Here is a 165,705-nt window from a genome sequence, read left to right on the forward strand (position 1 = left end):
GCCGGACGCCGATCACGGTTGCCAGCACGGCCGCCCCGACGACCATCCAGTGCCGGAGTTCGTCCGGGGAGGCCGATGCGATGACCGGACCGAGTTCCAGGCCGATGATGAGGAAGGCGAGGACGTTGAGGACGACGACCGCCGTTTCCCAGACGGCGAAGGAGGGAAGGCGCAGCCGGGCGGTGGGGTAGGCGGAGGGCAGCCGCGCCAGCGTCATCCCGTAGATGACGATCGTCAGGATCGGCGACAGCGCCAGCCGCTCGGCCAGAACCCAGACGCCGAAGGTCGACACGAACTGCACGATGATGGACGTCGGCGCATCCTCGATCCGGCCGGTGACGAGGCCGACGAGCCAGGCCAGCGCCAGGCCTGCCACCAGGCTGCCGACCAGCGACAGGAGAAAGGCCGGGGCGATCACCTCGGCACCGATGCCGCCGCCCGAAGCGACCGCCGCGAGCGCCAGCCGGTAGATCAGCAAGGTCGAGGCGTCGTTGAGGAGCGCCTCGTTGCGCAGGATCACGGCGATGCGGTGCGGCAGCTTGACGTCGCGCAGCACCGTCGTCGCAGCCACCGCGTCGGGCGGGGCGACGATGGCGCCGATGGCGATGGCGGCCGCCCAGGGGATGGTCGGCACCAGGAGGTGAACGACCACGGCTACCGCTGCGGTCGTCAGGCCGACGGCGACGAGCGCAAGGCTCAGCGCTGCGCCCCAGTTGCGCCGGAGGTCGCGCAGGGACGTGTCGTAGGCCGCATCCAGCAGCACCGGCGCGACGAAGAGGGCCAGCACCAGCGACGGGTCGAGGTTGAAGTCGATATCGATCGGCGCGATCGCCAGCGCGACGCCGACGAGCGCCAGCAGAACGGGATAGGGCAGGTGCCAGCGACGCGCGAGACCGAGCATCAGCACCCCGACAGCCAGCATCGCGACGATGGTTTCAAACACGATCATGGCGGGCTTTCGGGGGGTGATTCGCAAGCCGTCACATAGAGCGCCGGCTGCAGATCACCAATCCCGCACATTCTGTGGGCGCGTGGCCCGTCGAAGGGCGGCGCTCCAAGCCTCGCCCATAAAGTCATCCGCGTGCCTTCCACCGGATGGCGTCCTGCTAGTCCGGCGGTCGCTCGGCCGACAACTCCTTTGCCAGTGCGATGACCAGCGAGCGCACCCAGCGATGGGCGGGATCGTTGCGGTAGCGGACGTGCCAGCCGAGATCGACCGGAAAGGTGCCGAGGTCGACAGGCGCCGGCACGACCTTCAGCCGGGGGTCGCGGGCGATGTGGCGGCAGATCAGCCACGGCAAGGTGGCGCAGTAGTCGGTGACCGCGACGATTTCCGGAACGGCGAGGAAATGCGTGACGGACACGGCGACCTCGCGCCGCACGCCCCGCCGCTCCAGCGCCTGGAACAGCCCCGCGCGCAGGCGGCCGGGGGGCAGCACGTTAACGTGCTGGAGGCTCTCGTAGACCGACTGCGAAAGGCTTGCCCCCACCTCCGGGTGGCCGGCCCTGACGACGCAGGCCAGCCCGTCGTCCATCAGGTGCTGAACCACCAGGCTGTCCGGCGGCTCGACGATCCGGCCGAGCACCATGGCGGTTTCCCCCGACATCGCGCCGGTCTCGACCAGATCATTGCCGAAGGGGACGAGACGGAGCCGGATGCCCGGCGCCTCGGCCTGCAGGCGGGCGACGACCCGGGGCATCAGGACAAACTCGACATAGCTGTTCGGTGCGATGGTGATCAGCCGTTCCGCCTTTGCCGGATCGAATTCCTGCTGACTGCGAACCGCCTCCTCGATCGCCGACAGCGACGCCGCGATCACCGGCAGGAGTTCCAGCGCCACCGGCGTCGGCTTCATGCCATAGCGCTCGCGCACGAAAAGCGGGTCGCCGAGCATGGTGCGCAGGCGGGCGAGGGCGTTCGACAAAGCAGGCTGGGTGATCCCCAGCCGCTCGGCGGCGCGGGTGACGCTGCGCTCCTCCATGAGGGTCACGAACACCGGCAGGAGGTTGAGGTCGTAGCGCATGCAGTCATGCTGCAGAGTGAATGTCTGAAATTCAACAGATAAATTGGATTTATGACCGATAGACGCTCACAAGAGCGCTTCGCCCAATCGATCCCTCTTCCAGACAGGAACGACCGATGAAGATCCTCATGGTCCTCACCTCGCACGACCAGCTCGGCAATACCGGCCGCAAGACCGGTTTCTGGCTCGAAGAGCTGGCCGCGCCCTACTACGTCTTCAAGGATGCAGGCGCCGAGATCACGCTGGCCTCGCCGGCCGGCGGCCAGCCGCCGCTTGACCCGAAGAGCAACGAGCCCGACGCCCAGTCGGACGCGACCCACCGTTTCGAGGCGGATGCCGCGGCGAAGGCCCAGCTCGCCAGCACGGTCCGGCTCGACACGCTTGCCCAGGAAGACTTCGACACCGTCTTCTATCCCGGCGGCCACGGCCCGCTCTGGGACCTCGCCGAGGACCCGAACTCGGTCAAGCTGATCGAAGACTTCATCGCCGCCGGTAAGCCGGTGGCGCTGGTATGTCATGCGCCGGGCGTCCTGCGCCACGTCAAGACGCCGGCGGGCCGTCCGCTGGTCGAAGGCAAGCGCGTGACCGGCTTCACCAACAGCGAGGAAGCCGCCGTCGGCCTCACCGACATCGTGCCCTTCCTCGTCGAGGACGAACTTGTCGCCAAGGGCGGACAGTATGAAAAGGGCGCGGACTGGGCCGAGTACGTCGTCACCGACGGGCTGCTGACCACCGGGCAGAACCCCGGTTCGTCGGCGCTCGCGGCCAAGGTCCTCCTCAAGCACCTCGCGGCGTAGAGATCGAAGATCGGGCAACACGCCCGGTCGTGAACGAGCCTTAGAACCTCGATGCCGTGCGCCCTATCCGGCGCACGGCATACGCGCCATACGGCCGGAAGCACCGGCCGCATTTCGTCCGGCTCCGCATCCGAAGGTTCAGACCGGTCCACGGCCGTTCCGCTCGGCGTGCCCGCCGGCCTCCAGCACGCACACCTCCTCGCGGCATTTCTCGAGCAGACGCCGGGTTGATGCCAGGAGTGCTTCCTGCGCGAAGTCCGGGGTTGCGTGCTTCAGCTGGCGCTGAAGGTCCTCGCCACGTTCTACGCCTTGCCTTATCCAGCCGAGGACGGCTGCGGCGTCGGCGGGCTCCGTCGGCGCAGACCGGCCGCCGCAGAGCTTCGTGCCATCGGCGGGCTCTTTGTCCGGTGGCGTCATCGCCCGCGACCCCCGCTGATGCGGCGCTCCCGGTGAGCCTGGGACGGCTTGCCGAGAAGGGCGGAATGGGCGTTTGGCATCGTTTCCTCCAGTTCCGCCGTGGTCATTTTGAACAGCGCCGTCTCTACCTCGATCTCGGCACTGCGTTCGAGCGGCACCAGTGGAAGGCGCACGCTGCTCTCGAGCCCGCGGCGAAGCAGCAGCGCGTATTTCAGTGCGGCGACGCCGTGCGCCTCCACCGCCGCGATCAGCGGCATCAGCCGGGCGTGCAGCACGCAGGCGCGACGGACGTTTCCGTCCCGGCACGCCTCTCGGAGCGCCAGCACCTCCGGGGGTGCGAGATTGGCGATGGCGCTGAACAGGCCATCGGCACCACTGAAGCAGGAGGCGGGACAGGTGGTCTCGTTCGCCGCCAACAATTGCGTCGCCCCGGGTGCGCGCCCGAAATCATCGCCTGCAGAAAGAACGGCGCTGTGGTCGATCCGCCCGACGACGCCGTCGATCCGCACCAGCTTGGCGATGTCGCGCGCGCCGAGGCTGCACCGCGTCCGGGCCTCGTCGAACTCGACGTAGACAGGCAGATCCACCGCCATCGTGATCCGCTCGACGTGTCGCCGGACACCCGCGACGTTCGGCCGGCTGTAGGACGGCGTGACGACGATGACCGCGTCGGCGCCGGCCGCCTCGGCATCCGCGGCGTAGGTCTCGGCCCTTGCCGTGTCGTTGCTGCTGACGTCGGCGTAGACCCGCATCGGGCCGGCGACCTCCGCAGCCAGCGACACCAGCCGCTGCCGCTCCTTTCGCGACAAAGTGGCGCCTTCGCCGATCCATCCTGCGACAGCGACGGCGGGAATCCCACTGTCGCGCTGGAACGCGAAGCTGCGCCGCCAGGACGTCTCGTCGATGATAGGACTGGTTCCGCTGGCGCCATCGGCAGGCGAGGAGAAGGGCGTCACGAGCGAGGTGACGACACCGGGCGTGTTCATGGGATGGCCTCGATATTCAGGGAGAGGGTGAGGGGCTGCGACGGACCGATGCCGTCCTGGCATCAGCTGAGGGTCAGGGCGTAGAGGCTGCCCATCGCCATCATCGCGGCGGAGACGGTGACGAGAAGGAGCGCCGCGACGACAGCCTGCGCGCTCAAGCCAGGCGCTCCACGGCCGAACGGGCCGATACCGGGGCCGCTTGCCCGAGTTCCGTCCAGGCGAACCGCAAGGCGGCGTCGCGGCTGACGAAGATGCCGCCCCATTGGTCGCCGGTTCCGCTGACGACCCAGCGACCGTCGCCGTCCTGTTTCAGCGCGAAGAGGGACATCGGCGCCCCGGGAGAAGGATACCGGGCGATAGACGACGGGTTCATGGTGGGCATGCGAGGAAGACCTTCGCTGTTGCAGATACCCCTTGAATCCGCCTTTCCGCGTAAGTTTTCGATACGGAAGAGGGGCCGTCTCCGTAGTGTTTCGGCAAGGACAGGCTTCGTCCGGCGTCCTTTCAGTCGCCGGCATAGGCCGGCATGCCAGCGAGGTCCTGCCGGCTGAGGCTGACCTCGACGTGGTCGGCGGGACTCACCTGCCAGCGGGTCGGCGTGCGCGTCATCAGGTCCTCGAGAAGGCCTGCGGCACTCTTGCCGGCCGGGGCGGTCGGCGCTGGCGGCGTTTTTCGGTGAGCCGCTTCTGCCGCCGGCACGAGGCTCAGCAAGGCCATCGGCACCGCAACAGTTCGCGTCGCCACCCCGATAAACGCCCCGACATCGAGCGTCACCGCCACCACGCGGCCGCTGGCGTCGACCAGCACGTCATCGACGGTGCCAACGCGCTGTCCTTGCGGCCCGAAAACCATCGAACCAACGAGCCTCGACACCCGGATCCGCCTCGCGTCGGCAGCGGTGGCCGCCGAGCCAACCGTCTCGCGCTCGTCCGGCGAAGCCGTGTGCCGCCGCTCGGACGAGGTCGGATCCGGATGGCCAACCATCGCTGCCATGATCGCGACCGCGGCGGCGACCGCCAGCACGCGGCGTCGCCCGCGACGGGCTGGCGGAGGCGACGCGGGACGGCGGCCCGGCCCGCCGACGTCCGACGCTATCAGCCGGACGCGCATTCAGGATCGCTCCGGTTCGGCGGCCGCTGCCAAAGCGAGGGCAGGGGCGGACAGCATGGCATGGGCGAGACCGAGCGTCGCGACCGGCTGAGCGAGGAGCGTGGCGGCTGCGAGCAGTCCGGTGAGGACGACGTCATTGCGAAGGTGAGACAGCATGAACTCTTCCCGGCCCGAGAGCCCGTTCGACACGGCGCCATGGCACCATCCGGGGATAGGCCGATGCGCTCCGCTGCGACGATCGGTCTTCGCGCATAAGGTTTCGAGATGGATTTTGGCCCTGCCGCATCAAGATTGAGGGCGGCAGGCGCTCGCGCGGCGAAGGGTCGAGCGGGGAGCTGTCGGCCTTCGAACGCATTCCGGCACGGGGATCGGCCTTGGTGCGGGAGCGATATCCGTGACGGATCGTTGCTGCCCTGACCTTCAAACGACAGGAACAGAGATGACCGACGATCCCCGCACCAGCCAGCCCACACAGTTTCCCGGAGAGACGATGCAGCAGCTTCCCGGCTTTGAGGAGAAGATGCACACGCGGCCCGACCATGGCGAAGAGAGCTATGTCGGCAAGGGCCTTCTCGAGGGCCGCGTCGCGCTGATCACCGGCGGCGATTCGGGCATCGGCAAGGCAGTCGCGATCGCCTATGCCCGCGAGGGCGCGGACGTCGCGATCTCCTATCTCCCGACCGAGCAGGCCGATGCCGAGGACACCAAGGCCTGGGTCGAGAAGTCCGGACGCCGCTGCGTCCTCGTGCCGGGCGACCTCCGCGACCGCGATCTCTGCGCCGACCTCGTGGCACAAACGGTTTCGGAGCTCGGCGGTCTCGACATTCTCGTGAACAACGCCGCCGCGCAGACGACAAACGAGGATCTCGCCAGCATCGATGACGACGAGATGCAGGATGCCTTCGCCGTCAACGTCTTCGCGATGCTGCGCCTGGCGAAGGCCGCGGCGCCGCACATGAAGCCGGGCTCGGCGATCGTCAACTCGACGAGCATCCAGGCCAAGGTCGCCACCGAAAACATGATCGTCTATGCCGCGACGAAGGGCGCGATTTCGAGCCTCACGATCGGCCTGTCCAACCTCCTGGCGCCGAAGGGCATCCGCGTCAACGCTGTCGCGCCCGGCCCGGTCTGGACGCCCATCCAGGTCATCGCCAAGGAGCCGGACGAGCTGGAGAAACTCGGCCATAACACCCCGCTCGCCCGCGCCGGCCAGCCGGCGGAACTTGCCCCCGCCTACGTTCTCCTGGCCTCGCGCGAGGGCAGCTACATGTCCGGCGCCGTCATCCCGGTCACCGGCGGCCTGCCGATGTACTGATTGCCCCCTGCGACGGGCGCCGAACGCCGGCCTGGCGTCGTCGCTCGTCGCGGGGCAAGAGCCCGGCAGGGTAGGGGAGCGACGGGTCGGCGCAGGGGAAGCAGGACGGCGGGGACGGCGCCGTGCCAAAAATGTGCGTGCGAGGGGTCAGCAGCCCGTTTCACGCTCTCCGATCGACCGGACGCGGTCGATCTCATTGGACGCCAATCGAGGCCAAGCGCCGCGCACCCGGCAGGACGGCCACGTCGAACAGCTCGTGCACGGCGCCCTCCAGGCGAAGCCACTCCACCGTGTCACCCGTGTGGGTGTCGATGACGAGCAGCCCGCAGCGCGCGTCGGCATCCCGCACTGCCAGCGCCGCATCGAGTGGCAGCCCGGAGAATTTCTGGCCGCGCGGCAGGGAGAGGCCGACGATCGCGAAGCGGCCGACGAAGGCGAGGCCCCGCGCATAGCCCGGGCAGAACGCCACCGGCTCGAAGCGCCCCGAGCCGGTGTCGACGAGGCCAAGCTCGCCGGTGCCGGAATTCAGGATCCACAACCAGCCGTCCTGAAGGCGCGGCGAGTGCGGCATGGACAGGCCGGAAGCGACGGCCTCGCCGGACGTGACGTCGATCAAGAGCCCGCCGTCCGCGCGCCAGTCGCGCCAGCCGTCCGCGACATCCGAGCGCGACGCGGCGGTGACGAAGTGCGGGGTTCCGGTCTCGTCGGTCGCCATGCCGTTGAGGTGGCAGCGGTCTTCGGGGGCCAGCTTCGAGATAAACGGGGGCCGCCATAGCGGGCGGAAAGAACCGCCGTCCGAAACCGTTGCGAGGCACGAGAATAAGGTGTTGGCAAAGACCGGCCGACCATCGGGCCCGAAAGCGACGTCGTGGACGTCGAGGTCGCCGGTGTTCCAGGTAGCCTGCGGCGACAACAGCGCGTCATAGCCCTCGTCGCCGCTGGCCCCCGCCTTCTCACCGGCCGGCACGACGTTGTCGAAGCGGATGATCTGGTTGCGCGTGGCCATCAGCACCGATCTCCCATCCGCCGACACGTCGAGGCCCATCGGGCGGGGGAAGCTGCGCTCTACGACCGAGAGGCGTCCGCCGTGCGTGCCGATCCGGAAAAGCCTGTCCGCCTGGTCTGTGGTGAAGAGGAGGCTGGCCCCTTGCGCGGCCAGCCAGTCGGGGAAGCCCCGCGAGGAGGTGACGACGAGATCCTCGCTGCCGCCGGGGCTGGCCGGGGCGATCATCGAAGCGGCGCTCACGCCAGGGCCTCGCCACGGACGCCGCAGATCGGACGGGTGGCTTGGAGCAGAAGCGCAGGGGCGGAGCGGCGTCGGATCGGCATGAACGGGTCTCTGCTCAGGGGCCGGCACTGCGACGCGGGACAGGCGGCTGCGCGCCCTGCTTGCCGTGCCGCTGCGCGAGACGGCCCGGCCTGGCGCCGCCTCCTGCGATGACTGATAGTTAGGGGCCGGCTTCGCGGTGAGCTACGGAACGGGGCGGAGCGGCGTTGCACCAGCGTCCGCCATTCGTTGCCTGAGCGTCCGGAAGTCCCTATAGGATCGTTCGACATGCGAACTGTGTCTCGCGCGCCATAGTCAGGCCGTGCGGAAAGAGACCGCAGCCCGGCCTTTCTTCGATCCAGCTGGAAGGGCTGCCTCACCGATCCGCACGCCGCCAGGATGCCTTGCCCCGCATGACCCGATCGCCGCCGGTGTACTACGAGTTCGACAGCGTCGCGGTCGAGGACGGCGATGCCTTCGGGCGATACCGCGCGCTCTATGCCGGGGGCACGGATGTTCACCAGACCGGACCTGGCTTCCACGCGCGCCTCGAGGCTTGCCGCCTGGGACCCCTTGTCCTGTTCGACAGACAGCTCAACGACGTCGCGCACGAGCGCACCGCCGCCCGCGTGCGCGGCGACGGCTTCTCGCACTTCACGCTCCAGCTCGTCGTTTCCGGCCGCATGGTGGTCGAGCACGACAACCAGGCCGAGGAAGCGGGGCCCGGCAGCATCGCCCTCTTCGACTTGACCCGCCCGCAGCGCACCACGGCCTTCGACGTGCGCCTTCTGACCTTCTCGGTTCCGCGTGACCTAGTGGAGCGGTCGAGCGTCCAGGTGGCGGGACTGCACGGGCGCATCCTGTCCAGCGCGCAGTCCGGGCTTTTGGCTGACGTCATGACCTCTATTGTCAAGCGGCAGCTCAGCGCGGCGAACACCGAGCCAGCGCCGGTGGTGGGCATTCTGGAAAGCGCGCTGGCGCTGGCGCTGCGTTCCGAGGATACCGCGCTCCTGCGCGACCGCAGTGCCGCGGCGGTTCTCGACCGCATTCGCCTCGTCGTGGAGGCGAACCTGTCGCGCCGTGACCTTTCGCCGATCATGATCTCGACGCTGGCCGGGGTTTCGCGCACCGTTCTCTATGAACTCTTCAAGCCTTTCGGCGGGATCTCACGCTATATCGTGAAGCGGCGTGTCATGCGCCTGCACTCGCTGATGCAGCGCCCCGACCTTGTGTCGGTCAGCGTGGGACAGCTCGCGCTTCAGGCCGGTTTCTCGTCCGACAGCCACGCCAACCGATCCTTTGCAGAGGCTTATGGCACGACACCCGGACGCTTCCGCGCAGTGAACGGCAACAGCAACGGCGAGGCAGTGCTGGACGAGGCGAACGGTCGCCCGCTCTTCGACGACTGGCTGCGGGCGCTGAGTTGAGCCCGCCGACTGACAGCATCGCCGCCGATTCTGATGCCCGCCGTCCCGTCCGCCGCTCCGCCTACGGCCTCGTGGCGGCGCTGGCGCTTGTGCAGTTCACGGCGTTGATGGACCGAGGTCTCCTGGCCGTGCTGCTGACGCCCATCAAGACGAGCCTCGGCCTCACCGACACGCAGCTCGGCCTTCTCCAAGGAACAGGCTTTGCGCTGCTATACGCGCTCGCCATCATTCCGGCTGGCCTGCTGGCTGATCGGACCAACCGGCGACGCCTGCTCCTGTGCGGCCTGACCGTCTCGAGCGGCGGCATCCTCGGCTACGCGATCGCACCGAGCTTTCCGTGGCTGTTCGCGGCCTCTCTCATGGTTGGCCTTGGCCAGTCGGTGCTTTTGCCTTGCGTGCTGTCGCTGATCGCGGAGCGGGTCAGCGCACCCCGGCGCGCCCGGGCCACCGCCGTCTTCACGTCCGCCGGCCTCGCTGGCCGGGCGGCCGCGCTGATCGGCGGCGGCTGGCTGCTCGGTCGCCTGACTGGCCTTGCCGACCTGCCCGCGGAGCCTTGGCGCGCCGTCGTCCTCGCCTCTCTCGTTCTGAACCTCGCAGCGCTCCTGGCTCTCTTCACCGTCCGCGATGGTGGGGCCGCGAAAGAGAGCACGCCGCAGCCGTCTCGGACGGCCATGCTCGGCCAGGCTCTCGCCTGGCTGTCGGCGGGTTGGCAGACCTATCTGCCGCTTCTGCTCGTGATGTCGGCGACGGTTCTGGCGATCCAGGGGGTGGCGGCCTGGACGCCGACGCTTCTCTACCGCCGCTTCGCGCTCGAGCCCGCCATGGCGGCGCTGGCCGCCGGCAAAGTGACGTTCCTCGCGGGCGTTGCCGGACACGCCGTCGGCGGATGGGTGACCGATCGGGCAATGCGCGTTTTTCGGCTGCGGGGCGGTTTTAGCATCGCCGCCATCGCGCTTCTCCTGGCGTGCCCCGGCCTTCTCCTGTTTGCGCAGGCGGCCGACCTCACGCTGTCGCTCGCAGGCCTATCTCTCTTCGCCGGTGCCATGGGCGCGGCGACCCCGACCGGCTTGACCCTCCTCCAGAACGTCACCGCTACCCCAGCGAAGGGCACCGTCTCGGGCTTGATGCTCGCGGCGACCACACTTTGCGGCCTCGGCCTCGGACCGTTGCTGATCGGACTGGCCAGCGACCGAGGCAGCATCGACGGCGATGCCCTCAGTGCAGCCGTCCTGCACGTCGTGCTCCCGGTCCTCGCCATCGGCATCGCTGCCGCCGTCACAGGCATCCGCTGCGGACGAAGCTGTGGCCGTTCGGGCTAGCGCCAAGGCGTGGGCTATTTCGGCTTAGCGGCATGGCGGATCAACGGTGTGAAGCCATTACCGGGCCGAAAGTCGCGAGATTATGTGAAGGCTTCTGCTTTTTGGTGACGTAGCTTACCGTGGTGGAAAGATACTGCTTGGTACGGACTTCCTGGCTTACTGCAAGAGTAGCATGGCGGACTGGTGCGCAATATCGCCATGCCGGATCACGCTGTCCGGCTTGTCACGTCGGCTACCGCGACGAGCCCACTTCAGTTCCAGAAGCAAATCCGTCTGCTGCAGGCGCGCACCCTTCCCATCGACGCGAAGCAAAGTTCCGGTCGGAAATCGACGCGGCAAGTGCAATAATCCCTTCGAAGCTCGCTTGGCCGCATCCGATCACCCGAGTTCCTATCTCCAAAGACTTTACGGGTGAAAGCGGTCGGGCAACTTTTGGGGGAAGCTAGCGTAAGCTGCCGGACCTGCGTTGCAGCGCCCGATGGACCGTGCTCCGGTACGTCGACCCGGTTCAGCCATCGAGACTGAGCAAGGGGTCGCCGGGTTGGTGCGCCAGCGCCGTGAGACAATCGAAGGACGAGGGTCGATGACTGATCTCAGGAAGGGTGTCTGGCTGAACGAACCAAGGCAGGCTGAGCTTGGCCCCGACAGCCTCCAGATGGTGACCGACGAGCGGACCGACTTCTGGCGCGAGACGCATTACGGCTTCACGCGCGACAGCGGCCACTTCCTGGGATTGGAGACAGGCGACGGCTTCACCGCGCAGGTGCGCATCCGGGCGACGTTCGAGAGCCTCTACGATCAGGCCGGCATCATGGTCCGGATCGACGAGCGGCACTGGATCAAGGCCGGGCTCGAGTTTTCGGATGGACATGCCCTCCTTGGCAGCGTCCTGACGCAGGAGCGGTCCGACTGGGCAACGGGACGTTTTGACGGCGACCCGATGGATTTCTGGATGCGCGTGTCCCTGGCCGACGGTGTCCTGCGCGTGCAGGCCTCGAGCGACGGGAGGCTCTGGCCCCTGGTGCGGCTGTGTCCGTTCCCGGAAGGCGTCAGCTACCACGTCGGTCCGATGTGCTGCACGCCGGAGCGAGCGGGTTTAGCAGTCCACTTCTCAGATTGGACGCTGACGAACCATCTTGGGACGGATCTGCACGACCTTCGGTAGGGTGCCAACCCCCAAGCGCCTTCGAGAACGTTTGCTTCTCGTTGCGCGTCGAGCCGTTCGGCTTGCCGAGAGGGGGCGTAAGCGGAAGACTCAACGGGCTTCGACCCTGGTCCTTGCAACGTCTTTAAAGGGTTGAATGCAGAATGGCAGCTATTCGCGAGATGGCCTCGGAAACGGAAGGACCGCCTTCGGCCCGTATCCGACGCCGGAAATGATTCCCGCTAAGCGCCCATCTTAGCCGTGCAGATCGATCCCGCGCGATCCTAAAACCTGCCGTACCCGCCCGACCTCTTGAATTGCAGGTTTCGTCAGTAGCTGCTCGACTCCAGGAAGGCAAGAGTCACTGCGTCTGTCGCCGCTGTTGTGGGTGTACCCGTCGGTGTTATCCAGCTTCTGATCTGGATCCTCTGAGCGCCGTCGTTCGCAGTGCTCGTCGCCAGGCGGACGACATCGTTCGCAAACGCCACTCGACCCGGTACCCAATAGAAAGTGCCTCAAACCAGGAGGCTTCGGGCTCTGCGGCGAACTCGGACGACGACTTCACCCAACTTCGCGGTTTGCCGCACTGAGCGCTCGGCGCCACGGCTCTAGAACGGTTGAAATTGACCGACGCGGTGGCGGGCTGAACCTAGGCTAGTGGCTCGCCCTGTTGCTAAGGCAGCGGCCGGCATGAAGTACGTCAGCATGGAAGCGTGAGGCTGAACGGATGCCCGCCGACTTGGTGCCTTTCAGGTCGCCAAGCCACCCTCCAACGGAGGGAGATCGAAGATGGCAAAGCATTCGACTGGCTTGGACGAAATCTTTGTTGAGACCGAACCGGCACGAACGTGGCCGCGACCCATGGTCTCGCGGACCCCGCCGAATCTCGAGTGGGCTGAGGAGACAGTTCGCCGGGATCGGTTTGAAGTCGTGCTCTGTCGCCCGACCGAGTTCAGCAAATCGACGCATGGCTGGGCACTTTACGAACTAGCAGCCATGACTGGAAGTCACTGGTACTCGGTCCAGGTAACGGGTGATCTAGCAAGAGCTCGTCGGGTCGCGAAAGAACTGGTGCGACCGAGCGATCGCACGCACGGGCTTCGCCTTTCGGTTTCGCAGAGGTCCATCTACGTGACTCTGGAGCAATATCGCATAAGCGGACAGGCGACTTCGTGACGACGTTGCTGAAGCTCGGTTGGGCGCCAGAGGGATCCGCGTTTGAGAAGGACGCGATGTACTCCTTCCTTTTGGACGCTCGACATCCGGAGCGAGTCACTGATGCCGACTTGGAAGCGAACCGAGAAAGATCGACGGCGCTGGGTCCTTTGCTCGCCCAAAGGATGGCCGATGCCGAGGAGCTGATCCGACATCTGGAGGAGGGAGCCGATGCTGAGATGGATGACTGTGAGGCGACAGGACTTCGGTGAGGGCATACAGGAGAGTAAACAAAAAGAGGCGGATGGCCAAAACGGCCGTCCGCCTCGCTCTCGCTAAGTTGCTGTCGTTGAAGACCCTGGTTCGGAACTCAGGCTGTTAAGAACATAACTCAGGGGCATCCATCACCGGCTTTTTGCCTCAGCTGCAGCCGCTCGTTGCGCCGCAGGTGTCGCACTTCAAGCAGGTGCCGTTGCGGACCATGGTGAAGTTGGCGCATTCCGAGCAGCTTTCGCCGGTGTAGCCCTTCATCAGGGCTTGAGCGCGGCGTTCGTTGGCGCTGGGGCCGGGGGCTTGCTCGACCTTGGCGGTCTCGCGCTCGGAGGCCTTGAAGGCCAGCGGGCTGTCGAAGATGCCTTGCGCCGGCGAGACGTCGGCGATCGGCGCGGGGTCGGAGACGGGGGCCGTCTCGTAGTCGCGCTTCAGCGCCGTCGCCTGGTTGCCGCCGCCGAAGCTGGTCGGGCCGCGGCCTGCCAGCTGCGTCACCGCCGCGCCGGTCGTGGCGACCGCCGGGCTGCGGGGGGCAGCGGCGGGCGTTGTGCCCTTCAGCGTCGTCGCCGGCGTGCGGCCGTCGGTGCCGGTGCTGAGCGTGCCCGCCGGATCGGACGAAACGAGCCGGAACTTCGCCGTCTGGCCGCGAACCATGCCGTGGCTGACCGGAGAGGGCTTGTCAGCCTCGACGCCGCGACCGATCGTCGAGGTGCCGAAATCCTCCGGCTGAACATGGGCGAGGTCGTGCCGGCCGAGATATGACACGGCAAGCTCGCGGAAGACGTAGTCGAGGATCGACGTCGCGTTCTTGATCGCCTCATTGCCCTGCACGATGCCCGCCGGCTCGAAGCGGGTGAAGGTGAAGGCCTCCACATACTCCTCCAGCGGCACGCCGAACTGGAGGCCCAGCGAGATGGCGATGGCGAAATTGTTCATCATCGCGCGGAAGGCGGCGCCTTCCTTGTGCATGTCGATGAAGATCTCGCCGATGCGGCCATCGTCGTATTCGCCGGTGCGCAGGTACACCTTATGGCCGCCGACGATCGCCTTCTGGGTATAGCCCTTGCGGCGGTTCGGCAGCTTCTCGCGGTCGCGGATCACCTTCTCGACGATCCGCTCGACAATGCGCTCGGCGACTTCCGCCGCGCGCGCGGTCGCCGGCTGGGCGATGAGCATCTCGGTCGCTTCCGCCACCAGATCGTCCTCGTCATCGCCCTCGTCGGCGATCAGCGAGGCGTTGAGCGGCTGGGAAAGCTTCGAGCCGTCGCGGTAGAGGGCGTTGGCCTTCAGCGCGAGCTTCCACGACAGCATGTAGGCCGCGTTGCAGTCCTCCACCGTCGCATCGTTCGGCATGTTGATGGTCTTGGAGATCGCGCCGGAGATGAAGGGCTGAGAGGCCGCCATCATCCGGATGTGGCTCTCGACCGAGAGGTAGCGCTTACCGATCCGGCCGCATGGGGTGGCGCAGTCGAAGACCGGCAGGTGCTGGTCCTTCAGGAACGGCGCGCCTTCGAGCGTCATCGCACCGCAGATGTGGACGTTGGCGGCGTCGATGTCGGCGCGGGAGAAGCCGAGGAAGGGCAGGATCTCGAAGGAGAAGTCGGCGAGCTGCGCGTCGGTCAGCCCGAGCGTCTTGCGGCAGAAGTCTTCGCCGAGCGTCCACTTATTGAAGGCGAACTTGATGTCGAAGGCCGCCTTCAGCGCGGTGTTCAGGGCCTCGATCTCGGTCTCGCCAAAACCCTTCGCGCGCAGCGAGCCGGGGTTGATGGCGGGCGCCTGGTTGAGGTTGCCGTGGCCGACCGCATAGGCCTCCATCTCGCCGATCTGCGCCTCGGTGTAGCCGAGCGAGCGGAGCGCGGCGGGCACCGCGTTGTTGATGATCTTGAAGTAGCCGCCGCCGGCGAGCTTCTTGAACTTCACCAGCGCGAAGTCGGGCTCGATGCCGGTGGTGTCGCAGTCCATCACGAGGCCGATTGTGCCGGTCGGTGCGACGACGGAGACCTGGGCGTTGCGGTAGCCGTGCGCGGTGCCGAGCGAGACGGCCTTGGTCCAGCACGCCTTGGCGCGGGCCGACAGGCGCTTGTCCTTCAGCGCGGCATGGTCGAGCGGAACCGGGTCGACCGAGAGGTTCTCGTAGCCGTTGGCGATGCCTTGCGCGGCGCGGGCATGGTTGCGCATGACACGCTGCATGTGGTCGGCATTGGCGGCGTAGTCCGGGAACGGCCCGAGCTTCTCGGCCATCTCGGCCGAGGTCGCATAGGCGACGCCCGTCATCAGCGCCGAGACGGCACCGCAGATCGCGCGGCCTTCGGCCGAGTCATAGGGGATGCCCGAGGTCATCAGGAAGCCGCCGATATTGGCGAAGCCGAGGCCGAGCGTGCGGTAGTCGTAGGAGCGCTGGGCGATCTCCTTCGACGGGAACTGCGCCATCAGGACGGACACCTCGAGCACCACGGTCCAGAGGCGCGTCGCGTGTTCGAACGCGTCGGTGTCGAGCGTGCCGGAGGGCTCGCGGAACTGGATGAGGTTCAGCGAGGCGAGGTTGCACGCCGTGTCGTCGAGGAACATGTATTCCGAGCACGGGTTCGAGGCGATGATCTCGCCGGCGGCCGGGCATGTGTGCCAGTCGTTGATCGTGGTGTGGAACTGGATGCCGGGATCGGCCGAGGCCCACGCGGCATAGCCGACCCGCTCCCAGAGGTCGCGGGCCTGCAACGTCTTGACGACGCGGCCGTCCTTGCGGGCGGTGAGGTTCCAGGTGCCGTCGTCCTCGACTGCCCGAAGGAAGTCGTCGGTGACGCGGACGGAGTTGTTGGAGTTCTGGCCGGCGACGGTGAGGTAGGCTTCGCTATCCCAATCGGTGTCGTAGACCGGGAAGTCGATGTCGGTGTAGCCTTGGCGCGCGAACTGGATGACGCGCTTGATGTAGTTCTCGGGAACCTGGGACTTCTTGGCGTCCTTGACGGCGCGCTTCAGCGCCGGGTTCTTCATCGGCTCGAAGCAGTCGCCCTCCGGGCCCTCGCAGTTGACGCAGGCGGCCAGGATCACCTTCAGGTGCTTAGAGATGGTGCGCGAGCCGGTGACGAGGGCGGCGACCTTCTCCTCCTCCTTCACCTTCCACGAGATGTAGGCCTCGATGTCGGGGTGGTCGATGTCGACGACGACCATCTTGGCGGCCCGGCGCGTGGTGCCACCGGACTTGATAGCGCCCGCCGCGCGGTCGCCGATCTTCAGGAAGCTCATGAGGCCGGACGACTTGCCGCCGCCCGAAAGCTTCTCACCCTCACCGCGCAGGCGCGAAAAATTGGAGCCGGTGCCCGAGCCATACTTGAAGAGGCGGGCTTCGCGGACCCAGAGGTCCATGATGCCACCGTCGTTGACGAGGTCGTCGGCGACCGACTGGATGAAGCAGGCGTGCGGCTGCGGGTGCTCATAGGCCGAGGCCGAGCGGGTCAGCTGTCCGGTGATGTAGTCGACGTAGAAATGGCCCTGGCCGGGGCCATCGATGCCATAGGCCCAGTGCAGGCCGGTGTTGAACCATTGCGGCGAGTTCGGTGCGACCTTCTGGGTCGCCAGCATGAAGGCGAGCTCGTCGTTGAAGGCGCGCGCGTCCTCCTCGGTGGCGAAGTAGCCGCCCTTCCAGCCCCAATAGGTCCAGGTACCGGCAAGGCGATCGAAGACCTGCCGCGCGTCCATTTCAGAGCCGTAGCGCTCGCCCTCAGGCATTGCGTCGAGCGCGGCGTGGTCGGGGACCGAGCGCCACAGCCAGGACGGGACGCTGTTCTCCTCGACGCGCTTCAGCTTGGCCGGGATGCCGGCCTTGCGGAAATACTTCTGCGCCAGGATGTCGCTGGCGACTTGGCTGAACTGAGCGGGAACGTCGATGCCCTCCAGCCGGAAGACGACGGAGCCATCGGGGTTGCGGATCTCGCTGGTCGCTTTGCGGAAGGCAACGCCGGCATAGGCGCCTTCGCCAGCCTTGGTGTAGCGACGCTCGATCTTCATGCCCATGGGACTGTCCTTGACTGGATGCAGGACGCCAAACGACAGACGCGAAAGCGCGCCGCCGGTGTGACGGTGGTAGAATGGCGAGCCGGCTGAGCCGGCGGCTATGTGGTGTATGCCGGGGTAGGCGACACTAGATATAGTAGATCAGCGCCGGTTAATCGAATCCTTTTCCACCGTGCACTCGCAAGTTTTTCCCGTCAGGGAGCATATCTGCAACGGCGGTACGGGCCGCCAAGAAACTGCTGGGATGCCCGGTGGATGGTGTGGAAACCCTTGTCGCGCGGGCCGGCGGCACCGTTAAAAAGACGCTAAGGCGACTCCGCGGGGTGGGTCAAGGAAAGGTCGCGGGCCGCACGGATTGCGCTCATCACGTTCTCGGCGGGGTGTGGATAACGGGCAGAACCCGAATCGCGACTCGCCAATGCTTTCTCCGGCTGGGCCGGCCTCGGCCCTTGAAATGGCAAGACCTTCGCCGAGATTGCCGGTTGACCGGCCTCTGGAATTCGCGCCTTTGCCGCGCAGACAGACCGTCTTTCCCCGGGAAGCGATGGCCAAACCTGTTGTTGATGCGGTGCGCCGACCCGAGGAAACGCTCATGACCGATACTGCCGACGCCCCTTACGGTGCCGTCGACCTTCTCGACACACCGCCCGAAGTTGCCTTCGATCGAATCACCCGGCTGATCGGTAAGCTTCTTGGCGTCCCGGTGGCGCTTGTCAGCATCCTCGATGCCGACCGTCAGTTCTTCAAGAGTGCGGTCGGGCTCCCCGATCCTTGGCGGGAAAAGCGGGAGACGCCGCTGACGCATTCTTTCTGCCAGCACGTCGTGGCCACCAATGCGCCGCTCGTCGTCGATGCGGCGCGAGATCATCCGCTGGTGCGCAACAACCTGGCGATCCCCGACCTCGGGGTGGAGGCCTATCTCGGCGTGCCGATCCATGCGCCGGACGGCTCGGTGATCGGCTCGCTCTGCGCCATCGATCGCCATCCGCGCGGCTGGACGGCCGAGGAAACGGCGACGATGACCGATCTCGTCGACATCCTGGAGACCGAACTGGCGCTGCGCGCGGAGATCCGGCGTCGCCAGGTCGCCGAAGCGGCCAAGCTCCTGCTGATGCGGGAGATGGAGCACCGGGTGAAGAACAGTTTTGCCAAGGTGCAGGCGATCGTCAGCCTGTCCATGCGGCATGGCCGCGACCTGAAGGCGGTGCGCCATGCCGTGACGCAGCGGATTGCGTCGCTCGCGAAGACGCAGTCGCTGTTCGTAGAGGCCACCGGCCGCACCACGTCGCTTGCCGCCGTGCTGCGCAACGAGATGAAGCCCTACGAGGAGGCCGGCAGGCTGAAATTGCTGGGCGAGCCCGTGGAACTGGTGGAGGATCAGGCGATCATCATCGCCATGGTGGTGCACGAGCTCAGCACCAATGCTGCCAAATACGGGGCGATCGCCAAAGGCGGCCGGATCGCCATCCACTGGGCCGAACGGCTGGAGGACGGGGAAAGACGGCTGCGGCTGGAATGGACCGAGACTGGCGCCGGGATCGATGACGAGCCCGCCGCGGACGGTTTCGGCGCGACGCTGCTCGACGCGCTGATCGTGCGACAGCACAAGGGCCGGATCGAGCGGGAGTGGCTCCCGACCGGGCTGCATCTCGTGGCGGATTTGAGCTGAGCCCGGCTCCCGAAGGCCCCTGAAGCAGAAAGCGGAGAGTGCCGCTCAAGCGCGTTTCAGCCGGCGGTGCCCTTCGCGATCGGTGCCTGGAACGTTAGGCCGAGATCCCAAGGGAAGAAGATCCAGGTGTCCTGCGACACTTCGGTGATGAACGTGTCGACCAGTGGACGCCCCTTCGGCTTGGCGTAGACGGTGGCGAAGTGCGCCTTGGGCAGCATGGCGCGCACCAGCGCCGCGGTGCGGCCGGTATCGGTGAGGTCGTCGACGATGAGGATGCCTTCGCCCTCGTCCTCGAGCAGCACCGGGCTGATCTCCTTCAGCACCTTCAGCTCACCTTGCTCGGAATACTCGTGATAGGACGCGATGCAGACTGTCTCGATCATCCGCGTGCCGAGTTCGCGGGCGATGATCGCTGCCGGCACGAGGCCGCCGCGGGTGATGCAGACGATCGCCTTCCACTCCGGCCGGATCCCGGCGAGGCGCCAGGCGAGTGCCCGCGCATCGCGGTGGAACTGGTCCCAGGAAACCGGGAAGGATTTTTCAGGGTTCGGCATCGGGGTCTCCAGGCGGGGAGGGCATGTCGCGCTCCGATAGACCGCAGAAGGGTTTCGGGCAAGTCACATGGCGGGCGTGGTCGTCAGGCGGCGGCGATCTCAGCCAGCATCGCCTCGACGGCCTGCCGGGCGGCGGCAAGCTTCTCCATGTCACGCGAGCGCAGCACCAGCTGCGTGGTGAACCGCTCGCCCTCCAGCCGCGGATAGGAGCCGATCGAGACGCCGGGATGCGCTTTCTGCACGGCGGCCAGCGGATCGCCGATGTCGCCCTCGCCATACGGACACTCGATCGCCTCGCTGGCGATCTGCTGGCCCGCCGGCAGTTCCTTCAGCGCATTGGCCAGCATCGCCTGGAAGACCGAGGGCACGCCCGCGAAGACGAAGACGTTGTCGATGCGAAAGCCCGGGGCCGTCGAGACCGGGTTGTCGATGAGCGTCGCGCCGTCCGGCGTCCGCGTCATGCGCCGGCGCGCCTCGGTGAACGGCAGTTCGCGCCGCTGGTACATCGCGGCCAACCGCTCGACGGCCTCGGGGTGTTCGATCAGCGGCAGCGAGAAGGCGGCCGCCACCGCTTCGGCGGTCACGTCGTCATGCGTCGGACCGATGCCGCCGGAGGTGAAGACGAAGTCGTACTGCCGGCGCAGCGTGTTCAGCGTGTCGGCGATGAAGGCCGGCTCGTCGCCGACGATCCGCACTTCCTTGAGGTCGATGCCGGCCATGGTCATGACATCGGCGAGATGCGCGATGTTCTTGTCCTTGGTCCGGCCGGAGAGAATCTCATCGCCGATCGCGAGCATGGCGGCCGTCGTAGGGGGCAGGGGCTGCGTCATGGTCTCGTTCCAAACGTCGGGCGATCGGGTCCGGCGGTGGGTCCGCCGATTCGCCCGTGGTCTCTATTTTGTCGGGAGTAGAGCGAGGCGGCAGACGAAAAAGCAAGCGCGGGAATGCGAAGGCGGACGCGGCGATGCAGGCGGGTCACGCCGGACTTGGCGCAGGCTTTCCCTCGGTGCTCAGAAGTTTGATGTGGCCGGCTACGCAAGGCGGCCCTTGCTTCGAGGTGGACGGTCCGTTGCCGGCCTCCGCCTTTCCATCGCGATGCTCCGCCTATCTAATGCCGCAACGGCTCCACGGGGGCTCAACGCAGGGAAACTGATCCGATGGCAAAAGTTCTGGTGCTCTATTATTCCAGCTACGGTCACATCGAGGCCATGGCGAAGGCCGTCGCCGAGGGCGCGGAAAGCGCCGGCGCCACCGTCCACATCCGGCGGGTGCCGGAGACCGCACCGGCCGAGGTCGTCGCGGCCGCGCACTTCAAGACCGATCACGACTATCCGGAAGTCCAGCCGGAGGAACTCGAGAACTACGACGCCATCATCGTGGGCACGCCGACCCGCTACGGCAACATGGCCTCGCAGATGGCGAGCTTCTGGGATCGCACCGGCGGTCTCTGGTTCGGCGGCAAGCTGATCGGCAAGGTCGGCGGGGCGTTCTCGTCTAGCGCCACCCAGCACGGCGGCAACGAGGCGACGCTGTTCTCGGTGCACAAGACGCTGCTGCACCATGGCCTCGTCATCGTTGGCTTGCCCTATTCGTTCCAGGGCCAGATGAGCAATGCCGAGATCACCGGCGGCTCGCCTTACGGCGCGACGACAATCGCCAATGGTGACGGCTCCCGCATGCCAAGCAGCACCGAACTGGACGGCGCCCGCTTCCAGGGCAAGCACACGGCGGAAGTGGCGACCAAGCTCTTCGGCTGAGCACTGCCGGGCGGCCACAGCCCCGCCGGCTCTCACTTCAACGCAAAAGGCCCGCCTTCTCGGCGGGGCTTTTCGCGTCTAACGGCTATCAGCCGCCGGAGCTTTCGCCGTTAAGCTGAAACGCTGAGCAGCCGTTCCTCATTGCCCACGAGCGCCAGACGAAGGCTCTCAAGAGCTGAGTTTTCAAGGCGAAGGCGGGCTAGGAGAAAGGACGGGAAGTCGCCGCTGAGGGCATCGACGCCAGGCGCCTCTAGGCTGAGACAATACTGCACGGCGGTCTGTCGACGACGTTGCATCCACCCATCTCCTTCCGCTCGATGTTCCAAAGCTTACCAAGCTATTAATAGCGGAAACTCTGGCGCAAATCAATCGGCATTGTATTCAGGGCTGCGGCGGACCCGTTGATTCCAAACGGTTTCCGGCGCTGATACGTCAGGTTCGTTGATCTAATACGGTAAGCCTGAAGAAGCAGCCGCGCGACGGTGGCTGCCCGTTTCGAAGCAAGGTTTTCGTTAGATGGCGAGCTTTCGGTCTTCGGCCGGAAACCGCGTCAATGCGAGACGCGCAAGCTCGAGATCTCCTCGGTGATGGAAGAGAAAGCGGCCAGGAGATCCGCCGAGTTCTTGGCGTCGTAGTAGAGCTTGGCGCTCTTGCCATCGACGCCGTTGGACGCGCAGGCCTTCAGCCTTTGCTTGATCGGGCTGCTGTCGGCCAAGTCGAAGGCGATGGCGAAGATGACGATCCCGTCCCCGCTACCGGCCGTCCTGCCGTCGGCCTTGATGTTCTCGCAGACGCTGGTGGTCATCTCGTTCAGCGCGGCGACGTAGTTGTCGGCGTCCGCTACCTTCGGAGTCGTCTTCGTCGCATCGAAGATGCGGCCCGGGACAACCCTAGTCTTGTCGGTGCTGAGGATCTGTCCAAAACCGTAGGTGCCGTACATCGAGACGTTGGCGTTCTGCACGTCGAGCGCCTGACCGGTCGAGTAGGTCGGGTTGTAGGTGTTCTCGCCGTCTGTCATCAGCACGAGGACCTTGAGGTTGTCCGGGGTCGTCGACGGCACGCCCTCGGTGAACGGCTCGCGCGAGGAGAGGACCCGCCAACCCCAGGCGAGGCCCTCGGGAATATTGGTGGCGCCGACTGGTTGCATGGCGGCGATGGCGGCTTTCGATGTCGCCATGTTGATGTTCAGCGGCGTGATCGCTGTCGTATCGCAGACGAAATTGGCCCGCTGCTTCTGCGTATCGGTGGGGTTCGCAGTGTAGGGATCATTGAAGTACTTCATGACGTTGTTTTGCAGCTTCAGATTGACGAGCGCGGTATTGTTGTCGTTGTTTTTCTTATCCGACGAGTCGTTGATATAGTTGTTTCGAACCAAACTGACGCCGTCGCCTTTCGTCCAATAGTACTCGGACGGGGCGAACATGGGAACAAAGAGCGAGTCTGGGTTTGACAGCGACGGCTCCGTATCGGTAATCGCGAGGCCGTTGGGCCGAGAGTCTACGCAGCCCTCCCAAGTTAACGACATTTTATTATAAAGATAAAATCGTGTCAGCGGGGTAAGTGTGACTAACTCTTTGTACGCAGTCGCGCTGCCCGGCACTTTGAACGACTGTTGAGTCGTGACGCCTAAGGTGGTTTTTGTGTAGGTTTGCCAGTTGATATTGTCGTTGTGCGAGCTGGAGAGGCCTTGTGTGTCCATCCACTTGGCGTCGGCGTACTTGTTGCCGACATTCACCGCGCCGGAAAACGGCACGATCCCGAGCTTCACCGGGTTCGGCACGTTCGCATTGCTGGTCGGCGTCAGGACCTGCGTGACCAGTTGGGTCGCGGCCTGTTTCAGCGTGGTGATCTTCGCGGTGCCGCCGCTCGCGGGCGAGTTCTTCATCGAGCCTGAATTGTCGAGCACGAGCGCCATCTCGACCGAGCGGTTCTCGATGACGATCTGGCTGGACACGGCGAGCCGCCAGGTTTTCGGCACCTTTCCGCCGGACAGGACATACACCGCATTTCCGAAGAAGGTCGGCTCGTCCCGCGTCGCCGAGACGGTCAGGACGGTATTGCCGTTGGCAGCCTTCACCCCGTCATAGCTGAACTTGGTGTTCTGGTCGGCCTGATTGTTTGCATTGGCGAGGAAGAAGCCGTTCGCCCACCGGGTCAGTTCGGCGGTGTCCTGGGTCTTGCCGTACTGCTTGCCGGCGGCAAGCGCTGCGGCATCGAGCGACCGCTGGAGCTGGCGTTGGGAGGAGAAGATCCGTGTCGTGTCGACGGCGACAGCCGCGCTAAAGATGAACACCGGCAGCAGGAACGCCGTGACCATCGCCACCGCGCCCCCACGGTGCTGCCCAAATTTAGCGAGTTGGCTATGTTTCTGCATCGGGCAGTCCATCAGTGTTCAGCCGCCCGGTCGCGAAGGCACGCGACGCGTCAGCTGAAGGGGATTTCGGAACTCTTGCGGGGTCGGAAACTGGTCGTCTCGGCCATCGTCATGCTGGGGATCATGCCGCCGTAGCCGAGCAGCGCCTTGTAGGGATAGGCGGCCGTCGAGAAGACGAAGTAGGTATCGGTGAAACCGCGCAGGTCCGCCGGCAGCGTGTAGGTGGAGCCTGCCGCAAGTCCGTTGCCGGAACTGGCCTTCGACCAGTCGACGGTCGCCTTGCCGTTGAGGTCGACCCGTACGGTGGTGACCGTCATCACCAGCCCGCTCGTAGCGAAGGGCGCCAGGATCGCCTTGGAGATCGCCATGATGTTGTTCAGCCGGGTCGTGTCCATGGCGGTCGACCGGGAGACGAGGTTGCCGACGGTATCGGCGACCGCCTCGACCTTGCGGTTGGCCGACAAAGCCTGCGATCCCTCGAAGGCGCCGAGGTAGAAGATCAGGAGCAGCGGCAGGATCATCGCGAACTCGACCGCGACGACGCCTTTCCTCTGGCGGCTGAAGTGCCTCAGGCGGGAGAGGAGGTGGAGGAAATGGCGTCGCATCTAGGTGCAGGTCGAATGCGTGGTGGCGCGAACGCCGAAAGGCTCGTTCATGAACGCGGCCATCGACATCAGGACGGCATTTCCGTTCGTGTCCTTCGTCAGATTGCTCAGCATCCCGGCGACATAGGGCCATTCGTAGAAGGCCCGCAGGACGGTGATGGTATCCTGGGCCCCCGGGTCGTAGCAGAACTGGCTGTCGTCGACCGAGCCGAGCTTCAGCGTCGCCGAGGTGGGGATGCTGTCGGCGGTGGCGAAGGTGCGGAGGTCGATCTTCACCTTGCTGCAATCGAGCAGCATCGACACCTCGGTGCAGATCATCTTGCGAAATGCGGTCTGGTCGAGATCGGCCGCCTGGACCTCGCCGGTCAGGACCTGCCTTGCGACGCTGTTGACCGCATTGTCGAGCACGACACCGGCACCGGTGACCACCGCCGTCTCGATGAACGCGAAGATCACGAAGAGGAAGGGCAGCCCTACCAGGGCCAGCTCGATCGCCGCCACGCCCCTGATATCGGCAAGCAGCCGGCGGCACAGGCCGGCGGTCTTGTGCGAATGTTTTGTCTCTTCGGTCGTCAATGCAGCCTTTGGCAAAAGATCGTCTCCTTGCCCGGTCATGTAGACACCTACACGTAAAAGAAGTCCGAAGGCCGGCCTGCTTGCCGTAACCTGATCAGGCCCAGCGCCTGGACAGCTTTCAACCCTGCATTGCCTTAGTTTGGGCGCAGAAACCCCGCCGCTGCGGCCTTTTGCGGGGACAGAGAGGACGGTCGCGAACGCCCGGAGACACGCCGCGGAGCGCGTTCGCGATGGCACGGCTTAACCGGCCATTAATCATGCCGCGGTAATTCTTCCGGAGGAGCAGGAACAGACCTGGAGCTGCTCAGTCTTGGAGATCTTCTGTGTCAAACCGAGTTTTGCCGGCGCTTGCCGTCATCGCCCTTCTCAATACCGCCGGCTATGCGGCTGCCGCCGATCTGATCGAACCGGCCTATGAAGAAGTTCCGCAGGCAGCGCCGTCGACGGCGGGCTGGTATCTCCGTGGCGATGTCGGCGTCGTCCTGAAGAACAAGACGACCGGCGATTACAGCTTCTACAACCAGTTCGAAGGCGTCGAAGGCGTCGATGACATCTTCGAGTACGATCGTCTGGAGACCAAGACCGCCGCGAGCTTCGGTGCTGGCGTCGGCTATCGCTTCACCGACATGTTCCGTGCCGACGTGACGCTCGACCACTTCAAGGCCGACGTCCGGGGCTCGACCAGCTGCATTTCCTACGTCACCGCCAGCAAGGGCCTTGGCTTCTACAACGATTGTGGCTTCGACGACCGTTCTGAGGTCAGCGTCTGGACGGCGATGGCCAATGCCTATGTCGACATCGGCCATTTCGGCATCGTGACCCCCTATATCGGTGCCGGTCTCGGCGCTGCGCGGGTCAAGTACGACGAGGTGAAGAGCACCGAGGTCTGCGGCTCCGATCCGGCCTGCACCGGTATCGATCCGACCTTCGACCATCCCGGCGAGAGCAGCTGGCGCTTTGCCGCCGCTTTGATGGCCGGCGCGACCATCGACCTGACCTCTCGCTTGAAGCTCGATGCCGGCTATCGCTACACCCGCATCGCCGACGGCGACTATTTTGGCTACGACGCGGCCGATCGTTCCTTTGGTGCCAAGGGCGTCCAGGCCCGCGACGACGGCTTCGACATCCACACCATCCGCGCCGGCCTGCGCTACGAGTTCGGCGGCGGCGTCGGCCTCAACTGATCCACGCTGTCTGGCGACGGATCCTTCGAAGTCGGTTCGTGAAAAGGCCGGGAGATCACTCTCCTGGCCTTTGTCGTTTGCCGCCGGAAAGTCCGACAGGTCGATCAGACTGACGCTGGCTCAAGCCTCGCGGAAGAACTCCGCGACGACCAGATCATGGTCGGAGATCGCATTGCCGCGGTCGTCGATCGCCGGATGGGTCACCGGGTGCCGGGCGGACAATCCGCGGGTGAACAGCCAGTCCAGTCGCTTGTGCGGCGGCGTCGGGGCACCGTCCGGACGGGTTCGCGTGGTGTTCTCGCGCGTGTTCGCCCCCGCCCAGCGATAGCCGGCGTCGGCAAAGTGGGCGAACAACGGCTCGCGGCCGGCAGGAGCGGCCCACCAGGCGTCGACATCATCGCCGATCATCAGCTTGGTGTTGATGTCGCCGCCGATCACCACGGCACCGCCCGCCGAGAGCGCGTCGACGTGGTCGAGCAGGCGCCGAACCTGCAAGGCCCGATCGGCCGGGGTCGTCTTGCTCTCGAGATGCACGGAGACCAGCCAGACCGGGCCGCCTTCCATCTCCACCCGGCCGCCGATCGCCATGCGCCAGCCCAGCCGCTGCTGGCCCTTTTCCGCCTGCAGCCACCAGACCGCGCCGTCGTCGAGGCGGATCTGGAACGCGTCTTCCAGCGGCATGCGGGTGAGGATGGCATTGCCATGGAAGCCGACACGGTTCTCGTCGTCGGCATGCGCCGCCCGTTCGCGGTCGTCGCCAAGCCCGAGTTCGAGGAACTCGACGCCATAGGCAAACCCCATGCCGAGAGCTTCGGCGAGATCGGCCGCAGTGTGCCGGTTGCCCGAGCGCGCCATGCCAAGATCTGCCTCGGTGAGGAAGAGCACGTCGGCATCCGCCTGCTCAACCAGCCGCACCGAGGGCTCGGCAAACTTCAGCCTTTCGGCATTCCAGGCCGCGATGTGCAGCGTCGGCAAAGGCGGCATGGCGGCCGCCGGTGTCTGCTCGATCGCGGTGAAGGCCGGAACCGCAGCGGCCAGCCGGTGATGCTCGTCGAGCGTCAGTTCGGCGCCGAGCGCTTCCGATGTGATCTCCTTCGAGGGCGCGGGCAGCTCGGCGAGGATGGTGCGAATCAATTGGTCCTGGCTCATGGTCATGCCCTTACGCCCCCGCGGACGGTGCCGCTGCCCGCGCGTTCACCGCGGCGGCAAGCTGGCGGGCGATCGCCAGGCTCTCGGCGCGCTCGGTGGCGAAGCGCTCGTCGATTTCCATGATCAGCGCCGTCCCCGGCAGCACGGTGATCTCGTCGAAGATCTCGGCGAAGGGCAGGTCGCCCCAGCCGAGCGGCAGATGCAGGTCGCCGATGCCGAGTGCCACCGCCTCGCTGCGGTGGAAGAATTCCGACATGATGTAGGGCGTGCCGAAATTGTCGTGCACGTGGAGGTGTCCGGTGACAGCGGCCATCTCCCGGACTTCGCCGCGCCAGTCGAGGCCGAGCCGGTTGCCCTCGATATAGGCGTGGCCGAAGTCGATGAGGCCGACAACGTTCGGGTGCCCGACAGCGCGCACCGTCTCGGCGATCTCGGCGGGCGTCTGGCGGTACTCGCCGGGATCGACGGCGAAAATGTTCTCGAAGGCGATGCGCACGCCGCGTCGCTGGGCAACCTCGGCCATTTCAGCGAGCGCCTCGCGCTCCATCCGGTCGAGCGCCTCGCGCTCCGGACGACCGCCGAGCTTGGCCTTGCCGCAATGGTGCACGAGGACGTCGGCGCCGACCCGCTCGCAGAGTTCCAGCATGGCCGAAACCACCTTCTTCTGCCGCGCGAGGTTCGCCCCGTCCATGAAGTTGGAGACGATCTGCCCGTGCGCGGTGTAGCGCAACGGAAACTCTGCGCAGATCTCGGCCAGCGCCTTGGCGCGGCCCTCGATCACCCGCCCGCCGGCGATGAGGTCGTGCCCAAACAGCGAGAGCTCGGCGACATCGGCGCCGAGATCGGCGATTCCCGCCAGCGAGTGTCGAAGACGCGACAGGTCGCCGTCGCCAGCGGTGACGCTGAATCCGACATGGGTGATCGCGGCCATATCAGGCCTCCTGCAGCTGGGGGGTGGAAACGGCGAGCGCGGGGCGGTCGATGCGCCGTCCGGTCTCGGTCGAGAAGAGATGGAGGTGGTCCGCTGGCAGCTCGAGGCCGACGGCATCGCCCGGCTGCAGGACGGTGCCTTCCGAGAAGGAAACGGCAAAGCCGGTGCCGTCCAGGTCGGTGTGCACGACGCGCGAGGCGCCGAGCTCCTCGATGAAGTCGACCGTTGCCGGCAGGCTGCCATGCGCTCCGGCGCGGACGAGGCGTGCATGCTCCGGCCGGATGCCGACGGCGAGCTTCTGTCCGACGGGGGGAAGGCTGGGGCCGGCGTCGAGGACCAAAGCCCTTCGGTCATCAATCACCAGCCGCTGGGCAGGTCCCATTGTCCCGTCGAGGATGTTCATCGGCGGGGCGCCGACGAAGCTCGCCACGAAGCGGCTGGCGGGCGCATTGTAGATCTCTGAGGGCGTGCCGACCTGCTCGATCTTGCCGCCGTTCATCACCACCAGGCGGTCGGCGAGCGTCATCGCCTCGACCTGGTCGTGGGTGACGAAGATTGACGTCGCGCCGAGCCGGCGGTGCAGGCGGCGGATCTCGGCGCGCATCGAAACCCGCAGCTTGGCGTCGAGGTTCGACAACGGCTCGTCGAACAGGAACACCTTCGGCTCGCGGATCATCGCCCGGCCCATCGCCACCCGCTGGCGCTGGCCACCGGAGAGCTGCATCGGCTTGCGGTCGAGATAGGCGTCGAGGCCGACTGTCTTGGCCACTGCCAGGATTCGCGCCTGGCGCTCGGCTTTGCCGACGCCGGATACCTTCAGCGCGTAGCCGATGTTCTCGGCCACCGTCATGTGCGGGTAGAGCGCATAATTCTGGAACACCATCGCGCAGCCGCGCTCGCGCGGCTCGAGGTCGTTGACCACCTTTCCATCCATGGCGATCTCGCCGGAGGTGATCGCCTCGAGCCCCGCCACCATGCGCAGCAGCGTGGACTTGCCGCAACCGGACGGGCCGAGGATGACGATGAACTCGCCGCTTCTGATGTCGAGGTCGACGCCGTGGACGACAGCGGTCTTGCCGTAGTCCTTCTTGACGTTGCGGATGGCGATGTCGGCCATGGGGCCTCCTGTCTGGGTCGAAGGTCGGTCGGTCCCGCTGCTATTTGTCGGTCGCCACGAGGCCACGGACGAAGAAGCGCTGCATCGCGATCATCACCACGAGCGGCGGCAACATGACCAAGAGCGTGCCGGCCATGGCGATGTGCCATTCCGGCACGCCCTCCTTGGCGGGGATCAGCTCTTTCAACTGGGTGACGGCGGTGCCGAAGCTCGGGTCGGTGGTGACGAGCAGCGGCCAGAGATACTGGTTCCAGGCCCAGACGAACATGATCGTCGCCAGCGCCGCCATGTTGGCTTTCGACAGCGGCAGGAGGATCTGGAAGAAGAATCGCACGGGCCCGGCGCCATCCATCTTGGCAGCTTCCGCGAGCTCGTCCGGCAGCGTCAGGAAGAACTGGCGGTAGAGGAAGGTGCCGGTCGCGGTGGCGACGAGCGGCAGGGCGAGGCCGGTATAGGAGTTGAGCAGGCCCCATTGCAGCTTGACGGTCACGCCGGTCAGCTGCGCGATCACCCAGGAGAGGCCGGTGACGTCGAGGATCGCCTGGAAGGGCTGCAGGGCGTTAGCGGCCACCGCATAGGTCGGCACGATCCGCACCTCGAGCGGTAGCATCAGCGTGACGAAGATCGCCCAGAAGATCAGCATCCGCCCGGGAAAGCGGAAGTAGACGATGGCGAAGGCCGCCATCGACGCCAGTGCCACCTTGCCGAAAGCGACCGACGACGCGAACACGAAGCTGTTGAACAGTTTGCGCCCGAGGTCGGCCCGCACCCAGGCGGCGGCGACGTTGTCGAGGAAATGCGTGCCCGGCCAGAGCGGCATCGGCACCTGGTTGACCTCGCGAATGTCGTGCGTCGCCGCGATCAGCACTATGACGAAGGGCGTCACCGCGATCACCAGGCCGAGAAACAGCAGCACCTGGCAGACGACGTCGAAGACGGGGGAGCGTTCGATCATGACGGTCTCACTTGTAGTGGATGCGGCGCTCGATGAAGCGGAACTGCACGACCGTCAGGACCATCACGAGGATCATCAGGATGATGCTCTGGGCAGCGGCGCCGGAGTAATCGAGGCCCTTGAAGCCGTCGAAATAGATCTTGTAGACCATCAGCTCGGTGGCACGGGCCGGCCCGCCGCCGGTCATGATGTCGACGATGCCGAAACTGTCTTGGAAGCTCTCGGTGATGTTGATCACCAGCAGGAAGAACAGCGTCGGCGTCAGCAGCGGCAGCTGGATGTCGCGCATCCGGCGGAGCGGGCTCGCGCCGTCCATCGCGGCGGCCTCGGTCAGCGTCCGCGGAATGCCCTGCAGCGCGGCCATGAAGAAGATGAAGTTGTAGCCGACATACTTCCAGGCGAAGGCGATGATGATGGCGATCATCGCGTCCTTGCCGTCCAGCGCCGGGTTCCAGAGGCCCGGCCAGATGCTGTTGATCGACGACAGCAGCCCGGCCTGCGGGGCGAGGATGAAGCTGAAGGCGAGGCCGAGGGCGGGCGCTGCGATCGCGTAGGGCCAGATCAGCACCGACTTGTAGAGGCGGTGGCCGGTGAGCTCGCGGTCGGCGATCAGCGCCAGGACGAGGGCGATGCCCATGGCCAGCGAGGTCGTACCGAGGCTGAACACCATGCTGCGGCTGATCGAGCCCCAGTAGACGCTGTCGCCCAGGAGCTGCCGGAAGTTCTGGAAGCCGACGAAGGTATTGCCGCCGCCCCAGGGTTGTTCGAGCGTGAACGCCCAGAACAGCGCCTGTCCCGTCGGCCAGTAGAAGAAGACAAAGATCAGAAGCAGCATCGGCAAGGCGAACATCAGCCCGGTGCCGCCTGCCGAAAAGGTCACGCGTTTTTCCATGTCGGTCCCGCCGCTGCATGCAAGGCGCCCCGAAGCCGTAAGCTTCGGGGCGTGTCGTCAGATGGCCGCGTTACGGCAGGGTCTTGCCGGCATAGGTCTGCTTGAAGCGGCGCAGGATCGCGTCGCTGCGCGTCTTCGCCTCGTCGAGCGAGGTCTGGATGTCGGCGTTCTTGATGAAGATCGCCTGCAGGCCGTTGGAGATCTCCTGCCGGATCTGCAGGAGGCCGCCGAGGCGCTGGCCGCGGGTGACCTCGGTAGGCGGCGTGAAGGTCAGGCTCGTGATCGCCAGCTCGCGGCCCTTGTAGGGCGCCTTGTCGTAGAACTTCTGGCTGACGAGGTAGTCGTAGCCGGACTGTCGCACCGGGATGTAGCCGGTGACGGTCGACCAGGTGAGGGCCTCTTCAGGCTTGGCGATGAAGTTGAGGAAGGCCGCGGCCGCCTTGTACTCGGCATCGGACTTGCCGGCGATGACCCAGAGCGAGGCGCCGCCGACCAGCGAGTTCTTGCGCTCGGTGCCCTCGTAGACCGGGAGCATGGCGACGTCCCAGTTCATGCCTTCCTTGGCGCTGCGGCCGATGCCGCCATGGTCGCCGACGGAGGTCAGGATGGTCTGGCAGTCGCCGGCGGCAAACGCGTCGACGAAGGTCTGGCCGGTTTCCTTGGACTTCAGCACGGCCTCGCCGGCATCGTACCAGCCCTTGAGGTCGCGGACGAACTGAACCCACTTGCCCTTGTTGAACACCATCTCGGCGTCGAGGCCCTCATAGCCGTTGCCCTTGCTGGCGTTCGGCTCGCCGTGCACGGCCAGGAACTGCTCCTCCAGCTGCCAGACCTCGTCGCGCGAGATGTTGAAGCCGAGCGGGCAGGCGTAGCCGGCATCCTTCAGCGCCTTGAAGTCGGCGCCGGCCTCTTCCCAGGTGGCGGGACCATGGTCCTTGCCAATCTTGGCGTAGGCGTCCTTGTTCCAGTAGAGGAGGGCGGTCGAGGAGTTGAAGGGGAAGGAGTACATCTCGCCCTTCGACGTCGCGAAGTAGCTGGAAATGCCGGAGAAATAGTCCTTCCAGTCGATCTTGTAGCCGTTGTCGGCCATCAGCTTCTCGGCGGGGTAGAAGGCGCCCGACAGCATGATGTCGAGCGTGCCGGCATCCGAGACCTGCGCGATCGTCGGCTGCTGGCCGGCGCGGAAGGCGGCGATGGTGTTCTGCAGCGAGGCGTCGTAGGTGCCCTGGCTGGTGCAGACCACCTCGGCCTCGGCCTGGCTCTTGTTGAACCGGTCGCACTGCTCCATCACCCGCTTGGAAATGTCGCCGCTATTGCCGTACCAGAAATCGATCTTCACCGGCGCCGCCTGGGCGGATGCCGTCATAACCGCCGAAAGCGCCAGCGCGCCGATGATCTTCTTCAGCATGGTAACCCCTGAATGGTTGTGCGTCCGGCACCCCCTCCGGGCTCCGACGCTGTGCCACTAAAGTGGCCGGGGTTCGCTGTACAATGAACATTGGATGACAGCATCGGCCGTATAGGCCCAGCAAATCTGTAATGGCGTAAAGGATTAGCGGCTGCGATGCTTTGTCGCTGCTTGCGGTTGAAACTATTGAGGCAGCGCTATTGTGTTGGCCGGTTTGTGTCCGCGGCGATGAAGCGCGGCGCTCGATCGCTGATCGTGGATCACCTGGCAGCGCGGGCCTTCAGCTGTCCGAACGGCCGCCGGTCTGCGCGAGCAGGGCGCGGTCCACCTCGGCTCGGGTGAAGCCATGCTGACGGATTATCGTCCGGTAGGATTCCCCGGCATCGATCATCGAGATGATCCGCCTCCGCTCGAAGCTGCACAGCCGCCTTTCGGGCGCTCGCCGGACGAGGCGGCGCGGCATGAGCTGGCGCAGGAGATGGAGGAAGCGGCGGCGCATCAAGGTTCCCAGACGGTTGGTCCGGGCTCCATGCGGCACGCCGATGACAGGCGTATGACGGGCGTGTAGGGCGATGGCCGGGTGCACGATGCGCCAAGGGACGTGGTTCGATGAGCGGGAAGCGGAGCGGAGCAGGCTCTCGCAGCGTCCAGCGCGCGTTTCCAGAAGGTGCTGGGCGCGGATCTCTGGTGCGGACGACGGGACTTGAACCCGTAATCCCGAAGGCGACAGATTTTAAGTCTGCTGCGTATACCAATTCCGCCACGTCCGCACGGCTCCCCTCGTAAGCGAGGCGCGACGGATTGCAAAGTCGCCCGGGCGCAAAAGCCGCAGCGCCAGCGCGAAAGATCAGCCGGCGGCGCGGTTCTCCTGTGTCCGCCGGGCCGAGCGGATGAGGTCGTGATGCTCGTCCGCCCAGGCGACGAGGCCGCGCAGCGGCACCAGCAGCGACTGGCCGAGGGGCGTCAGTGCGTAGTCGACCCGCGGCGGAATCACCGGAAACATCGTCCGCGTCACCAGGCCGTCCTGCTCGAGCCGCTTCAGCGTGCGGGTCAGCATGTGCTGCGAGACGTCGCCGATCCCGCGCTTCAGCTCGTTGAAGCGCTGCGTTCCATCGGCGAGCGACAGCAGCACCAGTACGCTCCACTGGTCGCCGATCCGGTCGAGCACGCCGCGGATCGGGCAGGGCTCGTCCAGGGCGGGCAGTGCGGGGGCAGGGGTCATGTCGTCTCCTCAGCGGCCCGTTTGCCGCGCGCCGGTCGGGTCTCATCTTGCCGGCCCGGCGGCCGGGCGGTCACACCGTGATGACCGAGCACCATGGCTGTGCCTTCTTGCGCCGGGTCGCAGCGAGCGTCAGATACCACGAACCGAACCGGGTATAAAAATTCATCCTGGATGAAATTTTGAACCGGGTCGACCGGCCAACAACGAAGGAGCCTCCCATGAAGATCGCCCTGATCGGCGCCAGCGGCAATGCCGGCGCGCGCATCCTGCAGGAACTCTCCGACCGCGGCCACGCGGTCACCGCGATCGCCCGCAACCCGGAGAAGATCGCCGCTCTGCCGGGCGTGACAGCCGTCGCCGGCGACGCCAATGACGGTCCCGGGCTCGCCCGGCTGATCGCAGGCCACGACGCCGTGGTGAGTTCTGTCCACTTCCTCGTCACCGCTGCCGACATTCTCATCTCGGCGGTGAAGCAGTCGGGCGTGCCGCGCTACCTCGTCGTCGGCGGCGCCGGCAGCCTCGAAGTGGCGCCGGGCCAGCGGCTGATCGTCCAGCCGGGCTTTCCGGATGCCTACAAGGCCGAGGCGGCGAAGGGCGCGGCCTTCCTCGACGCGCTGAAGGCCGAGCCAGACCTAAACTGGACCTATCTGTCGCCCGCGGCGGCGTTCGTGCCGGGCGAACGGACCGGCACCTTCCGGCTCGGCACGGACACGCTCCTCGCCACCGCGGATGGCAGCAGCATCTCCTTCGAGGACTATGCCATCGCCCTCGTCGACGAGATCGAGACGCCGCAGCACCGCCGCCGCCGCTTCACCGTCGGCTACTGAGGCGAGCGCGGGGGGGGCGGCTTCAGACCGCCCGTTACGACAGCCAGGCGGCGCCTTCCTGCGCCCTCCGGGTGCGCTGCTCTAGCCTGGGCTGTGGCCATAAAGAAAAAGGGCCCGGTTTCCCGGACCCTTCGCGTTCAAAGTGTCTGCTGCCGTCGCCGGCTCAGTAGCGGCGGTAGTTGTTCGCCTTGCGGTAGATGTTGCGGGAGGCTCGGTTCTGCATGCGCTCAACCTGACGGCGCTCACGCGGGGTGACGTAGCCGTCGCGGGCGGCGCGGGCCTTGGTGCGGTCGATCCGGCGCTGCTGGCGGACGAGCTTGCGGGTCTCGGCAGGCGTCAGATCACCGCGCGCCATCGCCCGGCCGATCCTGTGCTCCTGGCGGTGCTCGCGGTACTCGCTGCGCGCGCTCTGGGCCAGCGTCGGAACGGCGGATGCCAGAACCAGAGCGACGGTGGCGAGAATGATCTTTTTCATAGTCCGTTTCCTTCCAGTGTCATGTTTTTCGACAGTCGAGTAGAGCCGACCAACCGTGAACCGCAGCAGAAGGATCCCTTCATCCTGCGTTCAGAAACGGTCACAAGTGCTTGAGACTGAATGTTGCGGCGACGAGCGCCACGCCTTCTGCTGCAGGCAACGCCCGGCTTCGAGGGGGGCAGGCTTGCCCGCCGCAGTGGGAAAGCCGACATTGGCGCCTCCTTCGAAACTTCCGGAAATCCTCTGATGCCGATTGCCCTCAGCCCGTTCGAGACTGCCGCACCCGCTCTCGTCGACGTCGCCATGGGCCGCGCCCTCGCCGACCTGGTGGTGCGGAACGGCATCTGGGTGAACGTCCACTCCGGCGAGTGCCTGCCTGGCACCGATATCGCGGTGAAGGACGGCCGCTTCGCCTATTGCGGGCCCGACGCCAGCCACGCCATCGGCCCCGAGACGGTGGTGGTTGATGCGGCCGGCCGCTATCTCGTGCCGGGCCTCTGCGACGCGCACATGCATGTCGAGAGCGGCATGATCACCGTCACCGAGTTCTGCCGGGCCGTCATCCCGCACGGCACGACCTCGATGTTCATCGACCCGCACGAGATCGCCAACGTCCTCGGCCTTGCCGGCGTCAAGCTGATGCACGACGAGGCGCTGGTGCAGCCGGTCAACGTCTGGACCCAGATGCCGTCCTGCGTGCCCTCGGCGCCGGGGCTGGAGGAGGGCGGCGCGGAGCTTGGCGCTGCCGAGATCGCCGAGGCGATGGCCTGGCCGGGCATCATCGGCCTTGGCGAGGTCATGAATTTTCCGGGCGTCGCCGCCAACGACCCGGTGATGACCGGAGCAATCGAAGCGACGCGGCGCGCCGGCAAGACCGTCGGCGGCCATTTCGCCTCGCCCGATCTCGGTCGCGCCTTCCACGGCTATGTCGCCGGCGGGGCGGAGGACGACCACGAGGGCACCCGCATGGAGGATGCCGCGGCCCGCGTGCGCCAGGGCATGAAGGCGATGCTGCGGCTCGGCTCGGCCTGGTACGATGTCGCGACGCAGGTCCGCGCCGTCACCGAGATGGGCCTCGACCCCCGCCACTTCATCCTCTGCACCGACGACTGCCATTCCGGCACTCTTGTCCATGACGGCCACATGGACCGCGTCGTCCGCCACGCCATCCAGCAGGGCCTGAAGCCGGTCACCGCGATCCAGATGGCGACGCTGAACACCGCCGAGCATTTTGGCCTCGCCCGCGAGATCGGCTCCATCGCCCCCGGCCGCCGTGCCGACTTCCTCCTCGTCTCCGATCTCGCCGCCCTCACCATTGATGCGGTGTATGCGCGCGGCCAGCACGTCGCCGAGGCGGGCAAGCTGCTGATCGACCTCCCGGCCTATCCCTATCCCGCCTCGGCCAAATCGACGGTAAAACTCGGCAAGCGCCTCGAGGCCGCCGACTTCGCCGTGACCGCGCCGGAGGGCGCGAATGCCGCGACCGTCCGCGTCATCGGGGTCGTCGAGAACCAGGCGCCGACGAAGGCGCTCACCGCGACGCTGCCGATTCTCAACGGTCTCGTCGAAGCCGACGAGCGCCAGGGCGTCGCCTACATCGCGCTGGTCGAGCGGCACCGGGCGAGCGGCGACGTCACCAACGCCTTCGTCTCCGGCTTCGGCTATACCGGCGCCTGCGCGCTCGCCTCGACGGTGGCGCATGACAGCCACCACATGATCGTCGTCGGCACCGATCGCACCCAGATGGCGCTCGCCGCCAACCGCCTCGGCGCGGTCGGCGGCGGCGTGACCTTCTTCGCGGATGGCGAGGAGAAGGCGATGGTCGAGATGCCGATCGCCGGCCTGATGTCGAACGAACGCGCCGAGATCGTTGCCGAGAAGGCCGACCGCCTCCTCCAGGCCATGCGCGACGCCGGCTGCACCCTCAACAACGCCTACATGCAGCACTCGCTGCTGGCGCTTGTGGTGATCCCGAGCCTTCGCATCTCCGACAAGGGCCTCGTCGACGTCGATACGTTCGAGATCGTCGATCTCTTCGTGTGATCGTCAGGCACCGGGCTCCCCGTCCCAGTAGTCCTCGACCTCTCCCTCCGGGCGCCCGAGATGGCGGAAGCGACTTCCGTCTGCGAGTCGCGCCGTCGATTGGAACTTTCCGGAATCGGGATATTCGCAGACGTCGGCAACGGCTTGATTTGATAGCCCGATATACCGCAGGGGGAGAGTACCGGTATTGATGATCTGATGCGCTGTTTCCTGCCCACCGGCCGGCGCCCCGAGCACGTCGCCGGCCCGAATCGGCCGCTCTTCATCGCCGAAGCGATACGTGCCTTCGCCCTCGAGAATGATGAAGAGCTCTTCCTCGCAGAAGTGGTTGTGGAACGGACAGCCGCTCTTGCCCGGCGGCACGACGTTCATGCGGATGCCGAGCTGGGTCAGGCCGAGCTGGTCGCCAAAGGACAGATTGGACGCTTCGTAGCGTTCGCCGCGCGTCCAGTGTTCCAGCGGCAGGTCGGCAAGGGTGACAGCGGGTATCATGGGCTTCTCCAGACGAATTCGTTGACCGGACTCGTCCGCTACTAGACCGCCAAATGACGCGGACGGCCACCTTTACAATTCCGCCGACTTGGCCGATGGCTAGCCGCAACGGCAACGCGTGCGAGGAAAGGGGCATAGATGGCATTCACGACATCGATTTGCGGAGCCATGCCCCTGATTATCGGCGCCGGCGCACGTTAGGCGACCGACAGCCCCGGCACGTGAAACTGCCGCGGCAGTCCTGACCCATCGGTGCGACCGGTGCACGGCGCGTCACGTCCGCTGACCGCCGTTTCCGCGCGACGGGCATTTCGCCCGGCGGCCTTTTCCGGGAGCGAGCCTCCCCAGATTAAGATATCCTTATGTCCGACACTAATTTCCCCTCCCGCGTCGCCGAGGCCGAGCAGGCAATCCGCCAGTTGTTCCCCGCGACCCCGCTGCAGCTGAACGAGCATCTCTCGGCGAAATATGGCGCGCGCATCTTCCTGAAGCGCGAGGACCTGACGCCCGTGCGCTCTTACAAGATCCGCGGCGCCTTCAACTTCATGCGCAAGCACATCGCCTCGGGCTCGACCGCGACGGCCTTCTGCTGCGCCTCCGCCGGCAACCACGCGCAGGGGTTCGCCTTCGCCTGCCGGTTCTTCGGTCTCAAGGGCCGCATCTTCATGCCGGTGACGACGCCGCAGCAGAAGATCCAGAAGACCAAGATCTTCGGCGGCGACGCCATCGAGATCGAGCTGATCGGCGATTATTTCGACGATTGCTATGCCGCCGCCAAGGCCTACTCGGCGTCGTCCGGTGCCGCTCTCGTGCCGCCCTTCGACCATGAGGACATCATCGAGGGGCAGGCGAGCGTCGCGCGTGAATTCGTCGCCCAGCTCGGCGACGAGGCGGCCGACATGGTGATCCTCCCCGTCGGCGGCGGTGGCCTTGCCTCGGGCGTCACCCGCTACCTCTCGGAGGGCGCCGGCACGCTGCCGGATATCCGCTATGTCGAGCCGCAGGGGGCGCCGAGCCTTCACACCAGCCTCACCCGCGGCGAACTGGTGCGGCTGCCGCAGCTCGACGGCTTCGTCGACGGTGCCGCGGTGGCCGAGATCGGCCGCATCCCCTTCGAGACGCTGCGCCACGCACGTCCGGACCAGGTAGTGCTGTCACCCGAGGGCCGGCTCTGCCAGACCATGCTGGAAATGCTGAACATCGAGGGCATCGTCATGGAGCCCGCCGGCGCGCTGGCGATCGACGCGCTGAACGTCCTGCGCGAGGAGGTCCGCGGCAAGACCGTTGTGCTTGTCGTCTCCGGCTCCAACTTCGACTTCGAGCGGCTGCCGGACGTGAAGGAGCGGGCGCTGCGCTTCGAGGGGCTGAAGAAGTACTTCATCCTGCGCCTCGCCCAGCGCCCCGGGGCGCTGCGCGACTTTCTCGCTCTGCTCGGCCCCGAGGACGACATCGCCCGCTTCGAATACCTCAAGAAGTCGGCGCGCGATTTCGGCTCGATCCTCCTCGGCATCGAAACCAAGAACGCCGCCAATTTCGAGGACATCTTCAAGCGGTTCGAAGCGAACGGCATCCGCTACGAGGACATCACCGACAACCAGGTGATCGCCGACTTCCTGATCTGAGGAAGGCTGCCTGAGCGTGTCCGCAGCCGTCCAAGGTTGCGGACTGCACCTCTCTTACTTCGGAAGTTTGCCGATCCAGTCGGCAATGCGCGCCGCCAACTCATCGGTCGTGCCGGGAGACATGATGCGCCCCGCCAGTACATGGTTGGCGGGGTCGCCGGTCACCGGCACCTGCAGCACCTGGTGCGGCCCGCCCCATTTTGCCGCGACGCTCTCGGTCGCCATGGGATCGACCACCTGATCCGCCGGCGAATAGAGGAAGAACGCCGGTATCGTCAGCTGGCTGACATCGACACTGCGGGTCGCGCGCAGCAGCGCGCCGAGCGGCAGGAGCGCGGTCGATGGGTAGCGGGTTGTCCAGTGCGCGGCCTGCGCCTCATTCAGCGGCGTGAAGCTGCGTTCCTCGCCGATCAGCCACGGCCCGAAGTCGCGGGCGAAAGGCCAGTCGAGCAGAAACGCGTAGCGGTCGAGCAGGGCGTAGTTCGGCGATAGCATGACGAGGCCGGAGACCCCGTCCATCAGCCCCGGCTGACTCGCCCCGAACGTCGCGAGCGTCCCGCCTGTCGAACTGGCGACGACGACCACCCGCTCGCCGATGGTCCGGCCGATGGCGACGGCTTCGGCGAGATCGTTCATCCACTCGTTGACGCTGGTGCGGGCCAGCGCGACGCCGTCGCGGCCGTGGCCGGAGAGGCGGGTGTAGAAGAGGTTCGCCCCGAGCTTGCCCGCCACCTCGTCCGCCAGTGGCCGCACCTCTTCCTTGGCGGCGGAAAAGCCGTGGATGTAGACGATGGCGAGCGGCGTCTTGGCGCGCGAGGCGGGATAGGCCCAGACGATTTCCTTGGCATCGGCCGGCCGGAGGTTCGGCACATCCGCCTCGGTCCGCGCCAGGTAGGCGTCGGGATCGGTCCCGATGACGGCGGGGTCGAACGTCACCGACAGGTCCGCCGGCTCGCGCGGGCCGAGAAACCAAGCGGCGGCACCGGTGAGGGCGATGAGGAAAATCAGGATAAGGCTGAGGCGAAGGATCACGTTCGGTCCAGATCGGAAAGCAGACGGGCTGTCATAGGCCTTTTCGGCCAGGCTTTGTAGGGTCGGTTTGCGGCCGCGGCGCGGCCGCCGCGACGCCTCAGCCGTCTATGGCGCGCGTCGACACCACGCGCATGCTCACCGCAATGAAGCCGGCCTCTTCGTAGAGCTGCAGCGCCCTTGGATGGTCGAGCGTGTTGGTCTCGAGCGTCATCACCTTGTTGCCGATCGCGAACCCGGCCGCCAGCGCTTCCGACAGAAGATAGCGCGCGAGACCGCGACCTCGGAACTCGGGCAGAATGCCGAAATGCACCAGCCGCGTCTCGCCTTGCTTGCGCGCCCAGTCGAGCTCGAACCAGCCGGCCGGGGCGCCGTCGGCATAGAGCACGTGGACGGCGATGCCGGCCCGGTGGATCTCGGCCGCCAGCCGTTTCTCCGGCAGAAGCCGCGACGTCCAGTGATGGTCGCGGCCGACCCTGTCGTAGAGATAGGCGTAGAACGAAGGTGGGATCTGTTTTGCCTCGGCCAGCACCAGCGAAAAGCCGCTGTCGGGCGCTGCCATTCGGAGCCGAGGCTGCGAGCGCAATTCGAACTGGGTGACCCGGGTCTCCAGCAGGCGGACCAAGTTCATGCAGCTCCACCCGATGTGGCAACCGGCGTGTCGGAAAGGCTGCCCCATTCCGTCCACGACCCGTCGTAGAGCTTGGCGTCGGTCTTGCCGACGGAGGCAAGGGCCAGGCTGATCGCCGCGGCGGTGACACCCGACCCGCAGGAGGTGACGATCGGCCCGTCGAGGTCGATGCCGGCCGTCTCGAAGATCTGCCGCAACTCCTCCGGGGAGCGCAGGCGACCGTTCTCGGCAAGCTGTCCGAAAGGCAAGGAGGTCGCCCCCGGAATGTGACCGGAGCGCACGCCGGCGCGCGGCTCGGGCACCAGTCCGGCGAACCGCTCGGCAGGACGGGCGTCGAGAACGGCAGCGTTGCCCGCCGCCACATGGCCGCGCATGTCGGACAGTGTCGCGACCGCATTGGCGTCGAAGGTTGCGTTGAAGGTCTTGGACGCCGGCCGTGCCGGGCCCGCCTCAGTCGGCAGTCCCGCGGTCTTCCAGGCCGGCAGGCCGCCGTCGAGCAAGCGAACGTCTTTGGCGCCGAACGTCCGCAGCATCCACCAGACCCGTGGGGCTGAGAACAGGCCGAGACCGTCGTAGACGACGATGGTGTCGGTCTCGGCTATGCCGAGCGCTCCGGCCGCGCGGGCGAAGATTTCCGCCGAGGGGAGCGTGTGCGGCAGGCTTGAGGCCGGATCGACCACGGCGTCCTGGTCGAAGAAGACCGCGCCGGGAACGTGTTCCGTCTCGAATTCCGCCAGCGCCGCGCGCCCTTGCGCCGGCAGGTACCAGGAGGCGTCGACCACCGAGACGCCGGGACGGCCGAGCAGCGCCGAAAGCGCTTCGGGCGAGATGAGAAGCGGATTGGTCATGACATCAACTCCGGCCGTTGCCCGGGCGCTGATTCGCGTCTCGGGAGATCGATCTGACAGCAACTGGTCCGCTTGACCGCCGGGATCAAGCCTTGCGGCGGTCCGACGGGAATTTCTCTTCGTTTGCCTCTCGGCGAGACCTTGCTGACCAGTCGAGAGCAAACGGCACGGCCGCCAGCGGCATGCCTAGAGGGTGCCAGCGCTCAGGCGGGCAAGGGCCCGAAGCGCAGCCGGAACCGCCGGTTCGCCTTGCCCTTCTTTTCGATCTTGCCGACATGCACCGCGCCGATCTCGCCGGTCGCCGCGACATGCGTGCCGCCGCAAGGCTGGGTGTCCACGCTGCCGTCCGGGCCGATGCAGACGAGGCGGATCCGCCCGCTGCCGCGCGGCGGCTTGACGTTGGCGGACTTGATCAGACCGGGATCGGCGTCGAGTTCGGCATCGGTAATCCAGCGGGTGAAGACGGGATGGTTCGCGTCGACCAGCGCCATCAGCGCATCGGTGACGGCCGCCTTGTCTGCCTCGGCATCGGGAATGTCGAAGTCGATGCGGCTTTCCAATTCGCCAACCGAGGCGCCGGTAACGGGGTAGGGGCACGCGACGGTCAGCAGGTGGCAGGCGGTGTGCATCCGCATCAGCCGGTGACGTCTTTCCCAGTCGAGCTTTAGCGTCACGGTGTCGCCGACGGAAGGGAGCGAGGCACCCTCCGCTGGGATCAGCCGGATTGCCGACCGGTCAGCGGTGTAGGCGGTGTCGACGATGGCGATCTCAAGCCCGTCGGCGGTCACGACGGTTCCGGTATCGCCGGGCTGGCCGCCGCCGCTGGCGAAGAAGTTGACGCGGTCAAAGACCAGACCGTCCTCGATCCGCAGCAGCGTTGCCGTCAATTCGGCGCGGTAGGCGTCGTCCTGGTAGACCTGTTCCGTTTCCACCGGCTCAGGCCTCGTACGGCACGTCGAATTCCGGCGCATGCGGCTCCAGCCAGCCGGGCGTCGGCAAGCCCTTGGAGCGCAGGAATTCCGGGTTGAACAGCTTCGACTGGTAGCGGTTGCCGTAGTCGCAGAGGATGGTGACGATGGTGTGCCCCGGTCCCATCTCCTTGGCCATGCGGATGGCGCCGGCGATGTTGATGCCGGACGAGCCGCCGAGGCAGAGGCCTTCCTCGCCGACCAGGTCGAAGACGATCCGCAGCGCTTCATCATCCGGCACCTGATAGGCGAAGTCCGGCGCAAAACCCTCGAGATTGGCGGTGATGCGGCCCTGGCCGATACCCTCGGTGATCGACGATCCCTCGGCCTTCAGCTCACCGGAGGTGTAATAGCTGTAGAGCGAGGCGCCCAACGGGTCGGCGATGCCGATCTTGATGTGGCCGGAATGGCGCTTCAGCCCCATCGCGGTGCCCGCAAGCGTGCCGCCGGTGCCGACGGCGCAGATGAAGCCGTCGATCTCGCCGCCCGTCGCCTGCCAGATTTCCTCCGCCGTGGTCACGACGTGCCCGTCGCGGTTGGCGGTGTTGTCGAACTGGTTCGCCCAGATCGCGCCCGCCGGATGGCTTTTCGCCAGCTGCTCGGCGAGCCGCCCGGAGAGTTTCACGTAGTTGTTCGGGTTGCGGTAGGGCACCGCCGGCACTTCGATCAGCTCGGCGCCCATCAGGCGCAGCGCGTCCTTCTTCTCCTGGCTCTGGGTCTCCGGGATGACGATGACGGTGCGATAGCCGAGCGCGTTTGCGACGAGGGCAAGGCCAATGCCGGTATTGCCGGCGGTGCCCTCGACGATCAGTCCGCCGGGGGCGATCAGCCCCTTCTCCTCGGCATCGCGGATGATGAACAGGCCGGCGCGGTCCTTCACCGACTGGCCGGGATTCATGAACTCGGCCTTGCCGTAGATCTCGCAGCCGGTCTCTTCGGAGGCGCGCTTCAGCCGTATCAGCGGTGTGTTGCCGATGGCGTCGAGGACGTTGAGGTGTCGGGACATGGAGATGCGGCCTGTTGCTGACGGGTCGGCCCGGAACCTATGGCCAGGGCCGGTTCAAGGCAAGGCGGCACGCCGGCAAATGGCTGCCGGCACAGGGTTTTCTCGGCCGCTCGAAGCGTCTGCGGCAGAATGTGGTGCTATGTCCGCGTCGACTGGTAGGCCTCCAGTGCCCGCTGACGCGCGCCGCCGTGGTCGACGATCGGCTCGGGATAGGTCTCGCCGAGCGTCACGCCGGCTTTTTTCAGCACCGAGGCGCTGAGCGTCCAAGGCGCGTGGATGTCCTTGTCGGAGAGTTTCGAAAGCTCCGGTACGTAGCGGCGGATGTAGACGCCGGCGCTGTCGAACTTCTGTCCTTGCGCCACCGGGTTGAAGATCCGGAAGAACGGCTGCGCGTCGGCGCCCGAACCGCCGATCCACTGCCATTGCGAGGTGTTGCTGGCGATGTCGCCGTCGACCAGCGTGTCCCAGAACCAGCGCTCGCCCTCCTGCCAGTCGATCAACAGGTCCTTGGTGAGAAACGAGCCGACGATCATCCGCATCCGGTTGTGCATCCAGCCGGTCTGCCAGAGCTGGCGCATGGCGGCATCGACGATGGGATAGCCGGTGAGGCCCTTCTGCCAGGCCTTCAGGTCGGATGCCGACTTGCGCCAGGGAAATTTGTCGAAGCGCGGGTTGAAGTTCCGGGTCCCCAGTGCGCCGAAATGGTAGAGCAGGTGATAGTTGAACTCGCGCCAGACCAGTTCCTTCTGGAAGGTCTCGATCGCCTTGTCCGGCACGCCCTTGCGACGCCGTGCCGCTTCTGTCGCGCGGTGCCAGAGCGTGAACGGGGAGATCTCGCCAAAGCGCAGCCGCGGCGACATCCGCGAGGTCGCGTCGTCGGCCGGACGCTCGCGGCCATTGTGGTAGTCGTCGAGAAGGTCTTCGCAGAACTCGTCGAACCGCTCGAGCGCCGCCGCCTCGCCGGGCACCCAGTCCGCCGCCATGCCGCCGGACCAGTCCGGCTTCACCGGCAGCAGCTTCCAGGCGTCGAGGTCATCCGATTTCGGCTGGTGCTTCGGGGCCAGAAGCTTCGTCGGCGCGTCAATCGGGTCGCGCGGCTCGCCCGATTGCGACAGGTTGCGCCAGAACGGCGTGTAGACGCGGTAGAAGCCGCCCGTCTTGGTCTGCACCGCCTTGGGATCATGCAGAAGGTTGGCGCGGAAGCGCTGCACCTCGACATCCTCCGGCAGCGCTTCGGCAATGCCGTCGTCCAGCGCGTCGCCACCCTGGTCGTAGCGCCGGTTGAACCAGAGCCCGGTCGCCTTGGTCTCGGTGATGACGTCCGGCACGATCTTTCCCGCCGCGCCGCGCCGCAGGATCAGCGTCGCGCCGATGCCGGCAAGGTCCTTGTCAAGCGAGGCGAGCGAATGGTGCAGCCACCAATGGTGCGCGGCGCCGAGCGGGCGAACACCTTCGCTCTCCTCGTCGAGCACATAAAGGACAACCACCGGACGGCCGCTCTCGGCGGCATCGCTGAGCGCGGGGTTGTCGAGGAGGCGAAGGTCATCGCGCAGCCAGACGACGATCGGGGGAGGGGATGTGGTCATGTCGGCACCGTCCGGGTCTCGGCCAGGCGCCCGCGGGGCCATGATCGGCCCGCCGGGGGCCCTGGCGGTTTGCCGATACCCATAGCCAGCATCGTGATGGGCTGTCGACCGTTTCCGCCGAAACCTGTCGCGATGCCGCAGGCCGCGAAACCCAACCTATCGTGCGCATCAGCACGCGATTACCGGATCATTTTAGGTCTGAAAGAAGTGGCTCCCCGAGTAGGACTCGAACCTACGACCTAGCGATTAACAGTCGCGCGCTCTACCAACTGAGCTATCGGGGAACAGTGCGTCGTCAACGCGAGGCAGCCTATAGCAAGACGAATCCGCTCTTGCAAAGCCGTATCGGCAAGAATTTCACATTTATCCCCAAACTGGCCGTCAGCCTGGGGTTTTCTGGGCTTTCTGCGGGGCGCGGAACCGACAGAGTGGCGCGCCTGTTGACCGCCCGGGCCGAGAATCGGCGGCCGGAGGGATGGGAATGGCGAGCGAGAGACGATTCTTCCGGCTCCGGGGACACCGGCTCGAGATCTTTGGCCGCACCTTCGCCCTTCCGGGCTCTCGGATGGGGCGGGTGGCCGTCGGCATCCTGTTCTGCCTCGGCGGCTTCCTGTGGTTCCTGCCGGTGCTCGGCCTGTGGATGCTGCCGCTCGGCCTCCTCGTCCTGTCGATCGACATCGCGCTCGTGCGCCGATGGCGCCGCCGCCATGACGTCCGCTGGAACCGCTGGCGCCAGCGCCGTCGCCTCGCCAAGGCCGCCCGCGTTGCTGCCGCCGCCCGCGTGGATCAGGCCGTCCGCACGGACGAGGGCAAAATCTAGCTCAGGAATCGCAGGGCAAGTCGCTTGGTCTATGCGGGCGCGGCGTTACGGATGCCCCCGTCAACGTCGCAATGTTTCCGCTGGCCCCGCAGAACCTCTTGCGCCGGCCGGGATGTCGCAGTAGGTACAGCGCCGGTGAGGCCTCGTGGCGGAGTGGTTACGCAGAGGACTGCAAATCCTTGCATCCCGGTTCGATTCCGGGCGAGGCCTCCACCGTTTTTCGCAGCAGAATCAGTGTGCTACGGATGCCAGTCCCTTCGGGGAGTGAAGCTTCATGTTGCAGGCATGTTGCTTCCAATTCCCTTCATTTCTCGGCATTTCCCAAAACCCGCCGCGAATCCATGCAACATGAAATGCAACATGGATTCGAGGGCAACGAATGATTTACGACGATCCGGAGGTGCCAAGCGCCGGCCCGGCCCACTTCCCGCGATTTATGACTGACATCCAGCTCCGAGCCTACTTCGGCCTGACGGAAGGCGCCCTGCGCCGGCTGAGGGCGACGCGCTTTTTCCCCAAGAGGCATGCACTCGTCAGCCGCACAGACTCCAAGGCGGTCGACCGCTACTTCGACGACGAATTGCAGAAAAAAGATCGGTATATGGTCGGTCGGCCGCGCGAGGATCCCTCCGCATTTTAATGGTCGTTTGCATCCGCTATTTGATTAGGCCATCTTACGTCTAAATTGCTGCGCCTCGAGGGGATTGAATGGAAGCTTTTTTAAATGACGCTGTAGCGTTTCGCGCAATTCTGGTCGCTAGTCGTCGGAAATTGCTGGCGAATGTTCAAAAGAGACGCAATGATCTTCTCGCCAACGGGAACCCTACGATCTCTGAGTCTTACGGCGCTGAAGACGGACAGGCTATCCGCGAAATTCAGCTTCAGATTGCCGCTGTGGACGCCGTTATCGTTGAGGAAAGAAAGTTGATTTCTGAAGCGAAGGAAAAAGTCGCGCGAGCGCGTAGTTTTTAGCGAAGCCGGAACTGCGCTTACAACCTGATCGAGCGGCAGCGAACCTTTATTCCTTTGAGCCACGGCCGAAAATAAAAGCGAGTGCAGCCGAAGCAAACGCAATTGCTCGCTCAAGCTGCTTCGACCAAAATTCTGAGGTAGCGGGGTCTCGAGCGGCCAGATACATCGCGAGACCCGCGCCCACCAATCCCACCATCATCGCGATCATCGCTACGAATGTCGGCGCACTTTTCTCGCCACCTAAAGCGCGACCTAGAAACCCTAGATCTGTCTTACGTGTTTGCTCAACATGACGATGATTCTCTTTGATCATGTCGAGCTGGAAGCTCGCACCTTCAGCAATTTTCGCATCCATCTCCGGATCCGTGTCATCGGGATCGGACATGGATCGCTTGGCCGCGGTTCGAGCGGAATCAGATGCCATACTCAAACTTCAGCCGGTTTTTGATCATCGGAACAGAAACTGCAAAGAGCTGAGAGAGCTGCTCGACGCCTAGCAAATTCCAATACTTGTCGAGCATGAAGCGAGGCACGAGCAGGTTAGCGGCGAAGGAATTCGCCTCTTTCTCATGCACCTCGTCGCCGGCATATTCAGAGTCGCGCAACAGAACACGATAGTCGTTTGATCGAGCCCACTCCTGATGAAGGACGACGTGCCCCAACTCGTGAGCGATCGTAAATGTCTGCCGAAGCGGATATTCGTTCTTGTTGACGATAATGGCGCCTTCCTCGCAGTCGAAGAAGCCCGATACGTTCGAGTTTGCTGCGTCGAATGTGACGAAGGTAACTTTAACACCTAATCCGCGGGCAATCTGGCGCGGATCCACCGGCGGCGAGGTGATTGAAAATTCCTTATGAAGCCTGCGAACCTCCCTGGATACGCGGGCGTAGTCTGGACGTGTCAATGTCGAGCTCATTGCGTCCTCCCTAGAAAGAATCGTGCGTTGTCTAATGTCATACATAGGAACACGACACCACGTTCTCTATGCGACACGGTGTACGAATGCGGCGAGATCTCCAGAGTCCTAATCGTTTCAGTCCGGATTAACCGGAGTGAATCTGCACGATGACTGCCGGCTGACGACGCAACCACTCATCCCGCTCGCGAAGCGATCCGCAGAGTAGCGATTGCAAGGAGGCATTCTATGCGGACGCCTCCCGAGAGGGTGCCGTGAACGCTAAGCGCGAGGTAATGCCGTGAACTCAAGAATGGGATCTGCAGTGCCACTAATTCGAGAGGCGTCGCTTTCCCAAAGAGTCCAGCGCGGAAAAACCATTTCAGCCTGCCCATAATCCTGTCGATCGGCGCCGGTCTCAATATTTAGCGCAACGTGATCATTCCAGTGGCCACGTGTGTCGTTGGCTGTCAGGAAACTACCGGCTTTTGAAAGCAATAGAACACCCGGCTGGTCTATAAATTCCCCACGGTTCGCAAATTCCTCGGCAACGCCACTTGGATCAATGACGCAGTTACCCCCGAACGATAGGCATAGATAATCAGTCACGCAATTAATGACCCGGGGTGGCTCCTTACCATTGAGGTCGAAGCACAGAATCTGGCGTACAGAGGGCTCCGGTTTTGCAACGACCCAGCAGATTGTTGGACCTACGCGCGTATCCATGCGTATCCATTCTCCCGCCTCCGTTGTAAAAACCGTTTTGCACTCGATACCACTACGAAGACGCATGTTGATCTCCTCAATCAAAGGTAGAGAAACAATCACGCCGTAGGCGGGAATGGAAGTGGATTTCGGCAGCCTGCTGCGGAGATGTCCAATAAACGCAGCAGGCCACCACCGGCGCCCTACATCGGCGCTATCTCCGATCTCAGCTCGCCCGTCGATTAACCTGATGGCCTTCGAATACGCCGAAGGGCGCCGGTGCGATCGGAGTGCCGATCTCATCATTGAGCCACCGCAGGATTACGCGCTGCTCGACACCGTGGCGCGTGATCGTTGTAAGCAGAACCTCCCCGCCCACCATGTGACCCTTGACGCCCCCCATGCCAACGAAGGGCTCGAACTTCATTCGGCGCTGCGCTTCCATCAGGGCAACGCCGTGTACCTCCGGAACGAACTCGTTCGGCTTGTAGTGCTCACCTGGAGCCGCCTCAAGGATCTCAAGTTCCTGCATGGCCTTCTCGTCAGGCAGGGGCGCAGCGATGCCCCCGTCAATAACGGAAAAAGACCATGCCTTATTGTCGAAACGGACAACCGCGCCCACAGGCCGGCCGCGGCTCTTCGACCATCCCACGACGACGATGTCAGTCTTCGCCGATAGCACGCCCTCCGGATGGCTCGAGACGGTCTTGTCGTAGAACCGCTGGAGCGAGCGCCCCTTATCAGAAACCATTTCTTCGATGCTCGGATACCAGCGCGCTAGGTTCTGAGCGATCAGCGCGGGAATTCGAACATCACCTCGACTGGCGACCGCCATGCCGGTGCCAGGCGCCTCGAAGCATTTGTGCCCGAACCCGACGACCTCGCCGGTCGGGCGATACTGAAGCGAGTCAGTGAGGATGGATCCAGCGGACTTGCCGAGGATGACATTGAGGGCGGACATAGCGTTATCCTTTCGAGGTGAGGAAGAGAGAGCCGACGTCGCCGACAGGACCGCCGAGAACTGCGCCGGGGAGCCCAAGGCCGGCTCCCATCGAGGCTCCGGCTTGGAAGCCACCGAGCGCCCCGGACACCGCACCGCCGACCGGTGAGCCACCTTGGTAGGCGCTGGCGAAGATGCCGAGGCCGGCGCCGAGGGCGTTCATGCCGGCGCCGAGATTGCTCGCGGTCTTGCGCATATCCACGCCGCCCGCGTTCCATGGGTCGACGCCCGCGGCGACGCTGTCGCCGTAGGAAGGACCATTCGAGACGCCGGGGATCGCTCCCGCGGCCGCCTTGCGATTGAAGTCGACCAGACCGTCAGAAACCGCCTTCGACGAAATGCCGGTATCCGCCGCCGCGCCGCCGCGAGCGCTGGCGAGCTCGATGTGCCAATCCTCGTTCCCGAGCGGGAACGCCAGGCCGTACTTGCCCGCGTTCTCGTGAAACCAGTCTTTGGCCGCGCCGGAGCTGTATCCGAGATCTGCCGCGTTGCCGAAATTGTGCTGGCTCTTGCCGGGAGGGGCGACCCACTTCCGCGCTGCCGAGACGCTGCCATACTTCTGGACTGCCGCGTCGAAGAGCTCCCCCTGCCGCGCGATCGAACGGAAGCCGGAGTTGATCTGCACAGCCGACTTCACCGCGCTCGGCGCGGCCTCGAACATGCTCGTCAGCGCAGAGGCGAACGAGGTGTTCAGGTTCGAGATGTGGCTGGCGCCCTTGCCGGCGCCGAGAAGCGACGACAGCAGATTGCCGGAAACCGACTTGGTCACAGTCTCGGCCAGCTGCCGGGAGACCGGCGCAGAAACGGCAGAGGCACTCGTCGCCGAAGCGCTGTTCGAGTTGGCAGCGACCGGGTTGCCGCTCAGTAGATTGCCGATCGACGACAAGGTGCCGGCGAGGCTGCCAGATCCTGCCTTGCTCCCGCCGCCAGCATCGCCGCCCAGGAAGCCCCTCAGCAGCGTGTCGAGGCCGTTGGATGCGAGCTTGTTTCCAAGGCCCGCGAACGCGTTCGTGAGGGACTTCAGCGCACCTTCGCCGGAGGTCAGGCCGCCGACGAGGGTCTCGGCGAAGTCGCGAGCGAGATCGCGTGAATCCTCCATTTTGTCATAGGTCTTCTGAAGGGCATCGTTATAGCGAACCTCCCCGGCAATGCGCTGGCCATCAAGGCTCTCGTAGGCGACGCCGAGCTCCCGAAGTTTCTCCTGCACCTCCTGCTCGACGGGCGAGCGGGTGATCTGCTGGCGATCGAACGCGAGATCGGAAAAGGCCTGCGTCAGCTTTTCGGCCTTCTGCATTTCCTCGCGCGCCTTCTCGATCGCCGCAGTGAACTCGCCGACGCGCCTGGCGGCCTCCCTGATGTACGCAAGCTCTTTCTCGCTTACGATCTGGCCGGCCTCTGCGGCGGCGCGCTTGGCCTCCGTCACGGCGTCGAACTCGAACCGCAGCGCCGCGGCCGCCGAGGTCGACATGCCAACCGCCTTCAGATCCAGCTGCAAGGCGACCACGGAATCCTTGGTCGCCTGCGCACGTTCCTGGACGCCCTTGCGATAGTCGTCTCCGACCTTCGTCGCCTTCGTCATCTCCTCCGTCTGAGCCCTCAGGCCATCGCGGATGTCATTGAGCCCTTCGACGTTCAGGCGATCGTCGAGCGCGGTCCGGCCACCCATCCGATCGCCGAATGTGCTCTTCGCGGTCCCCGGACCAAGCGGATCGGCGGAGATGCGTCCGCCTTTGCCGCCGAGACGGTCGAGCGCGTCCGCGCTGGCGTTGTACGCCGCTGCAGCGCTAACGGCTTCCTGGCGACTCGCGCTCAGCGTGGCGATGAACGCCCTCAGCTCTGCATTCGGTGTGGACGAGCCGAGGGCGCCGAGAGAGTCGTCGAGCGCCTTAACGTCGCCGCTGGTCTGGAACTCGCGCAGCACACCCGCCAGCTCAGCGAACTTTGGCGTCACGGTCGTGATGACGCCGCCGACGCCATCCGTGACCGCGCTTGTCCTCGTCAGCTGCTGGATGAGCTTTGCCGTCGACTGGCCAAGGGCGTTCGTCGTCTCGCGTAGGCCGCTCTCGACGTCGAACTGCAGCGCAGCCTTGCCGCGCTTCGCATAGTCCTCGACAGCCTTCCCCGGCAGGCCCCACGCATCGGCCAGCGCCTTCACGCGCTTCTCCTGGTCCGTAACGATCTCCGAGACCGGGCGGACTTCGTTGCGCGACATGAGTGCGTAGGCGGCAGCCGCCGCGCCGGCGACGCCGAAGGCGATCCCGAGAGGGCCGATGCGGGTCAGGACGCCGAGCAGGCTGTCCTTCAGCGCGTTCAGCGAACCGCGGACACCTTGCGGCCCATCGCCGAGGGACTGGATGACCTGGCCCGCCTGGCTGCTGATGATGGCGAACGGCGACGCGCCCATAGCCATCATGGTCGCAACGTCATTCAGCTGGTAGCCGAGATTTTGCACCTGGCCGCCGGTCAGCTTTACCGCCGCGCCGGTCCCGCCAAGGCGCTTCGTCGTATCATCGAACCGGGCGTTCGCTTGCGCTGTAGCCTTGGCGAGGTCGGCTGCGCTTAGCTCGCCCATGCGGGCATACATGCTGAACTCGGCCAGTTCCGAGTTGAGCTTCGCCTGCGCCGTGGCCAGCGGATCAATCTCGGCGCGGATCTGCTCGAGGCGTGCTCCCATCTTAAGGAAGGCGCTCGACGCGCTCTCGGCGGACTTCGCTGTGTCGCCGATGCCGAAGCGCTTGGAGATGTCCGCGGCCATGCCGGTATCGCGGCCGGTCGCGGCCCCCATCGCCGTGAGGTTGCCTCGGATCTTGCCGAGCATCGAGGCGAACTCCTGGCCATCAACCACGCCAGCCTTCACGCCGTTGTTAAGCGCCTTCATGTCGGCGTCAAACTGACGGGTCGCCCGCGCGACGCCGGCAATGCGGCCTTCAAGTGCCTTATAGCTTGAGGCCCAACCTCCGAGCTGCACTTCGCTGGCCTTGCTCGCCGCGGTGGCGCCGCGCGTGGCCTTGTCCATCAGCGCATGACCCGCTGTCAGGTCCTTTGCCATGGCGCGAAGCGCGGCGCCGCCAGTCTCCTGGTATTTGACGGTGACGATCTCGACTACGTTGCTCACGGAGTAGCTCCTTCCGGCATCGTTCCACCGAGAGCGGCGAACGCCCTCAAGGCCATGGCGATCAATTCGTCTTTCAGCTCACGCTCGACAAACCGGACGCGGCTGACCGTCGATCCGCGCGGGTCCGGCCGCGGCGGCCAGACGGCGGTGGTACCGGTAGGGTCGACAACAAGTGAACAGCCCTTCATCTCGAGGCCGCGCGTATTGACGTCGAAGAACGCCACGATCTTCCAGCCATCGACGATGGGCGGCAGATCCGTGAGCGTGATCCCGGTGATTTTGGTAGGTTCCATCAGAAGAGCCTTCGGTATGGTGCGAGGAGCTGTTCGGCCTCCGGATCGGCTAGCGCGCCGGCCGAGCTCGGCACCCACCACGACGTTGCACCGACGCCCTCTGTCGTCTCGGACTTTATCAGGGCATCGCGGCCGGTCGTCGACAGGTAGGCGCTGACGAGGCGGACACAGGCGCGCTCGACGGAAGGCGGCAGCGTGCCGGCGTTATCATCGGTCGGCAGGACATAGCCGGCCACATAGGTGGCGGCGATCTGCGACCCCCAGCAGAGGCGCCAGCCATCTTCCCCCAGGTGGAAAAGCGCATTCGTCGCCGGGTCGTACTGGTAGCTGGCCGAGGCGATGACCTCGAGGCCCTGCGACACTGAAAGGATCTCCGTCACCGCCGAGCGGCCGAGGATCACGCCCCCGGCGCGAGTCGGCCCGTCGAAGGTCTCGCGCACCGTTTCGCGCTTGAACGGCCGCTGACAGTGGTCGACGATCGCGCTCGAGGCCTGCGAGATCAGCATGCCGACCGTCGAGTCCTGCGCAGCCGCAAAGCCAAGCAGAGACCGCGCGCGTTCAAGCGTGGTCAGGTCGGTGGCGGTTGCGGGAGTGATGACGGTCAGCATGACGCTTACTCCTGCGGCGCGACAGCGAGCGGCTTACGGCCCGGCTTGGCGGCCTTGTTCGACTGCTCTGCGGCCATCTTGTTCTCGGGCTTCGGCGCCGCCTTCGTGCGACGGGCCAAGCCCAGACGTTCGAGTTCATCGGCGCGCGTCGCGGCGACATCGAAGACGTCGCCCGGGTCGCAGAGATCGCCTTGCGGCGTTCGGTTGAACGGCTTCAAGGCTTCGATTTCGGTTTCCATCGTCGTCTCCATTCCTAGAGTTAAGGAAGCGGCCGGGCTGTCGGGCGCCCGGCCGTTGTCGTCAGCCGGCGTTACCGCTGACGAGGTTGCCGTAGACGAAGCTGTCGGGCCGGGTGACGGCGAGCGCGACGCGTTCCTCGGCCCGGATGGTCACAGCGTTACGGACGAAGTTGTCGCGGTCCTCGGTCGACACTTGGACGTTGGCGTCCTCACGGTCAAAGAGCTGCGCGCCCATGTTGAAGGCACCGGTTAGGAACTTGCCGGGCGCGATCGCATCGCTATCGACGACTGGCAGACCCCAGATGCGCTTTTCGATGACGCCGCGGGGGTCGCCGATGACGTAATTGCCGGTGGAGTCCTTCAGCGTCTCCATCTCCGCCCAGTCGATCGGGTTGAGCACCACCGCAGTCGCGCGATAGAGGGAGATCCGCACCTGCAGGATGGCGCGGCGAAGGCGGTCAATCTTCGTGTCACCAGCCAGCGAGTACGTGGAATAGGCGAAGGCTGTCGACTGAGGGATGAGGCCGAGGAGGTTCTGCCCGGTGCCATCGCCGCCGAGGATCTGCGACTCCTCGACCATTGCCAGGCCGTAGCGCAGGCGGCCGTCAATGTAGCTCTGCAGCTGAGGAATATCGTCCAGCACCTGCTTCGACGCGTGAATCCAGTGCGCGATCGTACGAACCGGAGTCGACAAAAGGTCAAACTGCAGGTCGGACTGAGGCTTGACCGCCAGCTCGGCAACCGGCGCGGCGAAGTTCTGGAACCCGCTCTCCTTCACGTACTCGATGGAGCTCGATTCCGTGCGGCCGGGCATCATAAGATCGCGGATGGTGAAGGTGCGCTCGCCAGGCGTGACAATGTACGGAAGGCGCGCCGGCCGAATGGCATCGCCGACGCCGCCGGTGCCGGTCGTGAGGCTCGAGACGCTGGTGACGGCCTTGGTCGAGATGCGCGCCGTGCCACCGCCGCGGGTCTTCATGCCCTTCCATTCGTCCGACTCTGTGAACGTCTGACCGAGCGATTTTACCGCCGGGCCGTCACCACCCCCGCGACGGGCGAGCTTCTGCTCGACGGCCAAGAGCTGCGCCTGCAAATCGGTGCCGGCCTTCGCGAGGCTGGTCAGCGCCGCCTTGGTTTCGGCCAGCATCGAGCCGTGATCCTTGATCTCGGCGGCCGCCTTCTCGGAGAAGGCCTGGATCTGCGCATCGCGGGCCTTCAGGCCTTCCGCCAACGCCTTGATTTCCAGCTGATCATCAGCAGCGGCGCCGGCTTCCTTCGTATGGAAGGCGCGGGGTGCGGCGGACTGGTGGAGGGGGTGCATGTTCATAGGAGTTCTCCTCAGAAGGTCGGAAGGGACAGGGGGGTGCGGAGCGACGCCACGAGCGCGCCCAGGTCGTTGCCGGGAGGGTTGGACGGTGCCGGGCCGCGGGCGGACCAGGCTTTGAAGCCGACGGCCGCGATCTCGTCGGCGTCGGACGCTGAGAAGCCGCGGTCTTTCAGCAGACGCTCGAACTCGCGGTCGGAGATGCGATCGCCGGAGGCCAGCTTCGCCTTGATCGAGTCCACCCGCGCCTCATCGTTGGCGGGGTTCGTCACAACGGACGCCTCGATCAGGTCCACGACCTTCAGGCTGCGGATGCGGGTCTTCTCGTCGAAGGAATCCTCGCGGACGTAGTAGCCAATCGAGAGCCCGGTGATGGCGTGAGCCTTCATGCCGCGAAGCGCGATGCGGGCATAAGCCGCCTCGTCGGTCCACAGGGTGCCCTCACCATAGAGACCGCGATCGTCCTCGCGCAGGACGTCCCATTGCCCAATCGGCTCGTCGGAACGGTGCTGCCACAGGATCGGCAACGTCCGGCCTTTGTCCTTCGTCCCGGCAATGCTGGCGGTGAAGGCACCTGGAGCGACGGCTTCGCGATAGCTGTCGACCACCCCCCAGACAGAGGCATAGCCGGAGAACGTGCCGTCATCCTTCACCGACTTCAGCTCGAGCTCAAAAGAGCGGGTTTTCGTCGCGGTCATGTGGCGGGCTCCGGGATTGGCTCACCCGGTGCCGGCTGGACGCGGCCGGGATTGCGCCCCGCCTGATCGAGAGGCACGAGCGTGCTATTGACGAGGTGGACGTCGCCGCCCACGAAGCGCGGCAGGTTCTCGCGGTCGGCGATCTGGTTCGGCGTGATGGCCGCGACCTGCATCAGCTTCGAATACATCTCTGCTCGGCCGGCGCTGTCGGCGCGGAGAAGTCCTTCGACGGTGAACTCGGCGTAGAGGATGCCCCGGTCGCCGGGCGCGATCAGCGAGCGCTTGATCGCCTGCTCGATGCGGGTCAGGTAGGGGCGAAGGCCGAGGGTAAGCCAGCCGAGCATGATCTGCTCGACACCAGCGCCGAACATGGTCTGGCCGGCCGAGCTATGCCCTACAAGCACCGGTGGCACGCCAAACCAGCGGCAAATCTCTTCGATGTGGAAGGCGCGGGTCGCGAGCATCTCGGCGTCGCGCGGCGGCATATTGACGTCCTGCCACTTGAAGCCGGCTTTGCCCTCGAGGAGCATTACCTTGCCGGCATTCTCGGCGCCGACGAACGGATCAATCAGCGCGGCTTTGGTTTGTTCACGATGCTCATCCGTCATCGAGCCTTCGTAGGTGATGACGCCACCGGGCCTCATGCCGTTGGCAAAGGTGCGGGCCGAGGCCTCATCCGTTGCCATGGCTGCGCCGAGTGTCTGCCGGGCATGCGCTACGGTAGAGAGGCCGAGATCGCCGCCGAGACCGAAGCCGCGCACGTGCATGATATCGGCGGCGGCGAATTCCATGATCCCTTGCGGGTCGCTGTAGCGGTAGCGGAGATCGCCGCCCCGGGTGCGATAGATCTCCATCAGGTCGGGGCGCAGGAGCGTCATCGCTACCACGCCGCCTCCGACGCCGCGGCCGAGCTCGACGAAGGCATTGCCCCAGATGAGCACGTGGGCGACGAGCGCCTCCCAGAACTCGACGGAGGTCTGGTCGGCGTTCGGCTGGTCGTGAAGAAGCGAATTCAGCGGATTGGCGCTGGCGATGTCGCGGCCGCCGTCGGCCCGCCGCAAGTAAAGCGACAGCGGTAGCGTTGCGATCGTCTGCGAGATCAGCCGGACGCAGGCCCAGAACGTCGCGACCTGCATTGCAGTGTCGGGAGTGACATTCTTTCCCGACCATGATTCCGTACCGAAGTACGTGCGCCAGATGCGGGTTTCCTTCAGGCCGAAACGGCGCGCGAGGTTCACGAGCGCGCTCATACGATCACCACTTTCTTGAGGAAGTTTCCCAGATCGAAGACCGGCTCCGGCTCGAAGCGGCGAGCAAGGTCGAGCGCCATGACGAGCGTCACCGCCGCATCGATGCGAACCGGGCCGCGGCCGTGAGATTTGTCTTTTGCGATCTTCAGGTTGCCGGCGGGATCACTGTCCATGATAGCGCCGGACATCGCGGCCGTGAGCACGGGGTGCCCGCCGTGGCGAATGCGTCCGGTGAGCGCCAGCTCTGAAAACCAGTCGACGGCGGGGCCCATCGTTTTGAAGCCCTGCCGAAAGGGCTCGAGCGGGACCGGAAAATCCGGGTCCACGTCCGCAAGCTCCTGCTTGAAGTCCTCAATGCGCCACTCATCGTATCCGAGCACGACCATGTTGAACTCGGCGGCAAGCTTGATGAGCTCCATCGCGACGAAGCCGTAACGGATCGTCGGGCCCGGCACGCTGATGAGGTCGCCTGCTTTGATCCACGCACGGAACCGGTCCTGTTCGGCCGGCCGGCGGACGCCAAGCTGGCCTTCTGGTGTCCAGCACCACTGCAGAATATCGAAGCCTGGCTCCTTCTGATCATCCGGGAACGCGAGTGTCAGGCTCGTCAGATCGTGTTTGCCGGACAGATCCAGCGCGGCGAAACAGGTACGGCCGGCCAGTTCCTTACGATCGACGGCAACGTTACCGCGGCGCCAGACGGATGCGGTGACGATCCGGTTTTCCTCGCGGGCGTCGACGCGTTGATTGAGCCGGAGGTTGCGGAAGGACGCTTCGAACGCCGGGATGCGCCGCGCGCGCGCAGCGGCTTCGCGCATCTCCGTCAGCGACACGTACTTGCCGAGCGCAGGGTTACAGGCAAGCCAGGTGGCTTCCTTGAAGGGGTCAGCCTCTGGAGGGGCGCAGATGAGCTGCACGAAAATGGACGGATCGGCACCGCTCAAGCCGTCATCGATCAGCTGCGACAGTGGATGCTCGTCGTCTGGCGCCTGCGTCGAGATGATCAGCGCGAGCGCTTCCTTTCGCTTGCCGAGGCCATTCATCAGGTTGTCGAGGAGGATGCGGTCACGAGCCTGCGCAAGCTCGTCGTAGACGAATAGCGATGGCGCAAGACCATGTGCTGCGCGAGCGTCCGAGGACATCGCCTGATACAGGGAGCCCGTGCCGACGCCTTCGGTGACAAGAATTTTCTTCTGGAACGCCTGGATATTCACCCGGACGGCGAACTCCGGAATCTGATCAATGATGGCGACGATCTCATTGAAGATGATCCCGGCCTGGCCGCGGTCGATCGCCGCCGAATAGACCTCGCCGCGGACCTCGCTTTCCGGCCCCAGCAGGTGCGCAAGCACGAGCCCGGCGCAGAGGCCGCTCTTCCCGTTGCCCTTCGGCTGGCTCTGGATGCCAATGCGGCGCTTGCGGAGACCCTTTGCATCGAGGTCGCCATAGATCTGCTGTACGAAGTCGCGCTGCTCCGGCAGCAGCTTCATCTTCTTGCCGGCGAGCGGACCCTTCGTGATCGGAAGGAACTGCAGGAAGGCAATCACCCGCTCGGCGCGGTCGAGACCCTTCCGGTTCCACGGCAGCCGACGTTTGCGCTCCGGAAGGGCCTCCCGGGCGATGCGTTGACGTGATGCGCCTGGTCCGCGGGCACCCATTAGAGGGCCCTCGACGAGCGGCCGAAAATCAAATCGGCTGAAACTAATTCTGCGGAGAGGTACCCAAGCCGGTCCCAATCCCCTCGCCTCGTCAGCTTTCGACCACCCCCCCTCTGCGACGATGCCTCGCACGCGACCGACGATGGCCGCACGCGTGCACCGATGGCCGACGCGACCGCGAGCCTTACGGCACAGCGGACGCTCTGAGCGGCCTTGCAAAGGGGGATGCCGACGGTCTGCATGATCAGACAGCCCAGCCCGTATCGAGGATGGCGATCTTCTGGCCCGGGTAGACGGGGAAGTCTCCGCCCGCGAGGTAGTTCGGGCTGGCCGGCGGGAGGATGTAGCGGGGCACTGCCTCATTGGAGACGTTGGACGTGCCGAAGGCTGGCGTCACCCCGACGGGGAAGATGCCAAGGTAGCTGTAGCCAGCACCGGTCTTGGCCGCATCGTCGACGTAGCGCGAGAAGACCTGAAGCGACAGCTCTGTGCCCTTTGGCGCATCGGGCACAGTGATCACGTCGCTGAGGACGGTCGTAGTCGCAGTGAGCTTGCCCGAGGCGACAAGCTTGCCCTTGCTGAAGGGTCCTTCCTGGTAGCCTACCGGATAGGCGACGATGTGATAGCGGACAGCGCTCATGAGAGGGCTCCTTGATTGAACGGGTGGCGGGGATCTGTCGGGAGGCCGTCGGCACCGATGCGCGCGGAGTAGCCGTTGCGCTCCTCGGCCTGCTTCGGTCCATTGTGGTGAGGGGCGCAGAGGCTGGCCCAATTGGCGCGGTCCCAGAACAGCGCCTGGTCGCCGCGGTGCGGCTTCACATGGTCGACGACGGTGGCACGGACGAGCCGGCCTTCCTCCTCGCAGCGGACACAGAACGGATGGTTGCGGAGGTGGCCGGCGCGGGCCTTCTCCCAGGCGGTGCCGTAGCCGCGCTCCCGGGCGCTGGCGCGGGCCATCAGCCGGTCACCTTCAGGTCGATCCGCACGACGGTTTCGCCAATGGCGATGGGCGTGGCGATGACGACGGTGCGGCTTTTGCCCTGGTGGATGACGACGTCGCCGAGCTTGACGGGGAGCGGCCAGCCGGCGGCGGCGAGGCCGGTCGGCGAGATGATCACGGTGCTGTCGAACTGATCCATGCCGCCGGCGAGCTCGTCGGCTGTGGCGCCGCGGACGAAGCCGAGCACGGTAGCGTCGACCGGGTCAGCGTCGAAATCCTCACGACGTAGGGTGACGGGCGCGCCCTTGCTGGCGAGCTGTCGATCGAGGGCTGAGAGGGCGAAGGCAGCGCATTGGCTCATGACAAGCTTATGCGCGCAGGCGACCGCTTTTGTGGAATGGTTTGATCAGGGATTTCGTGGGAAGACGCAGTTGGGGAGGGCTTACAATGAGCTGGGAATTTTTAATCTTTGAACTGCTGAAGCTTTTGCTTCAATTCGCGGGTGCGGCGGCAATCGCGTGGCAGGCTGTGCAGTGGGCGCTTCGCCGCTACAAGCAGGAGAAGCACTGGGAGCGGCGCATGACCGCCTACACCGAGCTGGTTACCGCAATGGGAACAATGGTCGATGTAAACGGACTATGGGAGACAGCCGAGATTGAGGATCGGGAAATGTCTTTGGAAGCGAAGCAGGCCGCTTTGACACGTTACGGGGAAGCAAGGCGACGTCTAGAAGAAAATCTAGGTACCGCCCAGCTTTTGCTTTCTGAGGAAGTGGCGGACATAGTCAAAAACCTTCCGAGAGACATAGACAAAGCTCGAAGGAATGCGACCTACTTCCTCGAGTCTGTCGAAATGGAATGGTCAGTCATCGAGCCCGCAAGAAGAAAGATCATCGAGATCGGAAGGAGGGACATTGGAGTACTCAAGTAGTGAATGATACTCCTTTCCTCAGAAAAGCGATCAGGTCGTCCTCAAAGGCATAATATCGGCCGCCAAGTTCCTTAACTGGCGAGCCGGGCTGCTTTGCCAGCGTGTCCCTCACGAAGTCAGGTCCAACTCCTATCCTGGCGCCGATGCCGACCAGTGTCCAGATGATCCGCCCTGGCTTCCTTGGGACGGCGTTCAATGCGTCGAACATGTCAGGTGTCAGTTCGGGCCGGCTCATGCTGCACCGTCCGGTGCAGCCACATAACTGCCCAGCCCGCGACGCTGCATCTCCTCGGCAACTGCCTTTTCAAACCGATGCCGCTCCGCAGCAGCGACTTCAGGCTCGACGCCGACCTTCAGAAAGCGGTTCTCTACGCCCTCGAAAATCTTCTGCCGATTGTGAGCGATCTGCTTCTCAGTGCCGGTAGAAAGGGTAGCAGCCGCCCTCTGCACCCTCCAGACTTGTCGGATCTCCGGAAATGGAAGGATCTTGCAGTGAGGCTTCCAATCGAACAGCGGCAGACCATCATGGCTCTTCATCGAAGATTCCTCCTCTGATCTATTCCAAGAGAAATTCCATTCTGCTTCCTGCTCGCGCACGTAAACGCCAACGCCATCAAGGTCGGGCAGGAAATTAGGTTTTCGGGATTCAGCGAGAGAGAGCGCAGCGAGCGAGCGCTGATCACGAAAGCCGTTTTCCTGTTCGACAAGACGGTGCAACCGCCTCGTGCCTGATCAGAAGAGGTCATCGGTCGGCTCCTCTTGTTCAGGAGTACAAGAGGTATCGGACCACGCTTGTCCGGTCGGGGTGGACCACGCTTGTCCGGTCGCCCCCTTTGACCGACCGGACCACGCTTGTCCGGTCGCGTTTGGCCCAACTGACGGAAACGAGAGCCGAAGAATTCGAGTTTTCACCAGCACACCTTCGCCGTTCCTTCTGCCGCCATACTCAGCGGCGAGGTAGCCGGCACTGCGCAAAAGGGTGACCTCACGCTGGATCGTCTTCTCATCCCAGCCGCCGGCATCGTCTGCAAGCATGCGGTTCGTTGCGGTAATCTCGCCCGTTTGCCATCTGATCCGCAGACGGATAACCGCCATCAGCCGATAGCTCGACTTCATCTTTGCCAACAGGCGGTTTACCTGACGGGCCCAAAAATCGAAAAGCTCGAAGCGTTCCCTAGCCGTATCTGGCCATCTCGCTACTACGGCTGCCGCCTCGTCGGGGGTCGATCGCACCCCCGATCGCGGGGCCTTGGTTTCCTCTGCATCGGGTTTCTTCGCGGTACGGGCGCTCAATTCGCCCGCCCATGCTCGACGCGTGCCGCTGCGATCGCCTTAGCCGCCTCGGCCTCGGTCAAATCGAAAAGCCGCCGGACCTCCGACTCCAGCGGGCGCGGCCAGTGCTGCGGCGGCCGGTCAGCCAACCACTTCGATGCCGTGGCTATAGGCGGCGGGACGCGCGTCTTGAGCCTCGCCTTTCGCTGGAGCGCTTCCTTCACCCAATCGGACTCGCTCATGCCAGGCCTCCCGGGTGAGCGGTCGCATAGACGCGGCGAAGGGCGGCAATGAAGGCGTCGACAACGGCCGCCTCGGCCACCATGATCACGTCCACTGCGAGGTTCATCTCCTGCAACTGGCTCCGCTGTTGAGCCCGCAGCATATCGATCGTGTCGCCATAGAACTTGGCGTAGTTCGGGTGTGCCGATCCCTCGGGACATGAGAGGAAGAAGCGCTCCGCCATCCTCTGGGCCATGCCGTTGATGTGGTCCTGCCAGATCTGAAGATCATCCACGGACGTCAGGAAATCGGCGAGCTGAATAGGCGCCCTCATTTTTCGAGCTCCCAGCCGAGCTTTTTAAGCTCTCTGCCAACCGCCTTGAAACTCAGGCCGTTGGCGAACAGCCGATCCTGTTCGGCCTGGAAGCGGAGGTAATCCTCGGCTGCTTCGGCCGAGACCTCGCGAGGCAAGACCGGCAGGCCTTGGTCGTCCTCGAACTTCGCCACCTTGTCGAGCATCCGCTCCGGCTTGATCCCCCGCACGACCCGCAGGGCATCCTCCAGCGCCGCCAACTCCTCGGCGGTATATTGCGGATCGGTGAAGTGGCCGCCCTTGATGTGGTAGGCGGCACGATCCCGAGCGACCGTCAGGCGATCCAGCACCTTGACGAGATCGGCGAGGACGTCGGCCAGCGGGGCGCTGGCGGTGGCGCGGTGGTCCTTGATCCATCCGCCGCGCCGGCTGCCATTAACCGCGCTCATGCTGCCGACTCCATGAAGAAGCGGATCAGCTGGCCGCGCTCGGCGACCCAGCGCGCGCCAACCTGCCGGACAGGCAAGTGACCGTCCGCGCACATGTCATAGGTCTGGCGCTCGCTGCGCCCGATGACCTTCGCAATTCCCTTGATCCCCCAAACGAGATCGAGGCTTTCCGTTTTTTCTGTCATTTCAGTAACCCTTGGTCATTAGCACGGTGCTAACTATAAGCACGGTGCTGATATTGACGTCAAGCGTAATTCAGCACAGTGCTAGATCGGGAAGCGTGAGGATGGGAAATGAAAGCGATTGGACGCGGCTCGGATCAGGCAATGATCCGATTGCCTGATGGAATGCGCGAACGGTTAAAGGCAGCGGCGCTGGCGAACCAGCGATCTATGAACGCTGAGATCGTCGCTCGGCTCGATGAATCTTTTGAGCTTGAGGCGCGCTTATCGCCCTCGCATGCTGAGGAGCGATCAGAATGGGGAGACACGTTCGGTGATATCTATGCGAGCCAAGAACGCGCCAAGCGTGCTCAGAATGAGAAGCTGGAAAGTATTCTGAAAAATCAGAGAATAATGGCTCAAGCCCTGCTGGCCAGTTTGCGAATTTCAGATCCGAAAAGTGCATCTTTCATCGAGAAAATCATCAACAGCGACGACAAGGAGACGTGAATGTCCGTCCGGAAGCGATCCTGGATTACTGCCAAGGGCGTCCAGAGGGTTGTATGGGCGGTCGACTACATGGACGGGTCGGGCAAGCGCCGGCACAAGTCCTTCGCAAAAAAGAAGGAGGCTGATGCCTTCAGTGCGACAGCATCTGTAGAGGTGCGGCAGGGTGTGCATGTCGCTGACAGCGCCAGTGTGACCATAGAGAAGGCGGGTGAGTTCTGGATAGCCTCAGGCGAGACGGCCGGCCTTGAGCGGTCGACCGTCAATCAGCGGAGAAGCCACCTCACGAACCACATTACGCCTATGATTGGTGAAGTCCTGCTGTCGAAGCTCTCGCTTCCGGCGGTCCGAGATTTCGAGGACAGGCTTCGAAAGGAGGGACGGTCTGCGGTGATGGCCAAGAAGGTGCTGACGTCCCTTGGCTCCATCCTTTCAGACGCCATGGAACGGGGCCTTGCCGCGCGCAATCCAGTGCGGGAGATCCGCGGAAGTCGGAAGGGGCGCGACCGGCGTGCCGAGCGGCGGCAGAAGGGGCGCCTGGAGATCGGCGTCGACATCCCGGCCCGGGAGGAGATCAAGGCCTTTGTGGACGCGCTGGAGCCGAACTGGCGTCCTCTTCTCGTCACGGCCATCTTCACCGGCATGCGATCGTCAGAACTTCGCGGACTGCGATGGAAGGACGTCGACCTCAAGCGCTCGAGGATCCGCGTCAGCCAGCGCGCTGACGAGTTTGGAGAGATTGGCCCGCCGAAGTCGGAGGCGGGCGTCCGCACCATCCCGGTGCCGCCGCCCGTCATCAACGCGCTGAAGCAGCATCGCCTTCGTCAGCCGGCCGAGCATGAACTCGTTTTTGCGAACCCTTCCGGCGGACCGCGATCGCACACGAATATCATCGACAAGGGCCTGGTCCCGGCGATGAAGCGGGCAGGGGTCGTCACTGATGAGGGCGATGCGAAATACACCGGCATGCACTCCCTCCGGCACTTCTACGCCAGTTGGCTGATCAACCGGAAAGAGGAGGGCGGCTTGGGCTTAACGGCGAAGATGGTCCAGGAGCGGCTCGGCCACGCGTCGATCGTGATGACGATGGACGTCTACGGGCACCTGTTCCCGCGGGACGATGACGGCGGCGAATTGGCGGACGCGGCGACGGCTTTGCTAAGCTGACTGCAACACGGATGCAACAGAGGCCCTGAAAGGCCAACGATTTCAATAGCTGCGAGAGGCCTGCAAATCCTTGCATCCCGGTTCGATTCCGGGCGAGGCCTCCAGTTCAATTTTCAGCAGTCGTTGGATATTGCGAGACTTGTCATTTGAACGGCTTTCGGCAGAACGGCTTTTAGCTCTTCCCCATCATGCGACGCTGGCGCTGGCGGTGGCCTTGTCTGACGCCGGCCCCGCTTCTGCTTCGCGCTGACGCGGACACTCGATCTCTTGGACTAACGGCGTCTCGGATCTGATGATGCCTGCAGGATACGGGGATCTCATGTTCCGAGGGCGACCCAGGCCTTAGTAAAGCGCCAAGAACAACACATCCCACAACAGCGCAGACAGGCAGAGCCCCAGGAACAGGGCGCGGGCAGCATCGAGGTCATTGCCGGTGCGACCTTCTTCGCGCGCAACAGTCAGTTTGACGGTCTCCACGGTGTCTGCTTCCATTCTCGTTTCGCCTTGTCCCGGAGGGATGAAGGGGAGAGCTATGATCGAAACGGAAGCGGAGATGCCGTTGCCTCAATCAGTCCCTGCCTGCTGGCCAGTCTCGGCGTTGCCGGTGGGCTGCGGAAGGGCGCTGAGGAGGTAACCCCGATGTGCTGTGTCGCTTGGAGAGGTTCAGGCTGTAGGGGACCGTTGGTACGGGCGCTTTAGAGGAATGGGACTGGCGACTATTGGCACAAACGAAAAACGCCCCGCCGTGAGGCAGAGCGCTTCTCGATGACTGTAGCTGGAGCTTACTTGGCCATGTCGGCGCCGGCGCCGGTGCCCTGGCCGCCCGAGGTCGAGGAAGAGACGCCGTTGACGTCGGTGGAGGCGTTGCTGTTGCCGCCAGCGGTGAGGCCTGCGCCCTTCGGCTGGGTGTTTGCGTTGGCGTCCGGGGTCATGCTGCCGGTCGACATCGCGTCGGTGCCCATCATCGGCTTCTTCGCCATGTCGGCGCCGGCGCCGGTGCCCTGGCCGGCCGTCGTCGACGAGGTCACGCCGTTCGGCTGGGTGGTGGCGTTGTAGTTGCTGTCGGCCGGGGCCGGGGACTGGGCGAAAGCGGCGGTGGCGATCATCGAGATACCGGCGGCGATCATGAACTTCTTCATAGGATTATCCTTTGCTGCGCCGACCTCGAGGCCGGCTCACTCCGTCTTGCGGATCGCTTAGGTAAAGCCTGACGCAGATCTGCGTTCCGCCCATGACGGCGCCCACGGGGCTGATGGCCGTGAAACTAATGTGATACTGGATGTGACGGGGCTGCCCCTTGCGGAACCGTACCCACGGCTTAGCGAGCAACGTCCACACTAAGCCTGCCCGCAGTGTCTTTATGGTCGCAAGCGGGGTGTGAACTTCGCAGACGGCCGCTCTCCGCTTCGACCCGTGCCCCTCCGATGACCGAATACACGCATCGCCTTGGCAATATGCCGCCGGTTGGCCTGCGTCGCCGGTTCAGCTCTCGGCGCGCGCCGCCACGGCAGCATAGCGGCGGCCGGCATAGACGAGGCCGTCACCGGGCGGGCCCTCGACGATCGCGAGGACCTCGCAGAACAGGACGGCATGGGTGCCGACATCGACCGCGCTCGCGATCCGGCAGTCGAAGGTGGTCAGCGCGCCCGCCAGCACCGGCGAGCCGGTCACCGCCGTCGACCATTCCGCCTCGGCGAAGCGCTCGGCCATCGGCGTCTTTCCGCCGAAGAGGTTGGACAGCCGTTCCTGTGTGGATGCCAGCGTGTTGACGCAGAGCGCGCCATTGGCTTGGAAGGCAGCGCCGACCGAGCTCTCGCGCTTGACGCAGACGAGCAAAGTCGGCGGCTGGTCGGTGACGCTGCTCACCGCGGTCGCGGTGAAGCCGGCGGGGCCGTTCGGTCCGGCCGTGGTGATGATGTGCACCGCGGCAGCAACGCTCGCCATGGCGTCGCGATAGGCCCTCTGCTCGACAACCGGGCGTTCGAGGAGGCCGAGGGCTTCCGCCGTCGTCGGGGCATCGGCGATTACGGACGTGCCGGGGAGGATGAAGGGCGCAATCAAGGTCATCGTGTCGTCCATAGCCTCTGTCGGCGGCGATTAGAATGCCCGCAGATTGTCGCGCAGCATGTCGTGCGAATAGTGCGAGCGAACAAGGCCGCGTTTCTGCAACGCAGGCACGAGTCCGTCGGCGATCTCCACGAGATAGCGCCGGCTGACGCGCAGCACAGGCGTGGTGATCAGGAAGCCGTCGCCGCCGACCTCCTCCATCACCTCGCCCATTCGTGCGGCCACCTGGTCGGGCGTGCCGATCAGCTCCACCGAGGAGACGACGCCGCCGGCCCCGTCGACCACCAGCTCGCGCAAGGTCTTGCCGCTGCCCCATTGCTGGAACTTGTCGAGCGTTCCCGATTCGCCATTGGTGACGAGTTTTCCGGGCAGCGGCTTGTCGAGATCGAACTGCGCGAAGTCGATCTCGGTGATCGCCGAGAGCGAGGCGAGGATGTCGATGATGAAGTTTGGCGCATTGATCTGCCGCGCGTGCCGCTCGTGCGCGTCCTTCTCTGTCTCGCCGACCGTCGGGGTGACGCAGAACAGCACCTTGATCTCGTCGGGATCCCGGCCCATCGCCGCGGCCCGGGCGCGCAGGTCCGCCCGGAACGCCTTCATGCTCTCGACGCCCGAGGCGACGGAGATGATGGAATCGGCGTGGCGGGCGGCGAAGTCGCGTCCGCGCGGCGAGGCGCCGGCCTGAACGTAAACAGGGCGGCCTTGCGGCGAGGGCACGGTGTTGAGCGGCCCGCGCACCTTGAAGTGCTTGCCGACGTGGTCGATCGTGTGGACCTTGGTGTGGTCGGCATAGACGCCGGCCTCTCGGTCGAGCACGACCGCGTCGGGCTCCCAGCTGGAGAACAGCTTGCCCATCACCTCCATGTACTCGTCCGCCATCTCGTAGCGGGTCTCGCGCAGCGGCAGCTTGTCGAGGCCGAAATTCTGAGCGGCGAGGTCCTCAGCGGACGTGACGATGTTCCAGCCGAAGCGGCCCTTGGTCAGGCTGTCGATGGTGGAGGAGAGGCGCGCCATCAGGAAGGGCGGGTAGGCGAGCGTCGACATGGTGGCGACGATGCCGAGCTTCGACGTCGCCATGCCCATCGCCACCGCCAGCGGCACCGGATCATGCTTCGGGACCATCATGCCGAGCTTCAGCGCCGCCTCGGTCGAGCCGCCATAGCTCTGCGGCACCATCAGCTTGTCTTCGATCATGATGTAGTCGAAGCAGGCGCGCTCCAGTGTCTGCGCCATTTCGACATAGAACGCGCCGTCCCAGGGCAGGCCGCCCTGGCCGAAAGGCTCGCGCCATTCGTCCGGCGTGAAGTTCATGAACCAGGCAAGGTGGAAGCGCTTGTCGGTCATGTCAGTCCTTTACGAGGGAGAGATGAGAGGGAGTGGCGGCGGCTAAGCGCCGGGCCTCGAATCGCTGGCTGTCGCGCACGATGCGCAGCTTGGTGGAAAAGTCCGAGCATATGCCGGCGCCGTAGCGCTCCGGCGCGTGCGGATCGTGCCGCGCCCTGTCGACCGCCATCACGCGCGTGCCCAAGAGGAAGGCCTCGTTGAGGTCGTGCGTGACCATGACGATGGTCATCTCATGCTCGGCCCACAGCTCGCCGACCAGCGTGTGCATGGCCTTGCGGGTCCCGGCATCGAGCGCGCCGAAAGGTTCGTCCAGCAGCAGCACTTTCGGCCGGTTGATCAGCGCCTGCGCGATGGCGAGGCGTTGCTGCATGCCGCCGGAGAGCTGCTGCGGATATTTTTGCGCAGATTCCGCGAGGCCAACTCGCTGGAGCAGTGCCATCGCTTCGTCCCGCAGCGCCCGCCTTGCCGCGCCGAAAAGCCGGCCGGTGAAGGGCGAGGCCGCCCATTGCGGACCGGTCATGACGTTGGCGAGCACCGTCCGGTGCGGGAAGACCGAGTAGCGCTGGAAGACGACGCCCCGGTCGGCGGTCGGCTCTGCGGCGATCGGCTTGCCGTCGAGCAGGATCTGCCCGCGCGTCGGACGCTCCTGCGCGAGCAGCATGCGCAGCAGCGTCGTCTTGCCGACGCCGCTTGGGCCCACCACAACCAGGAACTCGTGGTCGGCCAGCGTGAAGTTGATGTTCTCGAGGATGATCGCCGGCCCGTATTCCTTCCAGACGCCGTCGAAGCGGATTTCCGTCATCAGGCGTCCTTCAGCTCGTTCCAGGGGAAGGCCGCGCGCGAGAGTTGGCGGAGCGCGAGGTCGATCAGGAAGGCGAGCAAGGTGATCCAGAAGACGTAAGGCAGGATCACGTCCATCGCGAGGTAGCGGCGGACGAGGAAGATGCGGTAGCCAAGGCCGCCCTCGGCGGTGATCGCCTCGGCGGCGATGACGTAGAGCCAGGCGGTGCCGAGCGACAGGCGCACCGATTCGATCAGCCGCGGCATCACCTGTGGCACGACCACGTCGAGCAGCATCTGCCAGGTCGAGGCGCCGAGCGTCTGCGCCTTGACGATCTGCTCGCGCGGGATCGCCGCCACCCGCAGCACCACGTCGCGCACGAGGAAGGGCGCGACGCCGAAGACGATCAGCACCATCTTCGACAGTTCGCCAAGGCCAAAGGCGATGAAGAGGATCGGGAGCAAAGCGAGCGGCGGCACCAGCGACAGCGCGGCCAGCACCGGATCGAAGGCTGCCCGCAATTGCGGGATGAAGCCGATGGGAATGCCGATGACGAGGCCGATCAGCGCCGACAGGCCGAGGCCGGTGCCGAGCCGGCCAAGGCTCAGCCAGGTGTCGAACCAGAACACCGGCTGGCCGATCGCCGGGTCGACCTTCGTCATCAGCCGGACGATGGCCGCATAGAAGCTCTCGAAGCTCGGCATGATCTTGTCGGCCGGCGCCACCGCGAGGCGGGCGTTCGAGGCGAGGACGTAGACGAGAAGGATCAGCAAGAAGGGCAAGGTGCCGAGCACCAGCTTCTGCATGCGGCTCGGCGGATAGTTGATGATGCGGCGCATGCGCGTGTTCCCGGCCTGCTTCTGCCTAGAGCGTGCCGTCGGCCGCCATCTTCGCGAACGTCGGGTCGAAGCGCAGCTTGATGTTTTCCTTGGCGCCAAGCACCGAGCCGTCGGGCATCTCGATGCCGATGGCGTCGACGCTGTCGGCGCCTTGGCCGAACAGGCCCTGGTCGAAGCAGAAGGTGCGCACGCTGTCCCAGATCGCCTTGGTCTTGGCGTCGGTCATGGAGCTGACGGCCTCGGCCGGGGTCTTGAAGAAGTGCGTCGTCTCGACCTGAGTGGCGAGGCCGGCGACGTCGGTGCCCATGCCGGCGGCCATCGCTTCCTTGATGCCCGCCGAGTCCGGTCCTTCCATCGTGGCGAGAGCCTCGTACCAGGCGCCGGTCACCGCCTTGGCGAAGGCCGGGTTGTCCTTCAGCACGTCGGTCTTGCCGATGAAGACGTCCATGATCTCGCCGGGAATCTTCGAGCTATCGAAGATGATCTCGGACCCTGCCACGCTTTTCACCATGTCCGGCACCATCGGCTTCCAGGTCGCCGCCGTCACCATATCGGGCTGGGTGAGGTAGGCCGCGGCGATCTCTGAGTCGGAGATGTTCACCGTCTTCACGTCGCCGAGGCTCAGGCCGGCCAGCGCCAAAGCGCGGTTGAGCAGGTAGTGCGAGACGCTGAACTGCAAGAGGTGCACCTCCTGCCCCTTGAGGTCGGCGACCGATTTGACCGACTTCGAGACGATCGCGTCATTGCCATTGGAGTAGTCGCCGAGGAGGAAGATCGAGGTGTCGACGCCCCCCGCCGCCGGCATCACCAGCGCATCCATGCTGGCGACGCCATAGGCGTCGAGATCGCCGGCGATGAACTGGTTGACGCCGGAGACGTAGTCGTTGAGCAGCACGATCTCGACGTCGATGCCGTACTTGTCCGCCCACTTCTTCATGACGCCGGAGCTCTTCAGCCAAGCGAATGGCATGAAGCCGACATAGATGCTGTAGCCGAGCTTGAAGCTCTTGCGCTCCTCGGCATGGCCGGCGGTGGCGGCAAGGCTCATGGCAAGGGTAAGGACGGCGGCGCGGAACAGACGTTTCATCCGAGGCTCCTGATCGACGCGCCGGCGGGTTGGCGCTATTCACCGATGGATTAATATGAGACGGTTCCCGGCGTTTGCACAGCTCAAAGAAATGGCGTCATACCATCCTTCAAGGCATTGATATGGTTGTAATTTACAGGCGGAAGAGCGCGAATTGTGCAGCGCATGGTCAGCGTCTGCCCACCCACCAGCCGGCATGGCCAAATGGCGGCGCGGGGGATGGATGCTCGCGGAAGGAGATTGGATGAAGACCGCAATCCGGCAGCGGCTCGACCCTGCGACCCGGTGCGCGCTGATCCTCGACGAGGCCCTGCGCCAGTTCGCCGGGCGCCACTACAGCCTCGTCACCGTCCGCGATGTCGCGGAAGCCTGCGGAATCAACGCAGCGCTCATCCACTACTACTTCGAAAGCAAGGACCAGCTCTTCCGCCGGACGATCGGCCATGTCGTCGAGGGCCTCGTCGCCGGCCACGAAGCGCGGCGCGCCGGTGCGGACGACCCGAAGGGTGGCATCGACGCCTGGCTGGACATGCATGTCGAGCTGGCGCCGACGATCGGTCGCATGTTGAAGATCATGGCCGACTATGCCGCTTCCGGCGCGCGTGATGCGGCGACCGACGCACTGATCGCGGATTTCTACCGCCTGGAACAGGCGCTGCTCGAGGATTGCATCGGCCGCGGCGTGGCGTCTGGTCTCTTCGCCGATGTCGACGTCGCCAAGACGGCGAGGACCATCACGCTCCACCTCGACGGCATTTTCCATGCCTCCGCCAGCCGCGGCGACGACCGCATACCGCAGGACATCGACGATCTCAGAGATCTCGTCGCGACGCTGCTGTGCGGGAAGGCTTGGCGGACGCCGGGGTTCGGGGAGGGCCGATCCTCAAGCCCGAGCGAGAAGAAGCAGCCTGCCGGATCGTGACATGAAAGAAGCCCCGCCGCGGGTGCGACGGGGCTTCAAAGCGGGCGGAGTAGAACTCAGTTGCCGCGGCGTTCGTCCAACATGGAGACATCACACAAACGCAGCGTCTTAGCTTCTCTAGCATCTCAATTCGACGAGGTTCGCCCCATCGCAGGATGCCTAGAGATTAATGCTGGATGCGGCCGCGACGAACGACGGAATCGATGTCACCGCGGATCAGACCGATGTCCCACAGCTGCCGGTCTTCCATCTGCGACAGCAGGCTGACGGTGCGGCGGTGAGCGCGGAAGTCTTTGATGCGGTTGGCGAGCTGGGCGAACATGGTGTTGGTGCGCTTTCGGGTTGGTTTGATGTTGCCTAGATACGCCGCGCGTGTGCGTAAAAGAAGAGCAAAGACTGCACGCGACTTATGCAGAAGTGGCATGGATCGCCTAGTTTATAGTCTGTCTGGCGCGGCATGCTTATTATCGCGCCAAGGCGACACGGACGGCGTTGATGCTGCCTTCTGAGCGGTATGCCGGCGGGCGTAAGTTTCGGCGGCAACGCCTTGCCCCGTGCCTTCCGGCGTTCCGTCTTGCACAGCCCGGGGCGGGCGACTAAGGGAGGGCATCGCTCGCAGACGGGACCGCGGACATGGATTTCGAAGCCGCTCGCATCAAGATGGTCGACAACCAGATCCGCACCACGGATGTGACCGACCTGCGCATTCTTCAGGCTTTCCTCAGTGTGCCGCGTGAGGCTTTCGTCACCGGTCCGCGCCAGAGCCTTGCCTATATCGACGGCGATCTGCCGATCGGTCCGGGCCGCTTCGTCATGGAGGCCTCGCCCTTCGCCAAGCTCCTGCAGCTGGTGCAGATCGACCGCGACGACAGGGTGCTCGATATCGGTTGCGGCACCGGATACTCGGCTGCCATCATCTCGCATCTGGCCGCCAGCGTCGTGGCGGTGGAGTCGGACACGGACCTGGCGTCTGCCGCAACGGCGACGCTCGCCCGTCTCGGACACGATTCGTGCCGCGTGGTCGAGGCGCCGCTCGCCAACGGGGCTGCGGATGGCGCACCCTACGACGTCATCCTTTTTGAGGGGGCTGTCGACGTGATCCCCGACGCGATTTTCGCGCAGCTGGCGGAAGGCGGTCGGCTCGTCGCCGTCGAGGGTCTCGGAAACGCTGCCGCGGCAATGCTTTACCTGAAGGAGGAGGGCGTCGTGTCCGGTCGCTTCGCCTTCAACTGCAGCATCCGACCGCTGCCGGGCTTTGAGCGCACTGCAAAATTTACATTCTAGAGTGTTTGTTTCCGGCCACACCATACGGCCGATTCAAGTGCTAACGTGATGTGGGGGTCGCAGCAGCGTTCGCATGGGTTGATCCGCAATTTCCGATGGAAACTGCGGGTTGATCTCTTTGCGACGCGGACACCGCAGGCCACAGGGTATATGGCTGCGGTGGTACTTTAGATCTGGAGACGTCGAGTGAAGTTTAATTCCTGGATCAAAGTCGCGCTGGCGGCCGGTACCGTGTTGGCCGGTGTTGGAAGCGTCAGCGCGGAAAGCCTGACCGGCGCGCTGGCGCGTGCCTATCGAAACAATCAGGATCTGAACGTTGCCCGTGCCCAGTTGCGGGCGACCGACGAAAACGTGCCGCAGGCCAAGGGCGGTTTGCGTCCCCGGGTTACCGCCTCCGGCAGCGGACAGCTTTCCCGCTCGCGGACGACCTACGGCGACAACATCACCACGCAGCGCAACCGCGCGGACCAGATCGGCTTTGGCGTCACCGTCAGCCAGACCCTCTTCGACGGCTTCCAGACGCCGAACAACGTGCGCTCGGCCGAAGCGACGGTGAAGGCTTCGCAGCAGAACCTCGCCAACACCGAGCAGAACACGCTCTACGATGCGGCGACGGTCTACATGAACGTCCTGCGCGATCGCCAGATCGCGGCGCTTCGCCGGCAGAACCTCGCCTTCCTGAACGAGCAGGTGCGCGCCGCCAGTGCCCGCTTCGACGTCGGCGAGGGCACCCGCACCGACGTCGCGCAGGCCGAGGCCGAGCAGGCGCTGGCGACCGCGCTGCTGAACTCGGCGCTGGCGCAGGTTGCGACCAGCGAGGCTAGCTACCTCCAAATTATTGGCGATGCGCCGAACCAACTCGATCCCGGCAAAGCGCCGAACAGCATGATGCCGAACTCGATTACCCAGGCGCTGGCGATCTCCCAGAAGGAACATCCGGCGATCCTGGCGACGCTCTACTCGGTTGACGCCGCGGCGTTCCAAGTGAAATCAGCCGAAGGTCAGGCACTGCCGACCCTCAGCCTGTCCGGTTCGGTCGACAACGACTACGCACTGTCGGACACGACGCCCAATTCCAACAGCCTGCCGGGCGTCGACGTGACGACCAGCAACGACATGTCGGCAACGGTCGGCGCGACGCTAAGCATTCCGATCTACCAGGGCGGCATCGTCGCCTCCCAGGTCCGCCAGTTCAAGGAAGTGCTGGGCCAGCGGCAGATCGAGGTCGACAGCCAGCGTGACGCCGTGCGCGCCGCCGTCGCCACCGCCTGGGCGGAGTTGCAGGCCGCACGTGCCAACGTGACCGGCTACAACGCGCAGACCCGTGCCGCCCGGCTGGCGCTGAATGGCGTCATCGAAGAGCGCAATGTCGGCCAGCGCACCACGCTTGACGTCCTCAACGCACAGGGCGACCTGATCTCGGCGCAAATCCTTCTCGTCGGCGCGCAGCGCGACGAGGTGGTGGCGAGCTACGCCTTGGCCTCGGCGATCGGTCGCCTCTCGGTCACCCGCCTGAAGCTCGCGGTCGCCGTCTACGAGCCGAAGCAGCACTACGAAGCCGTCAAGGACAAGTGGTCGGGCATGCGCACACCCGACGGCCGCTAGGCCGCCCGCGTCCGACGAGCGTATTCATCTGGTGATATCGACTGCGAAAGCCGGCCGGGGATTCTTTCCCGCCGGCTTTCGCGTTAGGCTGATCTTCATGATTCGACCGCGTGCGGCCGTTCTCGAAGATGCAGGCAGCCCCCATGAGCAATGCGCCTTCCCTTAAAGAGCCTTCGATGGAAGAAATCCTGGCGTCGATACGCCGGATTATCGAGAGCGGCGACGAACGGCCGAAGCCTGCGGGCGACGTTCTGCATGGTCATCCCGCGCCGAGCGGCGGCGATGCCGATATGTCCGCCGACGGCCCTGACAGGGATTTCGGCACGCTCGCGCGCGACTTCGCGCCGGCCAATGGCGATGCGCCCCGGAAGGGCGTCGAGACCGCGCCTGCCGTCAACGTCGACGTGACCGCCACGGACGACGAGGCGTCGATCCACGATGACGCGCCTGTCGCTGCCGCGGAACAGAAGGCTCAAACCGCAGACGTCTTCGTCGGCACGCCGCCGTCCGAGCCAGAGTCGCGGGAGCCGGCCTCGCCCGAGCCAACCTCACTGGAATCGTCGACCCTTCTGCGCTCGCGGTCGCGTGTGCCGCGGCGCGAGCCCATGCCGCGCCGCCCCGAGCTTCCGCCGCGGGCTCTCCTGCGGGAGGGCGTGACCCGTGACGGGCTGTCGCTCGCCGGCGCCTTCGGTCGCGAGGCGTCGCCATCGCTATTGCCGGCGGAAGGCACCGCCAGACCCGCGATGGGCGAGGGGGAGGCCGCGAAGGCATCGCAGGCGACGGCTGTGCCGGCGCAGAAAGCCGCGCTGCCGGACGTCGCGATCGTCGCCGCCGACCGAGACGTTTCCATCCCGATGGTCGAGGCCAGCCGTTCGGCACCCATCGTCGCCGCCGCAGAGGCCCCCGCCGCAGCAACTGCGCCTGCTGCAGCGGATGCGGCCGAGACCGTCGACCTGGTGGCTGGCTTCGACGAAGAGAAATTCAGCTCCGAACTGCACCGCGCAGTCGGCCTCGGGCGGGACGCGGCAGAGGCCGCGCCGGTGCCGCCCGCACCGGTCCCGGAGCCCTCGGTGATCACGGCTGCGTCCTCGCTGATGTCGGAAGCCGCCGGCGCGCAGGTCGCGGCCGCCTTCGACGATCTCGCCCGGGCCATCCGCGACGGGCAGATGAAGTCGATGGAGGAAATGGCGCGCGAAATGCTCCGGCCGATGCTGCAGGAATGGCTGGACGACAACCTGCCGCGCATCGTCGAGCGCATGGTGCGCGAAGAGATCGAACGCGTATCGCGCGGACCCCGCCGCTGAAGCTCGGCGCCGGGATTCGTTGACACGGCGGAAAGCTTAGGCGTAACCGGGGCGATACGCCTTCCTGCTTTCCATCGGACGCCATCATGATCGAGAAGACCTACGACGCCGCCAGCCTCGAGCCCCGCATCGCCGAGCGCTGGGAGGAGGCGGACGCCTTCCGCGCCGGCGCGGGTGCCAAGCCCGGTGCCGAGCCGTATTCGATCGTTATCCCGCCGCCGAACGTCACCGGCTCGCTGCACATCGGTCACGCGCTGAACAATACGCTGCAGGACGTGCTGGTCCGTTTCGAGCGCATGCGCGGCAAGAACGTCCTCTGGCAGCCGGGCATGGACCATGCCGGCATCGCGACTCAGATGGTCGTCGAGCGCCAGCTGCGCGAGCGCAAGGAGCCGGGCCGCCGCGACATGGGCCGCGAGGCTTTCGTCGAGCGCATCTGGCAGTGGAAGCAGGAGTCCGGCGGCACCATCCTCGGCCAGCTGCGCCGGCTTGGCGCCTCCTGCGACTGGTCGCGCGAGCGCTTCACCATGGACGAAGGCCTGTCCGAGGCCGTCCGCACCGTGTTCGTCGATCTCTACGACAAGGGGCTGATCTACAAGGACAAGCGGCTCGTCAACTGGGACCCCAAGCTGCTGACGGCGATCTCCGACCTCGAGGTCGAGCAGCAGGACGTGAAGGGCCATCTCTGGCACTTCCGCTATCCCATTGAAGGCGAAGTCTTCGATCCGGAGAACCCGGCCAGCTTCATCACTGTTGCCACCACGCGTCCCGAGACCATGCTCGGCGATACCGGCGTCGCGGTGAATGGAGCGGACGAGCGCTACCAGGCGCTGATCGGCAAGCACGTGCGCCTGCCGCTGGTCGGCCGCCTAATACCGATCGTCGCCGACGACTATGCCGATCCCGAGGCCGGCTCGGGCGCGGTGAAGATCACCCCGGCGCACGACTTCAACGATTTCGAGGTCGGCAAGCGGCATGATCTGGCGAAGATCAACCTGATGACGATCGAGGCGGCGATCACGCTCGCCGAGAACGAGGACTTCCTCGCCGGCCTCGAGCACACGGCCGAGCTCGACGCGACCATCGCCGCGATCCACGGCCTCGACCGCTTTGCCGCGCGGGCGAAGATCGTCGAGATGATGGAGGCGGGCGGATATCTCGCGGAGATCGAGGATCACCCGCACACCGTCCCGCACGGTGATCGCAGCGGCGTGCCGATCGAGCCCTACCTCACCGACCAGTGGTACGTGGATGCGGCGACCATGGCGAAACCCGCCATCGCCAGCGTGCGCGAGGGCCGCACCAACTTCGTCCCGAAGAACTGGGACAAGACCTATTTCGAGTGGATGGAGAACATCCAGCCCTGGTGCATCTCGCGCCAGCTCTGGTGGGGACATCAGATCCCCGCCTGGTATGGCCAGGACGGCAAGATTTTCGTCGCCAAGACTGAGGAGGAGGCGGTCGCCGCCGCCCTCGCGCACTACGTGACCAATGGCACGATCTCCGATGAGGAGGCCCGCGCCATGGCCGAGGACCCGGCGCTGCGCGCCAACCTCATCACCCGCGACGAGGATGTGCTCGATACCTGGTTCTCCTCCGCCCTCTGGCCGTTTTCGACCATGGGCTGGCCGGAGAAGACGCCGGAGCTCGCCACCTACTACCCGACCTCGGCGCTGGTCACCGGCTTCGACATCATCTTCTTCTGGGTCGCCCGGATGATGATGATGGGCTTGCACGTGATGGGCGAGGAGCCGTTCCAGACCGTCTACGTGCATGCGCTCGTCCGCGACAAGAACGGCGCCAAGATGTCGAAGTCGAAAGGCAACGTCATCGACCCGATCGAGCTGTTCGACGAGTTCGGTGCCGACGCGGTGCGGTTCACGCTCGCGATCATGGCCGCGCAGGGCCGCGACGTGAAACTCGATACCCAGCGCATCGCCGGCTACCGCAACTTCGGCACCAAGCTCTGGAACGCCACGCGCTTCGCCGGGATGAATGGCGCCGAGCACGGCGTTGCGGTCGACGGGTCGACGCTGACGCTGCAGCTGAACCGCTGGCTGATGACGGAGCTGTCGCGGACGGTTGCCGAGACCGAGAAGGCGATAGAGGCCTATCGCTTCAACGAGGCGGCGGGCGCGCTCTACCGCTTCGTCTGGAACAATTTCTGCGACTGGTATCTCGAGCTGTCGAAGCCGATCTTCCTCGGCGAGGACGAGGCGGCGAAGGCGGAGACGCGTCGCGTCACCGGCTATGTGCTCGACCGCGTCTTCGCGCTGCTGCATCCGTTCATGCCCTTCCTGACGGAGGAGCTTTGGACGCTGACGGCGCCGGAGGCCGCGCCGCGCGCGACGTTGCTCTGCCATGCCGACTGGCCGTCGGTGGATTTCGTCGATGCCGATGCGGCGGGCGACATCAACTGGCTGATCGAGATGGTCAATGAAATCAGGTCGGTGCGCAGCGAGATGAATGTTCCGCCGGGCGCCGAGGCGGCCTTCGTCGCGGTGCAGCCGGATGATCTGCTGGCCGGACGGCTGGCGCGCCACGATGCCTCGTTGAAGCGGCTGGCACGCCTGTCGTCGATCGCGACGGCGGACGTCGCGCCGCGGCAGTCGGCGCAGATCCTCGTCGGGGGCGCCACCTTCGCGCTGCCGCTGGAGGGAATGATCGACATCTCGGCCGAACGGTCCCGCCTCACCAAGGCACACGGCAAGGCGCTCGACGAAATGGGGCGGATCGACAAGAAGCTCGGCAACGAGCGTTTCGTCGCCAACGCGCCCGACGACATCGTCGAGGAAGAGCGCCGCAAGCGCGAAGCTTATCGCCTGGAAGCCGAGAAGCTCTCGCAGGCGCTCCTGCTGCTTCAGGACGACTGAAGGCGCTGCTCAAGACTGTCGCATTTTCGCCACGCTTCGTTGGCGATTGGACGGCTCTTCGGCGGAGAGCCCCGCCGGAGAGCCGTCGTCATTTTTAGCTGAACGAATTTTTACTGCATCTTCAGATGCTTAACGGTGTTTCTGGACTCAGTGCCGGAAGCGACGAGACTGTGGCGAAACTGTCGTCGGCAACCGCGGGACGCATTTCGTTCCGTTGCAAACCCGATCTTTTCATTTACGTTCTCGTCAACGGGATGTGAAAGCCCGGCTCCTCGGGGGAGGACGAACACGGGTGGGGGCAAGCGATGCGGACTCTGAAGCTGATCACGGCAGGAACTGCACTGGCGTTGGTGTTTTCCGCGTCGATGGCCATGGCGGGCGGTTTCCAGCGGGGCGCTGCCGATACCGACATTCTCTACGAGCAAGGCGCGGTGTCGTCGCGTTTTGGCTTCACCTACGTCAACCCCAACCGCGGTTTTGATTCAATCAACGGCCAGAGGGGCGAGTTCGGCGACTATACCGGGACGTACAAGATCCCGTCGCTCGCCGTCGCCTTCGGCAATGAAGGCTTCGCCTGCGCCGGAACCTACACCATCCCGTTCGCGGCCGAGGCCGACTACAGCGGCGCGCCGAACGGTGCCCTTCCGCGCCAGACATCCTCTGCCACTTCGACGTCGCAGACGATCAGCACGGACTTCACTACGAACGAATTCGGCGCGACCTGCCGTGTCAGCTATTCCACCGAGGCCGCGCGGTTCAGCTTCATCGGCGGCCTGTTCGTCGAGGATTTCAGCTTCGACGGCAGCAGCATCGGCGAGCGCAATCTGAACCCGCTGTTCCGGTCGACCGGTGCCCAAGGGGCAGGGCTCGTCGCGGCTCTGCGTGGCGCGCAGATCACGCTGCCGACGCTCGTCGACGTCGACAGCGACGGCGACTTCGAACTTGGCTACCGCATCGGCGCGGCCTATGAGCGCCCGGAGATCGCCCTTCGCGCACAGATCCTCTACCGCTCCGAGGTCCGGCACGACGATATCCGCGGCTCCGGCACGGTCGAAATCTCCGACACCGCCTTCCTGACCCTGCCGAACGGTCAGCAGGCGAGCATTCCGACCGCCTTCGGCGGTGCCGTCTCAGCGGCGCTGGCGCAGCGTGGGCTGGGCGTCGGCAGCGTCCTCAACGTCGACTCAGTCCTCAGCGATGCGGTCAGCCCGCAGACGCTGACCATCAACGCCCAGACCGGCATTGCGCCCGGCACGCTGCTGCTGGGTTCCTTCCGCTGGACGGACTGGAGCACCAATAACGAGGTCGTCAGCACGATCTCGAGCCCGACCCTCGGTTCATCCTCCAGCTTCTCGCCCTATCACTGGAAGGACGGATACACCGGCAGCATTGGCATCGGCCGCGCCTTCAACGACGAGATCTCCGGCGTCCTGACGCTCGGCTACGACAAGGGCGTGTCGACCGGCGCGGAGACGACCTACACCGATCTCTACACCGTCTCCGGCGGCGTCTCGTTCAAGCAGAACAAGTGGAGCGAGATCCGTTTCGGCGGTCTCGTCGGCTACTGGACGTCCGGCGAGCAGAAGATCTCCGAGGGCGCCTTCTTCAACGGGAGCGTGGACGGCACCTTCGTCTACGCCGGCAACGCCTCGTTGAAGCTCAGCTTCTGAGAGTACGCTCCGGCGGCGCAGCAGCACCGGATGAAAAGGTCAAGCCTTTCAACCGGCAGCGAGCTGCGGAGCCAACGCGGAGGGCACGATTCCCGCCGTTTGATGCGGCGTTGAGTGTTCACTGCACAAAATTGATGGGCGCGCCGGGAGGTGCGCCTTTTTCGGTTTCAGTACAGCGCCTTACCGCGTGTTCCTGCCATACGATCCCATAGCCTTGTGGGCTTCTGGCAACACTATTGCAATCTTGCATCGGCTATACACGCCCAACGGGACATTGCCGCCTTGCCGCCATAAACGACGCTCACCTCAGGGTCGTCATTCGGGGGGAATGGCGGCAGGCATGGCGCGGGGGCGCTGGTCCTGATGGGTATGTGAGGGATGTGGCGTTGGTAACAACATTCGACAAGTCGAGACTGCCGAGCCGTCATGTGACGGAAGGCCCGTCCCGCGCGCCGCATCGCTCCTATCTCTACGCCATGGGCCTTACCACCGAAGAGATCCACCAGCCGCTGGTGGGGGTCGCCAGCTGCTGGAACGAGGCGGCGCCGTGCAACATCTCGCTGATGCACCAGGCGCAGTTCGTGAAGAAGGGTGTCGCTGCCGCCAAGGGCACGCCGCGCGAGTTCGTCACCATCACCGTCACCGACGGCATCGCCATGGGCCACCAGGGCATGAAGGCCTCGCTGGTCTCGCGCGAGGTGATCGCCGACTCGGTCGAGCTGACCATGCGCGGCCACGGCTATGACGCGATCGTCGGTCTCGCCGGCTGCGACAAGTCGCTGCCGGGCATGATGATGGCGATGGTCCGGCTGAACGTTCCCTCTGTCTTCATCTATGGCGGCTCGATCCTGCCGGGCACTTTCCGCGGGCGGGAAGTGACGGTTCAGGACGTGTTCGAGGCAGTGGGGCAGTACTCGGTCGGCGCGATCGACGATGCTGGCCTCTCCGAGATCGAGCAGGCGGCCTGTCCGGGCGCCGGCTCCTGCGGCGCGCAGTTCACCGCCAACACCATGGCGACCGTCGCCGAGGCGATCGGCCTCGCGCTGCCCTATTCCTGCGGTGCGCCAGCCCCGTATTCGATCCGCGAGCAGCTGAACTACACCGCCGGCGAAAAGGTCATGGAACTGCTGGCCAAGAACATCCGGCCCCGCGACATCGTCACGCGGAAGTCGCTTGAAAATGCCGCAGCCGTCGTCGCCGCCTCGGGCGGCTCGACCAATGCCGCGCTTCACCTGCCGGCGATCGCACACGAGGCCGGCATCGCGTTCGACCTCTTCGACGTCGCCGAGATCTTCAAGCGCACGCCCTATATCGCCGACCTGAAGCCGGGTGGCCGCTACGTCGCCAAGGACATGTTCGAGGCCGGCGGCATTCCGCTGCTGATGAAGACGCTGTTCGACAACGGCTATCTCCACGGCGACTGCATGACGGTCACCGGGCTGACGCTCGCCGAGAACATGGCGAAGATCGCCTGGAACGAAGAGCAGGACGTCGTGCGCCCGGCCGACAAGCCGATCACCGTCACCGGTGGCGTCGTCGGCCTCAGCGGCAACCTCGCGCCGGACGGCGCGATCGTGAAGGTCGCCGGCATGGGCAACCTGATCTTCTCCGGCCCCGCGCGCTGCTTCGACTCGGAAGAGGAGTGCTTTGCGGCGGTCTCGAGCAAGGCCTATGCCGAAGGCGACGTGCTGGTCATCCGCTACGAGGGCCCGCGCGGCGGACCGGGCATGCGCGAGATGCTGTCAACCACCGCTGCGCTTTACGGGCAAGGCATGGGCGACAAGGTGGCGCTGATCACCGACGGGCGCTTCTCCGGCGCCACCCGCGGCTTCTGCGTCGGCCATGTCGGGCCGGAGGCGGCGACCGGCGGCCCGATCGCGCATGTGCGGGACGGCGACATCATCGATCTCGACGCCATCGCCGGCACCCTGTCCGTGCGCGTCAGCGACGAAGAGCTGGCAGCGCGCGCCGCCACCTGGCGCCCGCGGGAGACCAACTACGCCTCGGGCTCGATCTGGAAATACGCACAGCAGGTCGGCTCCGCCCGCCAGGGCGCCGTCACCCATCCCGGCGGCGCTGCCGAGAAGCACACCTATGCAGACCTCTAGGGCAGCCCTCGTCTCCTTGACGGCTGGTTCCCGCGCCGGCCGCAGCCTGCCGCGCGCGCTAATCCTCGCGGCGTTGTCGCTCGCTGCCGTCGTCGGCGTCGGCGTCCGGCCGAGCCTTGCGCTCGATCCGAACACCCTCGTCACCCCCGATGCCGGCCCGATGGAGCTCTTCTCCTTCGGCTTCAAGGCCTACAAGCGCGGCGAGAAGACCGAGGCGGTGGAAGCCCTGCGCTATGCCGCCGACAAAGGCCATCCCGGCGCGCGCTGGAAGCTTGGTCAGATGTATGCCGAAGGCGACGGCGTGCCGAAGAACGATTTCGAGGCGTTCAAGATCTTCGAGGAGATCATCAATGCCGAGCAGGACGACACGTCATCCTCGCCGAACGCCGCCTATGTCGCGAGCTCGGTGACCGCGCTTGCCGACTACATGCGCAAGGGCATTCCGGACTCGCCGGTCTCGGTCGACCTGTCGCAGGCCCGGCAGCTCTATTTCCACGCCGCCTCGGTGTTCGGCGATCCGCGCGCGCAGTACCAGCTCGGCCGCATGCTCCTGAACGGCGAGGGTGGTCGCCCGAACCCGCGGCAGGCCGCCCGCTGGCTGAAGCTCGCCTCCGAAAAAGGCAATGTCAGCGCCCAGGCCTTGCTCGGCTATCTCCTGTTCGACGGCGAGAAGATCAAGCTGCGCGCCGAGCCGGTCCGCGGTCTTGCCATGCTCACCGCGGCGCTGAAGCAGGCCGAGCCGACCGACCAAGCCTGGATCCGCCCCTTGCAGGAAGAGGCGTTCTCGCTCGCCACCGAAGCCGACCGCCGCACGGCGCTCGCCTATGCCGAAGGCGGCAGGGGGTTCGCGGGGAACTGAGGGCAGCAAGGTTGGGCGTCGTGCGGGCGTACTGCACTGGTTCGGCCAAAAGACGGTCAGTCGCGGTCAGAGGTCGCGCAAATAGGTTGAGGACGGCTGTCGCTGACCTCCGGTCGCCAAGATCGACGGCCTGCATCTCTGCCCGCGCAGGACGTCCTGCCCTTGTTCACGCGACGCTCGACATCCCGGACTTGATCCGGGATCCATTCCAAACCGTTTGATATTTGGATGCTGATCTGGGCCGGAGCGGCGCTGACGCGGAGAGGAATGGATCCCGGATCAAGTCCGGGATGACGAGCGCTTGAGGGATCGCCCCCGTCTCACACCGCCAGTTCAATCACCACCGGCACGTGGTCCGACGGCTTTTCCCAGCCGCGGACGTGGCTGTCGATGCCGACGGAGGCGAGGCGGGTGGCGGCTTCCGGGGAGAGCAGCAGGTGGTCGATGCGGATGCCGTTGTTCTTTTGCCAGGCGCCGGCCTGGTAGTCCCAGAACGTGTAGATGCCGGCCTCTGACGTCGTCGCCCGCAGTGCGTCGACGAGGCCGAGATTCTGCAGACGGCGCCAGGCGGCGCGGCTTTCCGGCTGGTAGAGGGCGTCGCCGAGCCAGGCTTGCGGGAACTTGACGTCTTCCGGCTGCGGAATGACGTTGTAGTCGCCGGCCAGCACGAGGTCGCTCTCCTCCTCCAGCCGCTTCCGTGCATGCGTTTCCAGCCGCGCCATCCAGCGCAGCTTGTAGTCGAACTTTTCTGTGCCCATCGGATTGCCGTTGGGCAGGTAGATCGAGGCGACGCGAATCGTGCGCTCTCCCACCCGCCAGACGCCCTCGATGAACCGTGACTGCTCGTCGCTGTCGTCGCCCGGCAAGCCGCGTGAGACATCCTTTGGCGGCACCTTCGACAACAGGCCGACGCCGTTGAAGCCCTTCTGGCCGTACGTCTCGACGTGATAGCCGAGCGCCTCGATCGCCTCGCGCGGAAATCCCTCGTCGACGCTCTTGATCTCCTGCAGGCAGACGATGTCGGGCGAGCGCTCGGAGAGCCAGGCCAGCAGCGTGTCGATGCGGGCCTTGATGCCGTTGATGTTCCAGGTGGCGATGAGCATAAGCGGGGAATCAGACCGAGAAGCTGGTGCCGCAGCCGCAGGACGCGACGGCGTTGGGATTGCGGATCTGGAAGGACTGGCCCATCAGATCGTCGACGAAGTCGACCACCGACCCGTCGAGGTAAGGCAGCGAGACCTGGTCGATGAGGACGGTGGCGCCGTCCTTGGTGAGGACGAGGTCGTCGGCCGTCGCATCGTCGGCGAGGTCGTACTTGTAGGAGAAGCCGGAGCAGCCGCCTCCCTCGACCGAGATGCGCAGCGCGCGGCCTGCATCGCTCTTGGCGACGATCGCGGCAATCCGCTTGAAGGCGGCGTCGGAGACGGTGACGGGGATCGTTTCGCTCATGATCTCATCCGGCATCCGCCTTGGCGGGCATCCGGCCTCTGCTTGTTGAAACGCTGCGCCTTAAGTATGCACGCCGGAGGGGACGGTCAATCCGCGTCCCCGTTTCCCATCGCCGCCCGCGGGCTTTGCCGCCGCGCCCAGCCAGAGTGGACCGATCCGGACATGACCGATGCTGAGATGCCCGCCATCGGCATGGGACAGAACGGCCGTGCGCCCTTCGCCGTCGATCCCGCGACAAGCCGCGGCCGTTTCGTCGCGGAGCCGGCGAGCCTGACCCGCACGCCCTACCAGCGCGACCGCGACCGCATCGTCCATTCCACCGCCTTTCGCCGGCTCAAGCACAAGACACAGGTCTTCGTCGCCTATGAGGGCGATCATTTCCGCACGCGGCTGACCCACACGATCGAGGTGTCGCAGATCGCCCGCGCCTTCGCCCGGGCCTTCCGGCTCGACGAGGACCTGACCGAGGCGGTGGCGCTGGTGCACGATTTCGGCCACACGCCTTTCGGACATGCCGGCGAGCGGGTGCTGGCGGCGAAGATGGCGGCTTTCGGTGGCTTCGACCACAATGCCCAGTCGCTGCGCATCGTCACCGCGCTGGAGCGGCGCTATGCCGAGTTCGACGGGCTGAACCTTGCCTGGGAGACGCTGGAGGGGCTGGTCAAGCACAACGGTCCGCTGACAGGACCCGCCGCGAACGGCGAGCCGGTACCGCAGCCGATCCTCGACGTCGACGCGCTGTATCCGCTCGACCTCTCCCGCCATGCCAGCCTAGAGGCGCAGGCGGCGGCGATCTCCGACGATATCGCCTACGACACACATGATCTCGACGACGGCCTGCGGGCTGGCCTTATCGACATCGAGGACCTCGCAGAGCTCGAGCTTGCCGGCAGCATCCTCCGCGAGGTCCGCGCCGCCTATCCCGGCCTCGAGCGGCCGCGGCTGATCAATGAGATCATGCGTCGGCACATCACCCGCATGGTCGAGGACGTGATCCGCGCCACCTTCGCGGCGCTCTCAGCGCTCGGGCCGGTGGATGCCGACGGCGTGCGCGATGCCGGTCGCACGCTGGTGACCTTCTCACCGGCGATGCAGGCGGCGGAGGCCGAGACCAAGCGCTTCCTGTTCAGCCGCGTCTACCGCAACCCGGCGATCATGCGGGTGATGGACCAGGCGGAGACCGTCGTCGCCGATCTCTTCGACCGCTACCTCGACGACCCCGCAGAGATGCACGGCGATGGCGGGACGATGACGGCGGCGTCCGATCCGGCGCGCCAGGCCCGCCGCGTCGCCGATTACCTCGCCGGCATGACCGACAGCTATGCCCTGGCCGAGCACCGCCGGCTGTTTGACGCCACTCCGGATTTGCGTTAGGCGCGCCGATCCTCGCCTGATGGCGGGCCTTCCTCTATGGTCCGTCCACCGCCCGCCCTTTGGGCGCGCCGGGCCGCCTGCGATCCCTTCTGGAACCTCTACATGAACATTTTCGCCGACTTCGAGACTCGCATCAAAGCCGCCGTGCAAGCGACTCTGGCCGCTCAGGGAATCGCCGAGGCCGACCTGTCGCGGATCACCGTCGAGCCGCCGCGCGACGCCAGCCATGGCGACCTCGCCAGCAATGCCGCGATGGTGCTGGCCAAGCCCCTGCAGTTGAAGCCGCGCGATCTTGCGGAGGCGATCGCCGTGCGGCTGCGGGAGGACGGCGACGTCGCGGCGGTCGAGATCGCCGGCCCTGGCTTCATCAACCTGCGGCTCCAGCCCGCCTTCTGGACCAAGCACCTCGCCGTCCTCCTGACGGATGCCGCGCAATACGGCCGCGGCACGACGACCGACCGCAAGATCAACGTCGAATACGTCTCGGCCAATCCGACAGGACCGATGCATGTCGGCCATTGCCGAGGTGCGGTGGTCGGCGACGCCATCGCCAACCTCCTCGCCTTCGCCGGCAATACGGTGGTGAAGGAGTATTACGTCAACGATGCCGGCGAGCAGGTGAAGGTGCTCGCCCGCTCGGCCTTCCTGCGCTACCGCGAAGCGATGGGCGAGACGATCGGGGAGATCCCGGCTGGGCTCTATCCCGGCGACTACCTGAAGCCGGTCGGTCACGCGCTGGCGATCCGCTATGGCGACCGGTTCCTTGGCCAGGACGAGGCCGAATGGCTGCCGGTCATCCGCGACTACGCCATCGACGCGATGATGATGATGATCCGCGACGACCTGAAACTGCTCGGCATCACGCACGAGGTGTTCTTCTCCGAGCGGACGCTGCATGCTGTGCCGGAGGGCGCCAATGCCAGCCGCATCGCGATGGCGATCGACGATCTCCGGGACAAGGGCTTCGTCTACCAAGGCGCGCTGCCGCCGCCGAAGGGCCAGCTGCCGGAGGACTACGAGGACCGCGAGCAGACACTGCTGCGCTCAACCGATGTCGGCGACGACATGGACCGCCCGCTGGTCAAGTCGAACGGCAGCTACACCTACTTCGCCGCCGACGTCGCCTACTTCCAGGACAAGTTCGCCCGCGGTTTCCAAGAGATGGTCTTCGTCCTCGGCGCCGACCACGGCGGCTACGTCAAGCGGCTGGAAGCGGTCGCGAAGGCGGTTTCCGGCGGCACGGCCGAGGTCGACGTCGTCCTCTGCCAGCTGGTCAAGCTCTACCGCAACGGGGAGCCGGTGAAGATGTCGAAGCGCTCGGGCGACTTCGTGACTCTCGCCGACGTCGTCGAGGAGGTCGGGCGCGATCCCGTCCGCTTCATGATGTTGTTCCGCAAAAGCGACGCGCCGCTCGACTTCGACTTCCAGAAGGTCACCGAGCAGTCGAAGGATAACCCGGTCTTCTACGTCCAGTACGCGCATGCGCGCGCCAAGGCGGTCGAGCGACAGGCGGCGGGCGAGGGGATCGCCGTCACCGACGCCGAGAGCGACGCGGCGCTTTTGGGGCTGCTGGCGGACGAGGGCGAGATCGGGCTGATCCGCAAGCTCGCCGAATATCCGCGCCTGGTGCAGTCGGCCGCCGAGGCGAAGGAGCCGCACCGGATCGCCTTCTACCTCTATGATCTCGCCCAGACTTTCCACGCCCAGTATAATCGTGGCCGGGACGTGCCTGGCTTACGCTTTGTTAACCCTGAAGAGCGAAGGTTGACCTTGGCGAGACTGGCCCTGGTTCGCGCGGTTGCGGCCGTCATTGCCTCAGGTCTGGCGCTGATCGGCGTCCATGCACCGGAGGAAATGCGGTGATGGATCACGCTTTGGTCAATATCGTCTCATAGCGGTGAAGTCCTTCCGGCGAGCCTTTCCGAGGCCGGCCTGGGACGGAAAAAGTGGAGTTTGGCGGCATGGGAGACATGAAGAATCCGGGTCGCGGCGTCCCCCTCTCGAGGGCTGAGGACAGCGATCCCTTCGCCGAGCTCGCCGACATGTTCGAGGCCGAACTGGCGATGGACACCCATGCCAGCCGCGCTCCCGCCGTCCGCCCCATTTCCGACCATGAGCGCTACGTCCAAGCGTCCACCAGCACGCGAAGCCGGGTCGACTCGGCCGGGCGCCATGCGCCGCTAGCGCCGCATGATCGCGATTTCGATGCCGCGTTCGAAGCCGCCCTCGGCGACGAGTTTCCGGCGGCGACCTCGACCCGCCGGCCCGAGCGTCAGGCTGCCGCGCCGTCGAAGGCCGATTCTGCCGATGCCTATCAGAGCTGGATCGTTCCGCGGGGCAGCCGCCCGGCGGCCGCGGATCCGATGCGCCCGGCCACAGCGACGACTGCCACCGTCACGCATGGCCGCTCTGGCTATACCGGCGGCCGCTCGCTCGGCGCCGATCTCGAGACCGCGATCCACGGCCTCAGCGCGCCCGCCAATCCGCGCGACGTCATCGTCGTGGAAACCCAGTCCTTCGCCCCCGAGCGGGTGGTGGACGACTACCGGCATGAGCCCGCCCAGCCGGAGCTCGACGAGTTCGACGAGCTGATCGCCAGCGAGCTGGCGGTGATGAAAGAGCCGGTGCATGGCGGTGCACAGGCGTATCCCGGCTATTACCAGCAGGATGATGCGGCAGCGCACGGCCAGGGTGCTGGCGATGCGGCTCAGTATGAAGACGACGGATACTATGCCGACGACGCGGCGCCGGCACCGATCGCCCGCTCTTCGCGTCGCCGGACGGCGGTGACGGTTGGCGGCGGCGTGCTGTCGCTCGCCTTGATCGGCGTCGTTGGCCTGTTCGTGTGGAATGGGAAGTCCGCCGATGCGGGTCTTCAGGCCTCGAACGAACCCTTGCTGATCAAGGCCGACAACGAGCCGTTCAAGATGGTGCCGAAGGATCCGGGCGGTCGCACCGTCCCGAACCAGAACAAGGCGGTCTACAACCGCGTCAACGGCGAAGCCGGTGCCTCGACCACGCAGCAGGCGCTGCTGACAGATGCCGAGGAGCCGATCGATCTTCCGGTGGAGGAGGAGCCCGCCGCCTATCAGGATCTGCCGGGCGTCGACCCCATCGGGGCGCAGTCGGCGGAGGTCGATCCGAGCCAGGAGCGGATCGAGGTCGCCGCCGCCGATGGCGCAGCCGAATCGCCGGTTCCCGTCCTGCAGCCGCGCAAGGTGCGGACCATGGTTGTGCGGCCGGATGGCACGATCGCGCCCGCCGAAGCTGCCCCGGCGGCGCCGGCGCCGGCCGTCGCCGCCATCCCCGCCGCACCGCCGCCGCCGGTGCGCACAGTCGAGGCTGCCCCTGCGCCGGAGGCCGCTGCGCCGGTCGAGCCGGCCGCTGGTTCCGTGCAGCAGGTCGCCGACGTCACACCCGCGCCGCGTCAGCAGGACGAGGCCGCCGACCCGATGCAGGTCGCGGCCATCGCGCCGAAGCCGGCCCCGGTTGCGGCGACATCGGCTGCAGGCGGTTACTACGTGCAGATCTCGTCGCAGCCCTCCGAGGCCGCGGCGCAGCAGTCGATGCGCAGCCTGGGGGCAAAGTTCTCCGGCGTGATCTCGGGCCGCGCCGTCGGCATCCAGCCCGCCGAGATCCCCGGCAAGGGCACGTTCTACCGCGTCCGCGTCGCGGCAGCCTCGAAGGACGATGCCTCCGACATCTGCGGCCAGCTGAAGGCCGCCGGCGGCAACTGCTTCGTCGCCCGCTAACATGATCACGGCCGGGCTCGGTCTCGGCCGCGTGCCCATCATCTGATTCTTGGGGCGGCCGCCGACGTGCAGGCCGCCCCTTTCTGTTTGCGAGGGAGATTTCATGACCGGATCGAAAGCCTGGATCGCTGGTGTCGCGGGGCTAAGCCTGTCGGCCGACGAGCGCGCCTTCTTCGCCGACGAGCACCCTTGGGGTTTCATCCTGTTCGGGCGCAACATCGAATCGGCGGCCCAGGTCAGCGACCTCGTCGCCAGCCTGAAAGAGGCGGGGGGCCGCATCTCGACACCGGTCTTCGTCGATCAGGAGGGCGGGCGGGTGCAGCGGCTGCGGCCACCGCTGGCCCCGTCCTACCCGCCGGCGGCGACGCTCGGGGCGATCTACGATGCCGATCCGGCCGCCGGCGAGCGCGCCGCCTGGCTGCACGGCCGCCTTATCGCCTGGGACCTCGCCGGTTTCGGCTTCAACGCCGACTGCCTGCCTTGCCTCGACATGCCCGTCGAGGGCGCGAACTCGGTGATCGGCGACCGCGCCTTCTCGATGGACGCGACGACCATCGCGACGCTCGGCCGTGCGGCCGCCGACGGCCTGACCGCCGGAGGGGTGATGCCGGTGATGAAGCATCTGCCGGGGCACGGCCGGGGCAATGCGGACAGCCATCTGTCGCTGCCGGTGGTCCCGACCCACCGCGCCGAACTGTCGCGCACCGACTTCCTGCCGTTCAAGGCAATGCGCCATCTGCCGGCGGCGATGACCGCCCATTTGCTTTACTCCGACATCGACCCGACCTTCCCGGCGACCCTGTCGCCGATCGTCATCGAGCAGGTGATCCGCAACGAGATCGGCTTCGACGGCCTGCTGATGACCGACGACATGTCGATGAAGGCGCTGCAGGGCGACATCGGCGAGCTCAGCGCCAAGGCGATCACCGCGGGCTGCGACGTCGTTCTCCACTGCAACGGCGACATAGGCGAGATGCGCAAGGTCTCGAGCGCCGTGCAGCCGCTGCGCGGCGAGGCGGAGCGCCGGGCGAAGGCTGCCGAGGCGGTGATCTCGGCCGTTCCGCATCCGGCCGACGAGGCGGAGCTGCGCGCGGAATACGCCGCTTTGGTCGAACGGGTGGCCTGATCGGACGGCGGCGCGTTCCGGCGCCATTCCTGCGGTGGCGCGCCGACCCGTGCCTGCGCCGGTAGCAGAACTTTCATGCCAGTCCCTGCCGCTTCCTGCATCGTTTCCTCTACTTGGTCACAACCGCATCGTCTCCGTTGATCTTGCCGCGGTTATCGTGCTTGAAAGAGCCGGGTTGACGCCCGATCTCCTGTGGAGGGGGTGCCGGTGCGTCACAGAAACGACAAGTCGCGCCTGCACCGTCGACGCCTGTCGCCTCGCATTGAGCGGTTGGCCAGTCGAAACAACGGAATCCCGCGGGGCCAAGCGCCTTGCGGCATACTTCGCGGGGCATGTGCCTTGCGGCACAACTCGCGGGGCACGTGCCTTGCGGCACAAGGAGAATGACAGTGGGTAGCTTCAGCATCTGGCATTGGCTGATCGTTCTGGCAGTCGTGCTGCTGCTCTTCGGGCGCGGCAAGATCCCCGAACTGATGGGCGATGTCGCCAAGGGCATCAAGAACTTCAAGAAGGGCATGAGCGACGACGAGACGACGACCACCACGACCACGCAGGAGCGCCGCACCATCGACAACAATGACGGTGAGATCGTGACCCGCGAGACCGAGAAGTCGCGCCTCTAACATCGATCATCCGGCAGGGACGGCGCTCCGCGTTCTTTCCTGTCGGATTGTCTCAGGGCGAGATCACCGCTGCAGGGCGCGGTGACCGTCGCTTGGTGATCTGCCGGTGCGTCCGGCTAGCCTTGCTCCAGCGCCCCATCGGAATGTCACCGAAATGTTCGAAATTGGTTGGTCCGAGCTTCTGGTCATCGGCGTCGTGCTGATTGTCGTCGTCGGTCCAAAAGACCTGCCGCGCATGCTGCGCACTTTCGGCAAGACCACGACCCAGCTGAAGCGAATGGCAGGCGACTTTCGCAAGCAGTTCGACGAGGCTCTGCGCGAGGCCGAGCTCGACGAGGTCCGCGACAACATCAAGTCGATGAACCCGACCGCGGACATCCGCAAGGCGATGAACCCGATCCGCGCGGTCGGCGACGAGATTCGCTCCAGCCTCATGACGGCGACCAAGGCGCCCGAGCCGAAAGTGCCCTTGGCCGACGCGCCCGCGAGACCTGCCGAACCGAGCGTGATCGGCAATGCCGACATGCAGCCGCTCGCAAGTCCCGCATCGCCGTCGACCAACCCGCTGCCGTCGTCGGCGAGCGTCCAGCCCACGGCGTCCCCTTTGCAGGAAGTCGTCGCGTCCCAGCAGCCGGTCGCAGAACTTCCGAAGTCGGTACCGGGGCCGCTGGCCGCCGATCTCGCCAACCCCGCAGCACCCGACAGCCTGCCGGTGCCGCCGGCCGACATCACCCTCCCGGCCGTTCCGCTAGACCGTGCAGCCGCGAGACCCAATGGCGGCGCCCCCCTGAATGGCAAGGATGCCAGCGGAGACAGTCATTGAGCCGCGATACCGCTGAAATCGAAGCCTCCTCGGCCCCGCTGATCGAGCATCTGGTTGAGCTTCGCACCCGTCTGATCTGGGCGCTCGCCGGGTTTTTCGTCGCCTTCCTCATCTGTTTCTTCTTCGCGCGCGAACTCTTCAACCTCCTGGTCATTCCGTACCAGACGGCCGTTCACTGGGCTGGGATCAACGACGACAAGGTCGAGCTGATCTACACCGCGCCGCAGGAATTCTTCTTCACCCAGGTGAAGATCGCGGCTTTCGGCGGCTTCTTCCTCGCCTTCCCGATCATCGCCATCCAGATCTACAAGTTCGTGGCGCCCGGCCTCTATAAGAAGGAGCGCGCCGCCTTCGTGCCGTTCCTCGTCGCCACGCCGCTGCTCTTCCTGCTCGGCGCCTCGCTCGTCTACTTCTTCTTCACCCCGATGGTGATGTGGTTCTTCCTCTCGATGCAGCAGTCTGGCGACGTGCCGGGGCAGGCGGCGATCCAGCTCCTGCCGCGTGTCTCAGAATACCTTTCGCTGATCATGGGGCTGATCTTCGCCTTCGGCATGGTGTTCCAGCTGCCGGTGGTGACCTCGCTCCTGGTGCGGGCCGGCATGGTCACCGCCGAGGGCCTGATCTCCAAGCGCAAATGGGCGATCGTGCTCGCCTTCATCGCGGCTGCGATCCTTACGCCGCCGGACCCGATGTCGCAGATCGGCCTTGCGATCCCCACCATCCTTCTCTACGAGATTTCGATCATCGCGGCGCGGATGATCGAACGCAAACGGGCCGAAGAGGTCAGCGAGAGCGACGCGACGAGCGACCCGGTCTAGGCCGGTCCGGCCCCGTCTTCCGCTGATTGGAGACGAGGGGAAACATGCTCGATATCAAATGGATACGCGAGAATCCGGAATCGCTTGACGAGGCCCTGAAGGCGCGTTCGGCGTCCCCGGTCGCCGCCGAGATCCTGCGCCTCGACGAAGAGCGGCGGGGTCATGTGACGCGGCTGCAAGAGCTGCAGACCCGCCGCAACGACGCCTCGAAGGAAATCGGCAAGGCTAAGGGTTCCGGCGACAATGCCCGGGCCGAGGCTGTCATCGCCGAAGTCGCCGAGATCAAGGCCGCGATCCAGGAGGGCGAGGAGACCGAGCGCCAAATCGACGCGACGCTCGGCGACATGCTCGCCCGCTTGCCGAACATTCCCCATGCCGACGTGCCCTTCGGCACCGACGAAAGCGGCAATGTCGAGGTGCGCCGCCATGGCACGCCGCCGGAACTCGGCTTCGCACCGAGGGAGCATTTCGAGCTCGGCGAGGCGTTGGGCCTGATGGACTTCGACCAGGCGGCGAAGATCTCCGGCTCGCGTTTTACCATCCTCAAGGGCGGACTCGCCCGGCTGGAGCGGGCCCTCGGCCAGTTCATGCTCGACCTCCACACTTCCGAGCATGGCTATCAGGAGGTCGTGGCGCCGATCCTCGTGAAGGCCGACGCCCTGTTCGGGACGAACCAGTTGCCGAAGTTCGAGGAAGATCTCTTCAAGACCACCGGCGACCACTACCTCATCCCGACGTCCGAGGTGCCGCTCACCAACCTCGTGCGCGAGATGATCGTCGACGCCGCCGTCTTGCCGCTGCGCTATACCGCGCTGACGCCTTGCTTCCGCTCGGAAGCGGGATCGGCCGGGCGCGATACGCGCGGCATGCTGCGCCAGCACCAGTTCTATAAGGTCGAGATGGTGTCGATCACGGCCGAAGAGACCTCGCTCGACGAGCACGAGCGGATGACCGCCTGCGCCGAGGAGGTGCTGAAGCGCCTCGGCCTGCCGTTCCGGACCATGGTGCTGTGCACGGGCGACATGGGCTTCGGGGCCCGCAAGACCTACGACATCGAGGTCTGGCTGCCCGGCCAGAACGCCTACCGCGAGATCTCGTCCTGCTCGGTCTGCGGCGACTTCCAGGGGCGGCGCATGAACGCGCGTTACAAGGCCGCCGGCGAGAAGCAGACGCGCTTCGTCCATACGCTGAACGGCTCGGGCGTTGCCGTCGGCCGCTGCCTGATCGCCATTCTCGAGAACTACCAGAACGCCGATGGCAGCATCACCGTGCCCGATGCGCTGAAGCCGTATATGGGCGGGCTGGAGAAAATCGAGAAGGCCGCCTGATGCGCATCCTCATCACCAATGACGACGGCATCCATGCCGAGGGCCTGGCCGTGCTCGAGCGGATCGCCGCGACGATCTCGGACGACGTCTGGGTGGTGGCGCCCGAGACCGACCAGAGCGGCCTCGCGCACTCGCTGACGCTCTCTTCGCCGCTGCGGCTGCGCAAGATTGCCGAGAAACGCTTCGCGCTGTCGGGAACGCCCACCGATTGCGTCATCATGGGCGTCAAGCACGTGCTGCCGGGGCCGCCGGACCTCGTGCTCTCCGGCGTCAATGCCGGGCAGAACGTCTGCGACGACGTCACCTATTCCGGCACGGTCGCCGGCGCCATCGAAGGCACTATGCTCGGCTTCCGGTCGATCGCGCTCAGCCAGGCGCACGGGCCGGACCGGGCGACGCCCTGGGAGACAGCGGAGACGCACGCCCCGGCCGTGCTCGCCAAGCTCGCCGGCATCGACTTCCCGAAAGGCGTCCTGTTCAACATCAACTTCCCCGCCGTCGCGGCCGACGCGGTGACCGGCACTGAGATGACCCGCCAGGGCAAGCTCGACTACAATCTCGGCTTCGAGGAGCGCCGCGATGGCCGCGGTTTTCCCTACTTCTGGCTGAAGTTCGGGCGACAGGCCGGTGCGGAAATGGCGCAGTCCGATATCGCCGCGCTTTCGGCTGGCCGGATTTCGGTGACGCCGCTGATGCTCGACCTCACCGATCACGCTCTTCGCGAGAAGCTGCAATCGCTGTTCGCATGACGCGGGACCGCCAAGCGCCCCAGACCCGAACGGATTTTCTCCCATGAGCATGAGCGTGACCGGCCCGGACCGCGAGGAACTCGCGGCCTTCCTGTTGAAGCTGCGCTCGGCGCACATGGCGGGCACGCGCCTGACCGAGGCGGTGGAGGCGGTGCCGCGGCGGCTGTTCCTGCGCAACGGCATCGAGGAGGCCTATGGCGATTCGGCGCTGCCGATCGACTGCGGCGAGACGATGCCCGGTGCTTCGTCGGCGGTGGCGCTGGTGCATGCGCTGGGCGTCGAGCCGAGCAACCGCGTTCTCGAGATCGGCACCGGCAGCGGTTACGTCACGGCGCTGCTCGCCCGGCTCGGGGCCCGCGTCGTCTCGCTCGATCGCTACCGCTCGCTCCTGAAGACGGCGGACGAGCGGCTGAAAGCCTGCGGCATCACCAATGTCTCGCTGATCCACGAGGATGGGCGCGAGGGATACCCCGATGCCGCGCCCTACGACCGGATCATCGTCCACGCCGCTTTCGAGACGCTGCCGCGCACCTTCCTCGAGCAGCTGGCCCAGCATGGTCAGATCGTCTGTGCCATCGGCCCGGGGCTCGGCGCGCAGACCCTCGTTCGCCTGCAGAAGGTCGGTAGCCGGCTGGAGCGCGAGGATCTGCGCCAGGTCTACTACCAGCCGCTCGCCGCCGGCACGGCGAAGATGCTGTAGCGAGCGCCGGCGCGCCGTCCGTTTTGCCGATGGCGACGGCTGCGTTGCCGCCTGGCGAGACGTGACCCTGGGAAGAGGGCGACCGGCCATCTTCATGAGCTGTTAACGCTTGGGGGTCCTATCGAGGGCGTATCGTCCACCCAGGAGCCGCCGACATGATCCCGATTCGCTTTGCCGTGACGTGCCTCTTCCTCGCCGCGCCGATGGCCGCCGAGGCCCGCACGATCTGCACGATTCTTGCCGATGCTGCCGACGACAAGGTCCTGTCGGAGGAGGGCGACTGCAAGACGCAGGTCACGCCCGCCTCGACCTTCAAGATCCCGCTGGCGCTGATGGGATCGGACGCCGGGTTCCTGAAAGACGCCCATGCGCCGAGCCTGCCATTCAAGAAAGGCTATCCCGACTGGGGCGGTGCCAACTGGACTGCGGACACCGACCCGACCCGCTGGATGAAATACTCCGTGGTCTGGTATTCCCAACAGATCACCAAGGCGCTGGGGGCGGAAACGCTGACCCGCTACGCCAAGGATTTAGACTACGGCAATGCCGACTTCTCCGGCGATCCTGGCAAGGACAATGGCCTGGAGCGGGCTTGGATCATCTCCTCGCTGAAGATCTCGCCGGGGGAGCAAGTGGCGTTTCTCTCGAAGCTCGTGCGGCGGCAGCTGAAGGTCGCACCCGCGGCCTTCGATCTCGTCGACGCCGTGGTCGAGCAGCGCCCCATCGGCGACGGCTGGCAGGCGCATGGCAAGACCGGCATGGCCTACCCCCGCAATGCCGATGGCAGCTTCAACGAGGCGCGCGCCTATGGCTGGTTCGTCGGCTGGGCGGTGAAGGGAGAGCGGACCCTGGTCTTCGCCCGTCTGATCCAGGACGACAGGAAGGAAGAGGGTCCCGCGGGCAACCGGGCGCGAGAGGCATTCCTCGCTGAACTTCCCGGGCTGATCGAAGCGACGGCAAAGTGACAGCGTCTTGCGCCGTCCTCTCCGGACTGTGAAAATCCGCAGATATGAATAACAAGAAATGTCGACGATACCCCGCTGTTTAACGGGGCAGTAAGATTAACAGTGTTGAATGATCCCAATGAGATTGCGTGGGCATGGGGTCATCGATGCGTGTTGGTGTGCTGAATTTTGATCGACTGCGGCTTGCCGGCTCCGTCGCGGTGTTGGCTTTGGCGACGCTGGTGGCGGGGTGCAGTTCCGATGTCGCCCGCTTCGACGACGGCTTCTACACCGGCGCCGTGCCGCAGAAGCCGGTACCGCGCGGCAATGTCGGCGGCCAAGCCTATCCCGGCGACCTCGATGGGGTGAACACCGGATCGGTCCGGCAGGGCGGCTACGCCAGCAATGCCGGCGGCAACCGCCAGCAGGTCGCGCCGCTCTATTCCGCCCAGACACCCGGCAGCGGGCAGTACGGCGCAACCACCCGGACCGCCGCCGTCGAGCGCAGCACCCTCGCGCCGCCCTCCGGCTCGCCCGCCATGAACGACGCGCCGCGCTACGACCCGCCGGCGTCCGAGCCCATGCGCCAGCAGCCGACCTACCAGCCCGCCGCAGCTCCTGCACCGGCACGCGCCGCAGCAACCGGCAAGGCAGGCTGGCAGAACACCGGCAACACCGTGACCGTCGGCAGCACCGACACCGTCGATACGCTGTCCAACCGCTACGGCGTGCCCGCCAAGGCGATCATGGCGGCCAATGGCCTGAAGAGCGCCAGCGACGTGCGTCCGGGCCAGCAGATCGCCATCCCGACCTATTCTTACGGCCAGACCGGCATACGCACCGCCGCGGCCTCGTCGAACCCGGAGACGCCGGCGCTCGGCTCGGCGCCGCAGCCGCTGCGCGTTCCCGAAAAGAGCGCGTCTCGCGGGTCCGGCATCGTCGTCGAGTCCGGCGACTCGCTGATGGGCATCTCGCGCCGCACCGGCGTCCCGGTGGCCGAACTGCGTGCCGCCAACGGCCTGTCCGACGACAATATCCGCATCGGCCAGACCTTGAAGCTGCCCGCTGGAACGACTGTCCCCAAGCGTGTCGCCAGTGCCGAGCCGAAGACTGCCCCGGCCTTGGCGCCGGTGCAGCCGGCCCAGCCGGTGGCGGCCGCCCAGCCGAAGCCCTACGAGGCGCCGAAGCTCGTCGCCGCCGCGAAGGTCGAGAAGCCCGCCGCCGCGGCCCCTGTCACTGAAACGGTGAAGGCCGAGCCGATTAAGGCCGAGCCCGTCGTCAAGGCGGCGCCGACCAGCACCGTCTCTGACGAGACCGAGAACGAGGTCGCGACCGCCGCGCCTGCCGGGACCGGCATCGACCAGTTCCGCTGGCCCGTCCAGGGCCGCGTCGTCAAGCGCTACGGCGAGAAGTCGGGAGCCAAGCGGAGCGACGGCCTCGACATCTCGGTGCCGCGTGGCACGCCGGTGAAGGCCGCCGAGAACGGCGTCGTGATCTATGCCGGTGACGGCCTGAAGGAGTTCGGCAACACCGTCCTCGTCAAGCACGACAACGGCCTCGTCACCGTCTACGGCCATGCCGACGAGCTGAAGGTGAAGCGCGGCGCCACCGTCCGCCGCGGCCAGGAGATCGCCACCGCCGGCGTCAGCGGCGATACCGATACGCCGATGGTCCACTTCGAGGTCCGCAAGGACTCCGCCCCGGTCGACCCGTCGAAGTACCTGCAGTAGGATCAACCTCGACGCCTATCAAAAGCCCGGCACCGCAAGGTCGCCGGGCTTTTTGTGTTCATGGGACAAGTGAGGGTCTCGGCGTCCCGCCGTTGGATTTGCCGAACCGCTGCCGGCCTGCTCGTCCGCTCCCGCAACGGTTTGCTCGCCTTTGACCTTGCCCATCGCCGATACGACCGTCAGGTAAGCTGGACACTAAGTCACTGCATTTAGCGTTAGCTTACTGACGAGTTTTCATTAAGTCTTACATGCATAATTGCGAATACAATATAGATGCACAGTATGACGTATAGGAGCTTTTCTATTTACAATGTAAGTCGATCTCCCGATATATAAAGGACCATTCGCTCACTGAATGGATGTTGAGGGAGAGTAGAAATGAAAGTCAGGGTGATTGTTATCGGCCTTATGATCTCAGCGGTCTTTTCGACGTCCGCCTTGGCCGAATTCAGGAAGTACACGGAAGTACCGAATCGAGACAGCTGCTGGTCGGTCGAGTACGTTCCGCGGACGGTCGAAGTCAACACAAGGGGACGTCTGATCCGGGGCGAACGCCGTTCCTGGACGGGTGAGATGGTCAACGGCGGTATTGTGCGGAACGAGCGCCATGCAGCTGTTTACGAAAAGGTGCGCCGCGTCGTCGAGGAAGAACACTACAGCCTTGACCCGCAAACCTGCAGTGCACGCGTGCGTTAAGCCGAAAGAGAGGAGGGAGGCTTCCTCCTTCCTCTCGTCACCTTGGGGGAGGCCGAGATGTTGCTGGAACTGTACCTTGCTGCCCAGGCCGCGATCGCCGTGCCCTGCGATCCCGCTAGAAGCCTCTCCGAGCTGTCGCGCAAGGCGAACTGCGTCGAGCGGCCGGTCGAAAAGAGCGGAAGCGCGACGGTTCGTCTGGAGTATTCCTTCTCAAGGGCGAAAAACAGCGCGAGCGTCGTCATCACCGGTTCCGACGGCGTCATGTCCGTCGACAGGTTCGCGGAATGCCGCGATCTCAGTATCGACCCGCAGGAGTACCAGAGCCTCACCGACATCGTCATCTGCGACGGCCAGCGGCTCTCGATCGAGGCGACGGCGGAGGGTGTCGAGATCTTCGATACCAGCACCCAGCGCGCGGTTTTCGGCGTGGAACTCGAAAAGTCTATCACGATGATCAACGGCTTCCCGAGGCCGATCGAGTAGCCGTTACATTCGCTCGGCGCGGCGGACATACTCCACCGAGCGTGCCACCTGCGTTTCCTGGCTGCGGCCGCGCGGCCGGGTGATCTCTTCGACGTGGTATCGGCTTCCATCGGCACAGACGCGGTGCACCGTTCCCGAACGCGGGTAAACGGCATCGGCGCACTTCTGCGCGGGGGCAAGGCACCCCGCCGGGATCGACAGCAGAAACGCAGCCACGGGGAGGGAGACTGCTTTTCGCATGAAGACGACCATCTGGCGGGAGGGAAAGGGTAGGTCGGAGCGAACGGCCTGGAAACCGGATGCCCGCTTTCATGCGGCTTGGCTGAGCGTATCCGGCGGATCCACCGGACGGGCGATCGCCGCACGCTGTGGGTGTTTCCAGGGCTGGACAGCACCATGGCGCGAAAGCCAGGCTCTTCGCCAGAGCCCTCTTGACCGGACCCGCGCGCGATGGTCGCGTCCGCGGGCCCGGAGCAGGCCTTTTGCCGGTTGAGAGAGATTGCGGAGGCGGCGCTAGGATGCCAGCGGCTGACCGAGGCGTCCGGCGAGGTCCTGGATGAACTGAAAAGCGACGCGGCCCGAGCGGGCGCCGCGGGTCGTCGCCCATTCCAGCGCGGCATGCCGTGTCTCGGCGGGGTCGGCGATGATGCCGTAGGCGCTGACATAGCCGTCGACCATCGCGAGATAGTCGTCCTGGCTGCATTTGTGGAAGCCGAGCCACAGCCCGAAACGGTCGGACAGGGAGACTTTCTCCTCCACCGCCTCGCCGGGATTGATCGCCGTCGCGCTCTCGTTCTCGATCATGTCGCGGGGCAGGAGATGCCGGCGGTTCGACGTCGCATAGAACAGCACGTTGTCCGGCCGTCCCTCGACGCCGCCGTCGAGCGCGGCTTTCAACGACTTGTAGGAGGCGTCGCCCTGGTCGAACGAGAGGTCGTCGCAGAACAGGAGGAAGGAGAACGGAGCGGCGCGCAGGAAGCCCATGAGATGCGGCAGGTGCTCGATGTCCTCGCGGTGGCTCTCGATCAGCTTCAGCGGCGGCCGGGTGCCGCCTATCTCGGCGTTGACGGCGGCATGCGCCGCCTTGACGAGCGAGGACTTGCCCATGCCGCGCGCGCCCCAGAGGAGGGCGTTGTTGGCCGGCAGGCCCTTGGCGAAGCGTAGCGTGTTCTCGGTGAGGATATCCTTCGAGCGGTCGATGCCACGCAGGAGGTCGATGGCGACCCGGTTGACCCGCGTCACGGGCAGCAGCGCTGCCGGCGGTTCGTAGACGAAGCAGTCGCTGGTGGTGAAATCGGGCGCTTCGGGTTTCATCGGGGCCAGCCGCTCGAGGCTTGCCGCGATCCGCTGCAGCACGGACATCAGATCGTCCGGGTTCTTGTCCATGCGCCGTTCCCTCATCAAACCGGTGTGCGGCCGCGCCTTGCGGGCCGGCAGCGGTTGCATTCGGGGGGACCGATCGTATATTCCGCGCGGGACGTAAAGGATGACGCGGTCGTTTTCCTCGCCATGTATCTCCAGGAGTAGTCGATGTTCGTGACCGAAGCCTTCGCCCAGGGCGTTGTTCCTTCCACTGGCGGAGGCACCAGCGAACTGCTGATCAGCATCCTGCCCTTCGTCGCGGTCTTCGCGATCATGTACTTCCTGATCATCCGCCCGCAGCGCACGCAGCTGAAGCGCCGCGAGGAAATGCTGAAGAACATCCGCCGCGGCGATACCATCGTCACCGGCGGCGGCATCATCGGCAAGGTCATCAAGGTGCTCGACAATGGAGAGCTCGAAGTGCAGATCGCCGAGCAGGTGAAGATCCGCGTCCTCCAAGGCACGGTCACCGAAGTGCGCGTCAAGGGCGAGCCGACGGCCGCCAACGCGAAGTAAGACAGCCTCCCAAGGGAGCGAGACCATCGTCGGCCGGACGGATCCGGTCGGCACGCGCAGCTTTCGGGCGGCGCCAAGGGATAGGCGAATGGCTGAGGGCATCGAGTTTCGCAAGGCGCACTTCCCAGGCAGGGCGCCAATCGAGGCCTATGGCAATGGCGGCTTTCGCTTTGCCGCCATGTCCCACCGCGGCTCGATCCTCTGCTTGCCTTCCGGCATCTACGGCTGGGAAGCGACGATCGAGCAGCCTTTCACCGGCGAGCGCCTCTTGAAGGTCTTCGAAGAGTCGGACGAGATCCGCTTCGTGCTGTTCGGCACCGGGCCGGACATCCGGCGCCTGCCGCCAGCGCTGGCCGAGCGCTTTCGCAAGGCCGGCATCTCCTGCGACCCGATGTCGACGGGAGCAGCCGTGCGCACCTTCAACGTCATGCTCGCCGAAGGCCGCCCCGTCGCAGCGGCCCTCGTGGCGGTGGACTGACGTGGTGGATCGTCCGGACGCCCGCCGATGACCCCAGCAGCGCTTGCCGATGCCTATGCCGAGTGCGCACGGCTGGTAGAGGCGCAGGATCCCGACCGCGCGGTCTCGGTCCTTTTCGCGCCCCTCGACAGACGCGAGCATCTTCTCGCCCTCTACGCCTTCAACATCGAGACCGCACGGGTGCGCGAGCAGATCAGCCAGCCGCTGCCCGGCGAAATCCGGTTGCAGTGGTGGCGCGACCGGATCGAAGCGGGTCCGGACGGCGAGGGCGGGCAAGGCAACCCGGTGGCGGAGGCGCTGCTCGATACCATCAAGCGCTTCGAGCTGCCGATCGATGCCTTCGAGCGTTATCTCGAGGCGCGCATCTTCGACCTCTACGATGACGCGATGCCGGACCGGCAAGCCTTCGAAGGCTATGCCGGGGAAACCGCCTCCGCCATCATCGTCCTCGCCGCCATGATTCTGGCTGGCAGGGAAGCCGCGGAAGTGACTGATGCGGCTGGCCATGCCGGCGTCGCGCAGGCCGCCGTCGGCGCCGTACGCCTGCTGCCGATCCACCGGGCACGCCGCCAGGTGTTCTTCCCCGCCGACTTGCTGGCGGCAGCTGGAACGTCGGCCGACGACCTGCTGTCGGGGGCGGCCGAGCCGACGCTGCGGGCCGTCACCGCCATGCTGGCGCTCGGCCGCGACCATTTCGGACGATACCGTCATCAGCGCGACCGGTTGCCGGCCAGCGTGCGAGCGGCTTTTCTGCCGGCCGAAATGACCGCTGTGTATCTCGACCGTATCGCCGCCCGCGGCTCCGCCGAGATCGAAACGCCGTCCCGTATCGGTCCCCTCCGCCGGTCCTTCCTCTACTGGCGCGCCATGCGGCGTTAGCGAGCGCCGTCTGCTGCCGCGAGCACGCTTCTTCCCGCGCTGGTAATGGTGTCGTCCATTGTTGCCTGACTACCCGCTGAATACCCAGCCATGGTCCTGTCCGCTGGACTCCCAACGACGAAACGTCCGTTGTGGGGCGATCGGACGCCGGGCCCTCCGGTGAGCCCTCCGTTGCCGACCCCTGCGGCAGCCCGGCCTGTCTTCCGCCGACCATGGAGAAAGCGATGGCCCCGACACGCATGAGCAGCATCACGCGGTTTGCGCGCCAGCTGGCGCGGGGCGCGGGACTGGCGACCGGACGGTTTCCGGTCGCCGCACTCGCGATCCTCACGGTGTCGGTGCTGGCCAACGCGTCCCTGGCCGGGATCGATCTTCTCCCGGAGGAGCAGATGATCCGGCTGGTGCTGGCGCTGCATGCGGCGGCGGCGATCGCCGTCGGCACCCGCCTGTTCACCGAAGCGCGGGCGATGGGCCACCGCTCTCAAACGCTGCTGCCACTGGTGGCCGCAGCCGCAGCGGGCCTTAGCATCGCCGCAACCGGCCAGCTCTGGCTGCTCGCGCCGCCGGTGCTGACCGCCCTGACACTCGCCATTCCGCTGGCGCCCTATCTCGGTCGGCCCGACGACGCGAAATTCTGGACATTCACGCTCTGGACCGTCGTCGGCGTGACGCTCGCCTTCCTGTCGGTGCTGCTCTTCGTGCTCGGGGTCTCCGCCATCCTCGAAATGGTCCGCTATCTCTTCGAGATCGGGCTCAGCAGTGACGCCTACGGCCATATCTATGCGACCGCGCTGACACTGGTCGGCCCGCTCTTTGCGCTCGGCCGCATCCCGACCGAGTTCGAGGAGACGACCTCGGCGGCCGACGACCGTCTGGCGCAAGGCGTGCGCTTCCTGTTCGACTGGGTTGCGACGCCGCTCGCCCTCGTGACAGCCGTCGTGCTGCATCTTTATGCCGCCAAGGTCCTCCTCGGCGCCGTGCCGAAGAACGAGATCGGCTGGATCGTCAGCTTCTATGCGCTGCTGGTGCTGTCGATCCGGGTGGTGGTGGATCCCTTTGCCGAGACCGGCGCGCAGAGTACCCGGCTGTTCGGCCGGATCTGGGCGTGGATGCTTGTGGTGCCGCTGGGCCTTCTCACCTACGCCGCCGGCGTGCGCATCGCCGCCGAGGGTATCACGCTCGAACGCTACTATCTCAGCCTGGCGACCCTTGCGGCGGTGCTGATCGTGGCCTTGCAGGCGGTGCCGCGCCTGCGGGGCGATATCCGCCTAATGTGCGGGCTGCCGCTTCTCCTGTTGGCGCTCTCGGCTGCGGGGCCGTGGGGTGCCGGAGCGACGGTCGGGCGGAGCCAGGCCGGGCTTATCGCAGCCTCGCTGCTGGGGCCGGGTGCGCCGGAGTCGCTTGGCCCATCGCAATCGGAGGCGTTGCGCTCGCGCCTCTACGCCCTCGGCGAGGTCGGAGAGATCCCCCGCATCCTACCGCTGTTGCCCGAACCGTTGCGCACGGAAATGGCAGCGCTGGAAAGCGAAGCGCCAGATACGCTCGCGCAGGTGCTGATGACACGGCTTGGCATCGGCTACGGGCAGGTGGCGGGCGAGGCGGCCGATGCGCCGGTCCCCCGGACCTTCTCCGCCCTGCGTCCCGCCGCCTTTGCGCTGGACGGCTTCGATACGGCGCTCCCCGAGCAGATCATCTATCCCGTCAGCGGAACGGCGCCAAGCCTGACGCCGGATCCAATGCTCGCGACGCTCGATGGCGGCAACCTCGTGCTGAGCACGCGGCGGGAAACCGACAGGTTCTCGCTTGCTCCGGCTATCAGAGCGATGGACGGAGATCGATCGCCGACGCCCGCGGCAAACCTTGCCGCGGTCGTCGCCGATCTGACCTCTGAGACCGGCCGGAAAATTCGCGCCCGGATCAGCTACGCCATGCTCGACGGGACGACGGGCCTGCCGACGCAGCTGACGGTGACGCTTCTCTTGCGCCGTGCCGACTGGCCCTCACTCCGCCGCGACTGAGACCGCGTCCGGGGCCACCTCTGCCGCCGGCTGAACGGGCGCCAAGGCTGGCAGACCCAGCCAGGCGCGGCAGTCGGCCAGCGCGCGGACGGACATCGCCCGGCGGCGGTGGTTGGTCTTTTCCTTGCCGCGAACGCGCTTGCCGTCGACGCGTGGCAGCTTCGACACTTCCACCGGTGGGAACAGGCCGAAATTGACGTTCATCGGCTGGAAGGAGCGCTTGCCGCTCTCCTCGACGGCCGAGAGATGTCCGCCGGTGATGTGCGACAGGATCGCGCCCATGGCCGTCGTCGCCGGCGGCGGCGCAAGATCCCGTCCGAGCGCTTCGGCCGCGGCAAAGCGCCCGGCGAGGAGGCCGATGGAGGCCGATTCGACATAGCCCTCGCAGCCGGTAATCTGGCCGGCAAACCGCAGGTCCGGCCGCGACTTCAGCCGCAGCGCCGTGTCGAGCAAGCGCGGCGAATCAAGATAGGTGTTGCGGTGGAGGCCGCCGAGTCGCGCGAACTCGGCGTTCTCGAGGCCGGGAATGCTACGGAAGAGACCGGCCTGGTCGCCGTAGCGCAGCTTGGTCTGAAATCCGACCATGTTGTAGAGCGTGCCCAGCGCATTGTCCTGTCGCAGCTGGACGACGGCATAGGCCTTGATGTCGGGCTGGTGGGCGTTGGTGAGGCCCATCGGCTTCATTGGCCCATGCCGCAGCGTTTCCGCGCCGCGCTCGGCCATCACCTCGATCGGCAAGCAGCCGTCGAAATAGGGCGTGCCTTCCCAGTCCTTGAACAGCGTCTTGTCGGCGGCACACAGCGCCTCGATGAAGGCGAGGTACTGCTCCTTGTCGAGGGGACAGTTGATGTAGTCCTTGCCGTTGCCGCCCGGCCCGACCTTGTCGTAGCGCGACTGAAACCAGGCCTTGTCCATGTCGATCGATTCGAAATGCACGATCGGCGCGATGGCATCAAAGAAGGCGAGGGCGTCTTCGCCGGTCTCGGCGCGGATTGCATCGGCTAGCGCGGGCGCCGTCAGCGGCCCGGTGGCAATGATCGTCGAGCCCCACTCGGCAGGCGGCAGGCCCGACACTTCCTCGCGCTGCAGTGTGATCAGCGGATGCGCTGCGATCGCGGCTGATACCGCTTCGGCGAATCCATCGCGGTCGACCGCTAGCGCGCCGCCGGCAGGCACCTGGTTGGCATCGGCGCAGCGCATGATCAGCGATCCCGCCAGCCGCATCTCGGCGTGCAGGATGCCGACCGCATTGGTCTCGGCGTCGTCCGACCGGAAGGAATTGGAACAGACGAGTTCGGCCAGCTGCTCCGTCTTGTGCGCCTCGGTGCCGCGCACCGGCCGCATCTCGTGCAGGATGACGGGAACACCGCTTTCAGCGATCTGCCAAGCGGCTTCCGAGCCGGCAAGCCCGCCGCCGACGACATGGAGAGGTTTGTTTTGCATGAGAAGACTTTAGCACCGGGCCGGCGGCGGGGAAAGCGGCGGGCAGCGGCGGGGAAAGCGGACCCCAGAAACGACAACACCCACCGGGGGAGGAACCGGTGGGTGTCGTTTTCAAACCTGCGATGGGAGGAGGATTCGCAGGCTTCAATCCGCTCGGGCGCTGGGAGGAGGAGTGCGCCCTCGCGAAACTCTGGGTTTAGCGGACCGCCTGGCGGGCGATCGAAGGAATGTCGGCGCGGGAGATGCCGAGGTCGGAAAGCTCGCGCTGCGACAGGCGGTTCAGCTCACCGCAGGTCTCGCGGTAACGGCGCCAGTTGTTGTAGCTGCGGACGATGTTGTTCATGGCTCTCACTTCGGGTTCTAATCGATTGAAACGGTAGTTATCAGTCCGTCCGTTTCGATGGGCTAGATGTAGCTGCATGGCTGGCCGCGTACCAGATCGCAGTTTGCATAGCTGATCTGCGGGTTGTGCATTGCAGCAAATCTAGCGGAATGCCTGGAAAAGTGGGTTTTCGGCCGTCTGCCTCTCATCGTCCTGCCGAAGACAACGGCCCCGCGTTAACGCAATCTCAACATGTCTTCGTTCGAGCGGACGCGGTAAGGTTGGATGGTATCGAACGGATCCCAGCACGGGCGCGGGCTAAGGCCCTGGACTGGCAGAGGAGGACCTCCGAGATGCTCATCGCTGGGCCGCGGGTGCGCGGCCGAACGATTTATGTCGGCTCGAGGTCCTCGCCTTGCACGTCTGCGCATTTGCCCTTTGACGCCTGCCGGACTGGTGTTATGCAGCCGTGCCTGCCGAGCGATCGGCCTGGCGCACCGTGCGGGTGTGGCGGAATTGGTAGACGCACTAGATTTAGGTTCTAGCGCCAAAAGCGTGGGGGTTCGAGTCCCTCCACCCGCACCAGCCTATATCCAAGCCGTTGATCTAGTGTCATAATCCGCGTCGGGCGAGAGCCTTGCGACGATCGGGGAATGCAGCGATCCTACAAAGATCTCGATGCCAGCAAGGGTTCTTCGACGCGTAGTGCGTTACGGTCTGAACATCTGGCAATACCAGTTCACGGTCTCAGCTTAATCCGTTTCCAGCGTGTCCGGCATCCTGCCACCTCGCAGTTCAGGCCCGCCTCAAGCGGAGCACCCGTAACTTGCGAAAAAGGCCCATAATTTCCTGCTCGGGTCCTCGCGGATAGGACTCCAGTCGCCAGGCCAGAAGCAAGGTTGCGAGGTAGACGACGCCCGATATAGCCACGGTTCCGATGATCGTCAGGGGCAGGCCGATGACCTGTCCCTCCGATCCGACCAGCATCTGGAAGGTGACCCCGGTCACGACCATGCAGGCGGTGGCGATGAAGTTCCTTCGGTTTGCCGTCAACTGGTCCGCGATCTTGAGATCCAGAAGCCTGCTGACCAGGGCCATCTCGATCAGAGTGCCGATCGTCGTGGTTACCGCCCGCGCGATCAGTATGCCGGGTAGACCGCCGAGGATGAGGCCCAGGAAGGATATCGGAACGCGGGCGCACAGGATGATGGCATCGCGCTTGAACAAGGCTTTGGTTTTTCCCAAGGCCATTGCCGTCGGTTGGATGGGGCTGCCGATCGTCTGAAGGGCCACCGTCGCCGACACCACCTGGATGACCAGCTCAGCCCCCAGCCACTTCTCGCCAACGGCCAGCAGGATAAAAGGATGGGCAATGATCGCGAACCCGATCCCAATCGGGAACGCCACCATGGACAGGCTCGATTGGGCGAGCTGATAGGGGGATCGGAGGCGTTGGTGATCACTGTTCATCCGCGACGGACGGGAACAACATTTGTGAGATCGGCGTCGTCAGCTCCCGCGTCGGCAGGTTCGCCAGATTGTCGCCGAACGAATAAATGCCGAGCTTCTCGCTGCCGAGATAAAAGCCGATCAGGAGCTGGTCGATCTTCGTGCTGACGGTGTTCACGATCTGCGAGTAGGACAGCCAGATTGAGAATGACAACAGCTCTCTCGAGCGCCTGAAGGTCATGGCGGGAAGATAGGGAAGCTGAATGTAGCTGATCACGACAAATGAGACTTGGGCGGCGAGTGAACCGACGACGAGCGCCCAGTAATTTTTGTAGATGAGGGCGAACACGATTCCGACGACGAACCCGGTCAGCTTCATCGCTATGCCCTGGACGAAGTCGGCGTGGCAGTTGAGTTCGCGCGTGAACAAGACCCGCTTCGGATTGCTCAGGCACATGATGAAGCTGCTGAGCGACAAGGCCATGATCAGCTCGAACAGGCGCGCATCGCCGTACCAGATGGAGATAGGATAGGCCGCAGCGGCGACACCGACGGTGACCACCGCCGAACGAATAAAGTTGAGGGTGAAGACGGTGTTGAAATGCGTTTCATCAGGTTTGTCGTGCTGGATGAGCGCCGTCCCCAAAGGAAGTTCGGTAAACGATGAAACAACGGCGAGTATTGTCGTGCCGATGGCGACAAGGCCGAAATCATCTGGCGTGAGCAACCGGGCCAGAAATAGTGTGCTGACGAGTCCCAGTAAATTTATCGCGATCCTGGCCGCAGCAACCCAGGCCGCTCCACGCAGCGCCAGCGACCTGATATCCATAGACGTCCCTCGAATTCAATAACGCGACCGCGTTATATCAACCGTTTGCCAGCAAATGTCTGTAGCTCACAGGCCACATTGGCATGGTGACGCTTGGTAAGGCGAGGGTTTGCGAAAAGTGTCGCGCTTGCAGCATATTTCTGCATCGCGCGTCACACGTAAACTGAACGGTCTGCCAATCCGCGGTGCGCAGAATGACGCAGCCGTTGCTCCGAGCCATCGAAACGACAAGGCTAGCCTTTGGCGGCCTCAGGGCTTGGGATCTGGCAGCAAGCCAACGGCTAAGACTTCGGCCGCTACCGTTGCGGAGTGAGTGGTATCATCCGTCCATCGGAAGCAACGATAAGCCATACGTCGCACCACCTAGCCGATAACGATCGGACCGCTTGGTGCAGTTCGTCAGACGAAGAGGCAGCGGAAGCGCGTGTCGAAGCTGTGCAGGGATATCCAGCCCCAGCGTCTGCTTGGCTTAACCCTTACGGTCGGCTGGTAAGCGCCGGCTGTTCTGACGGTGCTGAGAGGAAATCCGGCCGCGTGCTCTACGGATCAATGCCGCTGCACAATCAACTCGCTTGCCTCGACGGTAGTCGTGCGAATGAAGGCCGAGCGGTGCAATGTCGGCGGGCCTACGCAAGCTGACGGGGCGTGACAAGCGTGCTGCAGCGCGAGCGCCTTGTCGAGGTTTGAGAGCAGAACCGTCCCGCATCGGCTTTGTACATTCATCGGGCTGTCGTACGGGCGGCAGGTAAACCTGCCGCCCGCCGCGTAGAATTAGGAGAAAGTAAGCTCGCTGAAGGGGGTGCCGGTCGGGAACGTCGCATCGAGCGAGTTGCCGGTGGAGCCGCCCTGGGTCAGCTTCTCGATCGAGCCGTGAGCGCGAAGGGTCGGGGCCTGGTAGATTTTCTTTGCCATTTTAGTTCTTCCGTCGCCATCACAAGGCGACTTTTGTTCGGAAGGTTAAGTTACGCTGCACAGTAAGCCGTGCATCTGGTTTTATAAGCGTCAGTGAGCGTTTGGCAATGAATGCTGACCCGTGACCGTGGAAAGGCCTGCGGCAGGGGCGATCTACCGGTAGGCGTCTTGTTTGAGCCGGAAGCACTCCAAAGTTGTTGGCGGCGAAAATAAGTATACCTTACTTTTACGCGGTTTTATGTGGCGCGCTGTTCATGAGTTTAGAGACATTCAGCTCGGCCTTGCAAGCTGAGCGCCCACGCAGCTCAAGACGCAGATACGGTGCAGTTTGAGGCCGAGCTTAAGCGTATACGAGAAGGGTTGCGCTGGCCCAATCCCGGTCCTGAAATCGGTAGCGCGCAATGTTCGTTGTCAATAAGAACGGCCGATTGCCTTAAATAGAAATCAAAGTAACCTAAAAAAGATAAAGATACAGGATGAGTAAGCGCAAAGTGGTAAGAGCTTTAATTTGTCCGAAATGGTCGGGCGCTTTTACGCAAAGGAAGTAGTCGGTATCGCTTGCCAGCTCTGTTCGGTTTTGGCTTACCCCTTTGCCCGGCTGATGGTGCGCATGCGAATGGCGAGGGCGAGGGTAGATCGCGCATTGTCTCGGCAGATTCATACGGGTTTGGCGGAAGTGCAGAAACGGAGACGGACCGCCGAGGGGAAACCTTGTATTTGTACGCCGTCTCTCTCTCCGCACGCATGCGGGCATGCTGGTTTCCAGCCTTTGCCTGACAATCTATAACGGTCTCGGCATCCGTCTGCCCGTCGCCCGATGAGGTTCTTCGAGCCGGAGCGGCCGTTACAGGGGGGGCTAAGGACGTCCGGTGCTGCTAGAACGACGTGCACGTCCAGAGCCATTTTGTATGGCTTGGCGGCGATGCCCGCGGTCCGATGCCGAAGTTAGGACGCCAGAGGCGGCGATCCTGTTCGCCGAGCCGCGAACTTGCGCGATCGGTTTTCCTCGCCGTGCTGGCCGAAAGCCGAGCGCAGCGCGTCCTCCATTCGCCTCAGCCAGGATTCGGCCTCGGCGGCGCGGTTGTTGGCGCGGGCGGCATCCTCATAGGCCAGCTGGGTTTCCTCTTTCGCCAGCTTCAGAAGCGACTGCAGGGCGTGGAATTCCTTCATCGAGACGCCGCGCTGCAGCTGGATCTGCAGCCGGAGCGCCGCAATCTCCATGTCCTTGTTGCGCAGTGCCTCGTTACAGGACTCCGTTGCCCGACGCTCCGCCGCGACACCGTTGACCGGAACAACAGCTGGCAAGGCGGCGATGCGATAGCCGAGGTCACGGCAGGAGGCGGCCTGCTCGTCCTGGGCGATCGGCGGCATCCAAGTAGTGTCCAGCAGGGCTGCGTCGCCGGGTTGGTCCATCTCATGTCCTTGAAGAAATATTCGGGACAAAATGCGCCGTTCCCTTTCATATACAATATTTCGGTTGCCGCCGACTGCTTTCGACGGTCACAGCTAAATATCAGGGGGTCAGAAAGATTACTCAATATTAGGTGTCTAGCTTTCCTTTGGGCGCCACTGAGCGTTCCATTGCAGTTCAGCGGATCGGGATCCGGTTTCAAAGCGGGGAGGGCAAGCCGCACGCGGCGGCACCTTCGCGGGTCGGGTGCCGGGCCTTCTGCGCCCGGCAGCGCGTCGCGGGGCGCACCCGGCGCGCGCCCCCTTGCGACACAGGGACCCCTGCGATAAAAGCCGCCTCAGGTCTCGGAATTGGATATAGGGCCTGGTGCCTGACTGCGTGGAGACAGCGCACTCCACCCGCAATTACCGACGGGACAGAATTTCTCCATTATCGCACGGCGGACGTTCGAGAGCCCGCCGCTCGCAAAGGTCAAGGGTTGAGACAATGCAGGTTACCGAAACCAAGGCCGAAGGCCTGAAGCGCGAAATCCAGGTCGTGGTCCCGGCCTCCGACCTGCAGACTCGCCTGCAGACCAAGCTGCACGAGGCGAAGGGCCAGGCGAAGCTCAAGGGTTTCCGCCCGGGCAAGGTGCCGATGGAGCACCTTCGCAAGATGTACGGCCGCTCGATGATGGCCGAGATCGTCAACCAGATCATCAACGAGTCCCCGCGCTCGATCATCGCCGACCGCAAGGAGCGCTCGGCCATGCAGCCAGAGGTCGCGATGACCGAGGACGAGGCCGAGGCCGAGAAGGTGCTGAAGGGCGCCTCTGACTTCACCTTCACCGTGACCTACGAGACCTTGCCGACCTTCGAGCTGCAGGAGACCAAGGGCATCAAGATCGAGCGTCCGATCGTCGAGATCGCCGATGAGGAGGTCGAGGACCAGGTCAAGCGCATCGCCGAGAACGCCCGCAGCTTCGAGCCGAAGGACGGCGCGGCCGAAAGCGGCGACAAGGTCACCATGAGCTTCCTCGGCAAGATCGACGACGTGCCGTTCGACGGCGGGCAGTCCGACGAATCGAGCCTGGTGCTCGGCTCCGGCCAGTTCATCCCGGGCTTCGAGGACCAGCTGATCGGCGCCGCCGTCGGCGAGGAAAAGCAGGTCAAGGTCAACTTCCCCGACGACTACAGCGCCCCGCACCTCGCCGGTAAGGCCGCCGTGTTCGATGTCGTGGTGAAGTCGGTGTCGAAGCCGAACGAGCTGGAGCTGAACGACGATCTCGCCAAGCAGCTTGGCCTCGAATCGATCGAGCGTCTGCGCACCGTCGTCCGCGAGCAGATCGAGAGCCAGTACGGCTCGGCCACCCGCCAGAAGGTCAAGCGCCAGCTGCTCGACGCGCTGGACAAGGACTACACCTTCGAGCTGCCGGAGAAGCTGGTCGAGGCTGAGTTCAACAACATCTGGCTCCAGGTCACCAGCGAGCTGACCAAGAGCGGCAAGTCGTTCGAGGACGAAGAGACGACCGAGGAGAAGGCCCGCGCCGAATACCAGCGCCTTGCCGAGCGCCGCGTCCGTCTGGGCCTCGTCCTGTCGGAGATCGGCGAGAAGGCCAACATCCAGATCACCGACGAGGAGATGCAGCGCGCCGTGTTCGAGCAGGTCCGCCAGTATCCCGGCCAGGAGCAGCAGATCTACGAGTACTTCCGCAGCAATCCTGAGGCCGTCGCCAGCCTGCGCGCGCCGATCTACGAGGAGAAGGTCGTCGATCACCTGCTCGCGACCGTCGACGTCACCGACATCGTGGTCTCCAAGGAAGACCTGATGAAGGAAGATGAGGAAGAGACCGCTGCCGTCGCCTGAGACGCTCGGTAAAAAGTTGAAGCGGAAGGCCGGCATTTGCCGGCCTTTTGCGTTAGGGCAAGATTTTCTGCAGCGCCAGGGGATGGGCGGCGAGTGAGGCCTCAGTCTCGCCAAACCGAGCGTTTTCATAGCCAATGAGCCAATGAGCCAATACGCCGGACGCCGGACGCCGGCGTTGCGCATCGGGAATGCTGCGCCGGGGCGCCGGTGGCGACAATTACACCAGAAGCGAAGTCATGGTTTCCTGATGCAGAAACTCGTCTCAGCCGGAGCCGCCCTGATGTTGTTCGGGCTGGCGCTGTTCTTCTCCGCCGGCGCCAGCGCCCAAGTGCCGGGCCTCTCCGCCCTGACCAAGCCAGCCGCAACGTCGGAGGCGGCCGCCAGCGATCCGACGCTCGACGACCTCGTCAAGATTCTCGAGAACGACACGACGCGCGCGAAGCTCGTGGAAGCGCTGAAGTCGGCGGCTGGAACCAGGGCTGTAGAGCCGGAATCCGAGCCGCTGGCGGTATCCGTGCCCGACGAGGTGGCGCGCGCGAGCCAGGTGCTCTTCGTCAATGCCTTCGCGCTCGCCGATGAGGTGGCGGAGTCCGCGGGGAGGGCGCAGAAGCTCCTGGCGGGGGCCGGCTCGCTCGATCTGCCCCGCATCTACGAGGCGATCCTGCCGGTCGTGCTGGTCGCCTTCGCGGTTTTCGCCGCCTATGCCGCCCTGCAGTTCGTCAAGCGACCGATCTTCGCCCGGCTGGAGGCACGGGCGGCTTTCGCAGGGCCACTGGCAAAGCTCCTCCTGCTCGCGATCGTCGCCGCCGTCGACGTGCTGGCGATTGTCGCATGCCTTGCGGCAGGCTATGTCACAGCGATCCTGTTCTTCGGCGGGCCGCCCAATATCAACCAGGCGCTGTTCCTCAACGCCTTCCTGTTCATCGAACTGGTCAAGGCGGCCTTCCACGTGTTCGTCGTGCCCGGGCACCCGAAGCTGCGGCTGACGCCTTTCGGCGACCGTCACGCGCTCTACTGGTCGTTCTGGATCTCCCGGCTGATCTCGATCCTCGGCTATACCTTTCTCTTCGTGGCGCCGGTGGTGGAGAAGAACTCGAGCGTGGCCGCCGGTGATGCTGTCCGGTTCATCGTCGCCTTCATCTCGCTCTGCCTCATCATCTTCCTGATCCTGCGCAACCGGGCGACCGTCCGCGAAAGGCTCAGCCGCCAGCGGGCGCGGGGAGACCGCAGCTACAGCGCGCGCTTCCATGCCTTCCTCGGCAAGATCTGGTGGGTGCTGGCGATCATCTTCGTGCTGTCGCTGTTCTCCGTCTGGCTGAGCAGCCCGGACGAGGGCCTGCGCTTCATGACCTTCGCGACCTTGAAGTCGGTCGGCGCCATGGCGCTGGGCGGCCTGATTGTCTCGACGCTGACCAAGATCATCGTCAAGGGCATCCCGGTGCCCGACCGGGTGAGGGAGCGCCTGCCGCTGCTGGAGCGCCGGGTGAACTCCTTCATTCCCAATGCCCTCACCATCCTGCGCGTCCTGGTGGTGATCGTCGTCATCGGGTTCATCCTGGAGGCTTGGCGGCTGTTCGATCTCGGCGGCTGGGCGACGACCGAGGTCGGGCAGCGCGTCGTCAGCGGCACGATCGGCGCGGGCACGGTGATCCTCCTCGGCTTTGCCGTGTTCCTCGGCGTCTCCTCCTGGATCGAGTATCGGCTGAACCCGAATTTCGGCTCCGTCCCGACCTCGCGCGAGCGGACGCTGCTGTCGCTGCTGCGCAATGCCTTCACGATCACCCTCGTCGCGATGATCATCATGCTGGTGCTCTCGCAGATCGGCCTCAACATCGGGCCGCTGCTGGCGGGCGCTGGCGTCATCGGCCTTGCCGTCGGCTTCGGCGCGCAGAAGCTGGTGCAGGACATCATCACCGGCGCCTTCATCCAGTTCGAGAACGCCATGAACGAGGGCGATGTCGTTCTCGTCTCGGGCGTCTCCGGCGTCGTCGAGCGGCTGACCATCCGCTCGGTCGGCCTGCGCTCCATCGACGGGACCTATCACCTCATTCCCTTCTCCTCGGTTGACCAGGTCGCCAACATGACCAAGGATTTCTCCCAGTTCCTCATCGATCTCGGCGTCGCCTATCGCGAAAATATTGTGGAGGTGAAGGCGCTGATGCAGGAAGCCTTCGACGAGGTGAGGGCGATGCCCGTCGGCGCCGACATCATCGCGGACTTCGAGATGTTCGGGGTCAACGAACTCGGCGACTCCGCCGTGGTGGTGCGCGGACGGATCAAGACGCGGCCCGGCAAGCAATGGGGCATCGGCCGTGCTTACAACGAGATCGTCAAGCGCCTTTGCGACGAGCGCAGCGTGGAGATCCCGTTCCCGCACATGACGGTCTGGTTCGGCGAAGACAAGCGGGGCCAAGCGCCGCCGATGCATCTTGCCGCAGCCCCGATCACGGCGGCCGTGGCGGCGCGGGCGCTGGCGCCGGACCCGTCTGATGCCTCGCACTACGGCTCCGTCAACCGCGACGGCTCGCGGATCCCGCCGGCGGTGGGCGATATCGATGCCCTCGATAATCCGCAGGATGAGCGCTGAATCGCCGAGAGCGGTGAAGGCGGCGGGATCGCCCGGAGCGTAAATCCCGCGACGGACGCACCGCGCCGCAGCTGCCCGGATTAAGCCTTCGCGCGGCTTCCCGGAGAGCCATCTTGCACAGATGGGGCGTCACGCCCTATCTGTGCTTTGGGCCAAGGCCGACTGATTCCCGGGGTGCGGTTCCGCCGCGCCCGAAACACCAGCACCGAAAGCACCCCCCATGATGCACCCCGTGGAAAGAGCGATGAACCTCGTGCCGATGGTGGTCGAACAGACCAACCGCGGCGAGCGCGCCTACGACATCTTCTCCCGGCTCCTCAAGGAACGCGTGATCTTCATCACCGGGCCCATCGAGGACGGCATCGCGACGCTCGTCTGCGCGCAGCTGCTGTTCCTCGAGGCGGAAAACCCGAAGAAGGAGATCGCCCTCTACATCAACTCGCCGGGTGGCGTCGTCACCTCGGGCATGGCGATCTACGACACCATGCAGTTCATCCGTCCGCCCGTGTCGACCCTCTGCATCGGTCAGGCCGCGTCGATGGGCTCGCTGCTGCTCTGCGCCGGCGAGAAGGGCATGCGCTTTGCCACACCGAACGCCCGCATCATGGTGCACCAGCCGTCCGGCGGTTTCTCGGGCCAGGCGTCCGACATCGAGCGCCACGCGCTGGACATCATCAAGCTGAAGCGTCGGCTGAATGAGGTCTATGTCACGCACACCGGCCAGGATCTCGAGACGATCGAGCGCACCCTCGACCGCGACCACTTCATGACCGCCGACGAGTCGCGCGAGTTCGGCCTGATCGATAAGGTCTACTCGTCGCGTGACGAGCTCGAGGCGCATGTGCCGGGCTGATACCCGCCGAGCCGGCGTTTCCGCCGGCTGAGCATCTTTCCCGGATGCGCTTTATCAGCGCATTCGGGCAGCTCGGCTTCACCGTTTCGTGCGGTGCTGCCGACCCGCAGGACAGTGCGATGCGCCTCGGCCTTGATCTGGTGGACGCCCGCTTCTACCTTGCCGCAAACGCCGGACAGCATCGCTCAAGGTTGCTCCTGCATCATCGACAACGAGCTAAAGTGTCATAAACCGAGAAAACCGACTGCAAAATGCTGCAGTTGCAATCGGCTCGGGCTGGCATAAATTAGGGTCCGATACGACCGGCTTGACGACGGACACCGGACCGGAAGGAAGAACCAATGAGCAAAGTGAGCGGCGGCGATTCGAAGAACACGCTCTACTGCTCTTTCTGCGGAAAGAGCCAGCACGAAGTCCGCAAGCTGATCGCCGGCCCGACGGTCTTCATCTGCGACGAGTGCGTCGAGCTGTGCATGGACATCATCCGCGAGGAAAACAAATCCTCGATGGTGAAGTCGCGCGAAGGCGTGCCCACGCCGCAGGAGATCATCGCGGTTCTCGACGATTACGTGATCGGCCAGGCCTTCGCCAAGAAGGTGCTCTCGGTTGCTGTGCACAATCACTACAAGCGGCTGGCGCACGCTTCCAAGCACAATGACGTCGAGCTGGCGAAGTCCAACATCCTGCTGATGGGCCCGACCGGCTGCGGCAAGACGCTGCTCGCGCAGACGCTCGCTCGCATCCTCGACGTGCCCTTCACCATGGCCGACGCGACGACGCTGACCGAGGCCGGCTATGTCGGTGAGGATGTCGAGAACATCATCCTGAAGCTCCTGCAGTCGGCTGACTATAACGTTGAGCGGGCGCAGCGCGGCATCGTCTACATCGACGAAATCGACAAGATTTCGCGCAAGTCCGACAACCCGTCGATCACCCGCGATGTGTCGGGCGAGGGCGTGCAGCAGGCGCTTCTTAAGATCATGGAAGGCACCGTCGCTTCCGTGCCACCGCAGGGCGGCCGCAAGCACCCGCAGCAGGAATTCCTGCAGGTCGACACGGCGAACATCCTGTTCATCTGCGGCGGCGCCTTCTCGGGCCTCGACAAAATCATCTCGGACCGCGGCCGCAAGACCTCGATCGGTTTTGCCGCCAACGTCTCCTCGCCGGAAGACCGCCGCACGGGCGATCTCTTCCGTCAGGTCGAGCCTGCCGATCTACTGAAGTTCGGCCTGATCCCGGAGTTCGTCGGGCGTCTGCCGGTGCTGGCGACGCTCGAGGATCTCGACGAGCCTGCTCTGGTGCAGATCCTGGTCGAGCCTAAGAACGCACTGGTGAAGCAGTACCAGCGCCTGTTCGAGATGGAGAACGTCGAGCTGTCCTTCCACGAGGACGCGCTGAAGGCGATCGCCCGCAAGGCGATCGAGCGCAAGACCGGTGCGCGTGGCCTTCGCTCCATCATGGAAGCGATGTTGCTCGACACGATGTTCGACCTGCCGACACTCGAAGGCGTGCAGGAAGTCGTGATCTCCGAGGAGGTCATCGATGGCAAGGCGCGTCCGCTCTACATCTATGCCGAGCGCAAGGACGAGAAGGAAAACGTCAGCGCCTAGTGCGGCGGCGGCGTTGCCGCCGACGAGAATTGGGGTCCGACGGACAGAGTTTAGCCCGTCCCGGCTCCGCCGGGACGGGCTTTTTCATGCGCCCTCTCATTGTTCGACGTTTGTGAACAGTGATTTGGTGAGACGCGACGGGCCTGCGAATCATTGAAGCAGAGACGGCATCTGCCCACATGCATGGGGCAAGAGGCGTTTCTCCAGATGCTCACGTGAGGTCTGCGAAGAACGGCCGCGATCGGCGAAAGCCGAAGAAAGGAATTCCCATGTCCAATACCATCGAGGGCGACGGCGGGGCAGTGCTCTATCCGGTTCTTCCGCTTCGCGACATCGTTGTCTTCCCGCACATGATCGTGCCGCTGTTTGTCGGCCGCGAAAAGTCGATCAAGGCGCTGGAAGAGGTGATGGGCGCCGACAAGCAGATCCTGCTGGTCACGCAGAAGAATGCGGGCGACGAGGATCCGTCGCCGGATGCCATCTACGACCTCGGCACGCTGGCCAATGTCCTGCAGCTCCTCAAGCTTCCCGACGGTACCGTCAAGGTGCTCGTTGAAGGCATGAAGCGCGCGCGGATCGATTCCTTCTCGTCCCGGACCGAATGGCACGAGGCCTCCGCTCGCATCGTCCCGGCGGTGGAGGAGGATGAGGTCGAGATCGAAGCCCTCGCCCGCTCGGTCGTCTCCGAGTTCGAGAACTACGTCAAGCTGAACAAGAAGATCTCGCCGGAAGTCGTTGGCGCCGCTGGCCAGATCGACGACTATTCGAAGCTTGCCGACACCGTTGCCTCGCATCTCGCGATCAAGATCGCCGAGAAGCAGGAGATGCTCGGCCTTACCAGCGTTCGCGACCGCCTGGAAAAGGCGCTGTCCTTCATGGAGGCCGAAATCTCGGTCCTTCAGGTCGAGAAGCGAATCCGCTCGCGCGTAAAGCGCCAGATGGAGAAGACCCAGCGCGAGTACTATCTGAACGAGCAGATGAAGGCGATCCAGAAGGAACTCGGCGACGGCGAGGAAGGCCGCGACGAGGCGGCCGAACTGGAAGACCGCATCAAGAAGACCAAGCTTTCGAAGGAAGCGCTCGAGAAGGCCAATGCCGAGCTGAAGAAGCTAAAGCAGATGAGCCCGATGTCGGCGGAAGCCACCGTCGTGCGCAACTACCTCGACTGGCTGCTCGGCCTGCCTTGGGGCACGCGCTCGAAGGTGAAGATCGACCTGAAGAAGGCCGAGGCGATCCTCGACGAGGAGCATTTCGGCCTCGACAAGGTCAAGGAGCGGATCATCGAGTATCTGGCGGTGCAGAGCCGTCAGGCGAAGATGAAGGGCCCGATCCTCTGCCTCGTCGGTCCTCCCGGCGTCGGCAAGACTTCGCTCGCGCGTTCGATCGCCCGTGCGACGGGCCGCGAGTACGTGCGCATGGCGCTCGGCGGCGTTCGTGACGAGGCCGAAATCCGCGGTCACCGCCGCACCTATATCGGTTCGATGCCCGGCAAGGTCATCCAGTCGATGAAGAAGGCGAAGAAGACCAACCCGCTCTTCCTGCTCGATGAGATCGACAAGATGGGCCAGGACTTCCGCGGCGATCCGTCTTCGGCTCTGCTCGAGGTGCTCGATCCCGAGCAGAACGCGACGTTCATGGACCACTATCTCGAGGTGGAGTACGACCTCTCCTCGACCATGTTCGTGACGACGGCGAACACGATGAACATTCCGGGTCCCTTGCTGGACCGCATGGAGGTCATCCGCATTGCCGGCTACACCGAGGACGAGAAGGTCCAGATCGCCCGACGGCATCTCCTGCCCAAGGCCATCCGCGACCATGCTCTGAAGCCTGAGGAGTTCTCCGTCAGCGAGGATGCGCTGCAGGAGATCGCACGTCGCTATACCCGCGAGGCCGGCGTTCGAAATTTCGAGCGCGAGCTGATGACGCTTGCCCGCAAGGCGGTGACGCAGATCCTCAAGGGCGAGCGCACGTCGGTCGAGATCACGGCGGAGAACCTGCCGGACTATCTCGGCGTCTGGCGTTACCGGTACGGCGAGGCGGAGCTGGAGGACCAGATCGGCATCGTTACGGGTCTCGCCTGGACTGAGGTCGGCGGCGAGCTGCTGACGATCGAGGGCGTCATGATGCCCGGCAAGGGCAAGATGACGGTCACGGGCAACCTGAAGGACGTGATGAAGGAGTCGATCTCCGCGGCTGCGTCCTATGTCCGCTCGCGGGCCATCGACTTCGGCATCAAGCCGCCGCTGTTCGATAAGCGCGACATCCACGTGCATGTGCCGGAAGGCGCGACGCCAAAGGACGGACCGTCGGCGGGCGTCGCGATGGCGACGGCGATCATCTCGGTGATGACCGGCATCCCGGTGCGCCGCGACATCGCGATGACCGGCGAGATCACGCTGCGGGGCAGGGTGCTGCCGATCGGTGGCCTGAAGGAGAAGCTGCTGGCCGCGCTCCGCGGCGGCATCAAGACGGTGCTGATTCCGGAAGACAACGCCAAGGATCTGGCGGATATTCCGGACAACGTGAAGAACGGGATGGAGATCATCCCGGTCGCGCGGATCGGCGACGTGCTGAAGCATGCGCTGGTTCGGGAGCCGGTGCCGATCGAATGGACCGAGGCCGAGGAGCCCTTGGCGGCAAATGCTCCCGCCGCCGATGGCACGACAGCCGTCGCTCACTGAGCCGATCGGGCGTCGTTGAGTCTAAAAATGCCGTCCTTCGGGGCGGCATTTTTCGTTCAAAGCCTTATTTTGCACCGTTTGGAGGCTATGTCCGCTTGAATGATGCGGCGGACTCGCCCATCGTCCGACGCGAGTCGTGAACGACTTCCAGAAAATCAGGAGAATGTCCGATGAACAAGAACGAGTTGGTTTCCGCCGTTGCGGACAAGGCTGAACTCTCCAAGCAGCAGGCCGGCCAGGCCGTCGATGCCCTGTTCGAAGTGATCGAAGGCGCGCTCGCCAGCGGCGACGACATTCGTCTCGTTGGCTTCGGTACGTTCTCCGTGTCGCACCGCGCCGCTTCCAAGGGCCGCAACCCTTCGACCGGCGCCGAGGTCGACATTCCGGCCCGCAACGTGCCGAAGTTTGCGGCCGGCAAGGGCCTTAAGGAATCGGTCAACAAGTAAGCCGCAAGGCTTTGTTGAAAACGGCCGGGATCGCGATCCCGGCCGTTTCCGTTTGGGCGGGTCTTTTCAGTCGACCTGCTCATCCATCACGCCGCGCGGTTCTGTTATCTGCTGCATAGAGTGATCCGAAGCATTGTATCCGGCGGTTGTGTACAATCGTCGTCGACAGGGATCGCGCCCTACGCCGGCGCACACCTGGGTCAGGTCTCCAGGAGCCGCAGATCGGAACTTCCGACCGGCCGGACCTCCAGCAGGGGCGGCGAGACGAGGCCCGAGGGCTGATGGGCCGCCGCTTCGAATTCCGTCCCTGCATAGTAGCGGTTGGCGGCGGTGTTGCGGATCGTAAGGCCGACGGTGACCTTGCCCTCTCTCAGCGCAAACGCGGCTTCTCCCGCAACCGAGCGGCCGACGACCACGCCGTCGACATCACAGACGACGGTGTCGCGGAGCCCGGGGAGGACGAGATGCCAGGCATGGCCCGCCGGGCAAGGCGGTACGCCGATCGTCCGGCGGTAATGGCCCGTGCCGGCGAAGCGTTCATAGCCCTGCGCCTCCCAGCCGCGCCGCGTGTCGATCGCCTGGAAGGGTCTGCCGTCCGTCCGGAACTGCCATCCGTCCGCCAGCTCCAGTACGCCAGGAAGTTCGACAGCGACGAGCCCTCCACCGGGAGGCAGCGCATCGGTCTCGCGAGCGGCCGGGCAAGGTGAGATCTCAAGGCACAGAAGAGCACCCGGTGCGAGCGACAGGCGCAGCACGCTGTCCGTCTCCGCTAGGACAAGCCGAGTGCCCGTCGTGGCGCCCCAGCGGACGATGCGGGAAGCCTTGCTGAGTGGGATGGCGAGGTCGCGCCATTTGTCGCTGTCGTTGACCGTCACCAGCCGGATCGTCTCGCCGCAACGGGCAGCGGCAGTCCAGTGCGGACCATCCCCCTCGAAACGGAGCGAGCCAAGCGGCAAGGTGCCGACCATCGCGACGACGTCCGCTTCTGTCGCCCCCGGCAGATGGTCACCGTTTTCGACGGAGGCGCGCAACAGCGTCGAAAGTTCCGAATCCTCGCTGGCGGACTTGCTCTGATGGGGTAGCGGCCCGGAGGCGAGGATCCTTCCGCCGGCGGCAGCGAAGCGGGCCAGCGTCCGTGCGGTGCCGGGGCCCGCGAGCGTGGTGACGGCGGGAAGGATGAGGGTGGTGTAGCGCCCCGCGGGCAAGCGGAGTTCGCCGTCCTCGAACCCCGCCGCCGCGACCGCATCCTCGCTGACGATGTCGAAGCCGATGCCGGACTCCGACAGCGCCTTCGCCCACCAGCCGAAATGCCGTCCGCAATCCGGCGCCATCGCCTCGGCGCGGATCGTCTCCAGCGGATAGAGGAGCGCCACCGGTCGGATCGGTTCGCCGTCTTCGAGAAACGCCGAGAGGCGGGCGATCTCGTCGAACACCAAGGGTACGTCCTGCCACCAGGGCTGGAAGTTGAAGCCCGGCGCGAAGTCGAAGCGCGGGTTGGGTCCGGGCGCCGTGCCGGGCGCAAAACCGTCGCCGAGATAGAGCGCATGCAGAAGAATGCGCCGGGCGCCGAACAGCGTATGCCGGATCGCCTGCGCCCGCAGGCGGCCAAGGGTCAGCCCCCATTGGCCCGCGGCACCCGGCATGCCGGTCTCGCGCCCGGTGGAATACTGCTCGACGGTGCAACGGCTGCGGCCATGCGCCCGTGCGACGGAGTCGCCGAACCGTGCCGAGATCTGCGGCGCATAGTCGGCAGCATCGACCGAGGTCTCGCTGCGATAGGCATCGACGCCGAAATAGTCGGTGCCGGGCATGGCGCGCGGATCGATGCCGCCAAGGCCGTCATGCAATGTCCAGCCGCCGACATGGGTCAGGAGTTCGTGGCCGGAGAAGGCGAGGCCATGCCGGTCGCACCAGCGGCGCAGCGTGCCGAAGAAGGCCTCGTGCAGCCGGTTCGAATAGGCCTCGAGGAAGCGCACGCGCAAGCGTGACGTCCGCGGCCCGACGTCCTTGGTCAGTGCCAGCAGTTGCAGGCCGAGCGGTTCGGATGGAAGAAGATCCGGCAGCTCCGCATCCCAGAGAAAGCTGTTGCCGAAATCACCCTCCAAGCCCTTCCAGACGTAGAACCCGGCATAGGGGTGGTCGAAGAAGATGCCGTCCGCCGATCCGCCCGACGCCGCCAGCAAGGGCGCATAGGCAACCTCGGCGAAGCGCTCAGCGGCTTCCGGCAGAAGGTAGTTGATCATCCGCGATGTCCGGCAGCGGGCGGAGACGAACACCGTCACCCGCTGTCCTCCGCCGCCATCGGCATCGACGCCGATCCGGCAGCCGGTGCCCTCCGACGACAGCAGCCGTGTTGCCGAACCGAGATCCTGCGTCCCTCCGTCCGTCTCGAGGACCGCGGCGACGATCCGCCATTCGTCGAACAGCGGCACGCCGCCCTCGTAGCACCAGTCGAGGCCGTCCTTGCCGAGGAACTCCAGGAAGGGGGAGCGGATCTCCGCGATATCGAGCGTCGCGTGCCCGTCGGCGCCGACGCTGGCGCTCGCCCAGAACAGGTGGCGTTCGCGCAGGTGGTCGGCGCCCGCCACCGTGTGGCCGCCGCCATGACCGGACATCCACTGGTACTCGTCGTAGATCTCGACGCCGATCCCCAGCCGTCTCGCCTCCGCGCTGGCGAAGCGGACGGCCGAGAGGTAATCCAGCGAGAGGTAGAGCGGCAGAGGCAAAGCGAGCCGCGCCTGGATCATGATCGCGCCGAGCCCGGAGATGGCGATCTCCGCCAGCCGCTCGGCGATCTCCGTCTCGGTCGGCAAATGGTGCCAGAACCAGAAGGCGGCCGGGCGAAAGCGGCGGTCCGGCGAGCGGAACCACAGCGGCGAGTCGAGCGCCACCGTCGTCACCGGGTGGCCGCCGGCGTGAAGTGAACGTCGAGTCGGCTGGCGCGGCCTAGGGCGACGCAAATACCGGCGGCAATGCCGGTGACCTCGGCCTCGGCGCCGTCGAGCCGGACGGCGACCACGCTGTCGATCCCGATGCCGTGCAGTTCGAGCACCGCTTCCGCAGTTGTCTCTGCGGGATCGAAGCGGCAGGAGAAGAGACCGGGCCCCATGACGATCTGAGAGAGACGGCCGATGAAATCGGTGGCGAAGACGATGCCGTCGGGGCGTCGAAGCGTGACCCAGCCACCCTCCGCCACCACCGTGGCCGGCCCGATCGGCGTTTCGACCGGGCCCAGCACGACAGGCTCGCCGGTATGGCGGATCTCCCATCCACCCCAGGGATTGACGTCCATCACCTCGGCCATGCCAAGCATCGGCAGCAAGGCGGCCCAGGAATAGAAGGGGTCGGTGTCCGGCTGGTCCATCGGCTCGCCGGTCTCGGCGCTGTAATTCTCCGCCGCGATCCGCCGGCCCTTCCAGGACTGGTCGAACAGCGCCAGGCTTTTTTCGGCGAAGGCAGAGGCCTCGGCGTCGAAGCCGTAGCGGCGCAGGCCGTGCCAGACGAAGAAGTTGACGTTCGGCCAGATCCGTCCGCGCCAGTAGACGTTGTCGGCATAGGCCGGGTCGTCGCGCGACGCGTTCGGGATGACGTAGGCGCCGCCGAAGGTTGCGGGATCGGCGAGATGGCGGAGAAGGCTCGCCGCCTGCTCCGGTGTCGCCGCTCCGGCGATCAACGGGTAGAAGCTCGTCGGCCCGAGGCTGCGCACGAAGCCGCCGGTCCGCTGGCGGTTGGCGAAGATGCCGCGCGTCCCGTCGTAGAGTTCGTCGCGGATTTTCTGCCGGCTGGATGCGGCAAGGCCGCTGAATTCGGCAGCGTCTTCCGAAAGCCCTAGCTCGGCTGCGATCAGCGCCAGCATCTCGGCGTCGAGCGCCAGCGAGCAGTTCAGCCCGACGTCGAGGGTCGAGAGAGTCCGGCTCGCCTTGTCGTAGACCGCCTCGTCATGCGTCGCTGAGTTGTCCATGCCGGTCTCGTTGCGGGCGCCGAAATGCATGCCCTTGTAGAGTCCTTCGCCGACGTCCGATGTGCCGCAGGAGACGAGACCCATTCCCCCGGGATCGCGCATCGCACGCCACCAGCGCTGGTTCAGCGCGAGCGGCGCATAGACGAGATCGAGCAAAGCGCGGTCGCGGCTGCGCAAGAACATCATCCAGGCGATGAAGGCGCCGTTCGGCGCCTGGCTGCGATCGACCCAGCTGTCGCTCTCGTTGACGATGCAGGCGAAATTGCCTTGCGGGGTCGCGTTCGACATCGCGACCGCCATATTGCCGATGCCGGCATGGCGCGAGAACAGCCCGGACATCAGCGCCGCGTAGGTCTGGTCGTTGAACCAGACGGCGGAGCCGCCGAGGTCCCACATGCGGCTGGTGGCGGTGAACTGGCGGTTGTTGGCGGCATCGTGCAGCGTGTTCCAGGCGGTGACGTCGCGCACGGCGTCCAGTGCGCCGGCATGGCGGCCGGTCTGTTCCGCGAGGGCCGGCAGCGCAGCCGCATCGTCCAGCGCGGCCCGGGCCCCGCCAATGGCCAGCGCACGGCTGTCGGCGACGGCGGCCGCGAACCGGCCGCTCAGCGACATTTCCAACTCGAACCGCAGCGCCAGCACGGGCGCGCGGTCGCCACGGCTGCCGAGATGGAAATAGCCGTTGGCGTCGAAGTCCTCGACGACGGCCTCGATGCTCGGATGCGCCGTCACCTGAACCGGCTCGCCGGTCGTCACGAGGGCGACGTAGCGCGTGCCGACCTTGATGACGGCGGCACCCGAAGCCGCGTCATACTCGGCCACCGCGCCGTTCTCGGCGGAGAGGCAGATCGAGACCCAGTAGCGCAGGCCCCATTCCTGGAGCTCCAGCGCCGTCCAGCCGCCGCGTACCGCGTAGGAGCCGGTCTTGTCGTACTGGAAGGCGAGGCGGCTTCCCCCATGGCGGGTCTCGAACTCCACCAGCTCGCCCGACGGCGCATGGCGCCCGAAGAGGAGATCGGGGCCGGGTCGGATCGTCGTCGCCTTACCCAGGCGGTTCGAGAACAGCACCGGCGTCAGCCGCACGCCGAGCGGCAGGAAGACCATTTCCGCCGGACGGCTCGACCAGGTGTTCCAGGCCTCGGCGTGGGGGACGGTCGGGTCGACGAGCATCGGCTTCATCCTCATGGCCTCGAACCGCCGGCATCGGCGCCGGGGATCGTGCAGCAGGCACGGCGATGGTGATCTCCTGCCAACTGCCGGTGGTCAAGAGCGCGGATGCGAAGCGCCGCGGTTCACCGGACGGGTCGCTTGGAGTTTCGGGGAGCGGTGGCGGCGTTCGCCCGGGGGCTGAACGCCGCTCGTCGGGTCAGAGCGTCGACGGCCGTGGCTGGATCGGCGGCGTGACGTCGGCCGGGATCGGCGAGGCATAGGGCTTCTTCGCCAGCCTCGCCTGGTGATCGGCCTTGGCGCGGGCGAGGAGCCCCGGATCGTTCAGAAGGTCGACGGCGGTGCCGGCCATGGCTTTGGCGGCATAGACGAGGCCCTTCTTGGCGGCGGGGGCCTTGCCTTATGCGGTGATCTGCCAGGAATGGCCGGGCGAGCCGATCGCGTGCGTGGCGACCAGCGCCTGCACCGTCGGCACCGCCCAGGACACGTCGCCGACATCGGTCGAGCCGATCATCGGCTCCCCGACCGAGTTCAGCGGCACGATGAAGTCGCAAAGCGGCGTGTTCGCCCGCTCCTCGATACCGCAGCGCAGGTAGTCGTTGGCGATGTCCTCCTCGCTCAGCGTCGCCTGGATTCGCTCGGCGTAGGCGCGGTCCTCGGCGTCGAAGGCGACGGGCCCGAGGCGCTCGAGATTGGCGTGCATGGTCTCCTCCATCGGCGTGTTGGCGAGGAGGTTGGAGACGGCGCTGAGGATTCGGACCTCGACCGCGGTACCGGTCATCAGCGCCGCACCGCGCGCGACATCGATCACCCGCTCGTTCAGCGCCTTCATGCCGTGGATGTCACGCGAGCGGACGGCATAGCGGACCTTCGCATGCGCCTGGACGACGTTCGGCGCGATGCCGCCGCCGTCGATCATGGCGTAGTGGATGCGGGAGTCTGCGGGCACGTGCTCGCGCAGATAGTTGACGCCGACATTCATCAGCTCGACCGCATCGAGCGCCGAGCGGCCGAGATGGGGCGCCGCCGCCGCGTGCGAGGCGCGGCCCTTGAACGAGAAGTCGATGCGGGTGTTGGCGAGCGACTTGGCGTCGTCGACCCGGGTCAGCGAGGCCGGATGCCAGGTGATGGCGGCGTCGACGTCGGCGAACAGACCGTCGCGCACCATGAAGGCCTTGGCCGCGCCGCCCTCTTCGGCCGGGCAGCCGTAATAGCGCACCGTGCCCGGCAGCTTGTTCTCGGCGAGGTAGTTCTTGAAGGCGGTGGCGGCGAGGAGGGCGGCCGAGCCCAGCATGTTGTGCCCGCAGCCATGGCCGTGGCCGTTGCCGTCGAGCGGCTTCGGCTCGGCGAGGCCGGCTTCCTGGCTGAGGCCCGGCAGAGCGTCGTATTCGCCGAGGAAGGCGATGATCGGCCCGCCGGAACCGGCCTCGCCGATCACCGCCGTCGGGATCCCGGCGGGCGCTTCGGTCAACGTGTAACCCTCGCCCTGCAGCATGGCCGTGTGCTCGGCGCAGGAGCGGAACTCGGTATAGGCGATCTCCGGCATGCCCCAAATACGGTCGCTCAGCGCTTCATAGTCGGCGCGACGGGCGTCGACGAGGTTCCAGATGGTTTCGGCGTTGGACGGGGACATGAATCTTCCTCTGGTCTTTCCGGAGCGCCGCCTGGGCACGGGCAATGCGGGGACGCTCCCCTTCCTCAACCTCAATACGGGGTCGAGTTGGACGCGAGGGATAGATCATCCACCGGTCTTTGTCCCAAGCGGTCCCGCCGCTATCCCGCGCCGATGCGGTGCGTTGCGAAGCGCCGCCTCACTTTCCTTGTTCTGTCGCGTTGCTCCCGTGTTCAGCGCTGAGGCTCGGGCGAGGGGGCGTCATCCACCCGCTCGGTCGACCGGGGCACGCCATCGACCTCCTCGGTCCTGTCGCGGTAGAGCGCGGCGCGTCCGAGGAGCATCAGGCTGATTGGCGTGGTGACCACGAGGAACACGGCGAGCAGCACCTCGTGCAGCACGGGCTTGGTGCCGAGAACGCTGAAGCAGATCGCCGAGGCGATGAGGATGCAGAGGGCGCCGCCGGTATTGCCAAGCGTCGGTGCGTGGATGCGCTCGTAGAAGCTGCCGAACCTCAGGAGCCCGATCGTTCCGAGCAACGTGACGGCGGCCCCCACGACGATCAGGATCCCGACAACCAGTGCCGCCCAGACGGGGAGGTTTGCGAGATGGTTCATTCGATGACCTCGCCGCGCATGAGGAATTTGGCAAGCGCCGCCGTCGAGACGAAGCCGAGCAGCCCGATCACCAATGCCGCCTCGAAGTAGATCACCGATCCGGTCCGCACGCCGAAAGTGACGACGAGCAGCATGGTGCTGACATAGAGCGCGTCGAGCGCCATCACCCGGTCCTGCGCCCGCGGCCCCAGCATCATCCGCGCGGTGCAGCAGGCGATCGCCAGGAACAGAAGAAGCTGCGCCACGGTGATCGCGGCCAGGAGGGCAGTCTCGGTCATTCGAACAGCTCCAGCAGCAGGGGCTCGTAGCGCTTCTTGATCAGGTCGATCCAGTCCTGTTCGTCGACGAGGTCGAGAACGTGCAGGAGGAGATGGCCGTTCGACGAGCGGTATTCGAGCCAGGCGGTTCCCGGCGTGCAGGTGAGGATGCAGGCGAGGATCGCCAGCGCTGTCGGATGGCGCAGCGTCAGCGGAATATCGACGAAACCGGACTTTTGGGCCCCCCGCGATGGGACGACGATCAGATGGGCGACCGCGAAGTTCGAGCGGACGACGTCGAGGCTGACGGTGCCGACGAGCTTCGGGATCGCCGACCAGCGGCGAATTTTCGCCTTCTCCGGCTGCAGCGGCACGACCAGAAGCGAGGTGATCACGGCGATCACCGTCCCCAGCAGAAACTGTCCGGCAGAGAAGCCGCTGAGCAACAGCCACATCAGGAGAAGGGACAGCGTCAGCAGCGGGTAGGGGAGGACGCGGCTCATGGGTGCGCCTCCGCAGCCGGTGGAACCCGCGGGGCGGATAAAACGTCGGAGATATAGCCGGCGGGCGCGTGGAGCGCCGCCGCCGCCGCATCGGTGAAGCGCAGGATCGGGCCGCCGAACACGGTCATCGCCACACCGATGGCGAGGAGGAAGCCGATGGGGGCGATCTCCAGCAGCCGGACCGCCGGTACCGTCCCGGCGATCGGCGCCCAGAAAGTGCGGATGCCCGCGCGCATCATCGCGATCATCGAAGCGAGGCCGGAGAGGATCAGCATCGCCGCCAGCACCAGCGCGGCGTTGGACATCGCAGCAGGCGCGCTCGAATTGCCCGCGGGAATGAGCGCGGCCAACATCGCGAATTTCGCAACGAAGCCGGACAAGGGCGGAAGGCCTGCCAGCAGCAGGCCGCAGACGGCGAACGAGATGCCGAGCACCGCCAGCGTTCCCGGAATCAACGTGCCGACCTCCTCCGCCTGCTCAGTCTCGTCGTCGGTCTCGCCATAGGCCTCGAGCGTCACCGCCAAGACCGAGGCCGCCGGGTCCTGGATGCGTTCCACAAGTTCGATGAGCAGGAAGAAGGCGCCGATCGTCAGCGTCGAACTCACCATGTAGAAGAGGGCGCCCGAGGTGACCCCGACATCCCGCATGCCGATGGCGGCGAGAACGGTTCCGGAGGAGACGAGGATGCTGTAGCTGGCCAGTCGGCCGAGCGCTTGGGAGGCGAGCACGCCGGCAGCGCCGAAGGCGATCGTCGCGATGCCGCCGATGACGAGGAACGTGCTGCCGAAACCGGCGGAGCCGCCGGCCTCGGCGCCGAAGACCAGCAGCGAGAGGCGCAGTAAGGCGTAGGCACCGACCTTGCTGAGGATGGCGAAGATTGCCGCGACCGGCGCTGCGGCCGCCGAATAGGCGGTCGGCAGCCAGAAACTCAGCGGCCACATGGCGGCCTTCGCCAGGAACGCCATTCCGAGGATGGCGGCGCCGGTCTGCAGCAGCGCTCGCTCCTGTCCGCCGAGCAGCGGCACCTGGCGCGCGAGATCGGCCATGTTGAGCGTCCCGGTGGTGCCGTAGATCATGCTGACGCCGATCAGGAAGAACAGCGAGGCGACGAGGTTGACGACGATGTAGTGCAAGCCCGCCCGCACCCGGGGGACGCCGATGCCGTGAAGCATCAGCCCGTAGGAAGCGGCCAGCATCACCTCGAAGAAGACGAAGAGATTGAACAGGTCGCCGGTCAGGAAGGCGCCATTCAGTCCCATCAGCAGGAACTGGAACAGGCTGTGGAAATGCGGGCCGCTCCGGTCCCACCGGGCGAGCGCATAGAGGAGAGCGGCCACCGCAAGAACGCTCGCCAGCAGCACCATCAAGGCGGACAGGCGGTCGAGGACGAGCACGATGCCGAAAGGCGCCGGCCAGTTGCCGAGGAGATAGGCATTGGTCAGCGTCCGGCCATCCGGTGCGCCGCCGGTATCGGCGATGCCAACGAGCATCACCGCGACGACGGCAAGCGCGAGCGTGGAGACAAGGCCGATGGCGGCCTTCATACCGTGGCGCCGCTCGTCCAGCAGCAGCAGGAAAGCGCCGGCAACCATCGGCAGCAGGATGGGGACGATCATCAGGTGGTTGCGGATCATCCGGGATCCTTTCCGTCGACGTGGTCGCTGCCGGTCAGACCGCGCGAGACCAGCAGCACCACGAGCAGGAGCGCCGTCGTCGCAAATCCGATGACGATGGCCGTGAGGACCAGCGCCTGCGGCACCGGGTCGGCGAAGTCAGCCGGGTTGATGGCGGCGGTATCGGCGAGGATCGGCGGCGCGTTCACGCGCAGTCGTCCCATGCCGAAGATGAAGAGATTAACGCCGTAGCCGATCAGCGACAGGCCGATCACCACCTGAAAGGTGCGGGGCCGCAGGATCAGCCAGACGCCGGATCCGACGAAGGCGCCGATGAGGATGGCAAGCAGGAACTCCATCAGCCGTCCTCCCTTTCCGCTGCCGCCAGGCGGCTGGCGCGCAGGCTGCGCGTCGACTGATGCGCCAGAGCGATCAACATCAGGACCGTCGCGCCCATCACCAGCGAGAACACGCCGAGATCGAAGAACAGCGCGGTCGCCATCGGCACGTCGCCAATGATCGGCACGTGGAGATACTGCGAATGCGAGGTGAGGAACGGATAGCCGAACACCCAGGAGCCGCAACCGACGATGACGGCCAGCAGGAGGCCCGCTCCCATCCAGCGCACCGGCAGCACCCGAAGCCGGTCTTCCACCGCCCGTGTGCCCAAGGCCATGTACTGCAGCAGGAAGCCGCAGGCCATCGCGATGCCGGCCGCAAAGCCGCCGCCGGGCAGGTCGTGGCCCCGGATGAAAAGGTAGGCCGCAAACAGCATGATGACCGGGAACAGCCACTGCATGATGACCGATGGCACCAGCATGTAGTCGGTCAGCGTATCGCCGACGCTTCTATCGGAGCGGGCCGCATCGAAAGCGTTCTGCTCGATCTGCTGGGCAGGCGCCTCGATGCTGTCGGGTGCCGGCCGGAAACGCCGCAGCAGCGCGAAGATGGTGATCGCCACAATCGCCAGCACCGTTATCTCGCCGACGGTGTCGAAGCCGCGGAAGTCGACCAGAATGACGTTGACGACGTTGCGCCCGCCGCCCTCGGAGTAGGCGCGCTCAAGGAAGTAGTCGCCAAGGCTCGCAGGCACCGGGCTCGCCATGACGGTATAGGCGAGAACGGCGATGCCGAAGCCGCAGGCGAGGGCGATGGCAAGGTCGAAACGCCGGAGGCTCGCGATCACACGCTGCGTCGTCGAAGCGATCGCCTCCGAGCGTTTCGGTAGCCAGCGCATGCCGAGCAGGATCAGGACCGTCGTCACCACCTCGACCAGCAGCTGCGTGACCGCAAGGTCGGGTGCCGAGAACCAGACTAAGCTGATGCAGGTCACGAGGCCCGCCCCGCCCATCAGCATCAGGGCGAAAAGCCGGTGGAACTTCGCCTGGTAGGCCGCCCCGATGGCGCAGACGACGCCGACGGCGCACAGCCCGGCATAGGCCGGATCCATTCCGGCGAGCCGCAGCGTCGGCCAGCTGAAGCCGCTGGCTTCCAGCGTCGCCAGGGCGGCGAGGAAGGCGATGACGACGAGCCAGCGAAGCTGCGTCTGCAGCCTGCGGGTCCCCAGCCGCTGCTCGATGAAACGGGCAAAGCGCCAGGAGACCGTCACGAGAATGCGCTCAAAGATGCGCTGGCCCTTCAGGCGCCGGAAATAGGGAGGGCCTTCCTCGCAATGCGCGAGATAGGATTTGAGCCAGACGTACAGCAGCATGCCGGCGGCAAGCGCGAAGATGCTCATCAGCAGCGGCACATTGATGCCATGCCAGACCGAGAGGCTGTATTCCGGCGTCGCCTCGCGCAGGACGGACCGCACGGCGACGTCGAGAAAGGGCCCGATCGTCACGCCCGGGATAATGCCGACGACGAGGCAGACGAGGACGAGAAGGCCGATCGGAAACCGCATCAGCATCGGCGGCTCGTGCGGGACGGTCGGCAGGTCAGAGGAGAGCGGACCGAAAAACACACTGTGAATGAAGCGCAGCGAATACGTGACCGCAAAGGCGCTCGCGAGAACGGCGGCATAGGGGGCTGCGGTGTCGAGCAGCGAGTTGGCATGCGTTTCGATCGCCTCGGCGAAGAACATCTCCTTCGACAGGAAGCCGTTCAACAGGGGCACGCCCGCCATCGAGGCACTCGCGACCATGGCCAGCGTCGCGGTCACCGGCATGAAGCGGAAGAGACCTCCGAGATGGCGCATGTCGCGCGTGCCCGTCTCGTGGTCGATCACTCCCGCGGCCATAAATAGGGAGGCCTTGAAGGTCGCATGGTTCATCATGTGGAAGATCGCGGCGACCGCGCCGAGCGGGCTGCCGAGGCTGAGCAACAGCGTGATCAGGCCGAGATGGCTGATTGTCGAATAGGCGAGGAGGCCTTTGATGTCCTGCTGGAAGATGGCGAAATAGGCGCCGAGCACCATCGACATCATGCCGGCGAAGCCGACGATCCAGAACCATTCATAGGTCCCGGCCAGCACCGGCCAGAAGCGCGCCATCAGGAACACGCCGGCCTTGACCATGGTCGCCGAGTGCAGGAAGGCCGACACCGGCGTCGGTGCCGCCATGGCGTTCGGCAGCCAGAACTGGAACGGAAACTGCGCGCTCTTGGTGAAGGCGCCGAGCAGCACCAGGATCAGCGTCGGCAGGTAGAGTTCGTGCGAGCGGATGAGGTTGCCCGAGGCCAGCACCACGTCGAGATCATAGCTGCCGACGATGTGGCCGATGAGGAGAACACCGCCGAGCAGGCAGAGGCCGCCAAAGCCGGTGACCGTCATCGCCATCCGCGCGCCATCGCGCGCACCGACATTGTGATACCAGTAGCCGATCAGCAGGAACGAGAAGATGCTCGTCAGTTCCCAGAAGACAACGAGGAGGATCAGGTTGCCGGACAGGAGGATTCCGAGCATCGCCCCCATGAAGGCCAGGAAGAAGGCGTAGAACCGGTGCACCGGATCCTCAGGCGACATGTAATAGCGGGCGTAGATCGCGACGAGCAGGCCGATCCCGCCGACGAGAACGGAGAACAACCAGGCGAAGCCGTCCATCCGCAGCTTGAAATCGACGCCGAGCGTCGGGAGCCATTCGAGCCGGAAGACCGCGACACCACCGACGGAAACGCTGGGATAGGCGGCGATAGCGAGGACCAGTACGCCGAGGGTCGTCGCGATCGCCAGCGCTGCATGAAGGTCGCGCAGGCGCGACGGCAGCAGCGGCATCGCGAGGCTGCCGAGGAACGGCAGTGCGATCATCCAGATGAGCAAGGCGCCCCCGGTCATGTCATCGATGATCCCCAAATCGTGTGTTTTGCTATTTCACCCAATATGGTTGATATTATCAAGGTTCAATAGGGCCAGCCGTATGCTTATTTTCCCGGAGCAATGCCGTGCCGCCCGCGGGCTGCTCAATTGGAGCCAGGAAAACCTGGCGCTCGCCGCGGGCATCTCGCGCAGCACGATCAAGGATTTCGAGGCGCAGCGGCACTGCCTTCAGCGCGCCTCCGAGAAGCTGCTGGTCGAGACGTTCGACATCGCTGGCATCGAACTCCTGTTCGACGACACAGGCGGCCGCGGCGTTCGGTTCAAGCGCTGAGGAGAAGGTGGGCGGATGCCGATGCCGGAAGGCTCGGTGTCGAGTGGACCAACTAGTCAGAAAACACAGCGTGGCTTTGGCAGGACAATGGATTCTACTGCAGGCCTAGCGTCGGAGGGCAAGTGCCTTAAACGCCGCGTTGAGGTTTATCGCGGAGATTTGGCGGGTTGCCGATGTTCCTCTACCGCTCACGACCGGACGCCCCAGAAATGCGCAAAGCCCATCTCTTCGCTTTTTCCCTCTTCATCTCCGCGATCCCAGCAGTGGCGCAGGAAGACCGAGCCCTTTCCGGGGCGGAAGTCGCTAAAATCATCTCCGGCAATACCGTGCAGGGCAACATGGCGGCGGGCGGTCCCTACCGGGAGTTCTATCTGCCGGACGGGACGCTGCGGGGGTCGAATTATGACGGGCGCTGGAGCGTTGTCGGCGACACGCTCTGCTTCACCTATGATGCGACGACGCCTGCGCAGTGCTGGAGCGCGCGGATCAACCGGTCGAAGGAAATCTCCTGGATCAAGAACGGCATCGTCGACGGAACCGGCGTCATCCAGCCCGGCAACCCCGCCAACTTCTGAACGGGCACGGATCAAGGCGGCCTGAGATCAGGCGGCCTTGATCGCTGCGACCGAGCCCTCGACAAGGGACGCGCTCTGCAGCGCTGGCAAGGGACGGCCGAAGAAGAAGCCCTGCACCTGCTGGCAGCCCTCGCGCCGCAGGAACTCGGCCTGCTCAGCGGTTTCGACGCCCTCGGCCGTGATGACCATGTTAAGGCTGTGGCCGAGCCCGATCACCGACCGAACGATCGCATTTGACTTCTCCGCCGACAGATCGGCGATGAACGATTTGTCGATCTTGATCTTGTCGAAGGGGAAGGAGTTGAGGTAGCCGAGCGAGGAGTAGCCGGTGCCGAAATCGTCCATGGCGATCCGGACGCCGAGCGCCTTCAGCCGGTTCAGCGTTTCTCGCGCTCCCGCCCCGTCGCGCAGCAGAACGCCTTCGGTGATCTCGAGTTCGAGCTGTGCGGGCGCCAGCCCGGTCTCCTCCAGGACTTGAGCGACGAGGGCGACGATGTCGCGCTGAATGAATTGCACCGGCGACAGGTTGACCGCGATCACAATGCCCGGCCATTCCGTCGCCTGGGCGCAGGCCGTGCGCAGCACCCATTCGCCGAGCGGCACGATCATCCCGGTCTCCTCGGCCAGCGGGATGAAGTCGTTTGGCGGAACGAGGCCGCGCGCCGGGTGGCGCCAGCGCACCAGCGCCTCCATTCCGAGAATGCGCTCGTCCTCCAGCGCCACCAGCGGCTGGTAGTGCAACTCGAACTGGTCGAGTTCGAGCGCCTTGCGGAAATCCTGCTCCAGCGCACGGCGGGCATCGCGGTCGAGGCCCATATGCGCCTCGTAGACCTGCGCCGTGCCGCGACCCGCTTCCTTGGCACTGTAAAGCGCAATGTCGGCATTGCGTAGGAGAAGGTCGCTGGACATAGCGCTGGCCTCGGGCATGGCGATGCCGATGCTGACGCCCAGATGGTGCTCGCGCCCCGCGATATCGTAAGGCGCCTTCAACGCAGCCTGGATCCGGCGCGACAGCGCCATGGCGTCGAGAGGCTGGGCAAAGCCTTGCTGGACGACGACGAACTCGTCGCCGCCGAGCCGCGCGACGGTGTCGTTGGCGTGGATGCAAGACTGCAGCCGCAGCGCCAACTGCTGCAGCAGGCTATCACCGGCCGCGTGTCCCTGGGTGTCGTTGACCTCCTTGAAATGGTCGAGGTCGAGGCAGAGGAGGGCGAGCTGAGTTTGCCCGAGCCTGTGGCTTTCCATCGCCCGGTCGAGGCGCTCGCGGAACAGCGCGCGGTTCGGCAGACCGGTCAGCGTGTCATGCAACGCAAGATGCTCCGCGCGCGCCTGTGCCTCGACTTCTCGGGTGATGTCGGTCGCCGTGCCGCGATAGCCCATCCACACGCCATCGTCGCCGATGATGGAGCGGGCCGAGACGCGCCCGATCCGCGGCCGACCCTCGCCGTCCTCGTAACTGTAGCGCAGATCCCGGACGCGGTGACCGGCCGACGAAGAAGGCGACGGCCGCAGCCAGCCGGCCTCGGAACTATCGACTCGGAAGAAGCTCTCGAGCGGCATGCCGATCGCCGCCCGCTCGGAAAGTCCCGTTACCTCCTCGAAACGCAAGGACACGAAGACCAGCCGCAGGTCGCGGTCGCATTCCCAGATCCAGTCGGACGAGGCTTCCGCCACGTCGCGAAAGCGCGCTTCGCTCTTCTGCAAGGTTTCGGCATAGGCGTCGATCGTCCGAGCGGAAGATGTCAGCCGGTCGTTGGCACGTCTGGAGTAGCGATAGGTCAGTCCGGCCAGAACCGAGAACACCGCGAAGGCGGCTCCCATCGGCGGGAGTACGAACCCCATGAGCTGGTCGCCCGGCCGTTCCGGTATCCAGGTGACGTATCCGATGGTCCCGCCCGTCGGCGCGTGCAGCGCCAGCGACGCCCCGAGGTCGGCGCCCTCGTTCGGCCGGAGCCGGAAGCGGTTCAGCAGGTAGTCGCTGCCGATCCGGGACAGCAGCGGTCCGTTCAGCTTCTTCGAAAAAACGAGGACGGGGCCGCCGGGCATTGCAGCTGCGGTCTCCGCGCGAATGGCCGCGGCGGCTACCAGAAGAATGTCGTCGCCCGAGCGTAGGAGCCCGACCTCGGGCATGCTGCGGTCGCGCGCGCGGTCGACCAGCTCGCGCAGGCCTGCGGGGATCGCCGCGATGGCATCCAGCGCCACCGAACGGCCTTCCACCACCGCGTAGCGCGTCTTCTCGTCGTCCGACAGCACGAAGGCCATCTCGTAGCCGAGGCTGGCAAAGATGTTGGCGCCGAGATTGCCGTCGCCGGCCGCCCAGCCAAGGTCGTCGGAGTTGGCGAACCGCTCCCGGAAATCCTTGCGCTCGGTATAGTCCTTGAGGTTGCGGGCAATTTCCCGGTGCTTCACGCCGAGCGCCGTCTCGGCGAGCTTGACCGACGCCTCGATAGCGGCATGGTTCTGCCGATGGGCGCTGATCAGGACCAGCGCGGTACCGACCATCCCGGCAGCCGCCAGCATCGCCAGCAAGGTGCCCACGACCCGCCGGCTGTAGCCGCTCCCCACGAACTCACTTGCTTTGCTGCTCACCGCACGCTCCCGAACGCGCGGTGATGCTGCCAGATAGAGGTGAAACAATTGCCACCAGACCCGATGCTAACGAGGGCCTGTCATTTAGTTTTTGCAGCGCAACTGAGTCAGGCCGAAACGACCATCGGGGCGAGGGCCAAGGCGACGGCGATGAAGATCGCAGCCACTAGGAACAAGGTCGCCACCACCCGGGCGAGGGCGGCAAAGCATCCCATCCCGGCCCGCAGCACGAACCAGCGGACCTCGACGGCGACGTACCAGACAAGACCCGTGCCGAAGGCCAGGGCCGTCACGACGAAGGCGCTGGTCGTCGCGTAGCGAAGGCTCGTCATGGCAAGATCGAAGGACAGCGCGAAGGGGGCGGCGATGTAGCACTGGCTGTAGAAGGACGGCCGCAAGGTCTCCCGTGTCAGCATCTGTCCGTTCCGGTGGACGCGCTGTACCGCCAGCATGAGGGGAAACAGGCTGAAGGTGACCGCCCGAAAAAGAAGAAGGTTGCGCTGATCGGCCATGGCGCCGGTCAAGGCGCGCTCGGGCAAGCCGAAACGCAGCTCGACGAGATGCGCGATGATCAGCGTCAGGAAGAGGAAGATCGGCGGGCTGAGGGCGGCGGCAAAGCGGTTTTTCGGATCGGCGTTCAGCTCGCCCTCGGCATATTCCATCATCCGGATCGGCTGCCGGATGCATTTCCAGAACGTCAGCGGGTAGAAGAGGAGCCACGAGACGACTTCGTACAGCAGTTCCTCGATGGACTTCAGAAGGTTCATCAGGTCCATGCGCACGTCTTCCTGCTACCGCGACCACAGATGCCGGCATGCTCGTCACGCGCGTCGGTAAGCTCGAGCCATGCCTAACCTCAGAGGCGGTAGCGTATAGTCGTTGGCTGGGAAAAAACAGCAGAAGGAAGTCAGGTGAGGGTCCGCGCGCAATGGCCAGCGAGGCCCAAGGAGCCGTCAGTGCCTGCGACCCGCGCCTTCAAGCCGACCACCCTGACGCCGGCGTTTGCCAGCGCCAGCGCGGTTGAGCCCTCCGGGCAAGGCGACCAAAAGGTTCTCTTAGACCAGACCGAGCAAGGCGGTCTGCGTCGTGATCTGACGCCCCGATCCGACGGTCTGCCGGGAAGGAGCCTGTGCGATACCGCGACGGGCCCGCCTACCAGCAGGTGAAGCCGCCATCCACCGCAACGATCGCCCCGGTCATCAGGCTGGCGGCGTCGGAGGCGAGGAAGAGCACGGCCGAGGCGACTTCATCGGGCTGGCCCATGCGGCCCATCGGCGTGTCGGCGAGCCAGCCGGGAATGCGGTCGACGTTCAGCGGATTGGCCTGCACCATCGGCGTCTCGATATAGGTCGGCGCCACGGCGTTGACGCGAACGCCATGGTGCGCCCATTCGGCGCCCATCGACTTCGTCAGATGGTGCACGGCAGCCTTGGAGACGTTGTAGGGCGTCTGCGGCTGCGGCCGGTTGGCGATCGTGCCGGACATCGAGCCGATGTTGACGATCGCCCCGCGCTTGGCGGCAATCATGTGACGGCCGAAGGCCCGCGAGCACCAGAACACGCCGTTGACGTTGACGTTCATCATCCGAAGCCAGCCGGCATCGGTGACGTCCTCGGAGGCAATGCCGCTTTCGCCGATGCCGGCATTGTTGACGAGGATCGTCGCCGGCGTGCCGCGTGCCGCCAGCATGTCGGCAATCTCCGTCATCCGCTCCGACGAGGTGACGTCACCGACGATGGCTTCGGCTTTGAAACCCTTGGCCTCGAGAGCCGCCACGCCGGCGCGCCCGGCCTCCTCCGTCGGCTCGATCAGCACCAGTGTCGCACCGGCCTCGGCGAACACTTCGGCGCAGGCAAGGCCGATGCCCCGGCCGCCGCCGGTGATCACCGCGACCTCGCCGTCGACCCTGAAACGTTTCATCTGCATGTCGCTACTCCCATAACGAAATCATCGAGGCCGGACCGCCCGGGCGGACGCCCGGCCAGATCAGCGTCAGCGCGTGGTGTAGCCGCCGTCGACGAGCAGCACCGAGCCGGTGACGTAGGCCGAAGCCGGCGAGACGAGGAACAGCACGCAGTTGGCCACTTCCTCGGCGCTGCCATAGCGGCCCATCGGCGTGCGGCCGCGCCAGACCGGATCCCATTCCGGATTGGTGAAGCCGCCGCGCGACATGTCGGTGTCGATATAGCCCGGCGCGACGGCGTTGACGCGGATGCCCTCGGCGGCGAACTCGCTGGCGAGGCTCTTGGTCATCATGTGCACGGCGGCCTTGGACGCATTATACATCACCTGGCGCTGCGGCATGTTGGTGGCAAAGCCCGACATCGAGCCGACGTTGAGGATCACGCCTTCGCCCTGGCTCTGCATGGTCGGCAGGACCGCGCGCGAAAAGCGGAAAACCTGGGTGACGTTGGTGGCAACGAGCTCGTCGACCCGCGCATCGTCAAAATCGGTGGTGTCGCCGTGCCGGGCGATGCCGGCATTGTTGATGAGGATGTCGATCCGCCCGTATTTGTCGAGCGTGTGCTTCACCAGCCGCTCCGGCGTATCCTCGGCGGTCGCGTCGGCGGAGACGAAGTCGTATTCGTAGCCCTTGGCCTTCATCAGCGCGTCGGCTTCCGGATTGTCGCGCCGGGCGGTGAGCACGGACTTGGCGCCCGCCTCGCCGAACAGTTCGGCACAGGCAAGGCCGATGCCGCGGTTGCCGCCGGTGATCAGGGCCACCTTTCCATCGAGACGAAATTGACCGAGTGACATGGATCCCTCCCAGGTGATGTCCGTCCCGGACGGCTGTCCGGAACGCAGGTTAAGCTTCGCTCAGCCGGCGCGGGCCGTCCGGGCGATGAAATCGTCGAGCTCGGCGCGCGAGCCCGCCCCCTCCATGGGCCCGCGCACGCCGACATTGCGGGCGCCGGCGGCATTGGCGTAGTCGAGCGCCTCGGCCGGCGGGAGGCCGAGCCGCCGGCACGCGACATAGGCCCCGCCGAAGCAGTCGCCGGCGCCGGTCGGGTCGACTTCCTCGACAGTAAAGGCTTTCGCGTCGATGCGGCTGCCGTCGGCGGCGAAGACGGTGGCGCCGTGCTCGCCGCGCTTCAGCGCGATCTCGCCCATGCCGCGGGCGAACAGCGCCGCGACGGCCTGCGCCTCGCCCTCGACCCCGGCGGCGACGAAGAGTTCATCGCCCGACGGCAGGAGCAGGTCGGCGACGTCAATGAGCTTCTGGAAACGGATCTGCGTCTGGCCCTGGCCAAGCAGTTCCTTGCGCAGGTTTGGGTCGAAGGACACGCTGCCGCCGCGGGCCTTGATGGTGTCGATGGCACGCCCGGTCAATTCCCAGGCGCCGGGGATGGCGAAGGCGGTGCCCATCACGTGCAGATGGCCGGCGCGCGCGAACAGCGCCAGAGCCGCCTCGGTCGGGCCGATCTCGGCCGCCGCCGAGGTGCCGATGTTGTAGACGAAATCCCGCGCGCCATCGCCGCGGTAGCGCACGAAGGCGCTGCCGGTCGGCAGTGTCCGGCTGACGGAGATGGCGGAGACGTCGGCGCCGTCAGCACTCAGCCGCGCGATGTTAAGCCGGCCGAAGTCATCGTCGCCGACGCTCGCGACGATGCCGGCCTGGCCACCGATCTTGGCGCACTGGTCGATGAAGATCGCCGGCGCACCGCTGGGATAAGGGCCGACCAGCTGCATGGGCTCAAGGAAGCCGAGACCGGGCTCGACCGCCATGATCTCGACCAGGATCTCACCGATCACCACCGTCGGCCCGAGCGCGTCCGGCGCCAGCGCGGAGGGGCGGGCCGCAGCGCTAGCCATGAAAGGCCGTGCTTCCGTACCAGGCGTCCTTCATGACGGTCCTCCCTTTTCGGCCATTCTCTGCTGCCCGCGACGGCGTCGGGGGCTGAGCGCTGCCCTGACGAGGGTCACGGCGCGCGCAGGGGCGCTTTTCAGCCAGGGATAAACAGCTTTGTTTTGGCGTGCAACATATTCCATGGGGACGACCAAATTCAGGACCGAAAGCTGGTCTCACTCTCGCCATTTCGCGAGTGGCACCCCCGCGGTGGCCTACTCAGCCTCTTCGCTTTGTGTGGCGTCCTCGACGTAACGGGCGGCCTCCACCGACAGAAAGCGCTGGTGCATCATGCAGGCCGCGCCGTAAGCGCCCCCGAAGGCCGCCTCCTGGTTGACGCTGATCTCGGGGCTGGGGAAGCTGCCTTCCTGCGCCTGCTGCATGTAGGCGGCGACGCGCTTGGCGACGAGCGGGTAGAGCGCAGCGACCGAGCCGCCCAGCACGATCCTGTCGGGGTCGATGATGCGGCAGGCCTGCACCAGGCCGAAGGCCAGCGCCTTGGCCCACTCCTCGGCGATGGCGATGGCGCGGGGCACCCGGTCGCGGACATCGGCGACCAGCTTCTCGAAGCCGGGCAAGGCGGCCGTGCGCGACTCGCGGTAGGCGGCGATCAGGGTTTCGAGGCCGATCGCCTGCTCCAGCGTACGGCCGGGCTCGCCGTCGAGCACCTTCAGATGGCCGATCTCGCCCGCCAGCCCATGGGCGCCGCGCAGCAGCACGCCGTCGACGATGATGCCGCCGCCGACGCCGCTCTCCAGCACCAGGAACAGCGTGACGCCGGATTCCGGCGCCGCACGGCCATAGGTGGCGCCGATGGCGAAGGCGTTGGCGTCGTTCTCGGCCATGACGGCGACCGGGACGGGCAAAGCCTTCTCCAGAAATTCAGCGGGATAGAGGTTGCGCCAGCCGAGCAGCGGCGCGATGCGGACGAGGCCGTTCTTGTCCATCTGCCCGGGCACCGACAGGCCGACACCCTCGCAACGTCCCCAGCGATCTGCAGGGATCATCCTCTTGGCCTGCTGCACGGCTTTTGCCACGGCCGCCTCGATACCGATCGAGGGGCCGTCCAGCGGCTCGACGCTGGAGGAGACGATCTTTGCCGCCAGATCCAGCTCGACGATGCTGATGTGCTCGACGCCGATCTCGATGCCGAGGAAAAACATCGCCTCCGGCACCAGCTGCAACAAAATGCCCGGCCGGCCTGCCCGGGCATAGCTTGGCCGCTCGACGGCCGCCTGCGCCACCTCGCGCACCAGTCCGCTCGCCGTCAGCCCGGCGATGATGTGGCCGGCCGACGAGCGGTTGAGCTTCAGCTTGCGCGCGAGCTCCGCCCGGCTGAGATGGCCGAACTGGTGTAGCGCCTGCAGGGCGGCGACCTCGTTGCTCTGCCGCACGCGGCGCGGGGAACTGGCGATCGCGGCGGGATCGGACAACGGCGTTTCCTTGACCACGGGGCGGCGCGGCGGACGGGTAGGAGGCTTCCTGCATAGAGCCGGCACCGAGAGGTCACAACCCCCGTGCCGGCGGAACGTCATGGCGAGACGACGCGGTATCCGACGCCGGATGAAGGTCGGCGACCAAGCCTTCGTCCGGCAGCTGGACGCTAGGGCTGAAACGCCTGTAGCGCCTGCACCACCAGTGCGTGGTCCTCGACGTCCGGCAAGCCGCTGACCACAGCGGCGCCGATGCAACCGGTGCCGGTAAGGATGATCGGCACGCCGCCGCCGCTGGCGGCATAGTCGCTATCGGCCAAGCCATAGCGCTCGGCCAGCGACTTGCCCTTGAGCTCCCACAGCAGACGCATGGCGAGCGAGGAGCGGCGAAAACGCATCACCGTGTTGCGCTTGCGGCGGATCCAGAAGGCGTTGTCCGGCGTCGCACCGGGCAAGGCGGCGGCAAACAGCACGTGCTCGGCGATGCTGATCTCGACCGCGATCTTCAGGTGCCGTTCGGCCGCCTGCTCCCGGATCCAGCAGCCAACCTTCCAGGCGAGATCGGCGTCAAAGGCGGAAAAGCCGAGGCTTGCCTCCTGCCGATCGACATCCTCGAGGGTCAAGACCGCCATCCGTGTCTCCGCGCTGCTCTGCCGGCCGGTCAGGCCGCCGGCGGTTCCGCCGTGCCGTCCGCATCGAGGGCAAGGGCGCCCCAGATCGCCGCCTGCCAGCCCAATCGGGTATAGACGATCTCGGGCGGCTGGACACCGGTCTCTCCCGGCAGGCAGGCGCGGATTTGATCCGCAAGGGCTGCCCGCGGGAACCCATCCATCTCGGTGACGCCGCCGCCGATCAACAGCCGGCGCGGCGAGAACAGCGCGAGGGCGGTGACGATGCCCAGCGCCTGGTCGCGCACGAGCTGGTCGAGCGCTGCGCGAAAGGCCGGATCGCCGCCGCCGAGAAAGGCCTTTGCGACAGCGATGCCCGAGCGTCCGGCGAGCGCTGCGAGGGCCGCGCCGGAAGCGTGGTGCTCGAGGCTGTCCGGTCGGTTTTCCGGCATGGCAGGGCGCACCGGGATGTGGCCGATCTCCAGCGCCCAGCCGCCGCCGCGAAAAATGCCATCCCGTCCGAGATAGGCCGCGCCGATGCCGGTGCCGATGTAGACGGCGAGAACCTCCGTCTCGCCGACGACGGCGCCAGCCTTGGCTTCGCCGAGGAGTTGCAGCACGACATCGCGCTCCAGCCGCACGGGAAGGCCGAGGGCGGCGGAGAGCTCCGTCGCGATCCCGTGGCCGTCGAGCTCGGGAACATTCTTGGCGTGCAGCACGGTATCGAAGTCGTGGTCGAGGAAGCCGGGCACGGTCGCCACCACGCGGGTCGGGGCGAAGCCGGCATCCGCGCCGGCTTCGCGGATCAGGGCGGCAAGGGCGGCAGCGGGATCCGGGGTGCGAATCCGCAGGGTCGGATAGGTCCGCGTGACATCGCTCGGTCGGCCGTTCTCGGCAAAGCCTATCTTCACCGATGTGCCGCCGATCTCGACCACCGAGAGGACCCTCACTGCAGCCGCTCCAGGAAGGCGGCGAGTGCGGTCCGAAAGTCGCGGGCGTAGCGGTCTCGGTCGACGGATTTCGGGGTGATGCGGACGAGTTCGGCGGCGGGAATCAATGCCGCCAGCTTTTCGGCCATGGCTTCGGGGTGGGCGAGGTCCTGGCCATGGCCGATCACCAGCACCGGCAGGTCGATCGCGGCGATCTCCGCTTCCGTCACGCCGGGCCCGTCGGCGGCGATGGCCGACAGCAAAGCGCCAAAAGTCCTCGGCTCCGGCCGGTCGAAGAAGCCGGTGAGGCTCGCGAGGTTGTCCGGAGCGAGGCGCGCAAGTTCGGCTGCGGTGTCGCTGGCGCCGAAACGCCGGCGCGCTTCCTCGGGCGCATAGTCCTGCAGCAGCTCGCCCGCGAGGGCGTAGGGCGCCATGTTCGCCGGGCCGGGGTCGGCGACCCAGGCGGGGCGGGCGAGGATCAGCCCGCGCAGCTGGTCCGGCTGTCGCACGGCGAGGCGGAGCGCGATCGCAGCGCCCATCGAGATGCCGCCGATCACCGCCGGCCCGAGGTTGAGATTGTCGGCGAGGGCTGCGAGGTCGTCGGCAAAGGTGGCGATCGAGAAGCGCCCCGCCGGGCCGAAAGGCGAGCCGCCCTGGCCGCGGCATTCGAGGGTGATGCGACGCACGGCGGGTGCGGCGGGAAAGATGCCGGCCACTTGCGCCTCGTCGCCGCCGAGCCCGTGCTGGAAGAGCACCGCCGGGCCGCTGCCGACGTCGCGGTAGCGCAAGGCGATGCCGTCTCGTGGGAAGCTCGCAAAACTCATCGGCTGCCGCTCTCGGCCAAGACGCCGCGCAAGAAGACCGCGACGCCCTTCGCCTCGGCTTCCGACAGGCCGTGCGTGACAAGCGGACCCGCAAAGCCCGCGCTGCGCAGCCGGGCGACGAAATGCGGGAAGTCGATGACGCCGCTGCCGGCGGCGGTGAAGTCACCTTGCGGGTCGCGGTCCTTAGCGTGGGCCATGGCGATGTCGCCGGCGAGAAGGTCGATGGCCTCGTCGACGAGGCGCCGGCGCTCAGTCGGCTCGGCGACCTCGAAGAGGTTGGCAGGGTCGAGCACGACGCGCAGCCGGCGGCTTCCCATCGCCGCGATCAGCCGCCGCGCATCGGCGGCAGAGGCGACGACATTGGCAAGCTCCGGCTCGATGCCGAGATCGACGCCGTGTGTCTCGGCGATCTCGAGCGCTTTCGCCATTTCGATGCTGAGATCGCGCCAGGCCTCAAGCGCCGCGTTGTCGGGGTGGAAGCGCCATTGGTCTTCTGCGTCACGGGTGCCGGTGCAGAGCGTCACCAGCCTTGTGCCCATCGCCGGGGCGGCGGCGCAGAGCACCTCCAGCCGAGCGAGCCCTTGCCGACGTACGGCGGGGTCCGGGTGGATCATGTTGTAGGTGCCGGACACCGCCTCGATGACGACGCCCGTGGCGCGGGATGCTGCGCCGATCGACACAGCGGTCTCGGCGTCGATCGCGTCCGGCATCGAGGGCAGGCCGAGGCAGGCGAGATTGAACTGCGCGCCCGCATAGCCGGCGGCGGCAACCGCCCGCAGCGACGGTTCGGCGCCGACAGCGGCAAAGGTCTTCGCAAAAATTCCGAGCCGCATCAGACGGCTCCCGTGACGTCGGCGAGGCGGACGAGCTTGCCGCCGGCCTCGGCCGAGCGGGCGACGGCGACCATGGCCCGCACCGAGGCGAGACCCTCGTCGATGTCGGCGCCGACCATCGGTGCGCCGTCGAGGATGACGCGGGCAAAGGCTTCCACCTGGCGGCGGTAGAAATGCCCGTCGGCGCCGAGCGTCCGATGCCAGCCGCCGTCGGCCTCGCGAAAAATGTCGACGTCGCTGCTTTTGTAGAACCAGGGATTATAGATCTTGCCGAGCACGCTGCCGTTCTCGCCGTAGATCTGGAAACCCTCGTGCCAGTCCATGCGGACGGCGACGGTGAGATCGAGCTGGCCGATCGTGCCGTCGGCGAAATGGGCCGTGACGAACCAGCAATGGGCGCCGAAACGCTGGGTGAGGTGGGCCTCGACCGCCTCAATCGCGCCGCCGAGATGGCGGGCGGTATCGAGCATGTGGCAGCCGTGCGCCAGCATGTAGTAGCGCTTGAGGTCGGCTTTCGGATTGACCGCAGGCTTGCGGGCATTGGCCGAGGTGACGATCAGCGGCTGCACCGCGTCGGTCATCGCGTAGCGGTGGGTATTGTCGCAGTACCAGCCCTTGTAGCCGAGCTTCTCGCCCATCTCGGTGTCGACGAAAGCCTTGGCCGTTTCGATGCCGGGGTCGAAGCGCTTCATATGGCCGACCTGCAGCACTTTGCCCGAGGATTCCACCGCCGCCCTGAGGCCCTCGACCTCCTCGACCGCGACGCCGATCGGCTTCTCGCACAGGACGTGCTTGCCCGCCTCCAGCGCCATGCGCGAGGCCTCGACGTGGAAGCTGTCGGCGGTCGCGATGATGACCGCGTCGACGTCGGGATCCCCGAGCATCGCGCGGTAGTCGGAGAAGGCGCGGGTCGGCGCGAAGGTCGCGGCCATGCGCTCGCGCAGATCGTCGGCGACATCGCAGATCGCGTAGAGCTCGGCATTGCGGGCCTTGGTGCAGGACTCGAAGTGCGCGGCCTGGGCGATCGGTCCGCAGCCGAGAACGCCGATGCGCAGCCGCCTGTCGTCTTTCATCATCGTCCGAATTCCTCGTTCGACCCTAAACGCACCGCAACACGAGCAGGTGAGTGGATATTTGTTTAGAAAAGCAACTAATGTGCAGGTCGTTCGCCGTCAACCATTCAGCCATGCTGCAGCGCAAGCATCTGCGGATGCGCTGCAGAAATTGACGCCCGCTGTTTTGTCTGGTTTGTAGAAAGAAAAGACAAATAAAGCGGGAGGAGATAACTTGGCGGTGCTGGCCAGTCTCAAGAACATCGTCATGGATTTCGGCGCCATCCGAGCGCTGAACGACGTCTCGCTGGACATTCACCAAGGTGAGGTGCTGGGCCTGATGGGCGACAACGGCGCCGGCAAGTCGACACTGGTGAAAACCATCGCCGGCAATTTCCAGCCGACCTCCGGCACCTTCACCATGGAGGGCAAGCAGCTTTCGCTTTCCGGCCCCGCCGATGCTCGCCGGCACGGGATCGAGGTGGTCTATCAAGACCTTGCGCTCTGCGACAACCTCACTGCCGCCGCCAACGTCTTCCTCGGCCGCGAGCTGATGAAGCAGGTCGGCCCGTTCCGGGTGCTCGACCGGCCCCGCATGAACGCCCGCTCGGCCGAGCTCTTCGCCGAGCTGAAGTCAGAGACGCGGCCGGCAGACCTCGTCAACCGCATGTCGGGCGGGCAGCGTCAGGCCGTCGCGATTGCCCGCACCCGGCTGGCCCAGTCGAAGATCGTGCTGATGGACGAGCCTACCGCGGCGATTTCGGTGCGGCAGGTTGCGGAGGTGCTGGCGCTGATCCGGCGGATGAAGGACCAGGGCCTGTCGGTGATCCTGATCAGCCACCGCATGCCGGATGTCTTCGACGTCTGCGACCGCGTCGTGGTGATGCGCCGTGGCCAGAAGGTCGCCGACAAGGCGATCGTGCAATCGAGCCCCGAAGAGGTCACCGGCCTCATCACCGGCGCCATCGCCACGGCCTGACCGCCCCCATTCGGAGCATGCAATGTCCTCTCCCAACCACATGCAGGTCGACCTCGGCGCCCCGAAGCGTTCGCTGGCGAAGCGCCTCGTCGGCACGCAGGAAGCCTGGATCGCGCTGGCCATCCTGGCGCTCGGGCTCGTCGTCTCGCTGATCGCGCCACGCTTCGCCACCTCCGGCAACCTTCTCAACGTCTTCCAGAACGCCTGCTTCATCGGCCTGATGGCGCTCGGCATGACGCCGGTCATCATCTCCGGCGGCATCGACATCTCGGTCGGCTCGATCCTCGGCCTCTGCGGCGTGACGCTCGGCATCCTGTGCAACGCCGGCTGGCCGCTCGGCGCGGCGATCCCGGCGGTGTTGCTGCTCGGCATCGCCTGCGGCATGGTCAACGGCGCCGTCATCGCCTACCTCCGGCTGCCGCCCTTCGTGGTGACGCTGGCGACGCTGTCGATCGGCCGGAGCCTTGCGCTGGTCGTCAGCAACAACGAGGTTTTCTACGAGTTCGGCACCGCCACCGACGCACTGCTGGCGCTCGGCGGCGGGGCGACCTTCGGGCTGCCGAACGTCGTTTATGCGCTGATTCTCGGTGTCATCGTGCTGCATTTCCTGCTGACCATGACGCGTTGGGGCCGCTACATCTTCGCCGTCGGCGGCAATGAGAACGCCGCGCGCCTCTCCGGCATTCCGGTCGAGCTGATCAAGATTTCGGCCTACGCCTTTTCCGGCCTGATGGCCGCCGGCACCGCGATCTTCCTCGTCGGCTGGCTGGGGGCCGTCACCAACGCGATCGGCACCGGCTACGAGCTGCAGGTCATCGCCGCGACGGTCATCGGCGGCGCCAGCCTCGTCGGCGGCTTCGGCACGGCGATCGGCGCCGGCATCGGCGCGATCCTCGTCGAGGTCATCCGCAACGCCCTCCTGATCGCGGGCGTCAATCCTTTCTGGCAGGGCACTTTCGTCGGCAGCTTTATCCTTGCCGCCGTCCTGCTCGAACGCATCCGATCCTCGCGCTGACGGGGACGGAGAAACAAACGAAACCTGGGAGAGAAACGATGTCCAAACTGAAAAGCCTGGCGACGGCGCTGTCGGTCGCCTGCGTCACCTTAAGCCTCGGCATGCCTGCCGAGGCTGCCGACCGCGAGTTCGCGCTGGTGTTCAAGGTGCTGAACAATGCCTTCAGCCCGCCGATCGACGCCGGCTGCAAGGCCGCGGCCAAGGAACTCGGCGACGTCACCTGCACCTATGTCGGCCCGACCGAATACGACGAGGCGAAGCAGGTGCAGCTGGCGCAGGACATCATCACCCGCGGCGTCGCCGGCCTCGGCATCTCCGCCGGCAATCCGAAGGCGATGGCCCGCATCCTGAAGCTCGCCAAGGCCGCGAACATTCCGGTGGTAACCTTCGACACCGACGTGCTGCCGGAAGATGCAAGCCTGCGCTCCACCTATATCGGCACCGACAATTACGAGTTCGGCAAGGTGCTGGGCGAGAAGGTGCTGGAGTCGAAGAAAAAAGGTGGCACCGTCTGCATCCAGTCCGGCGCGCCGGCTTCGGAAAATCTGAAAGCCCGAATCCAGGGCATCCGCGACACGCTCGCGGGCGCTTCGAAGGACAAGCCGGTCGGCACGCTTGCCGGCGAGAACGGCTGGACCGAGCCCGCGGGCTGCCCGGTCTACAACAATGACGACATCACGCTCGCCGCCCAGCAGGTCCGCGACGTCATGACCAACAATCCCGAGCTCGACGCCTTCGTCGCCGTCGGCGGCTGGGCGCAATACGCCCCGCAGGCCTATACCCAGGCGATGGAGCCGCTAAAAGCGCGGCTCGATTCGAAGGAACTCGTCGTCGTGTTCGGCGATAATTTCGGCCCGCAGCTGCCGCTGCTGGCCAAGGGCCTCAGCCACTACAATGTCGGCCAGCGTCCCTACGACATGGGTTTCCAGACCATCATGGCGCTGGACAAGCTGACCAAGGGCGAGACCTTGCCGCCGATGATCATCACCGGCACCGAAGTCTGCACGCCCGAGAACGCCCAGACCACCTGCGGCAAGTCCGGCAGCTAGCCCGGCCGAAGCCGATCAGCCTTCACCATCATAAGAACTCCCGCGTCGTCACCGTGGCGGCGCGGGAGACCGGAAGGAAGACCATGTCCCGACGTCTGAGGCTCGCAATGATCGGCGGCGGGCAAGGCGCCTTCTTCGGCGCCGCGCACCGGGCCGCCGCCCGGCTGACCGACCGCTTCGAACTCGTCGCCGGCGCCTTCTCGTCCGATCCCGCCCGCGGTGCGGCGAGCGCTGGAGACCTGCATGTCGATCCGGCCCGCAGCTATGGCGATGTCCACGCGCTGGCGGCCGCAGAGGCGGCGCGGCCGGATGGTGCCGAGGTGGTGACGATCGTCACGCCCAACCATTTGCACCACGCCGCCGCCCGTGCCTGCCTGGAAGCGGGGCTGCACGTGATCTGCGACAAGCCGGTGACGACGACGCTGGCCGATGCCTTGGATCTTCAGGAACTGGTGGAGGCGACCGGGCGGCAGTTCGGCGTCACCTATACGAATGCCGGCTACAACCTCGTCCGCGACGCCCGTGCGATGGTGGCGGAGGGCCGTCTCGGCGCGATTCGAATCGTTCGGGTCGAATTCCCGCAGGAATGGCTGGCCGGACCGGTCGAGAGCGCCGGCAACAAGCAAGCGGAATGGCGCACCGATCCGGCGCGCAGCGGTGCCGGGTGCCTCGCCGACATCGGGACGCATGCCTTCCACCTCGCCGAATATGTCTCGGGCCTTCGCTGCGAGGCCTTGTGCGGCGAGGTGCGCAGCGTGGTGCCGGGACGGCGGGTCGACGACCAGGCCGACCTCCTGCTGCGCTTCGAGGGCGGCGCGACCGGCGCGCTCTGGGCGAGCCAGGTTGCGATCGGCCAGAGCGGCGGCTTGAAGCTGCAGGTCTATGGTGACCGCGGCGCGCTGCAGTGGCGGGCCTCGGAGCCGAACAGTCTTATCCTCTCCGAACTCGACGGCAGGACGGAAGTGGTCGAGCGGGCAGGGCGCGGCACGCGGTTCCCCGGGCGGCTGCCGGCGGGCCATCCGGAAGGGTTCCTCGAGGCGCTGAGCCAGCTCTACGAGGACATGGCGGAGAAGATTTTTGCGGCGCAGGAAGGGCGGACGGCCAGGCCCGAAGCGCTGGCCTCGCCGGGAATTGTCGAGGGCGTTCGCGGGTTGAGGATGGTCGAGGCGGCGCTGCGGTCACGGGGCGAGTGGACGTCTCTCTAACGACCGGACCGGTCGGCTCGAGGGCTCCTCGGCTCTGCAGGCTGAGCTTGGTCGGCCATCCCACGACTTTGCGTCAGAGGCGAAGCCCCGTATTGGCGTTGAAGACATGCGCTTCCCCCGGCATCGGCGTGACGAAGGCGGTGTCGCCGGGCGCGTGGCGGGCGCGGCCGTGCACGGCGATCACCGCCGCCTGGCCGGCAAGGCGGCCGTAGAGGTGGGATTCGGCGCCCGTCGGCTCGACGAGATCCACGGTGAAGGGCAGGCCGGTCGCGGCGGTCTCGGCCGAGACGAGGTCGGCGTGTTCCGGCCGGATGCCCAGCATGACTGCCGTGCCGGTGGCCGCGTCTACGCTGCCCTTTAGCGCCAGCCGCGTCTCGCCGATCTGGACGAAGGTCTGGTCCGCGTCGCGCCCGAGAACGCCCGGCAAGAGGTTCATCGCCGGCGAGCCGATGAAGGTCGCGACGAAGAGGTTGGCGGGGCGGTCGTAGACGTCGAGCGGCGCGCCGGTCTGCTCGATCCGGCCGCCGTTCATGATGACAATGCGGTCCGACATCGTCATCGCCTCCATCTGGTCGTGCGTCACGTAGATCGACGTGGTGCCGAGCCGCTTCTGCAGCGACTTGATCTCGACCCGCATCTGCACGCGCAGTTTCGCGTCGAGGTTCGACAGCGGCTCGTCGAACAGGAAGACCTGCGGCTGGCGAACGATCGCCCGGCCCATGGCAACGCGCTGGCGCTGGCCGCCGGAGAGGGCGCGTGGCAGACGGTCGAGATAGGGGCCGAGGCCAAGAAGGTCCGCGGCATCCTCCACCGCCTTGCGGGTCTCGGCCTTGGAGATGTTCCGCAGGCGAAGCGAGAAGCCCATGTTGTCGGCGACGGTGAGGTGCGGGTAGAGCGCGTAATTCTGGAACACCATCGCGATGTCGCGGTCCTTCGGCGCGACGTCGTTGATGACGCGGCTGCCGAGCGAGACGGTGCCCTCGTCAATTTCCTCGAGGCCGGCGATCATCCGCAGAAGGGTGGACTTGCCGCAGCCGGAGGCACCGATCAGCGAGACGAACTCGCCGTCGGCGATCGACAGGCTGACGCCGTGGATCACCTTCTGGAGGCCGTAGGCCTTGCGCACGTCGCGAATTTCAACCGTCGCCATGATGCTCTTCCGCTTGTTGCAGGCGTCCGCCGCGGTGTCGCGGCGGACGAAGGCTCGCCCTCAGGCGAGGACGACGACCTTCGAGAGATGGCGCGGGGCCTCGGTATCGACGCCGCGCATCTCGGCGACGCGCTCCCCGAGAATCTGCATCACCGCAAGGGCCGCCAGTGCCCGGTCCTCGTTGGCCGCCGGAACGTCCAGCGACAGGTCGCCAGGGCCGCCGAAGCCGAGGACGAAGGCGCCCTTCGACTGCACGTCCCGGATCACCCCGGCCTCCTCCTCGGCGGTGTCGCCATTGTAGATCGCGACGACGAAGGTCTTGTCGTCGACGAGGCTGATCGGGCCATGCCGGTATTCCATCGGGTGAAACGACTGCGAGTAGCTGAGGCTCATCTCCTGCAGCTTCAGCGCGCCCTCGGTGGCGAGGCCGTAGAGGAGGCCGGCGCCGAGGTAGACGAAGTGCGAGCGGCCCTGGATGATGCGCGCGATGTCGGCGTCGGCCTTCAGCATCAGCGCCTCGGCGGTCGCCGCGATGCCGGCGTCGATCACGATGCCGGCCATCCGCAGGCCGAGAAGGAGCATGATCGAGGCCGAGGAGGTCATGACGATGCCCTCGTTCGGGTGCGTCGGCGCAAAGACCACGACCTCGGCCGCGCGGGCGATCGAGCTGTCCTTCTCGCAGGTGATGGCGATGGTCCTGATGCCCGCCATCCGGCTGACCTCGACGGCCTGCACCGTCTCGCTGGACTCGCCGCTGCGCGACAGAGCGATGACGGTGAGGTTTTGCCAGGCGGCATAGTTCTGGCGGCGGCGTGCCCATTCTGCGCCTGGCACGGCGATCGCCATGTGGCCGCGGCTGTTGAAGGCGGCAGCGATGCTCATTGCGAGATAATAGGACGTGCCGCAGCCGACGATGACGTTCAGCCCTTCGCCGGGCGCCGGCAAGGCGATGTCGAGAGCGCCGTTCCAAAAAGGGAACTGCTCGCGGATGACGCGTTCGGTGACGTTCATGGGATCGGTCCTTGAGGGGAAGCTATTTGCCGGCACCGGCCATCAGGCCGCTGACGAGGTATCGGTTGAGGAAGAGGACGACGAGCACGGGCGGAATGATCGCCAGGATGCCGGCAGCGTTCATCAGCCCGTAGTCGACGTAGTTGCGGGTGACGAATTCGGGGATCAGCACGGTCAGCGGCTTGGTCGCCAGCGTCGGCGAGAACACCAGCGGCACCATGAACTGGCCCCAGGCGCTGAGGAAGGTGAGGATCGAGGCGGCGATCAGGCCGGGCGCCGCGAGCGGCAGCACGATCCGGATCAGCGTATAGGTGCGGCCCGCGCCGTCGAGCCATGCGGCTTCCTCGAGCGACAGCGGCAGTGACTGGTAGACGCTGCGCATCAACCACAGCGCCAGCGGCAGGAAGGCCGAGACGTAGATCAGCGTGACGCCGAGATAGGTGTCGATCAGCCCGAGCGCGATCATCAGCCGGTAGAGCGGGATCATCACGGTATAGGCGGGGATCGCCAGCGTCGCGACGACGAGGACGAACAGCACGTCGCGGCCGGGAAAACGCAGGCGCACGAAGGCGTAGCCGGCGAAGGCGGCCAGCACGATCGTCACCACGGTCGAGGCGAGCGAGGTGATGAGGCTGTTGAGGAAGGCCGCCGATACCTGCGGCCAGATCGACTGCGTCTCGTTGCCTTGCGAGGTGCTCGTCGCCCCGAACAGCTTGGCATAGTGCTCGAAGGTGACGTTCGGCGGCCAGAAATGCGGGGTCCGCGAGACGAGGTCGGACGGCGTCGACAGGCTGGTCACCAGGGCCCAGTAGATCGGGCCGAGCGACCAGAACAGCAGCACGAGGACGGCGGCGGCGATGCCGATCTTGCCGGCGAGTTGGGAGAGGCTGCGCTGGGTCATCATTCGTACCGCGTCTCGCGGTAGACCCGCAGCACATAGATCAGCGACACCAGCAGCGAGGCGATCATCGCCAGCACCGACAGCGCCATGCCGAGCGAGAATTTGAGGTTCTGGAAGGCCGACATGTAGACCTGGATGATCACCGTCCTCGTATCGAGGCTCGAGCCGGCGAGGATCCAGGCCTCGTCGAAGAGGTTAAAGGCGAACACGGTGGACTGGCTGAGCGCGATCGCGATGCCGCCGGAGATCAGCGGCAGCGTCACCATGCGGAACGCCTTGACGGGGCCGGCGCCATCGAGCTTGGCGGCCTCGTAGAGCTCCTTCGGGATGCTTTGCAGCGCGGCGAGGAGAATGATCGCCGTCAGCGGCAGCATCCGCCAGACGTGGACGAGGGCGATGAGGAAGAGCGCGGTGGTGCGGTCGTTGAACCAGACCTTGTTGGTCTCGATGATCCCGAGCGTCTGCAGCACGGAGTTCAGGAGGCCGTAGCTCGGATTGTAGATCCACAGCCAGACGAGGGCGTTGACCACCGGCGGCAGGCACCAGGGCAGAACGAGGGCGGCGAGCAGCCAGCGCCGTCCGGTCCGGATCCGGTTGAGCAGAAGCGCGGCCCCGAGGCCCCCGACCGCCTGCAAGGCGACGGCGATGACGACATAGACCAGCGTGTTGAACCAAGCCTGGCGGACATTGGCGTCGCCGGCGAGCGCGGTGTAGTTGCCGAGGCCGATGAAGGGCGTCCCCGCCTTCATCGGATCGATGCGGTAAAGGCTGTCGATCACCGTCGAGATCACGGGCAGGAAGACCAGCCCGCCCATGATCGCGATGATGGGGACGACGAAGGCGAGGCCGAGCCAGGCCTCGCCGTTCAGGCGGCGAGGCCGTCGAATTGACGGAGGGGATGTGACGGCCTCGCCGGACATGACTATTCCTGCGCCGTCTTGGCCGCGTCGGCGATCTGCGTGACGGCCTCGGCCACGGTGATCTGGCCCTTGGCCGCCTGGTTCAGGAAGGTGGCGACCGCGCTGGAGAATTCCGGGTACCAGCCGGGCGTGCCCTGTGCGAACAGCGGCTCGACGGTCGCGGCCTGCTGCAGGAGGACGTCGCCGCTGGCGAGCTTGCCGTCGGCGTTCAGCTTTTCGAGGACGCTGGTCCGCGTCGGCAGGTTGCCAAGCTGCAGGTAGCTCTGGGTCTGGTTCTCCGGCTTCAGCAGCCAGGCGATGAAGGCCAGGCCCGCTTCCGGATCGGCAGCAGAGACCGGAATGCCGACGGCACCCGGCAGGCCGAAAGTACGCGACTTGCCGGTGACCGATGGCATCAGCGCGGCCTCGACATGCTCGGAAACCTGCGACTTCGCCTTGTCGGAATAGACAGCGACATTGCCCGCCCAGCCAGCGACGTCGAAGGAGATGCGGCCACTCTTGAAGAGTTCCTGGATCTCGACGTCCTTCAAGCCGGTGGCTGCGGGGTCGATCAGCCCTGCCTTCAGCGCCTCGATCTCGAACTCCATCGCCTTGTAGCCGGCCGAGTCCGGCGCGGTGAACTGCGGCGCGAAGGACGCGTCGAACAGCTCGCCACCAAAAGCCTTGGTCAGGAGGTACCAGGCGGTAGCACTCCCTTCGGTCGCCGAGAGCGGCAGGCCGATCGGGTAATCTGCGATGCCGGCGGCCTTGATCGCCTTGGCAGCGGTCAGCAACTCGTCCGGCGTCTTCGGCGCCTCGGTGATCTTGGCGCGGGTGAGGTGGTCGCGGTTGAGGATCAGGATGCGGAAGTCGTTGTTGTAGGGGACGGCGAGCAGCTTGCCCTCGAACTCGAAGATCTTGGCTGTCGGCAGGTCGGCGAGGAGCGCCGGGTCGACCTTGTCGGCGAGCAGCGAGTACCAGCCGGCCGAGCCGAACTGGCCGACCCAGGACCAGTCGACCTCGGTGACGTTCGCCGGGGCGGTGCCGGCGACCATCGAGGTGACGATCTTGGTGCGGATGTCGTCCCAGCCGAGCGTCTGGGTCTCGAGCGCGACGCCCGTCTCGGCAGTGAAGCGGTCGGTCATGTCCTTCGGCAGCGTCTCCCACGGGGGGAGCAAAGCGGAAATCGCCTTGCCGGTCAGGGGTTTGGCATCCTGACCAAAAGCGGGAAGCGAGAAGACGAGCGGCATGGCGGTCATGGCGGCGAGAAGCGAGCGTCGGTTCATGGCATTTCCCTTTGGCTGCGGTTGCGGAGGAGAAGCGGATGGTCGTCGAGCGCTGTGGCGAGCCGGTCGATCCAGGCCCCGTCGACGGGCCAGCCGGCGCGCTGCGCGGCCCTCAGCAAGGCGCCGCCGATGGGGGGTAGACGCGGCGCAACCGGGGCGGTGCCGAGGCTTTCGGAAATGGTGGCGAGAAAGGTCGGGCTGGCGAAGACGCCGCCGGCGTAGCTCCAGACGAGGGGCGATGCTTCGCCGACCATGCGCCAGGCAGCGCCGGCATGGGCGGCGAGGTGCACGGCGGCGGCCAGGATCAGGCGCTGGGCATCCGGGTCGCCGGTCTCGCAGAGCGCTGCGACGATGCGGGCAAGCGCTGCAAAACCGGCGCGGCGGCTCTCAAGGCCGGCGGCCCAGGAGAGGATCTCCTCCGGGCCGATGTCGAGGTTGTCGACGAGGGCAGCGGCGAAAGGCAAGGCATCGCTGCGGCCGTCGAAGGCGCGGGTGGCAAGGCTCAGCGCCTCGCGTCCGATCCAGAAGCCGCTGCCCTCGTCGCCGAAAGCCTCGCCCCAACCGCCGACGCGAACCTGCCGGGCCTCGGGGCCGCCGGCGCTGGCCCAGGCCATCGAGCCGGTGCCGGCGAGCAGCAGCACGCCACCGGCGCCGGCGAGAGCGCCATCGAAGGCGATGCGCACGTCGTTCTCGACCAGCGCGCCGTCGCCTGCGAGCGCTGCGACGACGCTCTTCTGATGATCGCTCTGGGCGTCGATCTCGCCATAGGACGACAGGCCGAAGACAGCCGCATCGATCTCCAGCGCGGGAGCGCGGGCGGCGACCATCATGTCGCGCAGGCGGATGCCCCAGTCGGGGTCGGCGACGGGGTCTGTCCCGGCGCCGGTCTCGATCCAGACGATCTCGGCGTCGCGGGTGGCGAGCGCCAGCAAGGTCTTGCTGCCGCCGCCGTCGACGCCGAGGATCAGGCCCATCAGCTCGGCTCCCCGTCAGCGACCGCGACGAGCGGAACCGATGCGACCGTGACGGCGCATTGCAGTTCGCGCAGCCGTCCCCGCCAGTCCGGCGAAAGCGCTTCGTCGGCCACGAGGTGGAGCGCGGGGCCGAGCGCGGTGACGAGATAGGTCAGGCGCTGGCCGAACTTCGTCGCATCGACAAGCAGAACGGTCTTGGCGGAACGCGCCATCATTCGCTCGTTCAACCGTGCCTCGCTCTCGTCCAAGCTGTAGAGCCGGCCGTCACCGGCAATGGCGCCGGCGCCGAGGAAGAGCTGGTCGAACCAGAGCCGGTCGATCATCGCCTCGGCCGCCGCGCCGACCATCGAGGCGTTCTCGGCGCGCAGCCGTCCGCCGATCACCGTGACCGACAGGCCGGGGATCTCCATCAGCGTCTGCGCGACGACGAGTCCGTTGGTGAACACCGCGAGCGGCATCGGGTCGAGCCGCAGGCGCCGGGCCAGCTGCAGCACGGTCGTGCCGGCATCGAGGAAGACCGAGCTGTGCGGCTTGATCATCTCGAAGGCAGCGTCGGCGATGGCGCGCTTGGCGGCGAGGTTTTCCTGCTCGCGCAGGGCGAAGGCAACTTCGACGCCGCTGCCGCTGGAAATGCGGGCGCCGCCATGGGTGCGGGCGACGATTCCCTCGGTTTCCAGCGCCAGAAGGTCGCGGCGGATCGTGGCGAGCGAGGCGCCGACGGCATCGGCGATGTCCTGCACCGAGCTGAAGCCGTGCGAATAGAGGTGCTGGCGGATGGCCGTCAGGCGGTCGTCCTTCATCTGGCGGGTCTCCTTCCGCGGTTTCGCCACCGCTGGGGCTGTCATGGCCACTGGCACCGTCAAAAACTGCCAGGCATCATTGATGACCGCGCAAAAGATCATCGTCAATCAGAAAAATGACGAAGCTTGATCGTTTTGATTCGCCGGGCTAGCTTCTCTGATGGACCGCGTCTGGAGGGGGAGAATGGGAATGCTGCAGGAACTGAAGGCGTTGGCCGGACGCGGCGCGGGCGAGACGGGCTGCGGTATCGTCTCCGTTTGCTCGGCGCATGAATGGGTGATCGAGGCGACGCTGCGCCATGCGATCGAAGGCGTAGGGCCTGTCCTCATCGAGGCCACCTGCAACCAGGTGAACCAGTTCGGCGGCTATACCGGCATGACGCCGGCAGATTTCCGCGCTTTCGTCGAAGGCATCGCTGCGTCGGTCGGCTTTCCGCTGGAAAGGCTGATCCTCGGCGGCGACCATCTCGGCCCCAATCCTTGGCGCGACAAGCCGGCAGAGCTCGCGATGCGGCATGCCGAGGCCATGGTCGCTGCCTATGTCGAGGCGGGCTTCGGCAAAATTCATCTGGATGCGAGCATGGGCTGCGCCGGCGAGCCGGAGGCCGTGGGCGACAGCCTGGCCGCCGACCGGGCCGCGCGTCTGGCGGCCGCGGCGGAGGCGGCGACCGCCCGGTCGGGCGTCACGCCGCCGCTCTACATCATCGGCACCGAGGTGCCGACGCCCGGCGGCGCACTGGAAGCCCTCGACCATGTTCTGCCCACCGCGCCCGAAGCAGCCCTCGAGACGCACCGCATCCATGCCGAGGCCTTTGCCGCTGCCGGTCTTTCCGACGCCTTCCACCGCGTCGTCGGTCTGGTGGTGCAACCGGGTGTCGAGTTCGGCGATGCCGACGTCCTGCATTACCGCCGCGAGCGCGCCACCGACCTCAGCGCAGCGCTGACGCAACTCCCAGGCCTCACCTTCGAGGCGCATTCGACCGACTACCAGAGCGAAGCGGAACTGACGGCGCTGGTCGACGACGGGTTTCGGATCCTAAAGGTCGGACCATGGCTGACTTTCGCCCTGCGCGAGGCGCTGTACGGCCTCGACGCCATCGCCTGCGATCTCGGCCTGTCCCGTTCCGGCGAAGGGCTGGGCTCCGCGATGGAGCAGTTGATGCTGGCGGAGCCGGCATATTGGGCGAAGTACTATGGCGGCAGCGCCGAGCTCCAGGGGGTGAAACGCCATTTCAGCTTCAGCGACCGCATTCGCTATTACTGGCCGCGTCCGGAGGCGCAAGCGGCGCTGGCGGCGCTGCTCGGTCGGCTGGAGGGCGTCACCCTTCCGCTGCCCTTGATCAGCCAGCATCTCGGCCGCATCGCCGGGCGTTTCGAAACCCCCGAAGAGCCGGTGACGGCAAAGGCGCTGGTCTTCGCCTCGATCGAGCGCGTCCTCGACATTTATGCGACGGCTGTTCGCGCGAGGTGATGCAGGTCCGCGCGGCATTGATGTCGTGAATCACCCCGTGGCCCGCGGCCACTTCAGAGGTTTTTGCCGTCAGGCCGCGGACAGCGCCAAACGACTTGGGTTCTCTGTTGGGCCTAGCCGGTCAGCTCTCATCGATCGGACGTCGTGAAGAGCTTTGGGACCGGTAGTGGAAGACCAGGATCAGAATCATCGAAGGCGGGGGAGAGGGGAAACCCGCTATCCCCTGCGGGGATATGGTGGGCGATGACAGGCTCGAACTGCCGACATCCTCGGTGTAAACGAGGCGCTCTACCAACTGAGCTAATCGCCCTCTGCGAGGTGCTGCCCGCATAGGCAATTCCCGCCGGGCGCGCAAGCCGGTGCGGACGTTTTCCACACGCACATGGTGCTGTTTTTCTGTTTATTCGGAAGAATTGCGATGATCGCATGTTTCCGTTCGAACGCGCTTGACAGGGAAGGGGGGCTCTCGTAAATCACCGCCATCAGCCGCGACGAGCGGTGGAGCGCGGGTGTAGCTCAGTCGGTTAGAGTGCCGGCCTGTCACGCCGGAGGTCGCGGGTTCGAGCCCCGTCACTCGCGCCAGTTTTTTCCTTTTGTGCACAGGCACTTAGGAGGAAGCTGAATCTCCAGATAGAGAGAAGTTTCAACTTCTTTCCCCTGTAAGTTTCAACTTTACGGGGCCATTTTGCTCTAGGGCAAGCTTCTTCCTCCCGATTTTCCGAGCCTCATCGGCAGAGCGAACTGCAGCCAAGTTCACGGGCATGTAGGTGCGCTGTAAAGTTCGATTGTCGTCAATCGAGTTGCCCATCTTGGCGGCCAACGATTCGACTGAGGCACCACCAGCGTTCGCCTCCACAGCACCAGTTCGACGCATGTCCATTAATCGACGCTTTTCCGACTCGCCAAAGACAGATGCTCTGACGATTCGGAAATCTTCCGACAGCGAGTTCTTCTGGTAGGGGACGCTGATTTGTGGCTTCCCGCCTTTAGCTCCCGGCGCATACCCCTTCGTGCGGAAGATGGGGGCATCGTCGTGCAGGGTATAGGGAAGGCCATCGAGGTACGCCTGAACCATGCGTCGTGTACGCGGAGACAGGATACCAAAGGCAGCTTCTCCCGTCTTGCCGCGGTTGATGGAGAAGCCCCACTCCGTTCCGACGCTTACGGCATTGGCAGGCGTCAGGGTGCGAGCGTCGACCGGAGCGAAGGACGTGTCCCACGAGATAGCGATGATGCACGCTAGGCCTCGGTAGCCGTCCCTCCATGCGGCCTTCACCATGCGGATGACTTCACCCTCTCGCCATACTTCGGTGCGGCCAGCGACAGAGCTCTTGCGAATAGCAAGAGACGGGTCGGCCTTGGATTCGCATAGCTTCATCGCGGCCAAGACGTTGTAGAGCGCCCGCCAAGTCTTCATTGCACGACCAGCTTCACCGACACCGTGAAGCTTCGTCAGCCGAGTGTACCAGCGGTCTAGGTGCTCAAATGTGATGAGCCGCGGAGAGACATCACCGAAGACTGGCTCGATATATTTATAGCCCCGGTCCCAGTCCTCGCGTGTCCGAACGGGCTTTCGCTGCCACTCGTTAAGGTGGCGGAAGCGTTCAAAGCCGTCGCCGACCGAGTTCTTCGGATAGATCTTACGGGACGACGGAGTTTTGCCGCTACGAGCCAGCTGCCAGCGTGCTTCCCATTCCTGCGCGACGGCCCAAGCAGCGGGGCCGTCCGCACCACAGCGCACGTTGTCGAAACCGAGCGCGCGCATCTTCGGCGTAACCAGCCAGTAGCCCCGGCCTTTCCGGACAGCGTAGTGTTTGAGCCGGATGCTACTCAAGTGAGTTGAGCCGGGCTTCGAAGTCGTCCAGGGATCCAGCAGCAGCGTCGTTTGCCGTCGCCAGCCCAGAACGGCGGTCAAGCCATCCGTCGATCGCTCGCAAATCGTAGTGACCGGTCACGGAGCAGGGTAGGGGGAAGCCGGCCTGATAGAGGGCCGTTGCCTTGTCCCTGAAGGAGATTGTCGTGAGATGAAGGCGACGTGCCGCCTTATCCAACGGCACAAGTCGCGGCTCGACAGCAAAGCGGATTTGGTTGGCAACAGGGTGGTTGTCGTTCGCAGAAGCGCGCGCCATCAACCTTCCTCCCCATCAGCCCGTGGCTGCACCCATTCATCGAACTTTCGATGCGGAATAAACTCGGCGCCATGCGCCTCAAGAACAGCGCGAATTTTCCGGAGCGTCACCGGCTTCAACTCGTCACCGCTTTCGAGTTTTGTAATCGTCGCGGTCGAGACGTCAGCCTCGGTGGCGAGTTCTCGCACCGTGAGCTGCGCGATAGTGCGAGCTGTCCTGTAAAGCATCATTCGTTCCCAGCCGGGCATTCGTGGAAGTGGGGCCATGTGATACAAGGTACTAGTAAACTAGCACAAAGTCAAGTTTCAGGCTGGGGATAGCACATAGCAAAACGCCGCCCGGTGGTGACGGACGGCGCTTCGGGCGCAACTCGCCTGGTGAGCGAGGGCCTAGCCACAACGGCACGCAAGCTGGTTAAGCAGGGTGACGAGGGGTGTCTTTGATCAGGCGGCCCTTAGAGCCGGCGCGAGGAAAGTCCGAAGCCGGCGGTCGCTGACATTCAGTACCTCGTACAGATGACGCCCCGCGTCCGACGTGAACCGCGCCATAACGACCGATGCCATCCCGCCTGAAGCGCCTTCGACGCGCTGGCCAATTGCGAAAGCGAAGTTATCGTTCGCCGCTACTGCTGCGTGCTCGGCTTGGATGATGATCGCGGTGTGCATTGGCGTGGCCTCCGTGTTGGCGTTGACCAATAGATGGCACTTCCAGCCGCGATTTTCAACAACCAATCCAGTAAAAGGCCATTTATTTCTTATACTGAGACCCCAGATGGGCGTATGAGATACAATAATACCATCCTTTACTTGAATGGTAAAATTGTAGAACGTCTCTCTATAGGGCTGTTGACAGAGGTAGGCGTGCGCTTGCTGTTCGATCGCGGCGCGAGCAACGCGGAGGCGGACCTGCACTCTGCCAATCCTCGCCATCAATAAGCCTTCCCTAGGAAGGAAACCGCGTCCCCGAACGAATCCGTCGCCGCATAGGCCCACATATCAGGAGCCTCTAGTTGGCCGCGATTAACGATACTCACCCGCACACCATCAGTCAGGTCGCCGCGATGCTCGGCGTCACGCAGCGCACGCTGCGCTTCTATGAAGAGCTTCATTTAATATCGCCCAAGCGCATCTCGAACGGGCGCCGCGTATACAGCGATGCTGACGTGGCCCACCTGAAAAAGATCACGGACCTTGCCCATCTCGGCTTTTCGCTCGTCGAGGTGAAGCAGCTGCTCGGAGCCAAGTCGGAAGATCAATTAGTAGAGGCGCTTCACCGGCGGCACGGCGAGGTCTCTGCGGAGATTAAGCATCTTCAGAAAGTCCTGTGCGACGTTTCGGACGCGATCGCTGCGGCGCATCCAACGTCCCAGGATAAAGCCGCTTGAACAGGCCTCGCGTGGTCTAGACACAAGGGGCAGGCAAGGTCGAGGGCTGTAGGATCAGCTACCAGCGCCTAAGCCAATCCAGTGCAGCGCTGAAGCAGGTGCACGGGGCCGGCGACATTTTGCACGAGGTGTCGCCGGTTCGTGCCTAACTTGCCATGTCAGGCTTATTTTCTGCGGGAGATCACATTATTTGGACTAGGAGCTGGTCGTCTGGGTCGAGCCAGTTGTGTTGCACTGCTCTGCAACCGCATGCACAAGGTCCACGAGGTTTTGTCGTATTCTTCGATCTTTGACCTGGGCGAAGGCTTCGTTCAAGCGCAGGCCGTCTGGCGTCGATAGGAACTGAATGACGGGATCTGCCAAAGGTGGCTCAGCCTTAAGACCTGGCCCCGTCGTGGCATCTTCGACCGCTAAAAGATCTTTGACAGTAAAGCCGAGGTTCACGGCGACCGCATGCAAACGGCCAGCGCTAAGCCGGCTCTTTCCGGTTTCATATCTCTTGACCTGAAGGACGGAGATCCCAAGCAGGGAAGCCAAATCTGACTGGCTCAGATCCAGCGATAGCCGTCGCAGTTTAATCTTGGCGCCGATCTCGGCATCGAGAGGTTGAACGGATTTAGGCCTGCGCATGCGTGTCATGCTCCCGTTAACGAAGCTAGCTACCGATCTAGAGCACCACGATGCGTCCGTAAACTAGGTTCGGACCACCGGTCCCGTATTCGGTCAGCTCCGGTTACGCCGCCAAGGTTTGAATTAGCTCGATTATTTTTCGCTTTATGCGCATGTCCGAAATATCTGCACACGTTTCGTTTAGTCGTTATCCCTCTTCCGTCCTACAAAAGTAACAATTTTACTGTGCGGGCTGTCGGTGGCGCTCTTGGACGCTCCGCTTATCGGATTATGAAACAGATCTGCGAGATCTACCTTGAGAAACTCAGATATCTGGTACAGTTTACTCGCGCTTACGCAATTTGTCCCTTTTTCGTATTTTTGAATCTGTTGGAACGTTACTCCGATTTTTTCGGCAAGCGTTGTTTGGCTTATTCCGAGAGCTTTGCGGCGCTCCCTGATTTCTGCACCAACGCCAGCATCAACGAGCGCGTCGTCTGAACCACCCACCTCGACCATCTCGTAAGCTTTCCCTGCAATTTCCTGGTGCAGCAGTGTACAACTTTGCTGCCTACAAGTCCCGCCGACCGATGTCCGGGCTTCCCCTCCCGCTCAATCGTCTCAACGTGTCTGCACATGCTGAGCACCAAGTGTTCAGCCAAGAGTCTCGCGGCCTCATCATGTGCCGGCGCGTAGCGCTTGTGCGGGGTCTCAGCGATCATTGTGAATGCCTATGCGGAAAGCTCCCGCAAATCCGGCAACAGCGCTGAGCGAGCCTTCTGCTGCGGCCGTGTGTGGTTGCCGTCGAAGCGTAGAATGGGAGTGATGTAGTTCGCGCTGACTCATGAGGCAGGCGCCGTCTGCCCCGCTCGACCGATTGCTAGGCTCACCATGGCGGAGCGCAGAGCCGCCGCTACCCGGCATCTCCCCCGACTACCGGAAGCCCACCGTCTGCACTGGGGACGGGTAGCAAGGGCGATCGATGGCCCGGTGGTCGTCAGGCATAGCTTCTGTGCCTTACGCTTAACCTTCAGCGGTTGTTGACGCATTCTCCGCATGCTGCGTGGGGTTGAAGGAGGGGTATGCCGGTGAAGATGTTCCTCTACGGGTTCGTGTTTCTGCTATTTGGCGGGGGCGTAGTCGGCATACTCTTTAAGGG

The 165,705-nt window shown here is 65.4% G+C and carries 157 protein-coding genes, 6 tRNA genes and 2 pseudogenes (1 of these 165 cut by a window edge); 61 read left to right on the forward strand and 104 right to left on the reverse strand.

Annotated elements, in window-relative coordinates; translation table 11 throughout:
* On the reverse strand, nt 1–949 hold the 5' portion of the coding sequence (locus ACZLZY_RS02115; RefSeq protein WP_472931766.1) for a cation:proton antiporter. It extends 602 nt beyond the left edge of the window; only the first 949 of its 1,551 coding nucleotides appear in the window; its start codon is at nt 947–949; the stop codon falls past the left edge of the window.
* A gap of 157 nt (nt 950–1,106) precedes the next feature.
* Complete coding sequence (locus tag ACZLZY_RS02120) at nt 1,107–2,024, reverse strand: LysR family transcriptional regulator (protein WP_472931767.1); 918 nt, start codon at nt 2,022–2,024, stop codon at nt 1,107–1,109.
* Nucleotides 2,025–2,140: 116 nt separating this feature from the next.
* Here ACZLZY_RS02120 and ACZLZY_RS02125 point away from each other — a divergent pair, with 116 nt between their 5' ends.
* Complete coding sequence (locus tag ACZLZY_RS02125) at nt 2,141–2,821, forward strand: type 1 glutamine amidotransferase domain-containing protein (protein WP_472931768.1); 681 nt, start codon at nt 2,141–2,143, stop codon at nt 2,819–2,821.
* Between the two features lie 138 nt (nt 2,822–2,959).
* Here the strand turns inward: ACZLZY_RS02125 and ACZLZY_RS02130 are convergent, their stop codons facing one another.
* From ACZLZY_RS02130 to ACZLZY_RS02150, 5 genes are all read right to left on the reverse strand, one after another.
* Nucleotides 2,960–3,238, reverse strand: a complete 279-nt coding sequence (locus ACZLZY_RS02130) for a hypothetical protein (RefSeq protein WP_472931769.1) — start codon at nt 3,236–3,238, stop codon at nt 2,960–2,962.
* On the reverse strand, nt 3,235–4,224 hold the full coding sequence (locus ACZLZY_RS02135) for a dihydrodipicolinate synthase family protein (RefSeq protein ID WP_472931770.1): 990 nt from the start codon (nt 4,222–4,224) through the stop codon (nt 3,235–3,237). The genes ACZLZY_RS02130 and ACZLZY_RS02135 overlap by 4 nt, the downstream gene beginning before the upstream one ends.
* Nucleotides 4,225–4,378: 154 nt before the next feature.
* Nucleotides 4,379–4,552, reverse strand: a complete 174-nt coding sequence (locus tag ACZLZY_RS02140; RefSeq protein WP_472931771.1) for a hypothetical protein — start codon at nt 4,550–4,552, stop codon at nt 4,379–4,381.
* A 176-nt stretch (nt 4,553–4,728) separates the two neighbouring features.
* Nucleotides 4,729–5,247: a PRC-barrel domain-containing protein gene (locus tag ACZLZY_RS02145; protein WP_472931772.1), complete on the reverse strand. Its 519-nt coding sequence runs from the start codon at nt 5,245–5,247 to the stop codon at nt 4,729–4,731.
* An 87-nt stretch (nt 5,248–5,334) separates the two neighbouring features.
* Nucleotides 5,335–5,490: a hypothetical protein gene (locus tag ACZLZY_RS02150; protein ID WP_472931773.1), complete on the reverse strand. Its 156-nt coding sequence runs from the start codon at nt 5,488–5,490 to the stop codon at nt 5,335–5,337.
* A gap of 283 nt (nt 5,491–5,773) precedes the next feature.
* On the opposite strand from ACZLZY_RS02150, the gene ACZLZY_RS02155 reads away from it, so the two are divergent.
* On the forward strand, nt 5,774–6,649 hold the full coding sequence (locus tag ACZLZY_RS02155) for an SDR family oxidoreductase (protein WP_472931775.1): 876 nt from the start codon (nt 5,774–5,776) through the stop codon (nt 6,647–6,649).
* 193 nt (nt 6,650–6,842) lie between these two features.
* On the opposite strand, the gene ACZLZY_RS02160 is transcribed toward ACZLZY_RS02155, so the two are convergent.
* Nucleotides 6,843–7,895: a TIGR03032 family protein gene (locus tag ACZLZY_RS02160; protein WP_472931776.1), complete on the reverse strand. Its 1,053-nt coding sequence runs from the start codon at nt 7,893–7,895 to the stop codon at nt 6,843–6,845.
* A 434-nt stretch (nt 7,896–8,329) separates the two neighbouring features.
* On the opposite strand from ACZLZY_RS02160, the gene ACZLZY_RS02165 reads away from it, so the two are divergent.
* The 4 genes from ACZLZY_RS02165 to ACZLZY_RS02180 all read left to right on the forward strand — a co-directional run bounded on the left by ACZLZY_RS02165 (nt 8,330) and on the right by ACZLZY_RS02180 (nt 13,233).
* Entirely contained in the window at nt 8,330–9,343 is a 1,014-nt protein-coding gene (locus tag ACZLZY_RS02165) for an AraC-like ligand-binding domain-containing protein (RefSeq protein WP_472931778.1), read from the forward strand.
* Nucleotides 9,340–10,662 carry an MFS transporter gene (locus ACZLZY_RS02170; protein WP_472931779.1) on the forward strand — a complete coding sequence of 441 codons (1,323 nt, stop codon included), beginning with the start codon at nt 9,340–9,342 and terminating at the stop codon, nt 10,660–10,662. The genes ACZLZY_RS02165 and ACZLZY_RS02170 overlap by 4 nt, the downstream gene beginning before the upstream one ends.
* Before the next feature lie 583 nt (nt 10,663–11,245).
* Nucleotides 11,246–11,827 carry a DUF1349 domain-containing protein gene (locus tag ACZLZY_RS02175; RefSeq protein WP_472931780.1) on the forward strand — a complete coding sequence of 194 codons (582 nt, stop codon included), beginning with the start codon at nt 11,246–11,248 and terminating at the stop codon, nt 11,825–11,827.
* A gap of 1,151 nt (nt 11,828–12,978) precedes the next feature.
* On the forward strand, nt 12,979–13,233 hold the full coding sequence (locus tag ACZLZY_RS02180) for a hypothetical protein (RefSeq protein WP_472931781.1): 255 nt from the start codon (nt 12,979–12,981) through the stop codon (nt 13,231–13,233).
* 148 nt (nt 13,234–13,381) lie between these two features.
* Here ACZLZY_RS02180 and ACZLZY_RS02185 read toward each other — a convergent pair whose 3' ends face one another.
* Nucleotides 13,382–17,242 (reverse strand): vitamin B12-dependent ribonucleotide reductase, encoded by a 3,861-nt coding sequence (locus ACZLZY_RS02185; protein ID WP_472931782.1) that lies wholly within the window; start codon nt 17,240–17,242, stop codon nt 13,382–13,384.
* Between the two features lie 592 nt (nt 17,243–17,834).
* On the opposite strand from ACZLZY_RS02185, the gene ACZLZY_RS02190 reads away from it, so the two are divergent.
* Nucleotides 17,835–18,911: an HWE histidine kinase domain-containing protein gene (locus ACZLZY_RS02190; RefSeq protein ID WP_472931783.1), complete on the forward strand. Its 1,077-nt coding sequence runs from the start codon at nt 17,835–17,837 to the stop codon at nt 18,909–18,911.
* Nucleotides 18,912–18,967: 56 nt separating this feature from the next.
* On the opposite strand, the gene gpt is transcribed toward ACZLZY_RS02190, so the two are convergent.
* Together gpt and ACZLZY_RS02200 are read right to left on the reverse strand one after the other, a co-directional pair.
* The gene (gene gpt / locus ACZLZY_RS02195) at nt 18,968–19,465 is read right to left on the reverse strand and encodes a xanthine phosphoribosyltransferase (protein WP_472931784.1); all 498 of its coding nucleotides are present in this window, start codon (nt 19,463–19,465) and stop codon (nt 18,968–18,970) included.
* A gap of 83 nt (nt 19,466–19,548) precedes the next feature.
* Nucleotides 19,549–20,295, reverse strand: coding sequence for a competence/damage-inducible protein A (locus ACZLZY_RS02200; protein WP_472931785.1), 747 nt, complete (start codon nt 20,293–20,295; stop codon nt 19,549–19,551).
* Between the two features lie 327 nt (nt 20,296–20,622).
* On the opposite strand from ACZLZY_RS02200, the gene wrbA reads away from it, so the two are divergent.
* Entirely contained in the window at nt 20,623–21,222 is a 600-nt protein-coding gene (gene wrbA / locus ACZLZY_RS02205; RefSeq protein WP_472931786.1) for an NAD(P)H:quinone oxidoreductase, read from the forward strand.
* Between the two features lie 550 nt (nt 21,223–21,772).
* On the opposite strand, the gene ACZLZY_RS02210 is transcribed toward wrbA, so the two are convergent.
* Genes ACZLZY_RS02210 through ACZLZY_RS02220 form a run of 3 tightly spaced genes read right to left on the reverse strand, consistent with a single transcriptional unit; the run spans nt 21,773 to nt 24,792 of the window.
* The gene (locus ACZLZY_RS02210; RefSeq protein WP_472931787.1) at nt 21,773–23,596 is read right to left on the reverse strand and encodes a TadE/TadG family type IV pilus assembly protein; all 1,824 of its coding nucleotides are present in this window, start codon (nt 23,594–23,596) and stop codon (nt 21,773–21,775) included.
* Between the two features lie 50 nt (nt 23,597–23,646).
* Nucleotides 23,647–24,201 carry a TadE/TadG family type IV pilus assembly protein gene (locus tag ACZLZY_RS02215; protein ID WP_472931789.1) on the reverse strand — a complete coding sequence of 185 codons (555 nt, stop codon included), beginning with the start codon at nt 24,199–24,201 and terminating at the stop codon, nt 23,647–23,649.
* On the reverse strand, nt 24,202–24,792 hold the full coding sequence (locus ACZLZY_RS02220) for a TadE/TadG family type IV pilus assembly protein (protein ID WP_472931790.1): 591 nt from the start codon (nt 24,790–24,792) through the stop codon (nt 24,202–24,204).
* 308 nt (nt 24,793–25,100) lie between these two features.
* Between ACZLZY_RS02220 and ACZLZY_RS02225 the strand changes: the two genes are divergently transcribed.
* Entirely contained in the window at nt 25,101–25,961 is an 861-nt protein-coding gene (locus ACZLZY_RS02225; RefSeq protein ID WP_472931791.1) for an outer membrane protein, read from the forward strand.
* Between the two features lie 120 nt (nt 25,962–26,081).
* Here ACZLZY_RS02225 and ACZLZY_RS02230 read toward each other — a convergent pair whose 3' ends face one another.
* The 9 genes from ACZLZY_RS02230 to ACZLZY_RS02270 all read right to left on the reverse strand — a co-directional run bounded on the left by ACZLZY_RS02230 (nt 26,082) and on the right by ACZLZY_RS02270 (nt 33,635).
* A complete protein-coding gene (locus ACZLZY_RS02230; RefSeq protein ID WP_472931792.1) occupies nt 26,082–27,110 on the reverse strand; it encodes an endonuclease/exonuclease/phosphatase family protein in 1,029 nt (342 codons plus the stop codon).
* Nucleotides 27,111–27,120: 10 nt separating this feature from the next.
* Nucleotides 27,121–28,041, reverse strand: coding sequence for a sugar phosphate isomerase/epimerase family protein (locus ACZLZY_RS02235; protein WP_472931794.1), 921 nt, complete (start codon nt 28,039–28,041; stop codon nt 27,121–27,123).
* A 1-nt stretch (nt 28,042) separates the two neighbouring features.
* Entirely contained in the window at nt 28,043–29,158 is a 1,116-nt protein-coding gene (locus ACZLZY_RS02240) for a sn-glycerol-3-phosphate import ATP-binding protein UgpC (protein ID WP_472931795.1), read from the reverse strand.
* 40 nt (nt 29,159–29,198) lie between these two features.
* Nucleotides 29,199–30,113 carry an ABC transporter permease subunit gene (locus tag ACZLZY_RS02245; protein ID WP_472931796.1) on the reverse strand — a complete coding sequence of 305 codons (915 nt, stop codon included), beginning with the start codon at nt 30,111–30,113 and terminating at the stop codon, nt 29,199–29,201.
* Between the two features lie 7 nt (nt 30,114–30,120).
* On the reverse strand, nt 30,121–31,005 hold the full coding sequence (locus ACZLZY_RS02250; protein ID WP_472931797.1) for an ABC transporter permease subunit: 885 nt from the start codon (nt 31,003–31,005) through the stop codon (nt 30,121–30,123).
* A gap of 70 nt (nt 31,006–31,075) precedes the next feature.
* Nucleotides 31,076–32,413 (reverse strand): extracellular solute-binding protein, encoded by a 1,338-nt coding sequence (locus tag ACZLZY_RS02255; protein WP_472931798.1) that lies wholly within the window; start codon nt 32,411–32,413, stop codon nt 31,076–31,078.
* Between the two features lie 280 nt (nt 32,414–32,693).
* Entirely contained in the window at nt 32,694–32,912 is a 219-nt protein-coding gene (locus ACZLZY_RS02260) for a hypothetical protein (RefSeq protein ID WP_472931799.1), read from the reverse strand.
* A 186-nt stretch (nt 32,913–33,098) separates the two neighbouring features.
* Nucleotides 33,099–33,183 (reverse strand) — tRNA-Leu (locus ACZLZY_RS02265).
* Nucleotides 33,184–33,260: 77 nt separating this feature from the next.
* A complete protein-coding gene (locus tag ACZLZY_RS02270) occupies nt 33,261–33,635 on the reverse strand; it encodes a winged helix-turn-helix transcriptional regulator (protein ID WP_472931800.1) in 375 nt (124 codons plus the stop codon).
* A 218-nt stretch (nt 33,636–33,853) separates the two neighbouring features.
* Here ACZLZY_RS02270 and ACZLZY_RS02275 point away from each other — a divergent pair, with 218 nt between their 5' ends.
* Entirely contained in the window at nt 33,854–34,462 is a 609-nt protein-coding gene (locus ACZLZY_RS02275; RefSeq protein ID WP_472931802.1) for an NAD(P)-dependent oxidoreductase, read from the forward strand.
* Between the two features lie 163 nt (nt 34,463–34,625).
* Here ACZLZY_RS02275 and ACZLZY_RS02280 read toward each other — a convergent pair whose 3' ends face one another.
* On the reverse strand, nt 34,626–34,937 hold the full coding sequence (locus tag ACZLZY_RS02280) for a hypothetical protein (RefSeq protein ID WP_472931803.1): 312 nt from the start codon (nt 34,935–34,937) through the stop codon (nt 34,626–34,628).
* Between the two features lie 246 nt (nt 34,938–35,183).
* On the opposite strand from ACZLZY_RS02280, the gene ade reads away from it, so the two are divergent.
* The gene (gene ade, locus ACZLZY_RS02285) at nt 35,184–36,980 is read left to right on the forward strand and encodes an adenine deaminase (RefSeq protein ID WP_472931804.1); all 1,797 of its coding nucleotides are present in this window, start codon (nt 35,184–35,186) and stop codon (nt 36,978–36,980) included.
* 3 nt (nt 36,981–36,983) lie between these two features.
* Here ade and ACZLZY_RS02290 read toward each other — a convergent pair whose 3' ends face one another.
* Nucleotides 36,984–37,472 carry a cupin domain-containing protein gene (locus ACZLZY_RS02290; protein WP_472931805.1) on the reverse strand — a complete coding sequence of 163 codons (489 nt, stop codon included), beginning with the start codon at nt 37,470–37,472 and terminating at the stop codon, nt 36,984–36,986.
* 362 nt (nt 37,473–37,834) lie between these two features.
* Here ACZLZY_RS02290 and ilvA point away from each other — a divergent pair, with 362 nt between their 5' ends.
* Nucleotides 37,835–39,094: a threonine ammonia-lyase IlvA gene (gene ilvA / locus ACZLZY_RS02295; protein WP_472931806.1), complete on the forward strand. Its 1,260-nt coding sequence runs from the start codon at nt 37,835–37,837 to the stop codon at nt 39,092–39,094.
* Between the two features lie 54 nt (nt 39,095–39,148).
* Here ilvA and ACZLZY_RS02300 read toward each other — a convergent pair whose 3' ends face one another.
* From ACZLZY_RS02300 to ACZLZY_RS02330, 7 genes are all read right to left on the reverse strand, one after another.
* Nucleotides 39,149–40,126 carry an alpha/beta hydrolase gene (locus ACZLZY_RS02300; protein ID WP_472931807.1) on the reverse strand — a complete coding sequence of 326 codons (978 nt, stop codon included), beginning with the start codon at nt 40,124–40,126 and terminating at the stop codon, nt 39,149–39,151.
* Between the two features lie 97 nt (nt 40,127–40,223).
* A complete protein-coding gene (locus ACZLZY_RS02305; RefSeq protein ID WP_472931808.1) occupies nt 40,224–40,754 on the reverse strand; it encodes a GNAT family N-acetyltransferase in 531 nt (176 codons plus the stop codon).
* A complete protein-coding gene (sseA, locus tag ACZLZY_RS02310) occupies nt 40,751–41,602 on the reverse strand; it encodes a 3-mercaptopyruvate sulfurtransferase (RefSeq protein ID WP_472931809.1) in 852 nt (283 codons plus the stop codon). Before sseA ends, ACZLZY_RS02305 begins: the two co-directional genes overlap by 4 nt.
* 203 nt (nt 41,603–41,805) lie before the next feature.
* Complete coding sequence (locus ACZLZY_RS02315; RefSeq protein ID WP_472931810.1) at nt 41,806–42,573, reverse strand: alanyl-tRNA editing protein; 768 nt, start codon at nt 42,571–42,573, stop codon at nt 41,806–41,808.
* A complete protein-coding gene (locus tag ACZLZY_RS02320) occupies nt 42,539–43,576 on the reverse strand; it encodes a cysteine synthase A (protein ID WP_472931811.1) in 1,038 nt (345 codons plus the stop codon). Before ACZLZY_RS02320 ends, ACZLZY_RS02315 begins: the two co-directional genes overlap by 35 nt.
* Before the next feature lie 137 nt (nt 43,577–43,713).
* Nucleotides 43,714–45,162: a cryptochrome/photolyase family protein gene (locus ACZLZY_RS02325; RefSeq protein ID WP_472931812.1), complete on the reverse strand. Its 1,449-nt coding sequence runs from the start codon at nt 45,160–45,162 to the stop codon at nt 43,714–43,716.
* Between the two features lie 208 nt (nt 45,163–45,370).
* A tRNA-Asn gene (locus tag ACZLZY_RS02330) sits at nt 45,371–45,446 on the reverse strand.
* A gap of 197 nt (nt 45,447–45,643) precedes the next feature.
* Between ACZLZY_RS02330 and ACZLZY_RS02335 the strand changes: the two genes are divergently transcribed.
* The 4 genes from ACZLZY_RS02335 (at nt 45,644) to ACZLZY_RS02350 (ending at nt 46,954) form a co-directional block, all read left to right on the forward strand.
* Nucleotides 45,644–45,982, forward strand: a complete 339-nt coding sequence (locus ACZLZY_RS02335; protein WP_472931813.1) for a hypothetical protein — start codon at nt 45,644–45,646, stop codon at nt 45,980–45,982.
* Nucleotides 45,983–46,121: 139 nt separating this feature from the next.
* Nucleotides 46,122–46,195, forward strand: a tRNA-Cys gene (locus ACZLZY_RS02340).
* Nucleotides 46,196–46,361: 166 nt separating this feature from the next.
* Entirely contained in the window at nt 46,362–46,622 is a 261-nt protein-coding gene (locus ACZLZY_RS02345; protein WP_472931814.1) for a hypothetical protein, read from the forward strand.
* A 68-nt stretch (nt 46,623–46,690) separates the two neighbouring features.
* Nucleotides 46,691–46,954 (forward strand): hypothetical protein, encoded by a 264-nt coding sequence (locus ACZLZY_RS02350; protein WP_472931815.1) that lies wholly within the window; start codon nt 46,691–46,693, stop codon nt 46,952–46,954.
* A gap of 46 nt (nt 46,955–47,000) precedes the next feature.
* On the opposite strand, the gene ACZLZY_RS02355 is transcribed toward ACZLZY_RS02350, so the two are convergent.
* The 15 genes from ACZLZY_RS02355 to ACZLZY_RS02425 form a co-directional block, all read right to left on the reverse strand.
* The gene (locus ACZLZY_RS02355) at nt 47,001–47,339 is read right to left on the reverse strand and encodes a hypothetical protein (protein WP_472931816.1); all 339 of its coding nucleotides are present in this window, start codon (nt 47,337–47,339) and stop codon (nt 47,001–47,003) included.
* 28 nt (nt 47,340–47,367) lie between these two features.
* The gene (locus ACZLZY_RS02360; protein ID WP_472931817.1) at nt 47,368–47,871 is read right to left on the reverse strand and encodes an ImmA/IrrE family metallo-endopeptidase; all 504 of its coding nucleotides are present in this window, start codon (nt 47,869–47,871) and stop codon (nt 47,368–47,370) included.
* Nucleotides 47,872–48,132: 261 nt separating this feature from the next.
* A complete protein-coding gene (locus ACZLZY_RS02365) occupies nt 48,133–48,642 on the reverse strand; it encodes a hypothetical protein (protein WP_472931818.1) in 510 nt (169 codons plus the stop codon).
* Between the two features lie 139 nt (nt 48,643–48,781).
* Nucleotides 48,782–49,516: a hypothetical protein gene (locus ACZLZY_RS02370; protein WP_472931819.1), complete on the reverse strand. Its 735-nt coding sequence runs from the start codon at nt 49,514–49,516 to the stop codon at nt 48,782–48,784.
* A 4-nt stretch (nt 49,517–49,520) separates the two neighbouring features.
* On the reverse strand, nt 49,521–52,670 hold the full coding sequence (locus ACZLZY_RS02375) for a D-alanyl-D-alanine carboxypeptidase family protein (protein WP_472931820.1): 3,150 nt from the start codon (nt 52,668–52,670) through the stop codon (nt 49,521–49,523).
* Nucleotides 52,667–52,963 (reverse strand): hypothetical protein, encoded by a 297-nt coding sequence (locus ACZLZY_RS02380; protein WP_472931821.1) that lies wholly within the window; start codon nt 52,961–52,963, stop codon nt 52,667–52,669. The genes ACZLZY_RS02375 and ACZLZY_RS02380 overlap by 4 nt, the downstream gene beginning before the upstream one ends.
* Entirely contained in the window at nt 52,963–53,571 is a 609-nt protein-coding gene (locus tag ACZLZY_RS02385; protein ID WP_472931822.1) for a hypothetical protein, read from the reverse strand. Before ACZLZY_RS02385 ends, ACZLZY_RS02380 begins: the two co-directional genes overlap by 1 nt.
* 5 nt (nt 53,572–53,576) lie before the next feature.
* Complete coding sequence (locus ACZLZY_RS02390; protein ID WP_472931823.1) at nt 53,577–53,810, reverse strand: hypothetical protein; 234 nt, start codon at nt 53,808–53,810, stop codon at nt 53,577–53,579.
* A 61-nt stretch (nt 53,811–53,871) separates the two neighbouring features.
* Nucleotides 53,872–55,137: a phage major capsid protein gene (locus ACZLZY_RS02395; protein WP_472931824.1), complete on the reverse strand. Its 1,266-nt coding sequence runs from the start codon at nt 55,135–55,137 to the stop codon at nt 53,872–53,874.
* An 11-nt stretch (nt 55,138–55,148) separates the two neighbouring features.
* Nucleotides 55,149–55,832: an HK97 family phage prohead protease gene (locus ACZLZY_RS02400; protein WP_472931825.1), complete on the reverse strand. Its 684-nt coding sequence runs from the start codon at nt 55,830–55,832 to the stop codon at nt 55,149–55,151.
* Nucleotides 55,829–57,082, reverse strand: coding sequence for a phage portal protein (locus ACZLZY_RS02405; RefSeq protein WP_472931826.1), 1,254 nt, complete (start codon nt 57,080–57,082; stop codon nt 55,829–55,831). The genes ACZLZY_RS02400 and ACZLZY_RS02405 overlap by 4 nt, the downstream gene beginning before the upstream one ends.
* Nucleotides 57,079–58,740, reverse strand: coding sequence for a terminase large subunit (locus ACZLZY_RS02410; RefSeq protein WP_472931827.1), 1,662 nt, complete (start codon nt 58,738–58,740; stop codon nt 57,079–57,081). The genes ACZLZY_RS02405 and ACZLZY_RS02410 overlap by 4 nt, the downstream gene beginning before the upstream one ends.
* A 244-nt stretch (nt 58,741–58,984) precedes the next feature.
* A complete protein-coding gene (locus ACZLZY_RS02415) occupies nt 58,985–59,380 on the reverse strand; it encodes a hypothetical protein (protein WP_472931828.1) in 396 nt (131 codons plus the stop codon).
* Nucleotides 59,377–59,697, reverse strand: a complete 321-nt coding sequence (locus ACZLZY_RS02420; RefSeq protein ID WP_472931829.1) for an HNH endonuclease signature motif containing protein — start codon at nt 59,695–59,697, stop codon at nt 59,377–59,379. Before ACZLZY_RS02420 ends, ACZLZY_RS02415 begins: the two co-directional genes overlap by 4 nt.
* On the reverse strand, nt 59,697–60,041 hold the full coding sequence (locus ACZLZY_RS02425; RefSeq protein ID WP_472931830.1) for a hypothetical protein: 345 nt from the start codon (nt 60,039–60,041) through the stop codon (nt 59,697–59,699). The genes ACZLZY_RS02420 and ACZLZY_RS02425 overlap by 1 nt, the downstream gene beginning before the upstream one ends.
* Nucleotides 60,042–60,127: 86 nt before the next feature.
* Between ACZLZY_RS02425 and ACZLZY_RS02430 the strand changes: the two genes are divergently transcribed.
* Complete coding sequence (locus ACZLZY_RS02430) at nt 60,128–60,610, forward strand: hypothetical protein (protein ID WP_472931831.1); 483 nt, start codon at nt 60,128–60,130, stop codon at nt 60,608–60,610.
* Here the strand turns inward: ACZLZY_RS02430 and ACZLZY_RS02435 are convergent.
* Genes ACZLZY_RS02435 through ACZLZY_RS02465 form a run of 7 tightly spaced genes read right to left on the reverse strand, consistent with a single transcriptional unit; the run spans nt 60,603 to nt 63,051 of the window.
* The gene (locus ACZLZY_RS02435) at nt 60,603–60,845 is read right to left on the reverse strand and encodes a hypothetical protein (protein ID WP_472931833.1); all 243 of its coding nucleotides are present in this window, start codon (nt 60,843–60,845) and stop codon (nt 60,603–60,605) included. The two genes, ACZLZY_RS02430 and ACZLZY_RS02435, sit on opposite strands and share 8 nt — an antisense overlap.
* A complete protein-coding gene (locus ACZLZY_RS02440; protein ID WP_472931834.1) occupies nt 60,842–61,327 on the reverse strand; it encodes a DUF6074 family protein in 486 nt (161 codons plus the stop codon). The genes ACZLZY_RS02435 and ACZLZY_RS02440 overlap by 4 nt, the downstream gene beginning before the upstream one ends.
* A 15-nt stretch (nt 61,328–61,342) precedes the next feature.
* Nucleotides 61,343–61,903: a hypothetical protein gene (locus tag ACZLZY_RS02445; protein WP_472931835.1), complete on the reverse strand. Its 561-nt coding sequence runs from the start codon at nt 61,901–61,903 to the stop codon at nt 61,343–61,345.
* Nucleotides 61,900–62,124 carry a hypothetical protein gene (locus ACZLZY_RS02450; RefSeq protein WP_472931836.1) on the reverse strand — a complete coding sequence of 75 codons (225 nt, stop codon included), beginning with the start codon at nt 62,122–62,124 and terminating at the stop codon, nt 61,900–61,902. The genes ACZLZY_RS02445 and ACZLZY_RS02450 overlap by 4 nt, the downstream gene beginning before the upstream one ends.
* The gene (locus ACZLZY_RS02455) at nt 62,121–62,438 is read right to left on the reverse strand and encodes a hypothetical protein (protein ID WP_472931837.1); all 318 of its coding nucleotides are present in this window, start codon (nt 62,436–62,438) and stop codon (nt 62,121–62,123) included. The genes ACZLZY_RS02450 and ACZLZY_RS02455 overlap by 4 nt, the downstream gene beginning before the upstream one ends.
* Nucleotides 62,435–62,866 (reverse strand): hypothetical protein, encoded by a 432-nt coding sequence (locus ACZLZY_RS02460; protein ID WP_472931838.1) that lies wholly within the window; start codon nt 62,864–62,866, stop codon nt 62,435–62,437. Before ACZLZY_RS02460 ends, ACZLZY_RS02455 begins: the two co-directional genes overlap by 4 nt.
* Complete coding sequence (locus ACZLZY_RS02465) at nt 62,863–63,051, reverse strand: DNA-binding protein (protein ID WP_472931839.1); 189 nt, start codon at nt 63,049–63,051, stop codon at nt 62,863–62,865. Before ACZLZY_RS02465 ends, ACZLZY_RS02460 begins: the two co-directional genes overlap by 4 nt.
* Before the next feature lie 108 nt (nt 63,052–63,159).
* On the opposite strand from ACZLZY_RS02465, the gene ACZLZY_RS02470 reads away from it, so the two are divergent.
* Together ACZLZY_RS02470 and ACZLZY_RS02475 are read left to right on the forward strand one after the other, a co-directional pair.
* Complete coding sequence (locus ACZLZY_RS02470) at nt 63,160–63,537, forward strand: Arc family DNA-binding protein (protein ID WP_472931840.1); 378 nt, start codon at nt 63,160–63,162, stop codon at nt 63,535–63,537.
* Nucleotides 63,538–64,701 (forward strand): tyrosine-type recombinase/integrase, encoded by a 1,164-nt coding sequence (locus tag ACZLZY_RS02475; RefSeq protein ID WP_472931841.1) that lies wholly within the window; start codon nt 63,538–63,540, stop codon nt 64,699–64,701. It abuts the gene before it with no gap.
* Nucleotides 64,702–65,043: 342 nt separating this feature from the next.
* Here ACZLZY_RS02475 and ACZLZY_RS02480 read toward each other — a convergent pair whose 3' ends face one another.
* From ACZLZY_RS02480 to ACZLZY_RS02510, 7 genes are all read right to left on the reverse strand, one after another.
* A complete protein-coding gene (locus ACZLZY_RS02480; protein ID WP_472931842.1) occupies nt 65,044–65,193 on the reverse strand; it encodes a hypothetical protein in 150 nt (49 codons plus the stop codon).
* Between the two features lie 290 nt (nt 65,194–65,483).
* The gene (locus tag ACZLZY_RS02485) at nt 65,484–65,840 is read right to left on the reverse strand and encodes a hypothetical protein (protein ID WP_472931843.1); all 357 of its coding nucleotides are present in this window, start codon (nt 65,838–65,840) and stop codon (nt 65,484–65,486) included.
* Nucleotides 65,841–66,183: 343 nt separating this feature from the next.
* Nucleotides 66,184–66,768, reverse strand: a complete 585-nt coding sequence (locus ACZLZY_RS02490; protein WP_472931844.1) for a flavin reductase — start codon at nt 66,766–66,768, stop codon at nt 66,184–66,186.
* Nucleotides 66,769–66,798: 30 nt separating this feature from the next.
* Nucleotides 66,799–68,112 (reverse strand): NtaA/DmoA family FMN-dependent monooxygenase, encoded by a 1,314-nt coding sequence (locus tag ACZLZY_RS02495; RefSeq protein WP_472931845.1) that lies wholly within the window; start codon nt 68,110–68,112, stop codon nt 66,799–66,801.
* Between the two features lies 1 nt (nt 68,113).
* Nucleotides 68,114–68,914: an ABC transporter ATP-binding protein gene (locus ACZLZY_RS02500; protein WP_472931846.1), complete on the reverse strand. Its 801-nt coding sequence runs from the start codon at nt 68,912–68,914 to the stop codon at nt 68,114–68,116.
* On the reverse strand, nt 68,914–69,732 hold the full coding sequence (locus tag ACZLZY_RS02505; RefSeq protein WP_472931847.1) for an ABC transporter permease: 819 nt from the start codon (nt 69,730–69,732) through the stop codon (nt 68,914–68,916). The genes ACZLZY_RS02500 and ACZLZY_RS02505 overlap by 1 nt, the downstream gene beginning before the upstream one ends.
* Before the next feature lie 25 nt (nt 69,733–69,757).
* The gene (locus tag ACZLZY_RS02510; RefSeq protein ID WP_472931848.1) at nt 69,758–70,819 is read right to left on the reverse strand and encodes a putative urea ABC transporter substrate-binding protein; all 1,062 of its coding nucleotides are present in this window, start codon (nt 70,817–70,819) and stop codon (nt 69,758–69,760) included.
* 244 nt (nt 70,820–71,063) lie between these two features.
* Between ACZLZY_RS02510 and ACZLZY_RS02515 the strand changes: the two genes are divergently transcribed.
* Entirely contained in the window at nt 71,064–71,741 is a 678-nt protein-coding gene (locus ACZLZY_RS02515) for a TetR/AcrR family transcriptional regulator (RefSeq protein WP_472931849.1), read from the forward strand.
* 166 nt (nt 71,742–71,907) lie between these two features.
* Here the strand turns inward: ACZLZY_RS02515 and ACZLZY_RS02520 are convergent, their stop codons facing one another.
* Nucleotides 71,908–72,165, reverse strand: coding sequence for a DUF1127 domain-containing protein (locus ACZLZY_RS02520; protein WP_472931850.1), 258 nt, complete (start codon nt 72,163–72,165; stop codon nt 71,908–71,910).
* Nucleotides 72,166–72,374: 209 nt separating this feature from the next.
* Between ACZLZY_RS02520 and ACZLZY_RS02525 the strand changes: the two genes are divergently transcribed.
* The 7 genes from ACZLZY_RS02525 (at nt 72,375) to ACZLZY_RS02555 (ending at nt 83,444) form a co-directional block, all read left to right on the forward strand.
* Nucleotides 72,375–73,025 carry a protein-L-isoaspartate O-methyltransferase family protein gene (locus ACZLZY_RS02525; protein ID WP_472931851.1) on the forward strand — a complete coding sequence of 217 codons (651 nt, stop codon included), beginning with the start codon at nt 72,375–72,377 and terminating at the stop codon, nt 73,023–73,025.
* Between the two features lie 186 nt (nt 73,026–73,211).
* Complete coding sequence (locus ACZLZY_RS02530) at nt 73,212–74,630, forward strand: TolC family outer membrane protein (RefSeq protein ID WP_472931852.1); 1,419 nt, start codon at nt 73,212–73,214, stop codon at nt 74,628–74,630.
* A gap of 176 nt (nt 74,631–74,806) precedes the next feature.
* Nucleotides 74,807–75,934 carry a PopZ family protein gene (locus tag ACZLZY_RS02535; RefSeq protein WP_472931853.1) on the forward strand — a complete coding sequence of 376 codons (1,128 nt, stop codon included), beginning with the start codon at nt 74,807–74,809 and terminating at the stop codon, nt 75,932–75,934.
* 86 nt (nt 75,935–76,020) lie between these two features.
* On the forward strand, nt 76,021–78,807 hold the full coding sequence (locus ACZLZY_RS02540; protein WP_472931854.1) for a valine--tRNA ligase: 2,787 nt from the start codon (nt 76,021–76,023) through the stop codon (nt 78,805–78,807).
* 305 nt (nt 78,808–79,112) lie between these two features.
* A complete protein-coding gene (locus tag ACZLZY_RS02545; protein ID WP_472931855.1) occupies nt 79,113–80,477 on the forward strand; it encodes a long-chain fatty acid transporter in 1,365 nt (454 codons plus the stop codon).
* A gap of 386 nt (nt 80,478–80,863) precedes the next feature.
* Nucleotides 80,864–82,585, forward strand: a complete 1,722-nt coding sequence (ilvD, locus tag ACZLZY_RS02550; RefSeq protein ID WP_472931856.1) for a dihydroxy-acid dehydratase — start codon at nt 80,864–80,866, stop codon at nt 82,583–82,585.
* Nucleotides 82,572–83,444 (forward strand): tetratricopeptide repeat protein, encoded by an 873-nt coding sequence (locus tag ACZLZY_RS02555; RefSeq protein ID WP_472931857.1) that lies wholly within the window; start codon nt 82,572–82,574, stop codon nt 83,442–83,444. Before ilvD ends, ACZLZY_RS02555 begins: the two co-directional genes overlap by 14 nt.
* Before the next feature lie 320 nt (nt 83,445–83,764).
* On the opposite strand, the gene xth is transcribed toward ACZLZY_RS02555, so the two are convergent.
* Both xth and ACZLZY_RS02565 read right to left on the reverse strand, forming a co-directional pair.
* A complete protein-coding gene (gene xth / locus ACZLZY_RS02560) occupies nt 83,765–84,547 on the reverse strand; it encodes an exodeoxyribonuclease III (protein WP_472931858.1) in 783 nt (260 codons plus the stop codon).
* Nucleotides 84,548–84,557: 10 nt separating this feature from the next.
* Nucleotides 84,558–84,893 (reverse strand): HesB/IscA family protein, encoded by a 336-nt coding sequence (locus ACZLZY_RS02565; RefSeq protein ID WP_472931859.1) that lies wholly within the window; start codon nt 84,891–84,893, stop codon nt 84,558–84,560.
* 162 nt (nt 84,894–85,055) lie between these two features.
* On the opposite strand from ACZLZY_RS02565, the gene ACZLZY_RS02570 reads away from it, so the two are divergent.
* The 14 genes from ACZLZY_RS02570 to ACZLZY_RS02635 all read left to right on the forward strand — a co-directional run bounded on the left by ACZLZY_RS02570 (nt 85,056) and on the right by ACZLZY_RS02635 (nt 100,039).
* The gene (locus tag ACZLZY_RS02570; protein ID WP_472931860.1) at nt 85,056–86,267 is read left to right on the forward strand and encodes a deoxyguanosinetriphosphate triphosphohydrolase; all 1,212 of its coding nucleotides are present in this window, start codon (nt 85,056–85,058) and stop codon (nt 86,265–86,267) included.
* 102 nt (nt 86,268–86,369) lie between these two features.
* Nucleotides 86,370–88,130: an arginine--tRNA ligase gene (gene argS / locus ACZLZY_RS02575; RefSeq protein WP_472931861.1), complete on the forward strand. Its 1,761-nt coding sequence runs from the start codon at nt 86,370–86,372 to the stop codon at nt 88,128–88,130.
* A gap of 98 nt (nt 88,131–88,228) precedes the next feature.
* Nucleotides 88,229–90,019, forward strand: coding sequence for an SPOR domain-containing protein (locus tag ACZLZY_RS02580; RefSeq protein WP_472931862.1), 1,791 nt, complete (start codon nt 88,229–88,231; stop codon nt 90,017–90,019).
* A gap of 103 nt (nt 90,020–90,122) precedes the next feature.
* Complete coding sequence (gene nagZ, locus ACZLZY_RS02585; RefSeq protein WP_472931863.1) at nt 90,123–91,145, forward strand: beta-N-acetylhexosaminidase; 1,023 nt, start codon at nt 90,123–90,125, stop codon at nt 91,143–91,145.
* 389 nt (nt 91,146–91,534) lie between these two features.
* Nucleotides 91,535–91,768, forward strand: a complete 234-nt coding sequence (locus tag ACZLZY_RS02590; RefSeq protein ID WP_472931864.1) for a twin-arginine translocase TatA/TatE family subunit — start codon at nt 91,535–91,537, stop codon at nt 91,766–91,768.
* A 154-nt stretch (nt 91,769–91,922) separates the two neighbouring features.
* Entirely contained in the window at nt 91,923–92,591 is a 669-nt protein-coding gene (gene tatB, locus ACZLZY_RS02595; RefSeq protein WP_472931865.1) for a Sec-independent protein translocase protein TatB, read from the forward strand.
* On the forward strand, nt 92,588–93,409 hold the full coding sequence (gene tatC, locus ACZLZY_RS02600; protein ID WP_472931866.1) for a twin-arginine translocase subunit TatC: 822 nt from the start codon (nt 92,588–92,590) through the stop codon (nt 93,407–93,409). The genes tatB and tatC overlap by 4 nt, the downstream gene beginning before the upstream one ends.
* Before the next feature lie 44 nt (nt 93,410–93,453).
* The gene (gene serS / locus ACZLZY_RS02605) at nt 93,454–94,737 is read left to right on the forward strand and encodes a serine--tRNA ligase (RefSeq protein ID WP_472931867.1); all 1,284 of its coding nucleotides are present in this window, start codon (nt 93,454–93,456) and stop codon (nt 94,735–94,737) included.
* On the forward strand, nt 94,737–95,486 hold the full coding sequence (gene surE, locus ACZLZY_RS02610; protein ID WP_472931868.1) for a 5'/3'-nucleotidase SurE: 750 nt from the start codon (nt 94,737–94,739) through the stop codon (nt 95,484–95,486). The genes serS and surE overlap by 1 nt, the downstream gene beginning before the upstream one ends.
* Before the next feature lie 43 nt (nt 95,487–95,529).
* The gene (locus tag ACZLZY_RS02615) at nt 95,530–96,186 is read left to right on the forward strand and encodes a protein-L-isoaspartate(D-aspartate) O-methyltransferase (RefSeq protein WP_472931869.1); all 657 of its coding nucleotides are present in this window, start codon (nt 95,530–95,532) and stop codon (nt 96,184–96,186) included.
* Between the two features lie 155 nt (nt 96,187–96,341).
* A complete protein-coding gene (gene blaOXA / locus ACZLZY_RS02620) occupies nt 96,342–97,151 on the forward strand; it encodes a class D beta-lactamase (RefSeq protein WP_472931870.1) in 810 nt (269 codons plus the stop codon).
* Nucleotides 97,152–97,297: 146 nt separating this feature from the next.
* A complete protein-coding gene (locus ACZLZY_RS02625; RefSeq protein ID WP_472931871.1) occupies nt 97,298–98,860 on the forward strand; it encodes a peptidoglycan DD-metalloendopeptidase family protein in 1,563 nt (520 codons plus the stop codon).
* A gap of 378 nt (nt 98,861–99,238) precedes the next feature.
* Complete coding sequence (locus tag ACZLZY_RS02630) at nt 99,239–99,556, forward strand: hypothetical protein (protein ID WP_472931872.1); 318 nt, start codon at nt 99,239–99,241, stop codon at nt 99,554–99,556.
* A 57-nt stretch (nt 99,557–99,613) separates the two neighbouring features.
* Complete coding sequence (locus ACZLZY_RS02635) at nt 99,614–100,039, forward strand: hypothetical protein (RefSeq protein ID WP_472931873.1); 426 nt, start codon at nt 99,614–99,616, stop codon at nt 100,037–100,039.
* A 3-nt stretch (nt 100,040–100,042) separates the two neighbouring features.
* On the opposite strand, the gene ACZLZY_RS02640 is transcribed toward ACZLZY_RS02635, so the two are convergent.
* The gene (locus tag ACZLZY_RS02640; protein ID WP_472931874.1) at nt 100,043–100,255 is read right to left on the reverse strand and encodes a hypothetical protein; all 213 of its coding nucleotides are present in this window, start codon (nt 100,253–100,255) and stop codon (nt 100,043–100,045) included.
* 297 nt (nt 100,256–100,552) lie between these two features.
* Nucleotides 100,553–101,425, reverse strand: coding sequence for an ATP-binding protein (locus tag ACZLZY_RS02645; RefSeq protein WP_472931875.1), 873 nt, complete (start codon nt 101,423–101,425; stop codon nt 100,553–100,555).
* 144 nt (nt 101,426–101,569) lie between these two features.
* Here ACZLZY_RS02645 and yajC point away from each other — a divergent pair, with 144 nt between their 5' ends.
* The 4 genes from yajC to ACZLZY_RS02665 all read left to right on the forward strand — a co-directional run bounded on the left by yajC (nt 101,570) and on the right by ACZLZY_RS02665 (nt 105,292).
* Nucleotides 101,570–101,917, forward strand: coding sequence for a preprotein translocase subunit YajC (gene yajC, locus ACZLZY_RS02650; RefSeq protein WP_472931876.1), 348 nt, complete (start codon nt 101,570–101,572; stop codon nt 101,915–101,917).
* A gap of 88 nt (nt 101,918–102,005) precedes the next feature.
* Nucleotides 102,006–102,395 carry an Mth938-like domain-containing protein gene (locus ACZLZY_RS02655; RefSeq protein ID WP_472931877.1) on the forward strand — a complete coding sequence of 130 codons (390 nt, stop codon included), beginning with the start codon at nt 102,006–102,008 and terminating at the stop codon, nt 102,393–102,395.
* Nucleotides 102,396–102,422: 27 nt separating this feature from the next.
* A complete protein-coding gene (locus tag ACZLZY_RS02660) occupies nt 102,423–103,274 on the forward strand; it encodes a phytoene/squalene synthase family protein (RefSeq protein ID WP_472931878.1) in 852 nt (283 codons plus the stop codon).
* A 224-nt stretch (nt 103,275–103,498) separates the two neighbouring features.
* Nucleotides 103,499–105,292 carry a DUF4153 domain-containing protein gene (locus ACZLZY_RS02665; protein ID WP_472931879.1) on the forward strand — a complete coding sequence of 598 codons (1,794 nt, stop codon included), beginning with the start codon at nt 103,499–103,501 and terminating at the stop codon, nt 105,290–105,292.
* On the opposite strand, the gene trmFO is transcribed toward ACZLZY_RS02665, so the two are convergent.
* Together trmFO and ACZLZY_RS02675 are read right to left on the reverse strand one after the other, a co-directional pair.
* Nucleotides 105,275–106,735 (reverse strand): methylenetetrahydrofolate--tRNA-(uracil(54)-C(5))-methyltransferase (FADH(2)-oxidizing) TrmFO, encoded by a 1,461-nt coding sequence (gene trmFO, locus ACZLZY_RS02670; RefSeq protein WP_472931880.1) that lies wholly within the window; start codon nt 106,733–106,735, stop codon nt 105,275–105,277. The two genes, ACZLZY_RS02665 and trmFO, sit on opposite strands and share 18 nt — an antisense overlap.
* Nucleotides 106,736–106,931: 196 nt before the next feature.
* Nucleotides 106,932–107,078, reverse strand: coding sequence for a DUF1127 domain-containing protein (locus ACZLZY_RS02675; protein WP_472931881.1), 147 nt, complete (start codon nt 107,076–107,078; stop codon nt 106,932–106,934).
* Between the two features lie 480 nt (nt 107,079–107,558).
* On the opposite strand from ACZLZY_RS02675, the gene ACZLZY_RS02680 reads away from it, so the two are divergent.
* Nucleotides 107,559–107,642, forward strand: a tRNA-Leu gene (locus tag ACZLZY_RS02680).
* A 210-nt stretch (nt 107,643–107,852) separates the two neighbouring features.
* Here ACZLZY_RS02680 and ACZLZY_RS02685 read toward each other — a convergent pair.
* The 3 genes and pseudogenes from ACZLZY_RS02685 to ACZLZY_RS02695 all read right to left on the reverse strand — a co-directional run bounded on the left by ACZLZY_RS02685 (nt 107,853) and on the right by ACZLZY_RS02695 (nt 111,660).
* Nucleotides 107,853–109,335, reverse strand: a pseudogene (locus ACZLZY_RS02685) (lipopolysaccharide biosynthesis protein).
* Nucleotides 109,336–110,106: 771 nt separating this feature from the next.
* Complete coding sequence (locus ACZLZY_RS02690; RefSeq protein WP_472931882.1) at nt 110,107–110,247, reverse strand: lasso RiPP family leader peptide-containing protein; 141 nt, start codon at nt 110,245–110,247, stop codon at nt 110,107–110,109.
* Between the two features lie 945 nt (nt 110,248–111,192).
* Nucleotides 111,193–111,660, reverse strand: a complete 468-nt coding sequence (locus tag ACZLZY_RS02695; protein ID WP_472931883.1) for a hypothetical protein — start codon at nt 111,658–111,660, stop codon at nt 111,193–111,195.
* 484 nt (nt 111,661–112,144) lie between these two features.
* Here ACZLZY_RS02695 and tig point away from each other — a divergent pair, with 484 nt between their 5' ends.
* The 6 genes from tig to hbs all read left to right on the forward strand — a co-directional run bounded on the left by tig (nt 112,145) and on the right by hbs (nt 121,683).
* Nucleotides 112,145–113,503 (forward strand): trigger factor, encoded by a 1,359-nt coding sequence (gene tig, locus ACZLZY_RS02700; RefSeq protein ID WP_472931884.1) that lies wholly within the window; start codon nt 112,145–112,147, stop codon nt 113,501–113,503.
* A 280-nt stretch (nt 113,504–113,783) separates the two neighbouring features.
* Nucleotides 113,784–116,090: a mechanosensitive ion channel domain-containing protein gene (locus ACZLZY_RS02705; RefSeq protein ID WP_472931885.1), complete on the forward strand. Its 2,307-nt coding sequence runs from the start codon at nt 113,784–113,786 to the stop codon at nt 116,088–116,090.
* Nucleotides 116,091–116,310: 220 nt separating this feature from the next.
* The gene (locus ACZLZY_RS02710) at nt 116,311–116,943 is read left to right on the forward strand and encodes an ATP-dependent Clp protease proteolytic subunit (RefSeq protein ID WP_472931886.1); all 633 of its coding nucleotides are present in this window, start codon (nt 116,311–116,313) and stop codon (nt 116,941–116,943) included.
* Between the two features lie 341 nt (nt 116,944–117,284).
* Complete coding sequence (gene clpX / locus ACZLZY_RS02715; protein ID WP_472931887.1) at nt 117,285–118,553, forward strand: ATP-dependent Clp protease ATP-binding subunit ClpX; 1,269 nt, start codon at nt 117,285–117,287, stop codon at nt 118,551–118,553.
* A gap of 269 nt (nt 118,554–118,822) precedes the next feature.
* A complete protein-coding gene (gene lon, locus ACZLZY_RS02720) occupies nt 118,823–121,237 on the forward strand; it encodes an endopeptidase La (RefSeq protein WP_472931888.1) in 2,415 nt (804 codons plus the stop codon).
* Nucleotides 121,238–121,407: 170 nt separating this feature from the next.
* Nucleotides 121,408–121,683 (forward strand): non-specific DNA-binding protein Hbs, encoded by a 276-nt coding sequence (hbs, locus tag ACZLZY_RS02725; protein ID WP_472931889.1) that lies wholly within the window; start codon nt 121,408–121,410, stop codon nt 121,681–121,683.
* A gap of 200 nt (nt 121,684–121,883) precedes the next feature.
* On the opposite strand, the gene ACZLZY_RS02730 is transcribed toward hbs, so the two are convergent.
* The 9 genes and pseudogenes from ACZLZY_RS02730 to ACZLZY_RS02770 form a co-directional block, all read right to left on the reverse strand.
* Nucleotides 121,884–124,574, reverse strand: a complete 2,691-nt coding sequence (locus ACZLZY_RS02730; protein ID WP_496253506.1) for a carbohydrate-binding protein — start codon at nt 124,572–124,574, stop codon at nt 121,884–121,886.
* 5 nt (nt 124,575–124,579) lie between these two features.
* Nucleotides 124,580–126,811: an MGH1-like glycoside hydrolase domain-containing protein gene (locus ACZLZY_RS02735; RefSeq protein ID WP_472931891.1), complete on the reverse strand. Its 2,232-nt coding sequence runs from the start codon at nt 126,809–126,811 to the stop codon at nt 124,580–124,582.
* A 196-nt stretch (nt 126,812–127,007) separates the two neighbouring features.
* A pseudogene (locus ACZLZY_RS02740) lies at nt 127,008–128,441 on the reverse strand (amidohydrolase).
* 212 nt (nt 128,442–128,653) lie between these two features.
* Nucleotides 128,654–129,037, reverse strand: a complete 384-nt coding sequence (mnhG, locus tag ACZLZY_RS02745; RefSeq protein ID WP_472931892.1) for a monovalent cation/H(+) antiporter subunit G — start codon at nt 129,035–129,037, stop codon at nt 128,654–128,656.
* Nucleotides 129,034–129,315 carry a K+/H+ antiporter subunit F gene (locus tag ACZLZY_RS02750; RefSeq protein WP_472931893.1) on the reverse strand — a complete coding sequence of 94 codons (282 nt, stop codon included), beginning with the start codon at nt 129,313–129,315 and terminating at the stop codon, nt 129,034–129,036. Before ACZLZY_RS02750 ends, mnhG begins: the two co-directional genes overlap by 4 nt.
* Entirely contained in the window at nt 129,312–129,797 is a 486-nt protein-coding gene (locus tag ACZLZY_RS02755; RefSeq protein WP_472931894.1) for a Na+/H+ antiporter subunit E, read from the reverse strand. The genes ACZLZY_RS02750 and ACZLZY_RS02755 overlap by 4 nt, the downstream gene beginning before the upstream one ends.
* Nucleotides 129,794–131,431 carry a monovalent cation/H+ antiporter subunit D gene (locus ACZLZY_RS02760; RefSeq protein WP_472931895.1) on the reverse strand — a complete coding sequence of 546 codons (1,638 nt, stop codon included), beginning with the start codon at nt 131,429–131,431 and terminating at the stop codon, nt 129,794–129,796. Before ACZLZY_RS02760 ends, ACZLZY_RS02755 begins: the two co-directional genes overlap by 4 nt.
* Nucleotides 131,428–131,769, reverse strand: a complete 342-nt coding sequence (locus ACZLZY_RS02765; RefSeq protein ID WP_472931896.1) for a Na+/H+ antiporter subunit C — start codon at nt 131,767–131,769, stop codon at nt 131,428–131,430. The genes ACZLZY_RS02760 and ACZLZY_RS02765 overlap by 4 nt, the downstream gene beginning before the upstream one ends.
* Nucleotides 131,769–134,681 carry a monovalent cation/H+ antiporter subunit A gene (locus tag ACZLZY_RS02770; protein ID WP_472931897.1) on the reverse strand — a complete coding sequence of 971 codons (2,913 nt, stop codon included), beginning with the start codon at nt 134,679–134,681 and terminating at the stop codon, nt 131,769–131,771. The genes ACZLZY_RS02765 and ACZLZY_RS02770 overlap by 1 nt, the downstream gene beginning before the upstream one ends.
* Nucleotides 134,682–134,763: 82 nt before the next feature.
* Here ACZLZY_RS02770 and ACZLZY_RS02775 point away from each other — a divergent pair, with 82 nt between their 5' ends.
* Both ACZLZY_RS02775 and ACZLZY_RS02780 read left to right on the forward strand, forming a co-directional pair.
* Nucleotides 134,764–134,994 carry a helix-turn-helix domain-containing protein gene (locus tag ACZLZY_RS02775; RefSeq protein ID WP_472931898.1) on the forward strand — a complete coding sequence of 77 codons (231 nt, stop codon included), beginning with the start codon at nt 134,764–134,766 and terminating at the stop codon, nt 134,992–134,994.
* Between the two features lie 209 nt (nt 134,995–135,203).
* Nucleotides 135,204–135,569 carry a hypothetical protein gene (locus tag ACZLZY_RS02780; RefSeq protein WP_472931899.1) on the forward strand — a complete coding sequence of 122 codons (366 nt, stop codon included), beginning with the start codon at nt 135,204–135,206 and terminating at the stop codon, nt 135,567–135,569.
* Between the two features lie 27 nt (nt 135,570–135,596).
* On the opposite strand, the gene ACZLZY_RS02785 is transcribed toward ACZLZY_RS02780, so the two are convergent.
* The 11 genes from ACZLZY_RS02785 to ACZLZY_RS02835 form a co-directional block, all read right to left on the reverse strand.
* Entirely contained in the window at nt 135,597–138,158 is a 2,562-nt protein-coding gene (locus ACZLZY_RS02785) for a bifunctional diguanylate cyclase/phosphodiesterase (protein WP_472931900.1), read from the reverse strand.
* 107 nt (nt 138,159–138,265) lie between these two features.
* On the reverse strand, nt 138,266–138,934 hold the full coding sequence (locus tag ACZLZY_RS02790) for a permease (protein WP_472931901.1): 669 nt from the start codon (nt 138,932–138,934) through the stop codon (nt 138,266–138,268).
* Nucleotides 138,935–139,310: 376 nt separating this feature from the next.
* Nucleotides 139,311–140,084 (reverse strand): SDR family NAD(P)-dependent oxidoreductase, encoded by a 774-nt coding sequence (locus ACZLZY_RS02795; RefSeq protein ID WP_472931902.1) that lies wholly within the window; start codon nt 140,082–140,084, stop codon nt 139,311–139,313.
* A gap of 66 nt (nt 140,085–140,150) precedes the next feature.
* Entirely contained in the window at nt 140,151–140,915 is a 765-nt protein-coding gene (locus ACZLZY_RS02800) for an SDR family NAD(P)-dependent oxidoreductase (protein ID WP_472931903.1), read from the reverse strand.
* A gap of 60 nt (nt 140,916–140,975) precedes the next feature.
* Nucleotides 140,976–141,971, reverse strand: a complete 996-nt coding sequence (locus ACZLZY_RS02805) for a tagatose kinase (protein WP_472931904.1) — start codon at nt 141,969–141,971, stop codon at nt 140,976–140,978.
* Between the two features lie 249 nt (nt 141,972–142,220).
* Complete coding sequence (locus tag ACZLZY_RS02810; RefSeq protein WP_472931905.1) at nt 142,221–143,438, reverse strand: ROK family transcriptional regulator; 1,218 nt, start codon at nt 143,436–143,438, stop codon at nt 142,221–142,223.
* Between the two features lie 170 nt (nt 143,439–143,608).
* Nucleotides 143,609–144,070 carry a heme-degrading domain-containing protein gene (locus ACZLZY_RS02815; protein ID WP_472931906.1) on the reverse strand — a complete coding sequence of 154 codons (462 nt, stop codon included), beginning with the start codon at nt 144,068–144,070 and terminating at the stop codon, nt 143,609–143,611.
* A gap of 29 nt (nt 144,071–144,099) precedes the next feature.
* Entirely contained in the window at nt 144,100–144,996 is an 897-nt protein-coding gene (locus ACZLZY_RS02820; protein ID WP_472931907.1) for an ROK family protein, read from the reverse strand.
* Entirely contained in the window at nt 144,993–145,799 is an 807-nt protein-coding gene (locus ACZLZY_RS02825) for an alpha/beta fold hydrolase (protein ID WP_472931908.1), read from the reverse strand. Before ACZLZY_RS02825 ends, ACZLZY_RS02820 begins: the two co-directional genes overlap by 4 nt.
* Nucleotides 145,796–146,632: a sugar phosphate isomerase/epimerase family protein gene (locus tag ACZLZY_RS02830; protein ID WP_472931909.1), complete on the reverse strand. Its 837-nt coding sequence runs from the start codon at nt 146,630–146,632 to the stop codon at nt 145,796–145,798. Before ACZLZY_RS02830 ends, ACZLZY_RS02825 begins: the two co-directional genes overlap by 4 nt.
* A complete protein-coding gene (locus ACZLZY_RS02835) occupies nt 146,632–147,708 on the reverse strand; it encodes a Gfo/Idh/MocA family protein (protein WP_472931910.1) in 1,077 nt (358 codons plus the stop codon). Before ACZLZY_RS02835 ends, ACZLZY_RS02830 begins: the two co-directional genes overlap by 1 nt.
* A gap of 211 nt (nt 147,709–147,919) precedes the next feature.
* Between ACZLZY_RS02835 and ACZLZY_RS02840 the strand changes: the two genes are divergently transcribed.
* The 4 genes from ACZLZY_RS02840 to ACZLZY_RS02855 all read left to right on the forward strand — a co-directional run bounded on the left by ACZLZY_RS02840 (nt 147,920) and on the right by ACZLZY_RS02855 (nt 151,932).
* Nucleotides 147,920–148,663: an ATP-binding cassette domain-containing protein gene (locus ACZLZY_RS02840; protein ID WP_472931911.1), complete on the forward strand. Its 744-nt coding sequence runs from the start codon at nt 147,920–147,922 to the stop codon at nt 148,661–148,663.
* 40 nt (nt 148,664–148,703) lie between these two features.
* Nucleotides 148,704–149,678 (forward strand): ABC transporter permease, encoded by a 975-nt coding sequence (locus ACZLZY_RS02845; protein WP_472931951.1) that lies wholly within the window; start codon nt 148,704–148,706, stop codon nt 149,676–149,678.
* Between the two features lie 38 nt (nt 149,679–149,716).
* Nucleotides 149,717–150,727: a sugar-binding protein gene (locus ACZLZY_RS02850; protein ID WP_472931912.1), complete on the forward strand. Its 1,011-nt coding sequence runs from the start codon at nt 149,717–149,719 to the stop codon at nt 150,725–150,727.
* A gap of 83 nt (nt 150,728–150,810) precedes the next feature.
* Entirely contained in the window at nt 150,811–151,932 is a 1,122-nt protein-coding gene (locus tag ACZLZY_RS02855; protein WP_472931913.1) for a Gfo/Idh/MocA family protein, read from the forward strand.
* 73 nt (nt 151,933–152,005) lie between these two features.
* Here ACZLZY_RS02855 and ACZLZY_RS02860 read toward each other — a convergent pair whose 3' ends face one another.
* Genes ACZLZY_RS02860 through ACZLZY_RS02890 form a run of 7 tightly spaced genes read right to left on the reverse strand, consistent with a single transcriptional unit; the run spans nt 152,006 to nt 158,953 of the window.
* Nucleotides 152,006–153,082: an ABC transporter ATP-binding protein gene (locus tag ACZLZY_RS02860; RefSeq protein WP_472931914.1), complete on the reverse strand. Its 1,077-nt coding sequence runs from the start codon at nt 153,080–153,082 to the stop codon at nt 152,006–152,008.
* A gap of 60 nt (nt 153,083–153,142) precedes the next feature.
* Nucleotides 153,143–154,093 (reverse strand): SIS domain-containing protein, encoded by a 951-nt coding sequence (locus tag ACZLZY_RS02865; protein ID WP_472931915.1) that lies wholly within the window; start codon nt 154,091–154,093, stop codon nt 153,143–153,145.
* A gap of 22 nt (nt 154,094–154,115) precedes the next feature.
* Complete coding sequence (locus ACZLZY_RS02870) at nt 154,116–154,958, reverse strand: carbohydrate ABC transporter permease (RefSeq protein ID WP_472931952.1); 843 nt, start codon at nt 154,956–154,958, stop codon at nt 154,116–154,118.
* A gap of 35 nt (nt 154,959–154,993) precedes the next feature.
* Nucleotides 154,994–155,914, reverse strand: a complete 921-nt coding sequence (locus tag ACZLZY_RS02875) for a carbohydrate ABC transporter permease (protein WP_472931916.1) — start codon at nt 155,912–155,914, stop codon at nt 154,994–154,996.
* A 2-nt stretch (nt 155,915–155,916) separates the two neighbouring features.
* Nucleotides 155,917–157,179, reverse strand: a complete 1,263-nt coding sequence (locus tag ACZLZY_RS02880; RefSeq protein ID WP_472931917.1) for an extracellular solute-binding protein — start codon at nt 157,177–157,179, stop codon at nt 155,917–155,919.
* Nucleotides 157,176–158,153, reverse strand: coding sequence for an N-acetylglucosamine kinase (locus ACZLZY_RS02885; RefSeq protein ID WP_472931918.1), 978 nt, complete (start codon nt 158,151–158,153; stop codon nt 157,176–157,178). Before ACZLZY_RS02885 ends, ACZLZY_RS02880 begins: the two co-directional genes overlap by 4 nt.
* A complete protein-coding gene (locus tag ACZLZY_RS02890; RefSeq protein ID WP_472931919.1) occupies nt 158,153–158,953 on the reverse strand; it encodes a DeoR/GlpR family DNA-binding transcription regulator in 801 nt (266 codons plus the stop codon). The genes ACZLZY_RS02885 and ACZLZY_RS02890 overlap by 1 nt, the downstream gene beginning before the upstream one ends.
* Before the next feature lie 184 nt (nt 158,954–159,137).
* Here ACZLZY_RS02890 and ACZLZY_RS02895 point away from each other — a divergent pair, with 184 nt between their 5' ends.
* Nucleotides 159,138–160,424, forward strand: a complete 1,287-nt coding sequence (locus ACZLZY_RS02895) for a D-tagatose-bisphosphate aldolase, class II, non-catalytic subunit (protein ID WP_472931920.1) — start codon at nt 159,138–159,140, stop codon at nt 160,422–160,424.
* Nucleotides 160,425–160,658: 234 nt separating this feature from the next.
* Here the strand turns inward: ACZLZY_RS02895 and ACZLZY_RS02900 are convergent.
* A tRNA-Val gene (locus tag ACZLZY_RS02900) sits at nt 160,659–160,734 on the reverse strand.
* Between the two features lie 195 nt (nt 160,735–160,929).
* Between ACZLZY_RS02900 and ACZLZY_RS02905 the strand changes: the two genes are divergently transcribed.
* Nucleotides 160,930–161,006, forward strand: a tRNA-Asp gene (locus tag ACZLZY_RS02905).
* Nucleotides 161,007–161,067: 61 nt separating this feature from the next.
* Here the strand turns inward: ACZLZY_RS02905 and ACZLZY_RS02910 are convergent.
* The 3 genes from ACZLZY_RS02910 to ACZLZY_RS02920 all read right to left on the reverse strand — a co-directional run bounded on the left by ACZLZY_RS02910 (nt 161,068) and on the right by ACZLZY_RS02920 (nt 163,464).
* A complete protein-coding gene (locus ACZLZY_RS02910) occupies nt 161,068–162,339 on the reverse strand; it encodes a site-specific integrase (protein WP_472931921.1) in 1,272 nt (423 codons plus the stop codon).
* Nucleotides 162,340–162,552: 213 nt separating this feature from the next.
* Nucleotides 162,553–162,780, reverse strand: a complete 228-nt coding sequence (locus ACZLZY_RS02915) for a helix-turn-helix domain-containing protein (RefSeq protein WP_472931922.1) — start codon at nt 162,778–162,780, stop codon at nt 162,553–162,555.
* Between the two features lie 216 nt (nt 162,781–162,996).
* Nucleotides 162,997–163,464: a hypothetical protein gene (locus ACZLZY_RS02920; RefSeq protein ID WP_472931923.1), complete on the reverse strand. Its 468-nt coding sequence runs from the start codon at nt 163,462–163,464 to the stop codon at nt 162,997–162,999.
* A gap of 98 nt (nt 163,465–163,562) precedes the next feature.
* On the opposite strand from ACZLZY_RS02920, the gene ACZLZY_RS02925 reads away from it, so the two are divergent.
* Nucleotides 163,563–163,937: a MerR family transcriptional regulator gene (locus ACZLZY_RS02925; protein WP_472931924.1), complete on the forward strand. Its 375-nt coding sequence runs from the start codon at nt 163,563–163,565 to the stop codon at nt 163,935–163,937.
* A 195-nt stretch (nt 163,938–164,132) separates the two neighbouring features.
* Here ACZLZY_RS02925 and ACZLZY_RS02930 read toward each other — a convergent pair whose 3' ends face one another.
* Complete coding sequence (locus ACZLZY_RS02930; RefSeq protein WP_472931925.1) at nt 164,133–164,567, reverse strand: helix-turn-helix domain-containing protein; 435 nt, start codon at nt 164,565–164,567, stop codon at nt 164,133–164,135.
* Between the two features lie 180 nt (nt 164,568–164,747).
* Nucleotides 164,748–165,065: a helix-turn-helix domain-containing protein gene (locus ACZLZY_RS02935; RefSeq protein ID WP_472931926.1), complete on the reverse strand. Its 318-nt coding sequence runs from the start codon at nt 165,063–165,065 to the stop codon at nt 164,748–164,750.
* Between the last annotated feature and the right edge of the window lie 640 nt (nt 165,066–165,705).

Source organism: Mesocryomonas lacus, from assembly GCF_055730135.2.

Excerpts from the sequence above, each read along its gene's own strand:
- hbs (WP_472931889.1), top strand. The coding sequence starts at position 121,408 with ATGAACAAGAACGAGTTGGTTTCCGCCGTTGCGGACAAGGCTGAACTC.
- ACZLZY_RS02345 (WP_472931814.1), top strand. The coding sequence starts at position 46,362 with ATGATTTACGACGATCCGGAGGTGCCAAGCGCCGGCCCGGCCCACTTC.
- ACZLZY_RS02360 (WP_472931817.1), bottom strand. The coding sequence starts at position 47,871 with ATGAGCTCGACATTGACACGTCCAGACTACGCCCGCGTATCCAGGGAG.
- ACZLZY_RS02240 (WP_472931795.1), bottom strand. The coding sequence starts at position 29,158 with ATGGCCGACATCGCCATCCGCAACGTCAAGAAGGACTACGGCAAGACC.
- ACZLZY_RS02775 (WP_472931898.1), top strand. The coding sequence starts at position 134,764 with ATGCTTATTTTCCCGGAGCAATGCCGTGCCGCCCGCGGGCTGCTCAAT.
- ACZLZY_RS02760 (WP_472931895.1), bottom strand. The coding sequence starts at position 131,431 with ATGATCCGCAACCACCTGATGATCGTCCCCATCCTGCTGCCGATGGTT.
- ACZLZY_RS02865 (WP_472931915.1), bottom strand. The coding sequence starts at position 154,093 with ATGAACGTCACCGAACGCGTCATCCGCGAGCAGTTCCCTTTTTGGAAC.
- ACZLZY_RS02305 (WP_472931808.1), bottom strand. The coding sequence starts at position 40,754 with ATGAACTTGGTCCGCCTGCTGGAGACCCGGGTCACCCAGTTCGAATTG.
- ACZLZY_RS02210 (WP_472931787.1), bottom strand. The coding sequence starts at position 23,596 with ATGCAGAAACATAGCCAACTCGCTAAATTTGGGCAGCACCGTGGGGGC.
- ACZLZY_RS02805 (WP_472931904.1), bottom strand. The coding sequence starts at position 141,971 with ATGGCTAGCGCTGCGGCCCGCCCCTCCGCGCTGGCGCCGGACGCGCTC.
- ACZLZY_RS02885 (WP_472931918.1), bottom strand. The coding sequence starts at position 158,153 with ATGGGCCTGATCCTCGGCGTCGACGGCGGCGGCAGCAAGACCTTGCTG.
- ACZLZY_RS02580 (WP_472931862.1), top strand. The coding sequence starts at position 88,229 with ATGGGAGACATGAAGAATCCGGGTCGCGGCGTCCCCCTCTCGAGGGCT.
- surE (WP_472931868.1), top strand. The coding sequence starts at position 94,737 with ATGCGCATCCTCATCACCAATGACGACGGCATCCATGCCGAGGGCCTG.
- yajC (WP_472931876.1), top strand. The coding sequence starts at position 101,570 with ATGTTCGTGACCGAAGCCTTCGCCCAGGGCGTTGTTCCTTCCACTGGC.
- ACZLZY_RS02520 (WP_472931850.1), bottom strand. The coding sequence starts at position 72,165 with ATGCCACTTCTGCATAAGTCGCGTGCAGTCTTTGCTCTTCTTTTACGC.
- ilvA (WP_472931806.1), top strand. The coding sequence starts at position 37,835 with ATGTCCGACACTAATTTCCCCTCCCGCGTCGCCGAGGCCGAGCAGGCA.
- ACZLZY_RS02535 (WP_472931853.1), top strand. The coding sequence starts at position 74,807 with ATGGAAGAAATCCTGGCGTCGATACGCCGGATTATCGAGAGCGGCGAC.
- ACZLZY_RS02660 (WP_472931878.1), top strand. The coding sequence starts at position 102,423 with ATGACCCCAGCAGCGCTTGCCGATGCCTATGCCGAGTGCGCACGGCTG.
- ACZLZY_RS02200 (WP_472931785.1), bottom strand. The coding sequence starts at position 20,295 with ATGACGCAGCCCCTGCCCCCTACGACGGCCGCCATGCTCGCGATCGGC.
- gpt (WP_472931784.1), bottom strand. The coding sequence starts at position 19,465 with ATGCCGAACCCTGAAAAATCCTTCCCGGTTTCCTGGGACCAGTTCCAC.
- ACZLZY_RS02480 (WP_472931842.1), bottom strand. The coding sequence starts at position 65,193 with ATGGAAGCAGACACCGTGGAGACCGTCAAACTGACTGTTGCGCGCGAA.
- ACZLZY_RS02250 (WP_472931797.1), bottom strand. The coding sequence starts at position 31,005 with ATGGAAAAACGCGTGACCTTTTCGGCAGGCGGCACCGGGCTGATGTTC.
- ACZLZY_RS02770 (WP_472931897.1), bottom strand. The coding sequence starts at position 134,681 with ATGACCGGGGGCGCCTTGCTCATCTGGATGATCGCACTGCCGTTCCTC.
- ACZLZY_RS02515 (WP_472931849.1), top strand. The coding sequence starts at position 71,064 with ATGAAGACCGCAATCCGGCAGCGGCTCGACCCTGCGACCCGGTGCGCG.
- ACZLZY_RS02380 (WP_472931821.1), bottom strand. The coding sequence starts at position 52,963 with ATGGAACCTACCAAAATCACCGGGATCACGCTCACGGATCTGCCGCCC.
- ACZLZY_RS02415 (WP_472931828.1), bottom strand. The coding sequence starts at position 59,380 with ATGAGCGCTGTCCGCTATCACATCGTCGCCTATCCGGTAGGCTACCAG.
- ACZLZY_RS02735 (WP_472931891.1), bottom strand. The coding sequence starts at position 126,811 with ATGCTCGTCGACCCGACCGTCCCCCACGCCGAGGCCTGGAACACCTGG.
- ACZLZY_RS02130 (WP_472931769.1), bottom strand. The coding sequence starts at position 3,238 with ATGACGCCACCGGACAAAGAGCCCGCCGATGGCACGAAGCTCTGCGGC.
- ACZLZY_RS02405 (WP_472931826.1), bottom strand. The coding sequence starts at position 57,082 with ATGAGCGCGCTCGTGAACCTCGCGCGCCGTTTCGGCCTGAAGGAAACC.
- ACZLZY_RS02510 (WP_472931848.1), bottom strand. The coding sequence starts at position 70,819 with ATGAAACGTCTGTTCCGCGCCGCCGTCCTTACCCTTGCCATGAGCCTT.
- ACZLZY_RS02675 (WP_472931881.1), bottom strand. The coding sequence starts at position 107,078 with ATGAACAACATCGTCCGCAGCTACAACAACTGGCGCCGTTACCGCGAG.
- ACZLZY_RS02215 (WP_472931789.1), bottom strand. The coding sequence starts at position 24,201 with ATGCGACGCCATTTCCTCCACCTCCTCTCCCGCCTGAGGCACTTCAGC.
- ACZLZY_RS02800 (WP_472931903.1), bottom strand. The coding sequence starts at position 140,915 with ATGTCACTCGGTCAATTTCGTCTCGATGGAAAGGTGGCCCTGATCACC.
- ACZLZY_RS02765 (WP_472931896.1), bottom strand. The coding sequence starts at position 131,769 with ATGGAGTTCCTGCTTGCCATCCTCATCGGCGCCTTCGTCGGATCCGGC.
- ACZLZY_RS02390 (WP_472931823.1), bottom strand. The coding sequence starts at position 53,810 with ATGGAAACCGAAATCGAAGCCTTGAAGCCGTTCAACCGAACGCCGCAA.
- ACZLZY_RS02275 (WP_472931802.1), top strand. The coding sequence starts at position 33,854 with ATGAAGATCGCCCTGATCGGCGCCAGCGGCAATGCCGGCGCGCGCATC.
- ACZLZY_RS02570 (WP_472931860.1), top strand. The coding sequence starts at position 85,056 with ATGACCGATGCTGAGATGCCCGCCATCGGCATGGGACAGAACGGCCGT.
- ACZLZY_RS02315 (WP_472931810.1), bottom strand. The coding sequence starts at position 42,573 with ATGCGCCGGAATTCGACGTGCCGTACGAGGCCTGAGCCGGTGGAAACG.
- ACZLZY_RS02385 (WP_472931822.1), bottom strand. The coding sequence starts at position 53,571 with ATGCTGACCGTCATCACTCCCGCAACCGCCACCGACCTGACCACGCTT.
- ACZLZY_RS02320 (WP_472931811.1), bottom strand. The coding sequence starts at position 43,576 with ATGTCCCGACACCTCAACGTCCTCGACGCCATCGGCAACACACCGCTG.
- ACZLZY_RS02135 (WP_472931770.1), bottom strand. The coding sequence starts at position 4,224 with ATGAACACGCCCGGTGTCGTCACCTCGCTCGTGACGCCCTTCTCCTCG.
- ACZLZY_RS02915 (WP_472931922.1), bottom strand. The coding sequence starts at position 162,780 with ATGCTTTACAGGACAGCTCGCACTATCGCGCAGCTCACGGTGCGAGAA.
- ACZLZY_RS02615 (WP_472931869.1), top strand. The coding sequence starts at position 95,530 with ATGAGCATGAGCGTGACCGGCCCGGACCGCGAGGAACTCGCGGCCTTC.
- ACZLZY_RS02655 (WP_472931877.1), top strand. The coding sequence starts at position 102,006 with ATGGCTGAGGGCATCGAGTTTCGCAAGGCGCACTTCCCAGGCAGGGCG.
- ACZLZY_RS02505 (WP_472931847.1), bottom strand. The coding sequence starts at position 69,732 with ATGCGCCGCATCATCAACTATCCGCCGAGCCGCATGCAGAAGCTGGTG.
- ACZLZY_RS02450 (WP_472931836.1), bottom strand. The coding sequence starts at position 62,124 with ATGAGCGAGTCCGATTGGGTGAAGGAAGCGCTCCAGCGAAAGGCGAGG.
- ACZLZY_RS02815 (WP_472931906.1), bottom strand. The coding sequence starts at position 144,070 with ATGGCGGTCTTGACCCTCGAGGATGTCGATCGGCAGGAGGCAAGCCTC.
- xth (WP_472931858.1), bottom strand. The coding sequence starts at position 84,547 with ATGCTCATCGCCACCTGGAACATCAACGGCATCAAGGCCCGCATCGAC.
- ACZLZY_RS02835 (WP_472931910.1), bottom strand. The coding sequence starts at position 147,708 with ATGATGAAAGACGACAGGCGGCTGCGCATCGGCGTTCTCGGCTGCGGA.
- ACZLZY_RS02665 (WP_472931879.1), top strand. The coding sequence starts at position 103,499 with ATGGCCCCGACACGCATGAGCAGCATCACGCGGTTTGCGCGCCAGCTG.
- ACZLZY_RS02690 (WP_472931882.1), bottom strand. The coding sequence starts at position 110,247 with ATGGCAAAGAAAATCTACCAGGCCCCGACCCTTCGCGCTCACGGCTCG.
- blaOXA (WP_472931870.1), top strand. The coding sequence starts at position 96,342 with ATGATCCCGATTCGCTTTGCCGTGACGTGCCTCTTCCTCGCCGCGCCG.
- ACZLZY_RS02895 (WP_472931920.1), top strand. The coding sequence starts at position 159,138 with ATGGGAATGCTGCAGGAACTGAAGGCGTTGGCCGGACGCGGCGCGGGC.
- ACZLZY_RS02120 (WP_472931767.1), bottom strand. The coding sequence starts at position 2,024 with ATGCGCTACGACCTCAACCTCCTGCCGGTGTTCGTGACCCTCATGGAG.
- ACZLZY_RS02465 (WP_472931839.1), bottom strand. The coding sequence starts at position 63,051 with ATGACAGAAAAAACGGAAAGCCTCGATCTCGTTTGGGGGATCAAGGGA.
- ACZLZY_RS02260 (WP_472931799.1), bottom strand. The coding sequence starts at position 32,912 with ATGCGCCGCCGCTTCCTCCATCTCCTGCGCCAGCTCATGCCGCGCCGC.
- ACZLZY_RS02695 (WP_472931883.1), bottom strand. The coding sequence starts at position 111,660 with ATGGACCAACCCGGCGACGCAGCCCTGCTGGACACTACTTGGATGCCG.
- ACZLZY_RS02645 (WP_472931875.1), bottom strand. The coding sequence starts at position 101,425 with ATGGACAAGAACCCGGACGATCTGATGTCCGTGCTGCAGCGGATCGCG.
- ACZLZY_RS02860 (WP_472931914.1), bottom strand. The coding sequence starts at position 153,082 with ATGGCGACGGTTGAAATTCGCGACGTGCGCAAGGCCTACGGCCTCCAG.
- ACZLZY_RS02875 (WP_472931916.1), bottom strand. The coding sequence starts at position 155,914 with ATGTCCGGCGAGGCCGTCACATCCCCTCCGTCAATTCGACGGCCTCGC.
- tatB (WP_472931865.1), top strand. The coding sequence starts at position 91,923 with ATGTTCGAAATTGGTTGGTCCGAGCTTCTGGTCATCGGCGTCGTGCTG.
- ACZLZY_RS02705 (WP_472931885.1), top strand. The coding sequence starts at position 113,784 with ATGTTGTTCGGGCTGGCGCTGTTCTTCTCCGCCGGCGCCAGCGCCCAA.
- ACZLZY_RS02485 (WP_472931843.1), bottom strand. The coding sequence starts at position 65,840 with ATGAAGAAGTTCATGATCGCCGCCGGTATCTCGATGATCGCCACCGCC.
- ACZLZY_RS02850 (WP_472931912.1), top strand. The coding sequence starts at position 149,717 with ATGTCCAAACTGAAAAGCCTGGCGACGGCGCTGTCGGTCGCCTGCGTC.
- ACZLZY_RS02185 (WP_472931782.1), bottom strand. The coding sequence starts at position 17,242 with ATGGGCATGAAGATCGAGCGTCGCTACACCAAGGCTGGCGAAGGCGCC.
- ACZLZY_RS02630 (WP_472931872.1), top strand. The coding sequence starts at position 99,239 with ATGAAAGTCAGGGTGATTGTTATCGGCCTTATGATCTCAGCGGTCTTT.
- clpX (WP_472931887.1), top strand. The coding sequence starts at position 117,285 with ATGAGCAAAGTGAGCGGCGGCGATTCGAAGAACACGCTCTACTGCTCT.
- ACZLZY_RS02290 (WP_472931805.1), bottom strand. The coding sequence starts at position 37,472 with ATGATACCCGCTGTCACCCTTGCCGACCTGCCGCTGGAACACTGGACG.
- ACZLZY_RS02125 (WP_472931768.1), top strand. The coding sequence starts at position 2,141 with ATGAAGATCCTCATGGTCCTCACCTCGCACGACCAGCTCGGCAATACC.
- ACZLZY_RS02175 (WP_472931780.1), top strand. The coding sequence starts at position 11,246 with ATGACTGATCTCAGGAAGGGTGTCTGGCTGAACGAACCAAGGCAGGCT.
- ACZLZY_RS02425 (WP_472931830.1), bottom strand. The coding sequence starts at position 60,041 with ATGAGCCAATGCGCTGCCTTCGCCCTCTCAGCCCTCGATCGACAGCTC.
- tig (WP_472931884.1), top strand. The coding sequence starts at position 112,145 with ATGCAGGTTACCGAAACCAAGGCCGAAGGCCTGAAGCGCGAAATCCAG.
- ACZLZY_RS02410 (WP_472931827.1), bottom strand. The coding sequence starts at position 58,740 with ATGGGTGCCCGCGGACCAGGCGCATCACGTCAACGCATCGCCCGGGAG.
- ACZLZY_RS02470 (WP_472931840.1), top strand. The coding sequence starts at position 63,160 with ATGAAAGCGATTGGACGCGGCTCGGATCAGGCAATGATCCGATTGCCT.
- ACZLZY_RS02430 (WP_472931831.1), top strand. The coding sequence starts at position 60,128 with ATGAGCTGGGAATTTTTAATCTTTGAACTGCTGAAGCTTTTGCTTCAA.
- nagZ (WP_472931863.1), top strand. The coding sequence starts at position 90,123 with ATGACCGGATCGAAAGCCTGGATCGCTGGTGTCGCGGGGCTAAGCCTG.
- ACZLZY_RS02540 (WP_472931854.1), top strand. The coding sequence starts at position 76,021 with ATGATCGAGAAGACCTACGACGCCGCCAGCCTCGAGCCCCGCATCGCC.
- ACZLZY_RS02855 (WP_472931913.1), top strand. The coding sequence starts at position 150,811 with ATGTCCCGACGTCTGAGGCTCGCAATGATCGGCGGCGGGCAAGGCGCC.
- ACZLZY_RS02460 (WP_472931838.1), bottom strand. The coding sequence starts at position 62,866 with ATGAGCGCGGTTAATGGCAGCCGGCGCGGCGGATGGATCAAGGACCAC.
- ACZLZY_RS02625 (WP_472931871.1), top strand. The coding sequence starts at position 97,298 with ATGCGTGTTGGTGTGCTGAATTTTGATCGACTGCGGCTTGCCGGCTCC.
- ACZLZY_RS02565 (WP_472931859.1), bottom strand. The coding sequence starts at position 84,893 with ATGAGCGAAACGATCCCCGTCACCGTCTCCGACGCCGCCTTCAAGCGG.
- ACZLZY_RS02365 (WP_472931818.1), bottom strand. The coding sequence starts at position 48,642 with ATGCGTCTTCGTAGTGGTATCGAGTGCAAAACGGTTTTTACAACGGAG.
- argS (WP_472931861.1), top strand. The coding sequence starts at position 86,370 with ATGAACATTTTCGCCGACTTCGAGACTCGCATCAAAGCCGCCGTGCAA.
- ACZLZY_RS02490 (WP_472931844.1), bottom strand. The coding sequence starts at position 66,768 with ATGACCTTGATTGCGCCCTTCATCCTCCCCGGCACGTCCGTAATCGCC.
- mnhG (WP_472931892.1), bottom strand. The coding sequence starts at position 129,037 with ATGAACCATCTCGCAAACCTCCCCGTCTGGGCGGCACTGGTTGTCGGG.
- lon (WP_472931888.1), top strand. The coding sequence starts at position 118,823 with ATGTCCAATACCATCGAGGGCGACGGCGGGGCAGTGCTCTATCCGGTT.
- ACZLZY_RS02755 (WP_472931894.1), bottom strand. The coding sequence starts at position 129,797 with ATGAGCCGCGTCCTCCCCTACCCGCTGCTGACGCTGTCCCTTCTCCTG.
- ACZLZY_RS02710 (WP_472931886.1), top strand. The coding sequence starts at position 116,311 with ATGATGCACCCCGTGGAAAGAGCGATGAACCTCGTGCCGATGGTGGTC.
- ACZLZY_RS02825 (WP_472931908.1), bottom strand. The coding sequence starts at position 145,799 with ATGAGTTTTGCGAGCTTCCCACGAGACGGCATCGCCTTGCGCTACCGC.
- trmFO (WP_472931880.1), bottom strand. The coding sequence starts at position 106,735 with ATGCAAAACAAACCTCTCCATGTCGTCGGCGGCGGGCTTGCCGGCTCG.
- ACZLZY_RS02230 (WP_472931792.1), bottom strand. The coding sequence starts at position 27,110 with ATGAGCCAGGACCAATTGATTCGCACCATCCTCGCCGAGCTGCCCGCG.
- ACZLZY_RS02150 (WP_472931773.1), bottom strand. The coding sequence starts at position 5,490 with ATGCTGTCTCACCTTCGCAATGACGTCGTCCTCACCGGACTGCTCGCA.
- ACZLZY_RS02935 (WP_472931926.1), bottom strand. The coding sequence starts at position 165,065 with ATGGTCGAGGTGGGTGGTTCAGACGACGCGCTCGTTGATGCTGGCGTT.
- ACZLZY_RS02235 (WP_472931794.1), bottom strand. The coding sequence starts at position 28,041 with ATGGCCGCGATCACCCATGTCGGATTCAGCGTCACCGCTGGCGACGGC.
- ACZLZY_RS02545 (WP_472931855.1), top strand. The coding sequence starts at position 79,113 with ATGCGGACTCTGAAGCTGATCACGGCAGGAACTGCACTGGCGTTGGTG.
- ACZLZY_RS02845 (WP_472931951.1), top strand. The coding sequence starts at position 148,704 with ATGCAGGTCGACCTCGGCGCCCCGAAGCGTTCGCTGGCGAAGCGCCTC.
- ACZLZY_RS02395 (WP_472931824.1), bottom strand. The coding sequence starts at position 55,137 with ATGAACATGCACCCCCTCCACCAGTCCGCCGCACCCCGCGCCTTCCAT.
- ACZLZY_RS02165 (WP_472931778.1), top strand. The coding sequence starts at position 8,330 with ATGACCCGATCGCCGCCGGTGTACTACGAGTTCGACAGCGTCGCGGTC.
- ACZLZY_RS02335 (WP_472931813.1), top strand. The coding sequence starts at position 45,644 with ATGGCGAGCGAGAGACGATTCTTCCGGCTCCGGGGACACCGGCTCGAG.
- ACZLZY_RS02325 (WP_472931812.1), bottom strand. The coding sequence starts at position 45,162 with ATGACCACATCCCCTCCCCCGATCGTCGTCTGGCTGCGCGATGACCTT.
- ACZLZY_RS02495 (WP_472931845.1), bottom strand. The coding sequence starts at position 68,112 with ATGACCGACAAGCGCTTCCACCTTGCCTGGTTCATGAACTTCACGCCG.
- ACZLZY_RS02780 (WP_472931899.1), top strand. The coding sequence starts at position 135,204 with ATGCGCAAAGCCCATCTCTTCGCTTTTTCCCTCTTCATCTCCGCGATC.
- ade (WP_472931804.1), top strand. The coding sequence starts at position 35,184 with ATGCCGATTGCCCTCAGCCCGTTCGAGACTGCCGCACCCGCTCTCGTC.
- ACZLZY_RS02455 (WP_472931837.1), bottom strand. The coding sequence starts at position 62,438 with ATGAGGGCGCCTATTCAGCTCGCCGATTTCCTGACGTCCGTGGATGAT.
- ACZLZY_RS02435 (WP_472931833.1), bottom strand. The coding sequence starts at position 60,845 with ATGAGCCGGCCCGAACTGACACCTGACATGTTCGACGCATTGAACGCC.
- ACZLZY_RS02400 (WP_472931825.1), bottom strand. The coding sequence starts at position 55,832 with ATGACCGCGACGAAAACCCGCTCTTTTGAGCTCGAGCTGAAGTCGGTG.
- ACZLZY_RS02890 (WP_472931919.1), bottom strand. The coding sequence starts at position 158,953 with ATGAAGGACGACCGCCTGACGGCCATCCGCCAGCACCTCTATTCGCAC.
- ACZLZY_RS02795 (WP_472931902.1), bottom strand. The coding sequence starts at position 140,084 with ATGCAGATGAAACGTTTCAGGGTCGACGGCGAGGTCGCGGTGATCACC.
- ACZLZY_RS02245 (WP_472931796.1), bottom strand. The coding sequence starts at position 30,113 with ATGATCGAACGCTCCCCCGTCTTCGACGTCGTCTGCCAGGTGCTGCTG.
- ACZLZY_RS02255 (WP_472931798.1), bottom strand. The coding sequence starts at position 32,413 with ATGCTGAAGAAGATCATCGGCGCGCTGGCGCTTTCGGCGGTTATGACG.
- ACZLZY_RS02475 (WP_472931841.1), top strand. The coding sequence starts at position 63,538 with ATGTCCGTCCGGAAGCGATCCTGGATTACTGCCAAGGGCGTCCAGAGG.
- sseA (WP_472931809.1), bottom strand. The coding sequence starts at position 41,602 with ATGACCAATCCGCTTCTCATCTCGCCCGAAGCGCTTTCGGCGCTGCTC.
- ACZLZY_RS02370 (WP_472931819.1), bottom strand. The coding sequence starts at position 49,516 with ATGTCCGCCCTCAATGTCATCCTCGGCAAGTCCGCTGGATCCATCCTC.
- wrbA (WP_472931786.1), top strand. The coding sequence starts at position 20,623 with ATGGCAAAAGTTCTGGTGCTCTATTATTCCAGCTACGGTCACATCGAG.
- ACZLZY_RS02880 (WP_472931917.1), bottom strand. The coding sequence starts at position 157,179 with ATGAACCGACGCTCGCTTCTCGCCGCCATGACCGCCATGCCGCTCGTC.
- ACZLZY_RS02155 (WP_472931775.1), top strand. The coding sequence starts at position 5,774 with ATGACCGACGATCCCCGCACCAGCCAGCCCACACAGTTTCCCGGAGAG.
- ACZLZY_RS02140 (WP_472931771.1), bottom strand. The coding sequence starts at position 4,552 with ATGTCCCTCTTCGCGCTGAAACAGGACGGCGACGGTCGCTGGGTCGTC.
- ACZLZY_RS02830 (WP_472931909.1), bottom strand. The coding sequence starts at position 146,632 with ATGCGGCTCGGAATTTTTGCGAAGACCTTTGCCGCTGTCGGCGCCGAA.
- ACZLZY_RS02635 (WP_472931873.1), top strand. The coding sequence starts at position 99,614 with ATGTTGCTGGAACTGTACCTTGCTGCCCAGGCCGCGATCGCCGTGCCC.
- ACZLZY_RS02350 (WP_472931815.1), top strand. The coding sequence starts at position 46,691 with ATGGAAGCTTTTTTAAATGACGCTGTAGCGTTTCGCGCAATTCTGGTC.
- ACZLZY_RS02500 (WP_472931846.1), bottom strand. The coding sequence starts at position 68,914 with ATGACGGAAATCCGCTTCGACGGCGTCTGGAAGGAATACGGGCCGGCG.
- ACZLZY_RS02790 (WP_472931901.1), bottom strand. The coding sequence starts at position 138,934 with ATGGACCTGATGAACCTTCTGAAGTCCATCGAGGAACTGCTGTACGAA.
- ACZLZY_RS02525 (WP_472931851.1), top strand. The coding sequence starts at position 72,375 with ATGGATTTCGAAGCCGCTCGCATCAAGATGGTCGACAACCAGATCCGC.
- ACZLZY_RS02355 (WP_472931816.1), bottom strand. The coding sequence starts at position 47,339 with ATGTCCGATCCCGATGACACGGATCCGGAGATGGATGCGAAAATTGCT.
- ACZLZY_RS02750 (WP_472931893.1), bottom strand. The coding sequence starts at position 129,315 with ATGACCGAGACTGCCCTCCTGGCCGCGATCACCGTGGCGCAGCTTCTT.
- ACZLZY_RS02420 (WP_472931829.1), bottom strand. The coding sequence starts at position 59,697 with ATGGCCCGCGCCAGCGCCCGGGAGCGCGGCTACGGCACCGCCTGGGAG.
- ACZLZY_RS02930 (WP_472931925.1), bottom strand. The coding sequence starts at position 164,567 with ATGCGCAGGCCTAAATCCGTTCAACCTCTCGATGCCGAGATCGGCGCC.
- ACZLZY_RS02270 (WP_472931800.1), bottom strand. The coding sequence starts at position 33,635 with ATGACCCCTGCCCCCGCACTGCCCGCCCTGGACGAGCCCTGCCCGATC.
- ACZLZY_RS02190 (WP_472931783.1), top strand. The coding sequence starts at position 17,835 with ATGACCGATACTGCCGACGCCCCTTACGGTGCCGTCGACCTTCTCGAC.
- ACZLZY_RS02280 (WP_472931803.1), bottom strand. The coding sequence starts at position 34,937 with ATGAAAAAGATCATTCTCGCCACCGTCGCTCTGGTTCTGGCATCCGCC.
- serS (WP_472931867.1), top strand. The coding sequence starts at position 93,454 with ATGCTCGATATCAAATGGATACGCGAGAATCCGGAATCGCTTGACGAG.
- ACZLZY_RS02555 (WP_472931857.1), top strand. The coding sequence starts at position 82,572 with ATGCAGACCTCTAGGGCAGCCCTCGTCTCCTTGACGGCTGGTTCCCGC.